General features: G+C 63.5%; 200 protein-coding genes, 3 tRNA genes, 2 pseudogenes and 1 riboswitch (2 of these 206 running past the window's edge). Of the genes and pseudogenes, 103 read left to right on the forward strand and 102 right to left on the reverse strand.

Annotated features, from left to right (window positions below):
* Positions 1 to 2207 carry the 5' portion of a chromosome segregation protein SMC gene (gene smc / locus Azoinq_RS00260; RefSeq protein WP_216128034.1) on the reverse strand. The gene continues 1312 nt to the left of window position 1, outside the view, so only the first 2207 of its 3519 coding nucleotides appear in the window; its start codon is at positions 2205 to 2207; its stop codon lies beyond the left edge, outside the window.
* Positions 2208 to 2659: 452 nt separating this feature from the next.
* Between smc and Azoinq_RS00265 the strand changes: the two genes are divergently transcribed.
* The gene (locus tag Azoinq_RS00265; RefSeq protein WP_216128031.1) at positions 2660 to 3349 is read left to right on the forward strand and encodes a YecA/YgfB family protein; all 690 of its coding nucleotides are present in this window, start codon (positions 2660 to 2662) and stop codon (positions 3347 to 3349) included.
* A 240-nt stretch (positions 3350 to 3589) separates the two neighbouring features.
* Here Azoinq_RS00265 and Azoinq_RS00270 read toward each other — a convergent pair whose 3' ends face one another.
* A complete protein-coding gene (locus Azoinq_RS00270; protein ID WP_216128030.1) occupies positions 3590 to 4516 on the reverse strand; it encodes a DMT family transporter in 927 nt (308 codons plus the stop codon).
* Positions 4517 to 4536: 20 nt separating this feature from the next.
* Here Azoinq_RS00270 and dapC point away from each other — a divergent pair, with 20 nt between their 5' ends.
* From dapC to prmB, 5 genes are read left to right on the forward strand one after another with little or no spacing between them, the layout of a single operon-like run.
* Entirely contained in the window at positions 4537 to 5730 is a 1194-nt protein-coding gene (gene dapC, locus Azoinq_RS00275) for a succinyldiaminopimelate transaminase (RefSeq protein ID WP_216128029.1), read from the forward strand.
* 24 nt (positions 5731 to 5754) lie between these two features.
* On the forward strand, positions 5755 to 6576 hold the full coding sequence (gene dapD, locus Azoinq_RS00280; RefSeq protein ID WP_216128028.1) for a 2,3,4,5-tetrahydropyridine-2,6-dicarboxylate N-succinyltransferase: 822 nt from the start codon (positions 5755 to 5757) through the stop codon (positions 6574 to 6576).
* A 25-nt stretch (positions 6577 to 6601) separates the two neighbouring features.
* Positions 6602 to 7783, forward strand: a complete 1182-nt coding sequence (locus Azoinq_RS00285) for a PilT/PilU family type 4a pilus ATPase (RefSeq protein WP_216128027.1) — start codon at positions 6602 to 6604, stop codon at positions 7781 to 7783.
* Positions 7784 to 7790: 7 nt separating this feature from the next.
* Positions 7791 to 8924, forward strand: coding sequence for a succinyl-diaminopimelate desuccinylase (gene dapE, locus Azoinq_RS00290; protein ID WP_216128026.1), 1134 nt, complete (start codon positions 7791 to 7793; stop codon positions 8922 to 8924).
* A 2-nt stretch (positions 8925 to 8926) separates the two neighbouring features.
* Positions 8927 to 9829 (forward strand): 50S ribosomal protein L3 N(5)-glutamine methyltransferase, encoded by a 903-nt coding sequence (gene prmB / locus Azoinq_RS00295; RefSeq protein ID WP_216128025.1) that lies wholly within the window; start codon positions 8927 to 8929, stop codon positions 9827 to 9829.
* 73 nt (positions 9830 to 9902) lie between these two features.
* On the opposite strand, the gene Azoinq_RS00300 is transcribed toward prmB, so the two are convergent.
* The 14 genes from Azoinq_RS00300 to Azoinq_RS00365 all read right to left on the reverse strand — a co-directional run bounded on the left by Azoinq_RS00300 (position 9903) and on the right by Azoinq_RS00365 (position 24180).
* Positions 9903 to 10079: a restriction endonuclease subunit S domain-containing protein gene (locus Azoinq_RS00300; protein ID WP_216128024.1), complete on the reverse strand. Its 177-nt coding sequence runs from the start codon at positions 10077 to 10079 to the stop codon at positions 9903 to 9905.
* Positions 10080 to 10233: 154 nt separating this feature from the next.
* Entirely contained in the window at positions 10234 to 10980 is a 747-nt protein-coding gene (locus tag Azoinq_RS00305) for a hypothetical protein (RefSeq protein WP_216128022.1), read from the reverse strand.
* 341 nt (positions 10981 to 11321) lie between these two features.
* Entirely contained in the window at positions 11322 to 11807 is a 486-nt protein-coding gene (locus Azoinq_RS00310; protein ID WP_216128020.1) for a hypothetical protein, read from the reverse strand.
* A 47-nt stretch (positions 11808 to 11854) separates the two neighbouring features.
* Positions 11855 to 12790, reverse strand: coding sequence for a hypothetical protein (locus tag Azoinq_RS00315; protein WP_216128018.1), 936 nt, complete (start codon positions 12788 to 12790; stop codon positions 11855 to 11857).
* Between the two features lie 151 nt (positions 12791 to 12941).
* Positions 12942 to 14360 (reverse strand): V-containing nitrogenase subunit beta, encoded by a 1419-nt coding sequence (vnfK, locus tag Azoinq_RS00320; protein WP_216128016.1) that lies wholly within the window; start codon positions 14358 to 14360, stop codon positions 12942 to 12944.
* A gap of 78 nt (positions 14361 to 14438) precedes the next feature.
* On the reverse strand, positions 14439 to 14777 hold the full coding sequence (gene vnfG, locus Azoinq_RS00325) for a V-containing nitrogenase subunit delta (protein WP_216128014.1): 339 nt from the start codon (positions 14775 to 14777) through the stop codon (positions 14439 to 14441).
* On the reverse strand, positions 14777 to 16195 hold the full coding sequence (gene vnfD, locus Azoinq_RS00330) for a nitrogenase vanadium-iron protein, alpha chain (RefSeq protein WP_216128012.1): 1419 nt from the start codon (positions 16193 to 16195) through the stop codon (positions 14777 to 14779). The genes vnfG and vnfD overlap by 1 nt, the downstream gene beginning before the upstream one ends.
* 573 nt (positions 16196 to 16768) lie before the next feature.
* Positions 16769 to 17665 (reverse strand): sugar phosphate isomerase/epimerase family protein, encoded by an 897-nt coding sequence (locus Azoinq_RS00335; RefSeq protein ID WP_216178436.1) that lies wholly within the window; start codon positions 17663 to 17665, stop codon positions 16769 to 16771.
* Entirely contained in the window at positions 17652 to 18227 is a 576-nt protein-coding gene (locus tag Azoinq_RS00340) for a NifB/NifX family molybdenum-iron cluster-binding protein (RefSeq protein ID WP_232368517.1), read from the reverse strand. The genes Azoinq_RS00335 and Azoinq_RS00340 overlap by 14 nt, the downstream gene beginning before the upstream one ends.
* A gap of 37 nt (positions 18228 to 18264) precedes the next feature.
* On the reverse strand, positions 18265 to 19647 hold the full coding sequence (gene nifN, locus Azoinq_RS00345; protein ID WP_216128007.1) for a nitrogenase iron-molybdenum cofactor biosynthesis protein NifN: 1383 nt from the start codon (positions 19645 to 19647) through the stop codon (positions 18265 to 18267).
* 10 nt (positions 19648 to 19657) lie between these two features.
* Positions 19658 to 21055, reverse strand: a complete 1398-nt coding sequence (nifE, locus tag Azoinq_RS00350) for a nitrogenase iron-molybdenum cofactor biosynthesis protein NifE (protein ID WP_216128006.1) — start codon at positions 21053 to 21055, stop codon at positions 19658 to 19660.
* Between the two features lie 612 nt (positions 21056 to 21667).
* Positions 21668 to 21898: a hypothetical protein gene (locus Azoinq_RS00355; RefSeq protein ID WP_216128005.1), complete on the reverse strand. Its 231-nt coding sequence runs from the start codon at positions 21896 to 21898 to the stop codon at positions 21668 to 21670.
* Positions 21899 to 21908: 10 nt separating this feature from the next.
* Positions 21909 to 23576: a sigma 54-interacting transcriptional regulator gene (locus Azoinq_RS00360; RefSeq protein ID WP_216128004.1), complete on the reverse strand. Its 1668-nt coding sequence runs from the start codon at positions 23574 to 23576 to the stop codon at positions 21909 to 21911.
* Positions 23577 to 23823: 247 nt separating this feature from the next.
* Positions 23824 to 24180, reverse strand: a complete 357-nt coding sequence (locus Azoinq_RS00365) for a NifU family protein (protein WP_216128003.1) — start codon at positions 24178 to 24180, stop codon at positions 23824 to 23826.
* A 486-nt stretch (positions 24181 to 24666) separates the two neighbouring features.
* On the opposite strand from Azoinq_RS00365, the gene phnD reads away from it, so the two are divergent.
* Together phnD and Azoinq_RS00375 are read left to right on the forward strand one after the other, a co-directional pair.
* Positions 24667 to 25548 (forward strand): phosphate/phosphite/phosphonate ABC transporter substrate-binding protein, encoded by an 882-nt coding sequence (phnD, locus tag Azoinq_RS00370; protein WP_216128002.1) that lies wholly within the window; start codon positions 24667 to 24669, stop codon positions 25546 to 25548.
* Positions 25549 to 25612: 64 nt separating this feature from the next.
* On the forward strand, positions 25613 to 25807 hold the full coding sequence (locus Azoinq_RS00375) for a Nif11-like leader peptide family natural product precursor (protein ID WP_216128000.1): 195 nt from the start codon (positions 25613 to 25615) through the stop codon (positions 25805 to 25807).
* A 156-nt stretch (positions 25808 to 25963) separates the two neighbouring features.
* On the opposite strand, the gene nifH (Azoinq_RS00380) is transcribed toward Azoinq_RS00375, so the two are convergent.
* The gene (gene nifH, locus Azoinq_RS00380; RefSeq protein WP_216127998.1) at positions 25964 to 26839 is read right to left on the reverse strand and encodes a nitrogenase iron protein; all 876 of its coding nucleotides are present in this window, start codon (positions 26837 to 26839) and stop codon (positions 25964 to 25966) included.
* A gap of 683 nt (positions 26840 to 27522) precedes the next feature.
* On the opposite strand from nifH (Azoinq_RS00380), the gene Azoinq_RS00385 reads away from it, so the two are divergent.
* The gene (locus Azoinq_RS00385; protein WP_216127996.1) at positions 27523 to 29067 is read left to right on the forward strand and encodes a sigma 54-interacting transcriptional regulator; all 1545 of its coding nucleotides are present in this window, start codon (positions 27523 to 27525) and stop codon (positions 29065 to 29067) included.
* A 375-nt stretch (positions 29068 to 29442) separates the two neighbouring features.
* Entirely contained in the window at positions 29443 to 30480 is a 1038-nt protein-coding gene (locus Azoinq_RS00390; RefSeq protein WP_216127994.1) for a hypothetical protein, read from the forward strand.
* A gap of 123 nt (positions 30481 to 30603) precedes the next feature.
* Here the strand turns inward: Azoinq_RS00390 and Azoinq_RS00395 are convergent, their stop codons facing one another.
* The 8 genes from Azoinq_RS00395 to Azoinq_RS00430 all read right to left on the reverse strand — a co-directional run bounded on the left by Azoinq_RS00395 (position 30604) and on the right by Azoinq_RS00430 (position 38826).
* On the reverse strand, positions 30604 to 31146 hold the full coding sequence (locus Azoinq_RS00395; protein WP_216127992.1) for a hypothetical protein: 543 nt from the start codon (positions 31144 to 31146) through the stop codon (positions 30604 to 30606).
* A gap of 224 nt (positions 31147 to 31370) precedes the next feature.
* Entirely contained in the window at positions 31371 to 31808 is a 438-nt protein-coding gene (locus tag Azoinq_RS00400) for an ExbD/TolR family protein (protein WP_216127991.1), read from the reverse strand.
* Complete coding sequence (locus Azoinq_RS00405) at positions 31805 to 32473, reverse strand: MotA/TolQ/ExbB proton channel family protein (RefSeq protein WP_216127990.1); 669 nt, start codon at positions 32471 to 32473, stop codon at positions 31805 to 31807. Before Azoinq_RS00405 ends, Azoinq_RS00400 begins: the two co-directional genes overlap by 4 nt.
* A gap of 34 nt (positions 32474 to 32507) precedes the next feature.
* On the reverse strand, positions 32508 to 33578 hold the full coding sequence (locus Azoinq_RS00410; RefSeq protein ID WP_216127989.1) for an ABC transporter substrate-binding protein: 1071 nt from the start codon (positions 33576 to 33578) through the stop codon (positions 32508 to 32510).
* Positions 33579 to 33637: 59 nt separating this feature from the next.
* On the reverse strand, positions 33638 to 35824 hold the full coding sequence (locus Azoinq_RS00415) for a TonB-dependent receptor (RefSeq protein ID WP_216127988.1): 2187 nt from the start codon (positions 35822 to 35824) through the stop codon (positions 33638 to 33640).
* Positions 35825 to 36168: 344 nt separating this feature from the next.
* A complete protein-coding gene (locus Azoinq_RS00420) occupies positions 36169 to 36921 on the reverse strand; it encodes an energy transducer TonB (protein WP_216127987.1) in 753 nt (250 codons plus the stop codon).
* Positions 36922 to 36955: 34 nt separating this feature from the next.
* On the reverse strand, positions 36956 to 37744 hold the full coding sequence (locus Azoinq_RS00425; protein ID WP_216127986.1) for an ABC transporter ATP-binding protein: 789 nt from the start codon (positions 37742 to 37744) through the stop codon (positions 36956 to 36958).
* A gap of 8 nt (positions 37745 to 37752) precedes the next feature.
* Positions 37753 to 38826, reverse strand: coding sequence for a FecCD family ABC transporter permease (locus tag Azoinq_RS00430; RefSeq protein ID WP_216127985.1), 1074 nt, complete (start codon positions 38824 to 38826; stop codon positions 37753 to 37755).
* A 383-nt stretch (positions 38827 to 39209) separates the two neighbouring features.
* On the opposite strand from Azoinq_RS00430, the gene Azoinq_RS00435 reads away from it, so the two are divergent.
* Positions 39210 to 39665 (forward strand): bacteriohemerythrin, encoded by a 456-nt coding sequence (locus tag Azoinq_RS00435; protein WP_216127983.1) that lies wholly within the window; start codon positions 39210 to 39212, stop codon positions 39663 to 39665.
* 50 nt (positions 39666 to 39715) lie between these two features.
* On the opposite strand, the gene Azoinq_RS00440 is transcribed toward Azoinq_RS00435, so the two are convergent.
* From Azoinq_RS00440 to Azoinq_RS00475, 8 genes are all read right to left on the reverse strand, one after another.
* On the reverse strand, positions 39716 to 40852 hold the full coding sequence (locus Azoinq_RS00440; RefSeq protein WP_216127981.1) for a glutamate-cysteine ligase family protein: 1137 nt from the start codon (positions 40850 to 40852) through the stop codon (positions 39716 to 39718).
* A 30-nt stretch (positions 40853 to 40882) separates the two neighbouring features.
* Complete coding sequence (locus Azoinq_RS00445; RefSeq protein WP_216127979.1) at positions 40883 to 41488, reverse strand: nitroreductase family protein; 606 nt, start codon at positions 41486 to 41488, stop codon at positions 40883 to 40885.
* 128 nt (positions 41489 to 41616) lie between these two features.
* Positions 41617 to 42639 carry an ATP-binding cassette domain-containing protein gene (locus Azoinq_RS00450; RefSeq protein ID WP_216127977.1) on the reverse strand — a complete coding sequence of 341 codons (1023 nt, stop codon included), beginning with the start codon at positions 42637 to 42639 and terminating at the stop codon, positions 41617 to 41619.
* 1 nt (position 42640) lies between these two features.
* Entirely contained in the window at positions 42641 to 43339 is a 699-nt protein-coding gene (locus tag Azoinq_RS00455; protein ID WP_216127976.1) for a GTP-binding protein, read from the reverse strand.
* Positions 43330 to 44484, reverse strand: a complete 1155-nt coding sequence (locus Azoinq_RS00460; RefSeq protein WP_216127975.1) for an ABC transporter substrate-binding protein — start codon at positions 44482 to 44484, stop codon at positions 43330 to 43332. Before Azoinq_RS00460 ends, Azoinq_RS00455 begins: the two co-directional genes overlap by 10 nt.
* 887 nt (positions 44485 to 45371) lie before the next feature.
* Positions 45372 to 45447 (reverse strand) — tRNA-His (locus Azoinq_RS00465).
* Positions 45448 to 45459: 12 nt separating this feature from the next.
* Positions 45460 to 45536: transfer RNA gene (locus tag Azoinq_RS00470), tRNA-Arg, on the reverse strand.
* 43 nt (positions 45537 to 45579) lie between these two features.
* Positions 45580 to 45656: transfer RNA gene (locus Azoinq_RS00475), tRNA-Pro, on the reverse strand.
* Positions 45657 to 45792: 136 nt separating this feature from the next.
* On the opposite strand from Azoinq_RS00475, the gene dksA reads away from it, so the two are divergent.
* Positions 45793 to 46218 carry an RNA polymerase-binding protein DksA gene (gene dksA, locus Azoinq_RS00480; RefSeq protein ID WP_216127974.1) on the forward strand — a complete coding sequence of 142 codons (426 nt, stop codon included), beginning with the start codon at positions 45793 to 45795 and terminating at the stop codon, positions 46216 to 46218.
* Positions 46219 to 46424: 206 nt separating this feature from the next.
* Here dksA and pnp read toward each other — a convergent pair whose 3' ends face one another.
* The 16 genes from pnp to Azoinq_RS00560 all read right to left on the reverse strand — a co-directional run bounded on the left by pnp (position 46425) and on the right by Azoinq_RS00560 (position 62694).
* Entirely contained in the window at positions 46425 to 48545 is a 2121-nt protein-coding gene (gene pnp, locus Azoinq_RS00485) for a polyribonucleotide nucleotidyltransferase (protein ID WP_216127973.1), read from the reverse strand.
* Positions 48546 to 48722: 177 nt separating this feature from the next.
* Positions 48723 to 48992: a 30S ribosomal protein S15 gene (gene rpsO / locus Azoinq_RS00490; protein WP_216127972.1), complete on the reverse strand. Its 270-nt coding sequence runs from the start codon at positions 48990 to 48992 to the stop codon at positions 48723 to 48725.
* Positions 48993 to 49156: 164 nt separating this feature from the next.
* Positions 49157 to 50059: a tRNA pseudouridine(55) synthase TruB gene (gene truB / locus Azoinq_RS00495; protein ID WP_216127971.1), complete on the reverse strand. Its 903-nt coding sequence runs from the start codon at positions 50057 to 50059 to the stop codon at positions 49157 to 49159.
* A gap of 3 nt (positions 50060 to 50062) precedes the next feature.
* Complete coding sequence (gene rbfA, locus Azoinq_RS00500) at positions 50063 to 50452, reverse strand: 30S ribosome-binding factor RbfA (protein ID WP_216127969.1); 390 nt, start codon at positions 50450 to 50452, stop codon at positions 50063 to 50065.
* Positions 50453 to 53392: a translation initiation factor IF-2 gene (infB, locus tag Azoinq_RS00505; RefSeq protein ID WP_216127967.1), complete on the reverse strand. Its 2940-nt coding sequence runs from the start codon at positions 53390 to 53392 to the stop codon at positions 50453 to 50455.
* Between the two features lie 22 nt (positions 53393 to 53414).
* Positions 53415 to 54887: a transcription termination factor NusA gene (gene nusA / locus Azoinq_RS00510; RefSeq protein ID WP_216127966.1), complete on the reverse strand. Its 1473-nt coding sequence runs from the start codon at positions 54885 to 54887 to the stop codon at positions 53415 to 53417.
* Between the two features lie 26 nt (positions 54888 to 54913).
* Complete coding sequence (rimP, locus tag Azoinq_RS00515; protein WP_216127964.1) at positions 54914 to 55384, reverse strand: ribosome maturation factor RimP; 471 nt, start codon at positions 55382 to 55384, stop codon at positions 54914 to 54916.
* A 168-nt stretch (positions 55385 to 55552) separates the two neighbouring features.
* Positions 55553 to 56752, reverse strand: coding sequence for a 23S rRNA pseudouridine(2605) synthase RluB (gene rluB / locus Azoinq_RS00520; RefSeq protein ID WP_216127962.1), 1200 nt, complete (start codon positions 56750 to 56752; stop codon positions 55553 to 55555).
* Positions 56736 to 57299, reverse strand: coding sequence for an SMC-Scp complex subunit ScpB (scpB, locus tag Azoinq_RS00525; protein WP_216127960.1), 564 nt, complete (start codon positions 57297 to 57299; stop codon positions 56736 to 56738). Before scpB ends, rluB begins: the two co-directional genes overlap by 17 nt.
* Positions 57280 to 58200: a segregation and condensation protein A gene (locus Azoinq_RS00530; protein ID WP_216127958.1), complete on the reverse strand. Its 921-nt coding sequence runs from the start codon at positions 58198 to 58200 to the stop codon at positions 57280 to 57282. Before Azoinq_RS00530 ends, scpB begins: the two co-directional genes overlap by 20 nt.
* A 49-nt stretch (positions 58201 to 58249) precedes the next feature.
* A complete protein-coding gene (locus Azoinq_RS00535) occupies positions 58250 to 59452 on the reverse strand; it encodes a tryptophan--tRNA ligase (RefSeq protein WP_216127956.1) in 1203 nt (400 codons plus the stop codon).
* Positions 59453 to 59467: 15 nt separating this feature from the next.
* Positions 59468 to 60121 (reverse strand): site-2 protease family protein, encoded by a 654-nt coding sequence (locus tag Azoinq_RS00540; RefSeq protein ID WP_216127954.1) that lies wholly within the window; start codon positions 60119 to 60121, stop codon positions 59468 to 59470.
* Between the two features lie 49 nt (positions 60122 to 60170).
* Positions 60171 to 60797 carry an L-threonylcarbamoyladenylate synthase gene (locus Azoinq_RS00545; protein ID WP_216127952.1) on the reverse strand — a complete coding sequence of 209 codons (627 nt, stop codon included), beginning with the start codon at positions 60795 to 60797 and terminating at the stop codon, positions 60171 to 60173.
* Between the two features lie 49 nt (positions 60798 to 60846).
* Positions 60847 to 61692, reverse strand: coding sequence for a 3',5'-nucleoside bisphosphate phosphatase (locus Azoinq_RS00550; protein WP_216127950.1), 846 nt, complete (start codon positions 61690 to 61692; stop codon positions 60847 to 60849).
* Positions 61693 to 61920: 228 nt separating this feature from the next.
* Positions 61921 to 62391 (reverse strand): bacterioferritin, encoded by a 471-nt coding sequence (gene bfr, locus Azoinq_RS00555; protein ID WP_216127948.1) that lies wholly within the window; start codon positions 62389 to 62391, stop codon positions 61921 to 61923.
* Positions 62392 to 62490: 99 nt separating this feature from the next.
* Positions 62491 to 62694 (reverse strand): (2Fe-2S)-binding protein, encoded by a 204-nt coding sequence (locus tag Azoinq_RS00560; RefSeq protein WP_216127947.1) that lies wholly within the window; start codon positions 62692 to 62694, stop codon positions 62491 to 62493.
* A gap of 124 nt (positions 62695 to 62818) precedes the next feature.
* A riboswitch (glycine riboswitch) is annotated at positions 62819 to 62921 on the forward strand.
* Positions 62922 to 63134: 213 nt separating this feature from the next.
* Between Azoinq_RS00560 and gcvT the strand changes: the two genes are divergently transcribed.
* From gcvT to Azoinq_RS00595, 7 genes are all read left to right on the forward strand, one after another.
* A complete protein-coding gene (gene gcvT, locus Azoinq_RS00565) occupies positions 63135 to 64226 on the forward strand; it encodes a glycine cleavage system aminomethyltransferase GcvT (protein ID WP_216127946.1) in 1092 nt (363 codons plus the stop codon).
* 80 nt (positions 64227 to 64306) lie between these two features.
* Positions 64307 to 64693, forward strand: a complete 387-nt coding sequence (gene gcvH, locus Azoinq_RS00570; protein WP_216127945.1) for a glycine cleavage system protein GcvH — start codon at positions 64307 to 64309, stop codon at positions 64691 to 64693.
* A 114-nt stretch (positions 64694 to 64807) separates the two neighbouring features.
* A complete protein-coding gene (gene gcvP / locus Azoinq_RS00575; protein ID WP_216127944.1) occupies positions 64808 to 67705 on the forward strand; it encodes an aminomethyl-transferring glycine dehydrogenase in 2898 nt (965 codons plus the stop codon).
* A gap of 163 nt (positions 67706 to 67868) precedes the next feature.
* Positions 67869 to 68402 carry a glycine cleavage system protein R gene (locus Azoinq_RS00580; RefSeq protein WP_216127943.1) on the forward strand — a complete coding sequence of 178 codons (534 nt, stop codon included), beginning with the start codon at positions 67869 to 67871 and terminating at the stop codon, positions 68400 to 68402.
* A 48-nt stretch (positions 68403 to 68450) separates the two neighbouring features.
* Entirely contained in the window at positions 68451 to 68720 is a 270-nt protein-coding gene (locus tag Azoinq_RS00585) for a biotin/lipoyl-containing protein (RefSeq protein WP_216127942.1), read from the forward strand.
* Between the two features lie 6 nt (positions 68721 to 68726).
* Complete coding sequence (locus Azoinq_RS15030; RefSeq protein WP_269751301.1) at positions 68727 to 70535, forward strand: glycoside hydrolase family 17 protein; 1809 nt, start codon at positions 68727 to 68729, stop codon at positions 70533 to 70535.
* Positions 70532 to 71194: a chloramphenicol acetyltransferase gene (locus Azoinq_RS00595; protein WP_216127941.1), complete on the forward strand. Its 663-nt coding sequence runs from the start codon at positions 70532 to 70534 to the stop codon at positions 71192 to 71194. The genes Azoinq_RS15030 and Azoinq_RS00595 overlap by 4 nt, the downstream gene beginning before the upstream one ends.
* Before the next feature lie 47 nt (positions 71195 to 71241).
* Here the strand turns inward: Azoinq_RS00595 and Azoinq_RS00600 are convergent, their stop codons facing one another.
* A complete protein-coding gene (locus Azoinq_RS00600; protein ID WP_216127939.1) occupies positions 71242 to 71661 on the reverse strand; it encodes a hypothetical protein in 420 nt (139 codons plus the stop codon).
* A 164-nt stretch (positions 71662 to 71825) separates the two neighbouring features.
* Here Azoinq_RS00600 and Azoinq_RS00605 point away from each other — a divergent pair, with 164 nt between their 5' ends.
* From Azoinq_RS00605 to Azoinq_RS00620, 4 genes are all read left to right on the forward strand, one after another.
* The gene (locus Azoinq_RS00605) at positions 71826 to 73148 is read left to right on the forward strand and encodes a sensor domain-containing diguanylate cyclase (RefSeq protein ID WP_216127937.1); all 1323 of its coding nucleotides are present in this window, start codon (positions 71826 to 71828) and stop codon (positions 73146 to 73148) included.
* Between the two features lie 255 nt (positions 73149 to 73403).
* On the forward strand, positions 73404 to 76019 hold the full coding sequence (locus Azoinq_RS00610; protein WP_216132329.1) for a glycosyltransferase family 2 protein: 2616 nt from the start codon (positions 73404 to 73406) through the stop codon (positions 76017 to 76019).
* A 7-nt stretch (positions 76020 to 76026) separates the two neighbouring features.
* A complete protein-coding gene (locus tag Azoinq_RS00615; protein WP_216127935.1) occupies positions 76027 to 76353 on the forward strand; it encodes a hypothetical protein in 327 nt (108 codons plus the stop codon).
* Positions 76354 to 76389: 36 nt separating this feature from the next.
* Positions 76390 to 76884: a glutathione peroxidase gene (locus Azoinq_RS00620; protein ID WP_216127933.1), complete on the forward strand. Its 495-nt coding sequence runs from the start codon at positions 76390 to 76392 to the stop codon at positions 76882 to 76884.
* 259 nt (positions 76885 to 77143) lie between these two features.
* Here Azoinq_RS00620 and cydX read toward each other — a convergent pair whose 3' ends face one another.
* From cydX to cydP, 6 genes are read right to left on the reverse strand one after another with little or no spacing between them, the layout of a single operon-like run.
* The gene (gene cydX, locus Azoinq_RS00625) at positions 77144 to 77260 is read right to left on the reverse strand and encodes a cytochrome bd-I oxidase subunit CydX (RefSeq protein ID WP_216127931.1); all 117 of its coding nucleotides are present in this window, start codon (positions 77258 to 77260) and stop codon (positions 77144 to 77146) included.
* 1 nt (position 77261) lies between these two features.
* On the reverse strand, positions 77262 to 77687 hold the full coding sequence (locus Azoinq_RS00630) for a NifB/NifX family molybdenum-iron cluster-binding protein (protein WP_216127929.1): 426 nt from the start codon (positions 77685 to 77687) through the stop codon (positions 77262 to 77264).
* Positions 77688 to 77689: 2 nt separating this feature from the next.
* Positions 77690 to 78331, reverse strand: a complete 642-nt coding sequence (gene petA, locus Azoinq_RS00635) for a ubiquinol-cytochrome c reductase iron-sulfur subunit (protein WP_216127927.1) — start codon at positions 78329 to 78331, stop codon at positions 77690 to 77692.
* Between the two features lie 12 nt (positions 78332 to 78343).
* Positions 78344 to 79486, reverse strand: a complete 1143-nt coding sequence (gene cydB, locus Azoinq_RS00640) for a cytochrome d ubiquinol oxidase subunit II (protein WP_216127925.1) — start codon at positions 79484 to 79486, stop codon at positions 78344 to 78346.
* A 10-nt stretch (positions 79487 to 79496) separates the two neighbouring features.
* Positions 79497 to 81050 (reverse strand): cytochrome ubiquinol oxidase subunit I, encoded by a 1554-nt coding sequence (locus Azoinq_RS00645; RefSeq protein WP_216127923.1) that lies wholly within the window; start codon positions 81048 to 81050, stop codon positions 79497 to 79499.
* Positions 81051 to 81055: 5 nt separating this feature from the next.
* Entirely contained in the window at positions 81056 to 81289 is a 234-nt protein-coding gene (gene cydP, locus Azoinq_RS15185; RefSeq protein ID WP_408627084.1) for a cytochrome oxidase putative small subunit CydP, read from the reverse strand.
* Positions 81290 to 81634: 345 nt separating this feature from the next.
* Between cydP and Azoinq_RS00650 the strand changes: the two genes are divergently transcribed.
* From Azoinq_RS00650 to Azoinq_RS00665, 4 genes are all read left to right on the forward strand, one after another.
* The gene (locus Azoinq_RS00650; RefSeq protein WP_269751302.1) at positions 81635 to 83047 is read left to right on the forward strand and encodes a sigma-54 interaction domain-containing protein; all 1413 of its coding nucleotides are present in this window, start codon (positions 81635 to 81637) and stop codon (positions 83045 to 83047) included.
* A gap of 479 nt (positions 83048 to 83526) precedes the next feature.
* Positions 83527 to 85191, forward strand: a complete 1665-nt coding sequence (gene ettA, locus Azoinq_RS00655; protein ID WP_216127921.1) for an energy-dependent translational throttle protein EttA — start codon at positions 83527 to 83529, stop codon at positions 85189 to 85191.
* Between the two features lie 73 nt (positions 85192 to 85264).
* Positions 85265 to 86041, forward strand: coding sequence for a hypothetical protein (locus Azoinq_RS00660; RefSeq protein ID WP_216127919.1), 777 nt, complete (start codon positions 85265 to 85267; stop codon positions 86039 to 86041).
* Between the two features lie 135 nt (positions 86042 to 86176).
* Positions 86177 to 89632, forward strand: a complete 3456-nt coding sequence (locus Azoinq_RS00665) for an MASE3 domain-containing protein (protein ID WP_216127917.1) — start codon at positions 86177 to 86179, stop codon at positions 89630 to 89632.
* A gap of 8 nt (positions 89633 to 89640) precedes the next feature.
* Here Azoinq_RS00665 and Azoinq_RS00670 read toward each other — a convergent pair whose 3' ends face one another.
* Positions 89641 to 90633 carry a LysR family transcriptional regulator gene (locus Azoinq_RS00670; protein ID WP_216127915.1) on the reverse strand — a complete coding sequence of 331 codons (993 nt, stop codon included), beginning with the start codon at positions 90631 to 90633 and terminating at the stop codon, positions 89641 to 89643.
* Between the two features lie 352 nt (positions 90634 to 90985).
* Here Azoinq_RS00670 and Azoinq_RS00675 point away from each other — a divergent pair, with 352 nt between their 5' ends.
* Complete coding sequence (locus Azoinq_RS00675) at positions 90986 to 92476, forward strand: MFS transporter (protein WP_216127913.1); 1491 nt, start codon at positions 90986 to 90988, stop codon at positions 92474 to 92476.
* 24 nt (positions 92477 to 92500) lie between these two features.
* On the opposite strand, the gene Azoinq_RS00680 is transcribed toward Azoinq_RS00675, so the two are convergent.
* A complete protein-coding gene (locus Azoinq_RS00680) occupies positions 92501 to 93592 on the reverse strand; it encodes an acyltransferase family protein (RefSeq protein ID WP_216127911.1) in 1092 nt (363 codons plus the stop codon).
* Positions 93593 to 94576: 984 nt separating this feature from the next.
* Here Azoinq_RS00680 and Azoinq_RS00685 point away from each other — a divergent pair.
* The 3 genes from Azoinq_RS00685 to Azoinq_RS00695 are packed head-to-tail and all read left to right on the forward strand — an operon-like array spanning position 94577 to position 95313.
* Positions 94577 to 94780 carry a cold-shock protein gene (locus Azoinq_RS00685; RefSeq protein ID WP_216127909.1) on the forward strand — a complete coding sequence of 68 codons (204 nt, stop codon included), beginning with the start codon at positions 94577 to 94579 and terminating at the stop codon, positions 94778 to 94780.
* Between the two features lie 45 nt (positions 94781 to 94825).
* Entirely contained in the window at positions 94826 to 95095 is a 270-nt protein-coding gene (gene infA / locus Azoinq_RS00690) for a translation initiation factor IF-1 (RefSeq protein WP_216127907.1), read from the forward strand.
* 35 nt (positions 95096 to 95130) lie between these two features.
* Positions 95131 to 95313, forward strand: coding sequence for a hypothetical protein (locus tag Azoinq_RS00695; protein ID WP_216127905.1), 183 nt, complete (start codon positions 95131 to 95133; stop codon positions 95311 to 95313).
* A 289-nt stretch (positions 95314 to 95602) separates the two neighbouring features.
* Here Azoinq_RS00695 and cphA read toward each other — a convergent pair whose 3' ends face one another.
* Together cphA and Azoinq_RS00705 are read right to left on the reverse strand one after the other, a co-directional pair.
* Positions 95603 to 98188, reverse strand: coding sequence for a cyanophycin synthetase (gene cphA / locus Azoinq_RS00700; RefSeq protein WP_216127903.1), 2586 nt, complete (start codon positions 98186 to 98188; stop codon positions 95603 to 95605).
* A gap of 60 nt (positions 98189 to 98248) precedes the next feature.
* A complete protein-coding gene (locus Azoinq_RS00705; RefSeq protein ID WP_216127901.1) occupies positions 98249 to 100426 on the reverse strand; it encodes a cyanophycin synthetase in 2178 nt (725 codons plus the stop codon).
* Positions 100427 to 100625: 199 nt separating this feature from the next.
* Here Azoinq_RS00705 and Azoinq_RS00710 point away from each other — a divergent pair, with 199 nt between their 5' ends.
* The 5 genes from Azoinq_RS00710 to ccoG all read left to right on the forward strand — a co-directional run bounded on the left by Azoinq_RS00710 (position 100626) and on the right by ccoG (position 107782).
* A complete protein-coding gene (locus tag Azoinq_RS00710; protein ID WP_232368519.1) occupies positions 100626 to 102911 on the forward strand; it encodes a cyanophycin metabolism-associated ABC transporter in 2286 nt (761 codons plus the stop codon).
* Positions 102912 to 102962: 51 nt separating this feature from the next.
* Entirely contained in the window at positions 102963 to 103433 is a 471-nt protein-coding gene (locus tag Azoinq_RS00715; RefSeq protein ID WP_216127900.1) for a cyanophycin metabolism-associated DUF1854 family protein, read from the forward strand.
* A 729-nt stretch (positions 103434 to 104162) separates the two neighbouring features.
* Entirely contained in the window at positions 104163 to 104294 is a 132-nt protein-coding gene (locus Azoinq_RS15035; protein WP_269751303.1) for a hypothetical protein, read from the forward strand.
* A gap of 338 nt (positions 104295 to 104632) precedes the next feature.
* Positions 104633 to 106045, forward strand: a complete 1413-nt coding sequence (locus tag Azoinq_RS00720; RefSeq protein ID WP_216127893.1) for an aminotransferase-like domain-containing protein — start codon at positions 104633 to 104635, stop codon at positions 106043 to 106045.
* 357 nt (positions 106046 to 106402) lie between these two features.
* Positions 106403 to 107782, forward strand: a complete 1380-nt coding sequence (gene ccoG / locus Azoinq_RS00725) for a cytochrome c oxidase accessory protein CcoG (RefSeq protein WP_216127891.1) — start codon at positions 106403 to 106405, stop codon at positions 107780 to 107782.
* Between the two features lie 86 nt (positions 107783 to 107868).
* Here the strand turns inward: ccoG and Azoinq_RS00730 are convergent, their stop codons facing one another.
* On the reverse strand, positions 107869 to 108969 hold the full coding sequence (locus Azoinq_RS00730; RefSeq protein WP_216127889.1) for an NADH:flavin oxidoreductase/NADH oxidase: 1101 nt from the start codon (positions 108967 to 108969) through the stop codon (positions 107869 to 107871).
* 367 nt (positions 108970 to 109336) lie between these two features.
* Here Azoinq_RS00730 and Azoinq_RS14760 point away from each other — a divergent pair, with 367 nt between their 5' ends.
* Both Azoinq_RS14760 and Azoinq_RS00740 read left to right on the forward strand, forming a co-directional pair.
* Entirely contained in the window at positions 109337 to 109879 is a 543-nt protein-coding gene (locus Azoinq_RS14760) for a hypothetical protein (RefSeq protein WP_232368520.1), read from the forward strand.
* A 446-nt stretch (positions 109880 to 110325) separates the two neighbouring features.
* Entirely contained in the window at positions 110326 to 112410 is a 2085-nt protein-coding gene (locus Azoinq_RS00740) for a peptidase U32 family protein (protein WP_216127887.1), read from the forward strand.
* A gap of 86 nt (positions 112411 to 112496) precedes the next feature.
* Here the strand turns inward: Azoinq_RS00740 and Azoinq_RS00745 are convergent, their stop codons facing one another.
* The 3 genes from Azoinq_RS00745 to Azoinq_RS00755 all read right to left on the reverse strand — a co-directional run bounded on the left by Azoinq_RS00745 (position 112497) and on the right by Azoinq_RS00755 (position 115043).
* On the reverse strand, positions 112497 to 113612 hold the full coding sequence (locus Azoinq_RS00745) for a hypothetical protein (protein WP_216127885.1): 1116 nt from the start codon (positions 113610 to 113612) through the stop codon (positions 112497 to 112499).
* A gap of 232 nt (positions 113613 to 113844) precedes the next feature.
* Complete coding sequence (locus Azoinq_RS00750) at positions 113845 to 114048, reverse strand: SlyX family protein (protein WP_216127883.1); 204 nt, start codon at positions 114046 to 114048, stop codon at positions 113845 to 113847.
* 59 nt (positions 114049 to 114107) lie between these two features.
* Positions 114108 to 115043 carry a LysR family transcriptional regulator gene (locus tag Azoinq_RS00755; protein ID WP_216127881.1) on the reverse strand — a complete coding sequence of 312 codons (936 nt, stop codon included), beginning with the start codon at positions 115041 to 115043 and terminating at the stop codon, positions 114108 to 114110.
* A gap of 107 nt (positions 115044 to 115150) precedes the next feature.
* On the opposite strand from Azoinq_RS00755, the gene Azoinq_RS00760 reads away from it, so the two are divergent.
* The 5 genes from Azoinq_RS00760 to Azoinq_RS00780 all read left to right on the forward strand — a co-directional run bounded on the left by Azoinq_RS00760 (position 115151) and on the right by Azoinq_RS00780 (position 121135).
* Positions 115151 to 115600 carry a CidA/LrgA family protein gene (locus Azoinq_RS00760; RefSeq protein WP_216127879.1) on the forward strand — a complete coding sequence of 150 codons (450 nt, stop codon included), beginning with the start codon at positions 115151 to 115153 and terminating at the stop codon, positions 115598 to 115600.
* Positions 115593 to 116282, forward strand: a complete 690-nt coding sequence (locus Azoinq_RS00765) for an LrgB family protein (protein ID WP_216127877.1) — start codon at positions 115593 to 115595, stop codon at positions 116280 to 116282. Before Azoinq_RS00760 ends, Azoinq_RS00765 begins: the two co-directional genes overlap by 8 nt.
* A 243-nt stretch (positions 116283 to 116525) precedes the next feature.
* Complete coding sequence (locus tag Azoinq_RS00770; RefSeq protein ID WP_216127875.1) at positions 116526 to 117791, forward strand: Hsp70 family protein; 1266 nt, start codon at positions 116526 to 116528, stop codon at positions 117789 to 117791.
* Positions 117792 to 118216: 425 nt separating this feature from the next.
* Positions 118217 to 119251, forward strand: coding sequence for a class I SAM-dependent rRNA methyltransferase (locus Azoinq_RS00775; protein ID WP_216127873.1), 1035 nt, complete (start codon positions 118217 to 118219; stop codon positions 119249 to 119251).
* Between the two features lie 327 nt (positions 119252 to 119578).
* Positions 119579 to 121135, forward strand: a complete 1557-nt coding sequence (locus tag Azoinq_RS00780) for a sensor domain-containing diguanylate cyclase (RefSeq protein ID WP_216127871.1) — start codon at positions 119579 to 119581, stop codon at positions 121133 to 121135.
* A gap of 140 nt (positions 121136 to 121275) precedes the next feature.
* Here Azoinq_RS00780 and Azoinq_RS00785 read toward each other — a convergent pair whose 3' ends face one another.
* Both Azoinq_RS00785 and Azoinq_RS00790 read right to left on the reverse strand, forming a co-directional pair.
* On the reverse strand, positions 121276 to 122526 hold the full coding sequence (locus Azoinq_RS00785) for a PepSY-associated TM helix domain-containing protein (protein ID WP_216127870.1): 1251 nt from the start codon (positions 122524 to 122526) through the stop codon (positions 121276 to 121278).
* 4 nt (positions 122527 to 122530) lie between these two features.
* Positions 122531 to 124672, reverse strand: coding sequence for a TonB-dependent siderophore receptor (locus tag Azoinq_RS00790; protein ID WP_216127869.1), 2142 nt, complete (start codon positions 124670 to 124672; stop codon positions 122531 to 122533).
* A 435-nt stretch (positions 124673 to 125107) separates the two neighbouring features.
* Here Azoinq_RS00790 and Azoinq_RS00795 point away from each other — a divergent pair, with 435 nt between their 5' ends.
* Positions 125108 to 126955, forward strand: coding sequence for a tetratricopeptide repeat protein (locus tag Azoinq_RS00795; RefSeq protein WP_216127868.1), 1848 nt, complete (start codon positions 125108 to 125110; stop codon positions 126953 to 126955).
* A gap of 237 nt (positions 126956 to 127192) precedes the next feature.
* Here the strand turns inward: Azoinq_RS00795 and Azoinq_RS00800 are convergent, their stop codons facing one another.
* Positions 127193 to 128815, reverse strand: a complete 1623-nt coding sequence (locus Azoinq_RS00800) for a methyl-accepting chemotaxis protein (RefSeq protein WP_216127867.1) — start codon at positions 128813 to 128815, stop codon at positions 127193 to 127195.
* A 307-nt stretch (positions 128816 to 129122) separates the two neighbouring features.
* A complete protein-coding gene (gene ylqF / locus Azoinq_RS00805; RefSeq protein WP_216127866.1) occupies positions 129123 to 130040 on the reverse strand; it encodes a ribosome biogenesis GTPase YlqF in 918 nt (305 codons plus the stop codon).
* 414 nt (positions 130041 to 130454) lie between these two features.
* Between ylqF and Azoinq_RS00810 the strand changes: the two genes are divergently transcribed.
* The 4 genes from Azoinq_RS00810 to Azoinq_RS00825 all read left to right on the forward strand — a co-directional run bounded on the left by Azoinq_RS00810 (position 130455) and on the right by Azoinq_RS00825 (position 136049).
* Positions 130455 to 131486 carry a serine/threonine protein kinase gene (locus Azoinq_RS00810; RefSeq protein WP_216127865.1) on the forward strand — a complete coding sequence of 344 codons (1032 nt, stop codon included), beginning with the start codon at positions 130455 to 130457 and terminating at the stop codon, positions 131484 to 131486.
* A 32-nt stretch (positions 131487 to 131518) separates the two neighbouring features.
* A complete protein-coding gene (locus Azoinq_RS00815; RefSeq protein ID WP_216127858.1) occupies positions 131519 to 132835 on the forward strand; it encodes a DUF1615 domain-containing protein in 1317 nt (438 codons plus the stop codon).
* Positions 132836 to 133140: 305 nt separating this feature from the next.
* Positions 133141 to 134220: a phosphate ABC transporter substrate-binding protein PstS gene (gene pstS / locus Azoinq_RS00820; protein ID WP_216127857.1), complete on the forward strand. Its 1080-nt coding sequence runs from the start codon at positions 133141 to 133143 to the stop codon at positions 134218 to 134220.
* A 233-nt stretch (positions 134221 to 134453) separates the two neighbouring features.
* The gene (locus Azoinq_RS00825) at positions 134454 to 136049 is read left to right on the forward strand and encodes a restriction endonuclease (RefSeq protein ID WP_216127855.1); all 1596 of its coding nucleotides are present in this window, start codon (positions 134454 to 134456) and stop codon (positions 136047 to 136049) included.
* 107 nt (positions 136050 to 136156) lie between these two features.
* Here Azoinq_RS00825 and Azoinq_RS00830 read toward each other — a convergent pair whose 3' ends face one another.
* Positions 136157 to 136708, reverse strand: a complete 552-nt coding sequence (locus Azoinq_RS00830) for a YaeQ family protein (RefSeq protein WP_216127853.1) — start codon at positions 136706 to 136708, stop codon at positions 136157 to 136159.
* Between the two features lie 152 nt (positions 136709 to 136860).
* On the opposite strand from Azoinq_RS00830, the gene Azoinq_RS00835 reads away from it, so the two are divergent.
* The 10 genes from Azoinq_RS00835 (at position 136861) to Azoinq_RS00880 (ending at position 147489) form a co-directional block, all read left to right on the forward strand.
* On the forward strand, positions 136861 to 137166 hold the full coding sequence (locus Azoinq_RS00835; protein ID WP_216127851.1) for an antibiotic biosynthesis monooxygenase family protein: 306 nt from the start codon (positions 136861 to 136863) through the stop codon (positions 137164 to 137166).
* 101 nt (positions 137167 to 137267) lie between these two features.
* On the forward strand, positions 137268 to 138377 hold the full coding sequence (gene rlmJ, locus Azoinq_RS00840) for a 23S rRNA (adenine(2030)-N(6))-methyltransferase RlmJ (protein ID WP_216127850.1): 1110 nt from the start codon (positions 137268 to 137270) through the stop codon (positions 138375 to 138377).
* Positions 138378 to 138980: 603 nt separating this feature from the next.
* Entirely contained in the window at positions 138981 to 139421 is a 441-nt protein-coding gene (locus Azoinq_RS00845) for a hypothetical protein (RefSeq protein ID WP_216127847.1), read from the forward strand.
* A complete protein-coding gene (locus Azoinq_RS00850) occupies positions 139388 to 139954 on the forward strand; it encodes a MerR family transcriptional regulator (protein ID WP_216127845.1) in 567 nt (188 codons plus the stop codon). Before Azoinq_RS00845 ends, Azoinq_RS00850 begins: the two co-directional genes overlap by 34 nt.
* A gap of 587 nt (positions 139955 to 140541) precedes the next feature.
* A complete protein-coding gene (locus Azoinq_RS00855) occupies positions 140542 to 142827 on the forward strand; it encodes a TonB-dependent receptor (RefSeq protein WP_216127843.1) in 2286 nt (761 codons plus the stop codon).
* 10 nt (positions 142828 to 142837) lie between these two features.
* Complete coding sequence (locus Azoinq_RS00860; RefSeq protein ID WP_216127841.1) at positions 142838 to 143890, forward strand: ABC transporter substrate-binding protein; 1053 nt, start codon at positions 142838 to 142840, stop codon at positions 143888 to 143890.
* 67 nt (positions 143891 to 143957) lie between these two features.
* On the forward strand, positions 143958 to 144974 hold the full coding sequence (locus tag Azoinq_RS00865; protein ID WP_216127839.1) for a FecCD family ABC transporter permease: 1017 nt from the start codon (positions 143958 to 143960) through the stop codon (positions 144972 to 144974).
* On the forward strand, positions 144971 to 145783 hold the full coding sequence (locus tag Azoinq_RS00870) for an ABC transporter ATP-binding protein (protein WP_216127838.1): 813 nt from the start codon (positions 144971 to 144973) through the stop codon (positions 145781 to 145783). Before Azoinq_RS00865 ends, Azoinq_RS00870 begins: the two co-directional genes overlap by 4 nt.
* Positions 145784 to 145787: 4 nt before the next feature.
* Positions 145788 to 146420, forward strand: coding sequence for a hypothetical protein (locus Azoinq_RS00875; RefSeq protein WP_216127837.1), 633 nt, complete (start codon positions 145788 to 145790; stop codon positions 146418 to 146420).
* A 25-nt stretch (positions 146421 to 146445) separates the two neighbouring features.
* On the forward strand, positions 146446 to 147489 hold the full coding sequence (locus Azoinq_RS00880; RefSeq protein WP_216127836.1) for an LLM class flavin-dependent oxidoreductase: 1044 nt from the start codon (positions 146446 to 146448) through the stop codon (positions 147487 to 147489).
* Positions 147490 to 147577: 88 nt separating this feature from the next.
* On the opposite strand, the gene Azoinq_RS00885 is transcribed toward Azoinq_RS00880, so the two are convergent.
* Positions 147578 to 148339 carry a sulfite exporter TauE/SafE family protein gene (locus tag Azoinq_RS00885; protein ID WP_216127834.1) on the reverse strand — a complete coding sequence of 254 codons (762 nt, stop codon included), beginning with the start codon at positions 148337 to 148339 and terminating at the stop codon, positions 147578 to 147580.
* A gap of 104 nt (positions 148340 to 148443) precedes the next feature.
* On the opposite strand from Azoinq_RS00885, the gene Azoinq_RS00890 reads away from it, so the two are divergent.
* Entirely contained in the window at positions 148444 to 149337 is an 894-nt protein-coding gene (locus Azoinq_RS00890; protein ID WP_216127832.1) for a LysR family transcriptional regulator, read from the forward strand.
* Positions 149338 to 149611: 274 nt separating this feature from the next.
* On the opposite strand, the gene Azoinq_RS00895 is transcribed toward Azoinq_RS00890, so the two are convergent.
* The 3 genes from Azoinq_RS00895 to Azoinq_RS00905 all read right to left on the reverse strand — a co-directional run bounded on the left by Azoinq_RS00895 (position 149612) and on the right by Azoinq_RS00905 (position 151145).
* Complete coding sequence (locus Azoinq_RS00895; protein WP_216127830.1) at positions 149612 to 149926, reverse strand: BON domain-containing protein; 315 nt, start codon at positions 149924 to 149926, stop codon at positions 149612 to 149614.
* Positions 149927 to 150128: 202 nt separating this feature from the next.
* Complete coding sequence (locus tag Azoinq_RS00900) at positions 150129 to 150614, reverse strand: DUF2726 domain-containing protein (protein ID WP_216178439.1); 486 nt, start codon at positions 150612 to 150614, stop codon at positions 150129 to 150131.
* 162 nt (positions 150615 to 150776) lie between these two features.
* Complete coding sequence (locus Azoinq_RS00905; protein ID WP_232368521.1) at positions 150777 to 151145, reverse strand: nucleotide pyrophosphohydrolase; 369 nt, start codon at positions 151143 to 151145, stop codon at positions 150777 to 150779.
* A gap of 66 nt (positions 151146 to 151211) precedes the next feature.
* Between Azoinq_RS00905 and Azoinq_RS00910 the strand changes: the two genes are divergently transcribed.
* Positions 151212 to 152717 (forward strand): aminoacyl-histidine dipeptidase, encoded by a 1506-nt coding sequence (locus tag Azoinq_RS00910; RefSeq protein WP_216127824.1) that lies wholly within the window; start codon positions 151212 to 151214, stop codon positions 152715 to 152717.
* A gap of 343 nt (positions 152718 to 153060) precedes the next feature.
* Positions 153061 to 153336 carry a hypothetical protein gene (locus Azoinq_RS00915; RefSeq protein ID WP_216127822.1) on the forward strand — a complete coding sequence of 92 codons (276 nt, stop codon included), beginning with the start codon at positions 153061 to 153063 and terminating at the stop codon, positions 153334 to 153336.
* A 90-nt stretch (positions 153337 to 153426) separates the two neighbouring features.
* Here Azoinq_RS00915 and Azoinq_RS00920 read toward each other — a convergent pair whose 3' ends face one another.
* The gene (locus Azoinq_RS00920; RefSeq protein WP_216127820.1) at positions 153427 to 153846 is read right to left on the reverse strand and encodes a YXWGXW repeat-containing protein; all 420 of its coding nucleotides are present in this window, start codon (positions 153844 to 153846) and stop codon (positions 153427 to 153429) included.
* Positions 153847 to 154156: 310 nt separating this feature from the next.
* On the opposite strand from Azoinq_RS00920, the gene Azoinq_RS00925 reads away from it, so the two are divergent.
* The 11 genes from Azoinq_RS00925 (at position 154157) to Azoinq_RS00975 (ending at position 164035) form a co-directional block, all read left to right on the forward strand.
* Complete coding sequence (locus Azoinq_RS00925) at positions 154157 to 154858, forward strand: heavy metal response regulator transcription factor (RefSeq protein WP_216127816.1); 702 nt, start codon at positions 154157 to 154159, stop codon at positions 154856 to 154858.
* Positions 154845 to 156251, forward strand: a complete 1407-nt coding sequence (locus Azoinq_RS00930) for a heavy metal sensor histidine kinase (protein ID WP_216127815.1) — start codon at positions 154845 to 154847, stop codon at positions 156249 to 156251. Before Azoinq_RS00925 ends, Azoinq_RS00930 begins: the two co-directional genes overlap by 14 nt.
* Positions 156252 to 156577: 326 nt before the next feature.
* Positions 156578 to 158287 carry a copper resistance system multicopper oxidase gene (locus tag Azoinq_RS00935; RefSeq protein WP_232368522.1) on the forward strand — a complete coding sequence of 570 codons (1710 nt, stop codon included), beginning with the start codon at positions 156578 to 156580 and terminating at the stop codon, positions 158285 to 158287.
* A 68-nt stretch (positions 158288 to 158355) separates the two neighbouring features.
* Positions 158356 to 159348 carry a copper resistance protein B gene (locus Azoinq_RS00940; RefSeq protein ID WP_216127811.1) on the forward strand — a complete coding sequence of 331 codons (993 nt, stop codon included), beginning with the start codon at positions 158356 to 158358 and terminating at the stop codon, positions 159346 to 159348.
* 59 nt (positions 159349 to 159407) lie between these two features.
* Entirely contained in the window at positions 159408 to 159782 is a 375-nt protein-coding gene (locus Azoinq_RS00945) for a copper-binding protein (RefSeq protein WP_216127809.1), read from the forward strand.
* 317 nt (positions 159783 to 160099) lie between these two features.
* Positions 160100 to 160474 (forward strand): ArsR/SmtB family transcription factor, encoded by a 375-nt coding sequence (locus Azoinq_RS00950; RefSeq protein WP_216127807.1) that lies wholly within the window; start codon positions 160100 to 160102, stop codon positions 160472 to 160474.
* On the forward strand, positions 160467 to 160892 hold the full coding sequence (locus tag Azoinq_RS00955; RefSeq protein WP_216127803.1) for an arsenate reductase ArsC: 426 nt from the start codon (positions 160467 to 160469) through the stop codon (positions 160890 to 160892). Before Azoinq_RS00950 ends, Azoinq_RS00955 begins: the two co-directional genes overlap by 8 nt.
* Complete coding sequence (gene arsB, locus Azoinq_RS00960) at positions 160889 to 161980, forward strand: ACR3 family arsenite efflux transporter (RefSeq protein ID WP_216127802.1); 1092 nt, start codon at positions 160889 to 160891, stop codon at positions 161978 to 161980. The genes Azoinq_RS00955 and arsB overlap by 4 nt, the downstream gene beginning before the upstream one ends.
* Positions 161977 to 163014, forward strand: a complete 1038-nt coding sequence (locus Azoinq_RS00965) for a permease (RefSeq protein ID WP_216127800.1) — start codon at positions 161977 to 161979, stop codon at positions 163012 to 163014. Before arsB ends, Azoinq_RS00965 begins: the two co-directional genes overlap by 4 nt.
* 15 nt (positions 163015 to 163029) lie before the next feature.
* Complete coding sequence (locus Azoinq_RS00970) at positions 163030 to 163260, forward strand: thioredoxin family protein (RefSeq protein ID WP_216127798.1); 231 nt, start codon at positions 163030 to 163032, stop codon at positions 163258 to 163260.
* Positions 163261 to 163504: 244 nt separating this feature from the next.
* The gene (locus Azoinq_RS00975) at positions 163505 to 164035 is read left to right on the forward strand and encodes a gamma carbonic anhydrase family protein (RefSeq protein WP_216127796.1); all 531 of its coding nucleotides are present in this window, start codon (positions 163505 to 163507) and stop codon (positions 164033 to 164035) included.
* Positions 164036 to 164421: 386 nt separating this feature from the next.
* On the opposite strand, the gene fliW is transcribed toward Azoinq_RS00975, so the two are convergent.
* Together fliW and Azoinq_RS00985 are read right to left on the reverse strand one after the other, a co-directional pair.
* Complete coding sequence (fliW, locus tag Azoinq_RS00980; RefSeq protein WP_216127794.1) at positions 164422 to 164874, reverse strand: flagellar assembly protein FliW; 453 nt, start codon at positions 164872 to 164874, stop codon at positions 164422 to 164424.
* A 167-nt stretch (positions 164875 to 165041) separates the two neighbouring features.
* A complete protein-coding gene (locus Azoinq_RS00985; protein ID WP_216127792.1) occupies positions 165042 to 167756 on the reverse strand; it encodes a bifunctional diguanylate cyclase/phosphodiesterase in 2715 nt (904 codons plus the stop codon).
* Positions 167757 to 168038: 282 nt separating this feature from the next.
* On the opposite strand from Azoinq_RS00985, the gene Azoinq_RS00990 reads away from it, so the two are divergent.
* The 5 genes from Azoinq_RS00990 to Azoinq_RS01010 all read left to right on the forward strand — a co-directional run bounded on the left by Azoinq_RS00990 (position 168039) and on the right by Azoinq_RS01010 (position 172601).
* Positions 168039 to 170348 carry a Tex family protein gene (locus tag Azoinq_RS00990; RefSeq protein ID WP_216127790.1) on the forward strand — a complete coding sequence of 770 codons (2310 nt, stop codon included), beginning with the start codon at positions 168039 to 168041 and terminating at the stop codon, positions 170346 to 170348.
* A 141-nt stretch (positions 170349 to 170489) separates the two neighbouring features.
* Complete coding sequence (locus Azoinq_RS00995; protein ID WP_216127788.1) at positions 170490 to 170849, forward strand: hypothetical protein; 360 nt, start codon at positions 170490 to 170492, stop codon at positions 170847 to 170849.
* 111 nt (positions 170850 to 170960) lie between these two features.
* Entirely contained in the window at positions 170961 to 171269 is a 309-nt protein-coding gene (locus tag Azoinq_RS01000; protein WP_232368523.1) for an arsenate reductase, read from the forward strand.
* Positions 171270 to 171329: 60 nt separating this feature from the next.
* On the forward strand, positions 171330 to 172199 hold the full coding sequence (gene hslO, locus Azoinq_RS01005) for an Hsp33 family molecular chaperone HslO (RefSeq protein WP_216127784.1): 870 nt from the start codon (positions 171330 to 171332) through the stop codon (positions 172197 to 172199).
* A 204-nt stretch (positions 172200 to 172403) separates the two neighbouring features.
* On the forward strand, positions 172404 to 172601 hold the full coding sequence (locus Azoinq_RS01010; protein WP_216127782.1) for a hypothetical protein: 198 nt from the start codon (positions 172404 to 172406) through the stop codon (positions 172599 to 172601).
* Between the two features lie 45 nt (positions 172602 to 172646).
* On the opposite strand, the gene Azoinq_RS01015 is transcribed toward Azoinq_RS01010, so the two are convergent.
* From Azoinq_RS01015 to phaC, 6 genes are all read right to left on the reverse strand, one after another.
* The gene (locus tag Azoinq_RS01015) at positions 172647 to 174059 is read right to left on the reverse strand and encodes an FAD-binding oxidoreductase (RefSeq protein WP_216127780.1); all 1413 of its coding nucleotides are present in this window, start codon (positions 174057 to 174059) and stop codon (positions 172647 to 172649) included.
* Entirely contained in the window at positions 174056 to 174964 is a 909-nt protein-coding gene (locus tag Azoinq_RS01020) for a patatin-like phospholipase family protein (protein WP_216127778.1), read from the reverse strand. The genes Azoinq_RS01015 and Azoinq_RS01020 overlap by 4 nt, the downstream gene beginning before the upstream one ends.
* Before the next feature lies 1 nt (position 174965).
* Complete coding sequence (gene rimO, locus Azoinq_RS01025) at positions 174966 to 176309, reverse strand: 30S ribosomal protein S12 methylthiotransferase RimO (RefSeq protein WP_232368524.1); 1344 nt, start codon at positions 176307 to 176309, stop codon at positions 174966 to 174968.
* A 15-nt stretch (positions 176310 to 176324) separates the two neighbouring features.
* On the reverse strand, positions 176325 to 176885 hold the full coding sequence (gene phaR / locus Azoinq_RS01030) for a polyhydroxyalkanoate synthesis repressor PhaR (protein WP_216127776.1): 561 nt from the start codon (positions 176883 to 176885) through the stop codon (positions 176325 to 176327).
* Positions 176886 to 177008: 123 nt separating this feature from the next.
* Positions 177009 to 177749, reverse strand: coding sequence for a beta-ketoacyl-ACP reductase (gene phbB, locus Azoinq_RS01035; RefSeq protein ID WP_216127774.1), 741 nt, complete (start codon positions 177747 to 177749; stop codon positions 177009 to 177011).
* Positions 177750 to 177930: 181 nt separating this feature from the next.
* The gene (gene phaC / locus Azoinq_RS01040; RefSeq protein WP_216127772.1) at positions 177931 to 179658 is read right to left on the reverse strand and encodes a class I poly(R)-hydroxyalkanoic acid synthase; all 1728 of its coding nucleotides are present in this window, start codon (positions 179656 to 179658) and stop codon (positions 177931 to 177933) included.
* Between the two features lie 185 nt (positions 179659 to 179843).
* On the opposite strand from phaC, the gene Azoinq_RS01045 reads away from it, so the two are divergent.
* On the forward strand, positions 179844 to 180068 hold the full coding sequence (locus tag Azoinq_RS01045; RefSeq protein ID WP_332460833.1) for a hypothetical protein: 225 nt from the start codon (positions 179844 to 179846) through the stop codon (positions 180066 to 180068).
* 114 nt (positions 180069 to 180182) lie between these two features.
* Here Azoinq_RS01045 and Azoinq_RS01050 read toward each other — a convergent pair whose 3' ends face one another.
* From Azoinq_RS01050 to rluD, 3 genes are all read right to left on the reverse strand, one after another.
* Entirely contained in the window at positions 180183 to 180950 is a 768-nt protein-coding gene (locus Azoinq_RS01050) for a ZIP family metal transporter (RefSeq protein WP_216127771.1), read from the reverse strand.
* An 88-nt stretch (positions 180951 to 181038) separates the two neighbouring features.
* Positions 181039 to 181806, reverse strand: a complete 768-nt coding sequence (gene pgeF / locus Azoinq_RS01055; protein ID WP_232368525.1) for a peptidoglycan editing factor PgeF — start codon at positions 181804 to 181806, stop codon at positions 181039 to 181041.
* A complete protein-coding gene (rluD, locus tag Azoinq_RS01060; RefSeq protein ID WP_232368526.1) occupies positions 181790 to 182881 on the reverse strand; it encodes a 23S rRNA pseudouridine(1911/1915/1917) synthase RluD in 1092 nt (363 codons plus the stop codon). The genes pgeF and rluD overlap by 17 nt, the downstream gene beginning before the upstream one ends.
* Between rluD and Azoinq_RS01065 the strand changes: the two genes are divergently transcribed.
* A complete protein-coding gene (locus tag Azoinq_RS01065; protein WP_216127770.1) occupies positions 182880 to 183692 on the forward strand; it encodes an outer membrane protein assembly factor BamD in 813 nt (270 codons plus the stop codon). The genes rluD and Azoinq_RS01065 overlap by 2 nt on opposite strands.
* A 159-nt stretch (positions 183693 to 183851) precedes the next feature.
* Here Azoinq_RS01065 and Azoinq_RS01070 read toward each other — a convergent pair whose 3' ends face one another.
* From Azoinq_RS01070 to Azoinq_RS01085, 4 genes are all read right to left on the reverse strand, one after another.
* Entirely contained in the window at positions 183852 to 186245 is a 2394-nt protein-coding gene (locus Azoinq_RS01070; RefSeq protein ID WP_216127766.1) for a serine/threonine protein kinase, read from the reverse strand.
* A gap of 60 nt (positions 186246 to 186305) precedes the next feature.
* Entirely contained in the window at positions 186306 to 186950 is a 645-nt protein-coding gene (locus Azoinq_RS15190; RefSeq protein ID WP_408627086.1) for a DUF3293 domain-containing protein, read from the reverse strand.
* Positions 186951 to 187126: 176 nt separating this feature from the next.
* The gene (gene rmuC / locus Azoinq_RS01080; RefSeq protein WP_216127762.1) at positions 187127 to 188773 is read right to left on the reverse strand and encodes a DNA recombination protein RmuC; all 1647 of its coding nucleotides are present in this window, start codon (positions 188771 to 188773) and stop codon (positions 187127 to 187129) included.
* Positions 188770 to 189333, reverse strand: a complete 564-nt coding sequence (locus Azoinq_RS01085; RefSeq protein WP_216127760.1) for a macro domain-containing protein — start codon at positions 189331 to 189333, stop codon at positions 188770 to 188772. Before Azoinq_RS01085 ends, rmuC begins: the two co-directional genes overlap by 4 nt.
* Positions 189334 to 189543: 210 nt before the next feature.
* On the opposite strand from Azoinq_RS01085, the gene Azoinq_RS01090 reads away from it, so the two are divergent.
* The 3 genes from Azoinq_RS01090 (at position 189544) to Azoinq_RS01100 (ending at position 191537) form a co-directional block, all read left to right on the forward strand.
* Positions 189544 to 189981 carry a hypothetical protein gene (locus Azoinq_RS01090; protein WP_216127758.1) on the forward strand — a complete coding sequence of 146 codons (438 nt, stop codon included), beginning with the start codon at positions 189544 to 189546 and terminating at the stop codon, positions 189979 to 189981.
* A gap of 95 nt (positions 189982 to 190076) precedes the next feature.
* Positions 190077 to 191042: a diguanylate cyclase domain-containing protein gene (locus tag Azoinq_RS01095; RefSeq protein WP_216127756.1), complete on the forward strand. Its 966-nt coding sequence runs from the start codon at positions 190077 to 190079 to the stop codon at positions 191040 to 191042.
* Between the two features lie 6 nt (positions 191043 to 191048).
* A complete protein-coding gene (locus Azoinq_RS01100) occupies positions 191049 to 191537 on the forward strand; it encodes a response regulator transcription factor (RefSeq protein WP_216127753.1) in 489 nt (162 codons plus the stop codon).
* Positions 191538 to 191552: 15 nt separating this feature from the next.
* On the opposite strand, the gene gloB is transcribed toward Azoinq_RS01100, so the two are convergent.
* On the reverse strand, positions 191553 to 192317 hold the full coding sequence (gene gloB / locus Azoinq_RS01105; RefSeq protein WP_408627109.1) for a hydroxyacylglutathione hydrolase: 765 nt from the start codon (positions 192315 to 192317) through the stop codon (positions 191553 to 191555).
* Between the two features lie 166 nt (positions 192318 to 192483).
* On the opposite strand from gloB, the gene Azoinq_RS01110 reads away from it, so the two are divergent.
* The 3 genes from Azoinq_RS01110 to dnaQ are packed head-to-tail and all read left to right on the forward strand — an operon-like array spanning position 192484 to position 194452.
* Positions 192484 to 193221, forward strand: a complete 738-nt coding sequence (locus Azoinq_RS01110) for a class I SAM-dependent methyltransferase (RefSeq protein ID WP_216127751.1) — start codon at positions 192484 to 192486, stop codon at positions 193219 to 193221.
* A gap of 29 nt (positions 193222 to 193250) precedes the next feature.
* Positions 193251 to 193697: a ribonuclease HI gene (gene rnhA / locus Azoinq_RS01115; protein WP_216127749.1), complete on the forward strand. Its 447-nt coding sequence runs from the start codon at positions 193251 to 193253 to the stop codon at positions 193695 to 193697.
* Positions 193698 to 193717: 20 nt separating this feature from the next.
* Positions 193718 to 194452: a DNA polymerase III subunit epsilon gene (gene dnaQ, locus Azoinq_RS01120; RefSeq protein WP_216127747.1), complete on the forward strand. Its 735-nt coding sequence runs from the start codon at positions 193718 to 193720 to the stop codon at positions 194450 to 194452.
* 215 nt (positions 194453 to 194667) lie between these two features.
* On the opposite strand, the gene Azoinq_RS01125 is transcribed toward dnaQ, so the two are convergent.
* A complete protein-coding gene (locus tag Azoinq_RS01125) occupies positions 194668 to 194943 on the reverse strand; it encodes a hypothetical protein (RefSeq protein WP_216127745.1) in 276 nt (91 codons plus the stop codon).
* Between the two features lie 422 nt (positions 194944 to 195365).
* Here Azoinq_RS01125 and mutS point away from each other — a divergent pair, with 422 nt between their 5' ends.
* The 5 genes from mutS (at position 195366) to Azoinq_RS01150 (ending at position 201136) form a co-directional block, all read left to right on the forward strand.
* On the forward strand, positions 195366 to 197963 hold the full coding sequence (mutS, locus tag Azoinq_RS01130; RefSeq protein ID WP_232368527.1) for a DNA mismatch repair protein MutS: 2598 nt from the start codon (positions 195366 to 195368) through the stop codon (positions 197961 to 197963).
* Entirely contained in the window at positions 197960 to 198832 is an 873-nt protein-coding gene (locus Azoinq_RS01135; RefSeq protein WP_216127743.1) for a hypothetical protein, read from the forward strand. Before mutS ends, Azoinq_RS01135 begins: the two co-directional genes overlap by 4 nt.
* Before the next feature lie 27 nt (positions 198833 to 198859).
* Positions 198860 to 199078 carry a hypothetical protein gene (locus Azoinq_RS01140; RefSeq protein ID WP_216127741.1) on the forward strand — a complete coding sequence of 73 codons (219 nt, stop codon included), beginning with the start codon at positions 198860 to 198862 and terminating at the stop codon, positions 199076 to 199078.
* A gap of 383 nt (positions 199079 to 199461) precedes the next feature.
* Positions 199462 to 200292 (forward strand): amino acid kinase family protein, encoded by an 831-nt coding sequence (locus Azoinq_RS01145; RefSeq protein ID WP_216127739.1) that lies wholly within the window; start codon positions 199462 to 199464, stop codon positions 200290 to 200292.
* 10 nt (positions 200293 to 200302) lie between these two features.
* Positions 200303 to 201136 (forward strand): amino acid kinase family protein, encoded by an 834-nt coding sequence (locus tag Azoinq_RS01150; protein WP_216127737.1) that lies wholly within the window; start codon positions 200303 to 200305, stop codon positions 201134 to 201136.
* Positions 201137 to 201218: 82 nt separating this feature from the next.
* Here Azoinq_RS01150 and Azoinq_RS01155 read toward each other — a convergent pair whose 3' ends face one another.
* From Azoinq_RS01155 to Azoinq_RS01175, 5 genes and pseudogenes are all read right to left on the reverse strand, one after another.
* The gene (locus tag Azoinq_RS01155; RefSeq protein ID WP_216127735.1) at positions 201219 to 203750 is read right to left on the reverse strand and encodes an autotransporter outer membrane beta-barrel domain-containing protein; all 2532 of its coding nucleotides are present in this window, start codon (positions 203748 to 203750) and stop codon (positions 201219 to 201221) included.
* A gap of 456 nt (positions 203751 to 204206) precedes the next feature.
* Entirely contained in the window at positions 204207 to 204896 is a 690-nt protein-coding gene (locus Azoinq_RS01160; protein WP_216127733.1) for a response regulator transcription factor, read from the reverse strand.
* Positions 204881 to 206833 (reverse strand): sensor histidine kinase, encoded by a 1953-nt coding sequence (locus Azoinq_RS01165; protein ID WP_216127732.1) that lies wholly within the window; start codon positions 206831 to 206833, stop codon positions 204881 to 204883. Before Azoinq_RS01165 ends, Azoinq_RS01160 begins: the two co-directional genes overlap by 16 nt.
* Positions 206834 to 206927: 94 nt before the next feature.
* Positions 206928 to 207404: pseudogene (locus Azoinq_RS01170) on the reverse strand (FKBP-type peptidyl-prolyl cis-trans isomerase); the annotation flags it as partial.
* A gap of 17 nt (positions 207405 to 207421) precedes the next feature.
* Entirely contained in the window at positions 207422 to 207886 is a 465-nt protein-coding gene (locus Azoinq_RS01175; RefSeq protein WP_216127725.1) for a peroxiredoxin, read from the reverse strand.
* A gap of 703 nt (positions 207887 to 208589) precedes the next feature.
* Here Azoinq_RS01175 and Azoinq_RS01180 point away from each other — a divergent pair.
* Complete coding sequence (locus tag Azoinq_RS01180; RefSeq protein WP_216127723.1) at positions 208590 to 209621, forward strand: zinc-dependent alcohol dehydrogenase family protein; 1032 nt, start codon at positions 208590 to 208592, stop codon at positions 209619 to 209621.
* Positions 209622 to 209816: 195 nt separating this feature from the next.
* Positions 209817 to 210518 carry an SIMPL domain-containing protein gene (locus tag Azoinq_RS01185; RefSeq protein WP_216127720.1) on the forward strand — a complete coding sequence of 234 codons (702 nt, stop codon included), beginning with the start codon at positions 209817 to 209819 and terminating at the stop codon, positions 210516 to 210518.
* 160 nt (positions 210519 to 210678) lie between these two features.
* On the opposite strand, the gene Azoinq_RS01190 is transcribed toward Azoinq_RS01185, so the two are convergent.
* Positions 210679 to 211920: an MFS transporter gene (locus tag Azoinq_RS01190; RefSeq protein WP_216127716.1), complete on the reverse strand. Its 1242-nt coding sequence runs from the start codon at positions 211918 to 211920 to the stop codon at positions 210679 to 210681.
* A 103-nt stretch (positions 211921 to 212023) separates the two neighbouring features.
* On the opposite strand from Azoinq_RS01190, the gene Azoinq_RS01195 reads away from it, so the two are divergent.
* Positions 212024 to 212950: a LysR family transcriptional regulator gene (locus tag Azoinq_RS01195; RefSeq protein ID WP_216127713.1), complete on the forward strand. Its 927-nt coding sequence runs from the start codon at positions 212024 to 212026 to the stop codon at positions 212948 to 212950.
* A gap of 415 nt (positions 212951 to 213365) precedes the next feature.
* On the opposite strand, the pseudogene ftsB reads toward Azoinq_RS01195, so the two are convergent.
* From ftsB to Azoinq_RS01215, 4 genes and pseudogenes are all read right to left on the reverse strand, one after another.
* A pseudogene (gene ftsB, locus Azoinq_RS14765) lies at positions 213366 to 213635 on the reverse strand (cell division protein FtsB); the annotation flags it as partial.
* A gap of 151 nt (positions 213636 to 213786) precedes the next feature.
* On the reverse strand, positions 213787 to 215073 hold the full coding sequence (gene eno / locus Azoinq_RS01205; RefSeq protein WP_216127707.1) for a phosphopyruvate hydratase: 1287 nt from the start codon (positions 215071 to 215073) through the stop codon (positions 213787 to 213789).
* 108 nt (positions 215074 to 215181) lie between these two features.
* Positions 215182 to 216018: a 3-deoxy-8-phosphooctulonate synthase gene (kdsA, locus tag Azoinq_RS01210; RefSeq protein WP_216127703.1), complete on the reverse strand. Its 837-nt coding sequence runs from the start codon at positions 216016 to 216018 to the stop codon at positions 215182 to 215184.
* A complete protein-coding gene (locus Azoinq_RS01215) occupies positions 216015 to 217655 on the reverse strand; it encodes a CTP synthase (RefSeq protein WP_216127700.1) in 1641 nt (546 codons plus the stop codon). Before Azoinq_RS01215 ends, kdsA begins: the two co-directional genes overlap by 4 nt.
* 572 nt (positions 217656 to 218227) lie before the next feature.
* Here Azoinq_RS01215 and Azoinq_RS01220 point away from each other — a divergent pair.
* From Azoinq_RS01220 to Azoinq_RS01245, 6 genes are all read left to right on the forward strand, one after another.
* The gene (locus Azoinq_RS01220; protein WP_216127697.1) at positions 218228 to 218842 is read left to right on the forward strand and encodes a hypothetical protein; all 615 of its coding nucleotides are present in this window, start codon (positions 218228 to 218230) and stop codon (positions 218840 to 218842) included.
* 282 nt (positions 218843 to 219124) lie between these two features.
* A complete protein-coding gene (locus Azoinq_RS01225) occupies positions 219125 to 219640 on the forward strand; it encodes a DinB family protein (RefSeq protein WP_216127695.1) in 516 nt (171 codons plus the stop codon).
* Positions 219641 to 220040: 400 nt separating this feature from the next.
* On the forward strand, positions 220041 to 220562 hold the full coding sequence (locus Azoinq_RS01230) for a DUF2867 domain-containing protein (protein ID WP_216127692.1): 522 nt from the start codon (positions 220041 to 220043) through the stop codon (positions 220560 to 220562).
* A 92-nt stretch (positions 220563 to 220654) separates the two neighbouring features.
* Positions 220655 to 221095: a hypothetical protein gene (locus Azoinq_RS01235; RefSeq protein WP_216127688.1), complete on the forward strand. Its 441-nt coding sequence runs from the start codon at positions 220655 to 220657 to the stop codon at positions 221093 to 221095.
* A 76-nt stretch (positions 221096 to 221171) separates the two neighbouring features.
* Entirely contained in the window at positions 221172 to 221477 is a 306-nt protein-coding gene (locus Azoinq_RS01240; protein ID WP_216127685.1) for a hypothetical protein, read from the forward strand.
* Between the two features lie 123 nt (positions 221478 to 221600).
* Positions 221601 to 221945, forward strand: coding sequence for a GFA family protein (locus Azoinq_RS01245; RefSeq protein ID WP_216127683.1), 345 nt, complete (start codon positions 221601 to 221603; stop codon positions 221943 to 221945).
* Positions 221946 to 222284: 339 nt separating this feature from the next.
* On the opposite strand, the gene Azoinq_RS01250 is transcribed toward Azoinq_RS01245, so the two are convergent.
* Positions 222285 to 223919 (reverse strand): sigma-54-dependent Fis family transcriptional regulator, encoded by a 1635-nt coding sequence (locus Azoinq_RS01250; RefSeq protein ID WP_216127680.1) that lies wholly within the window; start codon positions 223917 to 223919, stop codon positions 222285 to 222287.
* 615 nt (positions 223920 to 224534) lie between these two features.
* Here Azoinq_RS01250 and nifH (Azoinq_RS01255) point away from each other — a divergent pair.
* The 4 genes in view from nifH (Azoinq_RS01255) to anfK are tightly spaced (at most 45 nt apart) and all read left to right on the forward strand, a layout consistent with a single transcriptional unit that may run on beyond the window.
* Positions 224535 to 225362, forward strand: a complete 828-nt coding sequence (gene nifH / locus Azoinq_RS01255) for a nitrogenase iron protein (RefSeq protein ID WP_216127676.1) — start codon at positions 224535 to 224537, stop codon at positions 225360 to 225362.
* A gap of 45 nt (positions 225363 to 225407) precedes the next feature.
* Complete coding sequence (anfD, locus tag Azoinq_RS01260) at positions 225408 to 226994, forward strand: nitrogenase iron-iron protein, alpha chain (RefSeq protein ID WP_216127674.1); 1587 nt, start codon at positions 225408 to 225410, stop codon at positions 226992 to 226994.
* Between the two features lie 11 nt (positions 226995 to 227005).
* Positions 227006 to 227434 carry a Fe-only nitrogenase subunit delta gene (gene anfG / locus Azoinq_RS01265; protein ID WP_216127672.1) on the forward strand — a complete coding sequence of 143 codons (429 nt, stop codon included), beginning with the start codon at positions 227006 to 227008 and terminating at the stop codon, positions 227432 to 227434.
* Between the two features lie 10 nt (positions 227435 to 227444).
* On the forward strand, positions 227445 to 228204 hold the 5' portion of the coding sequence (gene anfK / locus Azoinq_RS01270) for a Fe-only nitrogenase subunit beta (RefSeq protein WP_216127668.1). The gene runs 629 nt beyond the window's last position; only the first 760 of its 1389 coding nucleotides appear in the window; its start codon is at positions 227445 to 227447; its stop codon lies off the right edge, out of view.

Here is a 228204-nt window from a genome sequence, read left to right on the forward strand (position 1 = left end):
TCCCGGAAGCGCTCCATCAACTGGCCCAGCTTCAGGGTTTCCATTTGCAGGTTGTGAATCTGGTTCTGGGCGTCCTGGATCTGGCGCCGGGCGCCCTGGATCAGGGCCTGCTGGGCCCCCACCTGGTCGTCCGCGGTCCCCAGCCGTTCCCGGATTTCCTCCACGGTGGCCTGATGCCGGGCCAAGGTTTCCCCCAGGCTATCGATTTCCCGCTGACGTTCCAGAAGGCCGTGTTCCGTGGCATCCGGGGCAAACAAAAAGAGGCCGTGGCGGCTCACCAGATGGCCTCCCGGGCAGGCCAGGAGGGCGGCTTCCGCCAGTTCTCCGCGCCGGGCCAGGGCCCCTTCCAGACTATCGCAGCAGCCCACCCCCGCCAGCCATTCGGCCAGCACCGGGCCCCAGGCCGGATCGGTGCAGCCCACCTTGGCCAGCAGGCTGTCCGGCGCCGCGGCCGCCGGGGAAGCCGGGGCTTCCGTTCCCAGCCTGAAGGCGCATTTGGCCGGCGGACGGCCTTCTGCCAGGGCCCGGGTCAGGGCCGCCAGCTGGCCTTCGTCCGCCGCCAGGGCGTTGAGACGCTCCCGCAGCACGGCTTCCACCGCCTCTTCCCAGCCCGGCGCCACCTGGAGCCGCTTCCACAGGGGCACCCCGTCCCCCAGGCCCTGGCGGCGCAGCCATTCCCCCACCTTGCCGCCCCCCTGGACCCGCTGTTGCAACTGTTCCAAGGCCGCCCGCCGGGCTTGCACGGTGCCCGCCTCGTTGCGGGCCTGCTGCAAGCGTTCCTGCAATTCCCGCCGGGCCCCTTCCTGGCGCACCAGTTCCTGCTGGGCGGCGGCCAGCTGTTCCTGGGCTTCGGCCAGGGTTTCCTTTTGCAGGGTCAGGGCTTCCTGCTTTTCTTCCAGTTCCTGGTCGTCCGGCGCCTGGAGGTTGGCCAGCTCCTGATCCAGCCGTTCCCGCCGCTGGGCGATGATCTGGAGACTGCGCTGGGCGTGGGCCCGGTGGGCCTGCTGCACCTGGAGCTGTTGTTCCACCTGAGCCATGCGGCCCCGCTGGACGTTCAGGGCTTCCTGGGCCTGCTGCTGGGTCTCTTCCGCCTGGGGCAGGCGCTCCTGGCGGGTTTCCAGCTTCAGTCCGGTCTGTTCCACCCGGGCATCGGCCAGGAGAGCCAGTTCCTGCCAGCGTTCCTGATCTTCCCCATGCTGCTCGGCCTGGCCCTGCCACTGGCGGGCTTCTTCCGTCAGTTGGATGAGACGGGCTTCCTGCTCAGCCCGGGATTCGGTCTGGTGCCGCAGTTCCGTTTCCAGCCGGGCCACATCCGCATTGGTGGTGTAAAGCTCGCTCTGGGCCTGATGGAGGGCGTCGCTGGCGGCAAAGTGGGCTTCCCGGGTTTCTTCCAAACGGGCTTCCGTCTCCCGCAGCACGGCGGTCTGGGCTTCCAGATCCACCACCCCTTTTTCGATTTCCCGGGCCGCCCGTTCTTGCTCGGCCCGGGCGTCATTGCGCCGCAACAGCCAGAGCAGTTGCTGCTTGTGGGTCAGCTCTTCATTGAGTTCGTGGTATTTCCGGGCCACCGCCGCCTGGGCCCCCAGGCGTTCGATCTGCCCGCCCAGTTCCTGGCGGATATCCTCCACCCGAGCCAGATTGTCCCGGGTATCCGCCAGCCGGCCTTCCGTTTCCTTGCGCCGTTCCTTGTAACGGCTCACTCCGGCGGCTTCTTCCAGGAACACCCGCAGTTCCTCGGGCTTGGCCTCGATAATCCGGGAAATCATGCCCTGGCCGATGATGGCGTAGGCTCGGGGGCCCAGGCCGGTACCCAGGAACAGGTCGGTAATGTCCTTGCGGCGCACCCGCAGATTATTGATGTAGTAATCGGACTGGCCGTTGCGGGTCAGCACCCGCTTCACCGACAGCTCGGTGTATTGGCTCCACTGGCCCGCCGCCCGGCCCAGGGAATTGTCGAACACCAGTTCCACGGAGGCCCGGGACACGGGCTTGCGCTGGGCGGAACCGTTGAAAATCACGTCCTGCATGGACTCGCCCCGCAGTTCCGAGGCTTTGGATTCCCCCAGCACCCAGCGCACCGCGTCCATGATGTTGGACTTGCCGCAGCCATTGGGCCCCACCACCCCCACCAATTGCCCGGGCAGGGACACATTGGTGGGATCCACGAAGGATTTGAAGCCGGCAATCTTGAGCTTGGTCAGGCGCATCGGGGATCAGGCAGAGGGAAAGGGGGCAGCGGACGGGTTGGGATGGAGAAAAAGGGGCAAAAGGCGGGGCGGACCGCTTTCCGGGTTCCCGACCGGGACCGGGAGGCCAAAGCTCGCCACACCAAGCATTTAAAGGGCGTCATGATAGCATTTTGCATGCCATTGACGAAGGGGAAACCGGCGTGGGTCAAGCCCCGGGCCGGGGGCGAAAAAGCCCGGCGTTCCCGGGCTCGCCCCGCCCTGGCCCATCAGCCATTTCCGGTTTTCCCCAGCCTGCCGCCACCCATGCAGAACTCATAGAAGGGGCAAAATCCCGGGCTGGCCTATCAAAATGGGGGAAGAAAAGTCTCCGGGAAAGAAATGGGTGGCGATATACTGGCCCCACTTTTCCGGGTCTCCGCCCCACGCCCTGCGGCGTCGGGCGCCCCCTCTCCTTTCGCTTAGGACGCCCCATGCCCACCACTTCCCCCCTGACCGACGCCGACCTGGATCAACTGGAAGCCCTGCTGGATGATCCCTCCCTGGACGAAGCCATGCGCCTGGACGAAATCCAGGGCTACCTGTGTGGCGCCTTTTCCGGCCCCTCTCCCATTCCGGCAGAACAACAGCTCCAGGAAATCCTGGGTAGCGACGAGGCGGTCGCCTCCCCCGTAGGCCAGCAGCTGGTGCCCTTGCTGCAACGCTTCGCCGCCACCCAGCAGGCAGCCCTGGACGCGGGGGAAGCCCCCCTGTTCCTGCTCTACGGGGAAGAAGAAGACGCCCCCGAAGATTACGAAGCCTGGTGCAGCGCCTACCTGTTCGCCGTGGATGGCTCCCCGGAAGACTGGTTCGAGGCCATTCAGGCAGAAGAAGAGCTGGATTACCTGGACGAACGCCTATTCCCCTTCATGATTCTCACCGGGGAAGCGGAAAAAGCCGCCCTGGAACACGGGGAAGAATGGCCCAGCGGCGAAGAAAAGGCGGAGCTGGAACAGAAGGCCATGGACGACCTGGGAGAGGCCGTGGCAGAAATTCACCGTTTCTGGCAAGCCAAGCGGGGCGGGGAAACCGTGCGCCGGGACGCCCCCAAGGTGGGCCGCAACGCCCCCTGCCCCTGCGGTAGCGGCAAAAAATACAAACAGTGCTGCGGCAAGCTAGATTAAGCCTCACCCCACCGAAAAAAGCCCGGGGCGCCCCGCGTCACCGGGCTTTTTTGTGCCCTTGAATCCAGGGACCGACGCAAGGCTGGCGGCCAGGGGACATCCAGCCAAGGGCCGGGGCGCCGGATGAAGGCGGCACGCTGACGCCGATCTCCTCCGGCAGCCCCCCAGCCTTCCCAGGCTTATTTCGCGCCTAGCCTATCCCATGTCCCAAGGAATTCCCTCCCGGGCCTCCTTCCCGCCTCAGGCGCCCTCTTCCCGGGCCGGTTCTGCCCGGGCGGAAAGCAGGCTGGCCAGAGCCACCAGGGCACCTCCCAGCCACTCCCGGGCCGCCAGACCCTCTCCCGCCAGAAACCAAGCCCCCAGGGCGGCAAACACCAGCTCCGTGAGCATAATCACAATGGCCCGGTTGGCGGGGGTCAAGGCCATGCCGTATTGCACCGCCCCATTGGCCAGGAGAATGGCCGCCCCCACTCCCAACACGCCCAACCCTAAGGCCGGCGTCAAAGGGGAAACGGTCCCGCCGGGGAAAAGCCCGGCGGGCAAGGCCAGGGCCCCCAGCCCAACCAGAAGCACCGCCGCAAACAAGGCCAGGCTGCGGTTCTGGACTGGCACCCGGGCCACCTTGCGACTTAATACGTTGGAGAGGGCAAAACAGAAACCACAACCCAAGCCCATCCACTCTTCCCAACGGGCGGGCCAGGGCCAGCCCAGCTCGGGGCGCCACAACATAACCACCGCCCCCGCCAGGGAGAGGGCCACTACTCCCCAACCGGCCCGGCTCAGCCGCTCCCCCAGCAACCAGCGGGACAGGCCCACGGTCCATAAGGGGGCTAGATAAAACAGCAGCATGACCCGCATCACCGGCCCGGACAGGGTGGCGAGCACATAGCCTGTATTGCACAGGGCACCGCTCAAAGCCATGGCGATGAGCCAGCCGCCCTGGCCCGAAGGACAGACAGGCCGGGCCAGCCCCCGGCCCCAGACGAGCAGGCCCAGCACCAGCGCCACGGCATAGGTGCCCACGGTGGCAGGCAGGCCGGGGAGCCCGGCCCGGGCCAGCAAACGATAGGGATACCACATCACCCCCCAGGTGGCCGCCGCCAGCAACAGGGCGCCGGTGGGGGGGAATGCTTTTGCCCCCAGCCCCGGACCTTTATAATTCGCCATTTACCTCATACCCTTCCGCCGTGAACCCCCATCTCTCCCAGCTCCAGCCCTACCCTTTTGAAAAGCTGCGCCAGTTGTTCAAGGGCGTCACGCCTAACCCGGCTTACCGGGAAATCAAGTTATCCATCGGCGAGCCCAAGCACGCCACCCCCGAATTCATCAAAACCGCCCTCACCGACCATCTGGGAGGCCTGGCCAATTATCCCACGACCCAGGGAACACCCGCCCTGCGCCAGGCAATCACCGCCTGGCTGGAGCGCCGTTACGGCCTGGAACAGCTGGACCCGGATCGCCACGTGGTGCCGGTGAATGGTTCCCGGGAAGCCCTTTTTTCCTTTGCCCAGGCGGTCATTGACCCCAGCAAGGGCGCCACGCCCCTGGTGGTAAGCCCCAACCCCTTCTATCAAATTTACGAAGGGGCCGCCTATCTGGCCGGGGCCGAGCCCCGCTTCCTCAATACCCTGCCGGAGCACCATTTCTCCCTGGATCTGGACGCCCTGTCCCCGGAAGAATGGACCCGGGTGCAGTTGCTCTACGTCTGCTCCCCCGGCAATCCCACGGGCAAGGTGCTGGATTTGGAAGACTGGCGTCAGCTGTTCGCCCTGGCGGACAAGTACGGCTTCATCATCGCCTCCGACGAGTGCTATTCGGAAATCTATTTCGACGAAGCCACGCCGCCCCTGGGGGGGCTGGAAGCGGCCAAGCGCCTGGGCCGGGGCATGGAACGGCTGGTGATGTTCTCCTCCCTCTCCAAGCGCTCCAATGTGCCGGGCCTGCGTTCTGGCTTCGTGGCCGGAGATCCGGACATCCTCAAGCAATTCCTGCTCTACCGCACCTACCACGGCTGCGCCATGAATCCGGCGGTTCAGGCCGCCTCCGTAGCCGCCTGGGGAGACGAGGCCCACGTCCGGGAAAACCGGCGCCTTTACCGGGAGAAATTTGCCCGGCTTACCCCCCAGATTGCCGGGGCTCTGGACACGGCCATGCCGGACGCCAGCTTCTACCTCTGGGCCCGCACCCCCCTGTCGGACACGGATTTCGCCCGGCGCCTGCTCGCCGACTATAATGTGGTCGTCCTGCCCGGGAGCTATCTGGCCCGGGAGGCCCGGGGGGTCAATCCGGGAGAAAATTTCATCCGCATCGCCCTGGTGGCGTCCCTGGAAGAATGCCAGGAAGCCGCTGACCGGCTGTGCCAGTTCGTGCAACACCTCTAAAAACCCACAACGGAAAACATCGCAATGGAAGACTTGCAGCAGATTATTGAAGACGCCTGGGAAAACCGCAGTTCCCTCCAACCCGGAACCGCCCCGGCCCGCATCGGCGAAGCCGTGGCCCAAGTGCTTGAAGCCCTGGACAAGGGACAACGACGGGTGGCAGAAAAAATCAACGGGGAATGGGTCACCCACCAATGGCTGAAAAAGGCTGTTCTGCTGTCCTTCCGCCTGGAAGACAACCGGGTTATGGACAACGGCCTGCTGCGCTATTTCGACAAGGTGCCGAGCAAGTTCTCCAGCTACGATCAGGAACAATTTATCCGGGGCGGCTTCCGGGTCGTGCCCCCCGCCACCGCCCGGCGCGGCAGCTACATCGCCAAGAACGTGGTGCTCATGCCTTCCTACGTGAATATCGGCGCCTATGTGGATGAAGGCACCATGGTGGATACCTGGGCCACCGTGGGCTCCTGCGGCCAGATCGGCAAGAACGTGCACCTCTCCGGCGGGGTGGGCATCGGCGGTGTGCTGGAACCCCTGCAAGCCAATCCCACCATCATCGAAGACAACTGCTTCATCGGCGCCCGTTCCGAAGTGGTGGAAGGGGTCATCGTGGGGGAAGGCTCGGTGATTTCCATGGGAGTCTATCTGAGCCAATCCACCAAAATTTACGACCGGGAAACCGGGGAAATCACCTACGGCCGGGTGCCTCCCGGCTCCGTGGTGGTGTCCGGCAATCTGCCCGCCAAAGACGGTAGCCACAGCCTCTATTGCGCCGTGATCGTCAAGAAGGTGGACGCCAAGACCCGGGCCAAGACCAGCATTAACGATTTGCTGCGGGGCGATTAAGCCTTAACCGCCGGCGGGAGAAATCATGATTCTCGACAAGCTGTTTCAGCTCATGGCTGAAAAACAGGCCTCGGACATTTTCATTTCCGCCGGCGCCCCCATCCACATCAAGATTCAAGGCAACACCATCCCGGTCAATCAGCAGGTCATGGACGCTTCCATGATCGAGCGAATTGCCGAGGAGCTGATGAACGAGGAGCAACGGGCCACCTTCGCCCAGACCATGGAAATGAATCTTTCCGTGGGCCAGGCCGGGGTGGGCAACTTCCGTATCAACCTGTTTCGCCAGCGGGGCTCCGTTTCCATCGTCGTGCGCTACATCGTGGGCAACATCCCGGCCTTAAGCAGTCTGGGCCTGCCCCCCGTGCTGGCCGACCTAATTATGGAAAAACGGGGGCTGGTGCTAATCGTGGGCTCCACCGGTTCCGGCAAATCCACCACCATCGCCTCCATGCTAGATCACCGTAATGCGAGCCGGACCGGCCACATTCTCACGGTGGAAGACCCCATCGAATTTCTCTTCAAGCACAAAAAATCCATCGTCAATCAGCGGGAAATCGGCATGGATACCCAGGATTGGGAAAGTGCCCTGAAGAACGCCATGCGTCAGGCCCCCGACTGCATCATGATCGGGGAAATCCGGGACAAGGCCACCATGGGCGCCGCCCTGGCCTATGCCCAGACCGGCCACCTATGTCTGGCCACCCTGCATGCCAACAACAGTTATCACGCCTTAAACCGGATCATCAATTTCTTCCCCCTGGAAAACCGTTCCGCCCTGTACCTGGATTTGTCGGTGAGCCTGAAGGCCATCGTTTCCCAGCGCCTGGTGCGCAAACCGGACGGCCAGCGCATCCCCGCCTGCGAAATTCTCCTCAATACCCGGCATATCCAGGAATTGATCGAACGGGGCGAGGTGAACGGCATCAAGGAGGCCATGGAACAAAGCCTGGCCCCCGGCTCCCAGACCTTTGAGCAGGATTTGTTCCGCCTCTACAAAACCAACACCATTACCCTGGATGAAGCCCTGGGGGGTGCCGACTCCCCCACCAACCTGTCCTGGCTCATCAACAATTCCGAATTCGGCGCGGGCCTGCCGGGCGCCGCCACCCATAGCACCCATCGGGCCGCTCCGGCCCAAGCGGACGACAAGCCCGGGGAAGGGCCCTCCTTTAAGGAATTTACGCTCAACCTGAGCGACGACTGACTTTTTCATGGCAACCGATTCCACCGTCGCCCTGGCCGAGGCTTTAATCGGCCGTCCTTCCGTCACCCCCGACGACCAAGGCTGCATGGACCTGATCCGCAACCAGCTGGAGCCCTTGGGCTTCCTTTGCGAAGATCTGTCCCGCCACGGCACCACCAATCTCCTGGCCCGCCACGGCCAGGACCACCCGGTGCTATGCCTAGCTGGCCACACGGACGTGGTGCCTCCGGGCCCCCGGGAACAGTGGCAATCCGATCCCTTCACCCCCAGCCACCGGGATGGCCGTCTCTACGGCCGGGGCGCCGCCGACATGAAAAGCTCCTTGGCGGCCTTTGTCACCGCCGCCCAGACCTTTGTCCGTGCCCATCCCGATCATCCGGGTACCCTGGCCCTGCTCCTCACCTCCGACGAGGAAGGGGACGCCAAGGACGGCACGGTGGCTGTGGTGGAAGCACTGAAAGCCCGGGATGAAACCCTGGATTACTGCATCGTAGGGGAACCCACCGCCGTGGAATCCCTGGGAGACACGGTAAAGAACGGGCGGCGGGGTTCCCTCTCCGGCAAACTCACGGTGAAGGGTATCCAGGGCCACATCGCCTATCCCCACCTGGCCCGCAACCCCATTCACCAGGCCGCCCCGGCCATCGGGGAACTGGCTGCCATGGAATGGGACCAGGGCAATGAATTTTTCCCCCCCACCTCCTGGCAGATTTCCAATATCCGGGGCGGTACCGGCGCCACCAATGTGATTCCGGGCAGCGTGGAAATTCTTTTCAATTTCCGCTTTTCCACCGCCAGCACCCCGGACAGCCTGCAACGCCGTCTCACCGCGGTCCTGGCCAAGCACGGCCTGGACTACGATCTGGTCTGGACCCTCAACGCCAAGCCCTTCCTCACCGGCCAAGGCCCCCTGGTGTGCGCCGCCCAGGCCGCCATTCGGGAAGTCACCGGTCGGGAGACGGAACTCTCCACCACCGGCGGCACCTCGGACGGGCGCTTTATCGCCGACATCTGTCCCCAGGTAATTGAACTGGGGCCGGTAAACGCCTCCATCCACAAAATCGACGAATGGGTGGAGGTGGCCGATCTGCCCCGCCTGTCCGCCATCTATCAACGCATTCTGGAACAACTGCTGAACTGACCATGGCCCTTACCCCCTCCGATTTGCCCGAACTCCAAACCCTGCGGGATTTTCTGCGCTATGGCGTCAGCCGTTTCAACCAGGCCCAGCTGTTTTTCGGCCACGGCACGGACAACGCCTACGACGAAGCCGCCTATCTGCTGCTCCACACCCTGAATCTGCCCCTGGATCGGCTGGAGCCCTTTCTGGATGCCCATCTCACCGCCGAAGAGCGTCAGACGGTGCTCTCCGTCATTGAACAACGGGTGGAAAGCCGGGTACCGGCGGCCTATCTGACCCATGAAGCCTGGCTGGGGGAACACCGCTTCTACGTGGATTCCCGGGTCATCGTGCCCCGCTCCTTCATCGCTGAACTGCTGGATGAGCAACTCCTCCCCTGGGTGGAAGATCCCTGGGGCATTACCCGGGTGGCAGACATCTGCACCGGCTCCGGCTGTCTGGCCATTCTGGCCGCCCTGGCCTTCCCCATGGCGGAAGTGGACGGGGTGGACATTTCCCCGGACGCCCTGGACGTGGCCCAGCGCAATATCGCCGACTACGGCCTGGAAGACCGGGTTCATGCCATCCGCTCCAACCTGTTCGCCGGCGTGGCCCGGCAGCGCTACGACCTGATTATCTCCAACCCCCCCTATGTGAACGCCCCCTCCATGGCCGAACTGCCGCCAGAATACCGGGCCGAGCCAGAACTGGCCCTGGCTGGCGGGGAAGACGGTCTGGATCTGGTGCGCATTCTGCTCAGGGAAGCCCGGGACCATCTCAATCCCGGGGGTATTCTGGTAGTGGAAATCGGCCACAACCGGGAAGCGCTGGAAGCCGCCTATCCGGAAACCCCCTTCACCTGGCTGGAAACCAGCGCCGGAGACCAGTTCGTCTTTCTGCTGCATCGGGAAGAACTGCCCGAATAAATCCCGGGCCAGAAAAAAAACAAAAAAGGCTTGGGGACAAGATTGCTCCCCAAGCCTTTTTTTACGCCCCAGCCTAGCCCCGTTCCCGCAGGCGATCCACCTCCCGGGACAACAGGGCGATGGCATCCGTCAGATTTTTCATCAGGGAAACAAAGCTTTCCTGCTGGGGCCCGGGGGGCAGACTTTGGGCAAAGGCCTTGGCATCCCGCAGGGCCAGGCTGATCCGGGCATTGGTGTTATCCAGGGACATGGCGGGCTCCTTTGGTGACAAAGGTCGGCACCGGATGCACCGACCAATTCCAATTTAGGATCAGCCCATGACAAATGCAATAGCTACCTAACCGTTCTTCGGCCGCCCGAGACCCCTTGAACTTGGCGCCCTTTGCCTGCCGCCCCGATTCGGCTCAGCCCGCCGCTTCCTGCCGACGCAGGCGCCTCGCCGCTGCCCGGGCAATCCGCTCCCGTACCAGGTCCGGCATATTCAGGGGGCTTTTCTTGGCCTCCTCCATCCACTGCCGGGGAGAAAGCTCGCGCCCCGTACCCTGATCCAGCACCATGCCCTGAATACGGCTCACCGTAAAAGTCCGGGTGGCTTTGGCGGCCCGGCAAAATCCCTGGATATAGTCCCCCGCTACCGCATCCACATAGACCTTGCGGTGGCTGGTACGGCCCTTGGAATCCACATAATCGAATTCAATGACCGCCACATAAAGCCCGGAAGTATCGGGGAAACTGCTGTCAAACCCCGGGTCGGAAGGCTGAGGGAAATGCCGGTCCCCGGGAAAACCGGAAAAGGAAGAGCCCTGGCTGGGCGCCAGGGTCAGGGCATCGGAAATATCCCCGGCCTCCTTTCCGGCGCGGGATCTCCGGGTACCGGGGATAAAGCAGGCCAGACGCAGCCAATGGACGCTTTTTTCCACCAGCACCGCCCCCCCTGCGCTGATGCCCAGAAAGCCGCTCCCCAGCCACCAGGCCTGGGGGTCCTGGATCACGCCCCACAATCCGAAAGCCGCCAGCAGGCCGCAAGGCAACGCCACCAGCAACTGATAGCCCAAACGCCAGCCCTTGGCGGCCAGGTAACGCATCACCCCATAGGCCCATAGCAAAAGCAGGACCAGCGCAAAGACCTCGGCAACACCCGGCTTCAACATAGGGACCAACGAAATAGGCAGAAGGTCAGATTGTAACAAGTCCGGACCGGGGATTTTTTTGATCCAGATTAAGCCAATGGGGACTGACGCCCCCGTTTACTCAAAAAAGCGTCTCGCCTCGGTAAAAAACAAGTTTCACGATAAAGGCTTATCGGCCCCTGGCCCCCCACTTCCAGGAGCGAAGGCCCCCTTGGAATAAAAAAGGGCAGCCACAAAGCAAGGGCTCCAAGCAGTCATGGGGCGGCAATAGACCCTTCATCGGCAATGTAGCAGCCCACTCGCTCACCTTTAGCCGCCCTCCAGTCCATCCCCCAGAAGCCTTTGGTGCTGCCCTTCTCCACCTAAGCCGCAACCGGCTCTTCCCTTGTGGCCGCCCCTTCCTGCCCCTGGGCCCGCAGCAGGGCCCGGCGCAACCAGAGGGGAGGATTGCCCTGGAGCATTTCCTGGAGTCGGGTAATCACCTCATCAATGGAGCGGGTGTTTTCCATTTTTACCGGAAAGACCCCTTCCTCCTGCACGCTGACCGCTTGGGGATCGCTCAGGCCCAGGGTAAAGAGTACCGAACTCCCCGCCAGGGCATGCACTTTATCCATAATCTGGGGGGGATTGGAGCTTTCCCCGCCCCCCATGCCACAACAGCCGCCATTTTTTCCCTGGCCGCCTCCCGGGCCTTTTTTCACCCCTTTGAATTGGGCGCAATCCTCAAATTCGGCGGTATCCGCGCCCACCCTATAGAAAACGATCTGTTTGGCTCCGGCAAAGCTGGTATCCACCTGGAGCAGATTGTTGGTGGTAATGGCGATGCGAAGCGGCGAATGGCTATCCATAAAAATCTCCCGAGCATGGGTAAAAAAAGGGGAAACAACAGTCCCCATCAGGTCATGGGAAACCCCACGGCCACCGGCTGACGGCCAAAGCGCAGTTGAAATTCCGCCGGCAATTCCCGGGTAAACGGTTCCCGGGTGCGCCACTTTTCCAGTTCGGAGAGGCTGATCTTCCCTTCCGGCAAGACCTCCACGGGCACGATGTGGAGCTGGTCCGCCACACTGAGGTAGAAATCGATGGGAAAACGCCAGGGGTCCCGGAAGCTGGGTTCCACTTCCACACACAGCACCTGATCTTGCAGGCAGAACTTGGGATTGTCGCTGTCGTAACGGAAATGGCGATTGAAAGGCAGGGTCTGGCGAAACTGGTAGAGCACCCGGTCTTCGTCGCAAAAGCCTTTGATTTCCCCCACCGTATCCACGTAGTACTGGACCATCATGGCTTCCACATAGGCGGCCCCGTAGGGCTGGGAAGGGGCATTGAGGAAGTAATGCACGGCGCTTTCCAGCAATTCCAGGCCCACCGGGCTGATGGTCAGACTTTGGGCGCAGTGATTGAAACTGCAACAGGCCCGCACCAGACCGTCGCTGATAATTTCGTGGCCCTGATGACGGCCCATGACCAGACGAAGTATGCGCAGAATCCGATAGAGTTCCGCCACCACCTTGTCCGTGGTGTTCCGCCGTGGCAGGGCCAAATAGCGCTGCCAGCTGCCCTTGGCTTCCAGAGTCGGGTCCAGGGACTCGAAATAGCTGTCCAGGAGGAGGAAAGCCACCCCCGCGCCCAGAAGGGACGGTGCCCGTAAGGCGGCCCCTTCCCCCGTCTCCTGGGCAAAGTGGAGCTTTTTCTTTTTGCTGTAAATCTCAATCTGCCGGTATTCGGGCAGATGCCAATGGTTACCAAAGCGCTGGGCGTAATCCCCCACCGCCACCTGCAACACATCCCGCTCCCATCCGGGGGGCAGGGTTTCCGCTTCCGAGGCCATCCGGTTCACCTGGGGCTCCTTCCGTTGCCAACCTGGGTTTTACATGGAGAAACCGTTGATTGCCGGGGCGGACCAAGCTGGGCCCGCCCCGGCAGGCCGGGCCCAATCATCGATCAGGCCCGACCCACCCTCTGCCTTGCAGGGCGACGGACTACCACGTATTCAGGAGCCATTCCCGATTCTTGGTGTATTCCATGTGGGCGAAGATGGTGTTGGCAATGTTCTCCGCCAGCTCCATGGCCCCCTTGTAGCCCATGGTGGGATGGCGATAGAGTCCGGCCCGGTCAAAGGTGGGGAAGCCCACCCGGACCATAGGGATATTGGCGTCCAGGGCCACATAGCGGCCCTTGGAATGGCCCATGATCAAATCCACCTTGAGGCCGTTCTTGATGCGCTTTTCCAGCTCCCACAGGTCGGAGTTGCACACCACGTCCATGTCGAAGTTGGCGCCTTCCTTCAAGGCCAGGATGCGGGGGTCCTTCTTGTACTTGGTGTTGTCATCCCCCAGGAGCAGCAGCACCGGTTCCAGTTCCACTTCCATGCAGAACTGGGCCAGGCCGATGACCAGGTCCGGATGGCCGAAAAGGGCCACCTTTTTGTTGGCGAAGAACATGTGGGCCAGATCCGCCAGGGCGTCCAGGGCGATGCCCCGTTCCCGCACCAGGGACGCGGGAATTTCCTTGCCCGTGAGCTTGGCGATGTGCTGCAGCATTTCGTCCGTGTTCTTGATGCCGTAGGGGGTGGAGGAAATTACCGCCGGCACTTCAAACTCGTCCTGCAGGTACTTGGCCGCAGAGGCGCCCTCGTAGCGGGCCAGGGCCAGGGAGGCCACCGCGTTGGCACTGTCGGCGATATCTTCCACCGTGGTCTTGCCGTGGGGCTCGATGGTCTTGTCCGGCAGCATGGGGGAATCGAAATCCTCCGTGTCCATGAAGACGGTGGCTTCCACCCCCATTTCAGACAGGTAATGCTTGAGCAGGGTCACATCCCCCGGATTCACCCACCCCGGGAAGAGATTGAGCTTGCCCGTGGGCTTGCCCTTCTTGTTGGCAATGGTCTTCACCAGGGACAGGACGCACTCGGAATAGCCACTCACCTGGCTGCCCTTGAAGCTGGGGGTATGGACCGGCACCAGATGGATTTTCCGATCCGGGAATTCCGCCTTCAGGGCCCGGTTGCACACATTGATGGTGCCTTCGATGTCGTCCCCGATCACCTCGGTGGAGCAGGTGGTGATGATGGGAATGACCCGGAGTTCCGGATAGCGCTTGGCCAGCACCATCACCCCCTCCTCCACCCGCTTGGTGCCACCGAAAACGGCGGATTCCTCGTGGAGGGACGTGGAAGCGATATCAAAGTTTTCCTTGAAATGCTGGGCAAACAACAGGCGCACGAACATGCTGCACCCTTGACCGCCATGGACCAGGGGAATGCAGTCCTTGACGCCGATGCCGGCGTATTGAGCGCCCGCCGGCTGGCAGTCGTACATGGGATTGATAATCCCCGTACGATCTTTGGAGACGACCTTGACCTGCGGTCGCTCCTGGGTCACGGCTTCTTCGCAAGACATAAGCTACCTTTCACGAAAAGTGATGCAATGAAGAATCCTGGTTTCCGGTTCCGCAGCCCCGCCGGAACCGGCCCGAACTCAATACAGGGAGTGGTTGAGCTCGTGGTTTTTGGAATGGGTGATGGCAATGTCCGTCAGCCGGGCTTTCAGGCCTTGCATCAATTCCTTGATTTCGTCTTCGGAGACGTCCTTGATCCAGGGAAAGCGGCTGCGGAAATCCGCCACCACCACCTTGGCGTCCGCCAGTTGGCAGCGTTCCACCGGGTTTTCCGCCGCCGGGGTCTGGCCCAGTAGCATCTGGGTGGTTTTACCCAGCACCCCGTCGATGTTTTCTTCCCGATCCCAGGTACGGGAGGCGAATTGCCACAGGCAACGTTCCTGGACGTAGTCGTAAAGTTCATCCACCCGGGTATCCATTACGCGGCCTCCTTGATGGCGGTGCTGCTCGCGGCGCCCCGGATATCGGTGGCGGCCAGCTGGCGCAGGGGGTTATAGACGGCGTTGTACATATCCCGGGCCAGATTGACGAAGCCCTCGAAGCCCATATAGGGCCCGTTGTGGTAGGCATGGCCATTGACGTAGGGAATGTGCAGCTTCTTCACCAGTTCCCCCACCCGGGGACCGGTGAAAATCACGTCCGGCTTCACCAGATCGATGATTTCGAAAAATTCCAGTTCATTGCCGTCATCGATGTAATAGGTGCCTTCCTGGCCCCGGGCGATGACCTTTTCAAAGTCTTCCTGGTGGCCGAATTTGGAGGACATGGCCACCACCTGGACCCCCAGGTCGTCTTCCACCGACTTGGTCCAGTGCCAGAGACGGGGACCGCCGGTCCAGATGGCCATCTTGGTACCTTTAAGCCGTTCCTTGTACCAATCCAGCTGGGGCTTCCACTTGGCGTATTCCTCCGCAATCAGGGCTTCCCCCTTGTCTTCAATGCCGAAGAAAGCGCAAATCTTGCGGATGCCTTCCGCCATGTAATTGAAGCCCCAGGAGTCGATGTCCAGGCGGGGAATGCCGTAGCGCTTTTTCAGTTCATTGGCGATGTAACCGGCGGACCGGGCGCAATTCACCACATTAAGCTGGGCCCGATGCATGCTGCGCAGGTCGTCGTAGGCGGCGTTCCCGGTAAAGTGGGCAATCACCTGAATGCCCAGGCGATCCCAGTAGGTTTGCAGCAGCTGGGTATCCCCCTGGATGTTGTAATCGCCGATGAAATTGATGGTGTAGGGGCTGGTGATTTCCGGCTCCACCGTACCCACCTTTTCATTCACCCAGCCGATGTTGAGCACGTGGTGGCCCTTGGACTGGGACACCCCGGAAAAGCCCGGGCATTCCACGCAGAAAATATCCACATCCGGACGTTCCGCCATGACCCGCTTGGCCACCGCCTTCACGTCATCCCCGATGAGGGCCGTGGGGCAGGTGGTATAGACGAACATGCGCTTGATTTCGGGCATTTCGTCGAAGGCTTCGTTAATGCTCTTTTCCAGGCGCTTTTCCCCGCCGAAAACGATGTGGCTTTCCTTCATGTCCGTGGACCACACGTACTTCATCTGGAAATGGCCGTTATCGCTGGGATAGCGCTTAGTGTGCCAGGTGTCGTAGGCGCAGCCGATGGGGCCATGGATCATCTGGATGGCGTCCTTCACCACCCCGCCGATCACCAGCTTGGCGCCGCAGAAGGCGCAGCCCCGTTCGGACAGGGTTCCGGGGATGGTGGCCGCATTGGAAATGGGAAGGTATTCCCGGGTGTCCTCGTCCGGAGCCTTCAGGTAGATGTGTTTCTCGCGCTCAGGAATATCCTTGTCGCACTTGAGTAAGACCATGGGCATTTCGCTCAACTCCTTCTGTCTGTCGGTCTTGGTTCGACCAAGGACCGGGGTTAATCGCCTGATGCAGGTAAAGGCAAGCCCATTCAGCAGAAAGCGTGCCACCGTTATTCACGGGGCTTTATAGCGGCGGTTTTCCCCTTCCCGGCGCTTTTTCAAAAACCAACGAAATCCATTGGAATCATAGTGTTGAATATTCCGCCCCCGGCCCCCGCCCCTACCAAAACGCCGTAATGCCCCCCTTTTCCCAGCCCATTTCCGCCGGGCAATCCGGGCCCGGAACAACGGCCTTTCCCGTTCAGAAAAGTACGAAGGCCGGTTCCTTGTTCCAGGCCGTGCGTCCGGCCATTTCCGGAGAACAAGGGCCTTGGCCCCCCCAGAGATTAGAAAAGAGGAGGAGGTTCGGTTCGGAACCCGGCCCGCCGCCCACGTACCTCCGGATCAATCAGCCGCTGCCCTTCAAAAGAAACGGGGCCCCAAGGCCCCGTAGTGTGATCAACCTGGTCCAGTCCAAAGGAAGGGCTGCCCAGATCAGAGATTGGCGGCGTCCGGCCCCAAAAGGCCCGCCCTATACCCTCAATGGAGCAAAGCCACCCCCGGGGCAGCCCGGAAGGCGGCGTCGTGGCGGGCCAGGCTCAGATTGTCCTGGCGGCAATAGCGCTCCAGCAGCAGGGCTGCGCTTTGCTCCAAGCCATCGGGAAAGCCCCGCTCCATAAATTTCTGCTCCAGCACCACCCAGCCTTCGTAGCCGCTGGCCGCCAGATGGCGACGCATGGCGGCATGATCCACCCGGCCCGTGCTGCCCAGGGGCAGCAGGCCCGGCTCATTCACAGTAAAGCTCTCCAGGCGCCCGTAAATGGCCGCAAACACGGAATGGCCGGACTCCCCGTTTTCCACCAGGGCCCGGGCGTTGAGCTGTAGCCCCAGTGCCGGATGATCCACCGCATTGGTGAGAATGCGGCACTCGCTGGCCCGGGTACAGAAATCCCCGTCCCCCGGCCCCAGGGGCTCGAAGCAGAGCTGCACCCCCTGGCTTTCCAGCACCGGCAGCACCCGGTCCAGCAGATCGAAACAGCGGGCCCAGGCCCCATCCATGGGCAGTTCCCGGCACCAGCGTCCGTGGCCAATGACCAGAGTGGTAGCCCCCAGATCCCGGGCCAGGGCGGAAAGGCGCAGCAAGTGGGCAGCCGGATCCCCCTCCTCCCCTACCCCATCCCCGGCCAGCAGATTCAGCAGGGGATAGTCCCCAGCGGGCACATGGAGGGCGGCTACGGCCAGACCAGCCTGCTCCACAGCTCGACGGTAAAGGGCCACCTGGGCCGGATCGGGCCAGTCCGCCCAGAGACGGGAGGGCACCAGCACCACCCCGCCAAAGCCCCAGGCCGGCAGGCAAGCCAGCCACTGCCGGTGATCCCCGGGGGGCAGGGCCAGGGTAGACAGGGCGAATTTCATGGACATGTCAGTCCAGCTCATCCACGGAGGTAATCAACTGGTGGCTGAGTTTTTCCTCCGGCACATACCCCCCCTTCCAGCCCTCCGCCGCAATGGCAGCGAAGCGGTCCGGAGATTGCTGCCGCTGTTGCTGAGTGAGGGCCCGATCCACCCAGGGCAAGGCGCCCCGATTGGCCAGGGCGAGACTCACCTCATTGAGGAGATCCACAATATCGTGGCCGTTATCCACGATGATGGGCTGGATGTTGGCGGCCATGAGCCGCTTGATGGAGGAATTACCGATGGATGCCGCATAAACCGCAGCGCAGTCCTTGAGAAACTCCAGCTTGGCCAGCACCTTGTCCTCCGGCGGCTTCAGCAATTCTTCCGGGCTGGGGCGCATTTCCTCCCCGGGCACCAACACGGTCCCGGCGGGTAGGGCCCGATCCTTGTTTTCCCCCTTCATCACCGCCGCCATGAATTCCCCCACCCCCACCATTTCCGCTTCCCCGGGGGAAACGTCGTAGATGACAAAGCGTTCCGCCGCCCCGAAGTGAAGATTTACCCGGGCCAGGTCCGTGGAAGCAAAGGCGATTTTGAGCATGGAAAGTGTCCTTAAAGAGGGGCCCGACGGGGGCCTTTTACAGGGCCGCCACGGGAGCGGGAGCTTCCTGGCGGCCCAGGCTGGGGGCGAAGCGGGAGACATAGGGCGGTACTTCGGCCCGCTGGCTAGCGGCCATATTGGCCAGATCAAACAGGGTCTGGCGGCTGCCCCGGTAGCCGATCCATTCCCGGGCATAGCCCCCCACCCAGTCGTAGAGGGGAAACCCCGCCCGCAGCAGGGGAAGGCCCAGTTCCGCCGCCCCCATGGCGCCGTGGGAATTGGCCAGGAGCAAATTGGCTCCCCCGGCCCGGGCCTGATCCGCCCAATCTTCCAAATCCCCCACAATCACCTGATCCAGGGGCAAAGCGTGGAGGCTGTCGGCCCGGGCAGAAGCCACCGCCGTTACCACCCGGCAGCCCACCCCGGTGAGGAAATCCACCAGGGAACCGAGCAAATCCGGGTCCGCCGCCACCGCCGCCCGGCCGGACCCCAGAAGAAAATGGCTATCCACCATGGCATCCAGCAACTGGGCCCGCCAGCGCTCCACCAGGGGCGGGACTTCCCGACCACTCAGGTGGGCCAGGGTATCGGTCAGGGCATCGCAGGCTTGTAAGCCCATGAGGCCGCCAAAGCGAAAATCCGGCACCCCGATGCGCTGCTGCAAGAGATCGGCCGCCTTGTTGAGGGAGGCGCCAATCACCAGGGTGGCCCGGGCTTCCCCCAGGGACGCTAGGCTTTGCCGGGTTACGCCCCCCTGGGAAATATGGCTATAGCCCTGGTCCGTCAAATGGCCATCCAGGGAATCGGCCAGATCCGGAACCAGCACGGGCTGGAGCCCGAAGGCTTCGATCCAGGTGCGCAGGGCTTCCAGATCCCCGGGGGTGAGCATGGAAGAGGCCAGCACATTGATCTGGCGGGGCCGTTTCCCCGCCCCGTTACCCCGGGGCACCAGATGGGCTATGAGGGCCTCCACGGCCCGGGCAAAGCCGCTTTCCAGATTGCCCAGGGTGTCCGGGGTACTGATGGGCACCACCGCCATGCCATCCCATTCCGGGTGCTGGCGGCGGAATTCCTTGATGGTGCGGGGAATATCCGCCCCCTGGGTTTCGGAAAGGCCCGTGCTGATCAGGCCCACCACCTCCGGCCCGGAGGTTCGGGCAATGGTGTCCAGGGCCTCCACCACATTGCCGTCAGCCCCCAGAATGGTGACGATCTGGTCCATGGCCGTGGTTTGCAGGGGAATGGGCTCCCGGAAATGGCGGGTGAAAAACACCTTACTGAAGGCGGTGCAACCCTGGGCCCCGTGTTCCAGGGGAATGGCCCCCCGGATGCCCATGAGGGCCAGACTGGCCCCCATGGGCTGGCTGACCTTGAGGGGATTCACCGTCATGGCTTTGTTGGCAATCAGAACTTGGGCCATGGTCCTCTCCTCAAGCCGCCAGCACATTGACCAGGGGACGCTGCTCCCAGGGCGCCGGGCGGCGCACCTGGGACCACACAGGGCTGTTGATGGCCAGGGCCAGCTGCCGGGCCAGTTCCACCATGCCCGTGTAGCCTTCGTAGGCAAAATCCCGCTCGTGGTTAATGTCCAGGAAAGGCAGGCGGCTCTTCAGGGCCGGGTAAAGGTAGCGGCCCCCGGCAATGAGAATGTCCGCCTGATACGCCTGACACACCGCCATCAAGGCCGCTTGGTCGTTGTCGTCGATCATGGGGGCCTCCGGGCCCATGAGTTCCCGGATGCGTTCCCGATCCTCTTCCGTGGATTTTTCCGTGCCCGTGGCCACCACGGTCAGGCCCAAATCCTGCATGGCGGAGACCACGGACCAGGACTTCACGCCGCCGGAGAAAATCAACACCCGTTTGCCTGCCAACTGTTCCCGCCAGGGCATGAGAGCCGCCCGGGCCCGGGCTTCCTCCCGGGCAATGAGGGCCTCGGTGCGGGCCGTCAAACCTGGGTCTCCGATCAGGCGGGCAAAATCCCGTAAGGCCCGGGAGGTATCTTCAATGCCGTAAAAGCTGCCTTCAAAGAAGGGGGTGCCATGGCGCTCTTCCAGCTTGCGGGCCACATTGAGCATGGCCTTGGAACACACCACCATATTGGCTTCGGCCCGGTGCATGGTCTGCACCTCACGGAAACGGGCATCCCCGGAGAGGGTGCAGAGAATGCGCAGCCCCAACGCGTCGAACAGGGGAGCCACCTGCCAGAATTCCCCCACAATGTTGTATTCCCCGATGAGATTGATGTCGTGGAAGCGCACCCCAGGAGGCGCCGGGGGCAGGGGCTCCGGCTCCCGGGTGCCGATCACGTATTTGATCAGGGTTTCCCCGGCGATCCGGTTGCCCAGGCTTTTGCTACCGTAAAAACCAGCGCAATCCACCGGTACCACGGTCACCTCCCAACGGGCGGCGGCGGCCTTGCAGACCGCTTCAATGTCGTCTCCATGGAGAGCGGTAACGCAGGTGTTATAGACGAACACGGCAGCCGGGTGATAACGCTCCACCGCCTGCTGGATGGCGAAAAAGAGGCGCTTTTCCCCCTGGCCCATAATCACGTCCGTTTCCGCCAGATCCGTGGTCATGCCGATCCGGTACAGGCTGGGTCCGGAGGAACGGGTGCCCCGGGCATCCCAGGAACTGCCGGCGCAGCCAATGGGGCCATGGACGATATGGGCCACGTCCCCAATGGGCAGCAAGGCAATCTGAGCCCCGTCAAAGGCGCAGCCCCCCTGGGTGGCTCCGGGTTTGGATCGGGCGCAGCCGGATTTGCTCTTTTTATTGTGCTGGCAGGCCGGTTCATCCAATAGCGCCTGGATCTCACTTTGATTCATGGACCTTCTCCCGGAATGAATGTTTATGCCCCTAGAGGCAAGGCCCGTGCCAAAGGGAAAAGGGCTGGGGGATCAGGCCAGCAGAGCCGCCCCAGTGTCCCTTCCTGAACCCAGGGCAAAACCCACCGCCCAGACCACCCTGGCCCCATAGGGCCCCAACGGGCCAGGAACCGCCCCCGGCCCCTTTCCCCCAAGTTCCCTGTCTCCCCAAGAAATTCAGGATTACCGAGAACGGGCAGAAGGCACGGAGAGCGTTCCGAAAAGAACAGCACCCCCTATCAACGTACGTTTTGGTGGGGCTACCGCTTCCCGGTGCTAGGAGGAATATCGGGAGAAAAAAACCGAAAGGGATCTCCACCCGTTGGCAGCGGCAACGGAAGGAGAGGCAAAAGCGGGAAAGGAATTTATGACAGCCGGTGGCTGTGGCTGTGGCTGTGGCTGTGGCTGTGGCTGTGGCTGTGGCTGTGGCTGTGGCTGTGGCTGTGGCTGTGGCTGTGGCTGTGGCTGTGGCTGTGGCTGTGGCTGTGGCGGTAGGCTGGGCTTCGGCTTCGGCTTCGGCAGAAGCGTAGCGGAAACCGGGGTACCCCTCCTATCCGGCGGCCCCGGAGAGCATCAAGGATTTAGTAATTTAGCCAACTGGTCAGCCGCCTGGGCCATAGCCTGCACCTGTTCACCGTCGGCAGTCAGGGCAGTAGCCGCCCCTTGCCGGGGGGCCAACCAGGTCCGGGCCTGGGCCAGGGCGTGGCGCCCCTCCTCTTCCGCTTGCTGGATAAGATAAGCGCTGCCCAGGCGCCGGGCCCCTTCCAGGCGGCGCCGGGCGTTTTGCAGACCACGGGGACTCATGACGATCACCTCAAGCGGATTTACGGAAATCCTTATGGTTAAGCTTGAATTTCTGCATGCGCAGCCCCAGGATGCGCCGGGTCAGGCCCAGCTGGGAGGCGGTTTCCGTCATATTGCCCCCGTGGAGCTTCAAGGCATCCACGATCATTTCGTACTCGATGGCGTTGAGCTTGGATTCCAGGCCCCCCGCGCAGGTCATTTCATCCACCACCGGAGTTTGCAGGGACGGGGGCAGGTTGTAGCCGTGAATCACCCCGTCCTCCGCCAGAATTACCGCCCGCTCAATGACGTTTTCCAGCTCACGCACATTGCCGGGCCAGCTGTAGCAAAGCAGCATGTTCAGGGCCGGGGTGGAAATGCGCTTCACCTCAATGCCCATTTCGGCGGAAAACTTGGAGACGAAATAGTCGGCCAGGGCCACGATGTCATTACCCCGATCCCGCAGGGGCGGAATGGTGATGGGGAACACATTGAGCCGGTAAAACAGGTCTTCCCGGAAGGTGCCCTCCGCCACCATCTGTTCCAGATTGCGGTTGGTGGCGGCCAGGATGCGTAAATCCACCTTGATGGGGGTATTGCCCCCGACCCGCTCGAAGGTCTTTTCCTGCAACACCCGGAGCAGCTTGGCCTGCATGGGCAGGGATAATTCCCCCACCTCGTCGAGGAAAATGGTGCCCCCGTCCGCCTCTTCAAAGCGCCCCCGCCGCAGGGTGGTGGCACCGGTGAAAGAGCCTTTTTCGTGGCCGAATAATTCGCTTTCGATCACGCTTTCCGGCAGGGCGGCACAATTGAATTTCACAAAGGTGCCGTCCGCATGGCGGCTGTTGTAGTGGATGGCGCTGGCCACCAGTTCCTTACCCACCCCGCTTTCCCCCAGGATCAGCACGGTGGTTTTGGAACGGGTGATTTTTTCGATCAGGTTGTACACCTCCTGCATGGGCTTGGAATTGCCGATGATGTTGGAGGGTTTGAATTTTTCCCGCAGGGCGTGGCGCAGGCGGCGATTTTCCTTTTCCAGATTGGCCTTATCCACATTTTCCAGCAGGTAGAGCTCCACCGCCTGGGCCGTGGTGGCCGCCAGAATGGCCAGCACTTCCGCATCCAGCTTGAGCAGGCGCCGGTTGTCGTAGATACGCTCGGCGCTGATGGTGCCCATCACCTTCTTGCCCCGCATGATGGGAACGCAGAGGAAGGAGAGATTGTTGTCCTTGGGCTCGTGGCGGCTGGCGGTACGGTTGAGGAACATGGGCTCCTCGCCGATGCGGGGCACCACAATGGCCTGGGCCGTTTCCACCACCTTGCCCGTCACCCCTTCCCCCAGGTAATAAACCCCCCGGGCGGCCTCTTCCTCGGTGAGGCCGAAACTTTCGTGGATGAAAATCTGGCCGGACTCGTTGTCGTAAAGGCTGATCATGCCCCGCACCACGTTCATGTGCCGTTCCATGATCTGGAGCAGGATTTTCAGGGTGTTGTTGAGATTGCCGCTCTCCGTAACGATGCGGCTCATTTCGTACATGAGGGGCAACATGTCCGTCCGGCATTCGCCCAGATCGCACTCGCACATGTGGGGCAGGGAAGCAGCCACCTTCATTTTCTCCAGAAATTTTGCCTCGTCCCCGGGGGAAACAAGTGAGGAGGCGGGTCGCAAAGGAATGGGAAGATCATTGGCGTAACTCATGCCGGCCTCCTGAAAGCATCAAACACCCTGTCATCGCAGTACCACCCACCGTTATATCGAACCGGCCACCGCCCCCTATGCCGGGAAAACCCGGGAGCTTTCCCTGCCCGCTCCAGGAGAATTTGCCTCCCAGCAGCAGAGCGGAAAGGCAGATAGCCGTTACGTAATATTCTTCTCTATATAGCGAAAGTCAAGCCAAAACCGGGCAAGTTCCGGATTTGCCCTTCTGACACCGGCGCCGCCACGGTCAGGCCCCGGCGGGCAGCACCCGGATACCCGGGCCCAACACCGCCACCAGGCGCCGCTTGATGCCCCCCAGGGTATGGCTGGCCAGGGCGCAATGGGTGCAGGTGCCGCTCAACCGCAGCCGCACCACATCCCCCTGGATAGCCACCAGGCTCACCTCTCCTCCGTCCGCCGTAATCCAGGGACGGCATTCGTCCAGCACGGCCAGAATCTGGGCCCGGCTGGCGCTCAGGTCCCGGGGCACATAATCGGCGGTATCCGCCTCGCTTTCCCAGGCAGGCCCCCAGTCCTCCCGGTCCCCGGCGGAAACAGGGGAGAGAGGGGGCTGGAAGGTCAGGGGTTTAGAGGAAGAATCCATGAGCTTCTCCTGTGGGGTTGGGGTGCCGGTCCGCCTTCTCCCGGGGCCCAGGGACAATGCCCTCGGCCCGGGGGGCGAACCATGACAGATCAGGAGGCAGCAAGGCCTATGCCATGGGGCCTAAGGGGTTCTAAACAGGGCGCTTTTTTTACCCCCCGGGACAGCGCCCGACCATTTTCCCTTTTCCTGGGCCCCATTCCGTTCTTTCCAGAACATTTTTCCGAAAAGAACGCACACATCGGAACGGCCCAAGGCCCTACCCCGGCCAGGTTCAGGCAGCAGGCTCCCAGGGGGCCGGGGCCTCCCTATCCCAGCCAAGCCCCGCGGTCAGGGGAAAAACTGGGGCCTTGGTCTGCCAACGCCCGGAGAAGGCACGGAGCTTGCGTTTCCCGGAGGGGGCCGCGCCGCAACCGGGGCGGGCCCTCCCGTCCGGGGCGGGCTTTGCTGGCCCTCCCCGGCCCCGAACTTTATCTGGCCCCTCACCCTATGCGGAACACAAGCCTGAAATGCGGTCTGCTCCCCGGCGAATCGGAACCGGTGGTGCGCCGCCTCAATGAACCCCTCCGGGCCTATCTGGAGCGCCAGTTGGCCATGCCGGTGGAACTGGTGGTAGGCAAAAGCTATGTGGCTACCGGGGAAGCCCTGCGCCAGGGCCAGCTGGATCTGGCCTACCTGGGGCCGGTGACCTACATTCTGCAAAGCCGCCGGGCGGGGCTCACCCCCTTCGCCCGGCCCACCCATCCCCGCACCGGCCCCACCTTCCAGGCCGCCATCATCGTGCCCCAGGACAGCAACGCCCAGACCCTGGCAGACCTGAAGGGCAAGGAAGTGGCCTTTGGCGACCAGGCCTCCACCTCCGGCACCTGGGTACCCCGCTATCAGCTCCTGGAAGCGGGTCTGGTGGCCGGGCGGGATTACCGGCGCCTGGCCCTGGGGGCCCACGACGCGGTGGTCCAGGCCGTGGCCCGGCGCCAGGTGGCGGCAGGCGGCCTGAGCCTGCCCATTTACCGGCGTCTGATGGAAGAAGGCCGGGTGGAAGCCCGGGAGACCCGAATCCTGGCGGAATCGGAGGCCATTCCCGAATACATGTGGACCTTCCGGGAAGGCCTGCCGCCCCATCTGCAAGAAGCCATCCGCCAGGCCTTCATTACCCTGGGGGACCCGGCGGCCCTGGCCGCCTACCGGGCAGAAGCCTTTATTCCGGCGGTGGACCCGGACGTAGATCGGGTGCGGAGCTGGATGGAAGTGCTGCTCCAGGCCCGACTCAGCACCTCCCCCCTGCCATGGCTGCCCTCGGAAGCAGTGATCGGCTGGTCGGCTAAGGAGGAAGACGCCCGTTCCGCCACTAGCCCCTCTCCTGCGCCCTGAATCCTGAGCTTTTGAACCTGATCCCTGCGCCAAACAATTATTTCCTTACCCCCCGGAGAACCCCATGTCTGTTGAATCCGCCAAAGCCTATATCGAGCGCATGCGGGCCGACGAGCCCTTCCGCCGCACCATCAACGACTGCGAAGACGAAGCCGCCAACTGGGCCTACCTCAAGGAGGCGGGCTACGATTTCGATTTGCAGGAATTCAAGGAAGCCCAGGAGCTGATTTACCAGGAATACGGCATTACCCCCATGTAACAACAGGCTTCCCTTCCCTACCGCCGGGCGCATGCCCGGTTTTTTTATGCCCCGCGCCAGGCCATCACCGCCCCCGACACGCCCCCAAACCGGAGACAAAAAAAGCCCGGTGACAAGCACCGGGCTGGCAAGTGGCCGACTATCGAGGGGAATCGATCAGGCGGCGGCAGCGGCCTTGCCGATGATGGCTTCGTCATCTTTTTGCATGATGCCGAATTCCATGAGCAGGTCTTCCAGCTCTTCCATGGTGATGGGGGTGGGAATAACCCCGTTACCCTTGTTGGCATGGACCTTCTGGGCCAGGGTCCGGTATTCGGCGGCCTGGGAGCAGGTGGGGTCATATTCCACCACGGTCATGCGGCGCAGTTCCGCGTGTTGCACCACGTTATTACGGGGCACGAAGTGGATGAGCTTGGTGCCCAGCTTATGGGCCAGGGCGTCCGCCAGTTCGTACTCCTTGTCGGTCTTACGTTCGTTGCAGATCAGGCCGCCCAGACGCACGCCCCCCGCATTGGCGTACTTCAGAATGCCCTTGGAGATGTTGTTGGCCGCGTACATGGCCATCATTTCCCCGGACATAACGATGTAGATTTCCTGGGCCTTGTTTTCCCGGATGGGCATAGCGAAACCGCCGCACACCACGTCCCCCAGCACGTCGTAGGAAACGTAATCCACATCTTCATAGGCGCCATTTTCTTCCAGGAAATTAATGGCCGTAATCACGCCCCGACCGGCGCAGCCCACGCCGGGTTCCGGGCCGCCGGATTCCACGCACTTGATGTTGCCGAAGCCCACCTTAAGCACGTCTTCCAGTTCCAGATCTTCCACCGCCCCCGCATCGGCGGCCAGGGACAACACCGTGTCCTGGGCCTTGGCGTGGAGAATCAAACGGGTGGAGTCGGCCTTGGGGTCGCAGCCCACGATGAGGATCTTTTGCCCCATTTCGGAGAGGGCTGCCAGGGTGTTTTGGGAGGTGGTGGATTTACCGATACCGCCTTTGCCGTAAAACGCGATTTGCCGTAAAGATGCCATGATGTTGCTCACTCCTTGGTTCCAATGGTCGGATGACGTTCCCGCCGGCCCCGCTGCCCGCCGAAGGAAAAGCGCCGCTTAGCGAAGGGTGTGGGCCGGACGGCGGGCCCTTTCCCCTGCCGGCCGAAGCCACTCTCCTTGGTGCCCCTATAGGCAAGCCCCATGCCAAAGCCCCTATCTGGGGTAAGGATTTTCCCTTTTACGGCTCGCAAACCACTGAAAACAATGGTTTTCATAAGTCACAAGACAAGGCTTCGCCCGTCTTTCCCGGGTTTCCTTCCCCAGCCCGGGCGCCCCGCCGCCCCCCGATCCGTTCACCGGGGAACAAATCCTTAGGCTTCGTGCATTTGCGTACGGGAAAGCCATGTCAAAAGCCTGAAAGGCAGGATTCCCGTCCCAGACTGGCCCGGGGATGCCCCGCCTCTCCGTCTTTCCTTTTCCCCGCGCCCCTGGCTCCCGGCCCTTTCCCCCATAGGGCCCCAGGCCCCCCTATCAGGACAATTCGGTGCAAGCCCCCGGCCCCGGGTACGGATCGGCACAGTCATGACAATCGGGTTCCCATTCCCGGGGAAGCCCCCTCCCCACGCTGCCCCGGCCCCTGCGCACGGTTATTGCTAAAAACGGATCATCCCGCCGGAATGGCCTGTTTCCCTGGCCCCCGGCCCACGTACAGGAGTGTTTCCATGTCACCGTCTTCCGCACCGGTCCCCTCCTCCGAGGGAGAGCCCTTTTCCCAGACGCCGGAGCTGGCCGCCCTCTATGAAATCGGCAAGGTTCTCAGCACCACGCCGGACCTGGCCGCCAGCCTGCGGCAGGCCCTGGGACTCCTGCGGGAAAGCACGGGGGCCTTAAGCGTGGCCCTGATCCTCCAGCCCGGCCCGGGGGAACTCCAATGCCACGTGAGCGGCGCCCCCGATCTGGCCCTGCTGGGGGAACTGCCCCCGGGGGAAACCTGGGCCCGGGCCCTGCCCGGCCTGGAACAGCCCCACCAGCTCCTGGCCACCATCGCGGTGAACCACAACCCGGTGGGCTGGCTGGTATGCCGCTATGCCGCAGCCCCGGACCAGGAGCCCACCCTGCTCAACCTCACCGCCACCCTCATCGGCCAGCAGCTTTCCTACGCCGGGCAGGCTGCCCACGGCTGCCGCAATTTGCAGGAGCGGAGCCGCCGGGTGAGCCGCCAGATCGCCTCCTGGGGCCAGTTGGAAGGGCTGGTGGGCACCTCCCGGGCCATGCAGGAAGTGTTTTCCGACATTCTGCGCATCGCCCCCAAGGCCGAACCGGTGCTCCTGGAAGGGGAACCGGGCACGGGCAAGGCGGCTGTGGCCCGGGCCATCCACGGCCTCTCCCCCCGGCAGAACGGGCCCCTGGTGGTGGTGGATTGCCACGACATGCCGGAGGAAGTGCTGGAGCGCCGCCTTTTCGGCCCCCGGGACGGAGCGGCGGAAGGGGCCTGGCAGCAGGCCCTGGGGGGCAGCCTCTTTCTGGACGGCATGGGGGAAATCGGCCTCACCGTGCAGACCCGCATCCTGGCCCTGCTCCAGGCCCAGGAAAGCCCCAGCCCGGCGCCTCGGGACGATCTGCGCCTGATCGTCGCCACCCACCGAAATCTGGAAGGCTTGGTGGTGAGCGGCCGCTTCCGGGCCGACCTCTATTACCGCATCCACGGGGAAGCCATCCAGCTCCCCGCCCTGCGGGAACGCCGGGAAGACATCCCGGTCCTGGTGGAACAATTCCTCCACCGCTACGGCCAGACCCACCGGCGCGCCCTGCGCCTGGAAGGCCAGGCCCTGGGAGCCCTCTACCGCTGCCAGTGGCCGGGCAATGTGGCCGGCCTGGAAAGCTGCCTGGAACAGGCCGCTGCCCAGGCCCAGGGAGACACCATCCGGGCCCTGCCCTGCGGCACCCGCCACTGCCAAGCCGCCGCCCGGCGCCCCCCCACCGACCACCAGGAAGCCCTGGCCGCCCCGGCGGCGGAAAACCAGCCCGACGCCACCCCCCAATTGCCCAACGCCGGGCCAGAAGCCAGCCCGGACGCCTCCGGCACACCAGCCCAGGAGGAAGCTCCCGCCACCAAAAACGGCGACATCATCGACCGCCAGAGCGTCCTCTGGGCCCTGGAAAAATGCGGCTGGGTCCAAGCCAAAGCCGCCCGCCTCCTCCACATCAGCGCCCGCCAAATGTGGTACGCCGTGCACAAATACGGCATCCAACTCAAAAAGCTCTGATTCTTTCCCCAGAACCTGGGGGGAAAGCTGGGGATAAGTCCGGATTTCCCTGTCGCGTCAGGGGTATGACGAGGCGATTAAAAATTACACACTCCCCCAAAAAAATGAGAGCATCTCTTTTTTGAAATTTGATTGCGAAGTACTGCAAGCGGTCACAAGCCGCTAGTAGTCTAGCCCATAGAATTCATATGTAATGTGTATAATATCTTTATCACATTTGATATTTTTTGGTCAGCGGAATATTCGCCAAGGCCAGCAACCTAAAAAATTAGGTATTTAGACATAGCAATTAAACAATAACTAACGCCAATTTTAAATCCCCCAATTTAAGCTGTCCATATTTTATGATTTTGTTATCAAGGAGCACCAAATAGCATGACAGAGAATTCCTTCATAACGTCACACGATGACCAGCACGCAATTGTTATCCCAATTGAAAGAGAAGCGTTAGGCGGATTTATAGGAAACCTTCTCGGCCGGCCACAGACAATCGAAAACGCAATTTCCGGGAACTTTGATCTAGGCCGGGAGCATATCGAGAATATATTCCACTTAGTCGACCAACGAATTCGCCAGCAAAACAGAGGGACGTTAATCCAATTCACTGTAACCGTTGTGTATGCCGATGACTCATCAGTACTTTTAAATAGTTTAGAAGACTTTATCAACTATCGCGAAGTCCGCCCACAGATATCCGTTTCCGCCGATTTATCATGGACATACTTAATTCAATTTGAGGACAAACCAATTCCTGAAAAACAAGTTATTGAGCTATCCATTCTCACTGAAGGAATAAGGCCAACTGACCCTATAGCGATATTTTTACGCCCCCGGCTTCGAAAAGCCCGGAGTAATTTTATTATTAGAATTCAGCACACCGCAAGGAGTTGGGGGGTGGACGTCGAGCACCTTCTTATGGGGCAAATTAAATCTTGGATTCACAACGAACCTTGGACAAAAAGAATATTTTATCAGAATTCTGGATGGGTTGCGATTTTCTTCATGTTACTCCTTTGGGGTCTAGGCTGTTGGGGAACTTATGAGGTAACTGAGCACCTCTTAAATGCGGTAAGAGAAACTGTGGATGCAGCTAAAGCGCTGTCAACCGAACAAAAGCTCGACCGCTTGATAGAATTTACTATTAACTCGCCAATAGAGAAAATAAGAGCCTACAAAGTCACAGGTTACATGGGCAGCTTATTTATCGGTACTTTTCTTGGAATCATAATTGGCACCCTAGCTGACAATCCTCCACAGAACTATCTTGTTCTATCAGAAGAATCAAAAAAAGCGAGAACGGAATCGCTAAAAGAACGTACCCGTAATTGGACCTATTTCGTACTTTCAGGGATAACAGCAACGATTGCAGGCGTATTATCGCGTTACATTTTCTCATTAATCTTCGGAGAATAGAAATGCAAAACGCCGAAAGCATAACAATAATGCTTTCAAATCGTAGCAAAATGCAATAACAAATACTGATTAATTCATATATTCAAAAATGATAATTACTCCTCTCGATCTACATCTTTAAAGTCACCCCACCTTCGGAAATATCATCCCCGCATCTCCCCGCTCCCCGGTAAAGACCTGTCTTAAGCCGGGAGCGCCCAGTTTTTCCTCCGGGTCTAGTTCGGCCACCTTGTCCAGAGCGGCCAGGGATTCCTGATCTTCCCCCAGGCGGGCTAGGTTGTAGCTGTAGGCGGTGAGGGATTGGAGCCAGAGGCGGGTGTAGGCGTGCCAGTGGCGAAAATCGGCCATATCCGGGGTCACCTGGCGCCAGTCCCGGGGAAGGTGGAGCTGGTCGGAAAGCCATTCCAGGCAGGCCAGGGCCCAGTGGGCGGCATCCCGGCAGCGGCGCCGGTAAAAATAAAAGCGGTAGGCCACAATACGTACCCCCAGGAAATCCGGGGTTTGGTCGATGATGCCCCGCACCAGAGCTTCCGCCGTTTCTGACTCTTCCCAGTGGGCGAAAATTTCCTTGAGCTTTTCCCGGGTCTCCGGGGGCAGGTTGTAGGCGAAGTGGTAGCGCTCCAGGCTGGCCGTGGGGCCGGGGGCGGGGAAATCGGACTTAGGCATTCGGGTAAACCTCATTGTTCATGGGAGACCGACCCTAAGCCGGTCTCCCACCAGATTGATAACAGTCACCAGACTCCCAGTCCCAGGATCAGGGCCGAAGCTTCCCCGTATTCAAAAAGAGGGAAGGCGGTAACGATTTCCAGCGTCAGACCCCCACCCCCAGGGGGACGGCAGCCACCCACCGGCGCTCACCAGGGCCCGGGGCAAGGCCGGGTTTCCGGTCGTCATGGCGCCCGCCCGGGGGGCTGGCCCCCTTCCGCCAACAGGGAAAGGTGGGTCACCCCCGCCGCCCCCAGGCGCCCCAGCAGGTCCATCACCCGGCCATAATCCAGGCCCCGGTCCCCCCGCACATAGACCACCAGCTCCGAATTGGCCCGGGTTAGGCCTTCCAGGCGGGCCACCAGGGCCGGGTAGTCCAGGGCCTGCCGGTCGAGAAAGAGCCGCCCGTCCCCGTCCAGGCTCACCACCACCGGAGCGTGGGGCGCGGGCAGGGGCTGGGCGGCGGTTTTGGGCAGCTTCAGGGGCACCTGGCTCATCATCATGGGGGCGGTGATCATGAAGATGATGAGCAGCACCAGCATGACGTCGATAAAGGGGGTGACGTTGATCTCCCCCCGCAGTTCCCAGGAGGGGGGCATCCAGGACGGTTGGTCGGGGGTCATGCGGCGTTCCTCACCGGTTGGCGCCGGGGCAGCTCGGCCCGGCGGGCCAGGCGGCCAATGGCCAGCCCCAGGCGCCGGGCCAGACGGCCCATATCCGCCGCCTGCTTGTTGTAGGCCACCGCCGCCGGGATAGCCGCCAGCAGGCCGATGGCCGTGGTGCTCAAGGCTTCCGCAATGCCCGGGGCCACGGTGGCCAGACGGGTATCCTGGGCCAGGGCAATGCCGGTGAAGGCGTGCATGACGCCCCACACGGTGCCGAACAGGCCAATGAACGGCGCGGCAGCGCCGATATTGGCCAGATAGGGCAGACGCCGCTCTGCCACCAGCCAGAAGGCCCCCAGGCTTTCCCCCATGGCCGCCGCCAGGCGCTGGCGCCGTTCCCCCTCCCCTTCCCCGGCCGGACCATGGTGCAGTTCTTCCCGCCCGGCCCGGATCAGGGCCTGGCAGAGGGGACCGCTGTCCGCCCCGGCCTCCAGCAAGCCCTGGTCCGCCAGGGCTTCAAAACACCGGACCTGGCGCCCCAGGCGGTGGAGCAGCCAGGCCTTTTCCAGGATGATGGCCCAGCCCCCCAGGGAACAGGCCAGGAGCAGAATCAGCACCCCCTGGACCAGGGGCGTGGCCTGGAGAAACAGGGCAGTGAAGGAAAAATCCACCGGCGGGGTCATGGCAATTCCTTTCCCAAACAAGGCGTGCAAAGCGTTAAGGGCGGGCCGGGGGCTTGGCGCTGTTGAGGAGATAGCGGGCCTGGGCGACGCTCAAATCCCGGTGATAAAAGGTGTGGAAATATTCCCGGGTGACCTGTACCAGGTCGTAGTGAAAGCGCCGGGGATAGAGGAGCTGGGCCAGCCACAGGGTCCCGACAATGCGATTGGTGCCCGGGGGCCGGTCGAACCAGCTAAAGGGCAGCCAGGGAATCTGATAGACCCGGCCCCGGCGCACCGCCGTGAGCTGCTGCCAGAGGGGGCCCCGGGTCACGGCCCGGTAGGTGGGCAGCCCGGCGGCCGCATTCACGGTCCAGGTCAAGATCACCTCCGGCTGCCAGACCAGGAGCTGTTCCATGGACACCTGGGAAAAGCCCTCGTCCGGCACATTGGTGACCCGGGCCACGTTATCCGCCCCCACGTAATCCAGCATCTGGCTGTGGCTGGAGCCGGAAGGATTGGTGGCCAGACCGTCCGGGTTTTCCGCGTAATAGACCCGCACCCGCTCCCGGGCCGGAATGGTCCGGGCCTGGGCTTCCAGGGGCTCCAGATAGCGGCTCACAAAGGCGCTGAGGCGGGCGGCCTGGGCCGGGCGTTCCAGCACCTGACCGAGAAAGGCGAAGGCCTCCCGATAGCGGTGCATGTCCTGGCTCACCAGCAGCACGGGCAGCTTGAGCTTTTCCTGGAGCCGTTCCGCGCTATCCACCCCGTTGGGGGTGGCTTCCAGAATCACCACTTGGGCGTGGAGATTGAGCACCTCCTCGTCGGAAAAGCGCATGCCGCTGTGGGGCACCGCCTTGCCCTGGTAAATGGAGGGGCCGAGAAAGGCCTTGGCCTCCTCGCTTAAGGGATAGCTGTTGAGCAGGGCCTCCGGCGCCACGGCCGCCACCATGGGCAGACAGTGGCCCACCGCATAAACCCGCTGAATGTGGGCGGGCACGGTCACGGAGCGCCCCCCCATATCCACCACCGTGCGGGTTTCCTGGGCCCGGCCCGCCAGGGCCCAGAACAGCCCCACCGCCAGCACCAGGGCCCCAGACCAGGGGCCCATCTTGTTCCATTGCCGCATCGTTTTTCTCCTTTTGGCCTTTCATGGCGCCCGACCGGGGGCCGGGCGCCGATCAAGGCTTAGAAACTCAGGGTCAAGGAAGCCCGCAGGGCCCGGGGTTCCCCCAGGAAGGCGGTGCCGGACTGGCCCGGGGTGCCGCCCCAGCCGGCGTTAATGCTGGCCCAGTAGCGGGTGTCGGTCACATTGGTGAGCATGACCCGGCCCACCACCTTGTGCCCGGCCAGGGCGGTTTCGTAGCGCCCGCCCAGGTCCAGGGTGGTGTAGGCCTTCGCCCAGGTGCTGTTTTCCGCATTGGCGGCCCGGCGCCCCACGTAATGCACGTCGCCCTCCAGGGTCAGGCCGGGCACGGCGGCCAGCCGGTATTCCCCCAGCAGGGTGCCCTGAAGCCGGGGCACCCCCATGACGTTTTTGCCCTCGGTAGCGCTGGAAGCGGTGTCGTCCATGCGGGGATTCAGGTAGGTCAGGTTGCCCAGGACCGTCAGCCGGTCCGTCACCAGACCCTTGACCCCCAGTTCCAGGCCCTCATTCACCTGCTGGCCGGCGGTCTTGAAAACGTTATCCGTGTCCGTGTAGGCAAAGGGCCGTTCGATCCGGAACAGGGCGGCGTTCCATTCCAGCCGGTCCAGGGACGCCTTGTAGCCGAATTCCCATTCCTTGCTGCGGAAGGGGGCCAGGGATTGGCCTTCGTTGGCGGTGCCCACGGCAGCGGTGGCCCCGGGTTCGATGCTATCCACGTAGGTGGCATAGACCGTGGAAAAGACCTGGGGCTTGAACATCAGGCTCAGGGAGCCCCCCCATTCCCCGTCCTTGTAGTAGGTGCCGGTGGTGGCGCCCTTGGCGGACCAGTTGTGTTCGGCGATCCAGCTTTCGTTGGCGGCCACCAGGGCGGACCAGCGCTCGTCGAAGTGGAGGGTGTCGGCCAGGATCAGGGACTGGACATGCACATTGGAGGCTTTGTACTTAGGCCCCATGCCGCCCCAACCCGGGTCGTTGTAGGTGACCGGATTGGCAAGACTGCCGTAGCCCAGGGTCAGGGCCGCCCCGCTGCGCAGGCCCGGAATGGTGTAGGCGTCCGTGTCGTACCCCGAGGTGCCCAGGCTCAGTTCATGGCCCACGCTGCCGGTCTGCACCTTGCCGTTCAGGTACAGGTAATGGCTGTACACCCGGGCCTCGCTGCCGGACTGGCGGTAGGTGGTCTTATAGGTGCCGGAGGCGGAAGTCAGGGTATTGGTGATGAGATTGTGGAAATCCCGGGTGGCCAGCTGATCCATGTAGGCCCCCTTGATCTGCCAGTCCGAGGATAGCTGGTGGCGGAAGGCCAGTTCCGCCAGATCCGTGGTGGAATCCACGCCGCCGAAGGTCTGGCCGTAGCCGGAGCGGCTGGCATCCACCGCATCCGGCAGCCCGGTGGTCTTGGAATAGGAAAAGCCCCCGGGCAGGCCCCGCTGGTCGAAAACGTAATGGCTGGCCTTGGCCTCCACCACGGTCCGGTCGCTGAGGCGGAAATCCAGGGCCACCCCGACCAGGTAGCGGGACTGGTTGCTGCCGCTCACATAGCTTTCCCCGTCGGCTCCCAGCACATTGATGCGGTAGCCCAGGGCCCCCCCTTCCCCGACCCGGCCCCCCAGGTCCAGGCGGGCCCCCAGGTTGCCGTTGTCCGTATAGAACACCCCGGCTTCCCGCAGGGGGGTCTCCGTGGGCCCCTTCAGGGTGGCATTCAGGGTGCCAGCGGCGGGGGCCGGGCCGTAGAGGGCGGAAGCCGGCCCCCCCAGCACTTCCAGCTTTTCGTAAAGTTCCTGGGGCAGGGCCGTGTCCGCCCGCACATTGAGGCCGTCGATACGCACGCTGCCCGCCGAATCATCCGCCTGCATGCCCCGAATGACGGGGGGACCGAATTCCAGGCCCAGATGGCCCTCGATATAGGTGGAGGGCAGGAATTTCACCGTTTCGCTAAAGGTGTCCGCCCCGTAGTTACGCAGCAGGTCCCCAGACACGCTGCCCAGGGAAAAGGGGGTATCCACCGCCTTGCGATTGCCCAGGGGGCCCATATCGGCTTCCCCGATCCGGTAACCCTCTTCCGCCTTGCCCGTGGGCAGGGGCTTTTCCCCCTGTACCAGGACGGGGGCCAATTCGCCGCCCCCGGTCGCCGTTACCCCTTCATCCGCCGCCCATCCGGAAGCGGCATGGAGCCCCCCGACCAGGGAAGAGAGGGCCAGGGACATTCCCCACTTATGTTTGCTGTTCATGAGCCATTCGTCCTTCGTTGGTTTTCTTATGGGGCAACCCGCCGGATTGCCGCTGGGAACGGGCCTGATCCGCGGGCCCGTCTGAACCTGGAATGGCAAGGCCCGTGCCAGGGCCAAATCCTTCACGGGGAGGAACATTCGCCCCTTCCCGTTCCCCCATGTACGCTTTTGGCCCGGGTTGGCCGGGGGCCGGTGTTCCCCTGCGTACGGAAAGCCCCGGCTGAGTACGCTTTGGTGGGGGACAGTTCTCAGGCCCTAGCGCCCAAAGAAAAGCCCCGCCAGGCGGGGCCAAAACCACAGGAGATCGCCGCCCCAAAGCAGGCGGAAAACCAAGGGCCAAGGCCCTAATGAAGACTGAAGACCACGGGCACCACCACCCAGGCGGCCACCCGGCGGCCATTCTCCATGGCCGGGCTGAAACGCCATTTTTCCAGGGTATCCAGGGCCGCCTGATCCAGCAGGGGGGAGCCGGAGGAGCGGAACAGGCTGACCCCGGTTACTCGGCCCTCTTCGCTGATCAGCACCTTGAGCTTGACCTTGCCCTCCGTTCCTTCCCGTCGGGCCAGGGGCGGATAGGGGGGCACGGGGGCGGTCAGGGCGTAGGGTTGCTGGGTTTTGCCCCCCGTTCCGACGGAGCTGCCCCTTTGCCCGGTGTCCCCGGAACTAGGGCCCCCCTCCCCGGCCTCGGCCACGGGCGCCCCATGGCCCGACTCCGCCGTAGGGGCGGGCCCGGGGCGGGGAGCCGCCACCGTGCCCTGGGGGCTGGCGCTGGCATGGATCGGGGTAGGAAGGGGCGCCCGGGAGCGGGGAACCGGAATCGGCGGGGTATGGGGATGAAGGTGGGCAAGGGGCGCCTGAGCCCATCGGGGAAGGGGGTGAGCCGGAGGGGATACCTTAGCCGGGGCAGGCTCCCCGGCCGGAGCCTGGCCCAGGGCCACCTCAATGACGGGGATGGGCTTTAGCTGGGGAGGCTGGCCCCGCCAAGCCAGGGTCGCTCCCAGTAGCAGGCCATGGGCCAGCAAGGAGCCCCCCAGGGCCCAGGAAAAAGCCCAGGAATCCTCCGGGCTGGGTAGGGGACGGTAGATCAGGGTATCCATGGGTTTTCTCCTTGCTGCCAAGCCCACCGGGCTTTCAGGCTTCTGCCACCAGAGGCACGCAAAAACGCCGGGCCGGGCCCGGCGGCTGATCCAGATCCAGAATGGCCGCCTCCACCCCGTAGGTTTCCCGCAGGTAGGGCGCCGTAATCACCTCCGCCGGGGTGCCCAGGGCGTAACGTCCGCCCCGCCCCAGCACCAGGGTGCGGGAGGCGTAAAGCAGGGCATGGTTGGGATGGTGGGTGGTCAGAATCACCCCCAGGCCCCGGTCCACCGTAAGGCGCCGGATGTGGCTCAGGACCCGGGTCTGGTTGCCGAAATCCAGATTGGAGGTGGGTTCATCCATGACCAGCAGCCGGGGTTCCTGGACCAGGGCCCGGGCAATGAGCACCAGCTGCCGTTCGCCGCCGCTGATTTCCGTGTAGGTGGCGTCCGCCAGATAGCCCATGTCGAACTGGGCCAGGGCGGCGGCGGCCCGTTCCATATCTTCCCGGGAGGGGGCGGCGAAGGGGCCCAAATGGGCCACCCGGCCCATGGCCACCACATCCAGCACCTTGAAGGGAAAGGGCGGGGTATGGGCCTGGGGCACATAGCCCACCTGGCGGGCAAAGCGCTGGCGGGACCAGCGGCTGACGGATTCCCCCTCCAGAAACACACCGCCTCCCAAGGGCCGGAGCAGCCCCAGTACGGTTTTGAACAGGGTGGTTTTGCCCACCCCATTGGGGCCCAGGAGGCAGAGCAGTTCCCCGCCCTGGAGGGAAAAGGACAGGGGGCCCAGTACGGGCGTCCCGCCGTAGCCGCATTCCAAATTCCACACATCCAGCATAGGACCTCCTAAGCCCAACCCCGCCGGGTATGGACGAGCAGGTAGAGAAAGAAGGGGGCGCCGATGATGGCGGTAATAATGCCCAGGGGCACTTCCACGGGAAACAGGCTGCGGGCCAGATCATCCACCAGCAGCAGGAACAGGGCCCCCATCACCGTGGCCACGGGCATCAGAATGCGGTAATTGGGCCCCACCAGCAGGCGGCTCAGATGGGGCACCACCAGGCCCACCAGGCCGATGACCCCGCTGATGGCCACAGCGGTGGCGGTCATCAGGGTGGCGCAGAAAATCACCAGCCAGCGCAGGCGCCCCGTATTCACCCCCAGGGCCCGGGCCTCCTCATCCCCGAAGGCGAGCACATTGAGGCGCCAACGCAGGGCCAGGAGCACCGCCAGCCCCAGGCCGAAGGGCACGGCGGCCACGGTCAGATCGTCCCGGGTCACGGCGGCCAGACTGCCCATGAGCCAGTAGGTAATGGTGGGCAGGGTGTTGTAGGGATCGGCCACAAATTTGATCAGGGAAACAAAGGCGGTAAATAAGGTGGCCATGATGACCCCGGCCAGAATCATTACCAGCACCGGCTCCCCCCGCCGCCCCAGCACCGCCCCCACCCCGTAGGTGCAAGCCACGGCCAGCAGGCCGAAGGCAAAGGCGGTGAGCTGCAAGCCCACGCTGTTGAACGCCAGGAGAATGGCCAGGGCGGCGCCAAAGCTGGCCCCGGCGGAAACCCCCAGAATGCCCGGGGACACCAGGGGATTGCGGAACAGGCCCTGGTAGGCGGCCCCGGAGGCGGAGAGAGCTGCCCCCACCAGCATGGCGGCGAGAATGCGGGGCAGGCGAATGGAGAACATCACCGTGCCCATTTCCCCCGCCCCCTCTCCTCCCGCCCCGCTCCACCAGGGAAAGAGGAGCTGGCCGACCCGGGCCAGGGGAATGGGATAGCGGCCCACGGCAAAGGAAAGGACAAAGGCCAGGGCCAGGAGTCCCAGCAGCAGGCCCAGACGCCAGCCATCTCCTAGGACCGGACGGGGGCGGGCAGGAGCCAGCTTGCCCAGGGTGGAACAGGAGGCGGATGCAGTCATGGGGATTCCCGGAAAATCCGGCCTCAGCCAGGCCGGTGTCCCTCCCCTACCGCAAGCTTCATACCATCCGCCCTACCCCGCCATTTTCCGCCTGGGACGGGCTTCTCCGGAAAAAAAGGGGGGACCGGGACGTACAAAGGGGCGGGATGGGTGTACCAAAACGCACAATGGCCGGGGAGCGGAGGCTTCCGGAGACTTCTCTTCCCAGGGGCGACTTGGTCGGAAAGGGAGGCCTTTTATGAAACCCAAACCAATGATTTTTAACTTATTTTTATAGCAAGGCAGAGGCCAAAGGGGAGAATTTCAGCCCATTGGCATCCAGCCCAGCCACCAGCACGGAAATTGCATAGCCGGAAAGGTCCAAGACCCTCCTATTTTTTCCCATGACCGAATATTTCCCCTGGAGTGCCGATATTTCCGTCGGCATTGAAGAAATCGACGCCCAGCACAAGGTGCTCATCCACATCATTAACGGCATCTACCAAGCCATTGTGACCCAGGCCCCCCGCCAGACGACCGGCGCATTACTGGAAGAATTGGTGCAATACACCCACGTCCATTTTGCCGTGGAGGAAAGCCTGTTCCGAATTACGGATTACCCAGCCTACGAGGGTCACAAGGCCATCCACGATCAGTTAAAACACCAGGTAGAGGATATCCGGGCCAAGTTCCAGCGGGGGGAAATCGTGGCCGATCTAGCCCTCATGGATTTTCTCAAGCAATGGCTGGAACACCATATCAAGGGGGAAGATAAAACCTATGTCCCCCACCTGCTCCAGGCCGGTTTGGCAAAAAAATGGGCTAAAACTTCCTGGATCGGCAAAATCTGGGGCAAATAACCAACAGGTAATGCCCGCCCCCAAGGCACCGGAACCGCCGTTGAGGCCCCCTAGAAGGGGCAAGGCTGGGCAGTCAGCTCCTTGGCCGCCTGGGGTCGGGGTAAGGGGGCCGCCAGCCCCCCATCCACGTACATCCGGCCTGTGTGTGCATAGGCCACCAGCAGGTCATGGGCCGGGGTGCGGCCCTGGGCCAGGTATTCGGCCAGGGGGTCCAGGGCGTGGGCATCCGCCAGCCCATGCCGCACCAGGGCCCGCCCCGCCCGGGCCAGAACCAGGGCGGCGCCGTGGGCAATACGGGACTCGGCAAAGCCCCGGGTGGCGGCCAGCTGATGCAGGGCCTTGTCCGGGGTATCCGCCTGACCCACCAAATCCTCCGCCAGACAGACCCCAGCCACCAGATGGCAACAGGCTTCCAGAAGGGTCAGGTCGGTGAAGGCGTCGTAGGCCTTGAATTCGATGCGCCCCTCCTCCGAAGGCAGGCGGGCGGCCCCCATGAGGGGGGAGAGGCGCCGATCCGCCGCCGAGCCGAAGCATTTGGCCGAGGGGCGGCGCCAGGTGCGCTCAAAGGTGCGCTTGGAAAGGCCCTCCCAGGGTTTGCCCGCGTAAAAAGGGGAACTGAAGCTGAAGGGCACCATGAAGGGGCTGTAGAAGGTCAGGCGCCGGGTGGCGGCGAGACAGCGCCCGCCGTCCCAGTCGGGAAAGGAGACATTGATGTCCGGCCCGTAGCTTAAGGTGGACACCCCGGCTGCCCCGTATTCTGGGTGGGCGTCCCGGCAGGCCCGCTCCCAGGCATTCAGAGGGGGCGAAAATTCGTAGCGGGGCGTCACCGGATTAAAACCCACCAGGCTCAAATGCAAATCCCGCTGGGCCAGCCGGGCGGCCAGTTCGGCCTGGATGTCCAACAGGCAGGCGCTGGCCGCTGCCACGGAAGATCGGGGCGGGGTGCGGATTTCCACCCCCTTCACGGCCAGGCGGGAAAAATTGCCCGCCCCGTCAAAACGCTCATCCCCTTCCAGATACCAGTAGCCCGCTTTAATGCCCAGGTCCCCGGTGGCCAGGGAAGGATCGTCCCGCCCCGGCTTATGGGCGAGAAAATCCTCCAGGTCAGGAAAATCCAGGTTGGTGAAATCCCGGATGCGCCCGTCTCCGTCGTGGAGCAGGTATTCAAACTCGATCCCCAGTTTCATGGAAATCTCCTTCCTATAGACCGGTGGTGCTCATAGCCAGGTGACAAAATCCCCGGGGGCCGGGTCTGGCACCGGGGTCGGCTCCCCCGGGGCGGGCAGGGAAGACGGGGTGCCCACATAGAGAAAGCCCACCAGCCGCTCCCCCTCCCCCAGCCCCAATTCCCGATAAAGCTCCGGAGCCTCCATAAACCAGCCGGAACGCCAGACGGCGCCAAAGCCCAGGGCCCGGGCCGCCAGTTCCAGGGCGAAAACGGTGCACACCGCCGCATAACGCTGATCCGTTTCCGGCACCAGCTTGTGGGGCCGATGCACGGCCACCACCCCGATCACCAGGGGCGCCCGGTGGGGCATGGCGGGGGCCCGCTGAATCAGCCGTTCAGACTGGCCACCGGCCACGGCCGCCCGGGCCATGGCCTGGCCCAGCCGGTCCAACCCCGCCCCCTGGGCGAGAAGAAAGCGATAGGGCCGCAGATGGCGGAAATCCGGCACCCGCAGGGCAGCCCGCAGCATCTGAGTCAGCTGGCATTCATCCGGCCCTGGGGCCACCAGACTGTGGTGGGAACGGCGCTGGAGCAGCAGGTCCAGCCCGGCCGGATTGGGGGTAATTTCCGGGGGCGCCGCCCTGTCGCTAGGCACCCTTGCCGCTTGTCCCCGGCTGGCTGAGGGGGGTAACACTTCCCCCCTTTCCACTTGCGCCCGACCCCCTGAAACTCCCGGATTCTCCACCCCTTCCACCTCTGCCGCCCTTGCCCCTGGGGCCCCGCCTACACCGGCCATAAACCCGTCTCCTCAATCCGCAGTCCCCGCCGCAGCCGGTCCCGGATGTCCATCATGGCTTCATCCAGCTTTTCGATCCGCACCAGGTTTTTTCGTTCCTCCGGGCTGGTGGTCAGAATGTCCGCGATGCCTCCGTTGCGGATCACGATGCGCTGCTTGCCCCGCAGGGCCAGGAGGGGGTCGTGGGTGGAAATAAAGACAATCTTTTCCCCCGTTACCAGGAGTTCCAGGGCCCGCTTCCGATCCACCCCGGCGTTTTCGATTTCGTCGATGAGCACAACGGGAGAGGCGCTCAGAAGGGCCACATCCGCAATCATCAGGGCCCGGGTCTGGCCCCCGGAGAGCTGGGTGACAGAGACTCGGGGGGAAAACTTTTCCCCGGTGAGCTGATTGGCGCAGTCGATCACCCGAGCCGCCAGGGCTTCCGGCTCCGGCACCATGCGGCAGCGGGCGTGCATAGTGATGAAATCATCCACCTTCAAATCCACCACGAAATTCATGTTCTGGGAAAGCTGGGCCACCAGTTTCCGGTCCAGGGAAAAGCGGGCCTCCGGGGTGGGGGGCTGGCCGTTAATGAGGATAGTGCGCCCAGTGGGGGTATCCCCCTGGGCCAGACATTCGATGTCCCCCAGCAGACGGCTCTTGCCCGAGCCAGTGGGGCCGACGATGCATACCACGTCCCCCGCCTTGACGGTAAGACGGCGCTCCTCCGGCCGTCCCTGCTTGTCCCGGCCGCCGACCAGAGTCAGTTCGGCCACCGTTTCCCAGCGCCCCGCCTGACGGGCCAGGGTGGCCACCTGGTCGATGAGGCGCCCCATGTGGGCCAGCATCTGCTCCCGCTCCATGCCCGCGTCGGACACATCCTCATCGCTCAGGGCCGCCAGCCAATCCCCCACCCGTCCCCGGAAGGGCACCCGGTTCAAGCCCACGGAGGCGAGAAACTCGGCCACACAGGGCTCCTGGCACACCAGGGTTTCCAGGGGCTGCACCGCCAATTGATCCAGTTCCATCTCAAGCTCCCGCCGGGGCGAAGACCATGTGCTTCACATTGCCCCGCTTATGGGTTTCGCCGATGGCCGTTTCCCCCACGCAGTAGGGGCAAACGGCGGAAGGCATGGGAAAGCGCAGCCGGGCCCCTTCCAGGGTGGCGGTCTCCGGGGCCTGGCCCAGGTGGTAAGCCACTTCCATGGCCCCCTGGCCGGTGATGCCGTTGCAGAACATGGCCCGGGCCCGGGGATTGGCCAGGCGCACGTGGTAGGCGAACACCTCCCGCTCCACCTGGGAAACGATATCCCCCTTGGTAATTACCACCAGATCCGCCAGACGCAGCATGGGACCGATTTTCCGGGGGGTATGGACCCCGGCCAGGGCATCCACCACACACAGGGCCAACACCCCCTCAATGTGGGGGGAACAGCGGTTGCAGAGGCCGGCGGATTCGGTCATGAGCACGTCAAAGCCCTGCTCCAAACCCCAGGCCAGGCAGGCATCCACATTGGTAATGAAGTAATGGTCCGGGCAAAGGCCCCCGGCCAGACCCACCTGGACCGGAATGCCGGCCTGGCGGTAAAGCTCGTCATCCCGGGTGGACAGGGCATCGAATTTCACCACCCCCACCTTCTGGCCCTGGCGCCCCAATTCCTCCGCCACCCGGAGCATGACCGAGGTTTTGCCCACGGAAGGGGAACCGGCCACCGTCATTACACGCATGGTTGCACCTCCTGGGGTTGCCGGGCTCGAGGGGGAGAGGCGGGGACGGGGCATGTTTTCCCGCCCACCCCTTGGGGAAATGGGCTCTGCCCCCCGAACATCGCCGCCTCCTGACGCCGCCCCCAGGCCCGGAAAAACCGTTCCCCGGCGGCTTTGCCGTAGGCGGCCAGATCATGGCTGCGGACAAAATCCCAGCCCGGCCAGCGCAGCCGGGCACCCTCGGGCAATCCGGCGTAAGCGGCGGCTGACGCCGGATAACAATTACGCCCCAGCTCCCGCCCCAGGGCGGCGCCGGTCAGATAGTGGTGGAGGGGCGCCAGCCGCCCTTCCGCCCCGGGCTGGACCATGTAGCCGATGGGCATGGCCAGGGCCCCATCCTCGGGCCAGACCACCTGGGCCCGCTGCCGGTGGGGGCAGAGTTCCGCCTGGAGCCAGGGCATGATGGTGATAGCCCCGGTTTCCTCGCTACTGGAGCCCACCCGCTTGGCGCTGCGGATATTGTGGAGCAGGTGTTTGACGTTGCCCCCAAAGGCATCCAGGGCATTGAAACCGAAAGCCTGGGCCAGGAAGAGCAACAAATAGGTGTTGAAATCCCGGTAAGGCCCCTGGTCCCGGGGGCGCCAGCCGCCAAACACGATGGCGTCTTCGTAGCAGGGTTCCAGCAGATCGGCCCAAACCCGGGGCACGGGCCGACCGCCGAGCTTATGCTGATCCACCAGAAACACCTGGGGCACCAGGGAAAAGAGCCGGAATACCCTTTCCGGATCAGGCAGCCCGGCGGCCAAGCAGGCAGGATGCTGGGGCGGCAGGGGGCCCCAAGCCCCCGGCCCGGGGGCGTAATGGGCCATCAAGGCCGGATTCAGCACATCCGGCCCCCAGGGGCTCACCAGCATGGCGGGCAATTCCTCCGCCCCCCGGGCGTCCGCCAGGCGGTTAAAAAGCCCGTACCACTGACCACCGGAGAGAAAGGCACAGTTGAGAGCCGGGCCGCCCCCCTGGCGGACGTCCTTCACCACCCCATCCAGGCCCGCTTTGAAATGGCGCCGCAGGGGCAAGGGCATGCGGCCAAGAAAATCCAGATCCCCCAGGGACGCCCCTTGCCAGGGTGTGGATAGCGACATCAGGGGTTGCAATTGCCCGTTCATCCCAATTTCCTCCATTCGCCTCCCCCGCCCCCAGCACCGGCTGGGACGGGAGAGCGCTAACCTTCCCTAGCCAATTCAATGCCAGGCTGAAGGAATGGGTGGGGAAATAGGGGGAACGGGACATGTCTCGCCCCTCGGAGCGGGGGAAATGGAACGGGTGCCATGCCGCCACCTCCAGACGCCAAGTCACCCCCAAAACACGGGACAAGGCCCGGATACTCTGTTTTTCCGAGGAAAAAACCAGACCCGGCCATCCGCCCCCCGGGACTAAGGCTGCGCTTCCTCCGCCAATATCTCCCCCGAATCATTCCAATTCAGAGCATAGCCATGGGATTCCCAGCAAAATACCGCCCTGCCCCACCCCCATCCAGAGCAAAAAAACGTTCCGAACGGAACATCTTGGCAACCCAAAGTACTAGAAGGGCCGCTTCCGGCCCCCCCGGGAAACTAGGCATTCCCCCTTGGAAATAACCTGTCCCCTCCCTTTGTGCCCCGCCTGCCCCCTATCCACCAGCAGTGTCTAACGGTGGCGGAGCTCCCGCACCACGATAATCAGAAGATTCCAGGTCAGCACCTCCGCCTAACGCGCCCACTCAAGAAGCCAGCCTGGACCGCCACATTGGCCCCCAAGCGACACTAATCCAAGCAAGGGCCCGAGCCGATCTCTCCGAAAACGGAAGCATAAGCATCGTAACCAGCAAACTCGGAGCAAATAACCAGATCGGAACTCCTGTTGTAAAACAAGAAAGAACAAGGAAACGCGAAGGGAATTAGTGGATTTTTTACCGAGCAGGAATTCAACGCGCCCATTTCCGAAAAATAGGCAACAAAAAGCCCAGCACTCTTACGAAATGCTGGGCTTTTTGCATGCACAACCGTGCAAAATTTGGGGCGACATACCGGAATCGAACCGGTGACACCTGGAGCCACAATCCAGTGCTCTACCAACTGAGCTAATGCCGCCATTGAAACTCGTGGCGCGCCCGGCGAGACTCGAACTCACAACCCACGGCTTAGAAGGCCGTTGCTCTATCCGGTTGAGCTACGGGCGCTGGTTTTGTTCGCCGGGAAAGGCACTCTAGTAGCTGCCTGACTTGGTCGGGGTGACAAGATTCGAACTTGCGACCCTCTGATCCCAAATCAGATGCGCTACCAGGCTGCGCTACACCCCGAAGGCTGCGCATTGTACACAGCCCACCTCCCCGGGTCAATGATTGGGGGAAGAATTTTTTCCTCCGGGAGGGAGTGCTTGCGGGTAAGATGCTTTTCTGCTATTAAATCGCATTTTTCCAACGGACCTTCACGAACATGGCTGAAGAATTGCTCCAGAAAAATTTCACGCCCTACGTCCCCAAAAAGGGCGAGGAATACATGAACAGCAAGCAGCTGGCGCATTTCCGTAATATCCTGACCTCCCTGAAGCAAGGGCTGATGGCGGATATCGAGCGCACGGTGCACACCATGCAAGATGAGGCCACGGTTTTTGCCGACCCCAATGACCGGGCCAGCCAAGAAACTGATATCGCGCTGGAATTGCGTAACCGGGATCGGGAACGCAAGCTGATCAAGAAAATTGACGAAACACTGGCCCGCATCGACGCCGGGGATTACGGCTATTGCGACAAGTGCGGGGAAGAAATCGGTATTAAGCGGCTGGAAGCCCGCCCCACGGCCACCCTGTGCATCGATTGCAAAACCCTGGAAGAACAACGGGAAAAGCAGGTCGCCAAATAGGCACCGCCTGCTCCGCCCCACAGCGCGGCCTTGGCCGCGCTTTTTTATTGTCAGAAGGGGGCAGCCACCACTGAGCCACACCAACCCCGTAGCGCGCCCTTGCCGCCGTTTCTAGGCTAGCCCCATATGCCAAGACGTTGTCCAGGGCAGACTTTCGGGCAATAAAAAAGGGCGCCGTAGCGCCCTTTTTTTGATTCCCGGAGGAATTACTGCTGTTGCTGCTGAGCGGCGGCGTTTTCTTCCGCAGCCACGGCCTTCATGGACAGGCGGATACGGCCCTTTTCGTCCGTTTCCAGAACCTTGACCCGAACCACTTGGCCATCCTTCAGGTAATCGCTGACCGCATTCACCCGTTCGTTGGCGATTTGGGAAATGTGCAGCAGCCCGTCCTTACCCGGCAGAACGCTAACGATGGCACCGAAGTCCAGAATCTTCAACACGGTACCTTCGTAGATCTTGCCCACTTCCACTTCGGCGGTAATGGCTTGGATACGCTTCTTGGCGGCTTCCGCAGCATCCCCGTCGGTAGAGGCGATGGTAATGGTGCCGTCGTCCTGAATGTCGATGGTGGTGCCGGTTTCTTCCGTCAGGGCACGGATCACCGCACCACCCTTACCGATCACGTCGCGGATTTTTTCCGGATTGATCTTCATGGTGTAGAGGCGAGGCGCGTAGGCGGACATTTCCGCCTTGTGGCCATCCATGGCTTGCTGCATCAGACCCAGGATGTGCATCCGGCCTTCCTTGGCCTGGGCCAGGGCAACCTGCATGATTTCCTTGGTAATGCCTTGGATCTTGATGTCCATCTGGAGAGCGGTCACCCCTTCGGAGGTACCCGCCACCTTGAAGTCCATGTCGCCCAGGTGATCTTCGTCACCCAGGATGTCGGTCAGCACGGCGAACCGGTTACCTTCCTTGATCAGGCCCATGGCGATACCGGCCACGTGAGCCTTCAGGGGCACCCCGGCGTCCAACAGGGAGAGGCAGCCGCCACAAACGGAAGCCATGGAGGAAGAACCGTTGGATTCGGTGATTTCGGAAACCACCCGCATGGAGTAGGAGAACTCGTCGGCGGGGGGCAGCACGGCCAGCAGGGCCCGCTTGGCCAGACGGCCGTGGCCGATTTCCCGGCGCTTGGGAGAACCTACCCGGCCGCATTCGCCGGTGGCATAGGGAGGCATGTTGTAATGCAACATGAACCGTTCCCGGTATTCCCCACCCAGGGCGTCGATGATTTGCTCGTCCCGGCTGGTACCCAGGGTGGAGACCACCAGGGCTTGGGTTTCGCCCCGGGTGAACAGGGCGGAACCGTGGGTACGGGGCAGTACGCCGGTACGCATGGTAATGGGACGCACGGTGCGGGTATCCCGACCGTCGATACGGGCTTCACCGGCCAGGATACGACCCCGGACAATGCTGGCTTCCAGTTCGAAGAACAGATTGCCCACGGTGTTTTCATCAGGAGCGCCGTCTTCGCCGGTGCACAGGGCCGCCATGGCTTCGGCGCGGATTTCTTTCACCCGTTGGCTACGGGTTTGCTTGCTGGTGATGTGGTAAGCCTCGTCCAGCTTGGCCTTGACCAGTTCTTCCAGCTTGGCCACCAGGGCTTGGTCCTTGGCGGGAGGCTGCCAATCCCATTCGGGCTTGCCGGCTTCTTCCACCAGTTCGTTAATGGCGTTGATGACGGTCTGCATTTGTTCGTGACCGAAAACCACGGCACCCAGCATCACGTCTTCCGGCAGCACCTTGGCTTCCGATTCCACCATCAGCACGGCGGATTGGGTACCCGCCACCACCAGATCCAACTGGCTATCCTTCAACTGGCTGACCGTGGGATTGACCACGTATTCGCCGTTGATGTAACCCACCCGGGCGGCACCGATGGGGCCGTTGAAGGGAATACCGGAAATGGCCAGGGCGGCGGAGGCGCCGATCATGGCGGGAATGTCGGAATCCACTTCCGGATTCAGGGACATCACCGTCGCCACCACCTGGACTTCATTGAAGAAGCCGTCCGGGAACAGGGGACGGATGGGACGGTCGATGAGGCGGGAGGTGAGGGTTTCCTTTTCGGAAGGACGGCCTTCCCGCTTAAAGAAACCGCCGGGGATACGGCCGGCGGCATAGAATTTTTCCACGTAATCCACGGTCAGGGGGAAGAAATCCTGGCCGGGCTTGGCTTCCTTGGCACCCACCACGGTGACCAGCACCACGGTATCGTCCATATGGACCATGACGGCGCCAGAAGCCTGCCGGGAAACTTCCCCGGTTTCCAGGGTGACCTGATGGCTACCGTAAGTGAAGGTCTTCTTTGCAATTTTGAACATGTTTTCCTTTCTTTCTCTCTTTGTGTCTTTTCGCTGTAGCGCGTGCGCGATTCTACCCCCGGTCGCCGCGCCCGCCTACGCTTTGTCCATATGAAAAGAGCGGCACGGCCAGACGGCCGCCCGCTCTTTATCGCTCAAGCCCAAGCCGGTGGCCGGCAGGGTTGGCAATCCGGGAAATTACTTACGCAGACCCAGACGTTCGATGACGGCACGATACTTGTCCGCATCGGTATTCTTCAGGTAGTCCAGGAGCTTACGACGACGGGACACCATGCGCAGCAGACCGCGGCGGGAATGGTGATCCTTGGAGTGTTCCTTGAAGTGACCGGTCAGATCGTTGATCCGGGCGGTGAGCAGGGCGATTTGCACTTCGGGAGACCCGGTGTCGCCTTGGGCCCGTTGGAAGTCGCCCACGATTTGGGCTTTTTGAGTCGTGCTGATAGACATACGTCAAACTCTCTTTCATGAAACGACGCCGCCCCAGTTTGATAGAGCCAAAGCGTCAATTAAAAAATCGCTACCGGCAAGCCCGGCAAACGAGGGGCGGATTATACCGGCCCCCCTCACGGAAAGGCAAGGGCGCCCGGAGGCCTAGAGAGGCCCAAGGAGTATTAAGCGCCCTCTTCCTGACGCAGGAGGCGCTTGGGTTGCAGCACCCCTTCCCGGCATTCTCCAATGCCCAGAAGGCGCCCCGCCGGGTCATAGACCCGCAGACGCCCCTCGGGCCCGGGACATTCCACCCCGTTGCCATGGGAAAAGCGGAGTACGGCGGCTTCCGTCAGGTCCGCCCGGGGCAGGCCTTCCAGCAGGTAATCCAGGCCCTTGAGGCATTCCCCCGGCGGCGCGTCGGGAAAGGCGGCCAGCTGCTCCAGGGTATAGGCTTCCCCCAGGCCCAGCTTGCCCACCCGGGTACGGCGTAAGGCCGTCAAATGGGCGCCGCAGCCTAAAGCCCGGCCCACATCCTCCGCCAGGGTGCGTACATAGGTGCCCTTGCTACAGGACACGGCCAGCACAGCGGTGCTGTCGTGAAAATCCACCAGCTTCAGCTCATAAATGGTTACCGCTCGGGGCGCCCGCTCCACCTCAATGCCAGCCCGGGCCAATTCGTAGAGGGGACGACCGTCCCGCTTTAGGGCCGAATACATGGGGGGCACCTGTTGAATGGCGCCGAGAAAGCGGGGCAAGACAGCTTCCAGCTGCTCCCGGGTCACCTGAACGGGGCGGGTTTCCAATACCTCCCCTTCCTTATCCCCCGTGGTGGTGGTCACCCCCAGGCCCAGTTCGGCCAGATAAGTCTTGTCCGCCTCCAGGAGGTCGGCGGCAAACTTGGTGGCCTCTCCGAAACACAGGGGCAACAGCCCGGACGCCAGGGGGTCCAGGGTACCGGTGTGGCCGGCTTTGGCCGCCGAAAACAAACGACGCGCCTTTTGCAGCGCGTCGTTGGAAGTCATACCGGACGGTTTGTCGAGCAGCAACACCCCGTCCACCTGTTTCCAGGTACGTTTTTGAACCATGCCCTACTCCGGATCGGCCTCGGTATCCCCGTCGCCGCTGATTTCCGCCGCTTGGTCGATAAGGCGGGACAGACTGGCCCCCCGTTCCAGGGAGGCGTCATAGACGAAATGGAGCTGGGGAGTGGTGTGAATGCGCACCCGCCGTCCCAGCTCCCGACGCAGAAAACCGGAGGCCTTGGCCAGACCCGCCTCCACCTCCGGCAAGCGAGAACTGTCCGCCAGGGTGGTGAAAAAGACCTTGGCGTGGGCATAGTCCGGGGTCACCTCCACATCGGTGAGACTGACCATCCCCACCCGGGGGTCTTTGACCTCGGTGCGGAGCAGTTCGGCCAATTCCCGCCGAATCTGCTCGTTCACCCGGTCCTTGCGTGCGAAACCCTTGTTGCCCGGCACTTAGAGACTCCGCGCCACTTCTTGGATTTCGTACACTTCCAGCTGGTCGCCCACTTCGATGTCGTTGAAGCCCTTGAGGGAAAGACCGCATTCGAAATTGGCCCGCACTTCCTTGACGTCGTCCTTGAAGCGCTTAAGGGAATCCAGCTCTCCGTCCCACACCACCACGTGGTTGCGCAGCAGGCGGATGCGGGAGTGGCGATGCACCACCCCTTCCTGGACGTAGCAACCCGCAATGGAGCCGATCTTGGAGATGTGATAGACCTGACGGATTTCCACCTGCCCCACCACCTGCTCCCGCTTTTCCGGGGTCAGCATGCCGGAGAGGGCCGCCTTCACTTCATCCACAGCTTCATAGATAACGTTGTAGTAGCGGATATCCACCCCGAAGGACTCGGCCGCCTTGCGGGCTCCCGAGTCGGCCCGGGTGTTGAAGCCCAGGATCACGGCGTTGGAAGCAGAAGCCAGATTCACGTCGGTTTCGGAAATGGCCCCCACCGCCGCGTGAATCACGCTCACCTTCACCTCGTCGGTGGAAAGCTTGAGCAGGGACTGGACCAGGGCTTCCTGGGAACCTTGTACGTCGGCCTTGATAATCAGCGGCAGGGTCTTCACCTCCCCTTCGCCCATGTGTTCGAACATGGACTCCAGCTTGGCGGCCTGTTGCTTGGCCAGCTTCACTTCCCGGAACTTGCCTTGGCGGAACAGGGCGATTTCCCGAGCCTTGCGTTCGTCGTTGAGGACCATGACCTCTTCGCCGGCCGCAGGCACGTCGGAGAGCCCCTGGACTTCCACCGGAATGGAAGGTCCGGCGGATTCGATGGACTTGCCGGTTTCATCCAGCATGGCCCGCACCCGACCCCAGACCCGGCCCACCAGGACAATGTCGCCCCGATGCAGGGTACCGGAGGACACCAGCACGGTGGCCACGGCCCCCTTGCCCTTGTCCAGACGGGCTTCGATGATCAGCCCCTTGGCGGGGGCTTCCTTGGGCGCCTTCAGTTCCAGGATTTCCGCTTGCAGCAGTACCTGTTCCAGCAATTCGTCAATGCCCATGCCCTTCTTGGCAGAAACATGAACGAAGGGGGAATCGCCACCGTATTCTTCCGGCACCACACCCTCGGCCACCAGTTCCTGCTTGACCCGTTCCGGGTTGGCTTCCGGCTTGTCGATCTTATTCACCGCCACCACGATGGGCACATTGGCCGCCTTGGCGTGGTGGATGGCTTCCCGGGTCTGGGGCATCACCCCGTCGTCCGCCGCCACCACCAAAATTACGATATCGGTGGCCTTGGCGCCCCGAGCCCGCATGGCCGTAAAGGCTTCGTGCCCCGGGGTATCCAGGAAGGTGATGGAACCCCGACTGGTCTTCACGTGATAGGCGCCGATGTGCTGGGTAATGCCCCCCGCTTCCCCGGCCGCCACCTTGGCCCGCCGGATGTAGTCCAGCAGGGAGGTCTTGCCGTGGTCCACGTGGCCCATGACGGTCACCACCGGAGCCCGGGGCTCCAGCACCAGATTCTTGGGTTCTTCCGCGCTTTCATCCAGGAAGGCATCCGGATCATCCAGCTTGGCGGCGAACGCCTTGTGGCCCATTTCTTCCACCACAATCATGGCGGTTTCCTGGTCCAGCACCTGGTTGATGGTCACCATGGACCCCATTTTCATCAGGGTCTTAATGACTTCCGTAGCCTTGACGGCCATTTTGTGGGCCAGATCGGCCACGGAAATGGTTTCCGGCACATGCACATCATGGACGATGGGCTCGGTCGGCACCTGGAAGTTGGAGGAGGAAGAGTCGTCCCCATTGCTGTTGTTCCGATTCTTCCGGCCACCGTGCTTACCACTGCGCCAGCCGCTGCCGCTATCCCCGCCCCGGGTCTTGATGCCAGAGCGCTTCTTGCCGTCGTCCTTCCAGCCTTCCTTCTTGGCGCCCTTGGCAGTATCGCCAGCCTTGGCGTCTTTGTGGGCACCCTTCTCTTCCGCCGGAGCGGATTTGGTCTTCTGGGCGGCAGCCTGCTTGGCCGCTTCCGCAGCCTTCAGGGCAGCAGCCTTGGTTTCCGCTTCCTGACGCATCCGAACCAGGTCCGCTTCCCGCTTTTGCTTTTCCCGGAGTTCCTGGGCTTGGCGTTCCAGCAGGGCGTGTTGGCGCCGGTCTTCCTCAGCACGGAAGCGCAATTCGTCTTCGCCGATGATGGCCGCCACGTCCAACTTGGGACGGACGTGCTTGATCACCCGGCGTTTCGGGGCTTCATGGGCACCCTCCGGCTTCTTGCCTGCGGGGGCAGCCGGAGCCGCTTCAGGAGCCTTGGCCGGAGTTTTTTCTGCCACCGGGGCCTTGGCTTCGGCAGCGGGCTTTTGGGGCGCTGGCGCCGGAGCTTCCGGAGCCGCAGAAACGGGCGCTTGGGGCGCGGCCACGGGGGCCGGAGCCACCGGAGCTTCCGCCTTGACTTCCTGGGGCGCGGGCTCGGCCTTGGCCACCGGGGCTTCAACCACGGGAGCCCCTTCCGGCACCACGGGGGCTTCCGGCTGGCTCACCGGGGCGGCTTCCTGAACCGGAGCCGGGGTCACCGGTGCAACCGGAGCAGCACCGCCGGCTTCCTTGGCCTTGGCAGCGGCTTCTTCCGCCGCCAGTTCCGCCGGGTCCCGCTTGACCAGAACCCGTTTTTTCCGGACTTCGACCTGGACGGTACGGGTCTTGCCCGTGGAATCCTGAGCCCGGATTTCGCTGGTCTGCTTGCGGGTCAGGGTGATCTTGGTCTTGCCCTGGCCATCACCATGGGAACGCCGCAAGGACTCCAACAGACGGTTTTTGTCCTGCTCGGAAAGCATGTCATCTGGGGCCGACTTATCCACACCGGCCTTTTTCAGCTGCTCAAGCAGCATGTCCGCCGGCATCTTTAACTCGGCGGCGAATTGGGAAACGCTGGTTTGCGCCATCTCTACTCCACTCCCTTCCCGCTTACTCGAACCAATGCGAACGGGCGTTTGTAATCAGTTTCTTGGCCCGTTCCTCATCGATACCGCACATGTCCATGAGTTCATCCACGGCCAGGTCGGCAAGGTCATCGCGGGTTTTCACTCCATTAGCAGCCAGCTTGGCAGCCAAGGGTTTATCCATGCCTTCCAGGGACAGCAGGGCTTCCTCCACCCCGTCCAGCTGTTCCTCGGTCACAATCGCCTCGGTGAGCAACACGTTGCGGGCACGATTGCGCAACTCATTCACCGTCTCTTCGTCGAAAGCCTCAATTTCCAGCATTTCGGCAAGGGGCACGTAAGCGATTTCCTCCAGGGTGGAAAACCCTTCTTCCACCAGGAGGCTGGCCACATCTTCATCCACGTCCAGCTTTTCCATGAACAGCAGGCGGGTGGCGGCGGTTTCCGCTTCCACCTTCTTTTCCGACTCTTCCTGGGTCATCAGGTTGATGTTCCAACCCGTGAGTTCGGAAGCCAGGCGGACGTTCTGACCGCCACGACCGATGGCAATGGCCAGATTGGCCTCATCCACCACCACATCCATGGAATGCTTTTCTTCGTCCACCACGATGGAATGGACTTCCGCCGGAGCCAGGGCGCCGATGACGAACTGGGCTGGGTCCTGGGACCAGAGGATGATATCCACCCGTTCCCCGGCCAGCTCATTGGTCACCGCCGTCACCCGGGTGCCCCGCATACCCACACAGGTACCGATGGGATCGACCCGGGGATCGTTGGATTTAACTGCAATCTTGGCCCGCACCCCCGGATCCCGGGCAGCGCCCTTGATTTCCATGAGGCCGTCGTCGATTTCCGGCACTTCCAGCTCAAAGAGTTTGACGATGAATTCGGCAGCGGTCCGGGAAAGAATCAGCTGGGGCCCCCGGGCATTGCGATCCACCCGCAGCAGGAAGGCCTTGACCCGGTCACCGACCCGGAGGTTTTCCTTGGGGATCATCTGATCCCGGGGCAGCAGGGCTTCGATCTTGCCGGATTCCACAATGGCATTGCCCCGTTCGATACGCTTGATGGTGCCGGTAACCAGATGTTCCTTACGTTCCAGGAAGTCGTTCAGGATCTGTTCCCGCTCCGCTTCCCGGATCTTTTGCAGAATTACCTGTTTGGCGGCCTGGGCACCGATACGACCGAAGTCGATGGGCTCCAGGGTTTCCTCGAGCACATCCCCGACTTCCACTTCCTCGTCCTCTTCCTTGCCTTCGGACAGGGGCTTTTCGTTGAATTCGTTCACATACTCTTCATCGGCCACCACGTGCCAAAGACGGAAGGACTCAAATTCCCCGGTCACCCGGTCAATCGCCACCCGTACTTCGGCTTCGTCGTTGATCCGCTTCTTGGTGGCGGAAGCCAGGGCGGATTCCAAGGCGGAGAACACCACGTCCTTGGCTACATTTTTTTCCCGTGCCAGCGCATCCACCAGCAGCAAAATTTCGCGGCTCATTCCGTAAACCTCCTCACTCGCACCGACTAATCGAACTTAGGCACTAACCGGGCCTTATCAATATTGCCCGGTTCCAGAGACACTTCCAGCGCCTCTGCGGCTCCCTTGCCACCGTTCTTTTCCATTAAGCGTACGCAGACCTTCCCGTCGCGCAGCCCCAGCAACTCACCGTCAAAATTGCGGCGATTGTCCTGGGCGACACGCAGGCGGATATGCACCTCCTGACCGGCGAAACGCTGGAAATCCTCCAGCTTTTTCAGCGGCCGATCCAGACCGGGCGAAGAAACTTCCAGCCGGTCGTAATCCACGTCCTCCACGGCGAACAGGCGCGACAGCTGATTGCTGACAGCCGCGCAATCCTCCACATCCACCCCCCGCTCCTTAGCAGGGTTGTCGATGAAGACGCGAATCAGGCGCCCCCGAGGGGAAAGTTCCAGGTCCACCAACTCGTATCCCAGGCCGGTGACCGTTTTTTCGATTAATTCGTGAAGGTCCATGCGCTACAAATAAAAAATGGGCGTAACGCCCACCTTGAAAAGAGCCCCACCCAAAAAGGCGGGCCGATGAAAACTTTTGAATTATAGCGGAAATTTACCTCCCGGTAAATGGCGGAGCCGCTTTCCCAAGCCTGCTCCGCCCCATCCGGCTGAGTTACCGATCAGGCCTCAGCGACGCTTGTTTTTATCCCGCAGGGGCGTAATTTTCGGCACCGGCAGCCCGAAATCCCCCATCAGCTTGGCCACTTCCGCCTCGGTCAATTCCCGCACCTGGCCCCGCTTCAGGTTGGACGGCAGAACAAAGGGGCCGTAGCTGAGACGAATCAAGCGGCTCACCGTCGCTCCCACGGCTTCAAACATGCGCCGCACTTCCCGGTTCCGCCCTTCAAACAGGCTGACCCGGTACCAGTGATTGGCGCCCTGGCCGCCCCCGTCTTCCAGGGTGGCAAACTGGGCCACCCCGTCTTCCAGTTCCACGCCTTGGGTAAGCTGGGCCAGGGCTTCCGGCTCCATTTCCCCCAACACCCGGGCCGCGTATTCACGGCGCAGGTTGTAGCGGGGGTGCATGAGCCGATTGGCCAGTTCCCCGGAGGTAGTAAAGAGCAGCAGGCCGCTGGTGTTGTAATCCAGCCGACCAATGGCGATCCAACGCCCGCCCCGCATACGAGGCAGGGCATCAAACACGGATTCCCGCCCTTCCGGGTCGGCCCGGGAAACAATCTGGCCTTCCGGCTTGTGGTACAGAATTACCCGGGGCACCCGGCTGGCGGCGAACTTCAGGTTCACCAACCGGCCATTGACCTTGACCCGATCCCCGGGAGAAACCACCAGACCCAGGGTAGCGGTCTCCCCGTTCACATTCACCCGACCGGCGGTGATCCATTCTTCCATTTCCCGACGGGAACCCACGCCGCTCTGGGCCAGGAGCTTGTGCAGCCGTTCCGGCTTGTCTTCCGCCGCCAGGGCGACAGTGCCCCGGCCTCCCGCTCGAGCGCCGGAACGTCCCTGGGCGGGCCGTCCCCGACGGGCAGGCTCGGGAGATTCGGTGGGGCTATCCCCGTCACCAGAGCGACCGCGCCGTTCCACCCATTCTTCCCCATCATCCCAATCCTGGGCAGAGGGCGGAGCCACCGGACGGCGCCGTCCCCGGCCACCAGGCAAGGATTCCCGGGGCTGGGGCGGCTGAAACCGGGCGGGGGATTTACTTCCCGCGGGGCGCCGTCCGCCCCGGGAGTCCTCCGCCCCTTCCTGGCGCGCCGCACCCCGGCCCCGGGGCGCCTTGCCCCGCCCGGCCCCCTGGCCCTCAGAACGAGAGGAAGGGGACTTGGGGGCGGCCGGGCGTTTTTTACGGTCAGATTGATTGGGCATCGTTTAATTCCAGGGTTTGATTGAGTTGGTCCAAGGGGGGCAATTCGGTCAGGCTGCGCAGGCCCAGGTCATCCAGAAACTTTCGGGTGGTGGCATAGAGGGCGGGCCGTCCCGGGGTATCCCGGTGCCCCACCACATCCACCCAGCCCCGCTCCTCCAGGGCCTTGATCACCTGGGTGGCCACGGTTACCCCCCGGATGTCTTCAATATCCCCCCGGGTCACGGGCTGACGATAGGCGATAATCGCCAGGGTTTCCAGAACCGCCCGGGAATAGCGGGGCGGCTTTTCCGGGTTCAGGGCATCAATATAGGGCAGGTATTCGGCCCGGGTACGGAAACGCCAGCCGCTGGAGAGCTGCACCAGCTCCACCGGACGTTCCGCCCATTCTTCCCGCAGCTCATCCAGCAGCTTGCGTAAGACGTCCGGGGCCAGTTCCCCTTCAAACACCTGACGCAATTCGGCGGTGCTCAGGGCCTGGGGCGTGGACAGCAGAATCGCCTCCAGCACCCGCTTGGTTTCCGCCGGATTAGACGGTAATCGGGGCATCGTCGTCTCCTTCTTCCATCCCGTCCCCCCATTCCTCCGGCGGAGGCGGTTCCGCTTCCTCACCCCGGGAGAGGCGCACATAGATGGGGGCAAAGGCCTCCACCTGGCTAATGCGCACCAGACGCTCCCGGGCCAGCTCCAGCATGGCGATGAAATGTACCACCAGGCCGGGCGCCCCCATGGCCGGATCGAAGAGTCGGACAAATTCCACAAATCCTTCCGCCGCTTGCAACTGGCGCAGGATGATCCCCATGTGCTCCCGTACCGACAGTTCTTCCCGCTGGATGCGGTGGGCGGTGTGCAGCTTGGCTTGCCGCAAAATGCCCAGCCAGGCCTGGCGCAGGTCTTCCATGCTCACTTCGGGCAGGCGCCGCACCAGGGATTTTTCCACCAGGGTTTCCACCCAGAAAAAATCCCGCTCCGCGTGGGGTTGCTCGTTGAGGCGCACCGCCGCCAGCTTCATCTGCTCGTATTCGATGAGGCGGCGTACCAGCTCGGCTCGGGGATCTTCCACCTCGTCCCCTTCCACCTCCTTGGGCCGGGGCAGCAACATGCGGGACTTAATTTCGATGAGCATGGCCGCCATCACCAGATAGTCCGCCGCCAGTTCCAGATTCTGGCTGCGCATGGCCTCCACGTACTCCAGATACTGGGCCGTGAGGGGAGCCATGGGAATATCCAGGACGTTGATGTTGGCCTTGCGGATCAGGTAAAGCAGCAGATCCAGGGGGCCTTCAAAGGCGTCCAGCATCACCGCCAGGGCATCCGGCGGAATGTAAAGGTCCAGGGGCAGCTGTTCCAGGGGTTGGCCGTAAACCCGGGCGATGGGGTCGTGCTCCTGAACGGCCAGCTCCCCCGCCACGTCGGAAACAGCCACGTCAGAACTGGTGTTGGCGCTCATGGACGGTTTCCGATGGACGGCCAGGGAACGGGGGCGCGGGCCGCAGGCATCAGCGATAGCTGATGCCCATGGCTTCCCGCACGTCCGCCATGGTCTCCCGAGCCAGGCGGCGAGCCTTGTCGTTGCCATCAGCCACAATGTCCCGCACCAGGGCCGGGTTATCCAGATAGGTCTGGGCCCGCTCCCGCATGGGCGCCTGTTCCCGGAGAATGCCGTCAATCACCGGCTGTTTGCATTCAATACAGCCGATACTGGCGGTGCGGCAGCCCTGACACAGGGTTTCCCGGGTCGCCCCATCCGTATAGACCTGGTGCAGAGCCCACACCGGGCACTTGGTGGGTTCCCCCGGATCGGTGCGGCGCGCCCGGGCCGGGTCGGTGGGCATGCGCTTCACCTTGTTGGCCACAGACGCCCCGTCTTCCCGCAGGGTAATGGCATTGCCGTAGGACTTGGACATTTTCTGCCCGTCCAGGCCCGGCATACGGGAAGCTTCCGTGAGCAGGGCTTCCGGCTCCACCAGGATGGTTTTACCCGTGCCTTCCAGATAGCCGGTAAGCCGCTCCCGGTCCGCCTGGGAAAGGCTCTGGGCTTCAGCCACCAGGGCCCGTCCCTGGGCCACCGCTTCCCCTTCTCCCTGTTCCTGGAAGCGGGCCCGCAGTTCCTCAAAATGCTTGGCGTTTTTGTTACCCAGCTTTTTCAGGGCAGCCTTGGCCTTGGCTTCGAAATCCGGTTCCCGTCCGTAGAAATGGTTAAAGCGCCGGGCCGTTTCCCGGGTGAATTCCAGGTGGGGCAGCTGATCTTCTCCCACGGGCACCTTGCCCGCCCGGTAAATCAGGATGTCCGAGGACATGAGCAGGGGATAGCCGAGAAAGCCGTAGGTGGACAGGTCCCGATCCTTGATCTTGGCCTGCTGGTCCTTGTAGGTGGGCACCCGTTCCAGCCAGCTCAGGGGCATCATCATGGACAGCAGGAGGTGGAGTTCTGCGTGTTCCAGCACTTGGGACTGAATGAAGATGGTGGCCAGCTTGGGATCCACCCCGGCGGCCAGCCAGTCGATGACCATGTCCCAGGTGTTCTGCTGAATGGTCTGGGGAGTTTCGTAGTGGGTGGTCAGGGCATGCCAGTCCGCCGCAAAAAAGAGGCAGCTGTGGTCATGCTGCAACCGCACCCAGTTCTTCAGAACCCCGTGATAGTGACCCAAATGCAGAGCGCCCGTGGGGCGCATCCCGGAAAGAACCCGATCCGCGTACATAGTGATTGTCTTTGCCTAGGCGTGAAAATTGAAAAGGAGAGCGAGCAGGAGGCGCATCAGGCCCATAAGCGGATTCAGCACCGCGCTCAACACCCCGGTAAACAGCAGGAGCAACAGCAGGGGAAAACCCCAGGGCTCGATGCGGGAAAAGGCGATGGCCTGGCGAATGGGCAGCAGGCTCACCAGAATACGGCCCCCATCCAGGGGCGGCAGGGGCAGCAGATTGAGGAGCATCAAGGCCATGTTGATGTCCATGCCGATATCCGCCATTTTCAGCATGGGCAGGGTATAGGCCGTATCCGGCAGCACCTGGGCCAGCTTGAAGAGCAGGCCCCAGGCCAGGGCCATAAACAAATTGGCGCCGGGCCCGGCGGCGGCCACCCAAAGCATGTCCTGCTTGGGACGGCGCAGCCGGGAAAAATCCACCGGCACCGGCTTGGCCCAGCCGAACAGCAGGCTAGCCCCGGAGAGGAGCAGAATCACCACCGGCACCAGCACCGTTCCCACCGGGTCGATGTGACGCAGGGGATTCAAGCTGATGCGTCCTTCCCTTTCCGCCGTCCGGTCGCCGAAAAAGCGGGCCGCATAGCCATGGGCCGCTTCATGGAGGGTAATGGCGAAAATTACGGGCAAGGCCGCAACGGCGATGATTTGGATCAGGGAGTCCATGCAGGCAACCGGAAGGAAAGGGGCGATTCTACCAGAGGGGTCCGGAGATTCAGCGTAGCCCGAAGGGAGCCAGGGGGCCCCGGCCGGCCCGGACTAGTTCCGGGGTGCCACCGGTCAGATCGATCACTGTGGTGGCCTCGGTGCCGCAATGGCCCCCGTCCAGGATCAAATCCAGCTGGTCATCCAGGCGGTCCTGGATTTCCCAGCCCTCGGTGAGGGGCATTTCCTCCCCGGGCAGAATGAGGGATGAGGTGAGCAAAGGCTCACCCAACTCCTCCAGCAGCGCCAGGGCCAGGGGATCGTCCGGCACCCGCAGGCCGATGGTCTTGCGCCGGGCATGGAGCAGGCGCCGGGGCAGTTCCTTGGTACCTTCCAGAATAAAGACGTAACTCCCCGGGGTGGCGGCCTTGAGCAAGCGATACTGGGCGTTATCCACCCGGGCGTAACGGGCAATTTCGGACAAATCCCGGCACATCAGGGTGAGATGGTGCCGGTCATCCAGGCCCCGCAGACGGCGCAGCCGGTCCATGGCGTCTTTGTCGCCGGTATGGCAGCCCAGGGCATAGCAGCATTCCGTGGAAAAGGCGATGAGACCGCCCTGGCGCACCACATCCGCCGCCTTGGCAATGAGCCGGGGCTCGGGGTTTTCAGGATGGAGATTGTAGTATTGGGCCATAAGCCAAAAAGCCATCCCCGCAGGGCGGCCAAAATAGAGGAAAAGAAAATCAGTCGAACCAGGTCCAGACCGGAATCAGGTCTTCCGGCAAAGGGCCGATGCGCCCCAGATCCACATAGCTTTCTTCCGGACCGTGGAAATCCGAGCCTAGGGAAGCGAGAAAGCCGTACTGACGGGCATAGCGGGCGTATTGAAGGATCTGGTCCGGGGTATGGCTGCCGGACACCACTTCTACCCCCGAGCCGCCCACATCCTTGAACTGGCCGAGGAAACGGCGCATTTCCACATTGGATATACGGTAACGGCCCGGATGGGCGACCACCGCCACGCCCCCCGCCCCGTTGATCCAGGTCACCGCATCCTCCAGGCTGGCCCACTGGTGCTCCACATAACCGGGCTTCCCGGGCGTGAGGTAGCTTTCAAACACGGCGTGCACATCCTTGCAAATGCCGATTTCCACCAGATAGCGGGCAAAGTGGGCCCGGGAAATGAGGCTGGGATTGGCCGCGTATTTCATGGCCCCTTCCAACACCCCATGGATGCCGATCTTGTCCAGGGCTTCCGCCATACGCTGGGCCCGGGTCACCCGCCCGGAGCGGATGGCCGCCAGGCCCTGGTTGAGGCGGGCTTCCTGGCGGTCAAAACCCAAGCCCACAATGTGGATGGAAGTGGATTCCCACTGGATGGAAATTTCCACTCCGTTGATGAGCCGTATCCCCACATCCCCGGCGGTTTTTTCCGCCGCCGCCAAGCCATCCAGATCATCGTGATCGGTCAGGGCCAGCACGGTCACCCCATTGCCTTGGGCGCGACGCACCACTGCCTCCGGTGCCAATAAGCCGTCCGAAGCGGTGGAATGACAGTGCAAATCCCAGGGAGAAGCCAAGGTCGCCATACGATTCGTTAAGGAAAATAAGGGTTAATCATAGCACGCCAAGGGAGCAAAAATAATGCCAAAAGCATTTACGGTGCCATTTTGCTCCACCCATCCAGGCCTGAATGGCCCTTGTTTCTTTGACCCATCGGGGCCGCCTAAGTTTTCCCATCCTTGCGCTCCAAGGGTTTCAGGCCCCTGAAAAACGAAAAAGCCGGACTAGCCGGCTTTTTGGAGGAAGGAAACGCCTCAGTCTTCCATCTGGCTTTGCAGATAGTTTTGAATACCCACTTTTTGGATTAAATCCAGCTGGGTTTCCAGCCAATCCACATGCTCCTCCTCGCTTTCCAGAATGTCGGAAAGCAAGTCCCGAGTCACAAAATCGCTCACCGATTCACAGTGGGCAATGGCTTCCCGCAGCAGGGGAATGGCCAACTGTTCCAACTTCAGGTCACAGGCCAGCACTTCCGCCGGAGCTTCCCCGATGAACAGTTTATTGAGTTGTTGCAGATTGGGCAGACCTTCCAAGAACAGGATGCGCTCAATGAGGCGGTCCGCGTGCTTCATTTCATCAATGGACTCATGATACTCATGGTCATTGAGCTTCTTCAGCCCCCAGTTCTTATACATGCGGGCGTGGAGAAAATACTGATTGATCGCCGTCAGTTCGTTAGTCAGCGCCTTATTCAGAAATTGCAGAACCTTTTTATCGCCTTTCATGGCCGCCTCACCCAAAGTGGTCAAGGTTTCAGCCTAGCATAGACGGGGGATGGGAGAAAACGGCTCGCAAACGCCGGGGTTCCCAGGGCCCTGGGACGGTCAGCGCCGCTCGCAGGCCCCGTTGCATTCCCGACAGGGAGCAGGCGCTTCACCTCGCAACTGCTGGCGGATTTCCCGAGCGCATTTACCGCAGCCCTGCCCCACGCCCAACTGCTGCCGCAGCTGCTGATAGCTGGTGGCGCCAGCCGCGACGGAGGAGGCAATCTGGCCTTCGGTCACGCCATTGCAAACACAGACATACATGATGGGACTCCCAGGACAAATTTACTAATGAGAATTATTATCGACAAATCGAATAGATGCAAGTAATTCTCAACAAGTTCCAAAAATCCTCCTTGCAAGCCGCTCCGGCACTGGGTTATAGTCCGCCCCGCAAACGGGAGAGCGCGGCTTTTTGGGCCGCCGCCGAAGGCGCAATCCATTCATTGCTCAACCCGAAATCGCTCAGGCACAAGGACCGTTTGCAGCGTAAAGAACTCTGGAGAGCGATGGGCCCGGCCCATCCACCGAAGGGGGCAAGCGGGGGTCCCGCAGTACGGACATGGCCATCAGGCGGTGCCGGGGACGAACCGAAACACTCTCAGGTTGTAGGACAGAGGGGTGAGCCGGAAACCGTCAGGTTTTCGGCTCACCCCTTTTTCGTTTTCAGAAACGGCATTAATGGCCGTAGCCAAAGGACTGATATGACGAAACAAACTGTCCTCAACGCCGCCCATCGGGCCCTCGGGGCCAAGATGGTGGATTTCGGCGGCTGGGATATGCCTCTCCACTACGGCTCCCAGATTGAGGAACACCACGCCGTGCGTCGGGAATGCGGGATGTTCGACGTTTCCCACATGTGTGCCGTGGATGTGAGCGGGCCGGACGCCCACGCTTTTCTGTTGCGCCTCATCGCCAACAACGTGGATAAGCTGCAACGCCCGGGCAAGGCCCTCTACAGCGCCATGCTGACCCCCACCGGGGGGGTGGTGGACGATCTGATCGTGTACCTCCAGGGAGAAAACCGCTACCGGGTGGTCATCAACGCGGGCACCGCCGATAAGGATCTGGCCTGGATGGCCGACCGTCTCGGGGAATGGCATCTGGACGTAAGTCTGGTGCCCCTCCGGGAAGGCCCCCGGGCCGTGGCCATGATCGCGGTGCAGGGCCCCCAGGCCAAAGCCAAGGTCTGGCAGGTCATCCCCCAGGCCAAAGCGGCCACGGAAAATCTGCCCCCCTTTTTCGGCGTTCAGGTGGGCCCCTGCTTCCTGGCCACCACCGGCTACACCGGGGAAGAAGGCTTTGAAATCACCCTCCCCGCCGCCGATGCGGCCCCCTTCTGGCAGGCCCTGCTGGATGCGGGGGTGAAACCCTGCGGCCTGGGCGCCCGGGACACCCTGCGCCTGGAAGCGGGCATGAACCTCTACGGCCAGGATATGAGCGAAACCGTCTCCCCCCTGGACGCAGGCCTGGCCTGGACCGTGGATCTGACCGGGGACCGGGACTTTGTCGGCAAAGCCGCCCTCCAGGCCCAGGGCCAGCAAGCCCGATTCCTGGGGCTGCGCCTGCTGGATCGGGGCGTACTGCGGGCCCACCAGACCGTTCACACCCCCCACGGGGAGGGGGAAATCACCAGCGGCACCTTCTCCCCCACCCTGGAAGTGTCCATCGCCCTGGCCCACCTACCCTTGGCCACCCAGGTGGGCGACACGGTGGAAGTGGACATACGGGGCAAGCGCCTCAAGGCCCAGGTGGTTAAGCCCCCCTTCGTGCGCCACGGCAAAGCCCTGATTTAAGGCCCCTTGCCCGGCCCGCCGGGCCCCCTTTCCCCATTAGCAAACCCGATTACCGATTTACTCTTTTCCTGGAGAATCCCATGTCCCTTATTCCCGCCGACCTGAAATACACCAAGAGCCACGAGTGGGTACGCGTCGAAGCCGACGGCAGCCTGACCGTGGGCATTACCGAACACGCTCAGGAACTGCTGGGCGACCTGGTGTTTATTGAACTCCCCGAAGTGGGCACCCATCTGGAAGCCGACAAGGAAACCTGCGTGGTGGAATCGGTGAAAGCCGCCGCCGACGTGTACGCCCCCGTGGCCGGCACCGTGACGGAAACCAACCCGGCCCCGGTGGATGCCCCCGAACAGGTGAATCAAGACCCCTACGGCAACTGGCTGTTCAAGATGCAGCCGGACAACGGGGCTGACCTGGGGGGCCTGCTGGACGCCGCCGCCTACCAAAAGCTGGCGGATAGCGAATAAATCCCCGCCGGGCCGCCCGCCCCTATTCCCTTGGGCGGCCCCCGTTCCGACGCCCCCTGCCCGGCTCAGGCCGCAAAGGGGCCCGTCTCTTGGTGATTTTCCCAGGACATTTTCATGACCTCCCTCATGCAACAACCCCTCTCCGCCCTGGAGCAGCAAGACGAGTTCATCGCCCGTCATGTGGGCTCCGGTGCCGCGGATCGGGACGCCATGCTGGCCGCCATCGGCGTCCCCAGCCTGGACGCCCTGATCGAGCAAACCGTGCCGGCAGCCATTCGCCTGCCCCAGGATCTGCCCCTGCCCGAACCCCGGCGGGAACACGAGGCTTTAAGCCAGCTCCGGGCCATGGCCCGGAAAAACGTGGTGCACCACTCCCTCATCGGCCAGGGCTACCACGACACCCTCATGCCCGCCGTCATTCGCCGTAATGTGCTAGAAAACCCGGGCTGGTACACGGGCTACACCCCCTACCAGGCGGAAGTGGCCCAGGGCCGTCTGGAAGCCCTGCTCAACTACCAACAAATGGTCATGGACCTGACCGGTCTGGACCTGGCCAATGCCTCTTTGCTGGATGAAGCCACGGCAGCGGCGGAAGCCATGACCATGGCCCGGCGCCTGAGCAAGAGCGCTTCCAACCGCTTTTTCGTGGATCAGGCCTGCTTCCCCCAGACCATGGACGTGATCAAGACCCGAGCCGGTTTCTTCGGCTACGAGCTGATTTTCGGGCCGGCGGAAGAAGCGGCCACGGTGGACGTTTTCGGCGCCCTGCTCCAATACCCAGATGACCGGGGCGAGGTGCGGGACCTGTCCCCCATCATCGCCGCTCTTCAAGCCAAGGGGGCTATCGCCGCCGTGGCCGCCGATCTGCTGGCCCTGGTGCTGCTCAAATCCCCCGGCGCCATGGGAGCGGACATTGCCCTGGGTTCGGCCCAGCGCTTCGGCATTCCCCTGGGTTTCGGCGGTCCCCACGCCGCCTATTTCGCTTGCCGGGACGCCCACAAGCGTAGCGTGCCGGGCCGCATCATCGGGGTTTCCGTGGATGCCCGGGGCAACCGGGCCCTGCGCATGGCCCTGCAAACCCGGGAACAGCATATCCGCCGGGAAAAGGCCAACTCCAATATCTGCACCTCCCAGGTGCTGCTAGCCAATCTGGCGGGCATGTACGCGGTTTATCACGGGCCCCAGGGCCTGCGCACCATCGCCACCCGGATTCACCGTCTGGCGGCCATCCTGGCCCGGGGCCTGGAAAAAGCCGGGCTCAAGGTGCTCACCCGCCAGTTCTTCGACACCCTGCGGGTGGAACTGGGGGCCAAGGCCATTACGGTGCTCCAAGCCGCCCGGGAAGCAGGTTACAACCTGCGCCTGGTGGAAGGGGGACAACTGGCCATCGCACTCAATGAGAAGACCACCCGGGACGATGTAACCCGGCTGCTGGCCCTCATTTCCGGGGTGAAGATGGAAGTGGCCAGCCTGGATGCCCAGGTGGCGTCCCAGGACCCCAGCCTGCCCGACGCCCTGCTGCGCCGGGACGACATTCTCAGCCATCCCGTGTTCCACCGTTACCACACGGAACACGAAATGCTGCGCTATCTGCGCCAGTTGCAGAACAAGGATCTGGCCCTGGATCAGGCCATGATTTCCCTGGGCTCCTGCACCATGAAGCTGAATCCCACCAGCGCCATGGAGCCCATCACCTGGCCCGAATTCACGGACATCCACCCCTTCGCCCCCTTGGATCAGGCCCAGGGCTACGTGGAAATGATCCGGGGCTTGCAGGACTGGCTGAAGACCCTCACCGGCTTTGACGCAGTGAGCCTCCAGCCCAATTCCGGCGCCCAGGGGGAATACGCCGGGCTGGCCGTCATTCGCCGCTACCAGGCGGCCCAGGGCCAAAGCCACCGGGACGTGTGTCTGATTCCCAAATCCGCCCACGGCACCAATCCGGCCTCCGCCCACATGGCCGGGCTGGAAGTGGTAGTGGTGGAATGCGATCCCCAGGGCAACGTGGATGTGGCGGACCTGGAAGCCAAGGCCCGGCAATACGGGGACCGGCTCGCCTGCCTGATGATCACCTACCCCTCCACCCACGGGGTGTTCGAGGCAGCCATCAAGGACATCTGCGACATCATCCACCGCCACGGCGGCCAGGTGTATATGGACGGAGCCAATCTCAATGCCCAGGTGGGCCTCACCGCCCCGGGCTTCATCGGCGCCGACGTGTCCCATATGAACCTGCACAAGACCTTCGCCATTCCCCACGGAGGTGGCGGACCGGGGGTGGGGCCCATCGGCGTCAAGTCCCATCTGGCGCCCTTCCTGCCCGACCACACGGTCCAGGGCACCGGCCCGGCGGAACGGAAGAACAAGGGCCAGGGCGCGGTGGCTGCCGCCCCCTTTGGCTCCGCCTCCATTCTGCCTATTTCCTGGATGTACATCGCCATGCTGGGAGGCCGGGGGCTCAAGGCCGCCACCCAGGGCGCCATCCTCAATGCCAACTATGTGGCCAGCCGCCTGGCGCCCCACTACCCCATTCTTTACGTGGGGTCTCAGGGACGGGTGGCCCACGAGTGCATTCTGGACATCCGGGACATTAAGGCGACCAGCGGCATCAGCGAATCGGACATCGCCAAGCGGCTCATGGACTATGGCTTCCACGCCCCCACGGTGAGCTTCCCGGTGGCCGGCACCCTGATGGTGGAGCCCACCGAATCGGAAGCCAAGGTGGAACTGGACCGGTTTGTGGACGCCCTGATCGCCATCCGGGAGGAAATCCGCCAGGTGGAAAGCGGCGTCTGGCCCAAGGACAACAATCCCTTGAAGCACGCCCCCCACACCCAGGTCGATCTGGCCGATGAAGTCTGGGAGCGGCCCTACAGCCGTCAGGTCGCCTGCTTCCCCACCCCCTGGGTGGCGGCCCACAAGTTCTGGCCCACGGTGAACCGGATTGACGACGTGTACGGCGACCGGCACCTGTTCTGTTCCTGCGCCCCGGTGGAGGATTACCGGAAATAGGGCTGCACTAGCGGGAAAGGGCTTCCCCCGTTTCCCCCAGGGCCGGGTGGCGCTATGCTTCGGGCAGGCGGCACCCGGCCTTTTTTATGGGCGCCCGGTCTCCGAAAAGGAAACCTGGGGGCCCGGGCCAGCCCCTTCCCTTTTTCTTTCGACGAGGCCCTTCATGGCACAACAAAACCTCATCCTCACCGTCATCGGTGACGACCGGCCCGGCCTGGTGGAGCGACTTTCCGCCGCCATCAGCGCCTACGGCGGCAACTGGGAACAGGCCTCCATGTCCCGGCTAGCGGGCAAATTCGCCGGCATTGTGCAAATCAGCGTGGCCGGGGATAAGGCGGGCGCCCTGGGCCAGGCCCTGGACGAGCTGGAAGGCCTGGACATTACCCAGACCACCGCCGGACAGGCCCCAGTGGCGGCGGGCCAGCGCCTCACCCTGTCCCTGGTGGGCCACGACCGCATCGGCATCGTCCAGGAAGTGTCCCAGGTGCTGGCCGAACAGGGGGTCAATGTGGAGCAGCTCAACACCTACACCGCCAGCGCCCCCATGTCCGCCGAACCCCTGTTCCACGCCGAGGCGGAACTCCTGGCCCGGCCCGACCTGGACCTCACCCATCTCATCGACGCCCTGGAACTGCTTTCCAATGATCTGATGGTGGAAATCAGCCTGAACCAGACCCTGCAAAGCCCACGGGCCTGATCCCTTTCACCGGCCCGGCCAGCCCGGGCCCTTGCTTCCCGCCCCCCCATGTCCCAACTTTTTCAAATGAATATGCCCAAGTACCCGGAATGCTGGGAAACCTGCGGCAACTGCGCCCAGGGCGAGGTTTTTGTCCTGGAAATGCTGGTCGCCCCCGGGGACCATGTGGTGGAGGACGACAACGTGCTCACCCTGGAAACGGGCAAGGTGGCCCTGGATATTCCCAGCCCCCGGGCGGGCACGGTCCAGGAAGTGTTCATGAGCGCCGGGGACAAGCCCGCCGAAGGGGCCCCCATCCTCACCCTGGCGCTGGATTAGGGCCCCATGGCAGGCCCCGCCCCCCGGAGCGACGCCCCCCCTAGCCCACCCCTGGGGGCCGCACCGGACGCCGCTCCTCCCAGCGGCGGCAAGGAGAACGGGGCGGAAAACGCCTACTGGTGGCGCCTGCTGGGGTTCCATCTCCTGGCCCTAGCGCTCCTGGCCACCTGGGTCTGGCAGAACAACCGGCCGGTGGCCCTGCCCGATGGACCGGCGCCCCCGGCCAGGCTCCAATGCGTTTCCTATTCCCCCTACCACCTGAGCGGCCAGTCCCCCCTGGACCCGGCCTATGTGGCCCCCCCGGCCCAGATCGCTGCAGACCTGGAGCGGCTGGCCCCCCTGACCCGCTGCGTGCGCATCTATTCCGTAGCCCAGGGCCTGGATCAGGTGCTGCCCCAGGCCCGGCGCCTGGGGCTGAAAGTGCTGCTGGGGGCCTGGATCAGCGCCGACCGGGCCCGCAATGCCCAGGAACTGGACCGGGCCATCGCCCTAGCCAACGCCTATCCGGACACGGTGCAAGCCCTCATCGTGGGCAACGAGGTGCTGCTGCGCCGGGAATTGCCGGAAGGGGAACTGGCCCGGCTGATCCGCTCCGCCAAAGCCCGGACCCGGGTGCCCGTCACCTATGCGGATGTATGGGAGTTCTGGCGGCGCCACCGGGGCCTGGAAGGGTCGGTGGATCTGGTCACCGTCCACATTCTGCCCTTCTGGGAAGACCAGCCCGTGCCCCACACCCAAGGTGTGGCCCATGTGGCCCGCATCCTGGCCCTGCTGGGGCAGGAATTTCACAAGCCCCTGCTCATCGGGGAAACGGGCTGGCCCAGCGCCGGACGCCAGCGCCAGGGAGCCCGGGCCGGACCGGTGGAACAGGCCCGCTTTATCCGGGAATTTCTGGTCCAGGCCCAAAACCGGGGCTGGCACTACAACCTGATTGAAGCCATTGATCAGCCCTGGAAGCGCCAGCTGGAAGGCACGGTGGGGGGCTACTGGGGCCTGCTGGACGCCGCCACCCTGGCCCCCAAGTTTCCCTGGCGCGGCCCGGTGGCCGCCGCCCGGGATGGGCGGCCCCTGACCCTGGCCGCCCTGGCAGGGGCTCTGATCCTGGGCCTGGGGGGCCTCCTGGCCCGCTGGCCCGGAGGAGCCACGGCCCAGACCACCCGGGCCTTAATGGGAGCCCTGGCCGGCGCCCTGGTGCTGCTCCAGTATGAGCATGGCCTACAGGCCTACCGCAGCGCCTGGGAATGGCTGATCCTGGGCGCCGTGGCCCTGATGGGCCCGGCCCTCACCCTGGTGCTGGTCCGCTACCCGGAATTGGCAGCCGGAGGGCCGGAGGCCTCCCCGTCCCAAGTTCCGTCCGATGCCTCAAAGGCCTCGTGCCAAGCCCCAGGCGAATCACCAGGCCAAGGCCAGGGCCCTGAAGCTTCCCCAAGCCACGATCCGGCCCCTAACCCCCCCGGACTTCGGGCCGCCAAAAGCTTCAGCCTTCTGCACGGCTTGATACTTTTCGCCGCCGCAGTGGCTGCCCTGCTCCAGGCCGCCGCCCCCCGCTACCGGGATTTTCCCACCCTGCTCTACCTGCTCCCCGCCTTCCTCCTGGGAGCCTGCCGCTGGCTGGCGCCCTGGTCCCAGCGCCGCCCCCTGGGCCGCCGGGTCCGGCTTTTGGCCCTGGTCCTTACCCTGGCGGGCCTCCTGGGCTGGCTGGAAGATCCTGGCAACGGGGAAGCCCAGGCCTGGGGCCTGACCTGCCTGGTCCTGGCGACTTCCACCCTGGGGGGCCGCCGCCCGCCCCTTGAACCTTCCCCTCCCACGCCATGAAAGAAATCGACCTCAATACCTGGAACCGGCGGGAACACTTCGGCTTTTTCCGCCGGGCCGACCTGCCCTTTTACAACGTCACCGCCCCCGTGGACATGACCGGTCTGGCCCGGTACGCCCGAGCCCGGGGCTGGTCCCTCAACCATCTGCTGGTTTTTCTCACGGTTCAGGCCATGAACCGGATCGACAATTTCCGCTACCGACTGCGGGGAGAAACGGTGGTGCTCCATGACCGGCTCCATCCGTCCTTCGCCCATTTGAAGCCGGGAGAGGAGTTGTTTCGCATGATCACTCTGGATTGTGGCGACGACCCGGCCAGCTTCGACGCCCACTGCAAGGCGGAAATCCTGGCTTCCCAAGCCTATTTCGATCTGAGCGCCTTCCAGGGCCGGGATGACTTTGTCTTCATTTCCGCCCTGCCCTGGATTAGCTTCACCGGGGTGGATCACACCCTGAGCCTGAAAAAGGAAGACGCCATTCCCCGGGTCTCCTGGGGCAAGCTCCAGGCCCAGGATGGCCGGGAGCTGCTGCCCTACAACGTCCAGGTCAATCACATGTTTGTGGATGGGCTCCATGTGGGGCGCCTTTTGCAGACCCTGGAAGCCCTAGCCCAGGCCGTCCAGCAAGGCCCTCTGCCCGAGACCGGGCCCCGCCTTTAAGTCCGGCCCGGCGCTGGATTCACCGGCCGGCCGGCCCCGGACCGGCTTCAGCCCGCCCCGTCAGCTCCGGGATCAGCCCCAGGCGTTAGCTCAGGCCTCGGTGCCGCCAGGGCCAGGAGAGCCAGCAGACCGCCCACCGCCGCCCCTTCAAAATCGTAGAGCACCAGCCCGGCGCAGCCCGCCACCAGGCCGATCCAGGCGGGTAGGCGGCGGCGGAAAAAGAAGCCCAGGGCCCCGCCTACCAGCGCCGTTCCACCCAGGCCGTGGTGGCTAAAGAGCAGGGGCACCCCGTCCCGCAAGGCGCAGAGGCCCCACGGCCCTTCCGGGGCGCCGCAACGGCCCGCCCAGGTCTCGGATTCCAACAGGCCGTAGCGCAAGCCCAAGGCCAGCGCCAGGCTGAGGACCAGGGTTCCCACCAGGGCGGGCAGGGAAGGGGGAACAGGGAGGGAACGGCGGCGCAGGCCCATGGCAAAACCGGTAGCAAAAATAGGGAAAAGCCATCTTACCCCGCCGGGTCCGGCCCCTGGCGGGGTCCTAGCCACAATCCAGGGCGTACCAGAGAAACCCGGCCCCGTTCCGATCCCCGATTTCTCCGTGTACCATGGGCTTTCCCCCCGGTCCCGAGGCCCCCATGAGCCCCACCGCCCATCCCCCTGCCCCCGCCTTCGTCCCCCATATTTCCCCCGACCGCACCCGGGAATTACTGGACGGCCTGCTGGAGTACATGCTCAACGGGGTGGCTTTCTGCCAGATGATTTATCGGGACGGTCAGCCCTACGATTACCGCTACCTCTATACCAACCCGGCTTTCCATCGGCAGACGGGCCAGGGGGAGGTGGCGGGCAAGCTGGCCAGCCAGGTCCGGCCCGGTATCCGGGAATCGGATCAGGAACTGCTAACCATCTACGGCCGGGTGGCCCGTAACGGGGAGCCGGAAGCCTTTGAGATGTACATTCCCTCCTTCGGCGAATGGCTGTCCATCTCCGTTTACTGCCCCTTACCGGACCATTTTGTCACCCTTTTCGACGTCATCACCCAACGCAAACGGGGGGAATTTGCCCTGGAAGAACGGGCCACCCAGCTGCGCTTCGTTCTGGAAGGCTCGGAACTGGGCTTCTGGGACTGGAATCTGAGCACCGGGCGAGTGGAGCGCAACGCCCGCTGGGCCCAGATGCTGGGCTACACCTATGAGGAAATCCAGACCACGGCCCAGCAGTGGTCGGATTTCATCCATCCGGACGATCGGGACCGGGCCTGGGCCTCCATCCATGCGGTGGTGGAAGGCCGGGCGGCCGCTCACAAAGAGGAATACCGGATGCGCTGCAAGGACGGCAGCTACCGTTGGATTCTGGACCAGGCCAAGGTCATGGCCCGGGACGACCAGGGCAAGGCCCTGCGCATGTGCGGCACCCACACGGACATCACGGAACGCAAGCTCCTGGAAGAAGAACTGACCCGTCAGGCCCATATCGACTACCTCACCGGGGTCTGCAACCGGGGCCACTTCATGGCCCGGGCAGAGCAGGAGCTGAACCGGGCCAATCGCTACGCCACGCCCCTTTCCCTGTTTATGCTGGACATCGACCATTTCAAGCGCATCAACGACCGCTACGGCCACAAGGTGGGGGATACGGTCCTAAAAACCCTGGCGAGCATCTGCCAGGCCACCCTGCGTCAGGTGGATATTCTGGGGCGCCTGGGGGGCGAGGAATTTGCCGTGCTGCTGCCGGACAGTCCGCCGGAAGCGGCCCGGGAGGCGGCGGAACGGCTCCGGGAAGCCATCGCCCGGGCCAAGGTTCCCCTGGAGGAAGGCCTGCCCGTGCAATTCACCGTCTCCATCGGCGTCGCCGCCCCCACGGGACCGGAGGACAACATCGACGTGCTCCTCAACAGCGCGGACAAGGCCCTCTACTGCGCCAAAAACGGGGGCCGTAACCAGGTCTGCCTCGCCTGACCCGGCCCGGGATAAGCCGGAGGGGCTTGGACACCCCGCCCCGCCGGCCACGCCTGGGTCAGGGGACCAGCGCCCATAGGGGCACCCCATTCCCCGAACCGAGCGATTCCCCCAAAGGAAGGGCCTTCCCGGTCAACCATCGGGCCAAACTAGCCTAGAATGGGCAAGTCATTCACCCCCAAGGGTCCCTGTCGTCCAGACGCGCCAATCCGGCCCCCTAACCGGATTCGGATGCCGGCCCCCCTTGTCGCCGCTATGAAAATCACCCCGCCCATCGCCCTGCGCATGCTGGGAGCCCTGGTTCTGGCCCTGGTCATCGCCGGTCTGCAATACACCCTGTGGGCCAAGGCCAATCAAAGCACCACTATCGCCGACGCCCAGGACACCATCCGGGGCTTTGCCTACGCCGCCTATCGCCGGGACGAAAGTCCCCTGAAACAGACCTATCCCACTCCCCAGGAAATTTCCGACGACCTGGATCTGCTCTCCCAGACCGCTGGACGGGTGCGCACCTATAGCGCCCTGGAAAATCCTTCGGTCATTGATCTGGCCTACGAACACAGCATGCGCCTCACCCTGGGGGCTTGGCTCTCCAAGGACCAGGCCCGCAATGAGCGGGAGCTGGCCGCCGCCATCCGCACCGCTCTGGATAACCGGCATGTGGAACGGGTCATCGTGGGCAATGAAACCGTGCTCCGGGGCGACCTCACGGTGCCCGAACTGGAGGCCTACCTGGACCGGGCTCGGGCCGCCCTGCACCACATTCCCGTGTCCACCGCCGAGCCCTGGCACGTCTGGCTGCGCAACCCGGGCCTGGCCCGCCACGTGGATTTCATCGCCGTCCATCTCCTGCCCTACCACGAAGGGGTGCCCGTGGCCCAGGCGGTGGATTACGCCATGGAACGCTACCGCCAGCTGGTACAGGCCTTCCCGAAAAAGCGGGTGGTGATCGGGGAAATCGGCTGGCCCAGCAACGGCCCCATCATCGGCGGAGCGGTGCCCTCCGTGGCTAACCAGGCCCGCTTTATCCGGGAATTTCTGGCCACCTCCCGGGACATGAACCTGGATTATTTCCTCATGGAGGCCTTCGACCAGCCCTGGAAAATCGACGTGGAAGGCTGGGCCGGGGCCTACTGGGGACTCTACAACGCGGACCGGGAACTGAAATTTCCCCTGGAAGGGGACGTGATCCGGGACGTGCACTGGCAGGACAAGGCCTGGATCGCCGCCCTGCTAGCCTTCGTGCCCATGGTCCTGGTGGCCTATTTCCTCCCCGGCTGGGGCTTTGCCGGGCGCCTCTGGCTATGCCTGCTGATCCAGGCCTGCACCACCACCCTGGTAATCGGCATGAGCGTGCCCGTGGATTACTACCTGACCCGGCGGGATTTACTCGGACTGGTGATTCTCACCCTGGCCACGGTAATCACCGTGGCCGTGCTCCTTTCCCATGGCTTTGAATTCGGGGAAGTGCTCTTCAAGGGCCGCTGGCTGCGCCATTTCGAGCCCCTGCCGCCGCCCCGGGAGGAGGAAGAGCCTTTTGTGTCTATCCATCTGGCCTGCTGCAATGAGCCGCCGGACATGGTCATTGCCACCATCGACAGCCTGGCCCGGCTCCATTACCGCCATTTCGAGGTGCTGGTAATCGACAACAACACCACCGACGAAGCCCTGTGGAAGCCGGTGCAAGCCCATATGGCGGGCCTGGGCCCCAATTTCCGCTTTTTCCACCTGCTGCCCTGGCACGGCTTCAAGGCCGGAGCCCTGAATTTCGCCCTGGAACACACGGATCCCCGGGCCCAGGTGGTGGGGGTGGTGGATGCGGATTATGTGGTGGAACCGGACTGGCTGGCCTGTCTGGTGGGCCATTTCGCCGCCCCGGAAGTGGCCGTGGTGCAAGCGCCCCAAGCCCACCGGGAGTGGCAAAACCAGCCCTTCCGGCGCATGTGCAACTGGGAATTCGACGGCTTTTTCCGCATCGGCATGCACCACCGCAATGAGCGCAATGCCCTGATCCAGCACGGCACCATGACCCTGGTGCGGCGCTCTGCCCTGGACCGGGTGGGGGGCTGGTCCGAGTGGTGTATCTGTGAAGACACGGAACTGGGCCTGCGCCTCATCGAGGCGGGCAACGAAACCCGTTATGTGGACTGCGTCCTGGGCCGGGGCCTGACTCCGGCGGACTTTGCCGCCGCCAAATCCCAACGCATGCGCTGGGCCTTCGGTGCCATGCAAATCCTCAAGCACCATCTGCCCCGGCTGGTGGGCCAGAGCCGCCTCAACCTGGCCCAGCGCTACCACTTCCTCACCGGCTGGTTTTCCTGGTTCGGGGACGCCCTCCAACTTATTTTCGCCTTCGCCTCCATCGCCTGGACCGTGGGCATGCTGGCCGCCCCAAAATCCTTCGGCCTGCCCGTGGCCATGATGGTGGTGCCCATCCTGGGGTTCATGGCCTTCAAAGCCGCCCTGGGCCCCATTCTCTACCGGCGCACCATGGATTGTCCCTGGGCCGACATCGCCGGGGCCTCCCTGCTCTCTGTGGGCCTCTCCCACGCCATCGCCCGGGGGGTGTTCACCGGGCTCATCAAACGCCACGGAGAATTCGTGCGCACCCCCAAGGGCTGGAAGGCCAAGGGCCGCTTTGCCTTCTTTGGCCCCATCCGGGAGGAACTGGGCCTACTCCTGGCCCTGCTCACCTGTATGGGGGCCATGATCTGGATGCGGGGCCTGGCGGACTTGGAAGCCCTGGTGTGGATTGGGGTGCTGGCCCTGGAATCCCTGCCCTACTGGGCCGCCCTGGGCTGCCAGATCGCCGCCTATTGGCCGGAACAAATCCCGGATAGGGGGGAACCGGCAGGGGCCCACCGGGTCTGAAAGCAGTATGGAAACCCTTGCCCCCTACGTCAGCGCCATTCTGGAGCGCCCCAGCCCCCACCCCATCGCTACCCGGGAAACGGCCAAGGAACAGTGGCCAGACCAGGGTTTCACCGTCTGCCGGGAAACCACCACCTACCGCTTCCACAACGGGGTGGTCATACGCCGTACCGTGGAACAGGATGATTTCCCATCGGACCTGGCCTGCGCCGAATGCTGGATCACCTACGAAGTCCTGGCCCAGGGCCCGGGCACTCCCCCCATCCAGCCCGCCAAACAGGTCTTCCAGAACACCTGTCGGGAAGCCTTCTGGCTCCAGTACCACAGCGCCTAAAGCCCCCTCTCCCCTTTTCCCCGCCGGAGTCAAACCATGGCCGATCAACCGGATCTCTACACCATCCCCCTGGAACGCCTGAACGGAGAACCCGCCACCCTGGGGGATTACGCCGGGCGGGTGCTGCTCATCGTCAATACGGCCAGCCGCTGCGGCTTTACCCCCCAGTATCAGGGGCTGGAAGCCCTCCACCGCCGCTACGGGGACCAGGGGCTCACGGTCCTGGGCTTTCCCTGCAATCAGTTCGGCGGCCAGGAGCCGGGAGACGCCGCAGAAATCGGCGCCTTTTGCGAAAAAAATTACGGGGTAAGTTTTCCCCTCTTCGCCAAAATCCAGGTGAACGGCCCCCAGGCCCATCCCCTTTACCAGGCCCTCAAGGCCGCCGCCCCCGGGGTACTGGGCAGCGAGGCCATCAAGTGGAACTTCACCAAATTCCTGGTGAATCGCCAGGGCCGGGTCACCCAGCGCTACGCCCCCACCACCCGGCCCGAGGAACTGGCCGGGGATATTGAAGCCCTGCTCCAAGCCTAGATTGGGAGCCACGCCGGAAGGCTCTGGCTTGGGTGCGGGTGCGGGTGCGGGTGCGGGTGCGGGTGCGGGTGCGGGTGCGGGTGCGGGTGCGGGTGCGGGTGCGGGTGCGGGCAAAAAAAAATGCCCCGGGCCTTCAACCGGGGCAAAAGGCGATTTCCAAAAGCAAGGGAGTCTTTGGAAACCGGGGACCAGCGCCGGGCCCCTGGGAAGGGGGCGCCGGGCGCCGTCTTCAGCGTTGCTTAACGGGGAACAGCCCCCTTTAGTGCCGGGTCTGGGAGGTACCGGAAGCGTCCTCCTTGGCGTCAAAGCTCATGGCCGCCACCACGGCCAGCAGAATGGCCATGACGGTGCCGAGAATCCAGGCGAAATACCACATATCAATCTCCTTGGGAGGGGGTAAGGGCGCCATGGCCTGCGCCATGGTCGCAATGACAATCGGTGGGGCGGGTGGGGGCCGAGGCGTGGCCCGCCAGATACTGGGCCACAGCCCGGGCCGGATCGGCCTCTTCCGTGAGATAGGCCTCGATGCCGAACTGGGCCAGACGGCGCCGCACCCCATCCCCCATGCTGGCGGCGATGAGGGCCACGGCCTGACCCAGGGGATGTTCCGGGCCCAGGGCCGCTTCGTGGAGCACCGCTTCCGGGGCCAGTTCCAGTTCCCCCACCGGCTGGGGGGCGCCCAGTTCAAAGAGCGTGAAGCGGCGGCAGCGTCCGGCGTGGCCGGTGACGGTGCGCCGGTTCTGGCTCGCCACGGCGATGTAGCGGGCCCGAGGGTTATAGCTTTGGGGCAGAGGGGCAGCCATAGTCAGCCTTTCTCCTGTTCATCCGCCCCGATCAGCAGGCGGGTTTCCGCCAAATAGCGGTAGAGGGGCACATCCAGGTTGGTGGGGGCCGGTTTGTTGCGGAACACCCGCCCGGCCAGATCAAAGGTGGAGCCGTGGCAGGGGCAGAGAAAGCCCCCGGGCCAGTCGGGCCCCAGACCAGAAACCGCTCCGGCGGCAAATTTCTCCGAGGGGGAGCAGCCCAGATGGGTGCAGATACCCACCAGCACCACCACTTCCTGATTACGGGAACGCCAGGGATTGCGGGCGTAGGCGGGCTGGTTGGAATGGGCGGACACCGGGTCCGCCAGCATGGGCTCAGCGGCTTTCAGGGAAGCCAGCATGGCCGGGGTGCGGCGCAGGATCCACACCGGCTTGCCCCGCCATTCCACGGTGAGCAGTTCCCCGGGGGCCAGCTTGCCAATATCCACCTCCACCGGGGCGCCGGCCGCCCGGGCCCGGGCTGAGGGCAACAGGCTGGCGACAAAGGGAATGGCGGTCACCGTCAGGGCCGCCCCGCCCAGGGCGGAAGTGGCCAGCAGCCACTGGCGCCGGGCCGGATCGGCGGGGGCCCCGCCAAAACTGGCCCCCTGGGGCAGGGAACATTTGCAGGTGCAGTCAGCCATGGTTCGCCTCCCTCAGTAAGCGCTATGGTCGTTGTTGCGGATAAAGGACAGGGTGACCTTGCCCGCCATGACCTTGTAGGCCCAGCTGGTGTAAATGATGATGAGGGGCATGAAAATCACCGTGGCCCCCAGCATGACCCCCAGGGAAAGCCGGGAGGACACCGCATCCCACACCGTAAGGCTACTCACCGGGTCCGTGGAGGACGGCAGGATGAAGGGGAACAGGGAAGCCCCGGCGGTGCCGATAATGCCGGTCATGGCCAGGGCGGAGGCCACGAAGGCCCAGCCCGGACGCCGGGCCAGCGCCCCCACCAGGCCCAGCACCAGGCCGGCAAAGCCCAGGGCGGGCAGCACCTTCATGGCCGGGAAGACGGCGTAATTGGCCAGCCAGCCCCCGGCCAGGGAAGTCACCTGCTTGTCGATAGGATTGGGCAGGCCCCCCGGATCGGCGTGGGTCAGCACATAACCGGGCAGCTGGGCCAACCACAGGCCGGCAGCGGCAAAGCCCAGAATGGCCACCAGGCCGAAAATCAGGGCGGCCTTGCGGCTCCGTTCATATACCTCCCCTTCCGTACGCAGCATGAGGTAATGGGCGCCGTGGGCCGTAATCATGGCCGTACTCACCACCCCGGCCAGGAGGGCGAAGGGGGTCAGGAGGCCCCAGAAGCTGCCGGTATAGAAGGAGCGCAGGGTGTCGTCAAAGTGGAAGGGCACCCCCAGGAACAGGTTGCCGAAGGCCACCCCGAAAATCAGGGGAGGCACGGCGCCGCCGACGAAGAGGCCCCAGTCCCAGGTTTTGCGCCAGGTGGGATGGGCGATCTTGCTCCGATAGTCAAAGCCCACGGGGCGGAAGAACAGAGCCCAGAGCACGGCCAGCATGGCCCAGTAAAAGCCGGAAAAGGCGGTGGCATAAACCAGGGGCCAGGCGGCGAAAATGGCGCCGCCCCCGGTGATGAACCACACCTGATTGCCGTCCCAGTGGGGCCCCACCGTATTGATCACCACCCGCCGTTCCTCGTCCCCTTTGGCGACGAAGGGCAGCAGGGTGCCCACCCCCATGTCGTGGCCGTCCATGATGGCAAAGCCCACCAGCAGGACCCCCACCAGCAGCCACCAGATGAGCTTGAGATTGGCGTAATCGAACAAAGCAAGCATCACATTCTCCTTATTGGGCCGCCGTCACCGGGGTAGGGGCCGGTCCATGGGATTCCGGGCCCAGGCGGGCAAACTTGAACATCAGGAACATTTCCACCACCAGAAGCAGGGTGTAGAAGCCCACGAATCCGGCCAGGGAGCCGTACAGGCTGGCCACGCTCAGGGTGGAGGAAGAAAGATGGGTGGGCAGTACGCCGAAAATGGTCCAGGGTTGACGACCGTATTCCGCCACAAACCAGCCCATTTCCGCCGCCAGCCAGGGGGTGGGGATGAACCACAGGGCCCATTTGAGCAGCCAGGTCTTGTCCTGGAGATTGCCCTTTAGGCTGTAGTAGAGGGACAGGACAAAGAGCAGGAAGAAGGCGAAGCCCAGGAGCACCATGAGGCGGAAGGTGAAGAACAGGGGCGCGACGTGGGGAATGGTGTCGGCAGCGGCCTGATCCAGCATGGCCGGGGTGGCGGCGGTCACCTTATCCGTATATTTCTTCAACAGCAGGCCAAAGCCCAGGTCCGCCTGGTGGGCCTTAAAGACCGCCTGAGCGTCCTGATCCTGGGGATGCTTGCGCAGGGTGCTGAGGGCTTCCACGGCCAGGGCGCCGGAGGCGATCCGTTCCCGGTTGCGGGCCTGTACCTGATCAATGCCGGGGATTTGCTTATCCACGGAACGGGTGCCGATCAGGCCCATGACCCAGGGAATTTCCACGGCGTAATGGTTGGTACGGTGCTCTTGATCCGGAATGGCGAACAGGGTGAAGGAGGCGGGAGCCGGTTGGGTCTGCCACATGGCTTCAATGGCGGCCATCTTGGACTGCTGGGATTCGGACACCGTGTAGCCGGACTCATCCCCCAGCACGATCACCGAACAGGCGGCGGCAAAACCGAAGGCGGAAGCAATGCGGAAGCTGCGCAGGGCAAATTCCACATGCTTGCGACGCAGGAGATAGAAACTGGAAATGCCCAGCACAAACACGGAAGCGGTCACATAACCGGCGGACACCGTGTGCACGAACTTGGCCTGGGCCGTGGGATTAAACACCACTGCCCAAAAATCCGTGAGTTCCATGCGCATGGTGGTGTAGGAAAACTCAGAACCCACCGGGTCCTGCATCCAGCCGTTGGCCACCAGAATCCACAGGGCGGAAAGATTGGAGCCCAAGGCCATGAGGCAGGTCACCATAAGGTGCTTGCCCTTGGAAAGCCGCTCCCAGCCGAAAAAGAACAGGCCCAAGAAGGTGGATTCCAGGAAAAACGCCATCAGCCCTTCAATGGCCAGGGGGGCGCCGAAAATATCTCCCACGTAATGGGAGTAATAGGCCCAGTTGGTGCCGAACTGGAATTCCATGGTAATGCCCGTGGTCACCCCCAGGGCAAAGTTGATGCCGAAGAGTTTGCCCCAGAATTGGGTCATTTCCTGGTAAATGGTGCGTCCGGTGAGAACGTAGGTGGTCTCCATGATGACCAGCAGGAAAGCCAGGCCCAGGGTCAGGGGCACGAAGAGAAAATGGTACAGGGCGGTGGCTGCGAATTGCAGACGGGACAGATCCACCAGTGCTTCGGTTGGCATACGCCTTACTCCTTGCGACGGCTAGAAGAGGAAACGGGGGCGTCCCCGGGCCCGGCAACCGGGTGGGGAGAAACAGTCGACCGATCGAGCAGGCCCTGGGCTACCGTCCGGGAATCCAGGACGGGCCGCTGTGCCGGCCGGAAAAAGGCATACCACAAGGCCGACAGCAGAATCACCTTGATCAGGAGAATCCACGCCAGCTCGCGTACAAGACGGGAACGAGGTCGAGAGGGGGTCATATCTGGTACTTTCGATCAACTGTTTCGGTCTCTTCTATATCAAGACCCGTGCCAACCCGGATGTAACAATTTTTCTTGATATAAATCATTGCATTGCCATAGGCATTTGCTGTTTCACGATAGGTCCTGGCCGATACCCGATAGGGAGCTGCGCCAATTTTGACGCACTCCGTGCCGGATTTGACTTAAACTCTCTTCCATCCCCCCTTGGTCAAGCACCGTCTGGCCCGGCCCGTCAGCCTGTCCGGCCATTTCCCGGCCCCGGCCCCGGCCCCGGCCCCGGCCCCGGCCCCTGCCCCCGCGCCGCCCGGACCCAGGATCGTCCCCAACCCTGCGCCCCATCCCATGCCCAGCTCCCAGTCCAACCCCACGGACAAGCCCATGTCCTCCCCCGAATTACCCCCCTCCCCGGCCCTGGCCGAACTTATCGCCTTCATCCATTCCCTGCCCGAACCCCGGGTCATCATGGACGGCAGCTATCACATCCTGGCCGCTAATCCGGCCTATTGCCGGGAATTTGAGGCACCGGACGGCCAGGCCCTGGCCGGTAAGCGCTGTTTTGAAGTGTCCCACCGCATCCAGGTGCCTTGCGACCAGGCCGGGGAATCCTGTCCCCTGGCCCTCAGCCGCCGCCAGGGCATCCCCTACCGGATGCTGCACCAGCACCACACCCGCCGGGGGGAAGAGCATGTGGAGGTGGAAATCACCCCGGTGGTCTTCGAAAACGGCCAGCCCCGTTACTTTGTGGAAACCCTCCACATCGTCCGTCAGGCCAGTGTCCAACCCGCCGCCCAGGGCCTGGTAGGCCGCTCCCCCGCCTTTGTGGACATGCTGGAAAAGGTCATGCGGGTAGCCCCGGCGGACGCCACCGTGCTGCTCCTGGGGGAAACGGGGACGGGCAAGGAACTGGTGGCCCATGCCATCCACGAGGCCAGCACCCGGGCGGAAGGCCCCTTCGTGGCGGTGGACTGCGCCGGGCTCACGGAAACCCTGTTTGAGAGCGAACTCTTCGGCTATGAAAAAGGCGCCTTCACCGGCGCCGCCCACCGCAAGGCCGGGCTGGTGGAAGCGGCGGCGGGGGGCACCCTGTTTCTCGACGAAATCGGCGAATTGCCCATCTCCCTCCAGGTAAAACTGCTGCGCCTCCTGGAAACGGGCACCTACCGCCGGGTGGGGGGCCTGGAAACCCTACGGGCCAATTTCCGCCTGGTGTCCGCCACCCACCGCCACCTGCCCGCCATGGTGGCCCGGGAAGAATTCCGCCGGGACCTCTACTTCCGCATCAACACCTTCCCCATCCAGACCCCGGCCCTCCATGAACGGCCCGAGGATATTCCCCTCCTGGCCCAATCCCTGCTGGGACGGGTGGATCGGCGGGCCGGGCGCCATTTCACGCCCCAGGCCCTGGACTGGCTCGCCCGGCGCCGCTATTCGGGCAATATCCGGGAACTGCGCAACATCATCGAGCGGGCCACCCTGATGAGCGACGGGGAACTTCTGGATGCCCCGGATATGGAAAGGGTCATCGACCCAGGCCATCAGGTGCTTCTGGATCAGCACCAGGACGATCCCCAGGCCTTCCGCCAAAATCGCCTGGTGCCCCTGCCGGAACTGGAACAGGCCTACCTGGAATGGGCCCTGGCCCGGCTCCAGGGCGACATGGGCCGGCTCGCCGAAAGCCTGGGCATCAGCCGCCGCACCCTGTACCGGAAATTGCAACGGCAGGAGGGCGGGGAAGAAGGAACGGCGGGGGATTGAGGGTAGGCTAAAGCCAGGCGGGTCAAGGGCGGAAACGGAGCCCCACCTGCTCCCCATTCCCCCGGGGCCATTCCTCTCCGCCCTGCCCCGCTCCTCTCTCTGCTTCCCTTGCCTCCCTGCCCCACCGTTTCCGCCTTTCCGTCTGCCACTATTCCCCCGCCAGCCCCCCGCCCTGCCTCTCCCGCTTCTCCTGCCTGTCCCCTGGTGCCTCATTACTCCTGTCGTACCGCCCCCCAGGCCAACCTCACCGCCCAGGGCCGCCCTCGCTACCCCTCGCGCCCTTCCGCCATCGCCCCTGGGGCAGCGCCGAGCCCCCCTATTTTCCCCAATCCGCCCCCCCAAAACCCTTCTTTTCCCCCGGAGACCCCAAAGTCCCTGTTTTTCCCCGGGCCACACCAAGTAAAATGGCCCCTGACCCGGCCGGGCGCCCTTTGCCCGGCCCTTCCTTTTTCCCTCAACCGGATGAGACACACCGCGCCATGGCCCAGTACGTAATGTCGATGCTCCGCGTGTCCAAGGTGGTTCCGCCCAAGCGGCAGATCATCAAGGACATTTCCCTTTCCTTTTTCCCCGGCGCCAAGATCGGCCTGCTCGGTTTGAACGGCGCGGGCAAATCCACCGTGCTGCGCATCATGGCGGGGGAGGACAAGGATTACGAAGGGGAGGTGCAGTGGCAGCCCAACCTGAAGATCGGTTACCTGCCCCAGGAACCGGCCCTGGACCCGGCCAAGACGGTGCGCCAGGAAGTGGAAGGGGGCCTAGGGGATTTGGTGGAGGCCCGGCAGAAGCTGGAAGAGGTTTATGCGGCCTACGCGGAACCGGAGGCGGACTTTGAAAAGCTGGCGGAGGACCAGGCCCGCTACGAGGCCATCATCGCCGCCGCGGGTAGCGATGTGGAAAATCAGATGGAAGTGGCCGCCGACGCCCTGCGCCTACCCGCCTGGGACGCCCTGATTCAGCACCTGTCCGGCGGGGAAAAGCGTCGGGTGGCCCTATGCAAGCTGCTCCTCTCCAAGCCGGACATGCTGCTCCTGGACGAACCCACCAACCACCTGGACGCGGAATCCGTGGAATGGCTGGAGCAGTATCTGCACCGCTTCCCCGGCACCGTGGTGGCCATTACCCACGACAGGTACTTCCTGGACAACGCGGCGGAATGGATTCTGGAACTGGACCGGGGCCAGGGCATTCCCTGGAAGGGCAATTATTCCTCCTGGCTGGAACAGAAGGAAAACCGGCTGGCCCAGGAAGCCAAGCAGGAAGCCGCCCGCATCAAGGCCATGAAACAGGAACTGGAATGGGTGCGGCAGAACGCCAAGGGTCGCCAGGCCAAGTCCAAGGCCCGTCTGGCCCGCTTTGAGGAACTCTCCAGCTACGAGTACCAGAAGCGTAACGAAACCCAGGAAATCTTCATTCCCGTGGGGGAACGGCTGGGCAACGAGGTGATCGAATTCCAGGGAGTTTCCAAGGCCTTCGGCGACCGGCTGCTGATCGACGACCTGTCCTTCAAGATTCCCCCGGGAGCCATCGTGGGCATCATCGGCCCCAACGGAGCGGGGAAATCCACCCTGTTCCGCATGATTACGGGCCAGGAGCAACCGGATGGGGGCACGGTGAAAATCGGCCCCACGGTGCACATGGCCTATGTGGATCAAAGCCGGGAAAACCTGTCCGGGGACAAAACCGTATTCGAAGAACTTTCCGGCGGCGCGGACGTGCTGACCATCGGTAAGTTCGAAATGCCCAGCCGGGCCTACATCGGCCGCTTCAATTTCAAGGGTGGCGACCAGCAGAAGCAGGTGGGCAAGCTCTCCGGCGGGGAACGGGGGCGGCTGCATCTGGCCAAAACCCTCATGACCGGGGGCAATGTGCTGCTCCTGGATGAGCCCTCCAATGACTTGGACGTGGAAACCCTGCGGGCCCTGGAAGACGCCCTCCTGGAATTCCCCGGCTCAGTCATGGTGATCAGCCATGACCGGTGGTTCCTGGACCGGATCGCCACCCACATTCTGGCGGCGGAAGGGGAATCCCAATGGACCTTCTTCGCCGGGAATTACCAGGAATACGAGGAAGATAAGCGTCGCCGGTTGGGTGAGGAAGGGGCAAAACCCAAGCGCCTGCGCTACAAGCCCATCCACCGCTAGTAGGGCGAAACACCAGGGCGCCCCGGCGCCCTTTTCTTTTCCCTTCGTTTCCTTTTATAACAAGTCCAAAAATATGCACCCCCAACGCCCCCTTGCTCCACCCCTGCTCGCCCTGGCCCTGCTAGGCCTCAACGCCGCTCCGGCCCTGGCTGCCCCGGACGAAATCCAGGTCTATACGGAAGAAATGGACGATCCAGGCCAGTTTGGCCTGGAGCTCCACGTGAACTATTCCGCCGTGGGCAAAACCCAGCCCGCCTATCCCCACCAGACCCCGCCCAACCACGTGCTCCAGGTAACACCGGAGTTTTCCTACGGCATTACACCCAATCTGGAAGCCGGGCTCTACGTTCCTTTTGCCATCGCTCCGGACGGCAGAAGCTACGAAAACGGCCTGCGGGGACGGCTCAAATACATGGCTCCCCGGCCCGACGGTTCCCCCTTCTTCTGGGGCCTGAATGTGGAACTGGGCCATTCCTCCGCCCGGGTTTCGGAAAGCCAGACCACCCTGGAAATTCGCCCCATCATTGGCTACCGGGACAAAAACTGGCTGGCGGACATTAACCCCATCCTGGATGCCAATCTTTCCGCCAACACCAGCCGGGTCCCCGCATTCGAGCCGGCGGTGAAGGTCAGCCGCCATCTCCAAGGGGAAACCTGGGCCGGCCTGGAGTATTACGGCAGCTATGGCCCCATCAAACACCTCAGCCAGGGGGCAGACCAGTCCCATTACCTCTTTGGCGCCGTGGATTTCGCCTATCGGGGCTATGACTTCAACTTGGGCATTGGCCGGGGCTATGCCGCCGCCGATGACAAGTGGGTGATCAAAGGTATCATTGCCTTTCCCTTCTGAATCCGCCGCCCGGGGCCGATCCCCGGGATGCATCCCTATGCCTTTGGCCCTATACTTCCGGAACAGCACACCTGACGCGGCCCTGACCAACGCCGCCGGGGGACTTTTGCCACCCCGGCCCATGCGAGACCCTTCATGACCCCCCTCGGCTTTTCCCCCGCCCTTCCCCCCGGAGTGGACCGGTGGTGGCAGCTTTTCAAGCAGGATGTGCTGCCTCCCCTGGTGCTGGCCCTGGTGTGCTGGTTCGGGTCCGACGTCAATTACCTGCTCTTCCACACCCTGGCCGAGGGCAGTTCCATCCTCATCGCCCTCACCGCCCTGACGGTGGCCACCACCTCCCTGCGCTTCACCCGCAACCACTTCGTTGTTTATCTGGCCGTCGCCCTGGGCTGGTGCGCCCTACTGGATGCCTTCCATACCCTGGTGTTCAAGGGCATGGATGTCATCCCCGTCACCAGCGCCAACATGGCCACCCAGTTCTGGGTGGCCGCCCGCCTGCTCCAGGCCCTGGCCTTCCTCACCGCCCCCCTGATGCTGCGCCACCCCCTGCGCCTGGGAGCCATGCACCTGATCTACGGCAGCCTGGCCGTGAGCGCCTGTCTGCTCATCCTCACCGGCCATTTTCCCGTGGCCTACGTGGACGGCCAGGGTCTTACCCCCTTCAAGATTGGGGCCGAATACGGGGTCATCCTGGCCCTGGCCCTGACCCTGGTGCTGCTTTGGCGTCAGCGCCGGCTGGTGGCCCCCCATCTGTTCTACAGCATGGCCGCCACCCTGGTGGTCACCATGGCCTCCGAACTGGCCTTCACCCAGTATGTGAGCGTCTATGCCCATGCCAACCTGATCGGCCACCTGCTGAAAATTTTCGCCTACTGGTTCCTCTTCTACGCCCTGGTCCAGCACACCCTGCGGGAACCCTTCAGCATGTTGAGCCGGGCCGCCAGCACCTATGAGGCGGTGCCCGACCCCACCCTGATCATGGACGACCGGGGCACCATTCTCCAGGCCAACGGGGCCGCCGCCCGCCACACCGGGCTGGCGGTGGAGCAACTGGTGGGCCGCTCCAGCCACCAGCTATTCCACGAGGCGGAGCTGAAACAGGAAGCCTGTCCGGTCTGCGCCCAACTGGCCTCCCGAACCCAGACCTTTCTCATGGAAATTCCCCGGGAAGGGGGACGCAGCTATGTGGAATGCAGCGTCGCCCCCCTCACCCGCCACAGCTGGCTCCAGGTGATCCGGGACATTACGGACCGGAAACAGCTGGCCACGGAGCGGGAGGCCCTGTTGCGGGACCTGAGCAAGCGTATCCAGGAACTCACCTGCACCTACGCCATGTCCCAGCTCATCGAAAAGCCGGGGCTGCAACCGGACAATCTTCTGGAAGGCATCGCCGCCCTCCTGCCTGCCGCCTTCCGCTGGCCCAAGGAGCTCCACGCCCATGTGGCGAGCGACTGGGGCCAATTCGGCCACATGTTGCCCGACGCCCTGCCCCCGGAACGGCTGGAGCGGCCCATCCTGGTGGATGGCCGCCAGCGGGGAAGCCTGGTGCTGTGGTACGAACCGGGCAGCCACCCGGGCGTCCAGCCCTTCCTGCCGGAGGAAAACGTGCTGGCGGACAGCGCCGCCCAGCGCCTGGGAGAAACCCTGGAGCGGCTTCAGGGGGCGGAGACCATCCAGCGCCTGTCCTACCTCTACGCCATGCTGAGCGGCACCAACCGGAGCATCATCCACTGCAAATCGGAAAACGGGCTGCTGGATTCCCTGTTCCAGACCCTGGTGGCCCATGGTCCGTTCCCCATGCTGGCCATCGCCCGCACGGACAACGGCCACCTGCCCCTGCTCATCACCCACGCCCACGGTATCTCGGACGGGGCCCGGCTCTATCTGGCCCAGGCCCTCAGCGATCCCCGCAGCCACTTCGGCGCCCTCTGGCCCGATATTGCGGCCGGGCAGGTGATCTACCACCCGGTGGCGGAGGAAGGCGCGCCGGAGACCACCGCCTGCGCCGCCTGGCACGGCTATCTCCAGGAACAGGGCATCACCCAGTTCGCCATCATGCCCCTCATGCGGGAAGGGGAAGTGCTGGGCGTGGTGGCCCTTTACGCCCGGGGCCACGCCCTCTTCGACCAGCAGCAGCTCCAGCTCCTGGAGGAAATGACCTCGGACCTGGGCTTTGCCCTCAATAAGCTGATCAGTGAAAAGCTGCGGGAAGAGGCGGAAAAGCAGGCCAGCCTGTCAGAAGGACGCTTCCGGGAAGTGTTTCAGGCCTCCCCCCTGCCCATCCAGATCCGCTCCCTAAGCACCCACGTGATCCGGGCCATCAACCGGGCCCACGAAGCCTGGCTGGGTTACAACCTGGACGACATCGGCACGGAAAAGCAGTGGTACGACCAGGCCTATCCAGACCCCACCATTCGGGCCCGGGCCCAGACCAACTGGCAGGAAGATTTAAGCCGTTACCTGTCCGGGGAACCCCTGCGTTCCGAGGAAATGCTCATCACCTGCAAGGGCGGCCAGCAGCGCATCGCCCAGGCCACCATTACGGTGGTGGGGGACGACGCCCTCCTGGCCTGGACCGATCTCACGGAAATCCGCCGCAGCGAACAGACCCTGCGGGAAAGTGAACAGCGTTTCCGTTGCATGATCGAGCAGACCGTCACCGGCATCTGCGTCATCCGGGATGACCACTTCATCTACGCCAATCCCCGTTTCTGCGAACTGGTGGGTTGGGGGGAAGACCAGCTCCTGGGCCAAAGCGCCCGGGATTTGATGGGCAATGACGCCGCCGTGCGGCAAACCCTGGAGGCCACCCGGGCCCGTCTGGACCGGGGGGAACACAACCTGAACCTGCGGGTTTCCCTGCACCGGCGGGATGGCAGCCAGGTGGATCTGGAGCTTTACGCCAGCCCCATCACCTGGAACGACGGCCACCCCGCCCATATCGTCATGGCCCAGGACATTACGGACAGCCGCATTGCGGAAGCCCAGATCGCCAATTACGTGAAGCAGCTGGAAGCCTCCATGAAAGCCACCTTCCAGGCGGTTTCCAACATGGTGGAACTGCGGGACCCCTATACGGCGGGCCATGAACGGCGGGTGGGCCTGCTGGCCGGGGCCATTGCCCGGGAAATGGGCTGGCCAGAACACCGGTGCGAAAACCTGGAACTCACCGGGCTGGTGCACGACATCGGCAAAATCGCCGTGCCCTCGGAAATTCTCACCAAACCCACCCGTTTAAGCCCCCTGGAAATGGAGCTGATCAAGGTCCATGCCCAGGCTGGCTACGAAATTCTCAAGGATGTGCCCTTCGCCGCCCCGGTGGCGGAAACCATCCGCCAGCACCACGAGCGCATGGACGGCAGCGGCTACCCCCGGGGCCTGAAGGCGGCGGACATTCTGCCGGAAGCCCGGGTACTGGCGGTGGCCGACGTTATCGAATCCATGTCCGCCCACCGGCCCTATCGCCCGGCCCTGGGCATTGACGCCGCCCTGGAAGAAATCGAAAAGGGCCGGGAACGGCTCTATGACCCGGAAGTGGCGGACGCCGCCATCCGCCTGATCCGGGACAAGCACTACCGGATTCCCGAGTAAGGCCCGCCTCACTTCTCCCCCATGCCCTGGATCATGGTCGTGGGGGTATCGGAGGAAAGAAAGGCCTCCACCTCCGGCGCCATGGCCCGGATCAGGCCGGTCATAAAGCGGTGCACCCCGGCAGCCGCCCGGCGCCGGTTCCACACCAGATGCACCGGGGTATGGAGAATGTCCCGGGGCAGGGGCTCGATGCGGAACAGGGAATGGCCCACGAAGAGGCGGGTGATGAGCCGGGGCAGGATGGCCACCACCGGGCTCTGGGCCACGATGTGGGGCACCGCCAGCAGGCCCGAGGCAGACACCACCACCCGGCGGTTCAGACCATGGCGCCGGAAGGCCTCTTCCACCGCATTGCCCATTTCCCCCCCCACATAGGTGGTGCTCACCTGATCATGGCGAGCCAGTTCCGCCAGATCGGGCCGGGGAGGCAGACGCAGCTGGTCCGGGCAATAAAGGCAGTCGAAGGAGGAAGTCAGCAGGTAAGCCGCCTCATGGCGGGAAGCCAGGTGGGGCATAAAACCGGCGATGGCCAGATCGATGCTACCCTCGTCCAGGGCCCCCAAAAGCCGGGCGCCGGGCAGGGAATGGACCCGCAGGCGCAGCCGGGGCGCCTCCCGGCTCACCGCCAGCATAAGCCGGGGCAGCCAAATGGCCTCAAAGGGGTCGGGCATGGCCAGATTGAATTCCCCTTCCACCCGGGCCGGATCAAAGGGCAACTCCGGGCTCACCAGGGCCTTGGCGGCCCCCAGGAGCTGGTGCACCGGTTCCCCCAGGGCCAGGGCCCGGGGGGTGGGACGCATGGTCCCCTGCTCCCTCACAAACAGGGGATCGTTAAAAAGCTGGCGCAGCCGCCCCAGGGCGTGGCTCACCGCCGGCTGGCCCAGGCACAGGGCCCGGGCCGCCGCGCTGACCCCCCCTTCCCGCAGGAGAGCATCGAAGACCACCAGCAGGTTCAAATCCACATGGCGGAAATCCACGGGAGTAAAATCGATGTCGTTCATAAAACAAATTAAAACAATCAATTTATTTAATATACACAGGGCTCCGTATACTGCCAACCTGGCTGGAGGCGCGGCGGATTAGGATATCGCCGGGAAAAGGCCGGTACGGGAGGATCTCGGGCGCGGGCATCCGGTCCGGCCCCCTTTTTCCGATAACGCCCGCTGCGCCCTCCCGCCCATTCCGGCCCAGGACCGAACGCTCCGGCGCCCGGCCATTTCCGGATATTCCCCCCTTCCCCGTTGCCGATCCGGCTGTTTCGGGGCGACCGCCACCAGGGCGCCGCCCCGCTCCCGTGTGCACCGGGCCTGGGCAGGGACACTAAAACAAAAGGTTTTCCCCCATGGAGTCATTGTGCAAGTCACCCTGTTGCAACTGATCACCATCCATTGTCTGGTGGTGATTGAGTATTTGCAGAACATTTCCATCGCCTTTGCCGCTTCCTACATCATGGGGGGCATCAGCGCCGCCCCGGAGGAATTCAGTCTGGCAGCGGCGGCCTATGCCAGCACGGCCATTTTCATGGTGGTGCAGCACCAGTTCTGGGTGGAACGGCTGGGCTACCGGCGCTTTGTCCGCTACTCCCATATCATCTATGCCCTGGGGGCCTGTCTCTGCGCCCTTTCCAACACCCCGGGGGAATTCATTTTCGCCCGGGTGATCCAGGGCCTGGGAGGCGCTACCTTCTTCACCGCCGCCCGGCTGCTGGTCAATCACTTCTGCATGGGCAAGGAACGCATCCTGGGCATCCGCTTCTTTGCCAGCGGCCTGCTTCTGGGCTCTAGTCTGGCGCCCCTGCTGGGAGCCTGGCTGGTGAGCAACTGGGGCTGGCAGAGCCTGTTCTGGGCCATGGCGCCGATCCTGGCGGTGAGCCTCACCCTGTGTGAGCTGACCCTGCCGGGCAAGCTGGACAAGAGCGAAACCCGCAGTAGCGCCCACCTGGGAGGGCTGCTCTGCCTGGTGGCCGGGGCCATCGCCATCCAGTACGCCCAGGAGCGCAGCCAGTACGACCTGTTCAGCCAGCCGCTCCATCTGTGGATCATCGGACTCCTGGGGGTGGCCGGGGTGCTGGCCTTTATCCGCATTGAATGGCACCGCTCCCAGCCCCTCATTGCCTACCAGTCCCTGATGAATACCCGCTTTGCCGTGGGGATGGGCCTCTATTTCCTGCTCTTTGTGGTGGCCAACGCCAACAACTACATCCTGCCCGTCTTCATCGAAAAGGGCCTGGGCTTCGATGTGCCCAGCGCCGGCTGGATTATTTCCGTCACCTCCCTGGTGGGGGTGCCGATCATGTTTTTCCAGACCTCTGCCCTGGCCCGCTTCCTGCCCAGCTTGCGGGTCATGCTCATCGCCACCTTCGGCCTGCTGGTACTCTTTGCCATCGGCCTCTCCCAAGTCTCGGAACAGGGCAATCTGGGGGCCCTCACCCTGCCCCTGCTGGCCTTCAGCGCCTTCACCTCCCTGGGCCTGGGCTACGCGGCCCAGAGCAGCTTTTCGGCGGTGGACCCCACGGCCTTTTCCCACGCCTACCAGACCAAGAACGTGATTCGGGAGCTGGCCAATTCGGGGGGCATTTCCATGGCCACCATGGTTCTCCAGTCCCGGTCCACGGTCCATTACGCCCGGCTCACGGAACAGGTGAATCCCTACAATCCCTGGTATCAACCGGCCCTGGATCAGTTGCAACAGGTTCTGGGCAGCCAGGGGGCGGCCATCGCCAAGTTAGGTGCCATCCTCAGCCAGCAGGCCACCTTCATGGCCTGTATCGACTACTTCCGGCTTACCGTGCTCATCGCCCTGGCGGCCATGGCCATGCTCTGGTTTCAGCGGGTATTGAAGTAGGCCCAGGCTCCCGGGCCCCTTTCCCTATTGCAGGGTAGTCCGCCATCCCTGACGCAGGGTCTGGAACCAGCCCAGGCAAAGGTCCCAGGCCCGGCTTTCCACGTAGTGGTAAAACAGGGCCCCGGCGGCCAGACTGGTGAGCCAGGCCGCCCCCATACCCATGGCCGCAAGCCAGGGAGAACCGACCACGTAATCCACCAACACCCCGTTTACCACCAGGCAGACGGGGAAATGGACCAGGAAGACGGAATAGGAAATACGGGCCAGAAAGGCCACCCAGGCCCATTGGGGCCAGCGCTCCAAATAGCCGGAACGGCGCGCCCAGGCAAGGGACAGGGCGACCATCAAGGCCACCGCAATACGCACCCGGAAATCCACCCCCAGGGCCAGCAGGGTAGCCACGCACATCAACCCCAGCCAGAAGGGCCGCCGCCCCGGATTGGTGGCCCAATAGGCCAGACTGCCCAGGCCGTAGGCCCCGGCGAAATAGAGGGCCCAGTTGTCCCACTCCCCATCCCGGTTGAAATAGAACAGGGACGCTAAAGCCAGACCCAGCACCGCCATGCGCCCCAGGGCCGCCCCCTGGGTACCCCGGCCCCAAACCCGGCGGGTGGCCCAGAGCACCAGGACCAGCAGGGCGAAGAGCTGAAAGTCGATGGCCACATACCAGACCCCGGCGGACAGGGCATCCACATCCAGAATGTTCTGCAACAACAGCACGTGGGCCAGACACTGGCCCGCCGTAGGCGCCCCGGGAATGGAATCATGATCCATGCAGCTCCGGGCCAAAGCCGCCCCCACCACGGCCAGCACCAGCGCCGCGCCAAAGGGCAAAACCAGGCGCAGATAGCGCTTGGCGATAAGACTCAAGGGATGGGGACTGAGCAGTTCCCCCTGGGGCGCCAGTCCCCGGGCCGCAAGAAAGCCCCCCACCACGAGAAAGGCCTGGACTGCCACCCGGGCATAGTCGCTGAACCAGTGCATGAGGCCAGGAGCCAGGGACTGGGCCACATCGGAAAGGGGCCCGTAAAAAGCCAGATGATGAAAGATGATGAGCTGGGAAGCGACCGCCTTGAGGACGTCAACGAAAACCAGCCGCGATGGTGCTGCGCGCATGGGCAAAACCTGCGAAAGGGGAAAGGGCCGCCCCATGGGCGACGGAGAAATCCAAAAAATAGGGCAAGAAAGCACGGGCCACCCCGGTCCGGAGCGCCCCAAGTCCCTTGGAGAAACCAGATAAACCAAGCGCCATCGGGCAAATTAGTCAGCTTGGCGTCAGGATTCTAACCCAGGGGCGGACCAGGGGGGTAACCGGGCGCCCCGGGTATGCCATTGAGAAGCCGCATGTCTACAGCTTTTCCTGCCCCTTTCCCCGGCAGTGCGGAGCCATACCCTTCCCCTCCGGGCCTTCGGCGCCAGGAACTCGCCCTCTCGCCCTCTCGCCCTCTCGCCATTTTCCCCTTTTCCCATTTTCCCCTTTTCCCCTTTTCCCCTTTTCCCCTTCGGTCCCTCAGCCCCTTCCGGGCAGAAACCAGTGGGGACCATCACTAAGCTGTTTTCCGCCAGTCGCCAGTCCTATCCTCTCCTATCTCTCCTTTTGGTGCATGTCCGTCCCCCAATCCACTGACGGTAAGCCAACAGGCTTTCACTAGCCGTGAGGCTCCCTTGTCCCTTATGGACGGGCACCTCCCTCCTTACTCCCCATTATTCTGCCCTGATCCTCGTCTCCCAAAGATCCACCACTACCTACCGCCTAACCGATTCACCGCTTCATACTGTAGGCAGACTCGCTTGCCGTTTGCCCTTTCCCCTGCCCCTCTTCCTTCGCAGAAGAAGCCTCTTTGAGGCGCTCCCTTCCCGTTTTTATGCCCCGCCGCCCGCCCAGCCCCCTCGCCCATCCCACGCGCAAAAAAGAAACTCCTTGCTATTCCCCCGGAATCAGTGCATAGTCCGCCCCAGCGATTTTCAAGTAGTGTAGTTGTTCTCTGGTGTTTGTCTCCGCGTTCCGCGGCTTCTTTCCCGTCTCTCCACGCCGTCTTGATACTCGCCCCATCCTCGGGGCTATGCCCCGTTCTATTCCCTCTATAGGAGCATCAAGACATGGCCAACGGTACTGTTAAATGGTTTAACGACGCCAAGGGTTTCGGTTTCATTTCCTCCGACGAAGGCGAAGATCTGTTCGCCCACTTCTCCGCCATCCAATCCAGCGGCTTCAAGTCCCTGGCTGAAGGCCAACAAGTGACCTTCGACGTGGTAACCGGCCCCAAGGGCAAGCAGGCAGCCAACATCAAAGTCATCGGTTAAAGCAAAGGGCCTTTGGCCCTTTTTTCATATTTACCGGAGACGAAGATGGCAAAAGAAGAACTACTCGAAATGCAGGGCGTGGTGCAGGAAGTGCTGCCCGACTCCCGTTTTCTCGTGACCTTTGAAAATGGGCATAGCCTGGTGGCCTACACGGCGGGCAAAATGCGCAAGCACCGCATCCGCATCCTGGTGGGCGACAAGGTCACCGTGGAACTTTCACCCTACGATTTAAGCAAGGGGCGCATCTCCTTCCGTTTCCTGGAATCCCGTGGCCCCACACCGGGACCCCACCGCCAGACGTTCCGACGGCACTAAGGGGCACTTGCCCCCGCTTATTCTTTTAGGAAGTAATGATCCATATTCAAGAAACATCCTCTGCCCAAGGGCAGGCCCTCTGCACTCAGTGGGGCGTACAGGCGATCCCCTACGGCGACGCCTGGTGGCTCCTGGGACGGGGCGTTAATCGGGTGGTCGCCAGCCTGGCTGGCCTATCTGCCGACGACCTGAACCCCATGCCCGTATTCAGCCGCTGAATCGGCCCGGGCGGCCAGCAAGGCCCCCCAAAAACTCCCGCCGCCCATTTCTGGAGCGGCTTTTTTTTGCCTCAAATTCTCCATCCCTCAAGGGGCTGGCCCGGATATCCTAGGGGCTAGGGCTGGGCTCCTCCAAGCAGAACAAGGGCGGCCTCCTCAAAAGCCCCAGGAAAAATCGCCAGGGGCTTTTAACCGGTAGTTATGCCCCAACCATTGGCATCCCACAGACAAAAAAAGGCCGGGCTAAACCCGGCCTTTTTCAAGCACTTTGGCGTCGGCGGAAAATGGCTTACTTCTCCTCGCAGCGCTTGGCCAGATAGGCCAGGGACTCTTCCACCTGGTCGATCAGGATCAGGCACAGGTCGCCGGCCTGGAGCCGGGATAGGCCCGCGTCAATGGCGGTAAATTCCCCGTGAATTTCTTCCACGTGCTTGGCCCGCTTGGCGTGGACCAAGCCCTGGTGCAACAGGGCAATCACCTCCCCGTCGGCCCGGCCCCGCTGGCACTTGTCCTGGTAGAGGATCACGTCGTCGAAGGCGTCCCCCAGGATTTCCGTCTGACGACGAATGTCCTCGTCCCGCCGGTCCCCGGCACCGCTGATCACCACCACCCGGCGCTTGGCTGCCATGGCTTCCACCCCGTTCACCAGGGCCTGGATGGCATCCGGATTGTGACCGTAGTCCGCAATCAGGGTAGCGCCTTTGAAATCAAAGAGGTTGAAGCGGCCCGGCGCCGTGGCACTATCGCTGACGAAGGTGGCCAGGGCCTGCCGGATCACCGCCCAGTCCAGGCCCAGGGCCCAGCCGGCGGCGGTGGCCGCCATGACGTTTTCCACCTGGAAGCCAATGGCTCCGTTACGGGTCAGGGGCACGTCGGCCAGGGAAACCCGGCACACTTCCTTGCCCCCTTCCGCCGCCACCACTTCCTTGCCCCGGGGGCCTTCGTCCACGTAAATCACCCGCTTGCCCTGGGCGAAGTGGGTGGACATGGTGGGATTACGGATGTCGGCGGCGAAGAAAATCACGCCTCCCGGGCTGGCGGGGGCCATTTTGGCCACCATGGGGTCCGCCGCGTTGAGCACCGCATAACCGGTGGTGGCCACGTTTTCCACAATGACCCGCTTCACCACCGCCAGGTCTTCCACCGTATTGATGTAGGACAGGCCCAGATGGTCCCCCACGCCGATATTGGTGACCACGGCCACGTCGCACCGGTCGAAGCCCAACCCTTCCCGGAGCACGCCGCCCCGGGCGGTTTCCAGCACCGCCGCTTCCACGTCCGGGTGCATGAGCACATTGCGGGCGCTCTTGGGGCCGGAACAATCCCCGGTGTCGATGCGTTTGCCCCGCAAATAGATGCCGTCCGTGGAGGTCATGCCCACGGTCTTACCACTGTCTTCCAGCATGTGGGTGATGAGGCGCACCGTGGTGGTCTTGCCGTTGGTGCCGGAGACCGTGACCAGGGGAATGCGACCGTCGTCCCCGTCCTGGTACATGTTGGAAACAATGGCTTCCCCCACCGGGCGGCCCTTGCCGTAGGACGGCTGCAAGTGCATCCGCAGACCCGGAGCAGCGTTCACTTCCACGATGCCGCCCCCTTGGTGTTCCAGGGGCTTCAACACGGTTTCGCAGACCACGTCCACGCCGCAGATATCCAGGCCCACCATCTGGGCCGCTGCCACGGCCTGGGCGGCCATGGCCGGATGGACGTTATCGGTCACGTCCGTGGCGGTGCCGCCGGTGGAGAGATTGGCGTTGTTGCGCAGCACCACCTGGGCGCCCTTGGCGGGCACGGAGTCAGCTTGAAAGCCTTGCCGGGCCAGGGTGGCCAGGGCAATTTCATCAAAACGAATCTTGGTCAGGGAGGTGGCGTGACCCGTGCTGCGACGGGGGTCCGCATTGACCTGATCCACCAGTTCCCGGATGGTATGGACCCCGTCCCCGATCACCTGGGGCTGATCCCGGCGGGCGGCGGCCACCACCTGATTGCCCACCACCAGCAGACGGAAGTCGTGGCCCGGAATAAAGGGTTCCACCAGAATGTCGTCGCTCACCTCGGCGGCCACGTGGTAAGCCCCCATGACCTCTTCCCGGGTGCGCATATTCACCGCCACCCCCTTACCCTGGTTGCCGTCCCGGGGCTTGACCACCACCGGGCCGCCGATTTCCTGGGCAGCCCGCCAGGCGTCCTCCGCATCGTCCACGGAGCGGCCCCAGGGTACGGGAACTCCGGCAGAGCGGAGCAATTCCTTGGTCAGTTCCTTGTCCTGGGCGATGGATTCCGCAATGGCGCTGGTGCGGTCCATTTCCGCCGCCTGGATGCGCCGCTGCTTGCAACCCCAGCCGAACTGGACCAGGCTGCCTTCGGTCAGACGGCGCACCGGAATGCCCCGCACCATGGCGGCCTGGACGATGGAGCCGGTGGAGGGGCCGAGGCGCACATCCTCGTCCAAATCCCGCAGCTGGGCGATGGCCCCTTCCAGATCGAAGGGGGTGTCGTGCATGGCGGCGTGACACAGTTCCAGGCCCAGCTTCAGGGCCTGGCGGCCCACTTCTTCTTCCGTGTATTCCACCACCACCTGATAGACCCCCGGGTCCACCGTTTCCGCCGTGCGGCTGAAGGTGACCGGGCAGCCCGCCGCCACCTGGAGCCCCAGGGCGGCGTATTGCAGGGCCTGGGCCTTGGAAGGCAGGAGGGCGGCGGCCGAAGGAATGGCCAAGCCGATATCGGGGAAACGTTCCCGCAGGCGGTTTTCAAAACCGGGGAAGTTGGTAAGGGAACGCTCCGCCTCCGTGCATTTCACAATGGCTTCAACGGAGGTGCGGCGGCTCCACAGATTGGGACCCCGCAGGGCGCGAATTCGGGAAATTTCCATGAAAAAAATTCCTCTAGGACCGGACGACCAGACCGGCGTCCGAAGACGCCGGCCCCGGACTCAGATATTTTGGGATTCGACGGGCTGCAAGGTAAAGGTTTCCACCCCGGCGCGGATCAGTTCCTGGGCAATGCCTAGGCGCCAGGCGGCGGCCACGGAGGCCAGTACATTGCCCACCTGGAAGTCCGCCTCGCCGATGAGGGGAATGGCATCCAACCGGGTCAGGGCGCTTTCCTGCTCCCCTTCCGCCAGCACCACTTCCCCGTCCCGCACATAGACGGCACGGCCGCCCTGGGCTAGGTGTTCCCGCAGGGCCGGCACCAGGGGATCCTGGCTGAAATACACCACCTCCCCGTCGCACAGCTCGGCCATTTCCACCAGCCGGGGTTCCTGGGCGTTCAGTACCGCCGCCCCCTGGGGCAGCACCACATCCACCTGGGTGCGCAACACCTTGAAGAGCTGGTCTGGGTCTTCCGTGTCGAAGTAGTAATGGGAAAGATCGGCAGCGGCCTCGAACTTGAGGATGATGCCCACCTGGCAACGGTCATAGGCCAGGCCCTCCCGGAGAATGGCCAGGGCGCCGTTTTCCATCACCGCCGCATCCACGGAACGGTTCATGAGAATGCGGCGGGCCGCATCCCAATGGGCCCGGTCCCCCTTTTCCACCTGACGCCGGTTGAGATAGAAACCGTCGCCGCAGGCCAGGCCCACGTACTTGCCGCTTAAGGAAAGGAGCCGGGAAACCAGCCGGGCCACGGTGGTCTTACCCTGACCGCCGGTAATCCCCACCACGGGAATGCGGCCGCTGTCCCCTTCCGGAAACAGGTGTTCCACAATGTCCTTGCCCACGGCCCGGGGCTTGCCCGCCGCCGGATTCAGGTGCATCAGCAGGCCCGGGCCCGCATTCACTTCCACAATGGCGCCGCCCTGGGCTTCCAGGGGCTGGCTGATGTCTTCCGCCACCAGATCCACCCCGGCGATATCCAGGCCGACGATGCGGGCCGCCAGGGAAACGGCAGCCGCCACATCCGGATGGACCTCGTCGGTGCAGTCGAAGGCCACATTGCCATTGCGCTGGATCAGCACCCGTTCCCCGGCGGGAGGCACGGAGTCCTCCGTGTAGCCGTTCCGCTTCAGTTCCAGCCGAGCAGCGGAATCCAGGCGCACGAAGTTGAGGGGATGCTTTTCCGTGCGGCCCCGACGGGGGTCCGTATTGAGCTGGGAGTCGATCAGTTCGTCGATGGTGGAATGGCCGTCCCCGGTCACCCAGGCCAATTCCCCCTTGGCGGCGGCGACCATCTTGTTCCCCACCACCAGGAGCCGGTGTTCCGTGCCCAGGATGTAGTTTTCCACGATGACGCCGCTGCCTTCATCCGCCGCCACCCGGTAGGCCGCCTTCACCTCGTCCTGGGTCAGCAGGTTGGTGAAAACGCCCCGGCCGTGATTGCCGTCCGTGGGTTTGACCACCACGGGCAGACCGATGTCTTCCGCCGCCTCCCAGGCCTCGTCCTCGCTGTCCACCAGCACCCCTTCGGGCACCGGCACACCGCAGGCCTGGAGCAGGGTCTTGGTCAGATCCTTATCCCGGGAAATGCCTTCCGCAATAGCGCTGGTCCGGTCCGTTTCCGCCGTCCAGATGCGCCGCTGCCGGGCACCGTAGCCCAGCTGCACCAGATTGCCATCGGAGAGGCGAATGGCCGGGATGTCCCGATCGTCGGCCCCATCCACGATGCAGCCCGTGCTGGGGCCCAGGCAGTGGTGATCCACCAGCTCCCGCAGATGGGCGATGGCTTCTTCCACGTCGAAGGGCCGGTCTTCCATGGCCGCCATGACCAAATCCCGGGCCGTTTGCAGGGCCGCCCGGGTGACGGTTTCGTTCCAGGCCCGGACGATGACCTTGTACACGCCCCGCACCGGGGTTTCCCGGGCCTTGCCGAAACCGCCGGGCATGCCCGCCAGATTCTGCAATTCCAGGGTCACGTGTTCCAGGATGTGGCCAGGCCAGGTGCCTTCCTTGACCCGGCGCAGAAAGCCGCCCCGTTCCTCGTAGGAACAGCGGTGCTCAATGAGGCTGGGCAGCCAGGAGGAAAGACGTTCGTAGAAACCGGGGATGGTGTTGGAAGGACAGTCTTCCAGGTCGCCGATGTCGACCAGGGCTTCCAGTACAGGCCGATAGGTCCACATATTGGGACCGGCAAGATGGGTGACGCTCAAAAACTCGATGGATTTTTTTTTCATAGGCTGAGTAAAACCCAGCGGCACGACGCACCCGGAAAATAATCCGGAATGGGCATCCCATGGGCTCTTCGACGGCTTTCGGCGATCAATGAAATCCCCTTCGAGCGGGGCTTAATGTCTTTGTAAGGTAAAATTAACGCTTGTAACCAATTTTGGTTCACCGGTGGGTATAAAAATTTTTACACGGGAACAGAAAATTTTGCTTGACACCGAACAACAAAAGCCCTTTTTGGAAGGCATTCCGGACGATGTGCCGGCAAATTGGCTGGCCGACCTGGATTATCGCCTGGAACCGGGTGAAAAGATCATTGCCGGGTTGGAACTGGACCTGGATGAACAACTCCACTTCCAACGGGGCCTGGCCGTGGTCACCAGCCAACGGCTGCTGGTGCGGCTCGCCCAGGATACCACCTGGCAGGCCTGGCACTTTCGCGCCGGGCTGGAACTGGAGCGCCAGGACCAGGGCCGCATCTGCCAGCTGGAGCTGCGGGAACCCAGCGGCCGCATTGCCTGCTGGCCCTATACCCTGGGCCAGGATTCCGCCGCCCGCCGCCTGATCGTCCATTATAAGCGCCAGCGCAAGGCCTTCCTGGCCGGGGTGCCGGCCCCCGTGCCTCAGGTGGAGCGCTGTCCCCGTTGCCACGCCCCCCTGGTGCCAGGTCAGGACGAATGTCCGGCCTGCGCCCGGGAACTGCAAAAGCCCCCTTCCACCTGGACCCTGTTCCGCCTCTGGCGCTTTGCCAAGCCCTACCGCAAGCAACTCCTGTCGGGCTTCATCCTCACCCTGATTTCCACCGCCGCCACCCTGGTGCCCCCTTACCTGACCATGCCCTTGATGGACGACATTCTGATTCCCTATCAGAACGGCGCCCCCATCGACACCCACAAGGTGACCCTCTACCTGGGTGGTCTGCTGGCCGCTTCCCTGGTGGGCTGGAGCTTGGGCTGGGCCAAGACCTACATCCTGGCCCTGGTTTCGGAGCGCATCGGGGCGGACCTGCGCACCACCACCTACCAGCATCTGCTGGGCCTGTCCCTGGAATATTTCGGCGGTAAGCGCACCGGGGATTTGATGGCCCGGATCGGCAGCGAATCGGACCGGATCTGCGTTTTCCTTTCCCTGCACCTCCTGGATTTCGCCACGGATGTGCTGATGATCACCATGACCGCCGCCATCCTGGTGTCCATCAATCCCTGGCTGGCCCTGGTCACCCTGGTGCCCCTGCCCTTCATCGCCTGGCTCATCCATGTGGTGCGGGACAAGCTGCGCCATGGCTTTGAGCAGATCGACCGGGTCTGGTCCGAAATCACCAGCGTGCTGGCGGACACCATCCCGGGCATCCGGGTGGTCAAGGCCTTCGCCCAGGAAAAGCGGGAAACGGATCGCTTCCAGGAGGCCAATGCCCGCAATCTGGCGGTCAATGACCGGGTGAACCGGGTCTGGTCCCTGTTTTCCCCCACCGTCACCCTGCTCACGGAAGTGGGGCTTCTGGTGGTATGGGCCTTCGGCATCTGGCAGGTGTCCCGCAACCAAATCACCGTGGGGGTACTGGCCGCCTTCCTTTCCTATATCAGCCGCTTTTACACCCGGCTGGATTCCATGAGCCGCATCGTCTCCGTCACCCAGAAGGCAGCTTCCGGGGCCAAGCGCATTTTCGACATTCTGGACCACGTTTCCAGCGTCCCCGAACCCTCCCGGCCCCAGCGTCTGGATCAGGTACGGGGCGGCATTACCCTCTCCCACGTGGGTTTCCGCTACGGCAGCCGGACGGTGATGAAGGATGTGAATATCAACATCGCCCCCGGGGAAATGATCGGTCTGGTGGGTCACAGCGGCTCGGGCAAGAGCACCCTGGTGAATCTCATCTGCCGTTTTTACGACGTGGCAGAAGGGGCCATTCTCCTGGACGGGGTGGATATCCGCACCCTGGCCCTGGCGGACTACCGCAGCCGCATCGGCCTGGTGTTGCAGGAACCCTTCCTTTTCTTCGGCACCATTGCGGACAACATCGCCTACGGCAAGCCCAACGCCACCCGGGAAGAAATTGTGGCCGCCGCCCGGGCCGCCCACGCCCACGAATTCATCCTGCGCCTGCCCCACGGTTACGACTCCCTAGTGGGAGAACGGGGCCAGGCCCTCTCCGGGGGGGAACGGCAGCGTATTTCCATCGCCCGGGCCCTGCTCATCGACCCGCCCATCCTGATCCTGGACGAAGCCACCTCCGCCGTGGATACGGAAACGGAAATGGAAATCCAGGGCGCCCTGGACAACCTGATCCAGGGCCGTACCACCATCGCCATCGCCCACCGCCTGTCCACCCTGCGCAAGGCGGACCGGCTGGTGGTCATGGACCAGGGGGAAGTGGTGGAAGAAGGCAACCACGACGAACTCCTGGCCAAGGAAGGGGCTTACTACCGCCTCTACCAGGCCCAGACCAAGCAGCAGGCCGAACTGCCGGAAGAAGCCGGGGAGGACGGGGAATAAGCCCGTCGCCCCGAACCGGGGCTCCCTCCGCCTTCCGCCAAGGACATCACCATGACCCAACCCGACTTTCAACTGCAACGCGATCCCTTCGGCCAACTGGTCTATACCGGGCCGGAGGGGGAAACCCACACTGGCGTGGTGCCGGTGCGCGCCTTTCCCATCACCTCCCCCCTAGCGGGCCTGTCCCTGATGGGGCCGGACGGCCACGAGCTGTGCTGGATTCCCAATCCGGCCGAGCTGCCGGAGGATTACCGGACCCTGCTGGAAACGGAACTGGCCCAGCGGGAATTCATGCCCCGCATCCAGCACATCCGCAAAGTCTCCAGCTACGCCACCCCCAGCACCTGGACCGTGACCACGGACAAGGGGGACACCCACTTCATCCTCAAGGGGGAAGAAGACCTGCGCCGCCTGGGCTTCAACGCCCTGATTATCACGGACAGCCACGGGGTCCAGTACCTGCTCCCGGACCGGCAGGGCCTGGACCGGGGCAGCAAGAAAATCCTGGAACGCTTTCTCTGAAAACCGTCCCCCCCCCACGTAAAACCGGGCCCGGAGCCCGGTTTTCTTTTGTCCGGAAAACCGAGTAGCCACCTATGGAGTGGAAGAGGATGCATCCCGGGCAGGCCGAAACCAGGGAAAGCTTCCTGAATGCCCGCCCCCTCGGCCACCCGGCCTAATTTTCAGCGCCCCTCACTCCCCTGCCCCCCGAGAAAGCCCTACCTTCCCGCTAGTCCCCAAAGGACTACCGGCCAAGGTTCTCCGCCGCCTAAGCCTCGTCGGCCGGTTCCCAGGGATAGCCGCCTCTCCCTGCCCGCCCCCACGCGCCTACACCCCATGGAGGAAAACCACCTATCCGCCGATTGGCTCCACAAGGGCCTTAAAATCAGCCTGGGAGCCAAGAGACAAGCCATTCTTCCTTTCCGGCCTTCCCCCATCCCCGCCCCTTGCCCATCTCCAGACCCTGGCTGCCCCGATGCCCGATTTCTAAGGCTTTCCAGCCCCACCCCGTCTGGCAGCCCTGCCGGTGCGCCCCGGGGGACTGAACAGGGGGAAAAAGCCGCGCTATACTGTTCATTACGCTTTCCCCTCCGGGGCGGCATTCTCCTCCGCCCCGCGCCCTAGCCACTGTCCCCGCATCCCCGCCGCCCCCAGGGCCCGCCGCCGACGCAGGGCCGACCAGCACCGATCCTTGTGGCCCGCTTTCCCGCCCCAGGGCAGGACCCCCGGGTCCAGATGAGGAGTAGCACCATGAAAGAACACCACGGTACCAAGGAAGCCAAGAAGCAGCCCACCAAAACCTTGAAGGAACGCCGCGCCGCCAAACAGGCCCGCAAGGATGCCCAAGCTACGGCCAACGGCCCCATTGCCATTCGGGGTTGATGGGCTGATCCGGCACTGAATCCAAACCCGGGGCGGGCCCACCGCCTGCCCCGATCAGGGCCAGAACGGGGGAGATTTCCCCCGTTTTTTTTTGCCCAGAAACCACCGGGGGGCCGGAGAAGCCCTTTTCCCGAATCCTCCCCCCAGGCTTCTCCCTTTTCCGAATTCTTCCGCCCCTTTTCCCCCACCTCCTACGGTTTGGGGAACTGCTGTTATCCGCTGTTCGACAAGGCGCCCCTACCCTGCCCCCCGCCCGGTAGTCCCACCCTAGACCTACGGGTGCCCCCCAACCTCCTCGCCCCGAGGAGCCGCCCCGGGCGGCCTGTTATCATCCCCCCATGCCCCGCTACCAAGACCTGGCCGACCACACCGCCCGCCTCATCGGGGAGGGGGTGCTGCGCCCCGGGGAACGGCTCCCCTCGGTGCGCCAGACCTGTCTGGCCCAGTCCCTGGCCCCGATTACCGTGACCCGGGCCTATCACCTGCTGGAGGCCCGGGGCCTCATCGAAGCCCGGCCCAAATCCGGCTATTTCGTCCGGGCCCGGCTCGGCGCCCCCCTGCCCGAACCGGCCATGAGCCCCCCGGCGGACCGGTCCACCGCCCTGGAAGTAAGCGATTTCATTTTTGAAATTCTGGAAAGCGTCAAAGACCCGGGGGTCTTTCCCCTGGGCTCCAGCTTTCCCAGCCCCCACCTTTTTCCCCTGGCCCCACTAGGCCGCCATCTGGCCAGCGCGGCCCGGCGCCTGACCCCCCGGGCCACCATCACGGACCTGCCCCCGGGCAACGAGGAACTGCGCCGCCAGCTTTCCCTCCGCTATCTGGCCCAAGGCGCCCAGGTCTCGCCCCAGGAAATCGTTATCACCTCCGGGGCCATGGAAGGCTTGAACCTCTGCCTGCAAACCCTGACCCGGCCGGGGGACACCATTGCGGTGGAAGCCCCGGCCTTTTACGCCGGGCTCCAGGCCAGCGAACGCCTGGGCCTGCGGGTGGTGGAAATCCCCACCCACCCCCGGGAAGGGGTGAGCCTGGAGGCCCTGGCCCAGGCCCTGGACAAGCACCCCATCCAGGCCTGCCTGTTCATGCTGAATTTTTCCAATCCCACCGGGGCCCTGGTTCCGGACGATCACAAGCGAGCCCTGCTGGCCCTCCTGGAAAAGCACCAGGTGCCCCTTATCGAAGACGACGTGTACGGGGAACTCCATTTCGCCCCCCAGCCGCCCCTGGCCAGCAAATCCCTGGACCGGAGCGGCCGGGTGCTCCATGTGTCTTCCTTTTCCAAATGCCTGGCCCCCGGTTACCGCCTGGGCTGGGTAGCCGCGGGGGCCTACGCCGCCCAGGTGCGGCGCCAAAAACTGGCCACCAGCCTGGCCACCGCCATTCCCATCCAGATCGCCCTGGCGGATTACCTGAAGCAGGGGGGCTACGACCGGCATCTGCGCCGCCTGCGCCAAACCCTGGCCGCCCAGGAGGCAGCCCTGGTGCGCCAGGTGGCGGAGTACTTTCCCCCCGGCACCCGGCTGGCCCGGCCCCAGGGGGGCTATTTCCTCTGGCTGGAACTGCCCCCCGAAGTGGATGCCCTGGCCCTGCACAAGGCGGCCCTGGAACGGGGCATCAGCCTGGCCCCCGGGCCCATTTTTTCCGCCCAACGCCATTTCGGCCACCATATCCGCCTCAATTTCGGCCATCCCCTGCCGGAAAGCGGCCCCTCCCCCGTGGCCACCCTGGCGGACCTGATCCGGGCCCAGCTTTAAGGCGCCTGTCCCGGGGCAAGGGGCCTGGAGCGGCGCGGCGCATCGGGGTTTCGGGGTTTCGGGGTTTCGGGGTTTCGGGGTTGAGGGGTTGAGGGGTTGAGGGGTTGAGGGGTTGAGGGGTTGAGGGGTTGAGGAATCGGAGAAAAACCGGATCGCCCGGGGGTGTTGGGTACAGCAGTCCGCCTCGATGCCCCTCCAGCCCCAAGGACCACCGACCTTCTCCCTAACCTACGCTCTTCCGGCCTTCCCCTTCCTCGGCCTCCCACCGCCCCCATCTGTACCTATAAAAAATCAGACAAGCTGAATCTGTTCCTCTTTTTCCCGGAATGGTCTACTTCCGGCCAGGAGGAAATCACCATGAATGCACCCCAATCCCCCCTGAACAAGGTCCGGGCCGCCAAGCTGGAGCTCTACCGGAACAAGGGCAAAATCCATCCCCGGGCCGTGCGGGGCCGTTTTAGCCGCCTGCGCTGGAGCCTGGTCTGGGCCACCCAGCTGGTCTTTTTCGGCGCCTGCTGGCTGACCTGGCAGGGCCGCCCCGCCCTGCTCTTCGACATTCAGCAGGAGAAATTCCACCTCTTCGGCCTCACCCTCTGGCCCCAGGACGCCCTGCTCCTGGCCATTGCCCTGATCCTGGCGGCCACCGGCCTGTTTCTGGTCACCGCCCTGGCGGGCCGTCTGTTCTGCGGCTTTCTCTGCCCCCAGACCGTCTATACGGCCATCTTCACCTGGATTGAGGCCAAGGTGGAGGGGGACCACCTGGCCCGGCTACGCCTGGAACAAAGCCCCTGGACACCCCGCAAGCTGGCCCTGCGCACCGTCAAACACGGCCTCTGGCTGCTCTTTTCCGCCTGGACCGCCATCACCTTCGTGGGCTACTTCACCCCCATCCGGGAATTACTGGGCGCCCTGGGACATGGCCACATCGGGCCCTGGCAAGGCTTCTGGCTGGGCTTCTACGCCCTTTTCACCTATCTCCAGGCGGGTTTCGCCCGGGAGGCGGTATGCCAGCACATGTGTCCCTATTCCCGCTTCCAGGGGGTGATGTATGACCCGGCCACCCGCAGCGTCAGTTACGACGCCACCCGGGGCGAACCCCGGGGCCGCCCCGCCCCGGGACAAAAGGGCGGGGACTGTGTGGATTGCGGTATCTGCGTGGAGGTCTGCCCCACGGGCATCGACATCCGCCAGGGGCTCCAGTACCAGTGCATCAACTGCGGCCTGTGCATTGACGCCTGCGACCAGGTCATGGCCCGGACCGGCAAGCCCGCCGGCCTGATCCGCATCGCCTCCCCCCTGGAACTGGCGGGCCGGGCCGCCCCCGGCCACCGGCCCCGGCTAGCGGTCTATGGGGGCCTGATCCTGCTCTTCCTCGGTTTGGGCACCTGGACCGCCCTGGAGCGACCGGACCTGCGGGTGGATGTGCTGCGGGACCGGGGCGCTCTGTCCCGGGAGACCCCGGAAGGGCGCATTGAAAACGCCTACACCCTGCGCCTCGCCAACCTGGCGGAACGGCCCCGGCAGCTGGAAGTCTCGGTGGCGGGCCTGCCCGGCCTGAGCCTGGTGGGGGCGAGTCGCTTCACCACCGCCCCGGGCAGCGTGCGCACCATCCAGGTCACCGTCTCCGCCCCGGCGGAGGCGGCCCCCAGGGGCTCCCGCCCCATCGTCTTTCAAATCCAGCCCCAGGAAGGGGGCCAGAGCCTGATAAAGGAAAAAAGCACTTTCGTTCATCTGTAAGCCCTGGTCCGCACCCACAAAAAAGCCTCCCTAACGGAGGCTTTTTCTTTTCCCTTTTCCGAAGCCAAGCCTCGGGCAGGCCCATCTCAATCCGCCGGGCGATAGCGCTCCAGCCAATGGGCGTAGGGGGCGGGCAACACCCAGGAGGGGCGGGGCTCGTGCAGGGCCTGGGCGGCCTGGTAGGGCCAGTGGGGATTGGCCAGATGGGCCCGGCCCACCATCACCAGATCCATCTGTTCCCGGGCCACCACCTGGTCTGCCAAGGCCGGCTTGTCGATGCCCCAGGCGGAAGCCACGGGCAAACCGGCCTCCCGGCGCACCCGTTCGGCCACCGGCGCCAGGAAGGCCGGGCCCCAGGGCACCTGGGTGTCCGGTATGGTGAAGCCCACGCTCACGCTGAGCAGATCCAGGCCACCGGCCTTGAATTCCCGGGTGAGCTCGATGGATTCCGCCAGGGTTTCCCCATCCCGTCCATCGTATTCCAGGACACCGAAGCGGGCGGTGAGGGGCAGGTTTTCCGGCCAGACCCGGCGCACCGCCGCCAGGGTTTCCAGAAGAAAGCGATGGCGGCCCCGGGCGTCGCCCCCGTAGGCGTCGTCCCGCTGGTTGCTGTGGGAGGAGAAGAAGCTCTGGGCCAGATAGCCGTGGGCGAAATGGAGTTCCAGCCACTCAAATCCCGCCTCCCGGGCCCGCCGGGCGGCATCCACGAAGTCCTGCTGGACCCGCTGAATGTCCGCCAGGGTCATGGCCCGGGGCACCCGGGGCAAATTGGCACCAAAGGCCAGGGCCGAGGGAGCGATGGGCTCCCAGGCGGCGGGATCGTCCGCGGGCAGGTGGTCATCCCCTTCCCAGGGCAGATGGGCGCTAGCCTTGCGTCCCGCATGGCCGATCTGGATGCCCGGCACGGCGCCCCCTGCCTTGATGGCAGCGGCTACCCGGGCCAGCCCCTGGGCCTGGGCATCGTTCCACAGGCCCAGGCAGGCCGGGGTAATACGCCCTTCCGGGGCCACCGCCGTGGCCTCCACAATCACCAGCCCGGCACCGCCCCGGCTCAAGCCGGCGTAATGGACGGCGTGCCACTCGTTGCTCAATCCATCCACCGCCCTGTACTGGCACATGGGGGGCACGGCGATGCGGTTGCGCAGGGTCACATCCTTGAGTTTAAAAGGGGAAAACAAAGCCGACATGGCCATCTCCAAAAAGACCAGGCCCGGGCCTGGTGAGCAGCAATCATCCCAAAATTGGGGAAAAAGGGGCGCTCCTGGGGCACCGTTGAAAGGCGCCCCAGGGCTAGGGCAAAACGGGGGTTGGGAAACCTGGGACATCCCGGGCCCCGGGGCCAAACGCCCCAGGCCAATCCCCTATCCCGGAAAAGGCGCAATCGGGCCGCCCAGGAGTCGTTTCCCTTAAGGAAGACCGGCCCGGGCACCGGGGGTTCCCGGCCCCGGTCCTTGCCCTGTAGGGCAAAAGGCCTTGGGGCTTGGGCGGTGGGCCACTAGAATAGGCCACCTTCCTTTTCGCCCCCAGGGAAGACCTTTCTATTTGGAGAACACCATGACCCATAAAAGAACCCGATCTCCCCTCCTCCTTCTCCTGGGCGGCCTCCTACTATCTACCGGAGTCTGGGCCGATCCCCCCTCCTGGGCCGGGGGCGGCCATGGCCGGCCGCCCATGGAGGACCGGGGCCCCAATCCTGGTCCCCAAGGGGATTGGGGCAACCAGGACCGTCACGGCAATCAGGATCGCCGGGAAGATCGGCGGGAGGAACGCCGGGATGACCGGGCCGATTTCCGCTTCGCCGAGCAGCACCGCTACGCGGTGCGGGATTACTACGGGGCGGAACTGGGCCGGGGCCATTGCCCCCCGGGACTAGCCAAAAAGCACAATGGCTGCCTGCCCCCGGGACAGGCGCGCAAGTGGCGCATGGGCCAGCCCCTGCCCCGGGGCGTGACGGTCTATGCCCTGCCCCCGGAACTGGTCACCCGCATGGGGCCGCCTCCCTCCGGCTATCGCTATGTCCGGGTGGCGTCCGACATTCTGATGGTGGCCGTGGGCACCCAGATGGTGGTGGACGCCATTTCTGATCTGGGCCGGTAAGCCTTCCCCCACCGCTTCTGCGGCGGCTGCCACGCCTCCTTCCGGAGGCGTTTTTTTTGGGGGGGCCTTTACCCTGGCCTCCCCCCGGGCCACAGCGTAAAATCCAGCCTCGCCGGCCCGGGGATGGCCGAGGGCCGACCGGGTCTGCCTCTCCCGGTCACCTCCGCCCCAAGCCAGGAAGGACGGGCTTCTTCCCCCCCATGGGCTGAAGAGGGTTGCTATTCCTTGCTGAACCGCCTGGCCCGGGCTAGATCGCCAATCCACGCCCTTTTTCAGGCCATTTTTTAGCCTACTTTCCTGGACTTTTTCCAAACTTCCCCCCGCCCTTTGGAGGGAAATGATCCCCCCGGCCCGGGCCCTTTTCCCAAAGCCGGAGGAACGGAATCCGGTTTCGCCAGTCAGATGGCCAGCCCCGGCTCTCCCTTCATCACCTGTTGCTATCGCCCATGACCGCCACGCCCCGCCCCCTGGAACTCCTCGCCCCCGCCAAAAACGCCCAGTTCGGCATGGAGGCCATTCTCCACGGGGCGGACGCGGTATATATCGGCGGCCCGGCCTTCGGCGCCCGCTCCAATGCGGGCAATTCGGTGGAAGATATCCGCCGGCTGGCGGAATTCGCCCACCCCTACCGGGCCAAGGTGCTGGTGGCCCTGAACACCATTTTGCGGGACGAGGAACTGGAACCGGCCCGGCGCATCGCCTGGGAGCTTTACGAGGCCGGGGCGGACGCCCTGATTCTCCAGGACATGGGCCTCCTGGAACTGGACCTGCCCCCCCTGGAACTCCACGCCAGCACCCAGACGGACAACCGGAGCCCGGCCAAGGTGAAATTTCTCCAGGACGTGGGCTTTTCCCAGGTGGTCCTGGCCCGGGAACTGTCCCTGGAGCAAATCCGCAAGGTGGCGGCGGACACGGACGTGGCCCTGGAATTCTTTATCCACGGCGCCCTCTGCGTCAGCTACAGCGGCCAGTGCTACATCAGCCACGCCCACACGGGGCGCAGCGCCAACCGGGGGGAATGCTCCCAGGCCTGCCGCCTGCCCTACACCCTGGAGGATCAGGAGGGCCATACCCTGGCGGCGGACCAGCACCTGCTCTCCATGAAGGACAACGACCAGAGCGCCAATCTGGCGGCCCTGGCGGAAGCGGGCATCCGCTCCTTCAAAATCGAAGGGCGGCTCAAGGACCTGTCCTACGTCAAAAACATCACCGCCCATTACCGCCAGCTTCTGGACCGGGTCATCGCCGACCACCCGGGCTATACCCGGGCCTCCCTGGGGCGCACCACCACCACCTTCACCCCCCTGCCGGAAAAAACCTTCAACCGGGGCGCCACGGATTATTTCGTCCATGGGCGGCAGAGCGAGGTGGGGGCCTTCGATACCCCCAGTTTCGCCGGGCGCCGCCTGGGCACCGTGACCCGGCTGGGCAAGGGCTGGTTCGAGGTAACCCCGGAGGACCCCCTGGTGGTGCTCCACAACGGGGATGGCCTGTCCTACTTCGACGGGGAAGGGGAACTGGTGGGCCTGCGCCTCAATACGGTGGAAAAAACGGGCCAGACCTGGCGCTGCGCCCCCAATGCCCTGCCCGCCGATCTGATCCCGGGCATCGCCCTGCAACGGAACCGGGACCAGGAATTCGAGCGTCTGCTGGAGAAAAAGTCCGCCGAACGGCGCATCCCCATCCGCCTTCACCTGAAAGAAACCGCCACGGGCTTTACCCTCACCCTCACCGATCCCCAGGGCCTCCAGGCCCGGGCGGCGGTGGATCATCCCAAGGAACCGGCCCGCAACGGGGATCAGGCCTGGAAGCCCCTGGCAGACCAGTTGGGCAAGCTGGGTAACACCCTGTACTGCCTGGCGGACAACGGGGCAGAAGAGACCCCGACGGCGGCGCCTCAGCTTGAGGTTTCCAACGCCTGCGGGGAAGCACCGCAGCAAGGCGTATCACAAGCGACTTCGGCCCCGACCGCCTCCGCCCCGAAGGCGGCGGAGAACGGCGCTCCCGGACTGGCCCGGGCCCCGGAAACCCCACCCCTGCTGCACCCCGCCATCACCCTGGCCCTGAGCCAGCCCTGGTTCCTGCCCGCCGGGGTCATCAACGCCCTGCGCCGGGACGCGGTGGCCCAACTGGATGCCGCCCGGGCCGCCGCCTACCAGCGCCCGCCCCGGGCTCCAGCGGTGGAGCCCCCCGCCCTCTACCCGGAAAGTGACCTCACCTACCTGGGCAATGTGTATAACGCCCGGGCCCGGGCCTTCTACACCCGCCACGGGGTAGAGCTGATCGCCCCGGCCTACGAAAGCAATGAGGAAAAGGGCGCCGTCTCCCTGATGATCACCAAGCACTGCCTGCGCTACAGCTTCAACCTCTGCCCCAAGGTGGTCAAAGGCGTGCGCCCCGATCCCCTGGTGCTGGTGAACGGCAAGGAACGCCTGACCCTGCGCTTTGACTGCAAAAAGTGCGAAATGCACGTGGTGGGCAAACTGAAAAAGCACCGCAGCGTCCAGCTGACGGTGCAGGGCGGGCACTAGGGGCCGCCCTCAAGCGCCCCGGAGCCCTCCCCCGCCCTCTTAAGGTGCCCAGGCACGACCCTGGCCAAGGGCGGCGGCGGAAGCCCTCAGAGGGGCATATCCGCCGTGCCCGGCAGGATGCAGCGGGGATATTCCCGGGTCCGGTCCAGGCAGCCGCCGTCGCCGTACACGCCCCCCGGGTCCCGGGGACGCAGCATGAGGGTGAGGATTTCCTGCATTTCCACCGGATTGGCCCGGCTGGCATCCACCAGGGCGGCCACCCGGGTTTCGTCCATGGCCAGCTGGCCGTCTGGGCCCGTGGTCAGGCCGTTGCGCCAGTGGTAGAGCTCCAGGCATTTATCCACCAGGGTGTAGGGCCGGTGCCGCTGCCAGAAGTTGGCGAACTGGCCGCCTCCCAGGTAAATGGTCCAGGAGCCTTCATAGCCGGGCACGTCGGCGGAAGCCTCGTCCGGATTGCGGAACCAGACCCGGTCCCCGGGCACGTAATAATCCGCCGGCAGCCCCACTTCCGCCCCGTATTCCACCAGGAAGGTGTCGTGGAAGCGCCGGGATTTGATCAGGGACACCCGGCTGCAATCTTCCAGACGGCGGTAAAGGGCCGGGTGGCTGGCCTTCATTTCCGCCGCCATGCCGGTGAGCATGGCGTATTCCGAGGCCCGGTAACAGGAAAAAGCGTAGCGGGGGCCCTGATCCTCGGGCTGGGTGGCGGCTACCAGGGCGGTCACCAGATCCGCCTCCGGGGCAATGGCAAAGCCCTCTTCCCCTTCCACCCACCAGGCAGCGGGCCGGTCTGCCGCCGCCGTATTGAAGGTGAGCTCGGTTTCCCGGGCCGCCTCCACAATACCCAGACGCATGCGCAGATTGGCTTCCAGTTCCCCCAGATTGGGGAAGGTAAAGGCCACCGGCCCCGTAAGCATGCGGGCAAAGATTTCAAAACTCAGATCGTCCCGCCCCAGTTCCCGGGCATTCCGGCATTCCATGGCTTGCAGACGGCCCAGATAGGGAGCCGCCGGGTCGGGGAGAAAACGGGCGGAGAGCCCCGCACCCTGCCGTCGCACCTCCACCCGATGGGCCAGGCCCCGGGCCTCCAGCAGACGGGAATAGGCTTCCAAGGCCGCCAGGGCCGTTTCCTGGGCTTCCAGGGTAACCACAATGCCGGAAGTGACACAGTTCCGGACCGGGGAAAGCAGGGCCTCGCTCATCGTCCTAACCCTTTGAATTTTGGTGGGACGATTATAGATATATTGACGCCAATACAACCACCGGATTTGTGTCCAATTGTTTCCCTAACGTCAGGAAATAGTCAGGTTTCTTGAAAGCCGGAATAAACCCAACAAAAAACCCGGACCGCATAGGCTGCAGTACCGGGCTAAGTCGCCGATTTTTAAGCAAAAAGAAGGGCGGTCCGGCCGCCCCTCCTCTACCGTCTCAAACTCAATAATGGGGCGGAATTTCGTCCCGCAGGGTGCGCCCTTCCCCGGCCACGGTCAGGCCTTGGACCTGGTTATAGACTTCCCGCAACTGTTTTTGCAGAAAGTCGATCTGCTCCTGCTGGCGAAAGACGGTGAGGTTGAGGGTTTCCAGCAGGTCTTCCGCATAGGCCAGCTTGATTTCCAGTTCGGTGAGGCGGGATTCCATGACGATTCTCCGGTGAGGGGACGGGCATTTTAGCCTCTCCCCGGGGTGCCGTCCCGGGCTCAGGGAGCCGGGGGCACGGGCCGGCCGGAGGCAGGCTCCCGGGGGGCGTAGCCGGGCCCCAGGGTTTCCTCCGTCAGGGCCACGAAGGCCCGCCCGGCGTGGGAAAGGTAGCCCCCCTTGTTCCAGATCAGGGCCAGATGCCAGGGAATCAGGGGTTCCACCAGGGGCACCCAGCAAAACTGCACCGGGTTGAGCTTTTCACAGACGATGCGGGGCAGCAGGGCCACCCCCAGGCGGGCCCCCACCAGGGCGGCAATAAAGTCCCACTGGTTGGACCGGCTGGCGATGGCGGGGGTGAAGCCCGCCCGCCGCCCGGCTTCCAGAATGCGGCCGGAAAGGACGAAGTCGTCGTTGTAAAGAATGAAGGACTCGTAGGCCAGATCCCCCATGGTGACCCGCTCCCAGCTGCTCCAGGGAGAATCCCGGGGGGCCAGAAGACAGAGTTCTGAATAGGCGAAGGGCTGGGTTTCAAACTGGGCCTGGTCCGTGGGCAGGACCGTGACCCCCACGTCCAGACGGCCGTGGGCGATTTCCGTTTCAATGGCCAGGGCCCCGTCTTCCACGATTTTCAATTCCACCTGGGGATGGCGCATCCGGTAGGCCCGCAGCACGGGGGCGAAAAAGGTGGAACCCACCATGGGGGAAAGGCCGATGGCCAACCTTCCCCGGGCCAGGGCCCCCAGGTCCGCCAGTTCGGCCTGGAGCCGGGCCTGGGCGGCCAGCACGTCCTGGCCCCGCTCAAAGGCCACCCGCCCTGCGTCGGTGAGGCGGAAGCTGCGCCCCTGACGGATCAGCAGGGGGGTGCCCAGTTCGGTTTCTAGCTGGCGCACCATTTTGCTGATGGTGGGCTGGGTGACGAAGAGGACCTGGGCGGCCTTGGTGAAGCTGCTTTGCCGAACTACTTCGACAAAATAACGGAGGGCGCGGACGTCCATTCACTCATTCCTTATTTGCATTGTTTTTATGATTTTAATTCATTTTATCCATGAATCACCCCTGACTATACTTGCTTCATCCCCAATCCCAACAGATTACAAAAAACATGGCTCACCACGATCAAACCCTGCCCTCCCCGGCCCACCGGGCGATGCATAAGCTCACCCGGGCAGGTCATATCGTGCTTCAGATCGGCCTGTTGACCGGTCTCTGGCTAATCGCCGATCTCATCTCCGCCCGCTGGCTGCCCCAGCTGCCCCCCGGGGTGCTGGGCATGCTCCTGCTTCTGGCCGGACTGCTCACCCGCCGGGTGCCCCTGGGCTGGTTCAACCTGGGGGCCCGCTGGCTCTTGGCGGAAATGCTGCTGTTTTTTATCCCGGCGGTGATCGCCGTGGTGAAGTATCCCCAGCTCATGTTGCACCAGGGACTGGCCATTGTGCTGGTGATCGTGGTCTCCACCCTGTTTGTCATGGCCGTCACGGCCCTGGCGGTGGACGGGGTGTATCGGCTGGAATTGCTGTGGCGCCGTCGCCACTGGAGTCGTCCCCATGACTGAATTTCATCTCCTGGCCCTGGGCTGGTTCGCCTTTACCGTGGCCCTCTATCTGGGCATGAAAGCCCTCTACCAGCGTTATAGCAAATGGTGGCTCATGCCCATGCTGGCGGTGCCGGTGGTCCTCATCGTCTGCCTGCTTCTCTCCCACCAGTCCTTTTCCGTCTATTTCGCCGACACCCGCTGGCTGGTGTGGATGCTGGGGCCAGCCACCGTGGCCTTTGCCGTGCCCATCTATGAGTACCGGCAACTGATCCTGCGCCACTGGCTGGCCCTGGCCGTGGGGGTGGTAGCGGGCATTACGGCCGCCGTCACCAGCTCCATTTTCCTGGCCCGGCTCTTTGGCCTCTCCCCGGCCTTGCAGGCCAGTCTGGCCCCCCGCTCCGTCTCCACCCCCTTCGCCATGGCGGTGGCGCCCCAGCTGGGCGGCTCCTCGGACCTGACGGCGGTGTTCGTGGTCCTCACCGGGGTCTTCGGCATGTTGCTGGGGGAATTGATGCTGGCCCTCCTGCCCCTGCGCAGCCGCCTGGCCCGGGGCGCCCTGTTCGGCGCCTCCTCCCACGGGGCAGGCACGGCCAAGGCCATGGAAATCGGCCAGGAAGAAGGGGTGGTTTCCAGTCTGGTGATGATGATCAGCGGGGTAGCCACGGTCTTTGCCGAGCCCCTCATCGCCCACCTGGTTTAGGTTTTTCCCGGGCGGGCAAAGGTTTTTCCCCTTTTGAGCCTGATCCCCGCCCCGTTTTTTGTACTGCCATTGACTCCTCCTTTTGGCGGCAGCGGTTCCCCCGAGCCCTGCCGTTTTTTTATTGCCGCCGCCCTCAGGGGCCCCTGGGCCCGTCTGGACAGGAAAGGCCCCATCGCGTAGCATGCGGCGCCCGCTTTCGCCAACGTAGCGACGGCGTTTTTCCCCTAGCCCCACCCCATCCCCATGCCCTTTTCCACCCCGGCCCGCGCCTGCGGCATCGACTTTGGCACCTCCAACTCCACCGTCGGCTGGTGGCGTCCGGATCAGCCGCCCCTGCTGCCCCTGGAAGGGGACAAGGAAACCCTGCCCTCCGTGGTCTTTTTCAATGCGGATGAAAACCGGGTCAGCTATGGCCGCCAGGGGCTGAACGAATATCTGGAGGGGGACGAGGGGCGCCTCATGCGCTCCATGAAAAGCCTCCTGGGCAGCAAGCTCCTGGACGGACGCACTGAAGTCCAGGGACGGGCCCTACCCTTTCGGGAATTGCTGGCCTATTTCATCGGGGAACTGAAGCGCCGGGGCGAGGCCGCCGCCGGACGCCCCTTTGACCAGGCCGTGCTGGGCCGCCCGGTCTATTTCGTGGATGATGATCCGGCGGCGGACCAGCTGGCGGAAGACACCCTGGCCCGCATTGCCCGGGATCAGGGCCTAACGGAAGTGAGCTTCCAGTACGAGCCCATCGCCGCCGCCTTCCACTACGAGCAGCAGTTGTCCGGGGAAACCCTGGTGCTGGTGGCGGATATCGGCGGGGGTACCTCGGACTTTTCCCTCATCCGCCTGTCCCCGGAACGGCTGCGCCTCACGGAACGGCGGGACGACCTACTGGCCAACGGGGGGGTGCACATCGGCGGCACGGATTTCGACCGCCAGCTCAGTCTGGCCCAGGTCATGCCCCTCCTGGGCTACCGCAGCCTGCTCAAGCGGGGTCTGGAAATGCCCGCCAGCTACTACTTCAACCTGGCCACCTGGCACACCATTAACGCGGTGTACAGCCGCTCGGTCCAGGCCGAACTGGAACAGCTGCACCGGGACAGCCAGTCCCCGGAAAAGCTAGAACGGCTGTTGGCCCTGATCGAAGACCGGGCCGGCCACTGGCTGGCCGTCCAGGTGGAAGGGGCGAAAATCGACCTCTCCGCCGCAGAGCGGACCGATCTGGGGCTGGAACGGCTGGAGCCGGGCCTGATCCAGACCATAGGCCGGGAAGATTTCGATCTGGCCATGGCGCCCCTGCTGGACCGGGTAGGGGAAACGGTCACCGGCCTCCTGGCCCAGGCGGGCCTGAAAGCGGAACAGGTGGACAGCATTTTCTTCACCGGCGGCGCCAGCGGCGTGCCCCGGCTACGCCAGCGCATTGCCGAACTCCTGCCCACGGCCAAGGCCGTGGAAGGAGACCGGTTCGGCAGTATCGGCGCAGGCCTGGCCATGGAGGCCCGGCGCCGCTACGGTTAAGGGATTCGGGACGCTCCGGGGCGGTTCTCCAGACTGTCACCAGGAATTGGCCTGGGATTCGGAAAAGTCTGCCCCCCCCGCCCCATCCCATTCCCCAAGCCTGCCATACCGGTCTAAACCCTTTGCAATAGGGAACCTTGCCTGACGGACCCAGGGGCTTTTTCCCCGGAGTGGGTCCGAAATCCCCCCGCGATCCAGCCCCCTAGCCCCCATCCCCGGCGAGGCCAAGGCCCCGGGGTGGTATCCTGCACAGGTGCCCCGTTTTGCGGGTCCCCGCCCTACCCGGAAGTCCGGTTCCGGCTTCCGTCCCACCCTTCGCAAGCGCCGCTCCGGCCATGGCCGGGCCGGGAAGACTTGCCCGCCGGTTTGTCACTTGCCGGTTTCGCTCTTTCATTTTGGCGCCCCCGGGCGTCCCAGGAGTTTTCATGTCCGATCTTTCCCCCGCCCCCCTCACCCCCCTGCTCACCACCGCCCTGGCCGCCCGCAGCGACCTGCTGGCCCGCCTCGCCGCCGAGGACACGGATTGTTACCGGCTCTTCCACGGCAGCGTGGAAGGCTTCCCCGGCCTGACCATAGACCGGTACGGTGACCTGCTCCTGATCCAGACTTTCCACAGCGCCGTTGATGGCGCCCAGGTGGGGGAAATCCGCCGTTTCTATACGGAACGCCCGGAATTCGCCGGACTGGACACCCTCTACAATGACCGGAGCGGGGGCAATTCCCGCATCACCAACGTCCTCGGGGAAACAGACCAGGAAATCGCCCAGAAGCCCCGCATCGCCAAGGAAATGGGCATCTCGTACCGCTTCCAGGGCCGCCATGCCGGCCAGGACCCCTGGCTGTTCCTGGACCTGCGGGCCGGACGGCGGCGGATCATGGCGGAAGCAGCGGGCAAGTCCGTGCTCAACCTTTTCGCCTACACCTGCGGGGTGGGGCTGGCGGCCGCCAAGGGCGGGGCCCGCTTCGTGGTCAATGTGGATTTCGCTGAATCCAGCCTCAAGGTGGGCCGGGAAAACGCCAAGCTCAACGACCTGCCCACCCGCCCCCGCTGCGTCCAGAGCGATGTTTTCCCCGCCCTGCGCCAGCTGGCCGGGCTGGGTCAGCCCCCGGTGGTGCGGGGCAAGCGCCTGCCCCCCTTCCCCAAGCTGGAGCCCCAGCAGTTCGATCTGGTTTTTCTCGACCCGCCCCGCTACGCCAAGAGCCCCTTTGGGGTGGTGGATCTGATCCACGACTACCCGGCCCTGCTCAAACCCGCCGTGCTGGCCACCGCCGAAGGGGGCACCCTGATCTGCTGCAATAACGTGGCCCAGGTCAGCCGGGAAGTCTGGCAGGACCAGATCGAGCGCTGCGCCCGCAAGGCCGGCCGCCCGGCACGGGAACTGGAATGGATCGCCCCGGAAGAGGACTTCCCCAGTTTCGACGGCCAGCATCCCTTGAAAATCGCCCTGCTGCGCCTCTAGGCCCCCAGCATTGGGGAGGCTCCCTGGGGAGCTAATAGCGCCCCTACCGGGGGCCGGGAAAGAAAAATTCCCCGGCCCCCGTTTTTTTTTGCCACCCCCCGGGATTTCCCTAATTTTTCCGGCCTTCCCCGCCCATCCCTTTGGCTAAGGGCTGGTTCCCGCTCACATTGAGCAACGTCCCCGTCCCGGGCGGCTTTTCCCCCATATCCTTGCCAATTATGGCCTTTGGCATAAGCCCCTTTATAGGTATAGTCCCAAGTCATACCCCTGGTGTATTCCTACTGATTCCCTGTTCCCGTCCCGTTGAATCCCGTCGTTTTTCCGCCCATGGTCACCCCCTCGCACCAGCCCCATTTGCGCCGCCTGTTAGTGCTCCTGCTGGCCGTGGCCATGTTGATTACCCTGGCCGGTGGCCTGCTGGCTGGCTACTCGGTGCTGCGGGATACCCTGGTGGCCAATGCCTTGGAATCCAACCGGGTCTATGCGGCCAAAATCGCCGCCGGAGTGGCTACGGAGGCGGATACGGCCCATCGTCTCCTGGAACTGAGCGCCCGTAATCTGGGCCAGCGCTGGGACCAGAAAACCCGGGACCAGGAAGTGGAACGGCTCAAGGAACAGTCGGAAACCTTTAACTCCGTCATTGTGGTGGATGGCCAGGGCATACTCCGGGCCTACCACCCCATGCGCCCCAACATGCTCCACCGGCGCATGACCACCCTGGGCACGGTGGAAGCCCTAAAGGCCCGGCGCCCCCTGGTGAGCCCGCCTTTCCACGCCCATTCCGGCCATTACATCGTGCTGGTGTCCCAGCCGGTGTGGGACCCCCAGGGCCGCTACCTGGGCTTTGTGGCGGGCACCATTTACCTGGATTCGGTGAATACCCTGGGGCGCCTGGTGGCCCAGCATTTCTACCACGACGGTTCCTATCTCTACGCCGTGGATCGGGCGGGCACCATCATCTATCACCAGGACGCCCGCCGGGTGGGGGCCAACGTGGCCAGCAATAAAGTGGTGGCCCGCCTGATGGGAGGGGAAAACGGCGCCATGGCGGTGGTGAACACCCGGGGAGAAGCCATGCTGGCGGGTTACGCGGTAGTCCCCGAACTGGGCTGGGGCATCGTCTCCCAGCAGCCTGCCCCGGTAGTCCTGGGCCAGGTCCGGGATTTGACCACCTCCCTCTTTCTCCGGGCCATGCCTTTTTATCTGCTGGCCCTGTTCCTGGGCTGGCTCCTGGCCCGCCATTTCACCCGGCCCCTGAATCAGCTGGCCGAAGTGGCTGCCGGGCTGGACCATCCGGAAGCCCCAGAACAGCTGGACCGGGTCCGGGCCTGGTACCGGGAAGCCCGGCAGATCAAACAGGGGCTCCAGGTAGGCCTGCGCTCGGTCCAGCTCCAACTGCGCTTTCTCTACCAGGAATCCACCACCGACCCCCTCACCGGGCTCATGAACCGGCGGGGCATCCATCGCCAGCTGGAAATCTGGGAAGCCAACCGCATCCCCTTTGCCGCCCTGGCCCTGGATGTGGATCACTTCAAGCAGGTCAATGACCGCCATGGTCATCCGGTGGGGGACAAGGTGCTGCGCCATCTGGCCACCCTCATGGACCGGGCCTGCCGGGAGCAGGACCTGACCTGCCGGGCCGGGGGGGAAGAATTCCTCATCCTCCTACCCGACTGCCCCCTGCCCCGGGCCCGGGAAGTGGCGGACCGGCTGCGCCAGAATATTCAGGAAACCCCCAATCCGGCGGGGGAAAGCATCACCGTCTCCATCGGCGTGGCCCACTACCCCACCCACGGGGATAGCGCGGAAGAAACCCTGCAAGCCGCCGACCGGGCTCTCTACCTGGCCAAGGAAAGGGGACGGAACCGGGTGGAAACGCCCTGACCGGCCCCGCCCCATCCCAGGGGACCGCCCGGTCCCCCGCTCCAGCCCCTTTTGCTGAAGCCTGGCCGCGCCCTCCCTGGAGTTAAGCCGGGGCACGGCGCCCGGCTTCTCCTCTTAGCGGCCCAGCCTTGTTCCTCCGCTCAGGGCAGGGATTCCAGACATACCGGCACTTTGCCCTTCCCTGGCTGACCTGCCCCCTGGGCCCGGCGGGCGCGGCGCTTGCGGGCCCAGATCACCACCCCAGTCAGGCTCAACAGGGCCACCAGCCCGCCACCGCAGGACACCAGCACCCGCCCGGGCAGGCCCAGAATGCGCCCGGAATGGAGGGGGAACATGGCTTGCAGGAAAATATCTCCCCCACTGCCCTGCCCCGGGGTATCCGCCCCCAATAGCCGACCGTCGCGGCGATCCAGGTACAGCCAGGGGTTGCCCAGGCCCCCATCCCCGTGTTCCTTTCCCGGCGGGAAAAAGCCCACGCCGTAATAACCGGCCGGGCTCTCATACATTCCCCCGGGCCCGGCTTGCCAGCCCCGGTTCCGGGCTTCCCCTACGGCCCGGGCCAGAATGGCGCCCCGGGACCAGGGTACCGCCGTCCCCCCGGGGGAAGGCCGAGCCGCGGCCAGTTCCCCTGGCGTCGGTGTGAGGGGAGAAAACAGGCCCACCAGGGGCCGTACCAGGGGTTCCCCCAGATTCATAGCCACGGAAGTCAGGGCCAGCACCGTCAGTAGAGGAAAAAGCCAGACGCCCCCGGAACGGTGCAGGTCGAAATTGAGCCGGTAGCCCCCGGCCTTCCAGCGGAAACGGAAAGACTGACGCCAGGTCTTGGGGCTGGGGAAGGCCAGGACCAGGGCCACCAGCCCATCCACCAGCCACAGCAGGGCGATGCCCCCCATGAACAGGGTGCCCAGGGGCAGGCCCCAGGCGGCGGGGAGCTGGAGGGAATAGTGAAACTGGTAGAGACAGGGTATGAGATGGCGCCGGTCCAGGCTCAGGCGCCCCCATTCCCGGCGCCCCAGCTCCCGGCCGCTGACCGGGTCCAGGGCCACCTGATTGAAATCCAGGGCATAGGGCTGGCCCGTGGCCGGGTCGGTGCGGGGCGCCACGAACAACACCAGGCTGTGCCCTGGTTCCACGGATAGGGGCAGATAGGTGACCCGCAGCCGGGGCTCCCGGCGTTCCAGGCTGTCCGCCAGGGCCAGGGGGGCTTGGGGCGTACCCGGGCCGGCCTGGAAAAAGTCCGGATTCAGCCAGCCATCCAGTTCGTGGTCCCAGGCAATCACCGCCCCGGTGAGCCCGGCCAGGAACAGGAATAGGGCCGTGGTCAGGCCCAGCCAGCGGTGGGCCAGAACAAGGAAAGGGCGGAAGGGACGGAAAGAGTGAAAAGGGCCCACGGATTCAGTACTTCCAGGTCAGAGACAGGCTGGCGTTGCGGGGCGCCCCGTAATAGCTCTGGGACCAGTACAGGCTGGTGAGATATTTTTCATTGGTCAAATTGTTGATATTGGCGCTCAAGCTCAGGTTTTTATCGATGTCGTACTGGGCCATGAGATTCACCAGGGCATAGGCCCCCTGACGCACCTTGGTGGTGGCGCCGGAATCCAGGGTTTCCATCCGGTAAATGTCGCTTTGCCAGGTCACGTTGGCCCCCACCTTGAGCCTTTCCACAAAGGGCACCCGATAGGTTCCGGCTAGGCGCAGGAGATTGCGGGGAGTGTAGGTGCGCACCGGATTGCCGTCCGGGTCCTTCAGGGTCAGGTGGGTCAGGCCCAGATTCACTTGCAGGCGCTCGGTGAGGGCCCCGCCCACGTCCATCTGGATGCCCTTGGATTCCGCGTCTATGCCCCGGTAGTAGGCCCGGGTACCGACGTAACCGGCCTGCTCCGCCAGTCCCAGCTGTTCGCTGCGGAACAGGCTCACCCCTGCATTCAGGCGCTTATGGAAAAATTCCCCCTTGAGGCCCACTTCCCGGCTGGAACCCCGTACCGGGTCCAGGGGAGCCCCACTCTGATCCAGCTGGTATTGGGGATCGAAAATCTTGGTGTAGCTACCGTAGGCGGAGAGATTGGGGGTTAGGTCATACACCAGCCCCAGATAGGGGGCGGTCTTGCTGGTGTCCAGGTTGCGGCTCTGGCTGTAGGTCACCCCATCCACCTTCACGGTGGTGTGGTTTGCCCCCAGGATCAGCTTGGTCCGGTCGTTCAGATTGAGGCGGGTGGAGAGGTAGAAGCTGCGCCGGTGATCGTTGAAGTTACTCCCATCCACCGAGGCGTCGAAGGGGGGCACCGGGTAGCTGCCGTTCCAGCCCGCCAGGGCCGGCACCGGGTTCCCAATGCCCTGGCCGTAATAGGACACATCCTTGAGGGAAGCCCGGCTCCAGGTCATACCCAGGCTCAGGTCATGTTTGCGCCCGCCCAGTTCGAAGCGGCCCGTGGCATACACATCCGCCTGGGTCTGGGTGCGTTCCAGGTCGTATTCGGAGGGATAGGCTTTGAGCCCCAGGCCCGTATTCCGGTCCGGGGTGCCGTACACGTAGAAGAGCCGGGAATTGCCCGTGTATTCGTTGTGGGTCACCACCGCCTTGCCGGACCAATCCTCATTGAACTGGCGGCTCAGTTCCAGAAAACTGCTCTTGGTTTTTAAATTCCAAAAGGCCCAGTCGGTGGCCGTACTGGTGGAAACGTCGTAATGGGTCTGGCTGCCGTCCGTGTTGTACATGGGCAGGGCGCCCCACATCACGCCCCGGGGCTTGTTTTCCTGCTCATGGTGGCCCAGGGCCAGGGTGGTGCGATCATCCAGGTCCGCCTCCAGCACCCCGTAGAACACGGTCTTGCTGCGGCTGTACCGATCCAGGTAGGAATCCTTATCCTCCTGCACCCCCACCAGCCGCCCCCGGAGACGGCCCGAATCGATCAGGGCGCCGGACACATTCCCTTCCAGCCGACTCTTGTTCCAGGAACCCACGGTAGCCGTGGCGGAGGCGGCAAAATCCAGGGTGGGCCGCTTACGGATGAAATTCACCGTGGCGGAAGGGTAACCGGTGGAGGAGAGCAGGCCATTGGCCCCGTACACCGTGTCGATGCGATCGAAAATGGCCGTATCCGTCTCCGCCCCCGCGATGTCGTACACATTGGCAATGCCGATGCCGTCGTACTGGAAATTGGTGACATCAAAGCCCCGGGCCGTGTAATAAACCCGGTCCGTTTCCGGCCGCTCCACCACAATGCCGGAAGTGGCCCCCAGGGCCTCCCCCAGGTCATTGAGGTGAAAATCGTCCAGCTGGCTGCGGGTCAGCACGGACACTTCCTGGGGGGTCTCCTTCAGGCTCAGGCCCAGGCGGGTGGCGGACTCGGACTTTTTCACCGTATAGCGCCCGGTCTTTTCCGTGGGCAAATCCCCCTCCGCCCGGTCCGCCACATTGACCGTGGCCAGGGTCTGCTCCTCGCCCCCTGGCTCCGCCAGGGTGGGATGGGCAAACAGGGCGGCGATGAGCCCCACTAAGGGGGACAGGGAAGCAACAGGGCAAAGGCGGCGCAACATCCAGACAGACTCCTAAAAAGCAAAGGGGAAACTGGCTGGCGGACCGCCCGAAAACGGGCTGAAGCTGGCTGGGAAAAGGCCGGGGGCAAAAACGGCAGCGCAAAAGCCACCCCGGCGAGATCAATTACTTGAGAACTATTATCATCTATGCGTCTGTTTTTGTAAAGTCCGGTAACAGACCGACGGCCAGGGGGATGGGCGGGATACACTAGGGCCCGCCCGGATGCCGGATGCCGGGTGCCGGGTGCCGGGTGCCGGGTGCCGGGTGCCGGGTGCCGGGTGCCGGGTGCCGGGTGCCGGGTGCCGGGTGCCGGGTGCCGGGTGCTAGGTGCTAGGTGCTAGGTGCTAGGTGCTAGGTGCCAAAAGTCTCGACCTCCCCCGGAGGTTTGCCACCCCGCCGCGCCCCATGGTTCTTCCCCTCATTTCCTATCGCCCATGTCCGCCCCTACCACCCCCCACCTGTATCGCCAAGCCCTGGATCATCATAAGGCGGGGCGTCTGGAAGATGCCCTAGCCCTTTACCAACGTCTGCTGGCGGAAAATCCGGCGGACGGGGAATGGCTGGCCCAGGCCGGGCTGGCGGCCTGTCAGGCGGGCCAGACGGCCCAGGGCTGCGCCTGGCTGGAAAGGGCCGTGAAATTAGCCCCGGATCAGATAGGGGTCTGGCTCAACCTGGCCACGGTACGCTACGCCCTGGGCCAGGGAGCGGCTTCCTTGGCGGCGGCGGACCAGGCCCTGGCCCGGCTACCCGGGACGGGAGCGGAGCGGGCCACTGCCCTGGGGGCCCGGGGCCGGGCCCTGATCGCCCTGGGCCGTCTGGATGCCGCCCTGGCGGCCTATGAACAGGCCGCCACCCTGGAACCGGGCCAGCCGGATTACGCCCGGGCCGTGGCCCTGCTCCAGGTCCAAAGGCAGGGCCCGGAAGCCGCCCTCCCCGCCCTGGAACGGGCCCTGGCCCTGGTGCCAGAGGACCCGGTGCTGCAACAGTACCGGGGGCTGGCCCTGCTGGACGGGGATCAGCCGGAAGCCGCTCTGGCCGCCTTCCGCCGCATTGAACAAGCGTCCGCCAACGGGGCCAGCACCCCGCCCGCCGATGCCCTGCTGGGCCAAGGGTTGGCCCTGGCCGCCCTGGGCCAGACGGACCCAGCCCGAGCCTGCTGCGACCGGGTGTTGGCCGCCCAGCCCCATCACCCGGGAGCCTTGAACAACCGGGGGCTGCTATCCCAGAGAGCGGAGGACTATCCGGCGGCCCTGGCGGATTTTCGGGAAGCTGTGGCCCACCATCCCCAGTTTGCCGAGGCCTGGTTCAATCTGGCCCTGCTGGAACTGCGCCTGGGGGATTACGAGGCGGGCTGGGCCCATTACGAATGGCGCTGGCGCCGCCGCCCGGCCCCGGTATTGCCGGGCCGCCCCTGGCGGGGTGATTTTTCCCTGGCGGGCAAAACCCTGGTGCTGTATGCCGAGCAGGGCTACGGCGACACCCTCCAGTTCTGCCGCTACCTGCCCCAAGTGGTGGCCCTGGGAGCCCGGGTCATCCTCCGGGTGCCCGGGCCCCTGGTCCCCCTGCTCCGCTCCCTGCCCGGTGCTCCACTGGTCCAGGGGGACGATGCCCCGCCGCCCCCTGGGGACGCCCATTGCCCCCTGCTCAGTCTGCCCCTGGCCCTGGGCCGGACAAGACCAGAGGGAGGCGCCCCCTACCTGGCCCCCGACCCGGAACTAAGCCGGTCCTGGGCGGCCCGCCTGGCCACCAGCGAGAAAACGGGGGCAGAGCGCCCCCTGCGCATCGGCTTGGTCTGGGCCGGAGGAGAACGGCCCCAGCAGCCGGAAGCCCGGAGCATCAACCGGCGGCGCAATGTGCCCCTGGCCCTGCTGGCCCCCCTGGCCCAGGTGCCCTCCCCCCGGCCCCTCCATTTCATCAGTCTGCAAAAAGGAGAGGCGGCCCTGGCCCAATTGGCCCAACTGGACGAGGCAAGCTGGCCCGCCCCCCGCCCGGAGGATTTCAGCGCTTTCCTGACGGATTTCGCCCAGAGCGCCGCCCTGGTGGCCCAGCTGGATCTGGTCATTACGGTGGATACGGCGGTGGCCCATCTGGCGGGGGCCCTGGGGCGGCCGGTATGGATATTCAACCGGCGGGATCATTGCTGGCGTTGGGGAGAAGGGGAAGGCCCCAGCCCCTGGTACCCCACCGCCCGGCTCTTCCGCCAGTCCGCCCCCGGGGACTGGCCGGGGGTGGTGGCCCGGGTGGCCACCGCCCTGGAACAATGGTCCCGGGACCAGGCGTAAAGGAGGACGGGAGAGGCCCCTGGCTTCTGACCGGGCGGGCGGGAGACAAAACCCCGCCCGGCCGCAAACTATCTGTTTTTCAAATTAACTGGCGGCGGAGCGAACAGCCCCAGCCGCCCGGGTAACAACGGCCGACCGGCGGGGAATCAAGCCGCGGCCAATGAGCCAAAAAGAAAAAGGGCGTCCGCCGGGACGCCCTTGCTGTTTTCACCCACCGCCCGAAGGCGGTTTCCAGCCTCAAACCTGAAAGCGGGAGGTGGCGCCGTGAAGCTCCCGGGCCGTATCCAGCAGGGAACGGGCGGTGGCCGCCGCACTGCGGATACCACCGCTGGTGCTTTCCACCTGACCGGCGATCACATCCACCTGCTGGGCCAGGGAATTGCTGGCTTCCCCCTGCTCCCGGGTGGAATTGGCCACTTCCCGGGTGAGATCGCAAGCGGAGCGGGACACCCGGGAAATCTCCTGCAACATGCGGGAGATCTCTTCCACCGCCGCCTTGGCCGCCTCCGCCTCCGGCTGGGCCGCGTCCATGACCTTGGCGGCGGTCTGGGTTTCTTCCTGGATGCGGGAGAGCACCCCGGTGATTTCCACCGTGGCTTTTTCCGTCCGTTCCGCCAGCACCCGCACCTCATCCGCCACCACGGCAAAGCCCCGGCCCTGTTCCCCGGCTCGGGCCGCCTCAATGGCCGCATTCAGGGCCAGGAGATTAGTCTGGCCGGCAATATCCTTGATCACGGCGGCAATGCGGGCCACCTCTTCCGCACTCTGGGCCAAGCCCCGCACCTGATCGGCGGCCTGGGAAATGGTCTGGGCCATGGCGCCAATGCGCACGGTGGACGCTTCCACCCCCTGGACCCCCTGGACCGCCTGCCCGGCGGCCTGGTCGGCCAGTTGCTCGGTCTGACCCGCATTATCCGAAACGTGATTGATGGAGACGGTGAGCTGTTCCATGGCCGCCGCCATGGTCTGGGTCGCGTCACTCTGGCTGGCAGCGGAATCCGCCACCTGGGAGGAAACATCGCTGATTTCCTGGGCCGCGCCCTTTACCTTGTCCGCCCCGGCCGCCACTTCTCCCATCATGGTGGCCAAAGCCCCCACCAGCCGGTTCAAGGCCCCCAGCAGGCTGTCTTCCGGAGCCCGGCCCAGGGCCACCCGCAGATTGCCCCCGGCCACCTGTTCCATGGCCCGGACCGCTTCCGCCGGTTCCCCGCCGATTTGCCGCAAAATGCCCCGGGCCACCACCCAGGCCACCACGCCCACGGCCAGAGCCACCAGGACGATCACCAGGGCCGCTACCTGCAACTGGGCGTAGAACAGGGCATCCAGATCATCCACATAAAGCCCCGTGCCGATAACCCAGTCCCAGGGCTGGTAATACTCCACATAGTTGAGCTTGGGCAGTTGTTCCGTACCGCCGGGCTTGGCATTCAGGCTCAGGACAAAACCGGTCTTATCCAAGGCCGCCTGAATCTTGCTGCGGGTGCCGTATTCCCCGCTTTTGTCCTTTTTATCCCAGAAATTCTTGCCTTCCTGCTTGGGATTGATGGGGTGCATGACGGACACCCCCTTGCTGTCATAGACGAAGAAATATTCCTGACCGAGGAAGCGCATAGACCGGAGCACGGCCTTGGCGGCCCCCTGGGCCTGTTCCCGGGTCAGCTGGCCCTTGGCTTCCTGTTCCTGGAATCCGGCGACGGTGGAAGTGGCCAGATTGATGGCCGCCTGGAGGGTGGTCTTCCGGTCTTCCAGCAGTTGATGGCGTAGATGAACGACCTGATAGGTGGCCAGGGCAAACAGCCCCAGCAGGGCCACTAGCACCGATAACACCAGTCGCCCCTTCAAACTTCCGAAATTGAACATTGGCACTCCTCCCGAGGACGGGCCTGCAACCCAGATTTTGGCGATATGACCTTTGTCTTATATGCCCTTATCGTGGTGCCAGCATAAACACCCGGGGCCCCTTTGTCCATGCCCGATTCCCCGGCTTTCCCTCGCCCGGTTCCCCTCGGCCGTCCCCAGCAAAAATGCCCCGCCGGGCTTGGGAGCCGGGCGGGGCATAAAAATACGTTGGAATAACAAAGAAAAAGTCAAAAGGAAGACCCCAAGGCTGGGGGAATCCCCTTCCCAGATCGGGACCGACGGCGCCCCAAAGGCGCCGCCCAAAAACTCAGTCCGCCCTGTCTTGGGATTCCGCCCCGGAATCTTCCGCCTCGGCGGCTGCGGCGGCGGCCAGCATGGCGGCCCGGGTCTCCGGGGTTTCCAGGGAAATGCGGCCCAGGGCCCCCGCCCGGTAATCGGTGAGGAAAATTTGGGCGGCCCGCTCCAGGTCCAGTTCCCCGCCCCGGCCCTTAATCAGGCAGCCCCGCTTGCGGGCCACCCCTTCCACCACCCCGATGGGGTCCAGGTCCGCCGTGGCAAAGCCGTAGCGGGCGGTAAGGCAGGCCGGATAACGGGTCAGGAGAACGCCCGCCAGAAATTCCGCCACTTCCTCGTCAATATAGGCATTGGTCCCCACCGCATGGCTGGCGGCCAGCATCAGGCCGTCCGCCGGATGGGCGATCCGGGGCCAGAGCATCCCCGGGGTATCCACCAGGGTCTGGCGGGGCCCCAGGTCGTAGCGCTGTTGCTGCTTGGTAATGGCAGGCTGATCCCCCACCGCCGCCACCCGGCGCTTCACCAGGGTGTTGAGCAGGGTGGATTTGCCCACATTGGGAATGCCCATAATCATCATGCGCAGGGGCTTGAGGTTGTCCTTGCGGTGGGGCGCCAGACTTTGGCAGAGGCTGGGCAGACGGGCCGCTTCCCCGGGCTTTTTGGCGGAAATGGCCACCGCCTTGATATTGGGCTGGGCGTTGTAAAAGGCGAGCCAGGCCTTGGTAGCCACCGGGTCCGCCAGATCGGTCTTGTTCAGCACCTTGAGGCTGGGCCGCTGCCGGTGACGGCGCAGTTCCTCAATCATGGGATTGCGGCTAGCCTCGGGCAGACGGGCGTCCAGCACCTCGATCACCACATCCACCTGTTCCATGGTCTCCGCCGCCTTTTTGCGGGCCGAGGTCATGTGTCCGGGAAACCATTGAATCGCCATGGGATTGCTGCCTAAGAGGAAAAAAGGGAAGGGAAAAACGCCGGGGGCCGCCATTATGGCAGGACTTGGGGCTAGGCCCAATCCCAAGGGCACGGCAAGGCCTGGGATTGGGCTGCCCGCCCCCAGCCATTCCCCCAAGCCGGGCGCTCCCGGGATCGAAGCCGGCTCTCCCGGAGTCAGCCGGAGAACGGGAGTCACCCGAATTCGCCCGGCATCACTTTTCCCAGCAAGGACCCGGCGCCTGGGGCGGACGCTCCCGGGCCCGGAGGCGGCACGGGCGAAAGCGTACAATAGGGGTTTTGGCTCAGCCTAGGGACGCTCCAACCCTGGTTTTGCTTCCCCATGGGTAAGCGCCGCCCCCACGGCCCCCATAGCCAGCCTTCCCCCGACCGAAAAAGCCCTAGCCCCTCGCCCATGACCCAGGACACGCCCCTCGCCCCCCCGCCCCCCTACGCCGGGCTGACGCCGGATTGCGTTCTGGATGCCCTGGAAAGCCTGGGGCTGAATCCGGATGGGCGGCTCCTGGCCCTGAACAGCTACGAAAACCGGGTCTATCAAATCTGGCTGGATGCGCCCCCCGGGGCCACGCCCCAGCCCCCCCTGGTGGTAGCCAAGTTCTACCGGCCGGGCCGCTGGTCCGACGCCGCCATTCTGGAAGAACACGGTTTCACCGCCGAACTGGCGGAGCGGGAAATTCCCGTGGTGCCGCCCCTGGTCATCCAGGGAGCCACCCTGCACCACCACGGCGGATTCCGTTTTGCCCTCTTCCCCCGCAAGGGGGGCCGGGCGCCGGAACTGGAAACGCCCCAGACCCTGGAGTGGCTGGGCCGCTTCCTGGGCCGCATCCATGCCATAGGCGCCCTAAAGCCCTTCCTGGCCCGGCCCACCCTGGATCTGGACAGCTTCGGGCTGGCTTCCCGGGACTTTCTCCTGGCCGGGAATTTTCTGCCCCCCGAGCTCCTCATCTCCTGGACCTCCACGGTGAATATGGCCCTGGACGGAGTACGGCGCTGTTATGACCGGGCCGGGGATATTCCCCTGCTGCGCCTCCACGGGGACTGCCACCTGGGCAATGTGCTGTGGGTGGAAGGGGGCGAGGCCCCCGGCCCCCATTTCGTGGATTTTGACGACAGCCGCATGGGTCCGGCCATCCAGGATCTGTGGATGCTCCTTTCCGGCGACCGGGGTGCCATGCAGTACCAGCTCACCGAAATCCTGGCGGGCTACGAAGACTTTGCCGAATTCCATCCCCGGGAGCTGTTCCTGGTGGAAGCCCTGCGCACCCTGCGCCTGCTCCATTACTCCGCCTGGCTGGCCAAACGCTGGGACGATCCGGCCTTTCCCGCCGCCTTTCCCTGGTTCCAAACCCCCCGCTACTGGGAGGAACGGATTCTGGAACTAAAGGAACAGATTGCCCTGATGGATGAGCCGCCCCTGGCGGCCTGACCTTTTTTCATTTTTTCCTCACCTTCCTCACCATGAATTTCCCCGTCTCTGCCCCCATCCCCCGATCTCTCTCCCTGGCCATCGCTGGCCTGGGCCTCTTGGCAGGCTGCGCCACCCAGGCCCCGGTGCCGGTACAACCGGCCCCCGCCCCGGCCCAGCCCGCCCCCACGACTCCAGCCGTGGCCCCCGGACTGCCGGTTACCCCCGGGGAACCCATCCAGGTCAAACCCCTGCCCCCGGTCCCTGCCCCGGCGCCCCAGGCCGCTCCCGCGCCTGCCCGCCCGGCCATGATCGGGGAAAAGGATGCCAAGGCCATGATCGCCCGCTACATCCCGGCCAAGGCCCCGGACCGCATGGGCTGGGCCGGGGACATTTACGTGGCCTTCGCCACCATGCGCATTACCGTGTCCCCCCAGAACATCTGCTCCGCCGTCGCCGTTATCGAACAGGAATCCAGCTTCCAGGCCGATCCGGTGGTGCCCGGCCTGGGCAACATCGTCTGGCAGGAAGTGGAAAAGAAGGCGGGCAAGTACCACATTCCCCTGGCCGTGGTGAAAACCGCCCTGCTCAAGCCGTCCAAGGACGGACGCAGCTACAAGTCGCGGATTGACGCCCTGCGCACGGAAAAGGAAATGGACGAGCTGTTCCACGAAATCATGGGGGAAATTCCCCACGGGGAAAAACTCTTCGCCCAGAAGGACCCGGTGAAAACCGCCGGTCCCATGCAGGTGAGCGTGGATTTCGCCCGGGAACACATGAAAACCCGGCCCTACCCCTACCGCCACGGGGGAGATATTCGTCCGGAAGTCTTTACCCGCCACGGAGGGGTCTATTTCGGCGTGGCGGATCTGCTGGATTACCCGGTGACCTACAGCCACCCCATTTACCGCTTTGCCGACTATAACGGGGGCCGCTACAGCAGCCGTAACGCCGCCTTCCAGTCCGCCCTGGCCCTGCTGGCCCACAAGAGCCTGGCGCCGGACGGGGATTTGCTGCGCTACGACGGCAACAACCAGCCCAGCCGGGAAACCAGTTCCACCCAGAAGCTGCTCTACGGCTTAACCGGCAAGCTGGGCCTGGGCAAGGGGGAAATCGACCGGGATTTGCGCCTGGAAAAGGAACCGGGCTTTGCCCAGACCGCCCTTTATCAGCGGGTCTTCGCCCTGGCGGACAAGGCCGCCGGGCGTCCTTTGACCAAGGAAATGTTCCCCCGCATCGACCTGAAGAGCCCTAAGATTCACCACCACCTGACCACCGAATGGTTCGCCCACAAGGTGGATGCCAAGTATCAGGCCTGTCTGGCCCGGGTGCCCATGCCCACGGCCCCCACGCCCCAGCCTTCCCTCTAGGGCCCGCACGGGCCCCATCCCCCGCCGGCGGCCCCCGGGCTTCCGGTGGGGAAATATCCCTGCAATCTGATTCAGGCAAACTGACGGGATAGGCCCGTCGAAGCCCGCCCTTGCCCCCTCCCCAATACCGGAGACAGGGGAACTTCCAGCGCCCTGACGCACCCAAGGGGCTTGGCCCCCAAGTCTGACGCCCGGAGAGGCTCCGGGCCCGATCCCGGCCCCCCTTCCACCGGCCCCAGCCCCCTGCCCGCCTTTCGGTGCCCAGGGGCGCCAGGCCGTTTTTTCACTCCTAGCCATCTGCCCTAATGAATCCAGCCATTACCCTTTCCCGCCCCGGCTCCCTTTGGGCCCGGAGCGCCTTCGGCCTGCTGCTCCTGAGCCTTTCCGCTGTCCTCCAGGCCGCCAGCCCCATGAACGGCGCCGGTTCTTCCGCCGCCCACCCGGTCTATCGCATCTGGGACGAGCAATACGCCAAAACCGGGGGCGCCCCCCTCAGTTACGACCCCGCCGGTTCTTCCGCCGGGCTGAAGAAAATCGCCGCCCATCAGGTAGATTTCGGCGCCTCCGACATTGCCCCCGCCAAGGACGCCCTGGCCAAGGCCAATCTGGTCTTTTTCCCCACCGTGGTCACCGGGGTCGTGCCCGTGGTCAATCTGCCCAAGGAGGGGGGCCCCCTGGTGCTCAACGGGGAAACCCTGGCCCGCATTTTCGCCGGCCGCATCACCCGCTGGGATGCCCCGGAGATCAAGGCCCTGAACAAGGGCCGCAGCCTGCCCGACAAACCCATCCAGGTCCTGGTCCGCGCCGATGGCTCAGGCACCACCTACCACTTCAGCACCTACCTGAGCCAGGTGGATGAGGGCTGGAAACGCAGTCGGGGTGCCGCCCCCCTCCTGCCCTGGCCCCCCGGCTTCAAGGCGGTGAAAGGCAGCCAGGGCATGGCCGACGGGGTGAAAGCCACCCCGGGCGCCATCGGCTACGTGGATTACAACTACGTGCAGGAAGACCACCTGAACGGGGTGGCGATGAAAAACGCCGCCGGCAACACAGTCCAGGCCGGGCCGGAAAGCTTCCGGGCCGCCCTTCTGACCAGCCCCTGGATGCAGGGCGGCGACTTCGCCCAGCCCCTCACCAATCAGCCCGGTAGCGGCAGCTGGCCCATTACCATGGGCACCTTCGTAGTCCTACCCCGGGTCACCGACCATCCGGAAAAAACCATCCCGGTGCTGCGCTTCTTCACCTGGGCCTTCATGCACGGGGACGATCTGGCCAAAAAAGTAAATTTCGTCCGCCTGCCCAACGCCATCCAGGCCAAAGCCTTCAAAGCCATCGCCCAGGTGGTGGACAAAAAGGGAACGCCCCTGGGGGTGGATGGGTTGCGCTGAGGGGAAAGAGCCTTGGCACGACCTTAGATGGACGCCAGGGCCTTATCAAAATAAGGAGGAGGAAAAGTATTCCTCCTCTTGCATAACTTCTGGCTTCCCAAGGCTTATTGAGGCCCCTAGCTTTGCTAGATTTGCATTAGCTGGGACGGTTTACAACTTACCCATGATTCCGGCCCATTAGCGTATTGCGCTATATTTCCATAAGCATATTTTTATCTCATGGAAAGACAACAATGGGCAGACGAAACGGTGTAGTTAGCCTGATTAACTCGATTGCGAGGGAAGCGGCAAAGGCTCAACGGCAAGCAGAAGCAGCCGCTCGACGGGAACAACGCGCAAGAATTGCACAAGCCAGAGAAGATGCCCGACAGGCTGCTGCCGACGCCCGAGAAGAAAAACAGCGTCACTTAGAAGCCCGTCAGGATGAAACTGATGACATGAATGCCGATCTCGCTTCTGAGATTGCAGAACTCACTGATCTGCTCATCCACACCCTATCTATCAACGACACGATCCGATTTGATGATCTTCGACTAAAAGACGACTACCCCCCATTCAAGATTCCCTCGTCTTTGGCTTCTGCCCCGGAAGCTCCCATCAAGAACACGATCCAACCTCCCGGTTTTTTCGCTCGCATAATTCCAGGAGCGACTCAGCGCTATCAAAAAGCCCTGCTTGCCGAGGAGCAACGCTTTAACGAGGAACTCAGCCTATATAAAGTGGAATGCTCCAGACATGCTGCGGCGATAGAAAAGGAACAAAAAAAATACAAAGAAAGCTATGACTTTTTCCAAACCAAAATTCAGCAGAGAAACCAGGAAGTGGATGAATTAGAAAGGACTTATCGCAATGGAGAACCGGATGCCGTTGTGACCTATAACACGATGGTCCTGGAAAAATCACAATACCCAGAGGCTTTCCCCCAGGAATTTCGCGTAGCTTATGTCCCAGAATCGAAAGAACTCGTAGTCGAATATGAGTTGCCGTCGGCCGCTACCATTCCCGAAATGGAGTCCTATAAGTACATAAAATCAAGCGACTCAATCGAGGGAAAACCCAGAAAAAAAACCGCCATCAAGGATTTGTATCAGGACATGGTGGCATCGATTGCCTTACGAACCATTCACGAGGTCTTTGAAGCCGATCAAGTAGATTGTATTCAGGCCGTCGTATTCAACGGTTTTGTCCAAGGCGTAAATCCAGCGAATGGGCAAGACATCATCTCCCATCTCATCTCAGTTCGAGCCACCAAAGAAGCGTTTTTAAGCATCGATTTAGCACGCATCGATAAAAAAGCCTGCTTACGCAACCTTGGCGCCAACGTATCTCCTCGCCCCGATGAACTGCAAGCGGTAAAACCAATTGTGGATTTCAATATGGTGGATCATCGATTTGTGGAACAGAGCGATGTACTAGCCGACCTCGACGCACGCCCCAATCTCATGGACTTGTCGCCATTCGAGTTTGAAAACCTGGTGAGTAATCTGTTTGATCGGATGGGCCTTGAGACCAAGCAAACAAGGTCATCCAGAGATGGTGGCGTAGATGCAGTAGCGTTCGATGCACGCCCGGTCCTGGGCGGTAAGGTCGTTATCCAATGTAAGCGCTACAGCAATACAGTAGGAGTGTCAGCGGTTCGAGACCTATACGGCACCATGCTTAATGAAGGGGCCAATAAAGGAATTCTGGTAACCACCAGCGGATATGGGCCTGACGCCTTCGATTTCTCGAAGGACAAGCCAATTGAACTCATCGACGGCGGCGGGCTTCTCTTCTTGCTCAACGAGGTTGGGGTAAAAGCGAGAATTATCTTCCCAAGCGACGCCTAAAACACCCCCTAGGGAATCGCCCCCAACATTCACCAAGTACCAGCCATTTTCAACAGGGGAAGCCGAGCATCATGGCGTAAAGCCACCGCGCCCCGCTTCCCCTGCCCTTAGCGTTCTTTCTCCCCCTTCAAACACACCGGCTCCAGGCTCAGGTTGTCCTGGTCGTTGCCCAGCCAGGCCAGGCCTTCCTGGATGGTGGCTTGGAGTTTCATGTTCCGTTCCGCCAGTTTGGCCAGGGCGGCCACGCTGTCCTGGGGCAGGCGCCAGACGGAGAGGTTGTCCAGACCGGCTAGTTTGGCGCCGGTCTGCTGCCACCATACGTCGGCGGAGCGGCCACCGTAGAGGTAGAGGGTGACGTGATTGGCCCGACCGCAGGCCCGGCGGATATCCCGCTCGTCGGGCTGGCCCAGGTCGATCCACCGTTCCACATTGCCGGTCAGGTCTTTTTGCCAGAGGTCCGGCTCGTCGTCGGTGGAAATGCCCCGGCCGAATTCCAGGGCCGGGTCGGCGTTGAAAATGAAGGCCAGCAGCCGGGCCATGAGCCGTTCGTCGGTTTCGGACGGGTGGCGGGCCAGGGTCAGGCTGTGTTCGGCGTAGTAATTGCGGTCCATGTCCGCGATCTGGACATCCGCTTTGAAAATGGTGGATTTGAGTGCCATGGCGGCATTTTACCGTGCCCCGGCCGGAAGCCGCCGGGCAAAGTCCGTTAAAATGGCGTTTTCGCCGGTGGGTGACCGTCCCGCCTTCGCCCCACCCAGGGGCCGGGCCCGGAAGCGGCCCCGCCGGCCCCATCCCCCACCCGAGGACTGCCATGTTTATTGCCATGAATCGTTTTCGCATCGCCCGGGGCCGGGAGGCCGAATTTGTCGACCACTGGCGCCACCGGGAAAGCTACCTGGATCAGGTGCCCGGTTTTCTGGACTTTCACCTGCTCCAGGGGGAAAGCAACGAGGAATTCACCCTGTTCGCTTCCCATACCGTCTGGGAGACGGAGCAGGCCTTTGAAGACTGGACCCGCTCCGAGGCCTTCCGCAAGGCCCACCAGGCAGCGGGCCAAACCGCCCGGGATTTGTACCTGGGGCCGCCCCAGCTGGAATTTTTCAACGCCGTGCTCTAAGGCCCCCGGGCCCCTTGCCCCTGCCTTAATTCCGGCCCCGGGGCCCCATCTGCCGCCCCAACCGCTCCGGCCCCAGGCCGGAGTTTTCCGCGAAAGCCCCCATGCTCAGCTACCGCCACGCCTTTCACGCCGGCAACCACGCCGACGTGCTGAAACATCTGATTCTGGTCCAACTGCTCCGCTATATGGTCCAGAAGGACAAGCCTTTTCTGGTGGTGGATACCCACGCTGGGGCGGGGGGCTATTCCCTGGAATCGGACTATGCCACCAAGCTGGGGGAATTTGCCGGAGGCATCGGCCGCCTCTGGCAGCGCAAGGATCTACCGGAAGCGGTGGCCGCTTACGTAGATCTGGTGCGCCGCTTCAACCGTAACGACCGGCTGCGCTTTTACCCCGGCTCCCCCTGGATTTCCTGGCAACTGCTCCGGCCCCAGGACCGGATGCGGGTATTCGAATTGCACAGCACGGACAGCCCCCTGCTGGCCAAGACCCTGGCGGAGGGCAAGCAGCAGATCCAAATCACCGCCGGGGACGGCTTCGCCGGGCTGCGGGCAGCCCTGCCCCCTCCCTCCCGCCGGGGCCTGGTGCTCATTGACCCCTCCTATGAGCTGAAGAGCGATTACCACGACGTGGTTCAGGCGGTACAGGAAGGGCTGGTGCGCTTTGCCACCGGCACCTTTGCCATCTGGTATCCCCTGGTGGCCAAGGTGGAAGCCCACCGCCTGCCGGAAAAGCTGGCCCACCTGCCCGCCCACCGCTGGCTCAACGTCACCCTCTCGGTACACAAGCCCGCCAACGACGGCTTCGGCATGGCGGGGAGCGGCATGTTCATCGTCAATCCCCCCTACACCCTGGAAACCACCCTGCGGGAAACCCTGCCCTGGCTGACCCAGGCCCTGGCCCAGGACGACCACGCCCAATTCACCCTGGAAGGGGGCGAAAACCCCGTCCCCACGGCCCGCAAAGCCCGACCGGATGAATACAGTCTGGAAGCCACCCCGCCCCGCCAGGCCCCGGTGGGAGCCAAACCCGGCGCCCCCCGCCGCCCGCCCATTCACCCCTTTGCCTTTCCCGGCGCCAAAGCCGAGGAAGGCCGGGGCCCCAAGCGCCCCGCCGCCCCTGGCCGCAGCGGCGCCAAACCCGGCACGTCGGAGGCAAAACCCCGCCCCCGTTCCCAAGGTCCGGCGACCAACTCCCGGAAAAAGCCCTAGGGAAAAGTCTTAAGCCAGACCCAGGGCGCGGAGGGGCCTCCTTGGGGGAATAGGTAGGGAAAGATCGACACGGGAAAGGAGGCCCCCAGCCTCTGAGGGCTCGCTAGGGCAAGCGCGGGCCGCGCCGTCTGCCGTCTGCCGTCTGCCGTCTGCCGTCTGCCGTCTGCCGTCTGCCGTCCCTGCGGCTCTGCGGCTCTGCGGCTCTGCGTGCCCGTTGCCCGTTGCCCGTTGCCCGTTGCCCGTTGCCCGTTGCCCGTTGCCCGTTGCCCGTTGCCCGTTGCCCGTTGCCCGTTGCCCGTTGCCCGTTGCCCGTTGCCCGTTGCCCGTTGCCCGTTGCCCGTTGCCCGTTGCCCGGCAAGGGTAGCTTGCTGCTTGTGCGCCGGAGATGTCTAGGATTATCGGGGCCTTGGCCCCATCAGCCCGCCCGGCCAGAAGCGCCACCCGGCCGTCGCCCCAGGTCTCTGCCTCAACCGAAGGACGCCTCCTCCGCCACCCACACCTCCGCCGCCCTTTCCCCCTGACGGCGATTATTCCTAGAGAGCTTGACCTGACGGCAACCGTCACCTTCATCCTGGGGCTCCTTTCATGATTAAGGAGCCCACCATGCCCCATCCCCACGCTCTTTCCGATGACCGTTTCCTCGCCGATTTCCTGGCCTGCCGTCTGCCGGCGGCGGGCTTTGACCACTGGAGCCACCTACGGGCGGCCTGGCTGCTGCTCCAGCGCCATCCCCTGGAAGAAGCCGTGGAACGGTGCTGTGACGGCATTGCCCGACTGGCCGCCCATCTGGGAGTGCCCGGCAAATACCACCGTACCTTGAGCGAAGCCCTGGTCCGCCTCATGGCGGCGGCCGGGGCCGTGGACCAGCCCTGGCCGGATTTTCTGGCGGCTAACCCGGACTTGGTGAACGACGCCCGAAGCCTGCTCAGCGGGTATTATTCGCCGGAAAGACTGGCCGATCCCCTGGCCTCCAGCACCTTTCTTTCCCCCGATCTCGCGCCCCTGCCCCCATGCCACCCCCTTCCGTCCCCCCCGGCTCCCTGACCCTGGGGCAACTGGCCCGCAGATCCGGCCTGGCCCGGGCATCCCTGCTCCATTACGAAGCCCTGAGCCTGCTCCTGCCAGCCTGTCGCAGCCCGGCCGGATACCGGCTCTACGGTTCCCGGGAAGTCGCCCGCCTGGATGCCATTCGGGATTTTCGGGAAGCGGGTCTGTCCCTCAAGGAAATCGCCGCCCTGCTCCAGGGCCAACTCCCCGCCCAAGGCCCGGCGGCCCTGCTGGAAGCCCGCCTTATCGCCCTGCGGGGCGACATCCAACACCTGCGCCATCAGCAACGCCAACTGGCCCGCCTCCTAGCCCAGCCGGAACTGCGCAGCGGCCGTCTGGCCCAGGGCACCGCCCCCTGGGTCGCCCTGCTGGGGGAAGCGGGCTTCAGCCCGGCGGACATGGACCAATGGCATCGGGACTTTGAACGGACCGCCCCCGCCGCCCACCAGGCCTTTCTGGCCGCCCTGGGTTTAAGTCCGGAGGACATTCAAAGCCTGCGGGAAAAATCCCGGGAACCCCAAGGGGACTAGACAGCGCCGAAAAAAAGGGCGGAAAGGTCCCAGACTCGCCCCCTCGGCTCGTCCCTCCCCATGGCCTGCATGGGGAGCCATCCCCGCCCATGCTGGCCGGTCCCGGCCGCAGGGTCGCCCGTTTTCCCTGTCCCTCTGTAGTACCGAAATTCCTTCTCCCTCTCCCCGAAGCGAGACAGCAAGCCGGGAGCAAGCCCCCCGTAACGGCGGAGCTAGGGAACGGTGGCTCCCCCACCATCCCCCGGTCTGTTGCATTCCCCCTGCATAGGGAGCCCCCTGGTCGCATTCGCCACACGCTTCTGGGGCAAAACCAACAATCGTTGTATTAAAAAATACATAACCGAATCACTGCCACGGGTAAGGCTTTTTAGGAGGTCAAACAATGGCTTGTTTACATTAGAAAATAATTATTTTCCCCAGGGCTGGCATTGTTAATGCAAAGGGCTATCCGCCAAACGTTATAGACGCAAAAAAATAACGAGCCTGCCCCCACCTCCCTTTCCCTGTCCGGCCTAACGCCGATTCCAGGAGCGGAGAGCAAGGGGCGCCGGGAGTCTCCATCTTTCAACTTTGCACGAGGAATCCCCATGTACCCACCACGCCCGCCCCAACGCCTCCGCCCCCTCTGCCGCCTGATCGGCACCTGGTTGATGGGCGGTGGCGCCACCCTGGCCGCCCTGCCCGCACCGGCCGTGGAACTCCCCACCGTGGAAGTGGTGGGGGAAAAATTCCCCGGGGAATCCCTGGTGAGCAGCGCCAGCGACGGGGAAACGGTCTATCGCCTGAACCGGACCGGGATGGACCTCTACGGTAGCCTGGGGGGCACCAATCCCTATGCTGTCATCGACAATCTGCCCGGGGTCAATGCCCAGTCCCCGGACCCCTACGACATGGCCAATGTGCCCGGGGGCAACAAGGGCCTGCGCATCCGGGGGGAGGCCAGCGGCCACGGCAGCATCGGCACGGTGGATGGGCTGCCCCTCTCCGGCATCAATCCGGGACCGGGCTACCAATGGATGTTTGATGAAGAAAACATCGGGGCCGTCACCCTGAGCCAGGGGCCCATCGCCCCGGACCGGTTTGCCTTTTTCACCACCGGCGGCGCCATGGATAGCGAAATTCGCGGTCCTTTAGCTACCTCCCACGTGGAAGCCAGCCAAGCCTTTGGCAGTAACAATTTCACCCGTAGCTTCGTACGCGGGGACACGGGGCAACTGGGTGACGGCTCCGCCCTCTTTCTCTCCGCCTCCCGCACTTCCGCCGACAAATGGCGGGGCCCGGGCCAATCCCCCTCTTACCGGGACAATGTGGAGGCGGGCTGGAGCCGTCCCCTGGGAGACAAGGGTTTTATGAAGCTCACCTATGTCTATAACGACATGAAGGGCGACAACTACCGGCCCCTCACCTACAACCAGGCCAAGGACCTGAACCAGTGGCGCAGCTACGACTACAGCTCCACTTCCAGCAACGTGGCCAGCCAGGCAGTGAATTACTACCAGTACAACCGGCAGGAATTCACCAACTGGGCCTTTATGGGGGAATTCTCCTACGCCCTCTCGGACAAGACCCAGCTGTCGGTGAAACCCTACTATCTGAACGAAAAGGGTCAGTACTTCGACGGCATGGCCAACGGCAAGGTGCGCAACTGGCTGATCGACCATGAGTGGTACGGCTTTACCGCGGAAGTGGCGACCAAGCTGGCGGATACGGGCCTGAAACTGGGCTACTGGTTTGAATCCTCCGATCCTCCCGGACCACCCACCGCCTGGAAGATGTACAACCCCACCGCCAGCGGCGGCCTGGGCACGGCCTCCTGGGCCATTCTGGCGGATACCACGCAACGCCACCTGTTCAACAGCGTCTATGCCCTGGCGGACCACCAGTTCGGCCAGCTCAAGGTGGAAGCTGGGGCCCGCTACGTGCAGGAAACCCTGCCCGCCATCAACGAATACAACACCACGGGCATCGGCAATGTGTCCTACAGCACCGCCCTGTCCCAGTCCAAGGGCATCATCGCCAACCGCAGCGTGAGCAGCTTCGATATCGGGGAATTTCTCCCCTTCCTGGCCCTCACCTATCCCCTGCACCACAATCTGGACATGAAGGCCAGCCTGGGCCGCACCTACGGGGCCCCGGCCTTCGACGTCTGGCCGGTGTTCCAGCAAAACAGCGCCACCTTCCTGGCCAAGGGACTCACCGCCGACAAGCTGTGGCGCAAACTCAAGGCGGAAACCGGGGACGCCCTGGATCTGGGCCTCAACTGGCACACGGACAAGGGCTACGTGGCCCCCACGGTGTTCTATTCTCGCAACCACGACAAAAACGTCACCTACGATCCGGGGGTGGGGGTGGCCTACGCCCAGAATGTGGGGGACACCCGGACTACCGGGGCCCAGGTGGCGTCCGGCTGGTCCCCCCGGCCCGACCTGGATCTTTTCGCTTCCACCACCTACACCCATACGGTGTTTCTCAAAGGCCTGCCCCTCCTGAACGGCAACACCCTGGACGTGGTGGGTAAGCAACTGCCCGACACCCCCCGCTGGCAGGCCAGCCTGGGGGGCACCTGGAAGACCCCCATGGCCAGCGGCCAGTTCAGCCTTTCCCCTGTGGTGCGCTATGTTGGCTCCCGCTACGGGGACACCCAGGGCACCCAGAAGGTGGATGGCTATTTCACCGCCGACCTCAGCGTGGGCTATCAGCAGAAACTGGGCCTGGGCAAGCTGAACGCCAGCCTGTCGGTACAGAACCTGTTCGACAAGCAATACATCGGCTTCATCAACACCAGCTACTACCAGGCCACGTCGGGCACCAACGCCTACTACTATCCGGGTGCCCCCCGGACCGTGATGGCCAAGGTGGGTTATGACTTTTAAGGAGCCGGCCATGAGACTCCCAACCCCAAAAAAAGCCTCTCCCTTGCGCCAGCTCCTGGCCGTCCTGGGCCTGGCCGCCAGCCTCCTGGGCACGACGGCCCAGGCCCGGGAAATCGTGGATATGGCGGGCCGCAAGGTGGTGGTGCCGGACCACATCCAGCGGGTCTATGGCTCCGCTCCGCCCCTCACCGTGCTGCTCCATGCGGTGGCTCCGGACATGATGCTGGGCACCAATCTCACCGTGCCCCCGGAAGGCAAGCGTTACCTGCCCCCCAAGCTCTCCAGGCTGCCCGTTCTGGGCGGGGTGTACGGCATGGGCCAGGCGGTGAATCCGGAGGAACTGCTGGCCCTCAAGCCGGACATTGCCCTGGCCTGGAAGAGCCCCTTTGTGGATCAGGCCATGGTGGAAGCCACCTTCGCAAAAATCCACGTGCCGGTGGTTTTCGTTTCCCTGGACACCCTGGCGGACTGGCCCGCCGCCCTGCGCTTTACCGGGCGGCTGTTGCACCGGCAGGCCAAGGCAGATGCCGTGGCCGACTACGTGGCTCGGGCCCAGGCCCGGGTCACCCGGGCCGTAGCCAATATTCCGCAAAAAGACCGGCTACGGGTCTATTACGCGGAAGGCCCGGACGGCTTATCCACGGACTGCAACAGTTCCTTCCACACGGAAGCCATTGCCCTGGCCGGAGGAGACAACGTCTATCACTGTCGCCCCAAAACCCATATGGGTATGGAGAGCGTCAGCCTGGAGCAGGTGATCGCCTTCGATCCCCAGGTGATCCTGGTCCAGGACCGAAAGGCCCTCGCCGCCATTCGCCAGGACCCACGCTGGGCGGGCATCGGGGCGGTGCGGAACGGGCGGGTCTATGCCATTCCCCGGTGGCCCCACAACTGGGTGGACCGGCCCCCTTCCCTGATGCGGGCCCTGGGCATCCAATGGCTGGCCCATCTGTTCTACCCCCAGCGCTATCCCCTGGACCTGCCCCGGGAAACCCGCCATTTCTACCGTCTGGTGCTGGGGGTGGAATTGAGTGACGGGGATCTGGAAGCCCTTTTCCACTGATCCCCTGAGGATTTTCCCCTAATCCGCCCGCCGCCCGGTCTTGCCACCGGGCGGCCTAAGGCCCCCCATGCGCCCCCGCCCCGCCCTTCCCTTTCTCATCCTCCTGCCCCTCCTGGCCCTGAGCATGGCCGGGGCCCTGACCCTGGGCCGTTATCCCCTGGCCCCGGGGGAGCTGGGCCATTACCTGCTGGCCGTGCTCCATCTGGCCCCCATGGACCCGGAGCGCTACGGGCTACTGACCAACCTGATCGTGAACATCCGCCTGCCCCGGATTCTGGCGGCGGTGCTGGTGGGCGCCTCCCTGGCTTCCTCCGGCGCCGCCTTCCAGGCCGTCTTCCGCAATCCCCTGGTATCCCCCGGGCTACTGGGGGTCCTGGCCGGGGCGGCCTTCGGCGCCGCCCTGGGCATCGTCTTTTCCGGCCAGTGGTGGGTGGCCCAGGTGCTGTCTTTCCTCTGCGGGCTCCTGGCCGTGGGGGTGGGCCTGGGGGTGGCCCACCTGTTCGGCCGGGCTTCCCTGGTCATGCTGGTGCTGGGAGGGGTCATCAGCAGCGCCCTGTTTTCCTCCCTCCTGTCCCTGGTCAAGTATCTGGCCGATCCCTATAACCAGCTGCCCACCATCGTCTATTGGCTGATGGGCAGCCTGGCCATGGCCGACCTCCGCCAGGTGGCCTGGCTGGCCCCTCCCATGGTCCTGGCCATGGGCCTCCTGCTCCTCTGCGGGCGGGCCCTGGATGCCCTGTCCATGGGGGACGACGAAGCCCTGGCCCTGGGCGTGCCGGTGACGGCCATCCGGGCCACGGTCATTTTCGCCGCCACCCTGATCTCCGCCCTCACCGTCTCCCTGGCGGGCATCATCGGCTGGGTGGGGCTCATCATTCCCCACATCGCCCGGCTCATGGTGGGGCCCGGAAACGCCCGGCTGCTGCCGGTGAGCACCGTACTGGGAGCCATCTTCCTGCTGGCCGCCGATGCCCTGTCCCGCAGCCTGAACACCACGGAAATCCCCATCGGCATCGTCACCGAACTCCTGGGCATTCCCTGTTTTCTCCTGGTGCTGCACCGGGTCCGGCGGGGCTGGGCATGAGGGCCCCCATCCCGGCCAGCTCCGGGCTACAGGCCTACCGGCTCCACTATGCCTGGCGGGGCACTCCGGTATTGCGGGGGGTGAATCTGGCCCTAGCTCCCGGGGAAGTGGTCTCCCTCCTGGGGGCCAACGGGGCGGGCAAGAGCACCTTGCTACGCCTGCTCCTGAGCCTGCTGTCCCCGTTGTCCGGCCTGGTCACCCTGGGAGATCGGCCCCTGGCCAGTTTTCGGCGCCGGGAACTGGCCAGGCACATCGCCTATGTGCCCCAGGTCCACGTCACCCCCTTTCCCTATCGGGTAGAGGAGGTGGTGCTCATGGGCCGCCTGCCCGCCAACGGGCTCCTGGGCAGCACCTCCGGCCCGGAGGATCGGGAACGGGCGGCCCGGGTGCTGGAACGGCTGGGCATCCTGGCCCTCAAGGACCGGGCCTATACGGAAATTTCCGGGGGGGAGCGCCAGCTCACCCTGATCGCCCGGGCCCTGATCCAGGAAGCCCCCATCCTGGTCCTGGATGAGCCGGTAAACGGCCTGGATTACGGCCACCAGATGAGCCTGCTGGACCATCTGCAAAGCCTGGCGGCGGAAGGCTACGCCATCCTCAAAACCACCCACCATCCGGAACACGCCCTCCTGGCTTCCACCCGGGTGGTGTTGCTGGAAGAGGGGCGCATCGCCGCCGACGGGCGTCCCAACGAAGTGGTCACCCCGGCCAGCATTCGCCGCCTTTACGGCGTCCAGGTAGCCGTCTTCCATTCCCCCCTGGGCCATACCGCTTTCTATCCCCTTTCCTCCGAATCTGCCCCGGACTAAGCCCATGTCGCCCCTCCCCTCCGTCCCCCGCCCTTTTCTTTCCCGCCGCCTCGCCCTGGGAGCCGCCTTGTTGCTGGCCGCCAATCTGGGGCTGGCCCAGACCCCCTCGGCCCCCGACCCGGCCCAGGCGGCTTTCATCGCCCGCTTCACCCCGGAGGTCCAGGCCCGGCTGCTCGCCCTGCCGCCCCCCATGCTGGCCCGCATGGTACGCACCATGAGCGGCGGCCGGCCCCCCGGCCCGGAGGATCAGCGCTTTACCCTGCGCCAGGTCATGGTGCAGATGCTGGCCGATTACCAGGCCATCGGCGCCGCCCTGGCCATGGACAACGGCCCCCTGGCCGCCCGCAACGCCCGGCGTCTAGTGGATCACCCGGCCCCGGTGGGCTACCTGTTCCCCTATATCGGCCCGGAACGCATTACCGCCGCCAATTTCCAGGCCCTGCCCGCCTTTTTGGACGGGGTGTTCGGGGAAGCGGAACGGCTGGCAAAGGATGGGGAAAAAGGAAATCTGGTCCAGGCCTCCCAGCGTTACGGAGACATTCTCAAAAGCTGCATCGCCTGCCACGCCGTGTTCCGGGGCACCCCGGGGGTTTCCCCCTATCTGCGCCCCGCCCCAGAAGCCCCCAAAGCCCCCTAATTTTCTCCTTGCCAGGACTATTTCCATGACCGCTCCCGCCATGCAATTCGGCCTTTTCGCCAATTTTGAAAACCCCGCCCAAAACGCCTGGTCCCCCGCCCGGGCCCTGGCGGAAAGCGTGGAAAACGTGCGCCACGCCGAAACCCTGGGTTACAGCGAGGCCTGGATTACGGAACACCACTTCAATCCCTTCAGCGTCAGCGCCGCTATCTTTCCCCTCCTGGCCCATCTGGCCGGAGTCACCCGCAGCATTCGCCTGGGTTCCGCCGCCGTACTCCTGCCCATGCACAATCTGGTACAGGTGGCGGAAGAGGCTGCCACGGTGGACTCCCTCTCCAACGGCCGCCTGCTGCTGGGGGTGGCCAAGGGGGGCCCCTTTCCCGCCCAGTTCCAGAATTTTCATGTACCCCAGGAAGAAAGCCGGGCCCGCACCCTGGAAGCACTGCCCCTCCTGGAGCGGCTGCTCACCGAAACCGGGGTCAGTCACCAGTCAGGGGGCTGGAACCTGGACCAGGTCACCATTTATCCCCGCCCCACCCAGAAAGCTATTCCCCTATGGCTGGCCAGTGTCAGCGAAGAAAGCATCACCCTGGCCGCCCGCCGGGGCTACGGCCTCATGGGCCCGGCCCCCGCCCCCCTGGAAAAGCTCCAGGGCATTCTGGCCCAGTACCGGCAGGCCCTGGCCACGGCAGGCACCGAGCCCCGACCCTATGTGCTGTCCCGCTTCTTTTTCTGTCACCCGGACCGGCAGACCGCCATCCGGGAGGCGGTGCCCTTCGTCAAGGATTTCGCCCGCAACATGGGGGCGGTGCTCAAGCAGGCCCAGGCAGCGGGCGGCCCGGGGGCACCCACCCCTTTCGGCGTGGGTGCCGACGCCCTGCTGGAAGAGCGCATTCTGGCCAATTCCATCATCGGTGACGTGGCGGAATGCCAGGACCGGGTCCAGGCCCTGGTGGAAGCCCTGGGGCCCCACCACCTGATCCTGAAGCCCGCCTCCGCCGATCCGGAAGCCAACCGCCGGGCCCTCACCCTATTCGCGGAAAAAGTCCGGTCCCAGTTCACCGTCTGAACCGGTTCTGCCAAAGAAAAGGCCGAGGTTTCCCGGCCTTTGCTTTTCTATCAGTCAGAAACCAGAAACTCAGGGGGTCCCGGCTGTTTCACCCGAGATAACGCAACATCAGCCCCGCCCCGCTGGCGATCAGGAGCCCATTGAGGAGCCCCACCAGTTGTTCCCGCTTCAGGTGCAAATCCAGGTGGTGACCGGCATAGACCCCCAGGGCCAGGGCAGGGAAAAGGGCCACGGCGGTGAGGAGGAGATTCCTATCCACCAACCCGGCGCCCCAGCACAGGACGAGGCGCCAGGCGGTGGAAAGGGCGATAAGCAGGGCCTGGGTCCCCCGAAAGGCACTGCGGCTGGCCAAGCGGCGCTCCAGGTAGGCGGCGTAAATAAAGCCACCACTGCCAAACAGTCCCCCAAGCACGCCCCCCAACAGTCCCTGGGCCCAGGGCCAGGGAAACAGGAAGCCCGCCCCTTTTCTTCCCGCCAGGCCTCCCAGACCCTGGGCCACAATGAACAGCCCCAAAATCACCGCCATGACCCTGGCCGGCAATCTGACCAGCACCAGGACACCCAGCAGCTGCCCGGCCAGCATGCCGGGTAACAGGCGAAAAAACTCGCCCCAGGCCACTTCCCGATGGGCCCGCCATCCCCGGACGGCAGCCCCTCCGAAGTCCAGCAACGCCAGGGTCGGAATCACCCGGGCCACCGGCATCACCATGGCCAAGGGGCCCCCAGCCATAAGGGCCGAACCGAAGCCCACCAGGGTAAATACCCCATAGGCCAATACCACCGCGCCCAGGGCAAAAAGCAAGGGCCAGGGATGGTCCGTAAAAGAGGAAAAAGAGATCAATAGGTGCATAAGCCGAAATTTGTTGGGAATTTGGCGGGATAGAGATTTCATTTTCACGACCCAGCCGCTATAACACCAATATCATTTATAGCCACTACCCATACCGAATTCATATGCCTAGTCTCAAGCAAATTCGCTATTTCCTCGCCGTGGCTGACCAGGGGGGCTTTACCCAAGCGGCCGCCGCCCTGTTTGTGGCCCAACCCGCGTTGAGCCGTCTGGTGGCCCAGCTGGAAGGGGAGCTGGGCTTTCCCCTTTTGGAACGTTTGCCCCGGGGGGTTCGCCTGACCCCGGCGGGTGCGGTGTACCGGGAAAGGATTCGCCCAATCCAGGACATGCTGGCCATGGCGGCAGAAGAAGGGGGACAGTTGGCCCGGGGAGAAGGGGGCGTGCTGCGCCTGCTCCACTCCAGCTCCACCCCCGCCACCAGCCTCCTGCCCGCCATGGAGCGCTTTCTGGCCACATCGCCCCAGGCCCGCATTGAACTGGACCGCATGGCTTCAGAAAGCCAGTTGGGAGAAGTGGGAGAGGGAAAAGCGGATATGGGCCTCATCCGCCTCCCCGTACTGGGCCAGGATCCCCGGGTCAAACTAGTGGAATTGCCCCGGGAGCGGCTGTGGTGTGCCCTGCCCGCCGGGCACCGGTTTGCCGGGCGAAAAGACCTGCCCCTCGCCGATCTGGCCCTGGAGCCCTTTGTCTCGGCGGTCCATCGGGAACGGGGCGGCCTGGCCCGGCGCGTCACCGACCTGTGTCTGAGCCAGGGCTTTGTGCCCAAGCTGGCCAAAGTCATTTCCCGCAAGACCTCCATGCTCAACCTGGTTGCGGCAGGCTACGGGGTGGCGATAGTCCCGGAGGCGATGAAAACCCTGGCCCCTCCCGGGGTGGCCTATGTGCCCCTGAGGGATGGGGAGGGCCATACGACCAGCGCCCTGGTTCTCCCCCAGTCCCCTACCCCTTTGGCCCAGAAATTCGCCGCCCTGGTCTTGAATCCCCCGCCTGTGCCATGAAAAACCACCGCCTTGTAGGCCGGGTATTTTCCCTTTGGAACAAGGATTGATCGGGCTACCGGGAATCGGCCCATGGCGGCCAGAGGTAGCCTTGCCCGGGGAAAGGAATCGGAAGTCCCTTATCCCCCTGTGGGTGAAAAAAAAGAGAGGGAATACCCCCCACCCGGGCAGAAAAGCCCCAAGGCAAGGCCTTCCCAGCGCCCCCAAAGCCTGCCGCTTCCCCAAACAAAAAAAGGCCGGGAAACCCCGGCCTTTTATCCCAGTGACGAAAAACTCAGTCGTGCTTGGGGGTCATGTCGTTCATGACATATTTCACCCCAGGCACTTTCTGCACTTCCAGGGCGATTTTGTAGAGGGTGGGACCGTCTTCCACCAGACCGGAGAGGGTCACTTCCGCGTTTTTGCTGGTGATTTTCAGGCCATCCGCCTTGAATTCCGGGTGCGCCGCCAGGGCCGTTTTCACGGAAGACACCAGGGCTTCGTCGCTGGTGGCCCCATCAGCGGTCTGGGCCTGGGCGGAAGCGGTAAAGGGAACGGCGGAAAAGCCAAGGGCAGCCAACAGGGCGGCCATGGGAAGAGCGTTCTTCATCGCGGAAAGTCCTTTGCAGTGCGGGTTAAGTGAGGAGCTGCCCGTGTTCCAGTGCTATCGGGCTAAGCCCGGCTATTGTCTGGAATGGATGTTGCAGAAAAATGACGGAGAGTAATGTCTGCCCTGCCCCATCCGTAGGCTCTCGATTGGCGCCCTGCTCCATCCCCGCCCTGGGGGCAAAACCTCTTGTCCTCCCCTCCGCTCAAGCGGCGGATGCCTGGGGCGCCGCCACGCCAAAGTCCTGGCGCAGTTGTTCCATGGAGGGCTTGGCCTTGGAGGAATAGCGCAGGGTCCGGTAACCCGCCTGGGCCGTCAGCTCATCCCGCTTGGCGTCCTTGGTTTGGGAATGGGTGCGGTCATCCAATTCCACCAGGGCCAGCACTTTGAATTGGTCATCCACCACCACAAAATCCACGATTTTCTGAGCAATGGAGCCCCGGGCCGACCAGAACTCCTTGCCTTTCCGGTCACCCACGGGTTCCATCAGGGCTCCCATCGCCACCTGGGGAAATACTTGGAACGGCAGGGCAGTTTTCAGCCGGTTGAAGAATTCCTGTTCATTGGCGGTCAGAATTCCTTTGGGGACATATCGCCCCTCTCCTTTTTGACTCTCGCCCTTCTCTCCCTTGGTCTTCGCTCCAGAAGCAAAAGCCAGAACAGCCACCAGTAACACCACCAAAATCATCATGGAAGACGACATAAACTCCCCACTTTCATTAAGTCGGAATTAGCTTGGGTGAAATTGCCAGAGGACCGCTCAATCCTCATTCGGCCCCTTCAGCATCCAAGCAGCATTTTATGCCTCAGTAATGATCCTGATAAAACAAAAGCCCCTGAACCCGTTGCCGAATTACTTCCCCTTCAACTCCGTATACTTGGCCCGGCTCCCCTTGCACAACGCCACCGGGTATTTCTTGGCGTTTTTCTCCAATTTGGCCAAAGCCGCCTGCTTTAAATCCAGGCTGGCTTTGTCCGCCACCAGCAGCAAATAAAGCAATACATCGGCGCATTCGTCGGCCAGGGCTTCCCGGCTGGTGGGGTCCAGGGGCAGGGCCGCCACTTCGGCGTCGCTTTTCCATTGGGTGAGTTCTAAAAGCTCCCCCGCTTCCAGGTTCAAGGACACGATCAGGTGGCGCAGGGTGTGGAATTGGGCCCAGTCCCGTTCGTCCCGGAAGCGGCGCAGCCTTTGGGTGAGGTCCTGGATATCTGATATGGTCATGGCTTTCTTCAATTTCATGCCCGGTGGGCAAAGGCGCCATTATGGCGCCGCCCCGGGCCCGTTGCCATGAACGCTAAAGATTCCACCCCCCTGGTCCACGCCCCTTTTAATACCCTGGAGCCCCGCTCCGTCTGGGCCCATTTCCAGACACTGTGCGATACCCCCCGCCCCTCCAAACACGAAGCCGCCATTCGGGATCGGCTGGCGGATTGGGGTCGGGCCCGGGGGCTAACGGTAGAAATTGACCCGGTGGGCAACCTGATTCTGCGCAAAGCCGCCGCCCCGGGCCGGGAAAAAGCGCCGGGGGTGGTACTGCAAGGCCACCTGGACATGGTCTGCCAGCAGAATGGGGAGGGCGGCCACGACTTTCATCGGGACCCGATTCAGGCGGAGGTGGAAGAAGGCTGGCTCCTGGCCCGGCACACCACCCTGGGGGCGGACAACGGCCTGGGGGTGGCTCTGGCCCTGGCCGCCCTGGGGGCGGATGACCTGGATCACGGCCCCCTGGAAGCCCTGTTCACCGTGGATGAGGAAGCGGGCATGGGCGGCGCCCTGGGCCTGGCCCCGGGCCGCCTGGAAGGCCGTTACCTGCTCAATATCGACACGGAAGAATGGGGACAGCTCTACCTGGGCTGCGCCGGTGGGGTGGATGTGAATGTGAGCCAGACCCTGGCCACCCGGGCCCCGGCCCCCGGTGAACAGGCCTACCGCATTACCCTGGCCGGGCTGGTGGGGGGCCATTCGGGCATCGACATCCACAAGGAACGGGGCAACGCCATCAAGCTCCTGGTGCGCCTCCTGGCCGAATTGACCCAAACCCCGGAATGGGCCGACCTGGGCCTGGCCGTCCTCATCGGCGGTGCCGCCCGCAACGCCCTGCCCCGGGAAGCCCGGGCCCGGGTGGTGCTGGCTGGCGCCGACCGGGCGGCCCACCTGCAAGACGCCCTGGCCCGCTACCAGGCCCTGTTCCGGGAAGAACTGGCGGGGGTGGATGGGGGGCTGACCCTCACCCTGGAAGCGGTGGACCTGCCCCAACGCATCCTGGAAAACACCGCCCGGCAAGGGCTCCTGGCCGCCCTGGGGGCCGCGCCCCACGGCGTGCGGCGCTGGAGCCAGCAACTGCCCGGGGTGGTGGAAACCTCCAATAATCTGGGAGTCCTGGCCCTGCGGGAGGGGGAATTCAGCGCCAATTTCATGGTCCGCTCCCTGCGGGATTCGGGCAGCCGGGCCCTGGCCGGGGAAATCGCCGGGCTCTTCCGCCTGGCCGGGGCCCAGGCCACCATCGCCGACGGCTACGCCGCCTGGCAGCCCAACGCCGCCTCCCCCCTCCTGGCCCTGGCCCAGGGGGTCTATGCCAAGCGCTTCGGTGCCCCGGCCCAGGTTCAGGTGATCCACGCGGGCCTGGAATGCGGCATCATCGGCGCCAAATATCCGGACCTGGACATGATTTCCTTCGGCCCCACCATCCGGGGCGCCCACGCCCCCGGGGAGCGGGTGGAAATCGCCACGGTGGACGCCTGCTGGACCTACCTGAAAGACATGCTGGCCGCCCTGGCTGTCCGGACCAACTGACGGCCCTCCCCAGCCAGCCCTTGGGAAGAGGCCCGACCTGTGGGCTTCTCCCGGGGGCCAAAAGGAAGAAGTCCGTCTTTCTTGGCTGACAGGATGTTTTTTGGGGGCCGGGGTAGTGCCCTACCAGAGCTCCGCCCCCCAGGGGCGCCCGCTTCTGCCGCCTCTGCCGCCTCTGCCGCTTCTGCCGCTTCTGCCGCTGATTCCGCCTGTTCCGCCTGTTCCGCCTGTTCCGCCTGAACTGTCTGAAGCAGCCTCTAACTTCCCGAGCCCCCGCCCCGTCATAAGCCGGTCAGCTAATCCGGTTAGCCTGAATTTTTCCCTAGCCCTCACCGGAGGATGTTCCATGCAAGCGTTCGCCAAACTGCTCGGTGGCGCGGCCCTGGCCGCCGCCTTCAGCCTGCCTGCCCTGGCCCAGACCCCACCGGCGCCCCCCGGGCCGCCCCCGGCGGGCCCCAATTTCGCCCAGCACAAACAGGAAATGCTGCAACACCTCCAGGCCCGCATTCAGGCCCTGCAAGGCACGGTGAATTGCGTCCAGAGCGCGGCCAATCCGGAAGCCCTGCGTAGCTGTCGGGAGCAGGAAAAAGCCCAGATGGAGCAGCTGCGCCCCCGGCGCTAAGCCTTTCTCCGCCCCGCGTTTCATCCCCATTTCCGCCCAAGCCCGGAGAGCCGCCAGCAGCGGCCCTCCGGGCTTTTTCATGGGCCGGGCCTAACGGGGGCCGTGCCAGCCGGGCCGATCCCCGTCCCAATGCCGATCCCCGTGATGCCATTCCGGCGGTGGGGGCGACCGGCGAGCCCGTACCTCCCAATGTTCGGGCACGTAATGCCAATGGGGGCCCCGGGGCTCCCAGCGGCCCGGCGCGTAGACATAGCCGGGCCGTTCCCCCATCCAGCGCCCGGCCACCCAGAAGTAGCGGTAACCGTCCCAGGCCCAGTAGCCGGGCGCCCACACATAGCCGTAGCGGGGCGCCGGCACCACTTCCACCCGGGCTGGCGGCGGGGGCGTTCCCAGATCCACCACCACCGGGCCGGAGCGCACCTGTAAATCCCAGGCGCCAGCCCAGGCCGTTCCGCCTGCGGCGGAGCAGGCCAGACAAAGGGCCAGGGCCCGCCATGTCATTCTTTTCATCATCCGTCTCCTTATTCGCCCCGGGGGGCGCTTCGTGCTCTCGGCGGCCTGGGTAGGATTCCAAATCCCGGCGCCGCCACGGCCGCCCCAGGGCGGCCCTCTTCCCTTAACGGCCCGCCCCGGCTCCGGCGGGACAGGGAACATGTAAGGTTTTGCCAAGACTTGTAAGCAAATGTGGCCCGCCGGGGCGATTCGGGGACGGGTGGTCCGGGTGGCCAAACCAGGCCAGCCCCGGATTACAGCCTTGTAATCCCCCCGGGCCGCCCTTTCCGCCACAATAGGAGCTGGCGCAACCAAGGGAGAACGGGCGGTGAAAATCCTGGTGGTGGAAGACGAACCCAAAACCGGAGACTATCTGCGGCAGGGGCTGGAAGAAGCGGGCTTTGCCGTGGATCTGGCCCGGGACGGGGATACGGGCCTGACCCTGGGCCTGGAAGAACCCTACGACCTCATGGTCCTGGATGTGATGCTGCCGGGCCGGAACGGCTGGGAAATATTGCAGGCGGTGCGCCGGGTGAAACCGGAGGTGCCCGTGCTTTTCTTGAGCGCCCGGGACCAGATCGAGGATAGGGTGAAGGGCCTGGAGCTGGGGGCGGACGACTATCTGGTCAAGCCCTTTGCCTTTGCCGAACTGCTGGCCCGGGTACGCAGCCTGTTGCGCCGGGGCGGGCCCCGTCAGGACATCGACCGGCTCGCCGCCGCCGATCTGGACATGGATCTGCTGCGCCGCCGGGTGACCCGGGCCGGCCGTCGCCTGGAGCTGACAGGCAAGGAATTCGCCCTTCTGGAACTGCTCCTGCGGCGCCAGGGGGAGGTGCTGCCCCGCTCCCTCATTGCCTCCCAGGTGTGGGACATGAATTTCGACAGCGACACCAATGTGATCGATGTGGCCATCCGCCGCCTGCGGGCCAAGGTGGATGAGGATTTCCCCCGCAAGCTCATCCGCACCGTGCGGGGCATGGGCTATGTGCTGGACCCGGAGGGGGAGGAAGGTCCGGATGTCCCATCTTAAGCCCGGGGCCCGCCCCTCCCTCACCCTGCGCCTCACCCTGCTGTTCGCCGCCGCCTCCACCACCGTGCTCCTGCTCCTGGGACTCTTCATCGGCCGGGCGGTGGAAGCCCACTTTGTGGAACAGGACATGGAACAGCTCACGGGCAAACGGGAACTGGTGCGCCAGGCCCTGGCCCGGGAAGCCCCGTCCCATCTGGCGGAGCGCCTGGACGGCGCCCTGGTGGGCCACCACGGCCTGAGTCTGGCCCTCTGGGGCCCGGACGGGCGCCCTTTCTACGCCTACGGCCCGGCGGGGGAATTTCCCCCGGAACTGCTGGCCCATCCGGTGGCCGAGGCCGCCGCCCCCACGCCCCGCCTCTGGCACACCGGGCAGGGCGTGGCTTTCCGGGGCTTTGCCAGCACGGTCCCTGGGCCGGAGGGACACCCCTATACCCTGGCCCTGGCCCTGGACACCCGGCACCACGACCACTTTATGGCCGCCTTTCAGCGCCGCCTCTGGTTCTTTGTGGTAGCGGCGGCCCTGGTCATGGGCCTGGCGGGCTGGGCCGCCGTGGGCCGGGGCCTGGCGCCCCTGCGGGAAATCCGCCGCAAGACCGCCGCCATCACCCCCAGCCGCCTGGACCGGCGCATCGATCTCAACGACGTGCCCCCGGAATTGGAAGCCCTGGCCGCCAGTCTCAACGCCATGCTGGAACGGCTGGAAAACGCCTTCCGCCGCCTGTCCGATTTTTCCGCCGATCTGGCCCATGAGCTGCGCACCCCGGTGAGCAACCTGCTCACCCAGACCCAGGTGACCCTTTCCAAGGCCCGCACGGCGGCGGAATACCGGGACATTCTGGCCTCCAACGCGGAGGAACTGGAACGGCTGGGCCCCATCATCAGCGACATGCTTTTCCTGGCCCAGGCCGACCCGCCCCCGGCCCTGCCCCACCGGGAACGGGTGGATTTGGGGTCGGAGGTGCGCAGCCTGTGCGCCTACTACGAGGTGCTGGCGGAAGACGGGGGCATAGCCCTGACCGTGACGGGCCAGGGCACGGTGAGCGGGGACCGGCTCATGCTGCGCCGGGCGGTAGCCAATCTGGTCTCCAACGCCCTGCACCACACCCCGGCGAAAGGCCAGGTGACGGTGATTCTGGAAAACGCGCCCCAGGGGGGCTTAAGCCTGGCCGTACATAACAGCGGCGCCCCCATTGCCCCGGAACACCTGCCCCGGCTCTTTGACCGCTTTTACCGGGCCGACCCGGCCCGGCAGGCCAGGGGGGAAGGCACGGGCCTGGGGCTGGCCATCACCCGGGCCATCATGGCCGCCCACGGAGGGGAGGCCACGGTGACGTCGGTGCCGGGGGACACCTGTTTCACCCTCCATTTTCCCGCCCCTTCGGAGGAAGGCTGAAACCGGTGTTGGGGCCCGGTCAGGGCGGTTTTCCGGAACGATCCCGGGGAAATTTGGCTTCAGCCCCGGCCTGTCCCAATGCCTTTGAGATCGCCAGGGGCCGCCGATCTGCGCCCCCCCTCTCATCCACCAAAGGGGCCTAGAAAGGGAGGCCGTGAGGTCCAGGCGCCAGATTCATCCTATTCGCCAAGAGGCCCTTCCCCATCACTCACCCCCACCCCCCGCCAGCCCCGACGCCCAGATGACAGAAATGTAATGCTCCGGTCACCCGGCTAACAGGCGCTTCCTCCCATCATGGGTCCATTGTCTTTGCCGGAATGGGCCCCATGTCTTCCCTGCCATCCTCCCCCCGCCGTCCCGACCGCCGCCGCTTTGTCCAAGGATTGGGGGCGGGCAGCCTGTTGCTGGGCCTGGGGACCCGCGCCCTGGCCTCCCCGGGCATGGGCCCAGCGGTCACCGAAGCGGTACCCCCGGCGGGCCTGGGCACCGCCCCCGTGTTACGGGGCCGGGAATTCCATCTGGTCATCGCCCAGACCCGGGTCAATTTCACCGGCCGCCCGGGCCTGGCCACCACGCTCAATGGCAGTTTTCCCGGCCCCACCCTGGTGTGGAAGGAGGGGGAAACGGTCACGATTCACGTCACCAACCGGCTGGCGGAGGCCACCTCCATTCACTGGCACGGCATTTTGCTGCCCTACGAGATGGATGGGGTACCCGGGGTGAGCTTCGCCGGCATCGCCCCGGGCGCCACCTTCACCTACCGTTTTCAGGTGCGCCAGAAGGGCACCTTCTGGTACCACTCCCATTCCGGTATGCAGGAACTCACCGGTCTTTACGGGGCCATTATCATTGAACCCGCCATTCCCGAAGGCCTGGGGGCGGATCGGGAACATATCCTCCACCTGGGGGATTGGACCGACGAAGACCCCATGGCCGTCTTTGCCAAGCTCAAGGTCCTGAGCGATTACTACAACCGGCTGCGGCCCACGGCCCCGGACTTTTTCCGGGACGTGGCCCGGCTGGGCTGGCAGCAGGCCCTAACCAAGCGCCGCATGTGGCAGCGCATGCGCATGAATCCCACGGATCTGGCCGATCTTTCGGCGGATACCCTGACTTACCTGATCAACGGCCAGCCCCCAGCGGGCAACTGGACCGGCCTCTTCCGCCCGGGAGAGCGGGTGCGCCTGCGCTTCATCAACGGGGCCGCCCATACCTTTTACGATGTGCGCATCCCCGGTCTAGCCCTGACCCTGGTCCAGGCCGACGGCACGGACCTGGAGCCGGTGACCGTGGAGGAATTTCGCCTGGGCCCGGGGGAAACCTACGACGCCCTGGTGACGCCCCGGGACGAGGCCTACACGGTCTTCGCCCAGGCCATGGACCGGAGCGGCTACGCCCGGGCCACCCTGGCGGTGCAGGACGGTCTGGAAGCCCCCATTCCGGCCCTGGACCCGCCCCAATGGCTGAACATGGACGACATGATGGGAGCCATGATGGGCGGCCAGGGAACGCCCCGGGCGGTACACCACGCCCAAACGGAATACGGCCCGGGCACGGACATGCGGGTGGATGTGCCCCGCATCAACCTGGACGACCCGGGGGTGGGCCTGCGCCACAACGGCCGCCGGGTGCTGACCCTGGCGGACCAGCACACCCGGGGCGGGGACCCGGACCCCCGGGAGCCGGATCGGGAACTGGAACTCCACCTCACGGGCAACATGGAGCGCTACACCTGGTCCCTGGACGGCCTCCCCTTCGGCCCATCCACCCCCATTCACTTCCGCCCCGGGGAACGGCTCCGGGTGGTGTTTCACAACGACACCATGATGACCCACCCCATGCACCTCCACGGCATGTGGAGCGATGTGGAAGACCCGGCAGGCCACTTCCTGGTGCGCCGCCACACCGTGCCGGTCCAGCCCGCCCAGCAGGTGGCCCTGCGCATTACAGCGGAAAACCTGGGGCGCTGGGTCTGGCATTGCCACCTGATGCTCCACATGGCGGCGGGCATGTTCCGGGAAGTGGTGGTGGCCTGAAGCCCCGGCCCCCCAACCCTTGCGCCAGCTCCCGCCCCCTTTTCCCCATGCCACTGAAAGCCTTTGCCATGGCCGTTTTGTTCCCCTCCCGCCCCACTTGCCCCCGTCTTTTTCCGGACGCACCCCGGCACCGAAGCCTGCCTTCCACCGGATGCATCCCCCTGCTGCTCGGGGTGCTGCTGCCCCTGCTCTCCGGCGCCCCGGCTCAGGCGGCGCCCCAGATAGCGCCCCCAGCGGCCATAACCAGCGCAGCCACTGCGGCTGCCAGCGAAGACCCCATGATGTCCATGGACATGGATGCTGAAATGGACGACGCCCAGGGCGGTCCCCCACCGGCGGACGCCCGGGACCCCCACGCCTACAGCGACGGCTATACCCGGGACGCCGGCCCCTACCGTCTGCCCGGTCTTCCCCCCTTGAAACTGGCGGATGAAGCCAGTTTCGCCGCCCTGCACCTGGACCGGCTGGAACATGTCTCCACCAAAAACGGCAACGCCAACGCCTACGACGCCCAGGCCTGGTTTGGCCAGGACTTTGACCGGCTAGTGCTGAAGGCGGAAGGAGAACACGCCCGGGGCCGCTTCCAGGAAGCCCGCAGCGAGGTGCTGTGGAGCCACGCCCTGGCCCCCTATTGGGACGTGCAAAGTGGCCTGCGCTATGACAGCGGCGGCCACCAGAACCGGACCTGGCTGGCCCTGGGCCTCCAGGGGCTGGCCCCCTACTGGTTCGACGTGGAAGCCACCCTTTACCTGGGCAGCGACGGCCGCAGCGCCCTACGGGCGGCAGCGGAATACGACCTGCTCCTGACCCGGCGCCTGATCCTCCAGCCCCGGCTGGAATTGAATGCCTACGGCAAGGACGACCCGGCCCGGGAAGTGGGCCGGGGAGTGACAGACAGTACCTGGGGCCTGCGCCTGCGCTACGAATTCACCCGCCAGTTTGCCCCCTACCTGGGGGTGGAACGGGCTACCCGGTGGGGCCGCAGCGCCAATCTGGCGGAAGCGGAGGGTAATCCCCGCCAGGAAACCCGCTGGGTCGCCGGTCTGCGTTTCTGGTTCTAAATCTGGCGGCTTTGCTTCCGGCAACGAAACCATTTTTTAATTTTTTTCAGGAAATTCCCATGTTCCCCAAAATTCTGCTCATCCCCCTGGTCCTCCTTCCTTTCACCGCCCTCCAGGCTCAGGAAATGTCCATGGACCATTCCGCTGCCCCCATGGGCATGAGCCCCATCCCCATCGCAGGTCAGGGCACCGTCCCCGCAGAATCCGAAGCCCCCGCCATCCCCGCCCTGATCCGCAAAGTGGATATTGCCAAAGCCCGGGTCATGCTCACCCACGCCCCCGTCCCCAGCCTCCACATGAGCGCCATGACCATGTACTTCCCCGTCAAAGACCCGGCCCAGCTGCAAGGGTTAAAACCGGGGATGAAGGTGCAGGTGGTGTTTAGTGAACGGGAAGGGCGGGTTGAGGTAGCAGGAATTAGGGCGGAGGAATAGGGAAACCAGCCGGTCTTCCCCGCGGAGGAAAGCGGTAAAAGGGGAAAACGAAGGGGTAATCCCAACTCGGGAGCTTACCTGCCCTTTCCCAACTCACCCTGCCAACGCAGCACTCCGCCCTATCCCCCTTTCCAGGCTATCTCCCGGGCTCAGAGGCTGTCTCCAGGCCCACCGAAATGGCGTTGATGACGTCGCCGGGGGTGGCAGCCTGGGCTAGACGGCCACTCTTTCGGACCCAGGCCCTGGCAGCAGGTCCGCTGAACCCAGGCCGGGATTGCCTCTTGTTCTTCCTTCCATATTTCGATAATCTTCGAAATATGGAAACCTTAAACGCCGCCGAGCTCTTGGCTGCCCTGGGACACGAATCCCGGCTGGCCATTTTCCGTCTCCTGGTCCAGGCCGGGCCAGGGGGCATCAACGCCAGCGCCATTGGGGAGGAATTGGGGATGGTCCCCGCCACCCTCTCCTTTCATCTGGCCCATTTGAGCCGGGTGGGGCTGATTTCCGGGGAGCGCTCCAGCCGCTTTATCCACTATTCCGCCAACTATCCGGTGATGGATGACCTGATCTCCTTCCTTACCAGCAACTGTTGCCAGGGACAGAACTGCCTGCCCCAGACCCATTGTTGCGATACCACGGAAAAACGCCGGGCCGGGCTGAAAGACACGCCCCAGGAGGCGAACCATGAATGAGCCAAAAACCGTGCTGGTGCTCTGCACCGGGAATTCCTGCCGTTCCCAGATGGGGGAAGCCATTCTTAACCAGGTCCTGGCAGGCCGGGTGCGAGCCCTATCGGCGGGCACCCGACCCCAGCCCCAGGTGGCGCCCCTGGCCCTCACCGCCCTGGCCCGGGCGGGCGTCCCCGGGGAAGGCCTGGTTCCCAAGCCCGTGGAAGCGGTGCTGGGGGAAGCCATTGATCTGGTGGTCACCGTCTGCGATAACGCCCGGGAAAGCTGCCCGGTATTCCCCCGGCCCGTACCCCGCCTGCACCTCAGTTTCCCGGACCCCCACGGCCAGCCCCTGGCCGCCTTTGTGGCCCTGGAAAAGGATATCCGGACCCGGCTGGTGCCCGCCGTGGTCCAGGCCCTGGGCTTAGAGGAGGCCCCATGACCCATCCCAATCCCTGCCCGGCCCCCGGCAAAGGGGCATCCACTGCCCCCATGGGGGGATTCGAGCGTTATCTCAGCGCCTGGGTAGCCCTCTGCATTCTGGCGGGTATCGGCCTGGGACGCCTGGCCCCGGGCCTGTTCCAAGCCATTGGTAGCCTAGAGGTGGCCCGGGTCAATCTGCCCGTGGGCCTGCTCATCTGGATCATGATCATCCCCATGCTGGTCAAGGTGGATTTCAGTGCCCTGCATCAGGTGGGGCGCCACTGGCGGGGCATCGCCGTGACCCTGTTGGTAAATTGGCTGGTGAAGCCCTTTTCCATGGCCTTTCTGGGCTGGCTGTTCCTGCGCCACCTGTTCGCCCCCCTGCTGCCCGCGGCCCAGGTGGATAGCTACATCGCCGGCCTCATTCTCCTGGCGGCGGCCCCCTGCACCGCCATGGTTTTTGTCTGGAGCCGCCTGTCCGGGGGCGACCCCCTGTTCACCCTGTCCCAGGTGGCGGTGAACAACAGCATCATGATCTTTGCCTTCGCCCCCCTGGTGGCCCTGCTCCTGGGCATGTCCGCCATCCAGGTGCCCTGGGACACCCTGCTGACTTCGGTGGGACTCTATATCCTGATCCCCGTCATACTGGCCCAGGCCTGGCGCCACCGACTGCTGGGCCGGGGCCCCGACGCCCTGGAAGTGACCATGGAAAAAACCGGCCCCTGGTCCATGGCCGCCCTTCTAGCCACCCTGGTGCTGCTGTTTGCTTTCCAGGGCCAGGCCCTTCTGGATCAGCCCCTGGTCATCGCCCTGCTGGCCGTGCCCATCCTGATCCAGGTGCTGTTCAACGCCGCCCTGGCTTACGGCCTGAACCGGCAGCTGGGGGAAAGCCATAATGTGGCCTGCCCGTCGGCCCTAATCGGCGCCTCTAATTTCTTTGAACTGGCTGTGGCCACCGCCATCAGCCTCTTCGGCTTCCAGTCCGGGGCCGCCCTGGCCACCGTGGTAGGGGTCCTGATCGAAGTTCCGGTCATGCTCCTGGTGGTCCGGGTAGTCACCGCCAGCCGGGGCTGGTACGAAGCCCCCTCCTCCCGGTCCCCCCTATGAGCACCGCCCCCGCTCCCCGCCTGACGCCCTGGCTGATACGCCTGGGCGCCGCCACCCTGGCCTGGGTGGCCGCCTATGCCAGCCTTACCTCCTGGGCCGATGGGGTATTAGCCCTGCTGGGCCTGACCCGCCAGACCCGCCTGGGGGAAGCCCTACACTTCTTTTGCTACGACACCCCCAAGGTGCTGCTGTTGCTCGTTGCCGTAGTCTTTGTCATGGGGGTGATCCAAACTTTTTTCGCCCCGGAACGTACCCGGGCCCTGCTGTCCGGCAGGCGCATGGGGCTGGGCAATATGCTGGCCGCCGCCCTGGGCATAGTGACCCCCTTCTGTTCCTGTTCCGCCGTTCCCCTGTTCATCGGCTTTCTCTCCGCCGGGGTGCCCCTGGGGGTCACCTTTTCCTTCCTCATCTCCGCCCCCATGGTGAATGAGGTAGCCCTGGCCCTCCTATTCGGTATGTTCGGCTGGAAGGTGGCGGCCCTCTATCTGGGTCTGGGACTGGCGGTCGCCATTGTGTCCGGCCTGATCATCGGCCGCCTGGGCATGGAAAACCAGCTGGAAGACTGGGTCCGCCAGTTGCAAAACCGGCAGGCGCCAGACTACCAGGGAGAAGCCCAGGGCTGGCCGGAACGCTTCGCCCAGGGGGTGGAACACATCCGCAATATTGTGGGCAAGGTGTGGCCCTATATCCTGGCGGGGATCGCTCTGGGAGCGGGCATCCACGGCTATGTGCCCGAGGACTTTATGGCTTCCTTCATGGGCCGGGAGGTCTGGTGGGCCGTACCCGCCGCCGTGGTATTGGGAGTACCCATGTACACCAACGCCGCCGGGATCATTCCCATCGTGGAAGCCCTGATCGGCAAGGGGGCGGCCCTGGGAACGGTGCTGGCCTTCATGATGAGCGTTATCGCCCTCTCCGCCCCGGAAATGATCATCCTGAGAAAAGCCCTCAAACCCCGGCTGATCGCCACCTTCGCCGGGGTGGTCGCCGGGGGAATACTGCTGGTGGGCTATCTCTTCAACTGGTTGCTGTAACCCGGAGGATTCACCATGAAAGACATCAAAGTGTTGGGCACGGGCTGTGCGAACTGCCGGAATACGGTGGAACTGATCACCACCGTGGCCCGGGAGAAAGCCATCCCCATTGCCCTAGAAAAGGTGGAGGACCTGGCCGCCATCATGGCCTACGGGGTCATGACTACCCCGGCGGTGCTCATTGACGGACAGGTGGTCCACGCCGGAGGGGTTCCCAGCCGCAGCAAGGTGGAAGCCTGGTTCTAGGAGCGCCTGGGCAAGCAGGCCCTACCTCCCTTCCCTTTTCCTGCCGCCATTTCCCCACCAGGGAAAAAGCAGCCAACCCGGTCCTCCCCAAGGGTGGCAGACCGCCTCCCTGACCGGCACAGCGCCGGAGCCTATCCCCCTCGGGGCAAAACCCCAAAGCTTTGCTAACATGGCGATCCCTCAACCGGGGCCGTTCCGGCGGGTTGACCGCCCCCGGACCCACCCCTCTTTTGCTGGAGTCCCCATGTCCTCGTCCCTCTTCCGCCTCGGAGACAAAACGCCCCAAACGGGCAACCAAGTCTGGGTTGCCCCCAACGCCACGGTGATCGGCGACGTGCGCCTGGGGGACGGGGCCTCCGTGTGGTGGAATGCGGTGTTGCGGGGAGACAACGATCCCATCACCATCGGCGCCGGAACCAATATCCAGGACGGCTCCGTGCTCCACACGGACCTGGGGGTGCCCCTGACCCTGGGCCGGGACGTGACCGTGGGCCATCTGGTCATGCTCCACGGCTGTACCGTGGGGGACGGTGCCCTGATCGGCATCGGCAGCGTCATCCTGAACCGGGCGGTAATCGGCGCCCATAGCCTGGTGGGCGCCCGCAGTCTGGTGCCCGAGGGCAAGGTCTATCCGGACGGGGTGCTGATCATGGGCTCCCCCGCCAAGGTGGTGCGAGAACTGACGGAGGAAGAAATCGCCAAGCTGGCGAAAAGCGCCCGTCACTACGAAGAAAACGCCCGGCGTTACCGGGAAAACTTGCAGCCCTTGGTCTAGCCAGAAGCCCCAGCGGCGGGCGCCGTTAGGAAAACGGGTAGCCCGGACGCCCTTTCCTGCGGGGGAGGCCGAGCGGACGTTAAGACTTCTGACCGGACTTTGAGCCTCCTCGCGGGAGGATCGGCTCCCTGGCCCGAATGCCCGGCGTCCTCGCCGGAAAAATGGAGGGGATAGCCCAGCCCAACCCAGAAGCCCCGCTAGACCCACCGCCAACCGGCTTCCTGCCCACCCATTCGCCCCGAATCTCCACCCGCACCCAGCCACAAAAAAGCCGCCGAAGCATTAAGCTCAGGCGGCTTTTTTTACGGGCCCCAAGATTCATCCGGGCCCAGGTACAAGGCCGGTTTGCCCGGCCCCGGTGCTTACCGGGAAGGGGCTCAGCCTCCTTAGACGGCGCTGCTCAGATTGGTCAAGGTCACCTTGGGCTGCACGGCCCGGATCACCTTTTGCAGGCCCAGACGGGCCACCGGGTTAATCAGCAGGGGCGCCCGGAAGCTGGCCCGCAGACCGCTGTCCCCGTTTCCCTGGGCATTGGCCCGCTTGAAGAGCATGACCATCACGGCTACTTCTTCCGGGGATTTGACCTGGAGCTTGGCCATTTCCGGTTCGGTCACTTCCAGTTCGTAATGAAAGCCCAGGGTGGCCGGGTCCATGATCTGGAAGGCCACGTCATAACGGTCTACGGACTGGAGGGTATAGCTCACCGGCTCCCCTTCCAGTTGTTCGTGAATGAGCTTGAAACGCTTGCAGTCCTCAAAACCGGTGAAACCGTCGGGAAAGGTGATGATGGTTTCCGGATTCACCTCGATGGTGCCGAAAAGATAGGTTTGAACCTGCATGGGAAACTCCCTTCTTGTGGAAATGGGTCGGCGGGCCGTCCCCGGGAAGCACTCCGCCGCAAGCGGAGGCCGACCCTGCAACGCGGTTGGGGCGCCTGGCGGGGATTATGCCATTGGCGCCGGGGTCCGGCCCGGTTGGTGCGAAATATTTCCGCTCCGGAACCGGCTCAGGCCTGGGGCCGTTCCACCGGAGGGGGGCGGCGCTCCGCCGCTGGCAGCCAGTCCGGGCTAAACAGGGCCGGCACCTGATCCGCCGGCACCCCGGCACTGAAATAGAACCCCTGAACTTCCTTGCAGTGGTGGCGGCGCAGATAGGCCAGCTGTTCCGGGGTTTCCACCCCTTCCGCAATGGCCCCCATGCTTAAGGAGCGGGCCATGGCAATAATGGTCTGGGTAATGGCCGCATCCCCCGCGTCGTGGGTCAGATCCCGGACGAAGGACTGGTCAATCTTGATCTTGTCCAGGGGGAAGCGCTTCAGATAGGCCAGGCTGGAATAGCCCGTACCGAAGTCGTCCAGGGACAGGCGCACCCCCAGGGCTTTCAAATCCTGCAAGACCTGCACCGCCCGCTCCGTGTCGTCCATCAACAGGCTTTCCGTAATTTCCAGTTCCAGCTGGGCCGGGGCCAGGCCCGTATCCCGCAGGGCAGCGGCCACCATGGCGGCCAGATTGTGCTGGCGGAACTGGACGGCAGAGAGATTCACCGCCACGGTACAGCGGGGCAGGCCCCGGGTCTGCCAAGCCACCAGCTGGCGACAGGCCTCCCGCAGCACCCATTCCCCGATGGGCAGAATGAGGCCCGTTTCCTCCGCAATAGGAATAAAGCGGGACGGGGGCACCAGGCCCTGATCCGGATGCTGCCAGCGCAGCAGGGCTTCAAAGCCGAAGAGCCGGGGCTCTCCCATAACGTCGAACTGGGGCTGGTAGTGGAGCACAAGTTCGTTCCGGGCCAGGGCTTTGCGCAGGCTATTTTCTAGGGAGAGGCGCTCAAACACCCGGGCGTTCATTTCCGGGGTGAAGAACTGGTAGTTGTTGCGCCCCGCCGCCTTGGCGGAGAACAGGGCCGCATCGGCGTTTTTCAGCAGGGCCCCCAGGTCCGTGCCATCCATGGGATAAACACTGATGCCGATGGAGGCGGTCAGGCCCAGTTCGTGGCCGGAAATGGAGAAGGGGGAATCGAAAATGCCCAGCAGCCGTTCCGCCGTGCGGCCGATCATGGCCACCCCGCTGCAATCCGTGAGCAACAGGGAAAATTCGTCGCCGCCGGAACGGCTCAACACATCCCGGGGCCCCAGGCACTGACGCAGCCGCTCCGCCACCTGCTGGAGCAGCAAATCCCCCAGCTCGTGGCCCAGGGAGTCGTTGATATTCTTGAAATGGTCCAGATCCAGGTACAGCAGGGCCATCTGCACCGATTCCCCCATGGCGGAGGTAATGGCGTCCGCCATCCGCTCCCCGAGCAGGGTCCGGTTGGGCAGGCCGGTCAGGGCGTCGTGTTCCGCCAGATGGCGGATTTTGGCTTCCGATTCCTTGCGTTCCGTAATGTCCCGGGCCACCCCGGCCACCCCTACCACCCGGCCATCCTCGTCCCGCACCGGCACCCGGATGAAGTCCAGGGTCTTCATCGCCCCCTGCTGATCCTCCACCTCCACTTCAAAGCGCACCGGCTCACCGCGCCGGATAGCCTCCTCATCGTGGGCGTGGAAGGCCTTGGCCAGGGGCTGGGGCCAGACCTGAAAGGCGGTGCGGCCGAGAATTTCCTTCACCGGCTTGCCGCATAGTTCGGCAAAGGCCTCATTGACCGCATGGAAGCGGAAATGGTCGTCCTTGATCCAGGCCAGATCGGGAATGCTGTCCAGCAGGGCCCGGATACGGGAGGCGGACTGGTCATAGGCGTCGCTCATTTCCCGGGCCATGAACATGGCCTGGGTATAGCTCCGCTGCCAAGCCAGGATCAAGCCCAGCAGGGCGAGCACCAGCAACAGGGCGCTGACGCTGTAATAGGTGGCCTTGCGGTAGAACTCGGAAAGTACCTCGTCGTAGGCCAGGCCCACAAAGACCACCAGGGGCAGGCCGGAAACCCGGTGAAAGCCATAGAGCCGCTTCACCCCGTCCTGATAGGCATTGGCGACGAAGTAGCCCCGCTCCTTACCCCGGATCTGGGCCGCCACCTCCGGACTGTTCATGGTCTGGCCCATCCGGTCCGGCATGGCGGGCTGGTGGGCCACCATATGGAAGCCGTCATCGTAGAGGGAGATGCTGCCCCCCTTGCCCACATTGAGGTTTTCGTAGGCCCGCTGGAGGGAATCCGCATTAATGGCGGCCTGGACCAGGCCAATGAAATGGCCCCGCCGGTCTTCCAGGCGGCGGCTGATGGTCACCACCCAGTTATGGGTAAGGCGGGCGAAAATGGGCTCGGAAATAATCAGCCCGGCCCCCGGATCGTTCTTCTGCCGTTGGAAATAGGTCCGGTCCCCCACGTACTGGGAACTGGGGGCCCCGTTGGCGTCGAAGACAAAATGGCCCTGGGCATTAACGATGCGCAGGCTTTGGGATTCGGGAATGCGGGAGAGGAGCCGGGCCAGGCTCAGGTTAAGTTCCGCGGAACGGGCCGAGCCCGCCACGGGCAAGCCTTCCGGATAGCGGCTTTCGAAGAGGGCCTGGGATTCTTGGAGCACCACATCGATCTTTTCCACCTTGCCCCGGGCCTGGCTTTCCAGGGTGGCCGCCAGGTTTTCAGCCTCCCGCCCGGCAAAGGCCAGCTCCGCGTCGTAGGAGCGCTTCAACTCCCACCCCAGCAGAGTGCAGATGCCCGTCAAGGCCAGAACGGCCACGATCAGGTAAACAAATTGGCGGGACGACAGTCCGTGCTGTTTGGTCAAGACGACACGCAGCTTCGCAAAAAGGAAACACCGGGGGGATTATTGTTGTCACCGGCAATCGGGCGCTTTAACACCCCGCCTGGGACGAACCGGAGTTCGTCGCCCCCCGCCTGTTGGCATTACGGCCCCCCACTGAAAAAGGGCAACCGGCCGCAAACCGTTTATACACGCAGCATATCGCAAAATGATCGCTACGTTTGGCCATGTTACCTCAAGCGGGGCGCCTTGTCTTTTGTGTCCAGTTTCTGCATAGTGCGGCTCTTTTTTTCGTCCTCCATTACCATGCTGCCTCCCATCGAACACCGCATTGCCGAAGAGTTGGGCGTCCGCCCCCAACAGGTTATGGCGGCCGTCGCCCTGCTGGACGAAGGCGCCACCGTGCCCTTCATCGCCCGCTACCGGAAGGAAGCCACCGGGGGACTGGATGACACCCAGCTGCGCACCCTGGAGGAGCGGCTCACCTATTTGCGGGAGCTGGAAGAGCGCCGCAAGGCCATCCTTGCCAGTATTGAGGAACAGGGCAAGCTCACCCCGGCCCTGGCCGGGGAAATCAACGCGGCGGACACCAAGCAGCGCCTGGAAGACCTTTATCTGCCCTACAAGCCCAAGCGCCGCACCAAGGCCCAGATCGCCCGGGAAGCCGGGCTCCAGCCCCTGGCCGACGCCCTGCTGGCCGATCCGGGCCTGAATCCGGAGGCGGAAGCAGGGGCTTACCTGAATGGGGAAGCGGGTTTTGCCGACATCAAGGCGGTATTGGACGGCGCCCGGCAGATTCTCATGGAACGCTTTGCCGAAGATGCGGAACTGCTGGGCCAGCTGCGGGATTACCTGGACGAACACGGGGTGGTGAAATCCACCGTGGTGGAAGGCAAGGAAACGGAAGGGGCCAAGTTCCGGGACTATTTCGACTTTTCCGAACCTCTGCTGGCCATTCCCTCTCACCGGGCCCTGGCCCTCTTCCGGGGCCGCAATGAAGGCTTCCTCGGTCTCACCCTGGTGCTAGACAGCGAACTGGACGAAGCCAATAAGCCCAGCGGCCCCAACCCCTGCGAACAGCGCATTGCCAAGCGTTTCGGCGTCAAGGATCAGGGCCGCCCCGGGGACAAATGGTTGCAGGACACGGTGCGCTGGGCCTGGCGGGTAAAAATGGCCCTGCACCTGGAAACCGAACTCATGACCGTGCTCCGGGACAAGGCGGAAGACGAGGCCATCCGGGTCTTCGGGCGCAACCTGAAGGATCTGCTCCTGGCTGCCCCTGCTGGCCATCGGGCCACCATGGGCCTGGACCCGGGCATCCGCACCGGGGTCAAGGTGGCGGTGGTGGATAAGACCGGCAAACTCCTGGATACGGCCACCATCTATCCCCATGAACCCCGCCGGGACTGGGAAGGCTCCCTGGCCGTATTGGGGGCCCTGGTGCAGAAGCACCAGGTGGATTTAATTTCCATCGGCAACGGCACCGCCTCCCGGGAAACGGACAAGCTGGCGGGCGATCTGATCAAGCGCCTGGGCCATCCCAACCTGACCAAGGTGGTGGTCTCGGAAGCCGGAGCCTCGGTTTATTCCGCCTCCGAATTCGCCGCCCGGGAATTCCCCGAGCTGGATGTGTCCCTGCGGGGGGCCGTGTCCATCGCCCGACGCCTCCAGGACCCCCTGGCGGAACTGGTAAAAATCGAGCCCAAGGCCATTGGCGTGGGCCAGTACCAGCACGACGTCTCCCAGAGCAAGCTGGCCCGGGCTCTGGACGGGGTGGTGGAAGACTGCGTGAATGGGGTAGGAGTGGATGTGAATACCGCCTCCATCCCCCTCCTGGCCCGGATTTCCGGCCTTAATCAGAGCCTGGCCAGCAACATCGTCAGCTACCGAGACCAGCATGGCGCCTTCCCGGACCGGGCGGCCCTCAAACAGGTGCCCCGCCTGGGAGACAAGACCTTTGAACAGGCCGCCGGCTTCCTCCGGGTGCCCCAGGGGGCCAATCCCCTGGACGCTTCGGCGGTCCACCCGGAAGCCTATCCGGTGGTGGAGCGCATCCTGGCCGACATTAAAAAGGGCATCAAGGAAGTAATTGGGGATGCCCGCCTGATCCAGAGCCTGAATCCGGCCAAATACACGGATGAGCAATTCGGCCTGCCCACGGTCCAGGACATTCTCAAGGAACTGGAAAAACCGGGCCGGGACCCCCGCCCCGAATTCAAAGCGGCGGTCTTCCGGGAAGGGGTGGAATCCCTGAAAGACCTGGAGCCGGGCATGCTGCTGGAAGGGGTAGTCACCAATGTGGCCGCCTTCGGCGCCTTTGTGGATATCGGGGTACACCAGGACGGCCTGGTCCACGTCTCCGCCCTCTCCCACAAATTCGTCAAAGACCCCCACGAGGTGGTGAAGGCTGGCGACATCGTCAAGGTCAAGGTGCTGGAAGTGGACCTGGACCGGAAGCGGGTCGCCCTCACCATGCGCCTGGACGACGCCCCGGGCAAAGCCCCCGGCGGCCCCCGGACAGGCGCCCCCCTGTCCGCCAAGGCCCGGCAGCGCACTGAACGCCAGCCCGAGACTCAAGGCGCCATGGCCGCCGCCTTCGCCAAGCTGCGGCGCTAAAATAGCGCCTCCCCCAAGAAACAGAGAACGCCATGATCAAGGTCTACGGTATCAAGGACTGAATAACGATATTAAATATGAGTCGACCGGACATCTAAGATATACCCGCCAATGAGGACATTCTTCTTACTCCTAATGTTGATGTTAGCGATTGCCCTTTTAGCTCCACCGATCATTCTGTGGAAACGGGAGGAAACGCTGTCATGGAGCAAGAGGTATCTTCTGTCGATTATTCCCCTTGGCTACACATTCATCGGATGGAAGCTTGGCGCATACGGTTATGGCAATCTTGCGTGCCAAGGCAATCCCAAACGCTTTCATGACTGCATTCTCTGGGGCTTTGACCTCACAGCGATCGTCGATTACGGACTGTTTTTAATGATGCCCTGCCTGCTTTTCGCTCTTCCCCTCTCGTTATGGCTATCACTGGATACTGCCCTAAAACAGTTGGGCGCCTGGCACAAGAAAAACTATCCGGATCAAACCTCTCATAACGAATAACACCTCAGTTAATAAACGATCATGACGAATGCCCCCCTCACTGCCACATCCAGCAGCCAAGAAAAAAACCTTAAGAACGTGCGTCTTTGGGGAATTAAGAACTGCGACACCATGAAAAAGGCCTTTGCCTGGCTCACGGGAAACGGTGTGGCTTACGAATTCACGGACTACAAGAAGGCCGGGGTGGCCGCCGCCAAATTGCCGGAGTGGACGGCCAAGGCGGGTTGGGAAACCCTGCTTAATACCAAGGGGCTGATGTGGCGCAAGCTCTCTCCGGAACAGAAGACGGATGTGGATGAAGCCAAGGCCTTGAGCCTCATGGCCGAATACCCCAGCCTTATCAAGCGCCCCGTGCTGGAAGTGGGAGACCGGCTGCTGGTGGGCTTTTCCCCGGATACCTACCAAAGCCTGCTGAAATAAGCGCCCCAGGGCCCAAGGGGCCCGTCCCCTTCCCCTCCTTTTTCTTTTTTGTGAGCAGTCATGGCCGACACCATTCACCGTTTTCTCTTTGACGACCTGGATATCCGGGGCGCCCTGGTGCACCTGGACCAGGCCTGGCAGCAGATGCAGGAAGGCCGGGGCTACGGCCCGGTCACCGCTTCCCTCCTGGGCCAGATGACCGCCATTACGGCGGTCATCGCAGGCCAGTTGAAACAGGCGGGGCGCCTCACCTTCCAGCTCCGGGGCAACGGCCCCATCGCCATGCTGGTCATCGATTGCAACGAACGGCTGGAACTGCGGGGCATGGCCCGCAGCCGGGAGGGGGAAGATCCCCGCCCCGCCCCCCTGCCCGACCTACTCGGCCACGGCCAGCTTATGCTCAGCCTGGACGCGGCCCAGGCCCGGGATACCTATCAGAGCTTTGTGCCCCTGGAAGGGGACAGCCTGGCCCAGGTCTTTGAACACTATCTAGCCCTTTCGGAACAGCAGCCCTCCCGTCTGGTGCTGGCAGCGGATGGCCGGACGGCAGCGGGCCTTTTCCTGCAAAAACTTCCCGAAGCGGACCAGCGGGATCCGGATGGCTGGAACCGGGTTACCCAGTTCCTGGACACCCTGACGGAAGACGAACTCCTGACCCTGGCCCCGGAACAGATCCTCACCCGGCTTTTCCACGAGGAAACCCTGCGCCTCTTCGATCCCCGGGAAGTCACCTACTGCTGCCCGGAAGACTGGGAAAAGGTGCGCACCATGCTCCGCTCCCTGGGCCGAGAGGAAGTGGAAGCCATTCTGGCGGAACATGGGGAAGTGGTGATTCAGGACGAAATCTGCAATCGGGAATATCGTTTCGACCCCATTGCGGTGGCCGAACTGTTCGCCGCCCCGCTGACCAGCGGCCCCACCTATCACTAAACGCCCGGCTGGCGCCCAGGTCCCCGCCCTACCACCGGAGAGCCAATATCCACGCCACTCTCCGAAAAGCCCCCCGGGCCATCGTTGATAAATAAGGCTTTCTGCTGCAATGCAATAATAAAGGCATAAGTCATAGCCAAACGGCCTAAAGACTCCCTCCCTTGTTGCTCATAATGGGCATAAAAAAAGCAAGGGAGGTTTGCCATGATCACGCTTAAAGACAGCGTCCGGGATATTGACCGGACCTATCTGGCCAACGTGGAAAAGCTGCGTCTCCAGCTCCACCAAATCCACGTCGCCCAACAGGAAAACAGCCGGCTGCTCCAGGCCATTCGCCTAAGAGTGCTGGATTTACACGCCGTATTGCAGCGCCGCCATCGGGCCACGGAATTTCTCCGTTAAACGCCCCTTGGGAAAATACGGAAAGCCCGGCCCAACCTAGGGACTTCAGGCGAAAATCTTGCCCGGATTCATCAGGCCCCGGGGATCGAAAAGGTGTTTCACCGCCCGCATCATGTCCATCTCCAGGGGCGACTTGTAGCGCAGGATCATGTCCCGCTTCAGCTGCCCCAGGCCATGCTCAGCGGAAATGGTGCCCCCCAGCTCGGTGACCAGATCATAGACCTGCCGATTCACCGCCGGAGTGGCGGCAATGAAAGCCTGGTTCCGCTCCCGCTCCGGTTGGGAAAGGTTGTAGTGCAGGTTGCCGTCCCCCGCATGGCCAAAGGCCACGATACGCACCCCGGGAAAGGCCGCCTGAAGCAGGGGTTCGGCCCGGGACAGGAACTCAGGCACCCGGGCCACGGGCACGGCCACATCGTGCTTGATGCTCACCCCTTCCCGCTTCTGGGCTTCCGAGATGTTTTCCCGCAGGGCCCACAGCTGGCGGACCTGATCCCGGCTTTGGGCCAGCACCCCATCCGTCACTTCCCCGCCTTCCAGCCGGTCTCCCATGAAGGCGGTGAGGCTGTCCTGCAACAGGTCATCTTCTCCGCCGTCGTTCAATTCCAGTAGCACGAACCAGGGGCTGGCGCTCCCCGGCAGGGGATCATGCATCCCCGGAATATGGCGCAGCACCAGTTCCAGGGCGGGCCGGGAGACCAGTTCAAAGGCGATGAGCCGGGCCTGGAAACGGTCCTGGGCCCGTTGCAACAGGACCAGGGCGGCCCGGGGATCGGGCACCGCCAGCCAGGCCACGGCCCGGGCCCCAGGCAGGGGAAAAAGCTTGAATACGGCGGCGGTAATAATGCCCAGGGTGCCTTCGGCGCCGATAAAAAGGTGCTTCAGGTCATAGCCCGTGTTGTCCTTGCGCAGGCCCCGCAGGCCATCCCACAGCTCCCCGCTGGGCAGGACCACTTCCAGGCCCAGGGTCAAATCCCGGGTGTTGCCGTAGCGCAGCACATGGACTCCCCCCGCGTTGGTGGACAGGTTGCCCCCCACCTGGCAGCTGCCTTCCGAAGCCAGGGCCAGGGGAAAGAGCCGATCCGCGGCGGCGGCCCGTTCCTGCACCGAGGCCAGGAGACAGCCCGCCTCGGCGGTCAGGGTGTTGTTGTCCCCATCCACCGCCCGAATCCGGTTGAGACGGGCAAGGCTGATGACCACCGCACCGCCGCTGGCGTCCGGAGTAGCGGCGCCGCACAGGCTGGTATTGCCCCCCTGGGGCACCATGGGCCAGCCCCGGGCCAGGCACAGGCGCACCACCTGGCTCACCTCCTCCGCCGTGCCGGGCCGCACCACGCAACGGGCCTGGCCCTGATAACGGCCACGCCAGTCCGTCACATAGGGAGCCGTGTCCGTGGCCTCGGTGAGCAGGTGGGCCGGGCCCACGATGGCTGCCAGCCCGTCCAGGGAATCCGTCATCGGTAATTGTCCAGAGCGTTGTGCAGGAGGGGCAGCATGAGCTTGGTGGCGCTCCAGCCTTCAGCGATGGCCTCCGCCCCCCGGTGGAAATCCAGCAAGCCTAGCTGGGCCAGGCGGGGCGCCACCAGCACCTCCGCCGGGTCCCCAGCCATACGGCTGCGGGCCACCCGGACCTGCATGATATTGATACTGGCGGCAATCACATCCAGCACCCCGGGCCCGGTAGGGGCGCCCCCGTTGCGGCCGGGTAAAAGATTGAGGAGTTTGCCGGACCAGCCCGGCTCGGCGGCCTTTTCCTGGGCCTTTTTCCGCCCCCGGAGGTGCTTGCCCACCAAGTCCGAGCCCAGGTCCACCGCAATCACCACTTCCGCCCCCAAGGCCCGGCAGAGGGACACGGGCACCGGATTGACCAGACCCCCATCCACCAGATGGCGGCCTTCCCGCTCCACGGGGGAGAAGAGCCCGGGCAGGGCGATGGAGGCCCGCACCGCGGCCGCCACACTGCCTTCTTTCAGCCACAATTCCTTGCCATTGCCCAGGTCCGTGGCCACGCAGGCGAAGGGCACGGGCAATTGGTGGAAATCCCGATCGGTGAAATGGCTGGAGAAAAAGTCCATGAGCTTTTCCCCCTTGATCAGCCCCCCATTCAGGCCGATATCGAAAAAGCCCAGCACATCCTTCCAGGAGAGATGACCCACCCAGCTTTCCAGGGCATCCAGTTCGCCGCAGGCGGCGGCCGCCCCCACAAAAGCGCCAATGGAGGCGCCGCTGATCACGTCAGGCACCAGACCATCATCGGCCAGGGCCCGCAGCACCCCGATATGGGCCCAGCCCCGGGCCGCCCCGGAACCCAGGGCCAGACCGATGCGGGGCCGGCGGGGCTGGGGCCGGGCGGACTCGGCCATGTCAGATCCGTTGGGCGTAGAGGTCGAAAGCGTCCGCGTCCACAATGCGTACCTGGAGGAAATCCCCCGGATTGACGTCGAACACCCCGTCCAGATAGACCACCCCGTCGATTTCCGGGGCGTCGGCGCTGGAGCGGGCGATGGCCCCCTCCTCATCCACCGCATCCACCAGCACGGTCATTTCCTTGTCGATCTTGGCGGCCATGATGTCGGCGGAAATGTCTTCCTGCAATTCCATCACATAGCGGCGCCGCTCTTCCCGCACTTCGTCGGGCAGAGCCCCGGGCAGGGCGTTGGCTGCCGCCCCTTCCACCGGGGAATAGGCGAAGCAGCCCACCCGGTCCAGACGGGCGGTTTCCAGGAACTGGAGCAGTTCCTCGAATTCCGCCTCCGTTTCCCCGGGGAATCCGGCGATAAAGGTGGAGCGGATGGTGATGTCCGGACAAATTTCCCGCCAGGCCCGGATGCGTTCCAGGTTGTTTTCCGCGCTGGCGGGCCGCTGCATGGCCTTGAGAATGCGGGGGCTGGCATGCTGGAAGGGCACATCCAGGTAGGGCAGGATTTTGCCATCGGCCATGAGGGGAATGAGTTCATCCACGCTGGGGTAGGGATAAACGTAATGGAGCCGCACCCAGATGCCGAACTCGGCCAGGGCCTCGCACAGTTCCTTGAGCCGGGTTTTCATGGGACGACCGCCCACAAAGCCGGTGCGGTATTTCAGATCCACCCCGTAGGCGCTGGTGTCCTGGGAAATGACCAGCAACTCCCGCACCCCGGATTCCGCCAGGGCCTTGGCTTCCTGATACACGTCCCCGATGGGCCGGGAAACCAGGGGGCCCCGCAGGCTGGGAATAATGCAGAAGGTGCAGCTATGGTTGCAGCCTTCGGAAATTTTCAGATAGGCGAAATGGGGCGGGGTCAGGCGAATGCCCGCTTCCGGCACCAGATCCACAAAGGGATCGTGGGGCTTGGGCAGGCGAGCGTGGACCTGCTCCATCACCTCCTGGGTGGCGTGGGGGCCGGTAACGGCCAGCACGGAGGGGTGGGCCTCCCGCACCACATTGCCCTTGGCGCCCAGACAGCCGGTGACGATCACCTTGCCGTTTTCCGCCAGGGCTTCCCCAATGGCATCCAGGGATTCGGTCACCGCTTCGTCAATGAACCCGCAGGTGTTGACGATGACCAGGTCCGAGCCCTGGTAGGAGGAGGAAATCTCATAGCCCTCGGCCCGCAATTGGGTCAGGATGCGCTCCGCATCCGAGGAGGCTTTGGGACAGCCCAGGGAAACAAACCCCACGGTGGGGGAAGAAAAAATGCTGGTGGGGGTGTTTTGGCTATCAGGCACGAAAGGCTAATCCATTTATTCGCTTTTCCCGCCCTGTTCCCCGTCCTCCCCCGGAAAGGGGAAACCGGTGAACATGTTGCGGGTCTGGTTCTGTAACTGATCCTGCATTTGCTGGAACATTTTTTGGCTTTGGTCCATGTAGGCGGACATCATGCTTTGCATGGCCGGCCCCTGGAAATTCAGGAACTGGCCCCACATGTCGGCCTGCACCTGGTTGTTTTCCCCGTACAGGGAACGGGATTGCTCCTGTACCTTGTTCTGGAATTCCACTAGGGATTTGATGTTGTTTTCCAGATACTTGCTCAGCATAGACTGCATGGCATTGCCGTAGAAACGGATGATCTGGGCCAGCAACTCGGAGGAAAACAGGGGCACACCACCGGATTCCTCTTCCAGAATGATCTGGAGCAGGATGCTCCGGGTCAGATCTTCGCCGCTTTTGGCATCCACCACGACGAAATGTTCAAAATCCAGGACCAGATCCTTGACGTCCGCCAAGGTGATGTAAGAGCTGGTTTTGGTGTCGTAGAGACGACGGTTGGGGTACTTCTTGATCAGACGCGGTTGTTCCGACATGGGGACTGGCTCCGGGAGCGGGGGTGGGCGGAAAACACGGACCTAGCGGCCCGGATTATACCGAAAAACAAAGCCCCGCCGCGGCGGGGCTCGGGAGAGACAGGGCCTGACGCCCCGTCCCGATTAGCACATATGCAGACCACCGTTGATGTTCAGGGTGGCGCCGGTCATGAAGCCGGAAATATCGGAAGCCAGGTAGGAGACCAGACCGGCGATTTCTTCCGGCTTGCCGAAACGCTTCATGGGAATGGTTTCCCGAATGGCTTCCCGGATGTCTTCCCGGATGGCCATGACCATGTCGGTACCGATGTAGCCCGGAGCGATGGCATTCACCGTCACCCCCTTGGTCACCAGTTCCTGGGCAATGGCTTTGGTGAAGCCCAGACAGCCGGCCTTGGCGGCGGAGTAGTTGGCCTGACCGGCTTGTCCCTTAACCCCGTTAATGGAGGAAATGTTGATAACCCGGCCCCAGCCCTTTTCCACCATCTTGGGCACCACCTGATGGGTGACATTGAAGAGGCTGTTCAGGTTAGTGGAAATCACTGCATCCCACTGGCCCTTGTCCATTTTCATGAAAAACTTGTCCCGGGTGATACCGGCGTTATTCACCAGCACATCCACCCCGCCCGCTTCGGCTTCAATCTTTTCCACCATGGCTTTGCAGGAATCAAAATCAGCCACATCCCCCTCGGCGGCGGAGAAGTCAAAACCCAAGGCCTTTTGGGCAGCGAGCCATTCCCCGGCTTGGGGAAAGCCCGGCAGGCAGTTGGCGTACACCTTGAAGCCGTCCTTGGCCAGGGCGTGGCACATGGCCGTTCCCAGACCACCCATGGCACCGGTCACCAGAGCTACTTTTTGCGTCATGACGCTTCCTTCCTTGTTTTCGTGCGGGATTAACAATGGCCGCCGGATAGTCCGGCGACACGGGGAAAGCAACCCTGACCGTAGCCACCAAGGCGGCCGGACAGACAGTCACTCGGGAAAGAATCAGCCAGGGCCTGCCTGACCGGCTTTAACCACGGGAGCCTGGGGCAGCCCAGGAAACTCACGCCATTTCCTTTACATAGCGCCCGGGAGCGGCTTCCACCGGCTTATAGCGGCTGTTGCCCAATTTGCTCCGGGCCGCCACCTCGCCACCGGCATACTGACCAATCCATTCGCTCCAAGCAAGCCACCAGCTACCCTTGTGCTCTTCCGCCCCGGCCAGCCAGGCATCCGCATCCACCTTGAGATCCGGATTGGTCCAGTAGGAGCGCTTGTGCTTGGCCGGAGGATTGACGATGCCCGCAATGTGGCCGCTGGCCCCCAGGAGGAAACGGGAGTCCCCTCCCAGCAGGCGGGTGGATTGGTAGGCTGTCTGCCAGGGCACGATGTGGTCTTCCCGGGTGGCCAGGATGAAATTCGGCATATCCACCCGGGCCAGATCCACCCGCACCCCGCACATTTCCAGCTTGCCCGGCAGGCGCAGGTGGTTATGCAGGTACATGTTACGCAGATACCAGCAGGCGAAGGGGCCGGGCAGATTGGTGCTGTCGCAGTTCCAGTAGAGCAGATCGAAGGGGGGCGGGGTCTGGCCTTTGAGGTAATTGTTGGCCACGTAATTCCACACCAGGTCGTTGGCCCGCAAAGCGGAAAAGGTGGTCCCCAGTTCCCGGGCGGTCAGCAGACCCCCCTGGCCGATCTGGCCTTCCTTCAGGGCCACGAAGTTTTCGTCCACCAACAGGCCGATTTCCCCCGTGTCGGAAAAATCCAGCAGGGTGGCCAACAGGGTCAGGCTGGCCACGGGGTTTTCTCCCCGCCCGGCCAGCACCGCCAGGGCGCTGCTCAGCAGGGTGCCGCCAACGCAGAAGCCCAGGGCGTTGATCTGATCCACCCGGCAAATGCTGCGCACCGCTTCGATGGCCGCCAGGGGCCCTTTTTCCAGGTAATCCTCCCAGCCCAGACGGCCCTGTTCCCCCTTGGGATTGCGCCAGGAGACCATGAACACGGTCTGGCCCGTTTCCACCGCATAGCGGACGAAGGAGTTTTCCGCCTGGAGATCCAGGATGTAGTACTTGTTGATGCAGGGAGGCACCATCAGCAGGGGGCGCTTGGCCACCCGGGGGGTGCGGGGCGCGTACTGGATCAGCTGGATCAGCTCGTTTTCATAGACCACGCTGCCTTCCGTCACGGCCAGATTGCGGCCCACCTGGAAGGCGTTTTCGTCGGACATGGAAATATGGCCCTTTTCCAGGTCACTGATGAGATTCTTTACCCCTTCCGTAATGTTCTTGCCCTTGGTTTCCACCGCCAGGCGGATGAATTCCGGATTGGTGGCGGCGTAATTAGCCGGGGACAAGGCATCCACATACTGCCGGGCGAGGAAGCGCAGGCGGCTCTTGACCTTGTCTTCCTCCAGGGGCACCTGATCCACCAGGGACATGAGGAAACGGGAATTGAGCAGATAGGCCTGGCGCAGGTAATCAAAGGAGGGACTGGCCTGCCATTCCGGGGCGTTGAAACGGCGATCACCCGCCTCGGGGGCCACCTGAAAATCCACCGCCTCGCCCCGACCCTTGGCCAGCATGGCGTTCCACAGGGCGATGTGCTGATTCAGGTAATCCTGCTGGAGCCGGGCCATCTCCTCCGGACGGGGCACGGGCAGGGCGGGCGCCGCCCCGGGCATGGGGGGCTGCTGGCCGGAAAGATAGCTGAGAAAACCCTGAGCCAGGGTCTGGCCGGCCTCAAGAAAATTTTGCAAAACGGGCGGAACGGAAGTTGGCTGACTGGCCATCGGGGGAAACGCTCCAAAAAGGTCGGCAATCCAAGTCTGGCGCGGTTTCAGCCGCGCTCTGGAATGTCTTTCGATTCTGCTATGAGCCCTTCCCGGCTGTCAATGAATTGTGCATGACATTGCCCTCTTCTTTTCCGGCCCAAGCCCCTGGCCCTCTCCCCCGCCCCCGCCTTACAATCCGGGCCATGCTCATTTTGCTCATCATCATTATCGGCTGGCTTTACGTCACCCTGCTCATGGCCTTAAGCGAATCCAGCGTGGTGGCCGGGGTGCTGACCTTCGTCTTTTATGGCCTGGCCCCCTGCACCCTGCCTTTTTGGCTGTTGCTGAGCAAAATCCGGAGGCAGCGGCGCCTGTTCCGGGAAGCGATGGCGGCGCGGGAGGGCGCCCCAGAAAATAGAGAGGACTAAAGCGGCCCCAAGGGCCCTTGCCCCACCCATCCGCCCCATCGCCCATAAAAAAGGCCGCTCCCCACCGGGACCGGCCTTTTTTGGGGAATGGCGCCTGGAACGGCAAGGTGCGGGCTATTCCCCCAAAGCCGCCTTGGCCCCCCAGATGGAGGCCACCCCCAGGAGAATGAGGGCCACCTGCTGGGCCGTGGCCCGCAGTTCGGTGCGCTTATGCAGGCCGGGAATCAGGTCCGCTACGGAGACATAGAGCATGCTGGCAGCGGCCAGACCCAGGAGGGCGGGCACCCATTCTTCCAGGGCTTTCAGGGCAAAATAGGCAAACAGGCCACCGAACAGGGTGGCGACGCAGGACACCAGATTGAATACCAGAGCCTTCCAGCGGCTATAGCCGGAATGGAGTAGCACCATGAAATCCCCCACTTCCTGGGGAATTTCGTGGGTAATGATGGCCAGGCCGGTAACGATGCCCAGATGGGTGTCTTCCATGAAGGCGGCGGCGATCAGAATGCCATCCACGAAATTGTGGAAGGTGTCCCCCACCAGGATCATCAGGCCGGAACGGCCGTGGTCATGGGCTGCCGGCCGGGCCTCGTGGGCTTCGCAATGGTCGGAATGGCAATGGCGCCAGAGCACCAGTTTTTCCAGAATGAAAAACAGGAGAATGCCCGCCAGCAGGGTCAGGGCCACCATGTCCGGGCTGCCATGTTCCAGGGCGTGGGGCAGAATTTCCAGGAACACTGCCCCCAGAAGGGCGCCGATGGCGTAGGAAATGAGGTGCTGTACGCTGGCCAGGCCCAGGACGTAGGTGACACCGCTGGCGGCCATGACGCTCAGGCTGCCCCCCAGCAGGGTCATGCAGATAATCCAGGCCAAGGTGCTCATGGGGAGGCTCGCGTAAAAAAGGCCGCATTATACGCCCCTCCCCTGGTCCGCCGGAGCCGCAGGGTGGGCGGAAAATCGGGCAGGGCCCTTAAGATTCCAGCCAGATCAGGGAAGCCATGCGGCCGGTAACCCGGTCCCGGCGGTAGGAAAAAAACCGCTCCCCGTCCCCCACGGTACAGAAACCGCCGCCGTAAATCTGGCTCCCCCTCATCCCCAGACGGATCAGGCGCCGCCGGGCCAGGGCATAGATATCCGCCAGCCATTTGCCCGGCGCGGCACCGGGGAGGAAGGCAGGGGCCTGTTCCCCGTCCTGCTCCAGAAAGGCCTGACGCACCTCATCCCCCACCTCAAAGGCGCTAGGGCCGATGGCCGGGCCCAGCCAGCAGCTGAGCTGGTCCGGCGCCCCCCCCATGGCGGCCACCGTGGCTTCCAGCACGCCCCCCGCCAGGCCCCGCCAACCGGCGTGGGCAGCCCCCACGGCGCTACCGTCCCGGGCGCAGAAGAGCACGGGCAGGCAATCGGCGGTCATGATGGCGCAGACCCGGCCCGGGGCCCGGGCTACCACCCCATCCCCCTCCGTACCATCCGGGGTGGCCCGGGTGGCTTCCACCACCTGGCAACCGTGCACCTGGTTCAGCCACAACGGCGCGGCGGGCAGGCAGGCGGCTAGCCGACGCCGGTTTTCCGCCACCGCCTGAGGCTCATCCTGGACATGGAGGCCCAGATTGAGACTCTGATAAGGAGGCGGGCTGACCCCGCCCAGACGGGTGGTCTGGCAAGCGCCTACACCGGGGGGCAGGGGCCATTCCGGGGTAAGCCAGAAGGCCGGAGCGCCGCCCTCAGAGGTCATCGTCATAATCTTCGTCTTCCTCCGGAGCCCACTGGGCAGCCACTTCCGCCCGCAGGCCCGCCAGCAGCTCGGCCATATCTTCCGGCAGGGGCACTTTCCACACCATGGGCGCCCGGGTGTCCGGATGGATCAAGCCCAGGCGTCGGGCGTGGAGGGCCTGGCGGGGAAAGGCCGGCGCCCCCCCGTTGCGGCCTCGGGCATAGACCGGGTCCCCCACCAGGGGATGGCCCAGGGACGCCAGATGGACCCGGATCTGGTGGGTGCGCCCGGTTTCCAGGGAGCATTCCACCAGGGTGCAACGGGGAAACCGCTCCACGATGCGGAAATGGGTACGGGCCGGGCGACCGTTAGCCACCACGGCCATACGGGTACGCTGGGTGGGATGGCGGCCGATGGGGGCATCCACCACCCCGCCCCGGTCCAGCACTCCCTGGGCTAGGGCCAGGTATTCCCGCTTCACTGTGCGGGCCTGGAGCTGGCGCACCAGATCGGTCTGGGCGGCCAGGGTCTTGGCCACCACCAGAAGGCCGCTGGTGTCCTTATCCAGACGGTGCACAATACCCGCCCGGGGCACATTGGCCAGTCGGGGATCGTGATAGAGCAAGGCATTGAGCAGGGTGCCGCTCCAGTTGCCGCTGCCCGGATGGACCACCAGCCCGGCGGGCTTGTTGATGACCATCAGGGTCTGGTCCTCATAGACCACATCCAAAGGAATGGGCTCGGGCTGGAGGGCGGTCTGGCGTTCGTCCGGCCCCTCTTCCACCACCAGGGCTTCCCCGCCCCGCAGTTTATAGCGGGGCTCCCGCACCTCCTGGCCGTCCAGGCGCACCTGTCCGGCCTTGATCCAGCTTTGCAGCCGGTTGCGGGAATATTCGGGCACCAGCCGGGCCAGCACCTGGTCCAGACGCTGGCCCCCCTCCCCCAAGGGAACCTCCAGGAGCCGGGGAGGCTTTGGGTTATAATCGGCCCCATTTGTCGCCAGGGACGGCGCCCCTTGCCCGTCTTCATCATCCCAGTCATCGCCGCTGTCGGCGTCTTGGGCCTGAAAATTTTCGGTTTTCGTATTCGGACTCTTCATCATGCGTAGTTTACCGGCAAAAGCCCCATTGTTCGCCGCCATTCTCGCCGCCCTGACCCTCGCCGGTTGCGGCCTCTTCCCCGAGCAGAAGGACGAAACCGTCAATTGGTCGGCCAACAAGCTCTATGCGGAAGCCAAAGACGCCATGTCCGAAGGCACCTGGGATAAGGCGGTGAAATACTATGAAAAACTGGAATCCCGCTACCCCTATGGCCGCTACGCCCAGCAGGCCCAGATCGAAGTGGCCTACGCCTACTTCAAGCAGGGGGAAAGCGCCTCCGCCATCGCCGCCTGCGACCGCTTTATCAAGCTCCACCCCAACCATCCCAATGTGGATTACGTCTATTACCTGAAGGGCCTGGCCACCTTTAACGAAGACCTGGGCATTCTGGGGGGCCTGGCGGACCAGGATCAGTCGGAGCGGGACCCCAAGGGCATGTCGGAATCCTTTGACGCCTTCAAGACCCTGGCGACCCGCTATCCGGATAGCAAATACACCCCGGATGCCGTGCTGCGCCTGAAATATCTGGTGAATGCCATGGCCTCCCATGAAGTCCATGTGGCCGAGTTTTACATGAAGCGGGGTGCCTATCTGGCCGCCGCCAATCGGGCCCAGGAAGCCATCAAGAATTACCCGGAAGCTCCGGCCATCGAAGAAGCCCTGTTTATCATGGTCCTGGCCTACGACAAGCTGGGCATGACCGATCTGCGGGACGATGCGGACCGGGTCATGCACAAGAGCTTCCCCAATAGCGAATATTACAAACGGGGTCTCAGCAAGCCCAAGGGCCCCTGGTGGAAACTCTGGAATTAAGGGGCCACCCTGCCCGCCAAGCCCCCGCTGGTCGGGGGCTTTTCTTTTGGGGAACGGGAACGCTGTGGGCAACCCAGACTCGGAACTAGGCGGGGGTAAAGCCCGGGAAACTGCCGCGCCCCTAGAAAGCACCAAGCCCTGCCCGCTAACGGCCTCGGCTCAGACCGCCTGTTTAATGGCCAGCAGGGCCTGATTGCGTAGGGTGCGCAGGAGGGACAATTCCTTTTCCGGGATCACGATTTCCCCCGCGTGGTCCTTTTCCGCGTAGATCAGGGCGATGGGATTGCCCTTGATGGTGAGGGGAAAGAGCACAAAGGTTTCCGCGCTGGAAACCTTGCGGAACCAGCTGGGCATGCGGGGGGCGATTTTGGGGTCCCCCGTGTCGCTGATGAGAATATCCACCCCCCGGGACAGGGCGGCATGGAAAATGTCCGGGGAAAAATCCAGGGGAAAGTGGAATTGCCGGGCGGCGGCTGCCGCCTCCGGACCAAAGCCGATGCGCCCCTGCATGATGTTGGTGCGCCCGTCCTTGATGCCCAGGATGACCCGCTTGAAGCCCATGGCCCGGTACATGGTTTCCAAGATGATGCGCAGGATGTCGTTGAGCTTATAGTCTTCCACCAGGGTATTGCTGATGTCCTGGATACCGGCGGTGAGAATGGCCTGGGCGGCAGCGGAGTCCAGCGCCTCCCCTTCCCCTCCGGTGGCAGACACGGGAGGCAGCTCCCCATCCGGCCGCTCGGCCAGGATGGTCCCGGCCAGCTCCCCTTCTTCCGTCTCCCGGGCGGTTTCCCCCGCCGGGGTATTGCCCGCCCACTGGCGCAGCTGGCGGCCAAAGTTGGTCTGCTGCACGTTAATGCGGATGATGCGGGCGAATTCCTTCACTTCCTCAATGGCCTGCTCCACGGTCTGGACCAGGGTCGGGGCATCCAGGGGGACGCTTTCCTGGAAGCGGCCCCGAATCTTGCTCAGAGCCCGGCTCCGCTCCTCCGGCCCCATCTGGGCGATGGCGTCGCAAATCTCATTGGCAAAGGCCGCTAGCACCTGGAGCCGGTCTTCCGGACTGCGGGGATGGCGCACCGGCCCGGCAGGCAGCTTGCGCATGCTGTTCACGATCAGGGGCGGGAAGCCCCAGCTTTTCGCCACCCCGATGCCCAGTTCCTCATAGGACAGGCCCAGCACCTGGAGCGCCGCCGCCTCTTCCCCCACCTCCTTCTGGGCCATGCGCTTTTTCACTTCCTCGCTCTCTTCCGGGAAGTAGAACTGGCAAAGCAGGCGGCCCAGATTGTGGAACATGGCGCAGATGAACACCTGTTCCGCGTCCCGGAAGGCGATCTTGACTCCCAAATCCCGGGCCAGAATACCCGCCAGATTGGCCCGGAGGAATTCATCCTTGAGCTGATTGGCGTTGGCCTTGTTCTGCAAATGCTCGAAGAGCAGGACGGTGATGGCGATATTACGCACCGCATCAAAGCCCAGGACGATGACCGCCCGGGATACGGTGCTAATACTGCCCCCCCCGGCCTGACGGAAGTAGGCCGAATTGACCAGACGCAGGATTTTGTTGGTGAGGGCGAAATCCTTGAGGATGGTGTTGGAAAGCCGGGAAATGCTCTCCGTTTCCGAGGTGGCGATGCGGTTGATGGCGCTCACTGACTCGGAAAGGGCGGGAAAATCGCTCTTATGGCGCATGCGCCGCAGGAGAAAATCCAGGGTGCCGGGCTTACCCTGGCCCCCGGTGGCCACCGCTTCTTCCGGTTCCAGATAGGCCTCCAGGGCCTGGCGGAACTGGCTGACGCTGGGGTAGCGGTTCTCTGGCCGCCGGGCCAGGGCCTTGTAAAGCACGTCCACCAGCCGCTCGTCCAGATTCAGTTCCGGCGGCAGGGTCACATCCTCGTTGGCGATACGGCGCATCAGTTCGGCAATGCTGCGGCCCTGGATGGCCCGCCGCCCGGTGAGCATTTCAAAAAGCACCAGCCCGGCGGCGAAAATGTCGCAACCCACGGTCACCGCGTGATCCAGGATGTATTCGGGAGCCATATAGGCCGGCGTCCCCGTGTAGCCCTCATCCCCGTCCCGGGCCCCATCCACCCGGGCGGCAATGCCAAAATCCATGACCCGGGGCTGGCCATCCTCGTCCAGGAGAATATTGGAGGGTTTCAAGTCCCGGTGGATGATGCCATGGGCGTGGGCATGGGCCAGGGCATCCAGAATGCCGGTCATCAGGGTCACGGCCCGCACCGGGGTAAGGGCGCCCCCATCCGCCAGATGCTGGGCCAGGCTCTTGCCCGGCACATATTCAAAAACTAGGTAGAGATCCCCTTCCTCTTCCCCCGCCTCGAAAATGGGCACGATATTGGCGTGGCGCAGCTGGCTGACGGTCTGGGCTTCCCCCAGCAGATAGCGGTTCTGGGCCGGGTCCGGGCGGGAGAAATGGAGGGTCTTGATGGCCACTTCCCGTTTCAGCCCCGGATCAAAGGCCAGATAGACCACGCTTTGGGCACCCCGCCCCAATTCGCGCCGGATTTCGAATTTTCCTAGATGCTGGGTCATGGCGGTTTTTACTGTTTTTTTGAAGTTGGGAACCTGATGTCTCCGGTGTCTCCCGGCGCTTCATTCTAACCCCGGGGCCCCGGACCCGCCGGGCAAAAAGCTGAGTTTCCCAGGCTTTTTCAGAAAAAATCCGGAAAATCCTGGTTCTTCACCCTTTGCCCTCCTCGCCCCCCCCGGGGAGGGTAGCCAGAGAAGTTGCCCCGCCCCTTTCCGCCAGCCCCAGACCAGGGCGTTTTGCCCGAAAAGACGCCCCAGGGCCCGGGCCGCCCGGCGCCCTGCCCGGGGGAAAAGCACCAGAAATCCGGGTTCCACGGGCCAATCGCCCTGGTCCGCCCGGTTTTCCGCCGGCCACCAGCGCCAGCCCGCCCCGCCGCCCCGGCGGGCCAAACAGGCGGCCAAAGCCTCCCGCCGGGCCTGGTTGGCCTGGGGAGAAAGGGGTCGGGAGCCCGGATTGCAGGGGGTAATCACCGCCCAGCCAACCATCCCCAGCCGCCCCATGCGAGCCGCCAGGGGAGGCGACCGGCGGCCCACCCGCAAATCCAGGGGCCCCTCGGGAAACCATACCCGATAGGTGGTAGCCGCGTAGGCCGCCGCCAGGTTCGTCCGGGAAGGGGCCTCAGCCATAGAAGCAGCCACAGGGGGCTGCCGGACCCCGTTTGTCCCGGAAGCAGGCAGCAAGGGGGTCCCCGACGGGGATAGTGGCATAGGCTTAAGTCAGGCCTAGCTCAGGGATAGACCCGGGGGCAAAGGCGGGGAAATTACCGCCTGGAGAGAATCTCCCCCCGAAGCAGTTACCCCAGACTGGCCCTCTGAATGCCCTGGAAGCCAAGCCGCCTGGGCATGAACCAGGGCCCGGGCGCCCCCCCTCTCTGGGCGCCACCTCACTCCCCTTCCTCCTCCGCGCCCTCCAGGCTTTCCAGGCTGCCCAGGACCTGGCCCACGTTTTCCACGGGCAGGGCTTCCACGCTTTTCAGCTTGCGGCTGATCTGGCGGGTACGCACTTCCGCCGCGCCGATGCTGTTGGTGGCCTGTTCCAGCTTTTTCTTGGTGTTGGCCAGGGCTTCCCCGAATTTGCCGAATTCAGTCTTCACCGCCCCCAGCACGGACCACACTTCGGAAGAACGCTTTTCGATGGCCAGGGTGCGGAAGCCCATTTGCAGGCTGTTGAGCATGGCCGTGAGGGTGGTGGGACCGGCCAGGGAAACCCGGAAATCCCGCTGTAACAGTTCCGCCAGACCGGGGCGCCGCAGGGCCTCGGCGTAAAGCCCTTCAATGGGCAGATAGAGCATGGCGAAATCCGTGGTGTAGGGCGGTTCCACGTACTTTTCCCGGATGGTCTTGGCTTCCTGCTTGAGCCGGGCCTCCAGGGCCTTGCCCGCCTCTTCCACCGCCGGCCCGTCAGCCCGTTCCTGGGCGTCCAGCAGCTTCTGGTAATCCTCGATGGGAAATTTGGCGTCGATGGGCAGCCACACCTGGCTGCCGTTGGGCCCCTCTTCCCCCTTGCCTGGCAAGCGGATGGCGAATTCCACCCGGTCGTTGCTGTGGGGCCGGGTAATCACATTGGTGGCGTACTGGTCCGCCGTCAGCACCTGCTCCAGCAGGCCGGACAGCTGGACTTCTCCCCAGGTGCCCCGGGTTTTCACGTTGGTCAGCACCTTTTTCAGATCCCCCACCCCGGCGGCCAGGGTCTGCATTTCCCCCAGGCCCCGATGCACCTGCTCTAGGCGATCGGACACCAGTTTGAAGGATTCCCCCAGCCGCTGTTCCAGGGTGGCGTGGAGCTTTTCGTCCACGGTCTTGCGCATTTCTTCCAGCTTTCCCGCATTCTCGGCCTGCAAAGCCGCCAGCCGGGCTTCCACGGCCTGGCGCAGGCGCTCGAAACGCTCGTCCATGGACTGGCTGAGCAGGCCCAGTTGCTTGGCAAAGGCCTCCAGACGCTGGCCCTGGGTTTCCCCCAGCTGGACCACCTGCTGGCTCAGGGTTTCGCTCAGGCGGTTCAAGGACTGGGTCTGGGTTTCCCGGGCCTGCTGGGCTTCCACCCCCGCCTCCTGGCGGCCCCGGGCTAATTGCTGGGCAAAGTTTTCCAGCTGCTGGGTCTGCAACTGGCCGAACTGGCTCACCTGCTGCCCCAGGGTTTCACTGAGCCGGGCCAGGGACTGGGACTGGGCCTCCCGGGCCTGATGGCTTTCCGCCGTGGCCTCCTGGCGCCCCCGGGCCAGCTGCTGGGCGAAGTTGTCCAGCTGCTGGGCCTGGAGCTGGCCCAGCTGGCCCACCTGACCGCCCAGGGACTGGGCCAGCCGGTTTAACGCGGCGGCCTGTTCCTCTCGGTTTTGCCGGGAATCCGCCCCCGCCTCCTGGCGGCTACGGGCCAATTCCTCCCGCCAGGCTTTTTCCTGACGGGCCAGGGCTTCCGTCAGGGCCTGGAACTGGAAGCCCCAGTCCGGCCCCTTGCGGCTCAAGGCCAACAATTGCAGGCCCAGAATTCCCAGGCTCAAGAGCACCAGGCCCCCTATCAATACTTCGCTCATTCCCCATCCTTCCCAAAATCGGCCGTCGCCAAGGCATGGCGCCAGCAGGCCTCCATGTCCGGCCCAAAGGCCACCAAAACAATTTTTTCCAAAACCGGATAGGCCGCCAGGGCCCGTTTCACTTCCCGTACCCCCAGGGCACAGCCGGCCTCCGGGGGATAACCGTAAATACCGCAGCTGATGGCGGGAAACGCCAGGGAGCGAAAGCCCCGGGCCGCCGCCAGCTGGCAGGCTTGGCGGTAACAGGCCGCCAACTGTTCCGCCTCGCCCCGGGCGCCCCCCTGCCATACCGGCCCCACCCCATGGATCACCCAGGGGGCGGGGAGCCGGAAGCCCGGGGTCAGGCGCACTTCCCCCGTGGGACAGGGGGCCACCCGACGGCAGGCCTCCGCCAGCTCGGGCCCGGCAGCCCGGTGAATGGCGCCACACACCCCGCCCCCGGGAGTCAGCCCCGGATTAGCCGCATTGACGATGGCCGCCACAGCCAGGGCCGTAATGTCCCCCTGCCAGACCACCAGACGATCCGGTCCAAGGCTGGCGGGGGCAAGGGATAGGGACATGGCCGGGCTCCGGCAACGGGGAAGGAGGGGATTTTACCCGCATCCCGGGCCCCGCTCCCCCTCTTGCCCCGGGCCCCTCGCCCATTGGCAGAGGCCGGGGGATGGGCTATCTTGGCGCTGACGCAAGCAACCGGGGCGGCAGGGCCCCGGAATCCACACACCGGGCAAAGGGGCGGCACCATGATCGCCCCCCCCGGACGGGAGCCATCCATGGGACTGCTACGCCAATTTGGCCGGAACTGCCGGGATTTCCTCAGGGACATTGGCCGGGATTTCCGGGCCATGGGGGAAGAACTGAAGCGGCCGGAAACCTGGGTCATGCTGGGCATGATGGCCCTCTTCGCCCTGGTTATTTTCGTCGCCTTTTACTTTGCCCTGCGCTTCGATTCCACCCGTCGCCTGTGGAATCTGAGTAGCACTTTCTGCCAGGATTTGGGCAACAGCCAAACCGCCGCCCTGTTTTTTGCCGTGGCCGCCTTCGGCCTGGCCATGGTCACCGCCCTGGGGGAATTCACCCGCTACATGGACAACAAGCGCCAGGGCCTGCGCCACCAGGGCAAGACCGCCCGCACCGCCTTGCTCCTGGCGGCGGTGACCCTGATTATCGGCGCCGGGGTTTCCCTGTTTCTTGAACGCATGTGCCAGTAGCCGGAAAACGGCTCACCATGCGCCATCCCCAATCACCACGACATCGGGTTAGAATCCCCTATTGATTCGATTCGCTCCCGTCCCAGAAAAAAACAATGAAAACCCTGGTAGTCGAAGACACCAAGACCGCCCTGGCGGTGGTCTGTCACCATCTGGAAAAGCTGGGCATTACGCCCATTCCCGCCCACTGCGGTGAGGAAGCCATTGCCCTGTTCCAGTCGGAAGCCCCGGATTTGGTGCTTCTGGACGTGGTCTTGCCCGACATTGACGGTTTTCAGGTAGCCCGCAGCATTCGGGAAATGGAACGGCCCGGGGACTGGACCCCCATCATTTTCCTCACCGCCATGTCCGGGGACATGGACCTGGAAAAGGGTATCGCCGCCGGGGGCGACGATTACCTGCAAAAGCCTGTCAGCGACGTGGTGCTGCGGGCCAAAATCCGGGCCATGCAGCGCATCGTCCAAATGCGCCAGTCCCTGGTGGTCCTCACCCGCAAGCTGGATACGGCCAATCAGGAATTGAAGCGCCTCTCCGCTGTGGACGGCCTCACCGGCATCGCCAACCGGCGCCAGTTCGACGAGGCCCTGGCCCGGGAATGGCGCCGCTCCATCCGCCAGGGCACGGAGCTGGCGGTGATCATGTGCGACGTGGATTTTTTCAAGGCCTACAACGATTCCTACGGCCACCTGGCCGGGGACGAATGTCTCAAGCGGGTGGCCTCCTCCATGGCCAAGGCCATGGAGCGGGGCGGGGACCTGCTGGCCCGCTACGGGGGCGAAGAATTCAGCATCATCCTGCCCGACACCAAGCTGGGGGGCGCCGCCTTCGTGGCGGAACGGATGCGCTACAGCGTTTCCCAGATGAAGCTGCCCCACCCCACCTCCCAGCACGGGGTGGTGACCATTAGCTGCGGCGTTTCCTCCACCGTAGCCACCGCCGGTTTCCGCCCGGAAACCCTGCTCCAGGCCTCTGATCAGGCCCTTTACCAGGCCAAGCAAAACGGCCGCAACCAGGTCACCCGTCTCTCCATGGCTGAAGCCCTGGCCCTGCAAAACGCCTGATTTCCCATGAGCTACCATCCCAAGGTTCTCATCGTTGATGACAACGATGTGATGCGTACCCTGCTCCGCGCCCTGCTGCGGGACGAGGCCTATCAGGTGGTGGGAGAAGCCCGCAACGGCCTGCAAGCCCTGGAACAGATCGCCAGCCTCCAGCCCGATCTGGTCTGTCTGGATGTGATCATGCCGGACCTGGACGGTCTGGAAACCCTGCGCACCATCCGCCGGGACTACCCCCGAGTGGTGGTGGTCATGGTGACCGGCATGGCCAGCGTGGAAAACGTCCAGGAAGCCCTGAAACTGGGGGCTGCCGGCTTTGTCATCAAACCCTTCAACGCGGCCAAGGTGTTGGAAAACCTGGCCCGGGCCTGGGCCAATCGCAGCCACTTCATCCCGGCGGAAGAACCGGGCACGCCGGCCGCCCCGGAAGGGCAGGACGCTCCCGCGCCAGACCCCACCGCCCCCAGCCCCAGCCCGGCCCCGGACGGGGCTGCCTGATTTCCCTCCAGCCCCTCAGAATTCGTTACGCCAGCTCCGGAGCGCGGTAAAAACGCTCACCGGGTCCGTCCCCGTGGCGCCCCGGGCTCGGGCGGCCGCCATAACCGCCCCTTCGCCGCAGCGAAGAAAGGGATTGGTGGCCAGCTCCAGGGCCAGGGTACTGGGCACCGTAGATTCTCCCCGCTCCCTCTGGGCCTGAACCGCCGCCTGCCGGTCCCGGATGGCCGGATTGTCCGGCTCCACCGCCCGGGCAAAAAGCAGATTACGGGCGGTGTATTCGTGGGCGCAGTAAATCCGGGTCTCCGGCGGCAGAGCGGCAATGCGCCCCAGGGAATCGGCCATCTGGGCCGGCGTACCCTCAAACAGGCGGCCGCAACCGGCACCGAACAGGGTGTCGCCGCAAAACAGGGCGGGGCCCCCCGCGCCTTCCAGGACATAGGCCAGATGGCCCCGGGTATGGCCGGACACGGCCCAGACCTGGAAATCCGCCCCCAAGAGGGTAAGACGTTCCTGGCCCCCTAAAGGATGATCCACCGTCGTGATAGACTCGGCCTCCGGCCCGAAAACAGGGCAGGGAAAACGGCTCACCAGGGCCGCCACACCGCCCACATGGTCGCCGTGGTGGTGGGTGAGCAGAATCCCCTCCAGGGTCAGCTTGCGGGCTTCCAGGGCGGCCAGGACCGGTCCCTCTTCCCCCGGGTCCACCACCACCGCCCGATCGCCCCGAACCAGGAGCCAGATATAGTTGTCCTCAAAGGCGGGAAGGGGAAAAATTGCGATTTCCCCGACCCGCAGGCCGGCTGGCATCGCAGGGATGGGGGATGGGGACGGCAGGGGATCGGTCATGGCAACTCCGTAAGGCAGGGGCCCCGGCGGCCCCAACCGGGCCCAGGGGACGGGGCGTCCATTTTAGGTATTTTTTAGCAGAGGGGCGAAAGCTTTAGGCATGTCTATTCCCGGATTCCAACACTGGCAGCATACCCCCCAGGGCCGCTACGTCCTGAGCTGGGAACAGGAGCGGGTGGATAGCCTGGTGGCCGATGTTTTCGGCTTCCACGCCCTCCAGCTGGGCTTGCCGGACGTGGATTTTCTCCGGGAAAACCGCATTCCCCTGCGCTGCAAGGCGGATGACGAAGGGGCGGTGCAGACCCTCTGTGACCTGCACCAGCTGCCCTTCGCCAATGCCAGCGTGGATCTGGTGATCCTGCCCCACGCCCTGGAATTCTGGGACGATCCCCACCAGATCCTGCGGGAGGTGGAGCGCATCCTTATTCCCGAGGGCCAGGTCATCATCACCGGCTTCAATCCCCTGTCTCTGTGGGGCCTGCGCCGCTGGCTGCCCCGTCCCACCAATCCAGAGGCCGCCTTCCCCTGGGAAGGCCACTATCTTTCCGTGCTGCGCCTCAAGGACTGGCTGGCCCTCCTGGGCTTTGAAGTGGACCGGGGCAACTTCGGCTGCTATGCCCCCCCTTTCACCCAGGACAAATGGTTCCACCGCTGCCGTTTTATGGAACTGGCGGGGGACCGGTGGTGGGGCTTTGCCGGTGGGGTTTATCTGCTCCGGGCCGTCAAGCGGGTGCCGGGGATGCGCCTCATCCTGCCGGCCTGGCGCAACGCCCGGAAACGGGCCAAAGCCAAGGCCCTGGCCCCCATCGCCCAGAATTCCACCCATAAAAACATCTGACTGACACCACAAGACCTACCACACACGCTATGGAACAAACTTTGGTTGAGATTTACGCCGACGGCGCCTGCCGCGGCAATCCGGGCCCGGGGGGCTGGGGCTCCCTGCTGCTGGCCCAGGGCAAGGAAAAAGAACTGTGGGGCGGCGAGGCCAACACCACCAACAACCGGATGGAACTCACCGCCGTGATCCGGGCCCTGGAGGCCCTCAAGCGGCCCACCGCCCTGCGCATCTACACCGACTCCAAGTACGTGCAACAGGGCATCAGCGCCTGGATTCACAACTGGAAGCGCAACGGCTGGCGCACCGCGGACAAAAAGCCGGTGAAAAACGCCGAGCTGTGGCAGGAACTGGATACCCTAGCCCGGCAACACCAGATCGAATGGGTCTGGGTCAAGGGTCACGCCGGCAACCCGGGCAATGAACGGGTGGACGCCCTGGCCAACCGGGGCATTGACGAATTGGGCCGGGCCTAGGCCCCTTCAGGACAGTACCTATGCGGCAGATATTTCTCGATACGGAAACCACCGGTCTGGAACACCGGCAGGGGCACCGGCTGATTGAAGTGGCCGGGGTGGAAATGATCGACCGGCACCTCACCAACCACCACTTTCACAAATACGTGAATCCCCAGCGGGAGGTGGATGAAGGGGCCCTGGCGGTGCACGGCATCGGCAACGACTTTCTCGCGGACAAGCCCCTCTTCCAGGCCATTGCGGAGGATTTCCTGGAATACATCCGGGACGCGGAACTGGTCATCCACAACGCCCCCTTTGACGTGGGCTTTCTCAACATGGAGCTGGGGCGGATCAATCTGCCCCCCGTGGAAAGCGTCTGCGCCGGGGTGGTGGATACCCTGAAAATGGCCAAGGAGCTCCATCCGGGCAAGAAAAACAACCTGGATGCCCTGTGTGACCGCTATCAGGTGGATAACACCCACCGGACCCTGCACGGGGCCTTGCTGGATGCGGAAATTCTGGCGGAAGTCTATATCGCCATGACCCGGGGCCAGGAAAGCCTGATCATGGATCTGGCCCCCGCTGCCGATCCCCAGGCCGCGGAGCAGGAAGCCCCCATCACCGTCCGCCCCAATAAGCCCCTGCGCATCATCCGGGCTACCCCGGAAGAAATCACCGCCCACGAAGACACCCTGAACAAAATCCGCAAGGAGAGCCGGGGAAGCTGCGTGTGGACGGGGGAAAAGAGCGAATTTCCGCCCCCCAAACACTAGGGGAAGCACAGGGGGAAAGGGCCTCGGGGAAATTCGGCGGTTATCTACCTGAAACGGGCCCCGGGAAATCTGGCGTCCATCCACCGGGACAAAAAAGCGGGAATGGGGCCGGGAGTTTCCCGCTTTTTCAACATCATCCCTTGGCCCGCCCGGGGCGCCACATCCTTCTCTATGCGCCGGAGGCCATCCCCGGCAAGGCTCGCCCCAGGCCTGCCCTAGAACAGGCTGGCCACCACGTCCCGATCCCGTTCCGCCAGGCTTTCCAGGCCGTGCAGGGCTTCCTTGGAAGCCCCCAGGGACTGGGCATGGGCAATGAACGTCTCCAGAGCCTTAGCCAGGGGATAGTCGCAGAAACTCCAATCCCGGTTAAATTCCACCACCGTCATACGCTGCACGGCAAGCTTGCCCCCCCGCATGGGCACCAGGGCCACCTTGTGCCCGTCGTGGCGAATGACAACAGCCATGGTGCGATTGCGATTGGTGACGATCAAGGCACTTCCCTTTCCAGGACATCAAGACTTACAGGAAATCCGCCGCCTTTCAGCGGGGATGAGGCGCGCATTGTCGCTCAAGGCGTAAAAATGCAAAAGCCGCCCCCCAAAGCCCCACCCGGGTGGGGCCGCCATTCCCGGCGCTAGCTTGGTTCTTGCCGCACCGCGCCCAACCCCGCCCCCGAACCCAAACCCGCTGTCTGCCCCCTTCTCCCCTTTTTTCCTCTCATTCCGAACCACTCCCATTCCCTACCGTCGCCCCGTTGCCAGCCCCAACCCGGGACCGGGCCGAAGATCGCCTGAAAATTCCCCTCCCCCTGAGCCATCCCGCTCCACCCCGGCCTTTTTTCCCCGCTTTTTAGGGCAAACCCAGCCTCGCCGTCTAAAATAGCGCCCTGAATCACTTTTCCCTTCCCTCCAGCATGGCAAAAGCAGAAAACGACAAGGCCGCCCGGGGTCACACCCCGGTGATGCAGCAGTACCTGAAATTCAAAGCCCAACACCCGGACACCCTGCTCTTTTATCGCATGGGGGATTTCTACGAGCTGTTTTTCGAGGATGCGGAAAAGGCGGCCCGCCTGCTGGACATTACCCTCACCACCCGGGGCCAGTCCGCCGGTCAGCCCATCAAAATGGCCGGAGTGCCTTACCACGCGGTAGAGCAATACCTAGCCAAGCTGGTGAAACTGGGCCAGTCGGCGGTGATCTGCGAACAGGTGGGGGACCCGGCAACAAGCAAGGGCCCGGTGGAACGGGCCGTGGCCCGCATCGTCACCCCGGGCACCCTCACCGACGCGGCCCTGCTGGACGACAAGCGGGACACCCTGCTCCTCGCCCTGTGCCCGGAAAAACAGCGTCTGGGCCTGGCCTGGCTCAATCTGGCCAGCGGGGAATTCCGCCTTACGGAAATTGGTGGGGAGCGTCTGGGGGCCACCCTGGAACGCATTCGCCCGGCGGAAGTGCTGCTCCCGGACGGCCAAGCGGAAGCTCTGGCCCCGGGCCTGAATGCCGCCCTTACCCGGCGGCCGGATTGGCACTTTGACCAGGAGGCGGCCCGGCGCCAGCTCCTGGAACACTTCCGGGTGCAAAGCTTGAGCCCCTTTGGGGCGGAAGACCTGGGCCCGGCCCTGGGGGCGGCGGGGGCCCTGCTCCAGTACGCCCAGGCCACCCAGGCCCAGACCCTGGCCCACGTGCAAAGCCTCACGGTGGAGCGGGAAAGCGCCTACCTGGGCCTGGATGGGGCCACCCGGCGCAACCTGGAATTAACGGAAACCCTGCGGGGGGAACCGGCCCCCACCCTCTTTTCCCTCCTGGACCATTGTGTCAGCGCCATGGGTTCCCGCCACCTGCGCCACGCCCTGCACCATCCGGAGCGGGACCGGGCCCGGCCCGCCGCCCGGGTCGGGGCGGTCACCGCCCTCATGGACGAGGGCCAGCGTCTGGTGCGGGTGCTCACCGGGGAACTCAAGGGCATCGCCGACGTGGAGCGCATTGCCGGACGTATCGCCCTGCGCAACGCCCGGCCCCGGGACCTTTCCAGCCTGCGGGATACCCTGGCCCGGCTGCCGGACCTGGCCGCCCCCCTGGGGGAGGCCAGCGCCCCCCTGCTCACCGCCCTGGGCCAGGACCTGAACGCCCCTCCCGCCGCCCTGGACCTGCTTACCCGAGCCATCGCCAGCGAACCCGCCGTGCTGCTGCGGGAAGGAGGGGTGATCGCCCCGGGCTACGACCCGGAGCTGGACGAGCTGCGCAATCTCAACGACAACTGCGGCGCCTTCCTGGTGGAGCTGGAAGCCCGGGAGCGGGAACGGACGGGCATTTCCAGCCTTAAGGTGGAATACAACCGGGTCCACGGCTTTTACATCGAAATCACCCACGCCCATGGGGACAAGGTGCCGGAAGACTACCGGCGTCGGCAAACCCTGAAAAACGCCGAGCGCTATATCACCCCGGAACTGAAGGCCTTTGAAGACAAGGCCCTGTCCGCCCAGGAACGGGCCCTGGCCCGGGAAAAATGGCTCTACGAGGGCATCCTGGACCAGTTGCTAGAAGCGGTGCCCGAATTGCAGCGCCTGGCCCGGGCCCTGGCGGAACTGGACATGCTCACCGCCTTCGCCAAGGTGGCCGCGGAGCGCAACTGGTGCTGCCCGGAATACACGGAAGAAACCGGCTTGTGGCTGGAAGGAGCCCGCCACCCGGTGGTGGAAAACGAGCTCCTGGCCCAGGGGGAAAGCTTTATCGCCAACCAGCTGGAACTCTCCCCGGAACGGCGCCTGCTGCTCATCACCGGCCCCAACATGGGGGGCAAATCCACCTACATGCGCCAGACCGCCCTCATCGCCCTGCTGGCCCACGTGGGTTGCTACGTGCCCGCCAGCCGGGCCCGCCTGGGGCCCCTGGACCAGATATTCACCCGCATCGGTGCCTCTGACGACTTGGCCTCCGGTCGTTCCACCTTCATGGTGGAAATGACCGAATCCGCCGCCATTCTCCACAACGCCACGGAACACAGTCTGGTGCTCATGGACGAGGTGGGCCGGGGCACGTCCACCTTTGACGGCATGGCCCTGGCCATGGCCATCCTGCGCCATCTCCTGGAAAAAAACCGCAGCCTGACCCTGTTCGCCACCCACTATTTCGAACTCACCCGTCTGGCCCACGAATACCCGGAACTGGCCAATGTGCACCTGGGGGCGGTGGAGCACGGGGACCGGATTGTCTTTCTCCACGCCGTGGAAGAAGGCCCGGCCAGCCAGAGCTACGGCATTCAGGTGGCCGCCCTGGCGGGCATTCCCGCCGCCGTGGTGAAGGCCGCCAAGCGGGAACTGCGGGAGCTGGAAACCCGGGCCGCCGTGGATCCCCTCCAGCCCGACCTGTTCGCCGCCCCGGCGGCGCCGGAACCCGCCGAGGCGGAACCCTCCCCCCTGGAAAACCTGCTGGCCACCATTGACCCGGACCAGCTCACCCCCCGGGAAGCCCTGGACCAGCTCTACGCCTTGAAGGCCCTGGCGCGCCCATGAGCCACCGCCAGTCTCCGCCCCCCAGCCTTGCCCACCAGGGTATGGCCCTGGCCGGAGCCGGGGCAGCGCTGGCCCCCCAAGCCCTTGCCCCGGCAGGCACCCCCGGGCCGGTCGCCCGCCTGGGGACGCTTTTCCCCCGTGTCCCCAAAGGCGGAATCCGCCTCCGGGGCCTGCTCCGCGGCCTACTGGCCCTGCTGACCCTGGCCGGCGCCCCCCTGCCCGCCCCGGCCCAGACCTACCCCTTTGCCCTCATGGGGGACACCCCCTACAGCGACTACGAGCGCCAGGAGCTGCCCAAGCTCCTCACCGCCGTGGCCGCCACCCGGCCCGCCTTCCTGATCCACGTGGGGGATATCAAAAGCAGTAACGAATCTTGCGCCGACCCCCTGCTCACCGCCCGGCGGGACCTGCTGAATGCCTATCCGGGAGCCCTGATCTACACCCCGGGGGACAATGAATGGACCGACTGCCGCAAACTCACCGCCGGTCACTTTGAGCCGGAGGAACGGCTGGCCAAGCTGCGCCAGCTCTTCTTCCCCGCCCCCCATTCCCTGGGCCACCAGCCCCTGGCCCTGGAACGCCAGTCCCCCGCCTATCCGGAAAACCTGCGCTGGCGCTTGGGGCCCGTGCTCTTCATCACCCTCAACCTGCCCGGCCCGGACAACCATTACGGCCCGGGCCCGGCCCCCTCCTCCGAATATCTGGCCCGGGAGGCGGCCAACCAAGCCTGGCTGGCAGAGGCTTTCCGCCTTGCCCGGGGGGAACGGCTGGCGGGCCTGGTCATCGCCACCCAGGCGGACCCGGCCCTGGAGGACTTTGCCCGGGGCATGGGCCACCGGGGTTTCAAGGCCCTGCTCACCCAGCTTTAGGATGCCACGGAGCGCTTTCCCGGCCAGGTGGTGCTGGCCCACGGGGACACCCACGTCATGCGCATCGACCATCCCCTGCGCTTCCGGGAAGGGCCCCGGCGGGGCCAGCCCCTGGCCAATTTCACCCGGGTGGAAACCTACGGTTCCCCCTTCATGGGCTGGATTTCCGGCCAGATTGATCCCCGGGACCCGGCCCTGTTCCACTTCGCCGCCCACCCCTGGCCCAAGGTGCCCTTGCTGCCTTGATGTGGGGCCAGCCCCCCGGCAGCGCCCCAAACCACGCCCTAATGGGGAGGGGCCGAAGATAGAAGTCCAATCCACGGCCCTTTCCAGGCATTTTTTGGCCGGAATTTTTTGAGCATTTTTCTGTTCCCCAGCGACCCCGCTCCCCTGCTACCCTGGAACCCAGTAGTCCGGTAGCCCGCCTTTCCCCAGGCGGAAAGAACAAACGCCACCTCCCCTCCCCGCCCTAAGCCCCTTGCCTCTCCCCACCTGGGCTTGAGTTTATATAACGCTCTTGCCTATGCTCACCCCCAGCCTCCCTCCCCGGGAGCCCCCCCGCCTCTGCCCCGACGCCCTTTTCCCCCTTGCCGGAAAAAGCCGGGGCCCGATCCGATGAAAGGAAGTTCATGACCAGCACCGCCAGCCCCTCCGGTTCCACGGCGGAACTCGAAGCGCTCCTCATCCAGCGCTCCCTCTCCGACCGGGAGCTCCAGGCTGCCGCCGAAGCCGCCCCCGACTACCGTATCCTGCCCGACGCCACGGTCATCAAAATCGGCGGCCAGAGCATCATCGACCGGGGCCGGTCCGCGGTCTATCCTCTGGTGGAAGAAATCGCCAGCGCCCGGAAAGACCACAAACTGCTCATCGGCACCGGGGCTGGCACCCGGGCCCGACACCTCTATTCCATCGCCGCCGGGCTCAACCTGCCCGCCGGGGTGCTGGCCCAGCTGGGCGCCTCCGTGGCGGACCAGAACGCTGCCATGCTCGGCCAGCTCCTGGCCAAATACGGCATTTCCGCCGTGGATGGGGCCGGGCTCGCCGCCGTGCCCCTCTACCTGGCCGAGGTCAATGGGGTGATTTTCAGCGGCATGCCCCCCTACAAAATGTGGATACGCCCGGCCCGGGAAAGCGTCATTCCCCCCTACCGCACCGACGCGGGCTGCTTCCTGGTGGCGGAACAGTTCGGCTGCAAGGCCATGGTTTATGTGAAGGACGAAAACGGCCTTTACACGGGCAATCCCAAGACCGACAAGCACGCCACCTTTATCCCGGAAATTTCCGTGGATGAAATGAAGGCCAAGGGGCTCCACGACTCCATCCTGGAATTCCCCATGCTGGACCTGCTCAAGACCGCCCGCCACGTGCGCCAGGTCCAGGTCATCAATGGACTGGTGCCGGGCAACCTGACCCGCGCCCTGGCTGGCGAACACGTCGGCACCCTCATCACTGCGAGCTGAGATCCCCGCCATGGCTGAAATCACCAACACCATCAAACACGTTCCCTCCCCCCTGGCGCGCCAGACCCTGCTGGACGGCAGCCTCACCCGGCCCGTGGCCGACGTGCGCCCCCGGGCCATCCTGCCCTGGCTCCAGGTGGTCAAAATCGGCGGCCGGGCCATCATGGACCGGGGCGCGGAAGCCATCCTGCCCATCGTGGAGGAAATCCGTAAGCTGCTCCCGGAACACCGGCTGCTCATTCTCACCGGCGCCGGTATCCGGGCCCGCCACGTCTATAGCGTGGGCCTGGACCTGGGCCTGCCCGTGGGGTCCCTGGCCCCCTTAGCGGCCAGTGAAGCCGGGCAGAACGGCCACATCCTGGCCTCCCTCCTGGCGCCGGAGGGGGTGTCCTATGTGGAACATCCCACCATCGCCAGCCAGCTGGCCATCCACCTCACCGCCGCCCGGGCCGTGGTAGGCAGCGCCTTTCCCCCCTACCACCACCACGAATTCCCCAATTCCCGCCTGCCCACCCACCGGGCCGACACGGGGGCCTTCCTGGTGGCCGACGCCCTAGGCGCCGCCGGGCTCACCATTGTGGAAGACGTGGATGGGGTCTATACCGCCGATCCCAAGGGGCCGGAAGGAGCCAAGGCCCAGCTGATCCGGGAAAGCCACTATAGCGATCTGGCCCAACAGGCCGCCACCCTGCCCCTGGACCCGGCCCTGTTGGAAGTCATGGCCAACGCCCGCCACCTTCCCCAGGTCCAGGTCATCAACGGCCTGGTCCCCGGCCGCCTCACCGCCGCCCTTAGAGGCGAACACGTGGGCACCCTGATCCGCACGGGGGCCCGGGCCGATTAAGCTGCGCGGGTCTGTGCCAACAAAAAAGGCCTTCCGGAATTTCCGGAAGGCCTTTTTTTGGTGCCAAACGTGACCCTCCCCCTTAAAACCCCAGGCTGTAGGCTGCCGTCAGCACCGTGAGACTACGCTCCCCAAACATCTGCTGCTGCCATGCCCCGCTCAAGGACAGGCGGGCGGTGGGGCTGATGCGGTAAGCCAGGCCTACCCCCAGGGACCCCAGGGTATGCTGGCGGTCCGGCATGGCTTCGCTGAAGGAACTTAACCCGGGGATAGAACTGGTTCCGTTCAGGGCATCCAGGGAATCGTGGAGTACCTGCTCCACCCCCATGCGGGCGCTGCCCTGCCAGCGGTCGCTAAGGGGCAGGTTCCATTCCGCCCCGGCAATCAGGGACAGGGCTTTCTGGGTCAGGCTGGCGTAACTCACCGGCCACATCACCTGGCTTGCGCCGCTTTCCCCATAGGCACTGCGACGCAGGCGGGAATAACGTACCCCCAGGTAAGGAGCCACCGAGCCCCCATTGCTAAGGGGCTGAACATAGCGGGCCTGCAACTGGTAGGCCTGACCATTGAAGCGGCTGTTCCCTTGCCCCCCTTCCGTTAGGGCCGAGGCGCTCCGGCGCAGGTTCAGATCGCTGTTGGAAAACACCAGGGAGCCCCCCAGATTCCAGCCCTGGCCATCCTCCTGTCTCTGCCAGTTGGCAAACAGCCCGGCGGTGGGATCCACCTGGTTCTGATGAATACCGGCAGGGCTGTGAAGATAGGCCCCCTGTTCCACAAAGGCACCGATGCGGGCCCGGGGCGTGGGCCGATACGCCAGGGTCAGGGAAGCTCCCTGATCGGCAAAATTGCCGCTGGGGCTCTGCACCGAACGCCCACCCACGCTCAAGCACAGATCATTTTTGCCAAACAGGGTGCAGTCGTAGCCCAGAGCGTTTTGCAACGCTGCCCGCTGTACCCCCATCAAGGCCCCCAGACTTTCCGCATTCTGTTGCAAGGTGGTTTGAGTGGCCTGGGCATTGGGCGCCAGGGAGAGATAGACCCCGGTGCCGGTATAGTCCAGCCCAACGCCCAGGGGGGTCAGGCTGGCCAGATTGCTGGTAAAGGAAGCGAACTGCCCGTTGATATGCTGGGCCTGGATGAGAGTGTAGCGCCCAATGGCATATTGACCGGACCCAGCCACCAGGGAAAGGTTGCCCGCCAGCTGGGCGGTTCCGGCAACGGTAAGGGGCACGGTCCCGCCAGTGCCAAGGCCCAAAGCCAGGGTCCCGGTACTCCCCTGGGTATAGGTGCCCCCCAAGGTCACCGGAGCACTAGCCCGGGAGAGGTCAAAACTGCCGTTATTGGTCACGGCGGAAGACGTAGCCACACTGCCGTTCCCCACCAAAGCCAGGGTGGAACCAGCATTGACCGTGGTCGGCCCCGTATAGGTATTGGTATTGGTCAGGGCCAGAGTACCGCCCCCGTCCACCACCACGTCCCCCGCCGCGCCCCCATCCCCAATCACGCTGCTCACGGTCAGGGTCGTGCCGGGGGCCACGTTGAAGGTGGGGTCGTAGGCCACCGTAATGGGATTGGTCAGGGTCATGGTCCGGGTGGTGGTCAGCACGGCGGGCACCGTGGCCGAGCCCACCAGACTCAGGGTGCCGCTGGCGGCCCCCAGATTGGCCGGATCGTTGATCACCAGATTGGCCCCCGCATCCACTTCCGTGCCCCCGCTATAGGTGTTGTTTCCCGACAGGGTCACCGAGCCCAGGAGGGGAGTTCCCGTGTTAACGATGGTCAGCTTGCCCGTCCCCACGATGGCACCGGAGAAATTGGCTGCGTGGCCATTCTGGTCAATGGCCCCATTTTGGGAGGAAACCGTAAAGGCGGTGGGAATGGTGGTCGCCCCGGAAACTTGCAGGGTGCCGCCGTCAAAAACCGGATTGACGGAACTCAGCAGGGCCGAGCTTTGATAGGTGTTGCCAGCGTTGATATTGCTGGCGGGCAGGCTGAAGACCAGATTCCAGAAGCCCGCATTGGCCGTGTCGGCCACCAACTGGTAATTCAATCCCCCGTAGCTGCCGGAAGTCCCGGTGAGGTGATTCAGGGAAGTGAAGCCCTGGAGCACATCGTAATAGGTGCCTGCCGCTACGCTGGAGGCCGCCACTCCCCCTACCAGGGTTGTTCCCGTATTCCCATAGATATTGAAGGCCATGGTATCCGTGCCACCTCCCCCATAGAGCAACACACCATAGCCACCGTAAGACTGGTTGTTGATGATGAGGTTGTACTGGATCGGCAGGTTGCCATATACCCTGAGCGGAGTGGCTCCCCCCTGGGCATTGTTGAGGGTGGTGACCTGCCCTGTGTTATAGAGGCTGCGGTTATATTGGGAACCGATAATCCCCGTATTCGTCAGGGTACCCAGGGTTCCCGGATTGTAGATGCCATTAGACCAGCCCTGAATGGTCCCGGTATTGACCAAGGCAACCATGCTTCCCGGGTTAAACAAGCCCACATCGGAAGCATAGAAATGGGCATTGAGGGTGCCTTGATTGACCACCGTCGTGCCACTCACCCCACTGGTGTTCCACAAGGCAATGGCCGTTCCCCCTGGGGCGGAAACGGTCACGCCCGGGTTAATTTGAATCGACTGATTATTAGCCGTGATTTGTAAATACTGGCAGTCCCCAGAGGGGTTGGTGTTACTGGAGCAATTGGTCGCGGCGGAACAACTGAGGGAAACGATATAGAGGGGCAAACAAAGGGAAAATTTAGGCACGGCAGACTGGGCTCAGCATCTCTGGACCGTCGAGCCACGCCATTCCTTCCAGGGGAAATAACGCCGCCAACGGTAAACAATGGAAAGTCCATCGCGGCCTCTCCTTGGTAGGAAGGCAAGGCAGAGGGTCGGCTCCGGTACGGGGCCCAAACAATTACCCCTCAACCACCCAGTTGCCGGGGAGGTGCTGCGTCCCTAGGGGAAGGAAAACCGCGATGAAATAGGGGCCCGTCACTGACCAACGGAACCCGGATAAGGCCAGGAGTCAGTCTAAAAAAAAGCCCAGTCGCAATACTTCCCAATACTTCATTGCAGGGTGACCGGCACACACAGCTTGTAGCCCCAATTGCGCAGGGATTGGATTACCGGGGCGGGCGCCCCCAACTGGGCTAGTTTTTTGCGCAGCCGCACCAGGGCAATTACCAGGGCGGCCTTGGGATCGGAAGCCCGGTTTTTCTGTAGAATTTCCAGTAGCTGCCAGGTTTCCAGCCGTTGATCCGCCGCCCGGCAAAAGCCCGCCATCATGGCCCCTTCCGAAACCGACAGGGTTACCGACTGATTGCCCGGCCCCCCCAACAGCAGGGTATCCAAATCCAGCCAATAGCCTTCTTCCCGATCCGGGGGATACAGACGGCGAGACAGGGCATGAATGGCGGCGCACAGTTCATCCAAAGCAACGGGCTTGGCCATGTAAATATCCGCACCGCTCTCGTAGCCCTGGCGCTTCTCCTGGGGCAGAGCCCGGGCCGTGACCATGATGAGCCCCACCCGGGGCTGGGCAGCGCGGACCCGGCGGGCCAGGGAAAGCCCATCCTCTCCGGGCAGGTTCAAATCCACCACCAGTAAATCGGTGTTTTCCCAGGCCGTAAGCTCCGGATATTCCTCTGCCGAGGCGACCCCCCGTACCCGATGGCCTTCTGCCTCCAGGGCGGCCACCGTGGCTGCCCGCAATTCGTCGTTGTCCTCCACCACCACAATTCTTAAACCGGTAGCCACAGCAAAAACTCCACACGTTGTTCCTCGACGACGACTTCCAGCGCCGCCCCCAGCAAAGTCGCAATGCCCCGGGACAAATAGAGTCCCAGGCCGGAACCGCTTTTACTCTGGGCCCCCGGGCTGCGGTAATACTTGCTGAATAAGCGGGCCGTTTCCAGACTGGCATCCCAAGGCACCCGATTGGACACCCGAATGCCCACCCCAGACGCCCCGGCTTTTTCCCAAGGCCCCACACTGACCTGAACGGAGGAACCGGGGAGGGAATACTTCAGCCCGTTGTCCAGAAGATTGGCGATGATGATGGAGAGTAACTGGGGATCCGTATGCACTTCCGGCAGCGCCTCATCCCGGGTGGATATCCGCTCCGGCTCAGTACAGGCGCCAATGCACTCGTAGAGCAGATCCAGAATGTCGCAGGGCGCCTTAACCGGCCGCAAAGCCTGGTGTTCCAACTGCCCCGAAAGGCGGCAGCGTTCCACCAGGGCGGTGATATTGCCCAGGGCCCGTTCGATCCGCTCATGGTGGGGCCCCTGGGTTTTCAAAGCCCCCAGGCTTATCCGGGCCACCCCCACCGGGGTCTTGATTTCATGGGTCAGCATGTCAATGAAACGCTCCTGCTCCCGCACCTGGTGCCGGGCGGTTTCCAGATGCTGTCGGGAAAGGGCCAGCTCCACCTGCGCTTGCAAACGCCCCTGTTTCAAAGCTTGGGAGCGGCGCAGAAGAAACACGGTCATCAGCAGGGAGGAAGCCAGTCCTTGGAGACTGGAAGCTTCCAGGCTCCAGGCGCTGGGCTCCCACCACCCCAGGACCGGGGCGATCCGCAGGGCCAGAATCAGGGCATTTGCCCCGTAGACGGCACGAAACAACCAGAGCCCGGGCAAGGCTTCCTTACGGGCCAGGATTGCGGCCAGCAGGCACAGGGGAATCATGGCAACGACCATCAGGGCATTGAGCTTCAGGGCCGTTTGCACCTGTCCCAGGGCCAGCAAGCCCTGCAATCCCAGGCCCACCCCAATGAGTAAGGCATAAATGCGGGGAAGGAGCGTCTGGTCGGAAAATAACTGGAACAGGCGACGATGGAAACAGAAGGTAAGTACGGGCACCAGACAGACCACCATGCTGGTCACCCTGTCCAGGGCGAGGGAGTGGGGAAACAGGGGCGCCAGATACCCCATCACGGCCGCATTGAACAACATGCCCCCCGCCTGAAACAGGGCGAACCAGCCCACCACCCCTTCCCGGTATTGCCAAAACTCAGCCAAAGACCAGAAGAGAATCCAGGACATGAGGCCGAAATAGGCCACCTGCATCAAATCCAGCTGGACATCCTTACGATAGAAATCCCTGGGCGTCAGGGCTTCCACTTCCATCAGGGAGGAGCTGGCGGTTTTCAGGCGCAGGTAATAAGTACTGGTTTCCCGGGGCTGGATTTGGAATCCCAGGGCGATGGAAGGAAAACGCCGGTCCTCATAAGCCAGCCGATCCCCGGTGGTCTGGGCCGTCCATCGGCCGGGGTGATCTGGGTCTGGGCTGTAGAGGGTCACCTGATCCAGAAAAGCGGGGCGGATGCGCAGCATCAACCCTCCGCCGTCTTCCGGCGGACGCACCACCAGCCGCAGCCAGTAGGCGGATGACTGATAGCCTTCCACCAGGATGGGAGGCGCAGGTGCCATGGCCTGGCGGCTCACCTGGGCCAGGGTCAAATCAGCGTTCCGATCCTCCAGCACACTGCGACTGACAATATGGTCCTGGCCCCAGCAGGCGCCGGCCCAGAGGCACCAGAGCAGAATCAGGCAGATTCGCCGTACCGGGGATAACGCTCCCCAGTGCCAGGGCCAACACGCCACCAGCCCCAGGCGGGCGGGCCAATGCCGGACCTTCAGACGGGGCGGAGAGGCAAGAAAAAGCCGCCCTGGGGCGGCTTGTGTGGCGAACATGACCAGCTTAGTGCTTGCAGCCGCAGCCCCCTTCGTGGCCGCCACCGCAGCAGCCGCCCTCATCCTCGTCATCGCCACAGCCACAGCCTTCGTCGTGGTGGTGTTCGTGATGCACGTGGCCGTGCTCCAATTCTTCCTCGCTGGCGGGACGCACGTCGGTAACGGTGCAGGAGAACACCAGGGAAGTGCCAGCCAGGGGATGGTTGCCATCCAGCACTACCTTGCCGTCCGCAATGTCGGTGACCCGATAGAGGACGAAGTCTTCCTCATCCACACCTTCCGGGGCGCCTTCAAACTGCATGCCCACTTCCAGGACTTCGGGGAATTCGGCCCGGGGTTCGATCTGGACCAGGGCCGGATCGTATTCGCCGAAGGCGTCGTCCGGTTGCAGCTTGACCTTCAGGGTTTCCCCCACGTCCTTGCCCTGGAGGGCCTCCTCGATCTTGGGGAAAATGTCGTCGTAGCCGCCGTGGAGATAAACCAGAGGCTCCTGGCCCCCGTCCACCAGGGCGCCATCCGGATCGGTGACGTTGTAATCCAGGGTGACGACAGTATTTTTGGCAATTTGCATGATGGTCCTAACGAAATTTAAAGGGCTTGCACCAGCCGCAACACTTCTGCGGCATGTCCCCGGGGGGTCACGTCATAGAGGGCATGGCGGAGGGTTCCCGCCTTGTCGATGACAAAGGTGGAACGGACCACGCCATAGCGCTTTTGCCCATCCACTTCCTTGGCCTGCCAGACGCCGTAACGCTTGCACACCACCCCTTCCACATCGGACAAAAGGGACAGGGCGATACCGTGTTCGTCCCGGAAATCCGCGTGTTTCAGGCAGTCTTCCCGGTTAACGCCGATCAGGACACAGTCCCGCCGGGCGAATTCCTGATCGTGGTCGGAAAAATCGGTCACTTCCAGGGTGCAGCTGGGCGTCCCGTCCTTGGGATAGAAAAGGAGAACCACGTGGCGCTGGCCGCGAAAACTCGACAAGGCCACCGGCTCCATATCCGCATCGGGCAATTCGAAATCGGGCGCCGGTTGTCCGGGTTTCAACATGGTCACTCCTTCAAGGGCGGCCCCCGCGTTCCGGGGGCGGAAGCGAGTTGGGCGGATTCTAACGGAGCTTCCCGGCTCTGACCATGGCGGAAAGTCACATTTTCTCTATCGCCGGAAAGGAATATGACGGGGAGAAGCCCCCGGGCTGGCTGGCTGGCTGGCTGGCTGGCTGGCTGGCTGGCTGGCTGGCTGGGCTGGCTGGGCTGGGCTGGGCTGGCTGGGCTGGGCTGGGCTGGGCTGGGCTGGGCTGGGCTGGGCTGGGCTGGGCTGGGCTGGGCTGGGCTGGGCTGGGCTGGGCTGGGCCTGGGCCTGGGCCTGGGCCTGGGCCTGGGCCTGGGCCTGGGCCTGGGCCTGGGCCTGGGCCTGGGCCTGAGCCTGAGCCTGAGGCGGAGACGGAGCCTGAGCCTGAGACGGAGACGGAGCCTGAGCCTGAGCCTGAGACGGAGACGGAGACGGAGACGGAGACGGAGCCTGAGGCGGAGACGGAGATGGAGATGGAAAGACTACCGCCCCGCCCAGGAAGGAAACTATCCCGGCAACCGGAGCCCCCCCATTCCTCCTGTACCGGATAGCACCACCTGCCCCCTCCCCGGAAAGACTTCCCCAGACCGAACGCTCTCCCTCGCCCCCAACCCCGCTCCCCGCCCCGCCACCCCAGCGCCAATTCTTTACAATGGACCCATCTTTTTCCCCGGCCCCTGCCATGACTGCCCCCCTCCCTAGCGCTCTGCCCAACCACTACACCGCCATGGTCCTCCATGGGCCGGGGCAACCCCTGGTGGCGGAAAGCCGGCCCCTCACCCTGCCTGGCCCGGGCCAGGTATTACTGCGGGTGGAAGCCTGCGGGGTGTGTCGCACGGACCTCCATCTGGTGGATGGGGAGTTGCCCGATCCCCAGTTGCCCATGGTCCCGGGCCACGAAATCGTCGGCCGGGTGGCGGCCCTGGGGGACGGGGTCACCGGGCTGGCCCTGGGGCAGCGGGTGGGAGTGCCCTGGCTGGGCTGGACCTGCGGCCATTGCGCCTACTGCCAGGGCGGGGAGGAAAACCTCTGTGACCAGGCCCGATTCACCGGCTACCAGATTCAAGGGGGCTACGGGGAATACACCCTGGCGGACGAGCGCTACTGCTTTCCCATGGACGAAGCCGGAGACCCGGCCCACCTAGCTCCCCTGCTCTGCGCCGGGCTAATCGGCTACCGGGCCCTAAGCATGGCTGGAAACGCCCGTCATCTGGGCATCTACGGTTTTGGCGCCGCCGCCCACATCATCGCCCAGGTGGCCCGCTGGCAAGGCCGGGAAATCTACGCTTTCACCCGGGAAGGAGACCGGGAAAGCCAGGCCTTCGCCCGGGAGTTGGGGGCGGTCTGGGTCGGGGCCTCGGAACAGCGGCCGCCCCGGGAACTGGACGCCGCCCTGCTCTTCGCCCCGGTGGGGAGCCTGGTGCCCGCCGCCCTAGCCGCTACCCGCAAGGGGGGCACGGTGGTCTGCGCCGGTATCCACATGAGCGACATCCCCAGCTTTCCCTATGCCCTGCTCTGGGGGGAAAGGACGGTGCGCTCCGTGGCCAATCTGACCCGCCAGGATGGGGAGGAATTCCTGGCCCTGGCCCCCCGGGTGCCGGTTCATACCCAGGTCACCCCTTTCCCCCTGAAGGAAGCCAACACGGCCCTGGAACGGCTGCGGCGGGGCGAGCTCCAGGGGGCGGCGGTCCTCCTGCCCGGCGGGGCCGAATAGTCTGGCCGGGCCCCGGGGGCGCACCCTAGCAGCCCCTCGCACGCACCTCCCAAGCCCCAACCATGGCCCCCCCACGGTTCCCGAAATGCGCCCCTCCGCGCTCCGCCCCCTGACGCCGGGGCGCAAAATCCCCTAGACTGGGCCCGGTACCACGGTCCTCCGTCCCCCGACCTTTATTTTTCCCAGGAGTCCCCCATGACCTTTCCTCGCCCTTTCCGCCCCCTCCTGTGCTGCCTCTGGCTGGGGCTGGCCTGGCCCGCCCTGGCCTCTGCTGCGGAGCCGGAAAATATGCCGCCCAGGGCGGATTTGTCCGTCAGCGCCAGCCGCCCGGCGGTCAATGACCAGCTCCAGGCCGTGGTGTTTACGGAAGCCAGCGGTGCCACCCCGGCGGCCCTGGCCGCCAAAGTCAATCCCCTCATCGCCTCCGGCCTGCGCCTGGCCAAGGCCTATCCCCAGGTGAAAGCCAAAAGCGGCACCAGCCAGACCTTTCCGGTTTATGGCAAAAACGGCCGGGTGGACAGCTGGCGCCTGCGCAGTGAAATTGAGCTGGAATCCGGGGACAGCACCGCCTTGGCGGAATTGCTGGGTAAACTCCAGAACACCCTGATGCTGGAAACCCTCCAGTTCCAGCCCAGTCCGGAAGGGCGCCAGCGGGCGGAGGACGGGGCCATCCAGGACGCCCTGACGGCCTTCAAGGCCCGGGCCGCCCTGGTGGCCGCTAGCCTGGGCAAGCCCTGGCGCATTCGCCATATCTCCATCAACACTAACGGCGAACGCCCGGTCATGCCCATGATGAGAACCAAAATGCTGGCGGCAGAGGCCGCCCCCATGCCCGTGGAAGGGGGAGAAAGCACCATTACCGCCACGGTTTCCGGGCAAATCGATCTGGTGGAATAAACCTGCCGGCCCCCGGGGGCTGACGGGGCAAGCCCCTCAAGACGAGGCTCGGGAGCCTCTTGCCCGCAACCCTCGACCTAGCCCCCGCCCCCAAGCCAGTCCCTTCGGAGCCTGACCATCCCGCCGCCCCTTCCCGGGGGCGGCAGCGTCTCCCAATCGCTCAGTCCTCCGTCCGTACCCGGGTCAATACCAGGCCCAGGAGACCCATGGCGCCGGTCAGGGCGCACACCCCGGGCCAGCCCCCGTGCTGCCAGAACCAGCCCCCCACGGAGCCCGTAATGCTGGAGCCCATGTAGTAGAAAAGCAGGTAGAGGGAGGAAGCATGGCCCTTGGTGAGCCCGGCCAGGGGGCCGATGGAGCCGCTCACCACGGAATGGGCGATGAAATAGCCGGCGGTGACCAGGGCAATCCCGGTGATGAGGATGAAGAGGCTGGAAAATAAAGTCAGCGCCAGCCCCGCCAGCATCAAGAGAAAGCCCATAAGAATCACCGGCCGCCGCCCCATTTTGTCCGCCAGACTGCCGGCGGCGGAAGAGGAAAAAACCCCAAAGGCGTAGGTAAGGAAAATCATGGCGCAGGCCGTCTGCCCCAGGCCATAAGGGGGCTGGGAAAGACGAAAACTGGCGTAGTTGAACAGGGTGACAAAAACGCTGGTAAGGGTGAAACCGCCGCCAAACAGGCGCAGCAGCTTGGGGTTACGTAAATGCTGGCCCCAGGCGGCCAGGTGAAAGCTCAGGTCAAAACCGGGCTTGGGGGTGAAATGGCGGGAGGGGGGCAAGAGCCAGACAAAGCCAGCGGTGGCCAGGAGCCCCAGGGCCCCCAGAATCCCCATGGCGCCCCGCCAGGAATCGAATTCCGTCAGGAGCCCCATGCCCACCCGGCCCATCATGGCCCCCAGGGCGGTGCCCGCCACGTAAAAGCCCATGGCTTTGCCCAGGTGGCCGGGGGCCATTTCTTCCCCCAGATAGGCCATGGCCACCGCCGGCACGCCCCCCAGCACTACCCCTTCCAGGGCCCGGGCGGCCAGCATGGTGTGCCAGTTGGGCGCCAGGGCGGCGGCGATATTGCAGGCAGCCCCCAGGAGGGTGGAGGTGCACATCAGGGCCCGGCGGCTCACTCCCTGGGAATAGGCCCCGGCGGCAAAAATGGATAAGGCCAGGAGCCCGGTGGTGAGGGACAGGGCCAGGGAACTCTGGGCCGGGCTGACCCGAAAATCCCGGGCGAATTCGGGCAACAGGGGCTGGACGCAGTAAATCAGGGAAAAGCTGGCAAAGCCCACGAGAAACAGGGCCAGGATGGTATTCCGGTATTCCCGGGTGCCGGGCAGGATACCCGGATGACTGACGGCGGCGGAAGGGGGAACACCCCCCACTCCAGGCAGGGTGACGGAAGAACTAGGCATGGGGAAAACAACAGGTTTTATAGGAATGAACCCAGTATATCGGCCCCCTTTTTATATATCCAATATATAGTATTAGATAACTCCATATCTATTTTATATATCAATGGAACTCCGCCACATTCGCTATTTCCTCGCCATTGCGGAGGAAAAAAATTTCACCCGGGCCGCCGCCCGGCTGGGCATCGGCCAGCCCCCCTTGAGCCAGCAGATTCGGGACTTGGAACGGGAGGTGGGCACGCCCCTCTTCCACCGGGTGCCCCACGGGGCGGAATTAACCGAGGCGGGCCGGGCCTTCTGGGAGGTAGTGAGCCGCCTGCCACCCCAGGTAGCGGAAGCCATGCACGCCGCCCAGCGGGCCGCCCGGGGGGAAACGGGAGCCCTGCGCCTGGGGTTCACCGGCACCGCCGTATTGAATCCCGTGGTGCCCGCCTGCATCCGGGAATTTCGCCGCCACTATCCCCAGGTGGAAATCCGCCTGATGGAAACCAATTCCGCCCTGCTGGTCCAGGCCCTGGTGGAAAAGCGCCTGGACGTGGCCATCGTGCGCCCGGCGGAGGGATCGCCCCCCACCGTGGCCCACCACCTGCTCACGGAAGAAAATCTGGTAGCCGCCCTCCCCGCCGCCCATCCGGCGGCCCAGGAAGGGGGAGAAGCGGACACGGGCATTGCCCTGGCCAGCCTCAAGGACGATCCCTTCATCCTGACTCCCCGATCCATCGGCAGCAGTCTCCACGACACGGTACTGGCCAGCTGCCGGGCCGCCGGTTTCACCCCCACCCAGGGCCAGGCCGCGCCCCAGATCGCCTCCATGCTTTCCCTGGTATCCGCCGAACTGGGGGTGGCCCTGGTGCCCGAATCCATGCAGCAGTTAAAGGTCCACGGGGTGGTGTATCGCCCCATCGGCGGCGGGGTGCCGCCCCGGGTCAGCCTTTCCGTCGCCCATCTGGACAGCCAAACCCTGCCCCAGGCCCACAACTTCGTGGCCCTGGCCCAAAGCCTGGGGAACGGGGAAAAATCCGGGCAAAAATAAAGCCCCCGTCTCGGAAGAACCGGGGGCATCCCTTGAAGTAGGAGGGGGGCCGCTGGCGCCCCACGGGGAGTGGCGGAAATCCGGGTGATCCGGGTGATCCGGGTGATCCGGGTGATCCGGGTGATCCGGGTGATCCGGGTGATCCGGGTGATCCGGGTTGCGGGTTGCGGGTTGCGGGTTGCGGGTTGCGGGTTGCGGTCTGCGGTCTGCGGTCTGCGGTCTGCGGTAGTCTAAGGCTTCAGTACTCCCGACTCCGGCGGCCTCAGGGCTTTTTCGCCCCCTGGGCGACAAATTTTTCTACCTCCGCCTTGCCCGTGGGGGCAGGCCGGGCCGGGCGGGACTTGGCTGCCGCCAGGCCGGGGGGAGTGGCGGGGGCGGCAAAGCCGATGCCCGGCGTCTGGGAAGCGCTACCGCTTTGTTCCGGCAGCTGGACGAAAACCTCGTCCTCCTTGACCATGCCCAGTTCGTAGCGGGCCCGTTCCTCAATGGCGTCGTAGCCCTGCTTCAAATCCCGGACTTCCGCATCCAGCCCCGCATTCCGGGCTTCCAGCTTGTGATTGGCGTCCCGCTGCTGTTGCAGCTGGCGATCCACATCCCACACCCGCAGCCAGCCCCCTTTCCCCAGCCAGAGGGGGTATTGGAGCGCCACGATGAGGGCCACAAGGGCGGCGGTGAGCCAACGCATGGAAAATTTCCGGAAAAACGCAAAAAGGTTGAAAAATCAGGCCCGGATTATGGGCCTTTCCCCTGGGAAAGCATAGCCCGCCCATGGCGGGGACATACAAAAAAGCCGGGGCGGATAGGCCCCGGCTAGTCGGCAAGCGCCCGGTTTAAGCCTAACGGCCCAGGTTGTAGAAGGTGTCCTTACCCGGGTAGGAAGCGGTATCGCCCAGATCTTCCTCGATGCGCAGCAGTTGGTTGTACTTGGCGATCCGGTCGGAGCGGGAGAGGGAGCCGGTCTTGATCTGGCCAGCGTTGAGGCCCACGGCGATATCGGCGATGGTGGAATCTTCCGTTTCACCGGAGCGGTGGGAAATCACCGCGGTGTAACCGGCCCGCTTAGCCATTTCGATGGCGGCGAAGGTTTCGGACAGGGTACCGATCTGGTTCACCTTGATCAGAATGGCGTTGGCCACGCCCCGTTGAATGCCTTCCTTGAGGATCTTGGTGTTGGTGACGAACAGGTCGTCCCCCACGATCTGGACCTTGCCGCTCAGCCGGTCGGTGAGCAGCTTCCAGCCTTCCCAATCCCCTTCGGCCATGCCGTCTTCGATGGAGACGATGGGGAACTGGTCGGCCAGATTGGCCAGGTAGTCGGTCATCTGGGCGGAGGTCAGTTGCAGGCCTTCCCCAGCCAGGTGGTACTTGCCATCCTTGTAGAACTCGGAAGCGGCGCAGTCCAGGGCGATGAGCACGTCCTGACCGGGCACGTAACCGGCGTTTTCAATGGCTTGCAGCACCAGTTGCACGGCTTCCGCGTGGCTACCCAGGTTGGGGGCGAAACCGCCCTCATCCCCCACGGCGGTGGAGAACCCCTTCTTGTCCAGGAGCTTCTTCAGGGAATGGAACACTTCAGCGCCGCAGCGCAGAGCTTCCCGGAAGGAGCCTTGGCTCACCGGCATAATCATGAATTCCTGGAAATCCAGGCTGTTATTGGCGTGGGCGCCCCCGTTGATGATGTTCATCATGGGCACGGGCATTTGCATGGGGCCGGAACCGCCGAAGTAACGATAGAGGGGCAAACCGGCTTCTTCCGCCGCCGCCTTGGCCACGGCCATGGACACGGCCAGCATGGCATTGGCGCCCAGGCGGGACTTGTTTTCCGTGCCGTCCAGCTCGATCAGGGTCTTGTCGATGAAGGCTTGTTCCTGGGCATCCAGACCGATGATGGCTTCGGAAATTTCCGTATTGATATTTTCCACGGCCTGGAGCACACCCTTGCCCAGGTAACGGGAGCCGTCGCCGTCCCGCAGTTCAATGGCTTCGCGGGAACCGGTGGAAGCGCCGGAGGGAACGGCCGCCCGGCCCATGACGCCGGATTCCAACAGCACATCGGCTTCGACGGTGGGATTGCCGCGGGAATCCAGGATTTCGCGGGCGATGACATCAACGACAGAACTCATGATTCTCCCTTTGCTCTTTCAAAATTGACAAACCTTGCCCCGGGCCGGGGTCCAAACAGGGTTCCGGCTTCGGCCCGGGATGAATGGGATGGGCACCAAGGCCCCGGCCTAGGACAACTCCTCCAGGGGAGCGGACTTGATCAGCCGGTCCAGGGCCACCAGGGTGGTGAGCAGGCTTTCCATGCGCCCCAGGGGCCAGGCATTGGGCCCGTCGGACAGGGCCTGGGCCGGATTCGGATGGGTTTCCATAAAGATTCCCGCCACGCCGCTGGCCACCGCTGCCCGAGCCAGCACGGGTACGAATTCCCGTTGCCCGCCGCTCTTGTCCCCCTGACCGCCGGGCAACTGGACGCTATGGGTGGCGTCGAACACCACCGGGCAGCCCGTGTCCCGCATAATGGCCAGGGAACGCATGTCGGAAACTAGGTTGTTGTAACCGAAGGAGGCGCCCCGTTCGCAGACCATGATGGTGTCAGCCCCGCCATTGGCTTCCTTGGCCTTGGCCACCACGTTTTTCATGTCCCCGGGGGCGAGAAACTGGCCCTTCTTAATATTCACCGGCTTTCCGGAGGCCGCCACCGCATGGATGAAATCGGTCTGACGGCAAAGAAAGGCGGGGGTCTGCAACACATCCGCCACGGCGGCCACGGCAGGCACTTCCCCTTCCGTATGCACGTCGGTGAGTACGGGCACCCCGATCTGGCGTTTGACGCTTTCCAGGATTTTCAAGCCTGATTCCAGGCCCAGGCCCCGGAAGCTCTTGCCTGAGCTCCGGTTGGCCTTGTCGTAGGAGGCTTTGAAAATGTAGGGGATGCCCAGCCGGGCGCAGACTTCCTTTAACTGCCCGGCCACGTCCAGGCACAGCTGTTCCGACTCGGCGACACAGGGGCCAGCGATGAGGAACAGGGGCCGGTCCAGGCCGACGGGGAAGCCGCAGAGATTCATTTACCGGCGCCCTCGCGTTGATGCAGGGCGGCATTCACAAAGGCCTTGAACAGGGGATGGCCGGTGCGGGGGGAGGACGTGAATTCCGGGTGGAACTGGCAACCCACGAACCAGGGGTGCACTTCCCGGGGCAATTCCACCATTTCACAGAGATCCGTACCCGGGGCCCGACCCGCCACCTTGAGGCCTTTGGCTTCCAGTTGGGCCAGCAGGGTGTTATTCACTTCATAGCGATGCCGGTGCCGTTCCAGGATTTCCGGTTCCCCGTAAATTTCCCGGGCCAGGCTGCCCTCGCCCAGCAGGCAGCGTTGGCCGCCCAGGCGCATGGTGCCCCCCAGATCGGAATGCTCGTCCCGGTGTTCAATCTTGCCGGAAGCATCCTGCCATTCCGTAATCAGGCCGATCACCGGATAGGGGGTATGGGGTTCAAATTCCGTGGAGTGGGCGCCGTCCATGCCGGCCACGTCCCGGGCGAATTCCACCACCGCCATTTGCATCCCCAGGCAGATGCCCAGGTAGGGAATCTTGTTTTCCCGGGCGTAACGGATGGCGGCAATCTTGCCTTCCGTGCCCCGCTTACCGAAGCCGCCGGGCACCAGAATGGCGTCCATGCCCTGGAGACAGCCGATACCGTCTTTTTCCAGGTCTTCGGAATCGATGTAATGGATATTCACCTTGCAGCGGGTGTGAATGCCCGCGTGCTTCAAAGCCTCAATCAGGGACTTGTAGGATTCGGTGAGATCCACGTACTTGCCCACGAAGGCAATATCCACGTCGTGCTGGGGATGCTCCATGGCTTCCACCAGATGGTCCCACACGGACAGATCGGCGGAATGGGCCAGAATGCCCAGCTTGTGGCAGACAATCTCGTCCAGCATCTGATCGTGGAGCATGGCCGGAATCTTGTAGATGGAATCCGCGTCCAGCACCTCAATGACCCCTTCCAGGGGCACATTACAGAACAGGGCGATCTTGCGCTTTTCGTCCTCCGGAATAGGCCGATCGGCCCGGCACAGGAGGGCGTCGGGGAAAATACCGATTTCCCGCAGATCCTTCACCGAGTGCTGGGTGGGCTTGGTCTTCAGCTCCCCGGCAGTGGGAATGTAGGGCAACAGGGTCAGGTGCAGGAAGCAGGTGCCTTCCCGGCCTTCTTCAATGCCCATCTGGCGGATGGCTTCCAGGAACGGCAGGGATTCAATATCCCCCACCGTGCCCCCCACTTCCACGATGGCCACGTCCGCATCGCCGGCGCCTGCCTTAATGTGGGACTTGATCTCATCGGTGATGTGGGGAATGACCTGAACGGTCTTGCCCAGATATTCACCCCGGCGCTCTTTTTTCAGCACCGAGTCATAAATCTGACCGGTGGTGAAATTGTTGCGCTTGGACATCTTGGCGCTGGTAAAGCGCTCATAGTGACCCAGGTCCAGGTCAGTCTCCGCACCGTCTTCGGTGACGAACACTTCCCCATGCTGGAAGGGGCTCATGGTGCCCGGGTCGACGTTGATGTAGGGGTCTAGCTTGAGGTGGGTGACTTTGAGCCCGCGGGACTCGAGAATCGCACCCAGGGATGCGGCAGCAATGCCCTTACCAAGAGAGGACACCACGCCGCCGGTGACAAAAACGTATTTGGTCATGACGATCTAGCTGCGGGAAAGCCGAATTGTATCCGATAACCGCCCCCCGCTCCAAACCCTCCGGAGGGGCAAGCTGGGGGGCCGGGGCGGCGGGGGATGACAAGGGGGAAACCAAGAGGCAGCGGAGGAAAAATCGCCCACCGCCTCTCGGTCACCCCCCCGGAGCAAGGGCGCCTAACGGTGCCCTGGGCGGGGAAACGTTCAAGCTGTCCCCAGAAGCTGGGGGGAAAGCTGGGGATAAGTTGAGATTCCTGAACGGATTCAGGCGTATGACAAAACGCTTAAAAAATAAGCAAAGAAAGGCAATACAAGAGAATTCCTCAAGGACGGCCTAACCGCTTGGTCTGCTAACGGCTAGTAGCCAACCCACAAAACAAGAAATACAATGTCATCTGTTATTCTATGAATTTGCAACAGATTTAATCAGAAAACAAATCAACGAAAGACATTAATCTTCAAAAAATCATCAAAGCAGTTAATAACCCAAAAATTTTAGGCGGAGAACATCCACCTAAAAACATAGCCTCTTTCCGCCCCCGCACAAATATTAACTCGTCTATGGAGATACCATTTTGAGACACATTTTCGTATTATTAATGCTATCCATTTTTTGCGCCTACGCTAATGCAGACAGCAACGACAAGAAGGCACCGCAGAAAGTAATAATTGGGGTAAAAGACCAAAATGGTGCAGGCATCGGCTTGGAATTTCCTTCACCCCAAGAAGATGATTGGACAATAAAAGGTCATGGCTTAAGCGTGACTCTCAACAAAAAAAGCAATTCAGAAAATGAAAACCGTGAAATCGAAGCATATTTAATAAAACTTGACGCCCCCATTTCGCCTATCGCCAATTACATCGAAACCATCAAGCGGAATATCGTAGAAGGATACGCAGACAGCAAATATTTTAAGATCAATATATTGGAGATAGCGGAAGACCCCAAGGACAAGAGGTGCGTCAGAATACATCTTTTGCTGGAAGCCACTCAGCCTGACTCGGTAACGCAGCAAAAAAAATGGAGTGAGCAATATATACTCTCCTGCGGACTACTCAAGTACAAGGGACGGGGGTTCGAACTGCATTACTACCACCGGTATATTGACTCAAACAAAGACACGCAGTTTGGGGAAAAAGCAAAGAAAATAATGGACAGCGCCGTCATAATTGAGGACGATGGCAATTAAACACCACAATTACAAGCTGGCTGAGTCACACAACTCAGCCAGCAAATTCCGTAACTCGCCACGCACTCTCAATTTCTTAGTGCCACATATTTTCATGGATATGCCCCCATCCACAGATAGCTAGATGACAGGACTTCAACAATGACATTGTCATTTACGGCTATACATTCCCCCCTAAAAAAAGGTAATACGTATAACAACGAAGCAGATATATTAACGAAGGAAGCAAGTAGGCTCCCTTCCCCCAACTTATCGCCCTAAAGCAAGGCAACATAGCAGAAAATGCCAATCTCATTCATCCTGAATCAACTCCGCTATAAACAATGGGCAGACCGGCGGACGATTGGGGCTGTGGCCTTGATTGATCCGGTCCGATTCCCGGAGCAAATAGCCTTTGCCCGGCAGCAGTTGAACCACATGGTTCGGGTGGAAGAAGTTTTCCGGGCGCGGTTAATGGGTGACCCCGAACCCCACGCAACCTCCAACTCGGAAACGATCCCTTCCTTGGAAGATTTAAGAGAGCGATTGTCGGCTGCCAATGAATGGCTCCAGGACTATGCCCAGGCCTTATCTCCTGACCAGCTGGAAAAAAGCATCCACTTTCGCTTTCTCGACGGGGCCGGTGGCACCATGACCCGGGGAGAAGTGCTGTTCCATCTGATTAACCATGGCACCTACCACCGGGGAGCTATTGGCCGTGCCCTGGATCAGGCAGGCGGGCTGCGCCCCGCTGACACCTATACGGTTTATATCCATGGGGCGGAGCCGGAGCGGAGGGGGAACAACCCCTTGGAGTAGAAAGAAGCAAGGCCTTACCCCCTCCTCCCCTGCAACCCACGGCTCAACCCAGGAGCCCCCTCAAACGAGGCGTAGCTCACCCCCGCCACCCTACCCATTTCCAGGGAAAAGCTGGAGATAAATCCGAATTTCCCTTGCCCGTCAGGGTTATGACTTCACACTTGCAAGGTAGGCAAAATTGGGAAATGAAAGGAAATAACCGGCCAGGGGCGGTCCTAGAGGATGTTGTCCGAAAGCTGCCGTAGCACCTCTCGCATCTGCCTAGCATATTGGCTTGTTATACTGGCACTCAGAGAGCTAACTTACTGATAACACGCCCCTCCAACCAGTTAATCTAACGTCATAAATATCAATTGTTATACGGACCCATGCGTCCGTGTAAACATTGTTGGGCCTCGCAATGAAAGCTATCGCGCATCCATCCCCCGTCCCCACCGAAAGCACCATCAAAGAGCGCTTGCCTGGTGCGTATTTCTACGATTGCTACGCTATCGAGGTTCCGCGTTCTACACGAACGGCTCTTGGTCACTTTCTCACCGCTGTCGCGCATACGCCTCCGTGGGTTAATTCACTCATGGCCGTCCGTAACCAAGTCGTCCAACTCCTTGGGTTAAAGAACCTCGGCGGTCTCGGCGCATTCGATCCGTCTAAACCCGAATCGGCCTACCTGCCAGGAGATCGAGTTGGCATCTTCACTCTCATCGCCAACTCCGATAATGAAGTACTACTCGGTGATAGTGACAAACACCTTGATGTTGTTCTTTCGGCTTTCAAGCGTCCTGCCACTTCAAATGGCGCCCAATCGCTCGCGATAACCACCGTCGTCCATGTCCACAATCTCTTGGGGCGTATCTACATGCTTCCAGTCACTCCATTGCATAAGCTCATAGCCCCGGCGGTTCTTTCCCGCGTCCTCGCTTAACCCTGTGCGGATCAATTCGGCGGTCAACACGGGCGCTCCGCCAATAAGCCGGCGGAGCGCCGGTTACCTTGAACGTTAGCCGTTGCAAGCACATGACTACTTCCACTCCGACTGAATCTCTCCGAGCTGGCGTCGCAGTGTTGCTTCCGGTCCTTGCACCACATGGCTTCAAATTCAAAGAAGGTGCAACCGGTGCAAGTTCTGGTGGCACGTTCGCAAGTGGAAGATTCGAGCTCGAAGACCGTTTGCTTGAGTTTCACTTCCGTCACGCGTTGGGCCTAGTCAGCTACCGTATCGGCACCGCGGAGATTGATCACGAAAACTACCTACGGTTTGCCGGTCATTGGTCTTCGCACAAGTACCCCAATTTCGGAGGAACACCGGAGGAGAGTTTCAGTGCCTTAGCCAGCGACTTGTTGGCATTCTTCGCAGATTTCTTGTCCGTTACGGGAGAACAATTCAATGCAGTGGCTGCGGCGCACGCCGCCAACCCAACTAGGTTCAAAGGTTTTGCGTCTCTGTGCAAGAAATGACGCGACGGCTAACCCATCAATCCACCAGTCCTGCGCGAAAAGCTGCGAAGGACCGTGATTTTAAACGTTAGAGATTATGCACTCAGTACTGCCAAAGCTTACCGAGGCAATTATTCGCGCTATTTCCGAGCGCGAAGCAGTGGGTGATGTTGTTGTTACCGTCCCTGTCGTAGCGCTCGCTGATTACATTAGTGAGGCTGTGCGAGAGGTGTTCACGGGTAACCTGTTGTCGCCAAACGAACTGCTCTCGATCGCGGCTCTTCTTACGGAGGCCGCCGCCGATCCGAAGTTCTATGACTGGGAAATGCCAACGAAGGTTGGCCTGACTGCAACCGAGGTACAGCAACTTGCCGAACGCTTACGCGGTATTACCTCACTCTAACAAGTCCGCCAACGGGACGCCAAAACGCTGCGCTCCGACGCCCGTTATGTCCAACGTTGGGCGTGATCATTCACGTAACTCATCTTGCCGTCACTGCTTGCAATAAGCAAAAGGAGTCAAAAAGTGAAATACAAAGGTAGCTGTCACTGCGGTCAAGTAGCCTTCGAGGTCGAGGGCGAACTTACGCAGGTTATAAAGTGCAACTGTTCAATCTGTTCAAAGAAGGGCGCACTTCAGTGGGGTGTTTCACCCGCAAATTTTCACCTGGTCACATCTGTGGAAAACATCGCCACCTACACATTCGGCGGGCAAACCATTAAGCATCGCTTCTGCCCAACGTGCGGGATTCATACGTTCGCCGAAGGTGTTCTCTCGGGCAGGTCAATGGTTATGGTCAACGCCCGTTGTCTTGAAGATGTCGAGTTGTCGTCGCTTCCCGTTAAGCATTTTGATGGTCGCTCGCTTTAGTCCGCCAGGATGCCCGACCCTGCAATCCACCGGACCTGTGCGAAAAACCGCGCAGGCCGCTCATTCCCACGTTAAGCCTTGCATACACATTATTATTTTTGATGCGCACACTAAGGGTGAGTGTTCACGCTTGCTTTGCCATCAACGTGACCACGCCTAACCTCTCGGTCATCACGGACCTCGCGCAAAAAGCGTACGAGGCTGGTTGCCTAAAACGTTCCTGAAAGTCCGTTTTTTTCGAGGGGCAATTACCACTTCGGGTCGTTTGCCGCCCCTCAATGGAAATCCCAGCTGCTAATCAGCAAGCGCCCCAATAGGAAAGTCAGTTTCGGCAGACGTTTAGCCGTCCGTCCCCTCCCCACCCCGACGAAACACCTTGTATTCCAAGCCGTACTTGGCCATGCGCAGGCGCAGCATGCGCCGGGTGAGGCCTAGTTGGTCTGCGGTTTTGCTGATGTTGCCGTGGGTGCTTTTCAGGCTGTCCACGATCATGCCCATTTCCATGGCGGCGACCCGGTTTTCCAGGGGGCCGGCCCCATTCCCTTCCCCCAGTTCCACCAGCTGCAAGGCTTTGGGCAGATGGTCTTCCTGGATCACGCTGTCTTCCGTCAGGAGAATGGCCCGCTCGATGACATTTTCCAGTTCCCGCACATTGCCGGGCCAGCGATAGCTCATCAGCAGATTCAGGGCGGGCGTGGCGATGCGCAGGGGCTCCAGGCTCATTTCCTCGGCAATCTGGACGGCGAAATGCTCGGCCAGGGCAATGATGTCCGTACCCCGCTCCCGCAGGGGGGGAATGGAGAGGGGAAAGACGTTGAGGCGGTAAAACAGGTCTTCCCGGAACTTGCCCTCTTCCACCATGGCTTCCAGATCACGATTGGTGGCGGCCAGGATGCGGATATCCACCTGTACCGGAGTATTGCCCCCCACCCGCTCAAAGCTGCGTTCCTGCAATACCCGGAGCAGCTTGGCCTGCATGGGTAAGGACAGCTCCCCGATTTCATCGAGGAAAATACTGCCTCCGTCCGCCGCTTCAAAACGGCCCCGCCGCTGGCCCACGGCCCCGGTGAAGGCCCCTTTTTCATGGCCGAACAGCTCGCTTTCAATGACACTTTCCGGCAGGGCGGCGCAGTTGAATTTAACGAAGGGCCCCTGGCTATTGGCACTGTTGTAATGGATAGCGCTGGCCACCAGTTCCTTGCCCACCCCGCTTTCCCCCAGAATCAGCACGGTGGTTTTGGAGCGGGTGAGCTTTTCAATGAGCCGATACACCTCCCGCATGGGGGCGGAGTTGCCGATGATGTTGGAAGGTTTGAAGCGGGCCTTTAATTCCTGGCGCAGGCGCCGGTTTTCATTTTCCAGGGCCACCTGGCGCACGTGTTTGAGCAGATAGAGTTCAATGGCCTGGGCCGCCGAAGCCGCCAGAATGGTGAGAATCTTCACGTCCAGGTTGAGCAGGCGGGCATTGTCGTAGCGGCGTTCCGCACTAATGGTGCCCAGCACCTTGCGCCCCCGCAGAATGGGCACACAAAGAAAGGAATGGTCCTGGTCCCGGGCCTGCCGATTCAGGCCGGTGCGGTTGAGAAACAGGGGCTCCTCCCGCACCTTGGCAACGATGATGGGCTCGCCCCTCTCCACCACCCGCCCAGTCACCCCTTCCCCCAGGCGATAAACGCCCCGGGCCGCCTCTTCCTCGCTCAGGCCAAAGCTGTCGTGGATGGAAATGAGGCCGCTGTCCGGCTCGAAGAGGTTAATCATGCCCCGGACGATGTTCATGTGCCGTTTCATCATGCCCAGCACGGAGGCCATGATTTCCGACAGGTCGCCCTGGCCGGATACCAGATGGGTCAGGTCGGACAGCAGGGGCAAAAGCCCCACCCGGCACTCGCTCAGTTCCCGCTTGCAAAGACCGCCGGGGAGCCGGGCCGGATCCGGAGGATCGGGGCGTTCCGTGGGGGCCGGATTATCTGACATGGGGACTCCTTTTTTCCTGGGGTAATGAGGGCTTAAAACTTGAGGAATATTCCCCGCCCTATTGAATAAATCATTTTCGGCAACCCATTTTTATTGGTCAAGAATTTAATAAAAAAACTATTAAACCCCTATTCAAATAGGAACAAACCCATCGTTTTATTCAAATTTGTACGACCTCCCCATCCCCCAGCCAGGCCTATTCAATTAGTCGGCCGGATTACTGAGCCCCACCCCGTTGTTCATTTCTGAAAAATTGAGTGATTTTGCTCAATTTTGTGCGCTTCGCTAGATTTAACGGGCCTTTTCAGGCAGAAGCCATTTTGTTCTTTTTAGTCACAAAGGCCCGGCACCCCCGGATCAAAAAGGGAATTTTTAGAGTCAAAAAATAATAAATATTTTTTATAAATCATCCCCACCCAAAAGCCCATTTCCCTTTTAACGCCGAATTACCGTTCATCTTTGTACCATCCCCGGTTTTTGCACCGCCGCGTCATCAAAATCCAGCCACCCCTTTTTTCTTCATTATCAAAAGCAGGAATTGGCACAGTCCCTGCGATAGGGAAATCGCTCACACCTTTTTATATGCCATTCCCTCATCCCTAAGGAGCTAACACCATGACGCGCAAAATCGCCATTTACGGCAAGGGCGGTATCGGAAAATCCACCACCACCCAGAACACGGCGGCGGCCCTGGCCCATTTCCACGACAAGAAAATTTTCATCCATGGCTGCGACCCCAAGGCCGACTCCACCCGCCTGATCCTGGGGGGCAAACCCCAGGAAACCCTGATGGACCTGTTGCGGGACCAGGGGGCGGAAAAGATCACCAACGACATGGTGGTCAAGGTGGGTTACGAAAATATCCAGTGCGTGGAATCCGGCGGCCCGGAACCCGGGGTGGGCTGCGCTGGCCGGGGGGTAATTACGGCCATTGACCTGATGGAAGCCAACGGGGCCTACACGGAAGACCTGGACTTCATTTTCTTCGACGTGCTGGGGGACGTGGTCTGCGGCGGTTTCGCCATGCCGATCCGGGACGGTAAGGCCCAGGAAGTCTATATCGTGGCCTCCGGGGAAATGATGGCCATCTATGCGGCCAACAACATCTGCAAAGGCCTGGTGAAGTACGCCAAGCAAAGCGGGGTGCGCCTGGGCGGCATTATCTGCAACAGCCGCAAGGTGGATGGGGAACGGGAATTCCTGGAGGAATTCACCGCCGCCATCGGCACCAAGATGATCCACTTCGTGCCCCGGGACAACGTGGTGCAAAAGGCGGAATTCAACAAAAAGACCGTCACCGAGTTCAATTCCGCTGAAAACCAGGCCCAGGAATATTGCGAGCTGGGGCGGAAGATCATCGAAAACGAAGACTTCGTTATTCCCCATCCCCTCACCATGGATCAGCTGGAAAGCATGGTGGTCAAGTACGGCATGGCCGACTAAGCGTCGCCCCGCCTCCCCAACAGATCCAAGCATAAGGAGCACACCATGCCCCATCATTTGTTCGAGTGCAGCCAGGTCATCCCGGAGCGCAAGGAACACGCGGTCATCAAAGGCAAGGGGGAAGACCTGACTTCCTGCCTGCCCAAGGGCTACCTGAACACCATTCCCGGCAGTATTTCCGAGCGGGGTTGCGCCTACTGCGGGGCCAAGCACGTCATCGGCACCCCCATGAAGGACGTGATCCACATCAGCCACGGCCCGGTGGGCTGCACCTACGACACCTGGCAGACCAAGCGCTACATCAGCGACAACGACAACTTCCAGCTGAAATACACCTTCGCCACGGACGTGAAGGAAAAGCACATCGTTTTCGGCGCGGAAAAACAGCTTAAGCAAAACATCCTGGAAGCTTTCAAGGCCTTTCCCCACATCAAGCGCATGACCATTTACCAAACCTGCGCCACGGCCCTGATCGGTGACGACATCGAAGCCATTGCCCAGGAAGTGATGGAGGAATTGCCTGACACGGACATCTTCATCTGCAATTCCCCCGGTTTCGCCGGTCCCAGCCAATCCGGCGGCCACCACAAGATCAACATCGCCTGGATCAACCAGAAGGTGGGCACCCTGGAACCCAAGATCACCAGCGACTACGTGATCAATTACGTGGGGGAATACAACATCCAGGGCGACCAGGAGGTGATGACCGACTACTTCAAGCGCATGGGCATCCAGGTGCTTTCCACCTTCACCGGCAATGGCTCCTATGACGACCTGCGGGGTATGCACCGGGCCCACCTGAATGTGCTGGAATGCGCCCGCTCCGCCGAATACATCTGCGACGAACTGCGGGAACGCTACGGCATTCCCCGGCTGGATATCGACGGCTTCGGCTTCAAGGCCTTAAGCGATTCCCTGCGCAAAATCGGCCTCTTTTTTGGCATCGAAGACCGGGCAGAGCAAATCATTGCGGAGGAAACCGCCCGCTGGAAGCCGGAACTGGACTGGTACAAAGCCCGCCTGCAAGGGAAAAAGGTCTGCCTCTGGCCCGGCGGCTCCAAGCTGTGGCACTGGGCCCACGCCATTGAGGAAGAAATGGGGGTCAAGGTGGTGTCCGTCTATACCAAGTTCGGCCACCAGGGGGATATGGAAAAGGGCATCTCCCGCTGCGGCGAGGGCACCCTGGCCATCGACGACCCGAATGAGCTGGAAGGCCTGGAAGCCTTGGAAATGCTCAAGCCGGACGTAATCTTCACCGGCAAGCGGCCCGGGGAAATGGCCAAGAAGGTGAATGTGCCCTACCTCAACGCCCACGCCTACCACAACGGCCCCTGGAAAGGCTTTGAAGGCTGGGTGCGCTTCGCCCGGGACATCTACAACGCCATTTATTCCCCCATCCACCAGCTGTCTCTGCTGGACATTAGCCAGGATGAAATTCCCGGGGATCAGGGCTTTGTCACCCGCCGCATGATGTCCGACCGGAATCTGCCCGAAGACCTGCGCCATTCCACGGAATTGCGGGAATACACGGGCAAGTACGACAGCGTCAGCGACCTGCGCAAAAAGACCTATCCGGACTTTCCCTCCAGCAACACCGGCCCCTCCGCGGAAGCGGAAGCCGTGGCCGACTAAAGGAGCCCGCCATGAACGCCCCCGGCAATATCGCCAATTTGAAGGAACGCAAATACCAACCGGTGTACACCAGCGACCCCTTGGCCGATGTGGATGAGGCCATCCGGGACAAGGTGGCCCAGCTGGAAAACTACATCATGAAAAACTGCCTCTGGCAGTTCAACTCCCGGGGCTGGGACCGGCGTAAGCAAAACGCCGGTGTCCTGGGCAAAACCACCCAGCTGCTCTGCGACGAAGCGGTGGAAAACCCCACCCCCCTGGAGAAGTGCTACTGGGTGGACGCGGTCTGCCTGGACCGGGCCTACCGGGAGCTTTTTCCCTGGATCCAGAGCCTGGGCAAGGAGGAAATCAAAACCCTCATGGGCCACCTCCACGCCCATCTGGACTGGCTGACCATCGACGGTTCCCTCAACCTGGAACTCAAAGTTGTGAATTACTAAGGAAATCGCCATGAGCTGCGAAATCAAGGAAAAAGACCGCGTCGGCACCATCAACCCCATCTTCACCTGTCAGCCCGCCGGCGCCCAGTTTGTCAGCATCGGGGTCAAGGACTGCATCGGCCTGGTCCACGGGGGCCAGGGCTGCGTCATGTTCGTGCGTCTGATTTTTTCCCAACACTACAAGGAAAGCTTTGAACTGGCCTCCTCCTCCCTCCACGAGGACGGGGCGGTGTTCGGCGCCTGCGGCCGGGTGGAGGAAGGGGTGGATGTGCTCCTCGCCCGCTACCCGGACGTGAAGGTCATCCCCATCATCACCACCTGCTCCACGGAGGTGATCGGGGACGATGTGGATGGGGTGATCCGCAAGCTGAACGAAGGCCTGCTCAAGGAAAAATACCCGGGCCGGGAAGTCCATCTGATCGCCATCCACACCCCCAGTTTCGTGGGCAGCATGATCAGTGGCTACGACGTGGCGGTGCGGGATTTCGTCAAATACTTCGCCACCAAGGGGGAAGCCAACGACAAGCTCAATCTGATTACGGGCTGGGTCAATCCGGGGGATGTGAAGGCCCTCAAGCACCTCCTGGGGGAAATGGACATCCAGGCCAATGTGCTCTTTGAAATCGAAGGCTTCGATTCCCCCCTGATGCCAGACGGCAGCGCCAAGTCCCAGGGCAACACCACCATCGAAGACCTGCGGGACACGGCCAATGCCCGGGGCACCATCGCCCTCAACAAGTACGAGGGGGGCAAGGCAGCGGAGTGGTTGC

The organism is Azospira inquinata, assembly GCF_018905915.1.
Classification (GTDB): Bacteria; Pseudomonadota; Gammaproteobacteria; order Burkholderiales; family Rhodocyclaceae; genus Azospira; species Azospira inquinata.

Excerpts from the sequence above, each read along its gene's own strand:
- Azoinq_RS00265 (WP_216128031.1), top strand. The coding sequence starts at position 2,660 with ATGCCCACCACTTCCCCCCTGACCGACGCCGACCTGGATCAACTGGAA.
- Azoinq_RS00270 (WP_216128030.1), bottom strand. The coding sequence starts at position 4,516 with ATGGCGAATTATAAAGGTCCGGGGCTGGGGGCAAAAGCATTCCCCCCC.
- dapD (WP_216128028.1), top strand. The coding sequence starts at position 5,755 with ATGGAAGACTTGCAGCAGATTATTGAAGACGCCTGGGAAAACCGCAGT.
- Azoinq_RS00285 (WP_216128027.1), top strand. The coding sequence starts at position 6,602 with ATGATTCTCGACAAGCTGTTTCAGCTCATGGCTGAAAAACAGGCCTCG.
- dapE (WP_216128026.1), top strand. The coding sequence starts at position 7,791 with ATGGCAACCGATTCCACCGTCGCCCTGGCCGAGGCTTTAATCGGCCGT.
- prmB (WP_216128025.1), top strand. The coding sequence starts at position 8,927 with ATGGCCCTTACCCCCTCCGATTTGCCCGAACTCCAAACCCTGCGGGAT.
- Azoinq_RS00300 (WP_216128024.1), bottom strand. The coding sequence starts at position 10,079 with ATGTCCCTGGATAACACCAATGCCCGGATCAGCCTGGCCCTGCGGGAT.
- Azoinq_RS00305 (WP_216128022.1), bottom strand. The coding sequence starts at position 10,980 with ATGTTGAAGCCGGGTGTTGCCGAGGTCTTTGCGCTGGTCCTGCTTTTG.
- Azoinq_RS00310 (WP_216128020.1), bottom strand. The coding sequence starts at position 11,807 with ATGGATAGCCATTCGCCGCTTCGCATCGCCATTACCACCAACAATCTG.
- Azoinq_RS00315 (WP_216128018.1), bottom strand. The coding sequence starts at position 12,790 with ATGGCCTCGGAAGCGGAAACCCTGCCCCCCGGATGGGAGCGGGATGTG.
- vnfK (WP_216128016.1), bottom strand. The coding sequence starts at position 14,360 with ATGTCTTGCGAAGAAGCCGTGACCCAGGAGCGACCGCAGGTCAAGGTC.
- vnfG (WP_216128014.1), bottom strand. The coding sequence starts at position 14,777 with ATGGATACCCGGGTGGATGAACTTTACGACTACGTCCAGGAACGTTGC.
- vnfD (WP_216128012.1), bottom strand. The coding sequence starts at position 16,195 with ATGCCCATGGTCTTACTCAAGTGCGACAAGGATATTCCTGAGCGCGAG.
- Azoinq_RS00335 (WP_216178436.1), bottom strand. The coding sequence starts at position 17,665 with ATGAGCTGGACTGACATGTCCATGAAATTCGCCCTGTCTACCCTGGCC.
- Azoinq_RS00340 (WP_232368517.1), bottom strand. The coding sequence starts at position 18,227 with ATGCTCAAAATCGCCTTTGCTTCCACGGACCTGGCCCGGGTAAATCTT.
- nifN (WP_216128007.1), bottom strand. The coding sequence starts at position 19,647 with ATGGCCCAAGTTCTGATTGCCAACAAAGCCATGACGGTGAATCCCCTC.
- nifE (WP_216128006.1), bottom strand. The coding sequence starts at position 21,055 with ATGAATCAAAGTGAGATCCAGGCGCTATTGGATGAACCGGCCTGCCAG.
- Azoinq_RS00355 (WP_216128005.1), bottom strand. The coding sequence starts at position 21,898 with ATGAGTCCCCGTGGTCTGCAAAACGCCCGGCGCCGCCTGGAAGGGGCC.
- Azoinq_RS00360 (WP_216128004.1), bottom strand. The coding sequence starts at position 23,576 with ATGAGTTACGCCAATGATCTTCCCATTCCTTTGCGACCCGCCTCCTCA.
- Azoinq_RS00365 (WP_216128003.1), bottom strand. The coding sequence starts at position 24,180 with ATGGATTCTTCCTCTAAACCCCTGACCTTCCAGCCCCCTCTCTCCCCT.
- phnD (WP_216128002.1), top strand. The coding sequence starts at position 24,667 with ATGCGGAACACAAGCCTGAAATGCGGTCTGCTCCCCGGCGAATCGGAA.
- Azoinq_RS00375 (WP_216128000.1), top strand. The coding sequence starts at position 25,613 with ATGTCTGTTGAATCCGCCAAAGCCTATATCGAGCGCATGCGGGCCGAC.
- nifH (WP_216127998.1), bottom strand. The coding sequence starts at position 26,839 with ATGGCATCTTTACGGCAAATCGCGTTTTACGGCAAAGGCGGTATCGGT.
- Azoinq_RS00385 (WP_216127996.1), top strand. The coding sequence starts at position 27,523 with ATGTCACCGTCTTCCGCACCGGTCCCCTCCTCCGAGGGAGAGCCCTTT.
- Azoinq_RS00390 (WP_216127994.1), top strand. The coding sequence starts at position 29,443 with ATGACAGAGAATTCCTTCATAACGTCACACGATGACCAGCACGCAATT.
- Azoinq_RS00395 (WP_216127992.1), bottom strand. The coding sequence starts at position 31,146 with ATGCCTAAGTCCGATTTCCCCGCCCCCGGCCCCACGGCCAGCCTGGAG.
- Azoinq_RS00400 (WP_216127991.1), bottom strand. The coding sequence starts at position 31,808 with ATGACCCCCGACCAACCGTCCTGGATGCCCCCCTCCTGGGAACTGCGG.
- Azoinq_RS00405 (WP_216127990.1), bottom strand. The coding sequence starts at position 32,473 with ATGACCCCGCCGGTGGATTTTTCCTTCACTGCCCTGTTTCTCCAGGCC.
- Azoinq_RS00410 (WP_216127989.1), bottom strand. The coding sequence starts at position 33,578 with ATGCGGCAATGGAACAAGATGGGCCCCTGGTCTGGGGCCCTGGTGCTG.
- Azoinq_RS00415 (WP_216127988.1), bottom strand. The coding sequence starts at position 35,824 with ATGAACAGCAAACATAAGTGGGGAATGTCCCTGGCCCTCTCTTCCCTG.
- Azoinq_RS00420 (WP_216127987.1), bottom strand. The coding sequence starts at position 36,921 with ATGGATACCCTGATCTACCGTCCCCTACCCAGCCCGGAGGATTCCTGG.
- Azoinq_RS00425 (WP_216127986.1), bottom strand. The coding sequence starts at position 37,744 with ATGCTGGATGTGTGGAATTTGGAATGCGGCTACGGCGGGACGCCCGTA.
- Azoinq_RS00430 (WP_216127985.1), bottom strand. The coding sequence starts at position 38,826 with ATGACTGCATCCGCCTCCTGTTCCACCCTGGGCAAGCTGGCTCCTGCC.
- Azoinq_RS00435 (WP_216127983.1), top strand. The coding sequence starts at position 39,210 with ATGACCGAATATTTCCCCTGGAGTGCCGATATTTCCGTCGGCATTGAA.
- Azoinq_RS00440 (WP_216127981.1), bottom strand. The coding sequence starts at position 40,852 with ATGAAACTGGGGATCGAGTTTGAATACCTGCTCCACGACGGAGACGGG.
- Azoinq_RS00450 (WP_216127977.1), bottom strand. The coding sequence starts at position 42,639 with ATGGAACTGGATCAATTGGCGGTGCAGCCCCTGGAAACCCTGGTGTGC.
- Azoinq_RS00455 (WP_216127976.1), bottom strand. The coding sequence starts at position 43,339 with ATGCGTGTAATGACGGTGGCCGGTTCCCCTTCCGTGGGCAAAACCTCG.
- Azoinq_RS00460 (WP_216127975.1), bottom strand. The coding sequence starts at position 44,484 with ATGAACGGGCAATTGCAACCCCTGATGTCGCTATCCACACCCTGGCAA.
- dksA (WP_216127974.1), top strand. The coding sequence starts at position 45,793 with ATGGCTGAAGAATTGCTCCAGAAAAATTTCACGCCCTACGTCCCCAAA.
- pnp (WP_216127973.1), bottom strand. The coding sequence starts at position 48,545 with ATGTTCAAAATTGCAAAGAAGACCTTCACTTACGGTAGCCATCAGGTC.
- rpsO (WP_216127972.1), bottom strand. The coding sequence starts at position 48,992 with ATGTCTATCAGCACGACTCAAAAAGCCCAAATCGTGGGCGACTTCCAA.
- truB (WP_216127971.1), bottom strand. The coding sequence starts at position 50,059 with ATGGTTCAAAAACGTACCTGGAAACAGGTGGACGGGGTGTTGCTGCTC.
- infB (WP_216127967.1), bottom strand. The coding sequence starts at position 53,392 with ATGGCGCAAACCAGCGTTTCCCAATTCGCCGCCGAGTTAAAGATGCCG.
- nusA (WP_216127966.1), bottom strand. The coding sequence starts at position 54,887 with ATGAGCCGCGAAATTTTGCTGCTGGTGGATGCGCTGGCACGGGAAAAA.
- rimP (WP_216127964.1), bottom strand. The coding sequence starts at position 55,384 with ATGGACCTTCACGAATTAATCGAAAAAACGGTCACCGGCCTGGGATAC.
- rluB (WP_216127962.1), bottom strand. The coding sequence starts at position 56,752 with ATGCCCAATCAATCTGACCGTAAAAAACGCCCGGCCGCCCCCAAGTCC.
- scpB (WP_216127960.1), bottom strand. The coding sequence starts at position 57,299 with ATGCCCCGATTACCGTCTAATCCGGCGGAAACCAAGCGGGTGCTGGAG.
- Azoinq_RS00530 (WP_216127958.1), bottom strand. The coding sequence starts at position 58,200 with ATGAGCGCCAACACCAGTTCTGACGTGGCTGTTTCCGACGTGGCGGGG.
- Azoinq_RS00535 (WP_216127956.1), bottom strand. The coding sequence starts at position 59,452 with ATGTACGCGGATCGGGTTCTTTCCGGGATGCGCCCCACGGGCGCTCTG.
- Azoinq_RS00540 (WP_216127954.1), bottom strand. The coding sequence starts at position 60,121 with ATGGACTCCCTGATCCAAATCATCGCCGTTGCGGCCTTGCCCGTAATT.
- Azoinq_RS00545 (WP_216127952.1), bottom strand. The coding sequence starts at position 60,797 with ATGGCCCAATACTACAATCTCCATCCTGAAAACCCCGAGCCCCGGCTC.
- Azoinq_RS00550 (WP_216127950.1), bottom strand. The coding sequence starts at position 61,692 with ATGGCGACCTTGGCTTCTCCCTGGGATTTGCACTGTCATTCCACCGCT.
- bfr (WP_216127948.1), bottom strand. The coding sequence starts at position 62,391 with ATGAAAGGCGATAAAAAGGTTCTGCAATTTCTGAATAAGGCGCTGACT.
- Azoinq_RS00560 (WP_216127947.1), bottom strand. The coding sequence starts at position 62,694 with ATGTATGTCTGTGTTTGCAATGGCGTGACCGAAGGCCAGATTGCCTCC.
- gcvT (WP_216127946.1), top strand. The coding sequence starts at position 63,135 with ATGACGAAACAAACTGTCCTCAACGCCGCCCATCGGGCCCTCGGGGCC.
- gcvH (WP_216127945.1), top strand. The coding sequence starts at position 64,307 with ATGTCCCTTATTCCCGCCGACCTGAAATACACCAAGAGCCACGAGTGG.
- gcvP (WP_216127944.1), top strand. The coding sequence starts at position 64,808 with ATGACCTCCCTCATGCAACAACCCCTCTCCGCCCTGGAGCAGCAAGAC.
- Azoinq_RS00580 (WP_216127943.1), top strand. The coding sequence starts at position 67,869 with ATGGCACAACAAAACCTCATCCTCACCGTCATCGGTGACGACCGGCCC.
- Azoinq_RS00585 (WP_216127942.1), top strand. The coding sequence starts at position 68,451 with ATGTCCCAACTTTTTCAAATGAATATGCCCAAGTACCCGGAATGCTGG.
- Azoinq_RS15030 (WP_269751301.1), top strand. The coding sequence starts at position 68,727 with ATGGCAGGCCCCGCCCCCCGGAGCGACGCCCCCCCTAGCCCACCCCTG.
- Azoinq_RS00595 (WP_216127941.1), top strand. The coding sequence starts at position 70,532 with ATGAAAGAAATCGACCTCAATACCTGGAACCGGCGGGAACACTTCGGC.
- Azoinq_RS00600 (WP_216127939.1), bottom strand. The coding sequence starts at position 71,661 with ATGGGCCTGCGCCGCCGTTCCCTCCCTGTTCCCCCTTCCCTGCCCGCC.
- Azoinq_RS00605 (WP_216127937.1), top strand. The coding sequence starts at position 71,826 with ATGAGCCCCACCGCCCATCCCCCTGCCCCCGCCTTCGTCCCCCATATT.
- Azoinq_RS00610 (WP_216132329.1), top strand. The coding sequence starts at position 73,404 with ATGAAAATCACCCCGCCCATCGCCCTGCGCATGCTGGGAGCCCTGGTT.
- Azoinq_RS00615 (WP_216127935.1), top strand. The coding sequence starts at position 76,027 with ATGGAAACCCTTGCCCCCTACGTCAGCGCCATTCTGGAGCGCCCCAGC.
- Azoinq_RS00620 (WP_216127933.1), top strand. The coding sequence starts at position 76,390 with ATGGCCGATCAACCGGATCTCTACACCATCCCCCTGGAACGCCTGAAC.
- cydX (WP_216127931.1), bottom strand. The coding sequence starts at position 77,260 with ATGTGGTATTTCGCCTGGATTCTCGGCACCGTCATGGCCATTCTGCTG.
- Azoinq_RS00630 (WP_216127929.1), bottom strand. The coding sequence starts at position 77,687 with ATGGCTGCCCCTCTGCCCCAAAGCTATAACCCTCGGGCCCGCTACATC.
- petA (WP_216127927.1), bottom strand. The coding sequence starts at position 78,331 with ATGGCTGACTGCACCTGCAAATGTTCCCTGCCCCAGGGGGCCAGTTTT.
- cydB (WP_216127925.1), bottom strand. The coding sequence starts at position 79,486 with ATGCTTGCTTTGTTCGATTACGCCAATCTCAAGCTCATCTGGTGGCTG.
- Azoinq_RS00645 (WP_216127923.1), bottom strand. The coding sequence starts at position 81,050 with ATGCCAACCGAAGCACTGGTGGATCTGTCCCGTCTGCAATTCGCAGCC.
- cydP (WP_408627084.1), bottom strand. The coding sequence starts at position 81,289 with ATGACCCCCTCTCGACCTCGTTCCCGTCTTGTACGCGAGCTGGCGTGG.
- Azoinq_RS00650 (WP_269751302.1), top strand. The coding sequence starts at position 81,635 with ATGCCCAGCTCCCAGTCCAACCCCACGGACAAGCCCATGTCCTCCCCC.
- ettA (WP_216127921.1), top strand. The coding sequence starts at position 83,527 with ATGGCCCAGTACGTAATGTCGATGCTCCGCGTGTCCAAGGTGGTTCCG.
- Azoinq_RS00660 (WP_216127919.1), top strand. The coding sequence starts at position 85,265 with ATGCACCCCCAACGCCCCCTTGCTCCACCCCTGCTCGCCCTGGCCCTG.
- Azoinq_RS00665 (WP_216127917.1), top strand. The coding sequence starts at position 86,177 with ATGACCCCCCTCGGCTTTTCCCCCGCCCTTCCCCCCGGAGTGGACCGG.
- Azoinq_RS00670 (WP_216127915.1), bottom strand. The coding sequence starts at position 90,633 with ATGAACGACATCGATTTTACTCCCGTGGATTTCCGCCATGTGGATTTG.
- Azoinq_RS00680 (WP_216127911.1), bottom strand. The coding sequence starts at position 93,592 with ATGCGCGCAGCACCATCGCGGCTGGTTTTCGTTGACGTCCTCAAGGCG.
- Azoinq_RS00685 (WP_216127909.1), top strand. The coding sequence starts at position 94,577 with ATGGCCAACGGTACTGTTAAATGGTTTAACGACGCCAAGGGTTTCGGT.
- infA (WP_216127907.1), top strand. The coding sequence starts at position 94,826 with ATGGCAAAAGAAGAACTACTCGAAATGCAGGGCGTGGTGCAGGAAGTG.
- Azoinq_RS00695 (WP_216127905.1), top strand. The coding sequence starts at position 95,131 with ATGATCCATATTCAAGAAACATCCTCTGCCCAAGGGCAGGCCCTCTGC.
- cphA (WP_216127903.1), bottom strand. The coding sequence starts at position 98,188 with ATGGAAATTTCCCGAATTCGCGCCCTGCGGGGTCCCAATCTGTGGAGC.
- Azoinq_RS00705 (WP_216127901.1), bottom strand. The coding sequence starts at position 100,426 with ATGAAAAAAAAATCCATCGAGTTTTTGAGCGTCACCCATCTTGCCGGT.
- Azoinq_RS00715 (WP_216127900.1), top strand. The coding sequence starts at position 102,963 with ATGACCCAACCCGACTTTCAACTGCAACGCGATCCCTTCGGCCAACTG.
- Azoinq_RS15035 (WP_269751303.1), top strand. The coding sequence starts at position 104,163 with ATGAAAGAACACCACGGTACCAAGGAAGCCAAGAAGCAGCCCACCAAA.
- Azoinq_RS00720 (WP_216127893.1), top strand. The coding sequence starts at position 104,633 with ATGCCCCGCTACCAAGACCTGGCCGACCACACCGCCCGCCTCATCGGG.
- ccoG (WP_216127891.1), top strand. The coding sequence starts at position 106,403 with ATGAATGCACCCCAATCCCCCCTGAACAAGGTCCGGGCCGCCAAGCTG.
- Azoinq_RS00730 (WP_216127889.1), bottom strand. The coding sequence starts at position 108,969 with ATGTCGGCTTTGTTTTCCCCTTTTAAACTCAAGGATGTGACCCTGCGC.
- Azoinq_RS14760 (WP_232368520.1), top strand. The coding sequence starts at position 109,337 with ATGACCCATAAAAGAACCCGATCTCCCCTCCTCCTTCTCCTGGGCGGC.
- Azoinq_RS00740 (WP_216127887.1), top strand. The coding sequence starts at position 110,326 with ATGACCGCCACGCCCCGCCCCCTGGAACTCCTCGCCCCCGCCAAAAAC.
- Azoinq_RS00745 (WP_216127885.1), bottom strand. The coding sequence starts at position 113,612 with ATGAGCGAGGCCCTGCTTTCCCCGGTCCGGAACTGTGTCACTTCCGGC.
- Azoinq_RS00750 (WP_216127883.1), bottom strand. The coding sequence starts at position 114,048 with ATGGAATCCCGCCTCACCGAACTGGAAATCAAGCTGGCCTATGCGGAA.
- Azoinq_RS00755 (WP_216127881.1), bottom strand. The coding sequence starts at position 115,043 with ATGGACGTCCGCGCCCTCCGTTATTTTGTCGAAGTAGTTCGGCAAAGC.
- Azoinq_RS00760 (WP_216127879.1), top strand. The coding sequence starts at position 115,151 with ATGGCTCACCACGATCAAACCCTGCCCTCCCCGGCCCACCGGGCGATG.
- Azoinq_RS00765 (WP_216127877.1), top strand. The coding sequence starts at position 115,593 with ATGACTGAATTTCATCTCCTGGCCCTGGGCTGGTTCGCCTTTACCGTG.
- Azoinq_RS00770 (WP_216127875.1), top strand. The coding sequence starts at position 116,526 with ATGCCCTTTTCCACCCCGGCCCGCGCCTGCGGCATCGACTTTGGCACC.
- Azoinq_RS00775 (WP_216127873.1), top strand. The coding sequence starts at position 118,217 with ATGTCCGATCTTTCCCCCGCCCCCCTCACCCCCCTGCTCACCACCGCC.
- Azoinq_RS00780 (WP_216127871.1), top strand. The coding sequence starts at position 119,579 with ATGGTCACCCCCTCGCACCAGCCCCATTTGCGCCGCCTGTTAGTGCTC.
- Azoinq_RS00790 (WP_216127869.1), bottom strand. The coding sequence starts at position 124,672 with ATGTTGCGCCGCCTTTGCCCTGTTGCTTCCCTGTCCCCCTTAGTGGGG.
- Azoinq_RS00795 (WP_216127868.1), top strand. The coding sequence starts at position 125,108 with ATGTCCGCCCCTACCACCCCCCACCTGTATCGCCAAGCCCTGGATCAT.
- Azoinq_RS00800 (WP_216127867.1), bottom strand. The coding sequence starts at position 128,815 with ATGTTCAATTTCGGAAGTTTGAAGGGGCGACTGGTGTTATCGGTGCTA.
- ylqF (WP_216127866.1), bottom strand. The coding sequence starts at position 130,040 with ATGGCGATTCAATGGTTTCCCGGACACATGACCTCGGCCCGCAAAAAG.
- Azoinq_RS00810 (WP_216127865.1), top strand. The coding sequence starts at position 130,455 with ATGACCCAGGACACGCCCCTCGCCCCCCCGCCCCCCTACGCCGGGCTG.
- Azoinq_RS00815 (WP_216127858.1), top strand. The coding sequence starts at position 131,519 with ATGAATTTCCCCGTCTCTGCCCCCATCCCCCGATCTCTCTCCCTGGCC.
- pstS (WP_216127857.1), top strand. The coding sequence starts at position 133,141 with ATGAATCCAGCCATTACCCTTTCCCGCCCCGGCTCCCTTTGGGCCCGG.
- Azoinq_RS00825 (WP_216127855.1), top strand. The coding sequence starts at position 134,454 with ATGGGCAGACGAAACGGTGTAGTTAGCCTGATTAACTCGATTGCGAGG.
- Azoinq_RS00830 (WP_216127853.1), bottom strand. The coding sequence starts at position 136,708 with ATGGCACTCAAATCCACCATTTTCAAAGCGGATGTCCAGATCGCGGAC.
- Azoinq_RS00835 (WP_216127851.1), top strand. The coding sequence starts at position 136,861 with ATGTTTATTGCCATGAATCGTTTTCGCATCGCCCGGGGCCGGGAGGCC.
- rlmJ (WP_216127850.1), top strand. The coding sequence starts at position 137,268 with ATGCTCAGCTACCGCCACGCCTTTCACGCCGGCAACCACGCCGACGTG.
- Azoinq_RS00845 (WP_216127847.1), top strand. The coding sequence starts at position 138,981 with ATGCCCCATCCCCACGCTCTTTCCGATGACCGTTTCCTCGCCGATTTC.
- Azoinq_RS00850 (WP_216127845.1), top strand. The coding sequence starts at position 139,388 with ATGCCACCCCCTTCCGTCCCCCCCGGCTCCCTGACCCTGGGGCAACTG.
- Azoinq_RS00855 (WP_216127843.1), top strand. The coding sequence starts at position 140,542 with ATGTACCCACCACGCCCGCCCCAACGCCTCCGCCCCCTCTGCCGCCTG.
- Azoinq_RS00860 (WP_216127841.1), top strand. The coding sequence starts at position 142,838 with ATGAGACTCCCAACCCCAAAAAAAGCCTCTCCCTTGCGCCAGCTCCTG.
- Azoinq_RS00865 (WP_216127839.1), top strand. The coding sequence starts at position 143,958 with ATGCGCCCCCGCCCCGCCCTTCCCTTTCTCATCCTCCTGCCCCTCCTG.
- Azoinq_RS00870 (WP_216127838.1), top strand. The coding sequence starts at position 144,971 with ATGAGGGCCCCCATCCCGGCCAGCTCCGGGCTACAGGCCTACCGGCTC.
- Azoinq_RS00875 (WP_216127837.1), top strand. The coding sequence starts at position 145,788 with ATGTCGCCCCTCCCCTCCGTCCCCCGCCCTTTTCTTTCCCGCCGCCTC.
- Azoinq_RS00880 (WP_216127836.1), top strand. The coding sequence starts at position 146,446 with ATGACCGCTCCCGCCATGCAATTCGGCCTTTTCGCCAATTTTGAAAAC.
- Azoinq_RS00885 (WP_216127834.1), bottom strand. The coding sequence starts at position 148,339 with ATGCACCTATTGATCTCTTTTTCCTCTTTTACGGACCATCCCTGGCCC.
- Azoinq_RS00890 (WP_216127832.1), top strand. The coding sequence starts at position 148,444 with ATGCCTAGTCTCAAGCAAATTCGCTATTTCCTCGCCGTGGCTGACCAG.
- Azoinq_RS00895 (WP_216127830.1), bottom strand. The coding sequence starts at position 149,926 with ATGAAGAACGCTCTTCCCATGGCCGCCCTGTTGGCTGCCCTTGGCTTT.
- Azoinq_RS00900 (WP_216178439.1), bottom strand. The coding sequence starts at position 150,614 with ATGATGATTTTGGTGGTGTTACTGGTGGCTGTTCTGGCTTTTGCTTCT.
- Azoinq_RS00905 (WP_232368521.1), bottom strand. The coding sequence starts at position 151,145 with ATGACCATATCAGATATCCAGGACCTCACCCAAAGGCTGCGCCGCTTC.
- Azoinq_RS00910 (WP_216127824.1), top strand. The coding sequence starts at position 151,212 with ATGAACGCTAAAGATTCCACCCCCCTGGTCCACGCCCCTTTTAATACC.
- Azoinq_RS00915 (WP_216127822.1), top strand. The coding sequence starts at position 153,061 with ATGCAAGCGTTCGCCAAACTGCTCGGTGGCGCGGCCCTGGCCGCCGCC.
- Azoinq_RS00920 (WP_216127820.1), bottom strand. The coding sequence starts at position 153,846 with ATGAAAAGAATGACATGGCGGGCCCTGGCCCTTTGTCTGGCCTGCTCC.
- Azoinq_RS00930 (WP_216127815.1), top strand. The coding sequence starts at position 154,845 with ATGTCCCATCTTAAGCCCGGGGCCCGCCCCTCCCTCACCCTGCGCCTC.
- Azoinq_RS00935 (WP_232368522.1), top strand. The coding sequence starts at position 156,578 with ATGTCTTCCCTGCCATCCTCCCCCCGCCGTCCCGACCGCCGCCGCTTT.
- Azoinq_RS00940 (WP_216127811.1), top strand. The coding sequence starts at position 158,356 with ATGGCCGTTTTGTTCCCCTCCCGCCCCACTTGCCCCCGTCTTTTTCCG.
- Azoinq_RS00945 (WP_216127809.1), top strand. The coding sequence starts at position 159,408 with ATGTTCCCCAAAATTCTGCTCATCCCCCTGGTCCTCCTTCCTTTCACC.
- Azoinq_RS00950 (WP_216127807.1), top strand. The coding sequence starts at position 160,100 with ATGGAAACCTTAAACGCCGCCGAGCTCTTGGCTGCCCTGGGACACGAA.
- Azoinq_RS00955 (WP_216127803.1), top strand. The coding sequence starts at position 160,467 with ATGAATGAGCCAAAAACCGTGCTGGTGCTCTGCACCGGGAATTCCTGC.
- arsB (WP_216127802.1), top strand. The coding sequence starts at position 160,889 with ATGACCCATCCCAATCCCTGCCCGGCCCCCGGCAAAGGGGCATCCACT.
- Azoinq_RS00965 (WP_216127800.1), top strand. The coding sequence starts at position 161,977 with ATGAGCACCGCCCCCGCTCCCCGCCTGACGCCCTGGCTGATACGCCTG.
- Azoinq_RS00970 (WP_216127798.1), top strand. The coding sequence starts at position 163,030 with ATGAAAGACATCAAAGTGTTGGGCACGGGCTGTGCGAACTGCCGGAAT.
- Azoinq_RS00975 (WP_216127796.1), top strand. The coding sequence starts at position 163,505 with ATGTCCTCGTCCCTCTTCCGCCTCGGAGACAAAACGCCCCAAACGGGC.
- fliW (WP_216127794.1), bottom strand. The coding sequence starts at position 164,874 with ATGCAGGTTCAAACCTATCTTTTCGGCACCATCGAGGTGAATCCGGAA.
- Azoinq_RS00990 (WP_216127790.1), top strand. The coding sequence starts at position 168,039 with ATGCTGCCTCCCATCGAACACCGCATTGCCGAAGAGTTGGGCGTCCGC.
- Azoinq_RS00995 (WP_216127788.1), top strand. The coding sequence starts at position 170,490 with ATGTTAGCGATTGCCCTTTTAGCTCCACCGATCATTCTGTGGAAACGG.
- Azoinq_RS01000 (WP_232368523.1), top strand. The coding sequence starts at position 170,961 with ATGAAAAAGGCCTTTGCCTGGCTCACGGGAAACGGTGTGGCTTACGAA.
- hslO (WP_216127784.1), top strand. The coding sequence starts at position 171,330 with ATGGCCGACACCATTCACCGTTTTCTCTTTGACGACCTGGATATCCGG.
- Azoinq_RS01010 (WP_216127782.1), top strand. The coding sequence starts at position 172,404 with ATGATCACGCTTAAAGACAGCGTCCGGGATATTGACCGGACCTATCTG.
- Azoinq_RS01015 (WP_216127780.1), bottom strand. The coding sequence starts at position 174,059 with ATGACGGATTCCCTGGACGGGCTGGCAGCCATCGTGGGCCCGGCCCAC.
- Azoinq_RS01020 (WP_216127778.1), bottom strand. The coding sequence starts at position 174,964 with ATGGCCGAGTCCGCCCGGCCCCAGCCCCGCCGGCCCCGCATCGGTCTG.
- phaR (WP_216127776.1), bottom strand. The coding sequence starts at position 176,885 with ATGTCGGAACAACCGCGTCTGATCAAGAAGTACCCCAACCGTCGTCTC.
- phbB (WP_216127774.1), bottom strand. The coding sequence starts at position 177,749 with ATGACGCAAAAAGTAGCTCTGGTGACCGGTGCCATGGGTGGTCTGGGA.
- phaC (WP_216127772.1), bottom strand. The coding sequence starts at position 179,658 with ATGGCCAGTCAGCCAACTTCCGTTCCGCCCGTTTTGCAAAATTTTCTT.
- Azoinq_RS01045 (WP_332460833.1), top strand. The coding sequence starts at position 179,844 with ATGCTCATTTTGCTCATCATCATTATCGGCTGGCTTTACGTCACCCTG.
- Azoinq_RS01050 (WP_216127771.1), bottom strand. The coding sequence starts at position 180,950 with ATGAGCACCTTGGCCTGGATTATCTGCATGACCCTGCTGGGGGGCAGC.
- pgeF (WP_232368525.1), bottom strand. The coding sequence starts at position 181,806 with ATGACGATGACCTCTGAGGGCGGCGCTCCGGCCTTCTGGCTTACCCCG.
- Azoinq_RS01065 (WP_216127770.1), top strand. The coding sequence starts at position 182,880 with ATGCGTAGTTTACCGGCAAAAGCCCCATTGTTCGCCGCCATTCTCGCC.
- rluD (WP_232368526.1), bottom strand. The coding sequence starts at position 182,881 with ATGATGAAGAGTCCGAATACGAAAACCGAAAATTTTCAGGCCCAAGAC.
- Azoinq_RS01070 (WP_216127766.1), bottom strand. The coding sequence starts at position 186,245 with ATGACCCAGCATCTAGGAAAATTCGAAATCCGGCGCGAATTGGGGCGG.
- Azoinq_RS15190 (WP_408627086.1), bottom strand. The coding sequence starts at position 186,950 with ATGCCACTATCCCCGTCGGGGACCCCCTTGCTGCCTGCTTCCGGGACA.
- rmuC (WP_216127762.1), bottom strand. The coding sequence starts at position 188,773 with ATGAGCGAAGTATTGATAGGGGGCCTGGTGCTCTTGAGCCTGGGAATT.
- Azoinq_RS01085 (WP_216127760.1), bottom strand. The coding sequence starts at position 189,333 with ATGTCCCTATCCCTTGCCCCCGCCAGCCTTGGACCGGATCGTCTGGTG.
- Azoinq_RS01090 (WP_216127758.1), top strand. The coding sequence starts at position 189,544 with ATGGGACTGCTACGCCAATTTGGCCGGAACTGCCGGGATTTCCTCAGG.
- Azoinq_RS01095 (WP_216127756.1), top strand. The coding sequence starts at position 190,077 with ATGAAAACCCTGGTAGTCGAAGACACCAAGACCGCCCTGGCGGTGGTC.
- Azoinq_RS01100 (WP_216127753.1), top strand. The coding sequence starts at position 191,049 with ATGAGCTACCATCCCAAGGTTCTCATCGTTGATGACAACGATGTGATG.
- Azoinq_RS01110 (WP_216127751.1), top strand. The coding sequence starts at position 192,484 with ATGTCTATTCCCGGATTCCAACACTGGCAGCATACCCCCCAGGGCCGC.
- rnhA (WP_216127749.1), top strand. The coding sequence starts at position 193,251 with ATGGAACAAACTTTGGTTGAGATTTACGCCGACGGCGCCTGCCGCGGC.
- dnaQ (WP_216127747.1), top strand. The coding sequence starts at position 193,718 with ATGCGGCAGATATTTCTCGATACGGAAACCACCGGTCTGGAACACCGG.
- mutS (WP_232368527.1), top strand. The coding sequence starts at position 195,366 with ATGGCAAAAGCAGAAAACGACAAGGCCGCCCGGGGTCACACCCCGGTG.
- Azoinq_RS01135 (WP_216127743.1), top strand. The coding sequence starts at position 197,960 with ATGAGCCACCGCCAGTCTCCGCCCCCCAGCCTTGCCCACCAGGGTATG.
- Azoinq_RS01145 (WP_216127739.1), top strand. The coding sequence starts at position 199,462 with ATGACCAGCACCGCCAGCCCCTCCGGTTCCACGGCGGAACTCGAAGCG.
- Azoinq_RS01150 (WP_216127737.1), top strand. The coding sequence starts at position 200,303 with ATGGCTGAAATCACCAACACCATCAAACACGTTCCCTCCCCCCTGGCG.
- Azoinq_RS01165 (WP_216127732.1), bottom strand. The coding sequence starts at position 206,833 with ATGTTCGCCACACAAGCCGCCCCAGGGCGGCTTTTTCTTGCCTCTCCG.
- Azoinq_RS01175 (WP_216127725.1), bottom strand. The coding sequence starts at position 207,886 with ATGTTGAAACCCGGACAACCGGCGCCCGATTTCGAATTGCCCGATGCG.
- Azoinq_RS01180 (WP_216127723.1), top strand. The coding sequence starts at position 208,590 with ATGACTGCCCCCCTCCCTAGCGCTCTGCCCAACCACTACACCGCCATG.
- Azoinq_RS01185 (WP_216127720.1), top strand. The coding sequence starts at position 209,817 with ATGACCTTTCCTCGCCCTTTCCGCCCCCTCCTGTGCTGCCTCTGGCTG.
- Azoinq_RS01190 (WP_216127716.1), bottom strand. The coding sequence starts at position 211,920 with ATGCCTAGTTCTTCCGTCACCCTGCCTGGAGTGGGGGGTGTTCCCCCT.
- Azoinq_RS01195 (WP_216127713.1), top strand. The coding sequence starts at position 212,024 with ATGGAACTCCGCCACATTCGCTATTTCCTCGCCATTGCGGAGGAAAAA.
- eno (WP_216127707.1), bottom strand. The coding sequence starts at position 215,073 with ATGAGTTCTGTCGTTGATGTCATCGCCCGCGAAATCCTGGATTCCCGC.
- kdsA (WP_216127703.1), bottom strand. The coding sequence starts at position 216,018 with ATGAATCTCTGCGGCTTCCCCGTCGGCCTGGACCGGCCCCTGTTCCTC.
- Azoinq_RS01215 (WP_216127700.1), bottom strand. The coding sequence starts at position 217,655 with ATGACCAAATACGTTTTTGTCACCGGCGGCGTGGTGTCCTCTCTTGGT.
- Azoinq_RS01225 (WP_216127695.1), top strand. The coding sequence starts at position 219,125 with ATGCCAATCTCATTCATCCTGAATCAACTCCGCTATAAACAATGGGCA.
- Azoinq_RS01230 (WP_216127692.1), top strand. The coding sequence starts at position 220,041 with ATGAAAGCTATCGCGCATCCATCCCCCGTCCCCACCGAAAGCACCATC.
- Azoinq_RS01235 (WP_216127688.1), top strand. The coding sequence starts at position 220,655 with ATGACTACTTCCACTCCGACTGAATCTCTCCGAGCTGGCGTCGCAGTG.
- Azoinq_RS01240 (WP_216127685.1), top strand. The coding sequence starts at position 221,172 with ATGCACTCAGTACTGCCAAAGCTTACCGAGGCAATTATTCGCGCTATT.
- Azoinq_RS01250 (WP_216127680.1), bottom strand. The coding sequence starts at position 223,919 with ATGTCAGATAATCCGGCCCCCACGGAACGCCCCGATCCTCCGGATCCG.
- nifH (WP_216127676.1), top strand. The coding sequence starts at position 224,535 with ATGACGCGCAAAATCGCCATTTACGGCAAGGGCGGTATCGGAAAATCC.
- anfD (WP_216127674.1), top strand. The coding sequence starts at position 225,408 with ATGCCCCATCATTTGTTCGAGTGCAGCCAGGTCATCCCGGAGCGCAAG.
- anfG (WP_216127672.1), top strand. The coding sequence starts at position 227,006 with ATGAACGCCCCCGGCAATATCGCCAATTTGAAGGAACGCAAATACCAA.